We start from the raw sequence: 218,186 nt of genomic DNA on the forward strand, positions 1-218,186 counted from the left end.
CCAAGTTCGTTTCCGGCGACGACACCGCAACGACACTGCCGATCGACCTGGTCGTCAGGACAAAGTTCAATCCGAACCTGAATTCCGTCTGGTTTTCATCCGTGATGCAGATCATCAACAACATCACCATCCTGTCCGTGCTTTTGACCGGCGCCGCGCTGATCCGCGAGCGCGAACACGGCACGATCGAACATTTGCTGGTGATGCCGGTCACCCCGTCCGAGATCATGGTCGCCAAGATATGGGCCAATGGCCTTGCGATCGTTGTCGCTGCCATCCTGTCGCTCTGGATCGTCGTGCAGACCGTGCTGGAGGTTCCGATCGCGGGGTCGATCCCGCTCTTCGTATCCGGGGCGGTGCTTTATCTTGCCTCGGTCACGGGGCTCGGTATCCTGCTGGCCACCTTCACCACGTCGATGCCGCAATTCGGTCTGTTGTCGCTCCCGGTTCTCGTGATCATGAATCTCCTGTCCGGCAGCACGACGCCGATGGAGAGCATGCCGGTCTGGCTTCAGAACGTCATGCAGTTGTCACCGTCGACACATTTCGTGGCGTTTTCGCAAGCCATTCTCTATCGCGGAGCGGGACTGGACATCGTTTGGCCCGACATGGCGGTCATGGTCGCGCTCGGCGCCGTCTTCTTCTTCATCGCACTCAAGCGTTTCAGGGTGACCATGGCCACAGTTCACTAAATCCACCTGACTGATCCGGAGAACAAGGCCCGGAACTCCAATGGGCGCTCCGAGCGAAGGCGGATTTCGAAAATTTCAAAACGGCAACCAACCAGAGAAAGGTAAAGCCATGAAAACACTAACACAGATCACGCTGGTAGCTTTGGCACTTGCAGTCGCCGGATGCACCGAACCCGGGCACTACTCTGTCAGTGGTGAAGAATGCGGCCCGAATGATCCGGTTCTTGAACTGGATGCGAATGACTGCGGTGTACCGGGCATATAGGCAGATTTTTTGCCCGGCGATGCCGACGCGCGTGGAAACACGGTCGTCCATACTCCCCTCAGCGATGCCTACTTTTGCCGCACCGAAAATGAGGAAGCCGTCATCACCCAGGTGGTTCGCTGGAACCTAGTTCAACTGGGCATGGAAGCGTGAAGAAGCCATGGTTAAAGGTGCTTTTGAAACAACCTTGCGGAACGGCGGACGGGTTCTTATCCGTCCTGTTAAACCTGCAGACAGGCACTTGCTCGAGATCGGTTTCGCGCATTTGTCGCAAGCCTCGCGCTACTTCCGGTTTCTCGCTCCCAAGAGCGGGCTCAGCGACCGCGATCTTGACTTCTTTACGACCAGCCATGGCGACGATCACGTCGCCATGGGCGCCTTGGACATCGACATCGAACCGTCACAGCCGGTGGGAATCGCGCGCTATGTGCGGCTGCCGGATCAGCGACACGCGGCCGAGATCGCGGTCACGGTGGTCGATAGCCATCAGGGTCTTGGTCTCGGCAGTGTCCTGATCGGCGCGCTTGCCTGCCAAGCGGTGGCTCATGGGGTCACGCACTTCGTCGCGCTGATCCACGAGGACAATCGAAAGATGCTACATCTGTTCGATGAGCTGGGCGCGCGGGCGGAGGCCGAACTGGGTGGAGAAGTGGAAATTCGTTTTCCGCTTCACTGTGATCCCGCGGCGTATCCGGACACGAAGACCGGCGACGCCGTCCGCGAGGTATACCGTCTCGCAGCGCCTGGTTTCCGCAAAGGATTTGAATGAGCTTTGGGCGATGAACTGCGAAACCGCGCAGATACGTTGCTCGATGTCGTAGAGCAATACGGCCGATCACGAAAAAGGTCGCGATGTTCCATTGGCCGACACCGGGACTCTTGCAGCAATGGTTAGCTTTTACGCGCATTGATACCGTAGAGGATAAAAGTGGCGAGTGACGAAAATGATATCCGCACGTTGGCATGGCTTAAATGACCGGTTTGGTGAAATTCGCCGCGTCGCCAAATATCCTCGCGGCGCATGTGAAGACATTCTGCGGCAGCACTAGCCGCAACCCCACAAGTCCGGTTTGTCCGCGTCTCGATTGTCTGATCAGGCGGCAGCGAACGTACAGTCTCGGTTGCGGCCAAAACAATACCAGCGAATGACCGGATTGGCGACGCCAGCTGCGTTGCAACAACAAATGTGCCGCACCTGCGAGTGAATGCTGCGTCAGCAAAGACCCGGTAGGGCAACGGCAGCAAAGTCCGCATTGCTGACCTCCATCCTTTGCGCAGCGACCGTCCGCTCTCCGCCCATCGCGTCCTACGACGTGCACAGGTGGCACACAGGCGTTCCTCAGATCGGCACCGCCGATCACTCTTTCGGCGATAGGCCCGGAGGCGCATCCGCGCCGTGCCGGGCCCTCGGAAAGTGAGGCCGAAGCCTCACCCGAAGGGATCGTATTCCGAGACGATCACGACCTCGTCGCCGTCGATTTCATCGGCGGGGACAGCGCCGAAGGTTCCATCCCCTGCCTGGAAGACGACGATCGAGACCATGAGCGTGGCGGCGAGGGAGGCGGCGAAGGCGTGAGCATCTTTTCGGGACATCTGTTTGGCTCCTGTCTTGGAGGCGGGGGACCATCCCCCGCGCGACAGGACCCCGCAGGCCCGAAGACTGGCTGACATCACCGGGTGCGTTCGGCTCGTCCGAATCCGCCCGGCGGCACGGGCTTGTCCGTAGTCCGACCCCTCGCGGGTTGATCTCGAAGACGGGATTCGGGGCAAGGAAGGGAATGGCGAGCGGGGGATGGTCCCCCAACGTCAGGAGCCGATTGTCCCGCTGATGCTTGGAACGCCGCCGGCCTCCCGGGCAGGCTATTGGTTGAAGACCTCCGTCTTCGGGGATGGATCCTCTGGCGCCCCGCGGCATCGCGGGACGAGGGTGCGGTCGGTGAGAGGCCCGCCCTTCGGCAGGCCCCTCACGCATTTTCAGGGCTCAGGCGGCCAGGTCCGCGCCCCCTGCCCTCTCGCCGTCCTCGGTGCCGACGATCTCGAGCCGCGCGTTGCGATATCCCTCGCGCGCGATCCAGAGCTCGGCCGCAGCGATCGACTCTGCCAGATGCAGCAGCTCAGTGTTGCCACCGAAATCCAGAAGCACGCGCACCTGCCCCGGCTTTGGTTCCTCGGCCAGCTCGAAGATCAGACGGCTGTCCGCCGAATGACTGCGCATGATGGTGACGAGGATCACCCCGTCCGAGGAGAAGTTCCCTTCTGCCTCAATCTGTGTGGCGGAGGGGCAGCATTCTTGCCCTCAACAGTTCTGGCCCGGCTCGGCCGTACATGGCGCGTTTGAGGGTCTTCAGACGATTAATCTGACCTTCTGCTTGGCCGTTGCTCCAGGGCATCTCGATAGCGTTTTTTACCGCATCGAAATCCCGGTTCAATGTGCGTGCGAAGCGCACGATGGGCGCCAGGTCGGTTTCGATCGCGTCGTCGATCCATGCAGGGAGCGGGTCTGCCTCGCGGCCACGCAGGATGCTTCCAAGCAGGAACGCGAACAGCAACGGTGCGTTGCGCGCAATAAACAACCGCAGGGCAAAACTCCTTTGCCGCCTTTAAGATTATCATTCTGTCGGCTATCACCGTTATCGGAGCAAGGCGAACTTCGTCAACACGTTATTATTGTCTTGCTATCATTAATGTTGTTTTGTATCGCTCACGGTGTTGCGACCCCGTGGGCCTGATACTGCACCCAGGCAGAACAAGGACCCAAGGGAAGGCCATGATAGAAGAAGCCCCGAATGTGGTTACAGAAGACGGACTGCGCGGCTTGCTCGCCGAGGGCTACCTCATTGAGGTGGTCTGCAAGGAGAGAGCAGAGAAGCGCCATAACAGCTGGTACGGCTCGTGGGTCATCCGCGCCGTCGCCACTGATGGGCGTGACGATAAGATGCTCGTCACCAGCCGAAGCGTCCTCAAGCTCCGCGACTTCAAAACCATCGTTGGCCTTGTCAGTTTCCTGGCCGACATGGGCTGTACGACCGCTAGCATCCCACTTGAAGAAGGTGGCCGCGAGCGCCACGCCGCGCCTCCGGTCAAAGGCAGCTGACCGCGCGACTGCGCTCGTCGCGGCTTTGGGTACAGGCGTTTGTTCCGCGCCCCCGGCCCTGGCCGACGGTTTCATCTTTTCGGTTGGCCCAGACGGCCAATTGATTTCCTCTTCTCAAGAGGCAAACGGGCGCCTTTTTCTCTTCGCAGAACCTCGCGTTCCTGACGCAACGAGCGAGACAGCGATCCCGGCCCGATCTGCCGCCCGCGCCACTCCAGAAATCCTCCATGCGATCGAGACCACCGCTCTGCGCTATGCCGGGCATGGTGCGCTGCGTCGCGCAGGGCTTTCCGTCACTGATTGGGCGCTCCTTTACCGGGCCAATATCGAAGTCGAGAGCGCATACAATCCGGCTGCACGTAGCCCTGTCGGTGCCATAGGCCTTGGCCAGCTTATGCCGGATACCGCCCGCGACCTCGGCGTGGACCCACATGACATTGCGCAGAACCTCGACGGATCAGCCCGCTACTTGCTGATGATGCTCGACCAGTTCGGCGAGGGCTCTCTGGCCCTTGCGGCGTACAACGCTGGCCCTGAGGCGGTCACACGCCACGGCGGCATCCCCCCTTTTCGAGAAACCCAAGGGCATGTGGCCCGTGTGACTGCCGTGTTTGAGCGGCTCAGCCATGACGTCGGCGTGAATGCAATCCACAGTCTGGGCAAATGCCGTTGGGTGCCAAGACGCCAGATACAATCCACCCGCCGGATTCACTTCGTTCAACGCTTTGAACTGCAACATCGCTGCCCGGCGACCAGTGCTTCTTCGAACTCACAACTATCCCTCCTGAATTTTCCAGTTTCAGGATAGTTGCGCCACACAAAGTGAGGCAGAGCCTCATTAAGGGCAATGCGACAGCAGAGGAGAAAAGTCCGGAGTCGCGGCGCGGACGGCCTCCGTTACTTCGTATGATGCTTGGCCAGTGAATTCTGCCGGACCAAATACCTCACCGTTCATCTGGGCGCGATAGCTATCCCACCTGTCGTTAAGAATCTTCCAATTATGCTCATCGTAGGAGCCAGGGAGTTCAACGGGCAGGATCCGAATCTTCGGTGGGTCCGTGTTGCCCTGGTGCTGTGCGACCATATCTTCCCAAAGCGATCCGATCCGGTCGACCCGCCCGATCTGCTGCTCGACAACGCCCGGGTTCCATTCCGGCTGGAACAGCACCACGGTGCGGCAGGACCTGTGAAGGTTCAGGCCCTCACGCCCAACGCTGGATTGTGCGACGAGGACCATCGGCCAACTTGAGCGCCGGTTGAACGCCGTTTGCAGGTGCTGCTTTGCTGCGGACTTCATACCTCCGGCCAGGCGGCGGGCAAAATATCCTTTGCGACCATCAAAATCATTCAGAGCCAGCCTGATATGCGAAGGTAGATCTTGGACCGAGTTTAGCATTCCATCTTCGTCTTCCTCCTCGTAGCGGGGTAGGTTTTCCTTTCGGAACTCGTCCCAAGCGCCGGCACAGCTCGAGCTCCCGTGACGGCTTTGCTGATCATCCATGATTTCAATCAGCGCCTGTGTCAGGCTTAGGATAAGTTCTTCCTCCTGCCCGCCCAGACCAAGCTGCGGCCAAAGCGTGTTAGTTATATAGGTTCTGACCTCATCGAGGGCTCTTGCGCGCTGCGAACGGTATTTGTCGTATTGCCGCTCCATTAGGCTCGACAGCGTGGCAATATCGGCATTGCCCATAAGGGTTCGCATATCGGCCATCTGTAAGGCTGCATCAAGCGCCTCGTGGAACCGTACATCCTTGGAGATGGCTTTCCCGGGCCAGTGCCAAGTCTTGAACGGGGCCTCCGGGTTGTGCGAAAAGATCATAAGGCGGCGGATCATCTCCCGCGCATTCAGCAGATCGGTTAGGCGCCGCATCGCTTGCGTGAATATGCCGAAAACCAGAACTTTTTCCGGTGACGCCGAGTGTGTAGCGATCTGTTCGATCGCCTTGACAGTTGCGAGAAGAGTTGGGTGCGCATAGGGATCGGCAGCTGCCTGTTGCAGTCTGCCAAGCCAAAATCCGGCCCGTTCGCGTCGCCGCTGCTCTTGCTGGTTTCGGATCAGACCCTGATCGGTATCAGAGAATGTCTGTTCTTCGGCTTCTTGCCAATCGCCTTTCTCCGGCTTCTCTGTCGCATCAAGCGCCGTCGCCAGCGAGAAGCCGCGCGCGAGCGCGAGCCTCAGGCGCTTTTGAGCCCCAAGTCCGGTAGCGGGCATGAGTGATAGCGCTTCGACAGCCATCAAGGCGACTGACCAGTCCTTGCCAGTGACCTGAGCGATGATTTTTTGACTGCGGTCTCGGTAGTTCGGTCCATGGTCGCGGATATAACGCTCGAGCACGCTGTCATTGCCGGCAACGGCCTTGCGACGGCGCATCATCCAGGGCGAAAGCTGTCTATAGAATTCATCCGCTGCGCTTTTGAACGCCGTCGCATTTTCCCGACTGGGCAGAAGGCGGACAGATTTTGCCGCTGCTAGGAATTGTTCCGATGCCTGCGCACAGGCATCGGCCTTATCCTCAGGTGCCCCCGCGCGCTGAAGGATCAGCCGCCAGTTGTCCGCGTGCAACTCGAACGGGGTCGCGGTCAGACAAAGGCGGCGGGGCGGCGCCTTGTGCGTGCCGTTTTGTCGGACCAGACGCATGAGCAACTGTGCAAGGGTGCTGCGCTGACCTTTCTTTTGCGCGGTGGCGGCATCATTTTTGCTTTTGTGCGCTTCATCGATGATCACCAGATCAAAGGCGCCAAGTAGCGAAAGCGTGAAGCTGATGAATGCCTCGCGCCCGGTGCCCCGAGATTGCAGCTCTTCGGGTCGCAGCGCGTCACCTTTTGCCAATCTGCCCACATGATGACGGATGATCTCCCGTTCGTCTTTGGGGATCAGGTGCGAGAACGCCACGCGCCCGGCGATGCGGTCCTGGTATTGTGTTAGTAGCCGCTGGCTGCCCCAGCCATTTTTCATCTGAAAGTTCAACAGGCCGTGCGGGAGCAGCAACACAGGGGCTGTCTTCGGGGATGGGCTAAGATCATGTGAGTACAGATCCCGCAGAGAGCGTATTTCCGGAATCTCGGGTGGCTCTTCGCGGGCAGCCTGGAACGTCTGACGAAACTCATCTCGCCACTGGTGGAGCAGCCCCGGGGGCACGGCCACGACAACGCGCCCGCCAGCTCGGGTAACCGCACATGCCAGTGCGACGGCAATCCTTGTTTTGCCCATGCCGACTTCATCGGCAATGATTGCCCCAGGAAGGCCCCTCTCGCAAAGACGGCATTGCAGGGCGGAAAGTGTGGCGCGTTGCCCGGCATCCAGCCAAGTTCGAACGTCGCTGTTCTCTGACCGCGACGGTATCGGGCGTTCGAACCTTTTTAATAGTGTGGTAATCTGCCGAGATGCGCCCGACCTTCCATCACTGGTCCAGATCGTCATGACTTCACTCCGTCGAAACCCGCAAAACCCTCGACAAACCAGAGCCGCGCCGCCTCGGTATGGGCGGCACGCAGAATGCAGGTTTCTTCGTCGCTCAAACCAAGTGGCATAAATTCGGCGCGACCCAAGTGCCGGAACGGATTGAGCCGCATCTCCTGCAAGGCGAGCAGGACAACGCCCTCGGTGCGCGCAAGGGTTCTCGCATGTTCAATCAGACGGTTTGCCCAGAGCCTTGTCTGAGCTGAAGTCATTTCGGCCTGAATCTCGCCTAATGCGGTAATCAAGGCCATGAGACGCCGCGTTGAATAAGGGGCGTCTCCTGTGGCTGCGCTTCGTCCGCTGCTGCTGTGGCGCTCACCATCGTTGCTCTCGTGGTCATCGGTGGTCTCAGGTTCAGGCTCGCGGCCGGTGGCGGCCATTTGCATTAAGGAATCCAATACATCCTCAAGCCGGCGGTGCTGAGTTTCTGGTACCACGTGCAAGCCACGTTCATTCAAAACCGGAACCGCGACGTGTGCTGTATTTTTAGCGTCTGACGACCAGCGTAGCCGAACCAAAGATGGCGGCAGCTGTTCTGGATCAAGCAAGATCCGCGCGGTCAGGGGCTGCCAGTTGCCCCCCGAATGGCTGAGGCTGATACCACAGAAGTCTGAAGGCACAGGGCGTGGTTCCAGCCAAAACCCGGCGCTGTCTTCACTGAGGGTGAAGTGAGTCAGGGGGCAATGGCCGCTGAATTCAATGGCCATTTCGAAAGGCTCGCCCTTCTCGAGCTTTTCGTCGGCTATGTCGATCTCTTTGGCGCTGAAGGGAAGAAGTGCTTCAGGCCTGTCCTGTACATCCACGGGGATTACCGTGCCAGCTTCAAAGTTCCAAACCCCGGTGCTGGAGGGGGCACCTATGCCCGCGGGGGTGAGATTGCCCGAACCGATATAGAGCAGACCTTTGAAGCTGTCCCTCTTACCTCGGTATATGAACTTGGCGTGGAGTTTGCCCTGCGAACCGTCATTGCCTTCCGGGAATCTTGGGGCAAAGAAACGCCACTGGCTGGCTTTCAACGCAGGGGCAGCGGCGGCAAGGCCCTGACAGGCATGCTGGTTGAAGACGATGCTGACGGGTTGGACTGCGTCCTTCCCGGTTAGGTCACTGACGAACCTGCGGAGAAAGGCTTCGGTACCCTGCGGCTGCGATACCCCAGCCGGAGCAGGATCGCCGCCGGCAAAAAATCCTGAGCCAAGAACGGTGAGTTGATCGCGCTGTGACCCGTCAAACCGTTCGAGAAGCGGCTTGCGCAACGGCTGATCCAGAGAATGAAAGAAGCGCGGCTTCATGCCTGCTGGAGCCTTGAGCTCGTTGAACAAGCGCAATGTGTCGGCATAGGGAGCCTGAATGGCATCGCTGTCAGTTGCTGCAGCCCAAGGGTTCGGTGACAGATGGGGATGCAGGCTGGTGAACATGTCACAAGCGATCAGGATATCCGCAAGGTTTTGGCTTTCGGCTGCGGGATCGGCCGCCGGATCTGAATGTGGAAACTCCACAGACCAGAAGAGATCAATGTTTCGCTCCAAGGTTTCTCTGGTCCAGTTGCCGGTCGAGACGACCAGACGAAAGATGTCGCGCCGTGTAGTATGGTTCTTCGATGTCGTGTCGGAGAAATGCAGCAGAGCCACCTTGGCGTGGAAGATACCGCGCCCGCTGAAGCGCTTGCGCCAACTTGGTGCCAGTGTCATGTGATGCACGCCCGGCGCCCGGTCCGTGGTGATCTGCGGCGATGCGGGATCGGTGGTTAGAAAAAGTGCGGGCCGCTGAAAGGTTGCGGCAAAACTGCCGGCGCCTATGGTGAACCGATCGGCGATCTCGCGCATGACAGTGCCATCCGCGGTGAATCCACAGATCCAGCCGAAATGTCCTGTATAGCCAGGCGGTGGGGAGAAAAGATCAAGCAGACTCGTCATGCGTCACGCATTACTTCGCGCGCAAGCCGGCACAGGTTGTGCAGGCGGTAGAGACGCATTGGCTCTTCAATTGGTTCGTCGTCAGGCGCGGTATCCTCCGTGGGGCTGCTGACGGCCTTGTGGTCCGGGTGCAGGCTGATTGTGCTCTCCTCCAGCCGCAGGACGATATCGTCGCGCCTCACCATATCACGCAGCAAAGTGGCATCATCAGCATTCGAGACGGTCTCAGTGAGAAAGGGCGCAAGTTCCCGCGGTGGAGACTGAGGTCCGCGGCGGGTCTTGAGCTGGCTCGCCACTGATCGAAGCTCATTCAGCCTCTTCTGAAGGTTTTGGTTCTCCAATAGCGTGGCAACCCTTGCTCTGCCGCCGTTAGTATCCGAGAGTTGCGCCTGCACCTGATCGAGGACAGCAAAAGCGGCGGCATAGGCCCTGAAAAAGTCCTGCGCCCAGTTGAGCCGCATTGCCTTTGCAGGGTCGCGCGTGGCCATATGGTCGCTGACCCTTGCCACTAACGCATCGGCATCGAGCGCGGGATTACTGGCCAGCAAATCGTGGCAGGCTCGCCAAAGCGCGCCGCGCATTGCGCGGTCTTCTTCCACGCCAACCGTTTCCATCACGCCAGAGAAGTATTCGCGCAGGGGTTGGGGCAGGGGGCGCATCGGGGAAATGAGGCTCAACTCCTTGCTATCTTTCCTTGCGGTCCAGGCCGTTCCACCCAGCCAAGACCAAAGCATCGGAATTGCTTTTCTTGTGTCATCGCGACCTATCGTCAGACGCAGGAACTCTTTCCCCCGGTCATTCAGTTCATAGCTGTTGAAGCGGCTGTTTGCGGCCGTAACCAGACCCAGTCGGGGCAGGCAGGCGCCCATGCCCATACGAATTGGCTGGCTGACATAGCCTTGCCCACGAGCGAGATCTCGCAGTCTTAACCCTTCGACGCTTGTGATCCGCTGCAGCTTGCGCGCGCCACGAATGCGATAGGCCATGTCTTCGCCTACGCCGTCCCTGATGCAGTGCCAGCAGGCCATGGCCTCGAGCCCTTCGGCAATTGCAGAAGGATTGACTTGCTTTCCTGCTAAGCGTTGTGCGGCTGCGAACTCGATACCGATCAGGGACCAGACAATGCTGCGCAGGAATGACAGCCCGGCCAGACCCGGCACCGAGTAATCATTGGCAAAACGCACAACCGCCGCCAGTCCGAGGTCGCGGCGGCTACGCGGGCGGCCCAGGCTCTCATGTCCTATGATCCCCCAACTTTCAGACAGGCTCATTTTGCGCCACCGTGGGTTCTGGCACGGCTAGCTCCACCAATCCGTGATCGATCCAGAAAAGCGCCACCCCTTGGAGCGGATGCTGCGGGTAGAGGTTGCCGACGAGCGTCGCATAGGCGGAGAGTTGCGGCCAATAGGGGCCAAACCCTTCACCTCCGCCGCCGGATTTGTGGTCGATCAAAAGACAGCCTGCCGGGCCAACGGCGAGAAGGTCGATGGTGCCAGAGATCTCTGCACCATCGGCGGTGTTGCCCAGCACTGGGATCTCGGCGCGCAGTTCAGTGTAGCCACCAGCCGCAAGCCAAGCTTTCAGAGCCGCAGCCCGCTCTGCGACCAGCGCCAGGGTTGCGTCGTCCAATCCGGTTGCCTTGGGCAGGGCTTCAGTTAGATCAGATCGCGTAAGGCAAGTCCGCAGGGCAAGATGGATGGCTGTCCCACGCGCCGCGTCGCTGACCGAGTGGGGCCATGGTGCGCCCAAGCCGATGCCCTGGCTTTTGGGGGCGGGCAGCGCGGTTGTCGATTGCGATGGTTTCAACCGCCAGGGTGTCAATGTCACAGCCGCTAAGGGCGTCGCGCCGCCGAGCCGTGGGAGATCGTTGATCTCAGTCGCCGAATACTCGGTGAAGCCTGCGTGTTCGGGCAACTGCCCGATGATGGCCGGGCAATCAATCCCGCCGATGCGCAATTTATCACCACCGATTTCCGGCGCGCAGGCATCCGTGAAAACATGGAAGAGGCACTTGGCTTCCGGGGCTTCCTCGTCCCGCTCCTTGAGGAAACCCGGCCACTCCAGCACCAGCCGGTCGCGCGCCCGAGTCAGGGCGACATACAGCAGGTTCTTCGCATTGGCCTCGAAATCTGTGCGCCGATCCTCAATGAACCGCCGCTCGGTTTCGGGCGCAGCAAATCCTGGGGTATGGATCAGCGCGGCCGAGGCCAGAACGGCTTCCATATCGTCAATCTTGTCCAGAGCAGTGAACTGGGTCGCAGTGCTACCCGGCCATTCTTCAATTCCGTGGTCGAATTCAGCGACGACGGTGATCGGCCACTCACGACCCTTGCAAGCGTGCCAAGTAACGATCTCTACCGCTTCAGCACTGTTAGCGGCAGGGTCGGGGCGGCGGTCGAAATCGCGCTCACCCGCACGGGCATCGAGCCAGCCCAGGAAAACCTTGACGCTTTCGCCATGGAACCCAGCAGCGGCCTTTAAGTCGCGATGCGCGGATTCGAAGTCGATAGCTTCGGCTTCAAACCGCAAAAGGTCTGCTCGGGCCTGAGCCGCATCTGGCTGACGGTCAGCCCAAAGTCGCAGTCCAGAGGAATTGATCACAAGGTCCACTGCATTGGAAATCGGCACGCGTGCAAGGCAGTCCGACAGGGTCGCCAGCCGCATCAGCACTGGATCATCCGCCAAACGCCCCTGGATCTGCGCGCTCATGGCGGCTTGCAGGCTAATTGGATCTGGGCCGAGAGTACGCAGGACCAATGCGGAATTCGTATCGGCAGGGTTAGCTGCATAACTGAGCGCCGCTCGCGCCGCTTGAACAACTGGACTCGTCGCCCAGCCATCTTCGGCGATGCGGACAGGAACGCCGCGCGCGCGCAATTCCTCGGCATAGCGGGCGGCTGTAGCGTGTCGGCAAACCAAGAGCGCTATATCAGAGGGGTGGACGGCCCTTGTGGCTTTGGTGTGCCGGTCGGTGATTGTTTCGCCCGTAGTGAGGATGCGGGCGATGCGCTCGGCGATGTGCTCCTGAGGCTTCGAGGAATTCTTCACCCCGCGCCCTTTGACGATGTTCAGCACTTCCAGCGCCGGACCAGGCACCGGGTCGCGGGTCGGGGCCAGCAGATTGTAGGCCGCGCCAAACAATCCGGTGCCCATGGCATTGACGAAGTCCATCACCGCCGGTGTTGACCGCCAGTTGCGATCTAGGGGTTGCGTCGCAGTGGGGTTGGCCGCCGCAAGTGCTTGCGACAGGCGCGGGTCAGCCCCTTGAAACCCCATAATCGACTGCTTCACATCGCCTACTAGAAGCGTCCGAGGCGCGCGCGCACCCAACTGCCATAGTAGCGCGAACTGTACTGGATTGGTGTCCTGAAATTCGTCGATGATGACGCAGTCGATCTCATTCAGCACAGCTTGGAGCACTGTTGGATCGGTGCGCAGTAGCCGTTCTGCACCTGCAATCATGTCGGCATAGTCAATCAGCCCAAGTGCTTTTTTGCGCGTCTCATAAGCCTCCATCACTTCCTGCGCACAGGCGATCAGGCAGCGAAAGTGCAGCTTGGCATCGGCCAATGGACCGGGATGTGAAGGCAGCACCTCCGCAGCCTGCATGATCGCAAGGGCAAGGTCATCGTACCCCTCGGGTGTCTTCGTGCGGCTGTTCGAGGTGAAGAGGCTACGCAGGGACTGCCAAAGGCTCCAGTCCCGGTCCAGCAGGGTTGGATCGCGGTCAACGCGACGAAAAAGGGCAAGGTTCTTTTCCAGCGTCTCGCGGGGGCCCTTTGCGGTGACGCCCGCCATACCGCCCTCGGGAAAGGCGGCAAGCATGGTGGAGACTGCCTTTGCCAAGGCATCCCGGGCGGCGGCGGGGTCCGCAAGGAACTCGCCATAGATCGTATCGAGCCGCGTCAACGCGGGGGCGATCAGGCCTGGATCACGCCCCTTGTCCCCCAGCCCCCGCAACAGGTCAATCATCGACAGAACGCGGCCGCGCAGGGAATCTTCGACCGTTTCGCCCTTTTGCCAGTTCGGTTGATACCCGAACCGCTCAGGTTCGGCCTTGATCGGGTCAAGCGCCTTGGCATGCGCCAGCGCTTGCCGGATCAGCAGGTCCCGCTCAGCATCGCCAAGATGGCGCGGTTGCAGCGAGGCACCCGCCGCCAGCGCATGTTCCGTCAACAGCCGCAGTCCCAAACCATGGATGGTGGAGACATAGGCGCGCTCAACGGCCATGGCCTCGGCCACCAGCCCGTCCGCCAGAAGACCCGCCCGGATACGTTCGCGCAATTCGCCCGCGGCGGCTTCGGTAAAGGTCACGGCAAGAATCCGTTCGGGCCTTACGATCTTGCGCTTCACCCAGTCGGAAAGCTGGGTCTTGATTCGATGGGTTTTCCCTGCGCCCGCGCCAGCGGGCACGATGACCAGTCCTCGGTCCAAGTCTGCTGCGTTCATGGTCATGCCTCCTCGATCTGGCGAATGAACGCGGTAACCAGGGTCGAGCCATCCGTCAGCGCATAAGGTGTGAACCCCGCCTCCTTCTTGAAGAACCCCTCGTCGGCCGAGGTGTTCAGCACCACCCGTCCGGCGCCAAGCTGGGCCAGCCGTTCAGCAAGCATGGCAACAGCCGCATCATTGACGGCATCGCCCATGTCGCGGGCGGGCGATCCGTCTGCAGGCACAAGGCCGGACGTCAAGAGCCCGCCGTCATTCATCAGGTGATAGGCAATCCCCACCTTGCGGCCGATCAGAGGGTCCATCCCATCGCCCTCGCGCCGAATGGGACGGGCGAGCATGTCACGATAAAGCCCTGCCTGCAGATCCCACCCAGCCTCCATGCGCCTGCGGCGGCCCGATGTGCCACTTTTCTTGTGATCGACGACAAGCAGCGCACCGTCCGGCAATTCAAGGATCGCATCGGCCTTGCCGTGAAGATTGATGCCATGTGCCTCACCGGCCAGCCAGATCTCGTTGCCGATGATCTTTGCGCCAAGCGCCAGCAGATGTTCGCGCCAACGCAGCGCTGCCTGAAGAATCTCGCGTTCGAGGCCGCTGCGCTCCATTTCCCATGATGCGCTGCGCAGAAACCCCGCGTGGCGGGTGAGAGCGCGATCATAGGCTTCGGCAACCGCCGTAGTCAGTGCCGCAGCTTCTGGCACAGGCTGGTCCTTGAGGAACACATGTTCAAACACGTCATGGGCAATGTTGCCCTTGGCCATGACATCAAGTTCCTCTGCGGACCAGGACATGTCGCCTGCGCCAACCTCCTCCAGAAGCCAGGCCAGCGGGCTGACGAGGAGCGTTTCCAGCCGAGAGGGCGACTGAGGTTTGGTGGTTCCATCATCCTTGCGCCGCAGGGCAAGCAGGTCGATGCCGGGGAAAGACAGGGCCTCGGGCAGATCGTCTGGTTTCGGTAGGGGCGGAAGGCGGTGGTGCGCCACAGGCCAATCGCCGGGCGGCAATCGCGACAGGTCCAGGATCAGATCCTGCGCATCCCCGACACCCGATATCGCCCGCGCGACCAGGGAAAGCCCGGCCGAGGGTTGCTGCCGTGCCCCAGCCAGATCGCGCCACGGGATCAGAAAGGTCACGGTGTCGGTAACCGCCTGAAGCTGTTGATCGAAAAGAGACAGGCCTTGCGCCAGACCCTCGGCCCGGCCGCGAAGGTGCAGGCCCGTCCTGGCGCGGATCGTGATGATTTCGCTGTCCAGAAACAAGGGATTGGCGCGCGGACGCGTCGGATACAACCCATCGGTGAAATCCGTCACGATCAGGTGCCGGCAGGGCCGCCACGGGCTTTCCTGTGCAGACCAAAGGCTGACACCTTCCAGGTTGCGCTCTGGATCGGCAACCAACGGGGGAGCAATCTGGATACCGCGCAGGATCGCTTCCCAGTCCGGGCTACCCTCGCCGGGCGGGATCGACAGACGGGCGCGGACCTCGTTCCCGTTCGCAATGCGCTCGCAGATACGGTCGATCAGGAAATGCAGTTGGGCCAGACTGCCAGCCGAGGCGCGAATGTCCGTCCAGAGGTCCTTGTGCGCAGGGGTGGGCGACAGGACATCGCCGCGAAAGTCACCGCCGATCAGGTTTTCCGCGAGGTCGCGCCCGGTCTGTGCGGACCAGGGCATCAACGGGGACAAGGCGAGGCTGGCCAGGACCATTGCAGGTGTGGGTGTTCGCTTGGCCAGTGCCAGCTGAAGGGCTGTCTCACCAATGATGTCGCGCTCGGGCAGGCTGGCGGGAAGCCCGGAAATCGGCACGCCCTGCTCGGCGAAGGCGCGGGCGATCTGGCGTGGGTCACCCGAGGCCAGCACAGCAATCTCGCGCGCCGAAATACCGCTTTCGATCAGGGCCCGCGCACGGGCGGCGGCAAAACCAGCGCAGGCCGCCAAATCGCGCAGACCATAGAAGGCGAGGCTGTCATCCTTTGGCCCGGCCTCGATTGCTGCCTCGGCCACCCCGCCCTGCAAGGCGTGCAGCCTCGACCCTTCACGCGCCGCGCGCCCCTTGGCGGGGGCCTCTACAGTCCCGAATTCCTGCTGAAGCCGCGCGTAAAGGGCCTTCATTGCGGCTGGCGCATGTGGATCGAGCGATCCCTCAACCACGGGCAGCGGGTCAAGAAACCGCCCATGCGGCAGCTCCAGCACATGGCGCACTGGGGCCAGCCCTTCGGGCAAGCTGTCACCCAACTTGCACCAGAGGTTGATAAGCGCATCCAGATGTCGCCGTGCGCGACTGTCCTCCATCGTCCCCGCCGCTGGGGCGCGCAGATCGACAGTGGCCAACACCAGACCCTCCAGCGCCGCACTGACGGCCGAGATCGTCTCGACTGGCGCATTGACGAGGCTATCCCGCCAGACCGGATCGGGGTTCTCCAGGATCGCCCGCCCCGGCACCCATTCTGGCGCTTTGGGTGAAAGGGAAAGCTCAGCGAGGCCGGTATCGGTCAACCGGTACTGCAGGCCGGAGCGAGGATCGACGACGAGAAAAGGGTAGAACATGAGTTTCGATCTCGCTGCGTAAATTGTATAGTTTAACGGGATGCCATTCTGACTCAATGGTTTATACGACTATTCCCGTTCTCTTCTGCGCGCTTAACAAGCCCGCTTTCGGATGTTTGGCCCTAAGATTACCCACCCGGATAGACTTCGAAGAGTTCCTCTGCCGCATCTATATCAGACGAAAGCTCCCTGTAATCCCGTACCAGCTGCCAGATGATGTCCGCACCTTCGACGATCTCCGCCCACCGGTGTCGAAGGACAGCCGCAGGATCAATTAGGCCCGGCATATTGCCAGCAATCGCCGCCGTTGAATTGCTGTCCCCACCATGGGTGGCTGCAATCAGGAGGGCCTCTTCGAAGGACTCTCCGGCAAGGCAGGCATAAAGCGCGATCGACAAGGCCTCTTGGGCGGTCCAGCCACCACCCAAGGATTCGACTGTTTCCCCAGTACCGTCCCGAGGCGCACGAAGCGCAGCTTGAATTGCCTGTGCGGTCTCGTCGCCCCCAGGCAGTCGCGCATAGGTCTCTGCCGTTTGGGCTGCAGTCTTCTCCAGATCAGCACCCCCTGCGACATCGGCAAGCATTTCCGCCCAAGCGGCCGCCGCAAGCTGGCCGGTGCGGTGGCCATGTGTCAGGGCGGATGTCTCGATGGCCATGGCGTGCACCTGGTCGCGCGGGAACATCAAGCCGATGGGGGCCACCCGCATGATGGTCCCGCAACCTTTACTGTTGTTGCGTGCCACGTCCCCATAATGCGTGCTCGCCGCCAGGGAAGACAGGCAGGTATTGCCAGGCGCGCGGCGGATCCGAAGGCGGGGGTCGTTGATCATCCCCACATCGTCGGTCTGAACCTTCGGATTGCCGCCTTGAGTTCTGAACCAGCGCAACAGCGCGTGATGGATGACGGACGGCGGGTGGCAGATACCCTTCAGAGCGCCGCGAACCCGCGCGCGCAGGATCCCCTCGACCGTGAACAGCGTCATCTGGGTGTCGTCTGTGATGGCGCCGTGTAGCCCCATGTGCCGGGGCAGCTCCGAAATGCCGTCCGGGAAACGACGGCGGATTTCAGCGAGCGACAGGAACTCGATCTCGGCTCCCAGACTGTCCCCGATGGCCCCACCCAGAAGACTCGCATGGAGTCGGATCAGCGGCAGCCCGTCATGTCGGGCGTAATCGGTCACAAGGCGTTCCTGAACTTGCGTCTCGATGGCCCCGGGCCGTGCGGCGCGGACGAGGGTCATGGCCTTGCCCGCTGGATGTCCGCGCTCAACCAGTAGAAGGGCGGCAATCGTTCCCGCACGCCCCAGTCCACCCCGGCAATGGACCAGCACCCGGCCGCCATTTTCCAGGATGCGATGAAGTTGGGGAGACAACGCGCGCCAGCGCGCCATGGCCTTCGGCGCTGGCACACCCAGATCGGGGATCGGGACGTGATGCCAGTCCATCCCGCGTGCCCTTGCCGCATCGCCAAGACCCGTGACAGAAAGCAGATCGAACTCAGCGTCCTCGATCAAGGTCAGGACCGCTTTCGCCCCCCAGGCCTTGATCACATCCAGATCAACATCCAGATCTCGGTCCCATCCCGCGCCAAAGACACTGTCGCCTTTCTTGCCTGGGCAAAGGGTCAGGCCGAGATGACCGTTGCCAATAGGCAGGCTGTCGATTCGAAGGGGGTGGGATATGCTGTCACGAAGCAAGCGCTGTACTTTCTTTGTTGATTCGAGCTGAAGTTACTCTTGGGGTGCGTCACTTTCGGTCGTATCGGAAACTGGGTCACCAGAAGCTGCCAAGAACTGCGCCTCAACTTGATCGCCCCACCTCACCAAATACCATTCCATTTCCTGACGGCCTCCAGCGCGGAAACGGACCATCAGCGATCCGTCTTCCAGACGCTCGGTCTTCTGTTTCGGATGGAACACATATCCAGCAGCTTCATCGGCGACCTCAGGCAGAAAGCGCCAGACCACGTCCTGCGGTTCTTCGCGCCAGACGCCGAAGCTTTCTGACAACCACTCCTGCAGATCGAACTCTTTGGGGCGCTCATAGACATCAGGCTCCAAAGAAATCCGTTCGAAACCAGCCAGTGCAAACAGACGCAGATCGTCTTGGTATTCACTCCAGGCCAATAGATATTGGCGCCCCTGACCAAACAACACCGCAATCGGGCCGAGCCGGGTATTTCGTGAGAGTTTTGCGCTGCCACGAGCGCGGTGGTCGGCCGAGATCATGACCCCTGCAAGAATTGCCTCCCGAAGTGCAGAGAGAAGCTCAGGGGGGATTCTTTCACGCGGTCCAGGTCGAAAGGCAACTCCATCGGCCATCAGTTGCGCTTCAAGGTCAGCGGCGATCTTCCGGCGGCGATCCTCGCGGAACATGGCCTGTACCTTTGTCAGCAGGCGCTCCAGCGTGTCTGCCGTCACCTCATCCCCCTCGCGCCGTGCGATTGCGGCTGCGCGGTGCCCCGCGGTCAACTCATCGAGCGTCGGCTCGACCATGCGGCCCAATGAGCCGGGCGGAAAACGCCAGTATTTTCGTCCGCTCTCTCCTGATATCTCCTCTATCTGGGGGTATGCGTTGCGCACGGCATCACGCATACGTTCTGCCGTGCGGCGCGATACGCTGAATTCCCGTTCGATATCGCTGAGCGAAACCCCTTCAGCTGAACCTTGCATTGTCAGTGCCAGTTTTTGCAGATCTTCTTGGCGGGCGTAGCGCATTCGTCCTCCTAGCAAGGCAGAGCCACCTTTGCGGTGCGAGACTATGGCGTCAACGGCCAAAGCCGATCGGCCGCGCCGCCCCCATCTTTGCCGCATCTTCACGGATCAGCTCGCACAGGATGGCCTGTGGGTCCGCATGGCCCAGTGCCTGCATCCTACGGGCGACGTTTGCGAAATCCCCGGGGGCGAGTCGATCGAGCGCCTCCAACCCTGCTGGTGGCGAACACGGAAAATGTGCGGCCCAAGCCAGTGGAAGTTGGCGGGCGGAAAGGTAGTCGAACCGGATGCGGAAGGTGAACCGGCGATGTGTCGCGGGGTCCAGCTTTTCGACGAAGTTGGTTGTGCAGACGAAGGGCAGCGGGTGGCTTTCCATCCAGGTCAGCATTTCGTTGACCTGGCTCACTTCCCAGCTGCGCTCAGCGCCGCGGCGGTCGGCCAGCAAGCTGTCCGCCTCGTCGAAGATGAGCATGGCACCCTCGGCGCGCGCCTCGGAAAAGGCCCGCGCAATGTTCTGCTCGCTCTCGCCAAGCCACTTCGAGATCAGGTCCGACGTGCGCTTTTCGATCACGGGCATCCCTATCACGCGGGCCAGATGCCGCGCCCACGCGCTTTTGCCTGTCCCTGCCGGACCTTCCAGACAGAAACTGATCCGCCGAGGCGCGCGCGGGGCCGCCAGCCGCGCCTCGATCCGGCCCAGATCCGCATCGGCGCGCGCCAGGTCCGGTTGCCAGGGCACCTCGGCATGGTGACGCGGCGCACTGTCCGCCCCGCCCTTTGCCAAACGAGCGGCCGCATCCAGCACCTGCGAGACTACCGCATCCCCTCCATTGCAAAGCCGGGCCACCCGCATCGCGTCAGACACCAGGGCCGGCGCCTGATCATGTCGTTCCGCCATCTGCGGAAGGGCGGTATCGGGGATGCCGACGCCATGCCGGTCCTCGAGTCGCTGCCAGATCCGCGTCCGGACCCGGCCCGAGGGTGGGCGCATCAGCGCCGAATAGCTAATCCGCCGCAGGAAAGCGGGATCACAGGCAGTGACTGAATTCGTGGTCCAGATCACCGGGATCGGGTTCGTCTCAAGGACTCGGTTGAAATGAACCTTCGACGGCGCCTCGCGGATGAAGGGGAAGCCCCCCGCCCCAAATAGGTCTTCCATCTCGTCGAACAGAAGCACGGTGTCCGATCGTTGACTCAGCATGCGGGACGCCATCGACAGTTCAGCCAGCCGTTCCCGACGTGACGGTTCCCCGCCGTCATCATCGGTTTCCCCCACCGCGCGCAGGTCCGCGCCAACCTCGCGCGCCAGCACCTTGGCGAATTCGGTCTTGCCTGTGCCGGGAGGGCCGTAGAGCAGAATGTGCACGCCCGGTTTGCGCTCGGCGAGTGCGCGGGAGAGCAGGTCACGCATCAGGTCCGCATCCCGTCCCAGTCCCTCGAAATCCTGCCATTCCGCCTGAGGCGCTGCCGCAGGCGGAAACATCAGCGCGATCAGGTCAGAGATGCTGTGCACGTCGGCAAGCAGCGCGAGGATCAAGCGGTCCGACAAATCGAACGGCATCCGGTTGTGGCGCCCGCCGCAGCTGCGCTGTACCAGCCCCGATCCCGTCAGTCGGCCCGAGGCGCGCATCGCGGCCCGGATTTCAGACTCAGGAGCCGCGCAGAACCACGACAAAAGCAGCGGGACGGTGACTTCCCTGGTTTCCAACGCCCCATCGACGACATGTTCGAAGCCGTCGAACAGCTTGTAGAGGGCAACGAAGGTCAGCATGGATGTCTCGACCGGGGACAACCCGAAGTGATCGCCAAAGAGGGAGGCGTTGCGCTGCACGATCTCGCCCTCGCCGCCCCCTGCGCTCGGCACGAGGTCGCGAGCGATGGTGCGTACCTTGTTCCACCACTGGATGCCTGGCCGGGTGCGGGGCCGCTCGGGGCAGCTCACTTCGGTCAGGTATTCCAGCCAGCTGGGCAATTCCTTGGCGATGCGGCTTGCCGGGCCGAAACGGTCGGCCAGCCGGGCGATCAGGTCAAGGGCGAGGTGTTGTTCGTGGGTCATTGTCCATCTCCATCGTCTAGACAAAGATGCCTCAGCTATACGTCAGAAATGGACAGAGGTCCGCAGCTCTGAACCAAAGTCCTCCACACGCCGACTGCAATGATCCCTCGGAACTGGCAATACCAAGTAGCGGATCAGATTTAACCTGTGGGCAGGCTGGAAAGAGCCGCACACCATGTAGGGGCGTTAGCGACATGGAGGTCTCTGCAAGAGCCGACCGCTAAACGGTAAGTTACCTCGATGGATTGCCGATAGGCGAAGCTGGAGAATTAAAGCTTTAGCCTGGCATAGATTTTGACCGAGCGTTTGGAAATATCGACGTCGAATCGTGTAATTTCATAGGGATGCTCGTCAAAGGTCATCTCATACTGCTGACTGCTCATGAGCTTGAGAAAGCTTGGCAGGCAAATGTCCCGCTTACATATCTTGGCGCCGCCTTGCAGCGTCACGGACACCCTGAAACTGCTGGTCGGATCCGTGGCCTCTGGCAGTTCGAGATATTCTGGTTGCATTATGTCAGTCTCACGCAAGCCATTGTGCCGGCTGGTGATCGGCGATCTGTCCGAATCTGACACATGTCTCTGAGACGATAGGTCCAGCAAACTGGAGCGCAGGAATGTACGGTCAGTCAAGGGCTATGGGCAATAGTGAAGGCGTGAGCATTTTCTATTGCCACGGTTGGGGTTCGCACTTCGACCCCAGCAAAGCCAAGATCCGTGCCCTTTCCAGGATGGGCCCGGTTGAGGGCGTTACCGTCGACTACACCCTCCATCCACAGCTGGTCATCGAGACGTTTGCAGCACGGTTGAAGCGTCATCCTGAAGCGCTTGTCGTCGGAACAAGCCTTGGCGGCTTCTTTGCCGCTTGGCTGGGCGCTGAGTTTGACCGTCCGTTCATTGCGATCAACCCCGCAATCGCACCGAGCACCACTCTGCAAGCTTACGTTGGTCGTGGGGTCAACCACATCGGAGTCCCGTATGAACTGAGGGAAGATTGCGTCATGGCTTATGACGCGCTCAGCTTTCGCTTGGACGGCCGGGGCACCATAGTTCTCGATATGGGTGATGAAATTCTGGACGCGCAGGCAACGCTTGATTTTATCAAGGGACGTCTGCCCATCGTCGCCTTCGAGGGTGGATCCCACCGCTTCGACCATATGGCAGAACTTATCGAAAGCCGACCAGACCTGTTCAATACCTACTGAATGCAGGAGAAGTGTGAGCGGTCGCAACGCTACCCTCGCCAGCAATATGTAACGCAACATTGAGGGAGAGCCAAATGGCCGAAGCACTTGAAACCATCGACGGGATTGCTCGGCGCCTCGGTCGGGACGTGTATTATCTTGCGCTCGTCGACGAGGCCGGTGGCTTCAGGGACATCTACACGGATGTTTCTGAAATCACGGACTGGCTGGATGCGAGGCAGATCGGCTGGAGCCTTTGTGCGGGCTTTGACGAGAATGCCGTCTGGATTGAAGGCGGGCCAGGCTGCATCTTTCTCGATATTCACCCAGAACTTGGACCTGAGGCAATGGAAATGGTAGAAGCACATTTCATGAATGCTGAGGGCGAGCCAACGGTTCCAGGCTATGCGCCGGCTATGCTCAGGCTCATGAAGGCGCTCAGCTTTGCTGACAGGGACGATCCCGGCTATTGGGAGTGACCTGCCCCGGGATTTTTCCTCCAGATGCGATTAGAGTCCGGCCCAACTTGAGGACGGACAATGAAGCGAACGAGATTCACGGACGAACAGATCATCGGCATCCTGGCAGAGCATGAGGCAGGCGCGAAGTGCGCTGACCTGTGCCGGAAGCACGGCATGTCGGAAGGCACCTTCTACAACTGGAAGGCCAAGTTCGGTGGCATGACGGTGTCGGAGGCGAAGCGGCTGAAGGGGCTCGAGGATGAGAACGCCAAGCTGAAGAAGCTGCTGGCCGAGCAGATGCTGGATCTGGCGGCGATGAAGGACCTGGTTGCAAAAAAGTGGTAGGGCCCGCCGTGAAGCGTGAAGCCGTTGCGTATCTTCGGGCCGAGCATGGCCTTTCGGAACGGCGGGCCTGTCACATCGTCGGCGCGGATCGAACGATGATCCGCTATCGATCCCGACGCGCGCCGGATACGGCGTTACGCGGTCGGTTGCGGGACTTGGCCAACGAGCGCCGGCGGTTCGGTTACCGGCGCTTGTTCGTATTGCTGCGCCGCGAGGGCGAGCCCTCGGGGATCAATCGGATCTATCGGCTCTACCGCGAGGATGGAGGAGGATCGGAAAACGGTCCGGGGGACCGTTTTCCCGACGACACTGACGGTGCGCAAGCGGAAGGCGCGGCGCAAGGCGGTCGGAACACGGGCCCCTATCCTGGTCGAGGCGCGGCCCAATGCACGCTGGTCGCTGGATTTCGTCCATGACCAGTTCGATTGCGGGCGAAGATTCCGGGTGCTGAACATCGTCGATGACGTGACCCGGGAATGTTTGGCGGCGATCCCGGACACCTCAATCTCGGGGCGGCGCGTGGCGCGAGAACTGGCCGCCCTGATCGAACGCCGCGGAAAGCCCGGGATGATCGTCTCTGACAACGGCACCGAACTGACCAGTAACGCGATCTTAACCTTTGCCGCCGATCGCGACATTGAGTGGCATTACATCGCCCCGGGCAAGCCGATGCAGAACGGATTTGTGGAAAGTTTCAACGGGCGGATGCGGGACGAGCTGCTCAACGAGACCATGTTCCGCAACCTGGCCCATGCCCGTATCGTGATCGCCGCCTGGGCTGCCGACTACAACACCGAACGCCCGCACTCGGCCTTGGACTACCAGACCCCGGCTGACTACGCGCGGACCCTGACCGCCGCAATCGCCCGCCCCGCTGCGCGAGATGAAAGCTCCGCGCGTCGGGCGATTGCTCAACCTGCGCCAATTGGCGTAAACACTAACCGGGCTCCGGTCGCGGCTGGATGAAAGTTCAGGGGCAGGTCAGGGTGGCAAGCTTATGCGCTGCAACAGAGAGAGATGTCTGCGTAATCCGTCGCAGGATCAGGCCGGTCGTAGGTTCCATGGTCGAGGTCTCCTTGGAGATCCGACGCCATGTCGTGAGATAACAACATTCTTGCCAGCAAAACAACTTTGCTGGTTGCAGGTGTTTTAGCGGTGCGCTAGGAAACTCTTGTTCACGGAGTTTTCTAGCACGGCGTCAGGCTTCACGGTCTGGCGTCGTCTCCTTTTCAGGGGTTTTGCACAGCCTCCCGTGCGGGGTTGAGATGACGCGCGCGGCAAAACCGCGCGCAGATTTTGTCAGTAGCGAACTTCTTCAGAACCATAGTTCCCGGCGTGATCACGCCAGTCGACGAAGACGGAACGGTAAAAGTAGCTGCCACATCCATTCGGGATGCTCAGGCCGGATGCGGCTGGCACCTGGCCCACGGTGGATCTTGTCCATCGGTAGTCGCCCTGCACGCCGTAGGACCCCAATCGCGTCGAGTCGCTGCGATTGCAGTCGCCATCTCGGTTTTCGTGCTGGCGGTACTGGATGTGATACACGCGAATGCTTCGAACGAAGTCAAAGGCGTCGCCCGAGATGTCGATGTCTGCTTGTTCATCCGCCTGGACGCGGACAAGGGGGATTGGAGTCGATTCCTGCGGTTCGTGCGGATCGCGGAACGTGATGTCATAAAGGCGTTCCATAGGCGACATCGGACTGGGATCGTTGAGCGACACACCCATCGGACAACGCCAGATTTGTAAGGGCGGCTCGATCGGCCATGGCGTGATCCGCCGAATGAAGACCGCTCTGGCATGCGCGCAGGGCGCGGAGGCAGGCCAGCCGCCCGCAAGGCAGAGGAGGATCGCACAGTCGACCTGATAGGCCTGAGCCGGACCTGACGAGGCCATTAGTCCGGATATGCTTAATGCCGTGGCTGTTGCCACGCTGTGGATCACCTGCTTCATGATGCCGACTCCATCTACAATGGTGCAGCGATACGAAACAACATTAATGATAGCAAGGAGATTTGATTGATGGTTGCGTGCGATTGTTCGCTTGTCTAGCTTGATGGCTTCCAAGAACTGACGTCGGTTCTGGCTGCTTCGGCGTCTTGAAAGTGGCCAAAATTGCGGACCTCTTTCATGTTAACTTTCACTCAAATATCTGTAAACAAATACAAATATGGCATTTCAATGCGGCCACGAAAGCGGTCATGGAAGAACAGCCCGCATGAGCCCGTCACACGGCGAGTCGCAGCGCTCATGGTCTCGGGAATGGCAGAACGGAAAACTGTCTCGCCTGGTTCCCCGGCGGGAATCCGGGCGCAGAAGGACGGGGTGGAGCAACGAGCCTATGTTGGGACCGAACATGACCTTGAAGATTTATGTCAGTATCTGATAGGATTGAGCATGGATAGGAGAGTTCTGATGCCAAACGTCCACCTGACCGAACCGATGCAGAAATATGTGCAGGCGCAGATCGAGTCCGGCGCCTACGCCAATTTGAGCGAAGTCGTGCGCGCCGGCGTAAGGATGCTGATGGAGAAGGATGGCGCCCGGCAGTTCTATTCCCTCAAGGCCGACCTAGAGGAAGCAGCCTCCCTGGCCGAAAATGGAGACTTCGCCGAGTTCGATGCCCAAGCCTTCGAACCGGATGCGTTTGATCGCTGACCCGCATGACTATTCGGCTTTCCAGTCGGGCCACGTCCGACCTTGAAGAGATCCGTGCCTACACAGTCGAGACCTGGGGGAGGGACCAATGGCTCGTCTATTACCGCCAGTTGGTCACCGCCTTCGAGCGGATCACCGGGGATCCCGACCGGGGTCGGGACAGGAGTCTCTTCGTCCCCGGGATGCGGTCCGTCAACTGCCAGCGTCACGTGATCTTCTACAAGCGTCTCGATGTGGCGGAAGGCGCGGCAGTCATCCTGCGCATCGTGCACCAGCGCCGCAACATGCCCGCGCTCGTCTACTACGAGGATCTCGACGGCGGATAAGCCCATGCGTTTCCTCATTCCAATAGCTCGACTAGTCTTCCATAGTCTTCACTGACCTCGCGCGCCTCCTGAAACGCGCGGGCGCGCTCGGCATCAAGACAGCGGAAGTAGTCCTGGATGTCGGCGATGTAGCCCTCAAAATCAGAACGCAACAGATCGGCGTAGGCACGCATGTCTTCTTGCGACTGAGGCAAGAACGGTCGTTCAGGAGGTACGCAATCTGCTGCCGCGGCGATCGGCATACCGTTGAACCGCATGACGAGGCAGCGCATCGTTGCGAAGGCGGGAGAGCCAGCCTTGCGCGAGATGAAAGCTCCGCGCGTCGGGCGATTGCTCAACCTGCGCCAATTGGCGTAAACACCAATCGGGCTCCGGTCGCGGTTGGATGAAAGTTCAGTGGCAGGTCAATCTGTCTTCAGGCAACGAGGTCAGGGGCTTTTCATCCCCCACGGCCCGGGAAAATCCCCGCGCTTCGGCATTGGAAGGCGACCTCGCTGACATCACCCTAAGCATCGGCGCGCTTGCACACAACTTGGTCTTGCGCAGGACCACGGGTGGCGGTGGCGCAGGTCACGACCTAGGTCGCGTTGCCCGTCGCAGGACGCGGGGCGCGTGCTGGCTGTGTGACCCAATCACTCGTCGATAAACTGCTCTGCGGATCGCTTTTGAGCCCGCCAGCGGGCCCACCTTTTGCGTTGTGCCTCAGCGATCAGCGCCTTGCCCCCTGCAGTCTTGGGGCCGGTGGATTTACCGCCGTGAAAGCGGCAGCGGGTTTTGCCCGGGATCGCCTTGTGCAAACAGCTGCCGCCAGATCGGGTTTTTGCCCCGCAGAGGGTGCCACAATCTTCCAGACCTGTCGCGTGGAAATGAAGCAACTCTCTTCTCAGGTTTTCCAGATATTCCCTGCGCTCCTCCAGCGCGCGGCGTGTGATTTCCGCTTCTTCTTTGGTTGGTCTTGCCATTCTCGTGTGCTCCAGAAACCTTAACATCTTTAAACATCCTCTAAGACCCCATGGCGCTGATCCTTGTCGCATCACACCAATAAACAGCGGGGACCCGGAGGTTCTGAACCACTCTCCACAGCGCTGAAGCTGTGAGGCCGCGCATGCCGTGACAAGGCAAGGCACGTCTGGCTTTGGCCGAGGCAGGTCATTTCGGCCTCGCTCTCTTCGGCGTCTTCAAGGCATTTGCGATGAAGAAGCGGTCGTCGCGCGTGGCGGTGCCCTCGACCCCTCCTTGCGCCATGTCATAGATGCCGTCATCGAAGCTTCCGCCAAAGCTCTTGCCCCGAAAGGGCTTGGCGTCATTGTCGATCCATTTTCCGCGGAACAGCCGCTGTGACGGCTCTCCCTTGCCAAGATATGCCGCAAGATAAGCGCCACGACATTCGGGGCGGGTGTCACGGGCTAGGTGCCAGGAGCTAAGCTCTCCGCGCGCAAACTCTCCCTCGGTTGCATTGGCGGATCTGCGGCGGGCTTTAGGCTCTCCGGTCAGGCGCGCTATATAGGCGGCGAGCGCCGTGCGGTGCCCGGACACGAGGTGAAAGGCGATGTGCCAATGTTCGCCTGCGCTGTCTGCGTTTTCACGGACCCAGATGTAGATCGGGGCCGAGCCAGCACGGCAGAGCCATTTTCGCAAAAGCTCGACGATGTGGCGGATGCGTTCGGCGGTCGGCAGCGTGCGCAGCGCGTTCAGGTCATTGTCGCTGAACAGACTGCGCCATCTCAGCGTGAGCAGGGTGTTGAGGGGGCGCTTTCGACCCGCCGCGACCTCTGCTGCGGCAATGAACCTTGCCTGTGTACCAATGGGCAGCCCCGATGTCTTGCGCCGGGGGCTTGATTTGCGGACATACGGCGATTGACTCGCGGGCGGTTCTTGGAATCGCGATTTCCGTAAATCGGCAGTTTCGAGCGGCAGAGGAAGTTGCATGATAGCCTCTGATGTTGGTTTCCACAGGCAAGCCGTGCCCGACCGCCGAACTGTGGTTCGAACGGGCCTGCTTAATTGGGACTGAAATGAGAGGAGCCGGCCTTGCGGGGGCTGTGTCGGCCCCCGCGAAGGTACGGTTCGTTTATCGGCCGTCGGCGGAGCGCCTGCGCTCTTCCCAGGCCTCGACATCCGCGAGCCTCCAGCGCGTGCATCCCGGGCTGAGGTTCACGGGTTTGGGGAAGGAAGGATTAGTCTGCGCCCAACGCCAAGGTGTCGTGCGGTGCACGCCGAAGCGCGCTGCCAGCTGTGTGTCGGTGAGGTAGGTGTCTGACATGTGATGTGCTCCAGTTGCTGGCACGGGTGTGCCTTTGGAGACGATTTAAGACGACGAAACTGGGACAGTGGCGGGGGTGTCCCAACTATTTCTTAGGTGCTCTGTGACGGTAGTAGGTCTTTCGATTGGCTTCAGGCGAGTGGCCAAGGCCGGACCGATGCAAAATAGCCGCTGCCGCGCTGATGGTGTGGCCACTTGCCTCGAGCCTGTTCATTTCAGCCAATACCTCTTCACGCTTTTGTTTGTTTTGACCGGAAATGATTGCTCCGCCTCTTGCAGAGCCGTCCGAAGCCTTTTTGCCGCTGACCGCATAGCGCTCCATTTCTTTGCCGATTGCCGCTCTTGCGTGAGAACCCGCGTGAAAACCGGCCAGCGCCGCTTGCGCGATGACGGCACGCAGCCATTCCCGATCATCCGGAGCGGCGCCATCGGGATCGAGTTCATTGCACATCAAGGTCGCGTCAAGTTCGACGCGTTCGAGATAGTCCAACGCGTTCTCGGCATGAGCCTTGCGCGACAAAGCCGGACTGCCCTTGGTCGGTTCCGCTTGATCTGTAAGGCTTCTCATCAAACTTGCGATCTGCTGCGATGTTTCGCGCCACTCATCCAGTTCCGGTGTCGGGTCGCCTTCAATCGCGGCTTTCAACTCGCCTAAGAAGAGTATCTCCGCCGCGCCTTTCCATTCTTCGGGGGCGTCCTTCGGATGCATGAACTCTTGTCGCTCTTCCATGCCATTGCTGATCGCCACACGTGGCACATCGCGCTCAAGCCATTCAAGCAACTCCTGCAACAGCGAGGCATCGTCGCAATTCCGCCACCAGTTTTCGACGACGTCCCAGCGACGTGCAGCGTAATCAGCTTTCCAGTCTGTCATGTCCGTTCACCCGAATTTTGATTGGCCACTAAGCCCGCCAGAAACTTCGCCCAATCCTCCATCATCGCGCGCCGTTTCTCGACCATATCACCCCGCCGATAGGCGGCCTCGACCGCATTGCCAATCTTGTGCGCCAACGCGACCTCGGCCATCTCGCCCGGGTAATCCGTTCGCTCGGCGACCCAGTCGCGGAAGGTCGAGCGCAATCCGTGCGGCACGGCAGGGCGCTTGGAGACCCGGTCGACGAAACCCGGTTCGCCAGCCTCGATGGCCGCGAAATGCTGACGCTTCATCAGCTGCGACAAAGCCATGTCTGACAAAGCGCCTCCACGCGCCGACGGAAAGACATGTCCGACATCCTTCTGACGCTGGAGGTTCCGAAGAAGGTACATGGCTCGCCCCGACAGCGGCACCCGATGCTCGCGCTCCATCTTCATCCGGGTGCCGGGTATGACCCACAGGCCCGCCTCCAGATCGATCTCCTCCCACTGCGCGCCCCTGATCTCGCCCGACCGTGCCGCCGTGAGAGCGAGGAACTCCAGCGCCCGTGCGGCCACACCCTCTCGCCGCCGCAAATTGGCAAACCAGTGGGGCGCATCGCTCAATTGGAGGGCCGGTTGATTGCTTTCGCGCGCGACCTTGCTGGCGGCAGGCAAGAGTTCCTTCAGATTTCCAGCCCATCTTGCGGGGTTGTCACCGCTTCTGTGCCCGGAAACCGTGGCCCAACTGAGCACCGCCTCGATCCGCCCGCGCAGACGCGAGGCGGTTTCGGTCTTGGTCGACCAGATTGGCTGCAATACGCGAAGAACCGCTGCGGTGTCGATGTCGCTGACCATCAGATCCCCCAGCTCAGGCATCGCATAGGTGTCCAAGGTGCTGCGCCACTGGTTGCGGTGCTTGTCGTTCCGGAAAGCATCGAGCTTGGCCGCAAGTGCTTTATCGACCGCCTCCCGAAAGGGCAGCCCCTTGCGTTGTGCCTCGATCAGGCGGGCCCTCGCGGCCTTGCGTTCCAAAATCGGGTCAACGCCTGCGTCAACCAGTGCCCGTGCATCGCGGGCTTTCTCACGCGCTTGTGCCAATGTGACCGACGGATAGCCCCCAAGCCCGATATCCCGGCGCTTCTGGCCGACGTTCATCCGCAAGATCCAAGTCTTGCCGCCTGATGGGGTGAGCTGCAAATAAAGCCCGGCCACACCACCGACAGCGACCATCTGATTGCCCGTGGAGCCACGATGCGCCAAACGCTTGATATCAAGAGGACCAAGTTCCTTCGCTTGTCTTGGCACCGAAAATACCCATCATAAAACCCATCATTGAATTTACGACAGCTGGCGACTTGTGGCAATGGCTGTCTGCAGGGTGTTTAGGAAAACTCCATATATAAAAGGGTTTTACAATTCGCATCGCAACTGAACGCAGCTTCTCGCAACATAAATCTGGCGGTCTCCGGGTCCGCCATTTCCCATTCTTTGGATTTTCACGCGATCCGGTATTGCGGAAAGCTTCTGGCCTGGGGCCGTTCGGTCAAGGTGCCGATACGCCTTTCGGATGCGCAGGTCTGCACCATATGAACAGGCCGGGACTGTGATTGGCCCCGGGTTCATCATCCGATCTCTCGATGAAGAAAAGTCGGTTTCGGGAAGGCAGACCCCGCCCTCCATCGAATGAACTGTGCCCGGAACGGAGTCCGGGCATGCTCTGTCAGTTGGGGGCTTTGACCGCTGCCAGGCCCCTTTCCCGACATTGCCCGGTCAGATCCAGTGCCGGATCGCGCGCCGCGGTGGATACGTCCATCAAGCCCAGGACGGTATGGAACAGATTGTCCTGGCTGACCGGCGCCGTGCTTTGGGCGTCAAGGCATGCGCGATCAAGGTTGAAGGCGTTGCTATAGGCCTCTGAAAGCCACATGACGAACGGCACGCGGGTCTGCACATCGGGGGCCATGAAGCGGGGGGCCGCATGCAGGTAAAGGCCGTTTTCGCCCAGTGACTCGCCATGATCGGACATGAAGATCATGGCCGGGATGACGCGGTCCTGATCGCGCATCATGTCGATCGACTGCGCCAGGATATGGTCGCTGTAGCGGATTGTGTTGTCATAGGCGTTCACGATCTCTTCGTTGGAGCATTTTGTGAAATCCGTGCTTTCGCAGGCCGGCGAAAAGGCGCGCGCTTCTTCGGGATAGCGCAGATAATAGGCCGGACCGTGGCTGCCGATCATGTGCAATACCAGAACGGTATCCCCAGTCATCGTCTCAAGCGTTTGCCGGAGCACCGGCAACAGGGCGGCATCGGTGCATTCGCCACTTTCGCAGGCCTCGGGCGCGATGGTGGCGTCGATGCGCGTCGCGCCGGTGCGGTCCGTGATACCCTGGGGGCCGGTATTGTTGTCCCACCACTGCGCCGCGATGCCGGCATGCGTCAGGACATCCATGAGGTTTTCCGAACTGCGGAACTTTTCCTCGCTATACCCGGCCTGCGGAAAGGGTGAGAACATGCAGGGAAGCGAAACCGCGGTCGCCGTGCCGCACGATGTCGCGTCGGTGAAGGCGATGACATCGCGCTGCGCGAGCTCGGGCGTCGTATCCCGGCCATAACCGTTCAGGCCGAAGTTCTGGGCCCGGGCGGTCTCGCCTGCGAAGACGACCAGAAGGACGGGCTTGCCCGCATTCAGGATGTCCGAGCCCTTATGTGCGTCTTGCCCCAAAGGCTTCAGCGCGATCGCGCGGCTTTTGCGCAGCATCTTTACATAGCGCGCAACCGCGCCGATCGAGGCGCCCGGCTGGTATGAGCCGAGGATCTCGCGGTGCTCGCGCACTGTCGAGGAAATCGTGCGGAAATCGGCGAAAGTCAGCGCCAGCGTCAGGCCAAGCGTCACCGCCATTCCGACCGGCCACCGCCAGATCAGGTGGCGCAGCGGCGGATAGGTGATTTTCGGCCAGAATACGAGGGCCGCGGGCAGGATGCCGGTCAGGCCAAGATGACGCAGGTAATCGAGCGTGATCAGTTGCCGCGATTCCGCGACCGAGGTGCGCATGATGTTCTGGATCATGTCCCGGTCGATCAGGATCCCGAAGCGGGACTGGTAGTAGCTCGCCGCCGATGCCACCAGCAGAAGGACGGCCAGAGCCGGCCGGTGAAGACGCGGCAGGCTGACAAGGCTTAGCGTGAAAAGCGTCAGCATGAATACCGCAAGCCCGAAGATCACGATATCGAATGGCGCAGCTTTCAGCGCGGCGTTCATGCTGCGCCAGAAACCCTGGTTGCAGAGCGCCAGCATATAGACTGCGGCAATGATGTTCAGACCGAAAGGAGACAGGCGCGGGCGGCGTAAGACGGCAGATGACATGGGAGATTCCGATTATTGATCCGCGGGGCGATCCTGCCCGGGTTTGAGACCGTCGATCATCGAAATGACCAGATTTTCGCGGTGGTGAAGGCTGGCGTGAATCACGCCGAAAACGTGCAGGCCGACCAGGACCAGGATGGCGGTCGCCGCTGCCTCGTGCAGGTCTTCCAGCAGACCGACGCCCCAGAAGCGGTCAAGCGTCTGCATATGGCCAAGCGCGATCGTTGCGGCGATCGTCAGCATGAGCAGGACGATCATTGCGCCGCCGGCCGGGTTGTGGCCCAGATGGCGCGCCGCGCGTCCGGCGCGGATATCGGCGATGTAGGCAAGGGTCTTGCGCGGTCCGTGCAGGAAGTCCGAGAATCGTGCCGGTCTTGTGCCGACAAACCCCCAGACCAGCCGCAGCCCAAGAAGTGCCGCGATCAGGTATCCCGCGGCCTGATGCACCGTCTTCAGGCTGTCGGGTGTCAGCCATGCCACGCAGACCAGCAAGACAAGCGACCAGTGAAACACCCGAACCAGCGGATCCCAGATCCGGATCAGAACGGGTGCGGGGGACTGCAAGCCCCCCGCCTCCATGCTTCGTTCAGTCGTCATAGCCGACGATCTCGAAGGTTTTCGGATCGAAGAACGCCTCGACCTTCTTGCCGTTCTCATCCATCGCATAGACTTCGTAGCAGCCGTGTTCGGTCTTGACGTTGCGAACGTCCCAGCCTTTCGCGGTCAGCTCGGTCTTCAGCGCGTCGATACCGCGGGCCTCGGCCTCGGGGACGGTGCAGCTTACATCCTCGGCCAGCACCGGGATGGCCGTCAGGCTCAGCGCGGCGGCAAGAAGAAATTTCGTCATGGGATACTCCTGAATGGTTCCATGCCGGTGGATTTCCCACCCCAACCTTGCGCGTGGCTTACAGCGCGGGCGGCCGGTCGAATCTTCTCGCCAGCGGGCGTTTCGGGCGCTATCCGAAAGACATGAGAGTGCTTCTTGTCGAGGATACGGCCGATCTGGCGCGGACAGTCTGCGACTATCTGCGCGGGCATGGACACGCGGTCGATCTTGCTGCGACGGTGGAAGAGGCGCGGGATGCCTGGGCGGTGGCCGACTATGCCTGCGTGATCCTGGACCTGGGACTGCCCGACGGATCGGGGCTGGAGCTTCTGCGCGCGCGCAGGCGTGCCGGGGACCGGACGCCGGTGATCATCGCCACCGCCTTCGATCAGATCACCGACCGGATCGCGGGGCTTGATGCGGGGGCGGACGACTATGTCACGAAGCCCTTCGATCTGGGAGAGCTGGTCGCGCGACTGCGGGCCCATGCGCGGCGGGCCGGTGGGCTGCCCAGTTCCACGGTCGAGATCGGGCCGCTTCGGATCAACCGCGCAAGCGCGACCGTGCGGCGTGACGATACCGAAATTCGCCTTACCTCGCGCGAATGGTCGGTGCTTGATGCGCTGCTGGCCGCGCGGGGGCGCGTCTTGTCGAAACCCGCGCTGGAAGAAGCTCTTTACGCTTTCGACGATACGGTTGAGGGTAATGCGGTCGAGGTCTATGTTTCGCGTTTGCGAGCAAAGTTGGGGGCGGGCGTAATCGAGACACGGCGCGGGCTGGGGTACTTCATTCCATGACGCAGGCTTCGACATGGGTCCTGCGTCGCAGGCTGTTGCGTAACGTATTGCTGGCCGTTGCGGGCGGCTGGGTTGCGACCGTAGGCGTGGGAATCTTCGCGCTCTATCATGAAATGGCCGAGACCCTCGACAGCACCATGGAGACGGATGCGGGCCTTGTCCTGCGGCTTCTGGAAAATAACGACAGCGCCACGGTGGCCCAGTGGATTGACACGCAGCCCGACAATGAAGATCAGCTGTTGCGGATCTATCAGGCGGATATGCCGGTGCCGCCGGCCCCCTGGCCGCTGCTTGCCGAAGACGGGCTGCACAGGGCCGAAGGCTGGCTTGTGCTGCGCCGCAGTTCCGGTTCGGGCGTGGTCGAGATCGGCCAGAGCCTTGGCTGGCGGCTGGAAGAGATCATCGAGGCCGCGCAGGCGTTCCTGCTGCTGATCGTGCCGCTTCTGTTGCTGGTGACATGGGCCATCGTGATGACCCTGCGGGCCGGGTTGAGCCCGGTATTCGGGTTCACTGAAGGCGTACGACGGCGCAGTCCCGAGGATCTGTCCGCGCTGCCCATCGCGGGGCTGCCGCAGGAATTGCGGATCATGGCAGAGGCGTTGAACGGCTATTTGAAGCGCATCGGGGATCTGCGGCAGGCCGAACGTGCGTTCATCGCCAATGCCGCGCATGAGCTGCGCACCCCCCTTGCGGTGATCCGGTCCCGCCTGCAACTTTTGGCTGAGGACGCCGCCGAGGCGCCAACTGTGCCCGAAATCATGTCATCGGTCGATACCTTGTCGCGCCGGGTTGAGCGTCTGTTGCAGCTTGAGCGCGCGGAATCCGGTATCGGTCTTGCCCGCCAAAGGGTCGATCTCGTGGCGCTGGTCCGCCTTGTTTGCCGTGAGATGGGTGTGCGGGCCAGGACCATCGTCTTCGACGACGGCGATCAGGAACGATACCCGATCGACAGTGATCCTGACGCCCTGGCGATCATCTTGCGCAACCTTCTGGACAATGCGCTTGAACACGGCGCGGACGGAGTGTCGATCAGGCTGGTGCAGGATGGCCGGCTTGTCATCCGCAATCCGGTATCCGCATGCCCCGACTTCAGGACCGAACGGTTCTCGAAGGCGCAAGGCTCGGGTGGGGCGGGATTGGGGCTCGATATCGTACAGCGGCTTTGCGCGGACCTGAGGATCCCGGTGCAGTTTTCAGCGACGGATACCATTGCGCAAGTTGAGTTGAGGCTTGGGCAAGCGCTTGACTTCGAAGAGAATACCGGCACCACGCCGACCGCTGCCCGGACCTAGCTTTCGTGGTGTCGGGCTACGACATTAGCAGGATGAAGACCAGCACCCCGGGAAGAATCACGGTTTCCAGAACCGGCAGGGCGGACATGATGCCGTCCCCCATTCGAAACACGCCGCGCCCGCCCGGTGATAGCAACCCGCCGTGGCTTGGTGCCGCCCAGCTAAGGGCGCGCCTGCGCAGCCCTTCGGTAATCTTCCAGAGTGTCTCAATCGTGTTCATCTAAAAAACCGGGTTCGGAAAGATCCTGTATTTACCCTAGGGAAGCCGTGCGAGTCGGGGAACGTGTCGTTTGAGACAGGCCGGACCGCTCAGCCCCGTTGGGCGCGCTTATACGTCCGGTAAACACTGTGCTCCGCAGCCCGGGCAACCCGGAAATTCCCGTGCGAAGGCTGATCGGCGAAGCCCCGCCGATGGTGCCGGGCGATTCCGGATCGAAGACAAAGCGATCTTGTTCCCGGTTTTATCGCCGTGGTTGAAACCGCCGAGCGAAAATGTCGTCATAACTCCTTTTAGCCGCCCGTGCGAGGTCACGGTTTCGCCCGAATTGCCCGCGAAAGTTGTATTCAGCAGGGCAAGGCCCGACCGACCGGAATGGAGGACAACATGGTATTCGCGCTTACGATTCTCAGCCGCTTTGGTATTGTCGGCCCGTCGCGGGATGATGTGATCGAGGCGCGTTTTGCAGCGATCGCGGGCGGGAAGGCCCCGCGCTTCCCGCTGCGCCGCCGCCCGTCGCCCTTCAAGTTCACGTCCCGCTCGGCCTGATACGGGCCGGAACATGTGCTGCGGGCGGGGGCGATCCTCGCCCGGAACAGGACACGGCGCCTGTCGGGGCGCATCCCCCCCAAAAAAACCAGCGAACAGATCGCGGCACGGGCAGACCTGAAAGCGGGTCTGCCCGTATCATTCCGCCAGGCGCCGGCCCCTTCGGATCAGAAGTTGACCTCGATTCCGGGCAGGTTCAGCTCGTTGATCAGGTCGCGCAATTCCTGCCGTGCCGCAACGTTCGAGATGTTCAGGTTCTCGACCCCGACATCGCGCAGGTCCAGCAGCGTCAGCCCGCGGGGGAACAGCTCGCGGAAGATCACGCGCTCGGAAAAACCGGGGGCGACGCGAAAGCCGATGCGCTTGGAAAGCTGGGTCAGCGCCTCACCGACCTTTTTCTTGTTGTGCATCTGCTGGGCGCCAAGGCGGTTGCGCAGCACGATCCAGTCGATAGGTTTCAGCCCCGCCCGCGCGCGCAGTTGCCGCGCCGCCCAGACCATCTCGGAATAGATCGAGGGGCCGGTCACGCGGCTGGTCTCCGGGTCGATCCGGGCCAGAAGGTCAAAGTCGATAAAGCTGTCATTGAGCGGCGTGATCAGCGTATCGGCCAGCGAATGGGCGACCTGGCTCAGCCGGGTATGCGAGCCGGGGCAGTCGATGACGATGAAATCGCATTCCAGTTCAAGCTGGGCCACCGCGCTTGAAAGACGATGGTCATAGGGGTTCTCGCCCGGTGCAAGCTGGGCGGCATCGGCCTCGGGCAATTCGCGGTAATCCGGGGTCGGCAGGTCCAGCCCCTCGCGCGCCATGAAGGCCAGGCGGTTCTCGACATAGCGCCCGAAGCTGCGCTGACGCAGATCGAGGTCCAGCGCGCCCACCTTCTTGCCCATCCGGGCAAGCGCGGTCGCCACATGCATGCAGGTCGTGGATTTGCCCGAACCGCCCTTTTCATTACCCACAACGATAATATGCGCCACTTGACCGTCCCTGTATCCGACTTGTTGCCTTGCGCCTTCCCAAACGCGCGCGGACTATAGGGCGCGGTGGCTACCGAAGGAAGCTGTGCCGCGCAATGCGGCGCGGGTTTTTCCGTCAGGGTTGCCGATCCGCCCGGCCCGTCCATCGCGCAACGAAAAAGGGCGCGCCCTGCGGCACGCCCTTGTCCGGTTCGTCCGGGGGTGGGCTCAGAAGCCCAGACCGGCGTATTTGTTCTTGAACTTGGACACGCGGCCGCCGGTGTCCAGCAGGCGGGTATTGCCGCCCGTCCAGGCCGGATGCGCCAGCGGGTCGATGTCGAGCGCCATGGTGTCGCCCTCTTTGCCCCAGGTCGAGCGGACCTGATAGGTCGTCCCGTCGGTCATCTTGACGGTGATGAAATGGTAGTCGGGATGGATATCTGCACGCATGATACCGCTCCTTACGCTTCGGCGAGGGGTTTGTAGTTGGTGACTTCGGCGATACGCGCCGATTTACCGCGACGATTGCGCAGGTAATACAGCTTGGCGCGACGCACGCGGCCACGGCGCACGACCTCGATCGAGTCGATATTGGTCGAGTAGAGCGGGAACACACGTTCCACGCCTTCGCCGAACGAGATCTTGCGGACGGTGAACGAGGCCGAGATCGTGCTGCCGCCCTTGCGGCTGATCACGACGCCTTCGTAGTTCTGCACGCGGGTGCGGGTGCCTTCGGTCACCTTGTAGCCCACGCGGACGGTGTCACCGGCCTTGAAGTCCGGAATGCTCTTGCCGAGGCTGGAAATCTGTTCCGCCTCGAGTTGCGCGATCAGGTTCATCGCGGTTCCTTTCTGTTGCTCACGGTTTTGTCCGTGAAGGTGTGCGCGTCCTCAGAGCTCCTGGTCTTCATCCGGGTCCCTGTTGTGCGCCGCACACCAAGCCCGCCAGAGGTCAGGTCGTCGTTCCTTTGTCAGCCTTTCGGCCTGTTCCCGCCGCCAGTCGGCAATTTTCGCGTGATGCCCGGACTGAAGCATTTCCGGTATCGCGCGGCCTTCCCAGATTGCGGGTCTGGTATACTGGGGATGTTCCAGAAGCCCGTCCGAAAAGGATTCCTCCTCGGTGGACGCCTGATTCCCGAGCACGCGGGGTATAAGTCGAACGGTCGCGTCAATCAAGACCTGAGCGGCGATCTCGCCCCCGGTCAGGACGAAATCCCCGATACTGACCTCTTCGACCCCGAAATGTTGCAAGGCGCGCTCGTCCACGCCCTCGAAACGGCCGCACAGGATGGTCATGCCGTCGGCCTGTGCAAAGCGGCGCGCCATGGCCTGGGTGAAGGCGCGGCCGCGCGGGGACATGTAGATCACCGGCCAGCGGGCGCGGTCTTCGGGCGTGCCAAGCGCGGCCTCGCCCAGGGCGCTGCCCACCACGTCGGGGCGCAGCACCATGCCCGCCCCGCCGCCGGCGGGCGTGTCGTCGACATTTCGGTGGCGGCCGATGCCATGCGGGCGCAGGTCATAGGTTTGAAGCGCCCAGAGCCCCTCTTGCAGGGCCTTGCCGGTCAGCGAAAGCCCCAGCGTTCCGGGGAAGGCCTCGGGGAAGAGCGTCACGATCCTTGCGGTCCATGCGCCCTTGACGCGCGGCGTCGGGGTCATCAGTTCGCGCGGCTTGACGGTGGCGGAAATGCTGATCCGGCCGTGGGATTTCGCAGGCTTGTCACTCATGTCGGGCGGCTTTCCGATCTGTCACCGGCAACGATCGCGCGGCGGTCTATTCAAGATCTTCGGGCGGGTCAGCGACGATGCGCCCCGCCGCCAGATCCACCGTCGGCACGGCGGCCCTGGTGAAGGGCAGAAGCAGCGCCTGCCTGCGGCCGGGGGCGAAGATCTCCAGAATGTCGCCCGCGCCATGGTTGTGGACCGCGCGCACCGTGCCAAGCGGCGCGCCGCCGGTATCGACCACGCTCAGCCCGATCAGGTCGGCGTGGTAGAATTCGTCATCGGGCAGCGAGGGCAGCCTGTCCCGGTCTGCCCAGAGCGTCACGCCCTTCAGCGCGTCGGCCTCTTCCTTGCTCGAGATGCCCGACAGGCGCGCGCCAAGGCCGCCTGTCACCGGCCGGGTCAGCCGCACGGTAAAGCTGCGCGCCCCGTCCTCGGTGTAAAGCGGGGCGTAAAGGGCGATATCCTCGGGCGAGGAGCAGAAGCTTTTCAGCCGCACCTCTCCGCGGACGCCAAAGGCGCCGGCGATGGCCCCAACGCAGATCCGATCTGTCTCGCTCATCTCGCCGCTCCGGATGCAGACAGGCCGGGCATGACTGCCCGGCCCGGATTGATCCCCGATTGCCGGGTCTTATTCCGCCGATTCCTCGGTGGCCGGAGCGGCGGCCTTGGCGGCCTTTTCCTCGGCGCGCTGCGTCGCTTTCGCGCCGGGCACGGCTTTCTTGAGGTTCTTGCGCTCGGCCTTCGGGCGGGCGCCGGCGGCTTCGAGGAAACGCGCCACGCGGTCGGTGGGCTGTGCGCCCTGGCTCAGCCAGTATTGCACGCGCTCCATGTTCATCTTCACGCGGTCTTCGCTGTCCTTGGCCAGCAGCGGGTTGTAGGTGCCCAGCTTCTCGATGAAGCGGCCATCGCGCGGCATGCGCGAATCCGACGCGACGATCGAGTAATGCGGGCGCTTCTTGGAACCCCCACGGGCGAGGCGGATCTTCATAGCCATGTCAGTATCTCCTTTGGATGGCTGGTTGCCGGGCGTCTGGCCCGTCAGTTCTGGAATTGCTCGTGATGCCGGATGACTTCCGAAATCACGAAGTTCAGGAATTTGCGTGCGAAGGCGGGGTCGAGCCCGCTTTCCTCGGCCATGCGTTCCAGCCGCGCGATCTGCCTGGCTTCGCGCGCGGGGTCCGAGGGCGGCAGCATGTGCTCGGCCTTCAGGCGGCCCACCGCCTGGGTATGGGAAAACCGTTCGGCCAGGGTGTAGATCAGCACCGCATCCAGCCGGTCGATGCTTTCGCGGTGCTCCTTGAGCACTTCGGCGGCGCGGGTCACGGGATCGGTCATGCGAAGCTCCGGGCGGATGGACGGGGGGTGGCGGGGCAGGGCGTCATGCGGCGGCCTCGTCGGGACGGGGGTGGCGATAGGCGGCGCAGCCGGTGTCGTTGCGCGGCGTGGCCGCGCTGTCGTCGCGCCGCGCGCCCAGCCGTTCGGCCAGGGCGATCGAGCGGGTGTTCTCATGTGCGATATAGCTGACGGCGGTATGCCAGCCGAGCCGGCGGAAGGCGTGGTCTATGGCGCAGCGCGCGGCCTCGGCCACATAGCCGCGGCCCTCGTCGCCGGGGGCCCAGACGGACCAGCCGATTTCGAATTCGGGCCAGCCGGCGGGGGCCCAGGGGCCGGTCATGCCAAGCGCGCGGTCGCTGTCATGCGTGGTGAAGACGAAGCTGCCCCAGCCGCGCATGACCCAATGGCCGATCACGCCCGCCCAGGCACGCCAGGCGGTTTCCTCGTTGATGCGGGGATCGGCGCGCATCCACACCCCGCGCTCGGACTGGATGAAGTCACGCCACGCCGGCCAGTCCCGCGCCGCCGGGGCGCGCAGGACAAGGCGTTCCGTTTCCAGAACCGGAGTGGGCGACAGCGCGATCATTTCTTCTTGCCAAGCCCCAGGCCGGACAGCCCCGCGGGAAGCTTCATGCCGCCCCCCATGCCGGGCAACTGGCCCATGTTGCCCATCTTGCCCAGTTGCTGTTGCAGCTCGGCCGGGTCGACATTGTTCAGGTCGGGCATGCCGCCCTTGCCCATCATGCCCTTCATCGCCTGCTTGAGCATGCCGCCCTTGCCCATCTTGCCCAGCTTCTTCATTGTGTCCGCCATCTGGCGGTGCATCTTCAGAAGGCGGTTCAGCTCGCTCACCTCAAGGCCGGCGCCCGCCGCGATGCGCTTCTTGCGGCTGGCCTGAAGCATGTCGGGATTGGCGCGTTCCTTCTTGGTCATCGAATTGATAAGCGCGATCTGGCGGCGGATCGTGCGGTCGTCAAAGCCCGCATCCTCGGCGGCTTTGGCCATCTTGCCCATGCCCGGCATCATGCCCATGACGCCCTGCATGCCGCCCATCTTCAGCATCTGGTCCAACTGCCCCTTGAGGTCGTTCATGTTGAACAGGCCCTTCTGGAAGCGCTTCATCATGCGCTCGGCCTGCTCGGCCTCAAGGGTTTCCTGCGCCTTCTCGACAAGGGCCACGATATCGCCCATGCCAAGGATGCGCCCGGCGATGCGGCCGGCCTCGAAGGTTTCCAGCGCGTCCATCTTTTCGCCAAGGCCGACGAAGCGGATCGGCTTGCCGGTGACCGCGCGCATCGACAGCGCCGCACCGCCGCGCCCGTCGCCATCCATCCGCGTCAGCACCACGCCCGAGATCCCGACCTTGCTGTCGAACTCGGTCGCCACGTTCACCGCGTCCTGCCCGGTCAGCCCATCGACGACCAGAAGCGTTTCGCGCGGGGCGGCCACGTCGCGGACGGCCTGCACCTCGTCCATCAGGACTTCGTCGATATGCAGCCGCCCGGCGGTATCAAGCATGTAGACGTCATAGCCGCCAAGCGTCGCCTGCTGCTTCGCCCGCCGGGCGATCTGCACGGCGGTTTCGCCCTTCACGATGGGCAGCGTGTCCACGCCGATCTGGGTGCCGAGGATCGCAAGCTGCTCCATCGCCGCGGGGCGGTTGGTATCAAGCGAGGCCATCAGGACGCGCTTCTTGTCGCGCTCTTTCAGGCGGCGGGCGAGTTTCGCGGTGGTGGTGGTCTTGCCCGAGCCCTGAAGCCCGACCATCAGGATCGGCGCGGGCGGGTTGTCGATCTTCAGCGCGCCGGCATCGTCCTCGCCCGAGAGCACCTTGACCAGTTCGTCATGGACGATCTTGACGACCTGCTGGCCGGGGGTCACCGATTTCGTGACCGCAGCGCCGGTGGCCTTCGCCTCGACCGCCTTGATGAAATCGCGCGCCACGGGCAGGGAAACGTCGGCCTCCAGCAGCGCCACGCGCACTTCGCGCAGCGCGGTGCGCACGTCGTCCTCGGACAGGGCGCCCTGTTTCGTCAGCCGGTCGAACACGCCGCCAAGGCGTTCTGACAGGTTCTCGAACATATCGCGACCCTCCTTCGGGCGGGTGCCGGCAGGACCGGCGGAAAACGACAAGCGCACCAGTGGGCGCAACGCGCTGACTGGTGGCGATCCCCGCTTCTTGCGGGGACCGAAGGCATCGGGCCTTCGGGGAATCCCGGCTCATCTATGGAAAAAGGGCCCCGGAGTCAACCGGAGCCCCTGGATTGCATTGCAAGAAACCGCCCGCGATCAGGCGGCGATCGCGTCCACCGCGGCCTCGGCGCGCGACAGCGTGTCCTCGGGGGCAAAGACCATGCGGTCGGCGGCCACGAATTCCACGTCGGTGATGCCGAAGAAGCCCAGGATATGGCGCAGATAGCCCGAGGCGAAGTCGATCTCCGAGCCGAACCCGGTCCCGTCCGAGGACAGCGCGACGATCGCGCGCTTGCCGGTCAGCAGGCCCACGGGGCCGGTCTCGGTATAGGTGAAGGTTTCGCCCTTGCGCGCAAGCTGGTCGATCCAGGCCTTCATGTGCGACGGCACGCCGAAATTGTAGATCGGCAGGCCGATGACGATGATGTCGGCGGCGCGCATCTCGTTCAGGTATTCGTCGGCCTGGGCGGCGATGGCGGCCTGTTCGGGGCTGCGCTGTTCGGCGGGGGTGTAGATCGCGCCAAGCCAGGTGGCGTCGATCGGGGCGACGCCTTCGGCAAGGTCGCGCGTGGTCACGGTGGCGCCGGGATTGGCGGCCTCGAGGCGGTTCACGATACGGTCGGTCAGGCGGCGCGAGACCGAACCGTCGGTCTTGATCGTCGCGTCGACGCGGAGGATATGGGTCATTGCTCTGGGCTCCTGAATGGGTATGAGGGGGAAAATCGTCTCTTGCCCGCGCGAACGCAATGGCCAAGAATGCACCATGTCTGTTCTTTGGTGCACATATGGGACTTGAAAACTGGGATGAGATCCGCACCGCCTATCAGGTCGCGCGGATCGGCACTGTTTCGGGCGCGGCCGAGGTGCTGGGCGTGCATCATGCCACCGTGATCCGCCATATCGACGCGCTGGAGGGGCGGCTTGGGGCCAGGCTGTTCCAGCGCCATTCGCGCGGCTACACCCCGACCGAGGCGGGCCTGCAGCTTCTGTCCGTCGGGCAGGCGACCGAGGATCAGTTCTCGCAGCTGGCCGCGCGGATCGCGGGCGCGGGCGAAGAGGTGACCGGAGAGCTGATCGTGACCTCGCTGCCGACCCTTGCGACGCTGGTCCTGCCCGCGCTGGGCCGGTTGATGGTGGACCATCCCGGCCTGCGGCTGCGCTATCTGACGGATCAGCGGATCTTCCGCCTGGAATATGGCGAGGCCCATGTGGCGATCCGCGCCGGAACCCGCCCGGCGGAACCCGATAACGTCGTGCAGGTGCTTGCCAGCCAGCAGCACGCGCTTTACGCCGCCCCCGCCTATGCCGAGGCGCATGGCCTGCCCGAAACCGCCGAGGATCTGGCCCGGCACCGGTTCATCGGTCCCGATGCGCAGGATAGCCGCGCGCCCTTCTTCCGCTGGCTTTCAGAGCGTATCCCGCCCGAGAGGTTCGTGTTCCGCTCGAACGAGGCAGAGGCCCAGACCAGGGCGATCCGCCTTGGCATCGGCCTTGGCTTCCTGCCCGTGCACGAGGCCCGCGCCGGGAACGGCCTTCTCGAGGTGATGGGACCGAAGCCGGAATGGGATGCGCCGCTGTGGCTGGTGACGCATGTCGATTTGCACCGCACGCCGAAGGTGCAGGCGGCACTGGCCGCGCTGAAAGAGGCGGCCGCGGCCTGCGGCCCGGCGGCCTAGCGCGCCGGGGTCGCAACCCATTTCGGGCCCGGCTGGGCCGGCGGTTCCGTGGGTGTCGCTGAAAGGGCTGCGGCCGCGCGCTGTGCCGCTTTGGGCGACAGCCTTTCGCGGGCCGCTGCAAAGGCCCATTGCAGCGCAAGCCCGCCCAGGATCAGCGCGGTATCCTGCCAGATCCCGGCCGGGTGCACCGCCTTGACCGCTTGGGCGAAGATCGCCAGCACCGTGCCAAGCGCGAAGACGGGCAGCCCCTGGCGGCCCAGAAGCCGGATCGGCGCCACCACGCGCGAGGCCGCGATGCGCGGCACAAGCCCCGGCATGCTGAGCACATAGGCAAGCGCCATGATGTGCAAGAGGCGCGGCCCCGACACGAAGGTCTTGTCGAAATCCACCAGCCAGAACGGCGCCCCCCATTGGCGGAACTGCCAGATCACATGGCCCAGCCCCTTCAGCATGGCGTCCGACTTGACCCAGACAAGGCAGAAGACCAGCCAGCCGGCCGCGGCCCAGAACAGCCATTGCCGCTGCGGAACGAAGCGCCGCCCCTCGCGCAGGGCAAGCCCGGTCAGAATGCCAAGGGTGAACAGCAGCTGCCACGCCAGCGGGTTGAAGAACCATCCGCCCTCGAACGGATAGTTCGGGAAATTGAGCCGGAACGTGCCCACCAGCGCCCAGAACCCGACCGAGCCGATCAGCAGCCAGCCCGGCCGCACCTGCCCCAGCCGGATCAGGAAGGGGGCGGCCAGAAGAAGCGCCGCATACATCGGCAGGATGTTCACATAGCCAAGCTGGTGGCCAAGCGTGACGATGCCGATCAGGAAGGCCAGCGGCTCTTCGGTCAGGGGGCGGAAGGCGTTCTTCGTCAGCAGCACATCGGCCCCGAACCACAGCGCGGCGGCGGAGATGATGCCGATCGCCCAGGCCGCGGTCATGATATGGACCAGGTAAAGCAGCCAGGACCGCCCCCAGATCCGCGAGACGGTGGGCCATCGCGGGGACCGGGCAAGCCCCGGCCCATAGGCAAGCGCGGCTGCCACGCCCGACATGAAGACAAACCCCTCGGCCGCGTCGGAGAACCCGAAATTGCGTGAGGTGAAATGCTCGTAGACCGTGCCGGGGACATGGTTGATGAAGATCATCACCAAGGACAGGCCGCGGAAGAAATCCAGCCGCGGATCGCGTGTGCCGGGGGGAATCGGGCTGTTACGCATGGGCGACCTCGGGGACGGGGGCGGGCGCCGGGGCACCGGCGGCGGCAGGGGGGGCGAACTGCGCCGACCAGCGCTCGAAGATGCGCTCTTGCGCCAGCATGACGGGGGCGGGGGCGTATTCCGTGGGCACGGCCATCAGCATGCTGTTGCTGTCGCGCGAGGACCAGCCGAGGATCAGCGGCGCCAGGATCATCGGCACGCCCACCGGCAACAGCCACAGCAGCAGGCCCGGCGCGAAGGCCCAGGTCGCGGCCAGCCCCAGAAGGCCGATGGTGACGATCCAGTGCGATGCGGCGAAGGACTCGGCCAGTGTCAGCCGCCCGTCGCCCCGGTTGTTGGTGGGCCAGCCGCCATCGCGCCCCAGCAGGACCTGAATGACCGAGCGGGTGGCGAAAAGCAGCAGGATCGGCGCGGTCAGGGACGAGAAGACAAGCTCGGCCAGCGTCGAGGCGAAGGCGATGAACGGCCCGCCGAAGCCGCGCGTCTGCCCGCTCAGGCTTGCCCGCGCGGCGATCAGGATCTTGGGCAGGAACAACAGTCCGAAAATGCCGATGGCCAGCCCGATGGCCTTCGAGGCGCCCGAAGGCGGGAAATAGGGGAAGGGCCAGTAAGGCTCGGGGAAATAGTCCGGCGGCGGCGCGACCAGCGGCGCCGCGATCGAGGCCAGGATGAAGCCCAGCCAGAAAAGCGGGGCGATATAGGCCATGATCCCCTGCGCGAAGACAAAGCGCGACCAGGCCCTCAGCCCCGGCGCGCCGATCACGCGCGCATGTTGCAGGTTGCCCTGGCACCAGCGGCGGTCGCGCTTGGCGTGGTCGACGATGTTCTCGGGGCCTTCCTCGTAGCTGCCGCCCAGATCGTCATCCAGCCGCACGATCCAGCCCGCGCGCGCCAGAAGGGCCGCCTCGACGTAATCATGGCTCATGATATGGCCACCGAAGGGGGGCCGGCCCGACAGTTCGGGCAGCCCGCAGCTTTCGGCGAAGGCGCGCACCCGGACCATGGCGTTGTGGCCCCAGAAGGGGCCGGCTTCGCCCTGCATCATCGCAAGGCCGCGCGCGAAGACGGGCGAGAAGAAGCTGGCCGAGAACTGCATCGCCCGGCCAAAGCGCGAGCGCGCATTGATGACGCGCGGCAGGGTCTGCAACAGGCCAAGGCGTGGCTCGGCCTGCATGCGGCGCACCATCTCGACGATGGTTTCGCCCTCCATCAGGCTGTCGGCGTCAAGGATCAGGGCATAGTCGTAGGCGGCGCCCGAGCGGCTGATGAAATCCTCGATATTGCCGGCCTTCTTGCCGGTATTAAGCGTGCGCCGGCGGTAGAAGAACCGCCCCAGCCCGGCGCGCTCGGTTACCAGATGGGCGAAAAGCGCCTCTTCGCGCCGGGCGATCGCCTCGTTGCGGGTGTCCGACAGGATGGCGAAGTGGAAGGCCTCTGCCTCTGCGGTTGCGGCAAGCGAGGCATCCATCGCCGCCACGCGCGCGAAAGTGGCAAGCGGATCTTCGTTATAGACCGGCATGAGGATGACGCAGCGCCCCGTGATCGGGCGGTCACGGTCGATCGCGGGCGGTCTGGGGCGGGTCGTCAGTCCGATCAGCGCCTGAACCGCGCCCCAGGCCAGCCAGAGCGTCGAGATCAGGATCAGCAGCGCGCGCACCACATCAAGCGCGTCCAGCCCGTCGGCATCGCCGAATTGCAGGAACAGGACGAAGGCGCCGAACCCCGCCAGCACGCTTGCCAGAAGCGCCGAAGCGCGCAGCCCCGTCAAGGCCACGCGCTTTATGTGCAAGCCGGACATGGCGTCAGCCTTTTGCGCCCGTCGGCGCGGGCGGGCGGGGCAGGAATGCCGACAGGATCCGGCGCAGCAGGCCGGTTCTTGCCTCAAGGACCTGCCGCGGCATGGCAAGCGGCGCATCGGGAAGTGCGCAGGGCCCCGCGATCAGATCCTCGGGCGTGAGCGTGCCGGTGATTGTCGGGTATTGAGCGGTCATGCCTTGATCCATTGATAAAGCCAGGTTTCCGAGAGCTTGCGATCGAAACCCGCGACATGGGCGGAAAGTTCCACGGTGGCCGCATCGGCGGCCTTCACATCCAGCACAAGGCGCCAGACGCCTTCGGAGGGGATGGCGGAAAGCGTCTTCGTCACGATCTCGCCACCCGAGGCGGTGACGACGGCTTCCAGCTGGTCGGCCTGGTCGGCGGGAAGGCTGCCCAGCAGGCCGCCCACGAAGTCGATGACGAACTTGCGCGTGCCCTCGGTATTCTCGACACCGGACACGCCGCCGACGCCCGCGCGGGTCTCGAGCACATGGGCGCGGTCGTCCCGCGGGTCGGGCGGCAGGTCGCCCCACAGCAGCCGATACGAGAATTCGCGCGCATCGCCGGCCCGTGCCGGGGCCTCGGGCACCCAGAAGGCGACGATGTTGTCGTTGACCTCAAGGTCCGAGGGGATCTCGACCAGCCGCACGGCGCCGCGGCCCCAGTCGCCCATCGGCTGCACCATCAGCGAGGGGCGGCGTTCGTAATGCGCCGCGGCGTCCTGATAATTGGCAAAGTCGCGGTCGCGCTGGAAAAGGCCAAAGCTCTGCGGCGCCACCTCGGTTAGGTAGCTCGACGCAAGGTGCGGCGGGTTGGCCAGCGGGCGCCAGAGCCGGTCGCCGTTGGCCCGCACGATGCCCAGCCCGTCGCTGTCATGCACGTTGGGGCGGAAATCGTCGAAGGCATGGCGGTTGCGTTCGGCGAACAGGAACATCGAGGTCAGCGGCGCCACGCCAAGCTGCTCGACATCGGTGCGGAAGAACAGCCGCGCGGTGACCTCCATCGCTGTATTCGCGCCGGGCGTGATGACGAAGCGGTAGGCCCCGGTCAGGGATGTGCTTTCCATCGCGGCGTAAAGCACGATGCTGCCCGCCTCGCTGGCCGGGCGCTCGATGTAGAAGCGGGTGAAGCGGGGGAACTCTTCGGCCACCGAAAGCCCGGTATTGACCGCAAGCCCGCGCGCCGAAATGCCATAGGCCGATCCGCGCCCGAGCGCGCGGAAATAGGACGCCCCCTGGAAGGCCACAAGCTCGTCGAACACGTCGGGGCGGTTCAGGGGATAATGCAGGCGGAAGCCCGCCACGCCGGGCAGGGGCGCATGTTCGGGAACGCGGTCGCGTGCCTCGCGCTCGTAGATGAAATCGTCGGTGTCGAAGGCCATCAGTTGCGACTGGTCGCCCATCACCTCGTAGATCAGCACCGGGTCCTTGAACAGCCAGCCCATATGGAAGGCATGCATGCGGAAGCGGCTTGCCTCGGTATCGGCCCAGCGGGCGCGCTCGGGGTTAAAACGGATCAGGCGGTAATCGTCATAGGTTAGGTCGTCCAGAAAGCTTTTGGGCTGTTCGGCGTGCTGCGGTTCGCGTGCGGCAAGTGCGCGCATCTCCTCGGCCAGAATGTCGAACGAGAATTGCTGCGTTGCGGCAATGGAGGCTGCGGGTGCGGCAGGTGCCGGCGCGGCCGCTTCCTGGGCGCGGGCCACACGCGGCAGCGCAGTGGCGCCCAGCAGCATGGCCCCCGCGGACAGGCCCGCAAGCAGGCTGCGGCGGGTCATTTCAGGAGCGGTGGTAGAACAAGCTGCGCGCATCTATTTTCCAAGTTATCCCAGACAGTTCCGGCCAATATGTCAGACCGGTGGACGGCGATCCATAGCCACAGCTTAGGCATTCTTGCAAGTCCGCTATGAGGCCGGGGCGCTCAAACGCGCGTTACAGGCGCGCGATCTGCGCTTTGTTGCCGAGAGCGGCGCCCGAAAGGCGCGGGAATGTGCCGCTTTGCGCTTGGCGCGGAATTATGTTGCCAGATTGTTTTGCATCCGCAGCATCGAGGATGGTGGCCGCAAGACCCGAATTGCCACGGTGGGCCGTTTTCGCGGGGCCGGTGTCGCGAATCGGTCCCGTTTGTCTTGACACCCCAAAGGCGTTGAACCAGTTAGGTAATACCCGCGCCGAAGGCCTCGCTTCCTGATCGCACGCGCCCGAAGGCCCGCATTCGAACGGACCAGAGAAAACGCATGTCGCCAGCCCTTATCGCCGCCCTTCCGTTTTTGGGATCCCTGCTTCCCGCATTGCTGATCCGCACCGGACGCAGTCATGCCGCCATTTCCGCGGGCGTGATCAGCGGGCTTGCGCTGTTGGGGCTTTTGCTGAACGCCCCGGCCATCCTGCGCGGAGAGGTGATCACGGCGCGGTTCGACTGGCTGCCATGGCTGGGGCTGAACGCGAATTTCATGATCGACGGGCTGGGGCTTCTGTTCGCCTCGCTGATCCTGGGGATCGGGCTGCTGATCATTCTTTACGCCCGGTTCTACCTGTCCAAGGACGATCCGGTCGGCCAGTTCTACACCTACCTGCTGTTGTTCCAGGGCGCGATGGTCGGCATCGTGCTTTCCGACAACATCCTGCTTTTGCTGATTTTCTGGGAGCTGACCTCACTGTCTTCCTTCTTGCTGATCGGCTACTGGAAGCACCTCCCCGAAGGGCGGCAGGGCGCGCGCATGGCGCTGACGGTGACGGGCCTTGGCGGGCTTTCGATGATTGCGGGGATGCTGATCCTGGGCAATATCGCGGGCAGCTACGACATCAGCGCGATCCTGCAATCGAAAGAGGCGATCCAGGCCTCGCCCTATTACCTGCCCGCGCTGATCCTGATCCTTGGCGGCGCCTTCACCAAATCGGCGCAGTTCCCGTTCCATTTCTGGCTGCCCCACGCGATGGCGGCGCCCACGCCGGTTTCGGCCTATCTGCATTCGGCCACCATGGTGAAGGCGGGGCTTTTCCTCATGGCGCGCCTGTGGCCGGTGCTGTCGGGCACGCCCGAATGGTTCTACATCGTCGCCACGACGGGCCTTGTGACCATGCTGGTGGGCGCCAAGATCGCGATCTTCAAGGACGATCTGAAGGCGCTTCTGGCCTTTTCGACGGTCTCGCATCTGGGGCTGATCACCTTCCTTCTGGGGCTGGGAACCGAGGCGGGCGCGGTCGCGGCGGTGTTTCACATCATCAATCATGCCACCTTCAAGGCCGCCCTGTTCATGAGCGCGGGGATCGTGGACCATGAAACCCATACCCGCGACATCAAGCGCCTTGGCGGGCTGCGCCACCTGATGCCGGTGACCTTCACCATCGCCACCGTCGCGGCGCTGTCGATGGCGGGGATTCCGCTGCTGAACGGGTTTTTGTCGAAAGAGATGATGCTGGAAGAGGCGTCGCATACGCTCTGGGCGGGCAACGGCTGGATCGTGCCGGCGCTTGCGGCCATTGCCGCGCTGTTCTCGGCCACCTATTCGTTCCGCTATATCGCGCATGCCTTCCTTGGTCCGGTGCGCGACGACTATCCGCACAAGCCCCACGATCCGGGCTTCGGCATGTGGGCCGCGCCGGCCTTCCTTGTCGTGCTGGTGGTGGCGATCGGCATCATGCCGATGACCTTCGCGGGCCCGATCCTGGAGGCGGCGGCCAATGCGGTCGTGGGGGGCGGGCTGCACATGCATCCGGTCAAGCTGTGGCACGGGTTCACGCCCGCGCTGTGGATGTCGGTCTTTGCGGTGGTGGGCGGCCTTGTGGTGCTTGGCCAGCACCGGCGGCTGGAGGCGCTGTGGCTTGCCACCCCGCGCCCCGAGGCGAAGGCTGTCTTCGACGCGCTGGTCGGGGCCTGCGTGCGCGGTGCCACGCGCTTCACCTCGGCGCTGCATAACGGGTCGATGGCGCGCTATCTGCTGATCTTCGTGCTGGCCGCGCTGGCCGCGGGGATCTGGGCCTGGACGACCGGGGAGCAGGGGCCGCCGACCCGTGCGATGCTGCCGATCACGCCGGTCGCGGCCGCGGCCTGGGTGACGCTGCTGGTGGCGACGGGCTGCGTGGTGGCCTATCACCGCAACCGCCTACTGGCGCTTGTGCTGATCTCGATCGTCGGGCTGATCGTGTCGCTGAGCTTCGTGTATCTCTCGGCCCCCGACCTTGCGCTGACGCAGATCTCGGTCGAGGTGGTCACCGCGGTCCTGATGCTGCTGGCGCTGAATTTCCTGCCCAAGATCACCCAGCCCGAAACCCGGCTGATCAAGCGCCGCTTCGATGCGCTGGTGGCCGTGGCGGGCGGGCTTGGAACCGGCCTGCTGATCTATGCGCTGATGGTGCGCGACTTCGCCTTCCCGACGATGTCGGAATACCACCTGGCCAACAGCTACAAGCTGGGCGGCGGCACCAATGTGGTCAACGTGATCCTGGTGGACTTCCGCGGCTACGATACGTTCGGCGAGGTCATCGTGCTCGGCATCGCCGCGCTTGTCATCTTCGCGCTGACCGAGGCGCTGCTGACCGGCGCCTCGTCGCGCAAGCTGATCGCCTGGCGCCCCGATGTCGCGCGCGCGGGCGACAAGCACCCGCTGATGCTTCTGGTGGCGACGCGGGTGATGATGCCCATCGCGCTGATGATGGCGGTCTTCATCTTCCTGCGTGGCCACAACCTGCCCGGCGGCGGCTTCATCGCGGGGCTGGTGGCGGCGATCGCGCTGGTGATGCAATACATGGCCTCGGGCTTTGCCTGGACCCAGGCGCGCCAGAAGGTCTATTACCATGTGCTGATCGCGCTGGGCGTGCTGGCGGCGGGCATTACCGGCATCGGCGCGCTGTTCAACGGCCTGCCGTTCCTGACCTCGGATTTCGGCTATTTCCGCATCCCGCCCTTCGAGAAGTTCGAACTGGCCACCGCGATGGGTTTTGACCTTGGCGTGTTCCTCGGTGTCGTCGGCTCGGTGATGCTGGCGCTTGGCGGGCTGTCGCGGCTGGCACGGCGCGCGGCCGTCGGGGACGAGGGGTTCCACGTCGTGGCCGAGAAACCCGAAGCGCGCGAGATGGCGGGGCATGTCCCGCGCGAGGTGGGCCTTGCGGGGGCCATGCTGCGACGGCAACGCAAAGACGGTTCCGAGGAGGGCATCTGATGGAAGCGCTGGTAGCAAGCGCCATCGGCGTGATGACGGCGGCGGGGATCTATCTGATCCTGCGCCTGCGGACCTTCCCGGTGGTTCTGGGCATGGCGATGCTGTCCTATGCCGTGAACGTGTTTCTGTTCGCCACCGGGCGGCTGGCGGTGAACATGCCGCCGATCCTTGATCACCTGGGCGAGGCGACGCCGGGCTATACCGATCCGATCCCGCAGGCGCTCGTGCTGACCGCCATCGTGATTTCGTTCGGGATGACGGCGGTGGTCGTGATGCTGTCGCTTGGCGCTTTCATCGAGGCAGGCAATGACCGCATCGACCTCGGGGACGAGGAGAGCGAATCGTGAATCACTGGATCATTGCGCCGGTCGTCCTGCCGGCATTCCTTGCCCCGCTGATCGTGTTGTGGATGCGCTATGACCTGCGCACGCAGCGCATCTTCTCGGTCGCGGGGATGGTCGCGCTGCTGGCGGTCACGATCAAGCTGATGGTGGATGCATCGTCCGGCGCGCCCGAGGTTTATCGTCTGGGCAACTGGGAGGCGCCGTTCGGCATCGTCCTGGTGCTTGACCGCCTGTCGGCGCTGATGCTGGTGCTGAATGCCGCGCTTGGCCTTGCGGTGGTGCTCTATGCCCTCGGCTCCGGCTGGGACCGCCGCGGCTGGCATTTCCATTCCCTGATGCAGTTCCAGATGATGGGCATCAACGGCGCGTTCCTGACGGGCGATGCGTTCAACCTGTTCGTGTTCTTCGAGGTCCTGCTGATCGCCTCTTACGGGCTGATGATCCATTCGGGCGGCGAGGCGCGGCTGAAGGCGGGCGTGCAATATGTCGTCTACAACCTTGCGGGATCGACCCTGTTCCTGTTCGCGCTTGGCACGATCTATTCGGTGACGGGATCGCTGAGCATGGCGGATCTGGCGCAGAAGGTCGCCGTGATGCCGGCGGCGGAAACCGGGCTGATCCGGGTGGGCGCGATCCTTCTGATGCTGGTCTTCGCGGTGAAGGCCGCGCTGGTGCCGCTGCAATTCTGGCTGCCGGCCACCTATGTGAACGCGCCGGGGCCGGTCGCCGCGCTGTTCGCCATCATGACCAAGGTCGGGGTCTATGCGATCGTTCGGGTCTATACGCTGGTCTTCCCCGAGGGCGGCACGATCGGTGGGCTGGCCTCCGAGGTGCTGATGCCCGCGGCGCTGCTGTCGCTGGTCATCGGCATGGTGGGGGTTCTGGGCGCGCGCGATCTGGGGCGGCTCGTGGCCTATTCGGTGATCGGCTCGGTCGGCACGATGATGCTGGCCTTCGCGCAGTTCGATCAGGCGGCAACCGGCGCGGGGCTTTACTACATGGTGCATTCGACCTTCGCCGCGGCCGCGCTGTTCCTTGTGGCCGATCTGGCGAAGGAACGCCGCGGCGCGCCCGGCCTTGCGCTGATCCCCGCGCCGCCGATCGCGGCGAACGGGCTGATCGCGTCGATGTTCTTTGCCGGGGCCATCGCCATGGCGGGGATGCCGCCGCTGTCGGGCTTTCTGGGCAAGCTGATGATTCTGGACGCGACGCGCGGGCAATGGCTGATCTGGGTTACGATCCTCGTGACCTCGCTGATCGCCATCGTCGGGTTCGGCCGCGCCGGCTCGATCGTCTTCTGGAAGGCCTATGCCACCGAGGGCGACCGGGCGCCGGTGCCCGAGGCCCCCTCGCAGGGGCTGGCCTTCACGGCGGCCGGGGGGCTTCTGGCGGTGCTCGCCGCGCTGACGGTCTTTGCGGGCCCCGCCTCGCACTGGCTGCAAGGCACAGCTGCGCAGATCCACCATCCGCAGGCCTATATCGACGCGGTGATGGAGGGCGCGGCCGAGCGCGCCGCAAACGCGACCTCGGGGCATGACGATCACGACGCGGACGAAGCCGCGCATGAGGGGGGTGACGCGCCCCCCGCCGCGCAAAGCGAAACCGGGCACTAGGGCGGAGGGCACATGCTGAAACGGATCTTCCCGCACCCCTATCTTACCACGCTGCTGACGGCGGTCTGGCTGATGCTGGCCAATGCCTATACGCCGACATCGCTGGCCTTCGGGCTGCTGCTGGGCATCGTGATTCCGATGCTGACGGCACCTTACTGGGTCGACCGGCCCAGCATCCGCAACCCCGCGATGATCGTCGAATATATCGCGGTGGTCCTTTACGACATCGTCGTGGCCAATATCACGGTGGCGCGGATCGTGCTGTTCATGCGCAACGAGAACATGCGCCCGGCCTGGATCACCGTGCCGCTGGAACTCAGCTCGCCCGAGGCGATCACCGTCCTTGCGGGAACCATCACCATGACCCCCGGCACGCTGAGCGCCGAACTCGCCGCCGACGGGCACAGCCTTCTGGTCCATTGCCTGCACGCGCCCGAACCCGACAGCGTGCGCGACGAGATCAAGCACCGCTACGAGCGCCGCCTGAAGGAGATTTTCGAATGATCACCTATGCGCTGATGTTCGCGATCGCCTGCTTTACCCTGGCGCTCCTGTTCAATCTCTACCGCGTGGTGCATGCCCCCGGCGTGACTGACCGCCTGCTTGCGCTCGATACGATGGTGATCAACACTATCGCGCTTCTGGTGCTGTTCGGGATCGCCGAGAATACGGCGATATTCTTCGAGGCGTCGGTGCTGTTTGCCATGGTCGGCTTCGTCTCGACCGTCGCCTATGCCAAGTTCATCCTGCGCGGCGATATCATCGAGTGAGGGAATGATGGAACTTTTCTGGGAAATCGTCATCTCGGCGCTCATGGTCATCGGGGGGGTGTTCGGCCTTGTCGGATCTTATGGCCTGGTGAAACTGCCCGACCCGATGACGCGGCTGCACGCACCAACCAAGGCCACGACCGTGGGGGTCGGCAGCGTGCTGATCGCCTCGATGCTCTATTTCGCGGTGTTCCGCGATGATCTCAGCCTGCACGAGCTGATGATCACGCTGTTCCTGTTCCTGACCGCCCCGATCACCGCGCATTTCATCGCCAAGGCGAACATGCATCGTGACTGGAAGGCGGAAGACCTTCCGCGCCCCCAGGGCGACGGGCAATGGGCGATCTATGAAATCGACTCGGACACTTCGGCGGAAGAACTCGACGAGGCCGAAGAGGCGGAAAGCTGAGCGCGAACCGTCCGAAGCCGGGGGCTTCGCGCCCCCGGACCTCCGCGGGATATTTGTGCGAAGATGAAGCGCAGGGCTTTCACCTTTGAAAAAATATCCCCGCCGGAGGCAAGCTGCGGCGGGGCTTGACGGTTCGGTTGGCCAGGGCGCTTCAGATCAGCCCGGCATGCTTCATGGCCGCGTCGATCTGGGTTTTGGTGCTGTCGAGAAGCTCGGTCAGCGGCAAGCGCACCTCGGCAGTACATTTGCCAAGTTGCGACAAGGCGTATTTCGCGCCGGCAACGCCGGGTTCCACGAAGATCGCGGTATGAAGCGGCATCAGGCGGTCCTGATACTCCAGTGCCTTGGCATAATTGCCCTGCAGCGTCGCTTCCTGAAATTCGGCGCAGAGGCGGGGGGCCACATTCGCGGTGACCGAGATGCAGCCCACGCCGCCATGGGCGTTGAAGCCGAGCGCGGTTGCGTCTTCGCCGGAAAGCTGGACGAAATCCTTGCCGCAGGCCTCGCGCTGCTGGCTCACCCGCTCGATCTTGCCGGTGGCGTCCTTGACGCCGATGATGCGTGCAAGCTGCGCAAGCGCGCCCATGGTTTCGGGCGTCATGTCGATGACGGACCGGCCGGGGATGTTGTAGATGATGATCGGCAGGTTGCAGGCATCGTGCATCGCGGTGAAATGCGCCAGCATCCCGCGTTGCGTCGGCTTGTTGTAATAGGGGGTCACCACAAGCGCCGCGTCCGCCCCGGCAGCCTCGGCGTGGCGGATCAGCCTGATCCCCTCGGTGGTCGAGTTCGACCCCGCCCCGGCGATGACCGGAATGCGGCCCGCCGCGGCCTTCACCACCTCGGAGACGACCTGCATATGTTCGTCATGGCTCAGCGTGGGGCTTTCGCCGGTCGTGCCCACCGGCACGAGGCCGTGGCTGCCTTCGGCGACATGCCACTCCACAAGCTTCTTGAGCGCGTCCAGATCCAGCTTGCCGTCCTTGAACGGCGTGATCAGCGCGGGAAAGGACCCTTTGAACATGACACGCTCCTTGCGTCGGGGCGGATTCGCCCGGTGGAAATCGCGCGGACCATAGGCGAGGCGCAGGCGCTTGCCAAGTTTGTGAATTGCATGACATGCCGGGGGCAGGCAGGAAGAGGGAAACCGGTGCAGGCGGGGCAATGATACGCAGGCTTCTAAAATCGGCGGCGTTGGCCGCGATCGTCGTTACATGGACGGCGCCAGGGGCCTTGGCCGAAGATGCCGCGGGCCTTGCGCTGGCCTTGCAGGCGGTGGCGCAGAAGGACTGGGCCGGGGCGGAAAGCGCGGCCCGCACGGCCGGGCCCCTGGCCTTCGACATCGTGGAATGGCACCGCCTGCGGGCTGGGGAGGGGGCCTTTCCTGCCTATGCCGATTTTGCTGCCCGCCGTGCCGACTGGCCGGGAATGGAGCTGTTGCACCGCCGGGGCGAGGCAAAGCTGGACGGGGCCGCGCCCGATCGGGTGATCGCGTATTTCAAGGGTATGGCGCCCCAGACCGGAACCGGCGCGCTGGCGCTGGTGGCCGCCCATGAGGCGCGCGGCGAAGGCGCGCAGGCCGCCGCCGCGGCCGAGGCCGCCTGGCGCAATCTTGACCTGAACGAGGCCGATCAGGAGGCGTTTCTGACGCGCTATGGCCGGCATGTCGCGCCCCATCACGGCGGGCGGATGGCGGCGATGCTCGATCTCGGGCGGCGCGAACAGGCGCGTCGGATGCTTGATCATGTCACGCCGGGAACCAAGGCCGTGGCCGAGGCGCGGCTGGCGCTTCAGGCCAACGGGTCGGGGGTGGATGCCCGTATCGCCGCCGTGCCGGAGCGGATGATGGGATCGGCCGGGCTGGCGCTTGACCGGGCGAAATGGCGTTGGCGCAACGGCGCCGAGGAGGGGGCGGCCGAGCTGATCCTTGAGCGCTCGGACAACGCCGAAAGCCTGGGCCGGCCCGAGCTGTGGGCCGATCTGCGCGCGGCCCTTGCGCGATGGGATCTGCGCCGGGGCGATGCGCGCCGCGCCTACAAGATTGCCGCCCGCCATCGGCTGGGGCCGGAATTCGCCGGCGATTATGCCGATCTGGAATGGCTTGCGGGCTATGCCGCGCTGAAGCTTGGCGATGCGCCGACCGCGCTGACGCATTTCGATGCACTGATGGCGGCGGTGCAAAGCCCGATCAGCCTGTCGCGGGCCGGTTACTGGAAGGGCCGCGCGCTTGAGGTGATGGGCAAGGCCGATGCGGCGCAGGCCGCCTATCGCGCCGCCGCCGCCTATCAGACCGCGTTCTACGGGCTTCTGGCGGCCGAGCGTGCGGGGCAGGAAATCGATCCGGGGTTTGCCGTTCCGGCCCCCTTGCCGGACTGGCGCGGCGCGGGCTTCGTGCAATCGCCGGTGTTTCAGGCCGCGGTGCTGCTGCACGAGGCCGGTCAGCGCGACCTGGCGGATCGTTTCCTGCTGCACCTGTCCGAAACGCTTTCGGTCGACGATACGGCCCGTCTGGCGGGGCTGGCGCTGGAATGGGACGAGCCCTATCTGGCCCTGCGCCTTGGCAAGCGCGCGGCGGAATCGGGGGCGATGCTGGTTTCCGCCTATTACCCGCTGTCGGGGATCGGGGGCGCCGATCTTGGTGTTCCGGGCGAGCTTGCCCTGGCCATCGCGCGCCGGGAAAGCGAGTTCGACCCCTCGGTCGTGTCGCCTGCCGGTGCGCGCGGGCTGATGCAGCTTATGCCCGGCACGGCAAAGCTGATGGCCGAGCGGCTGTCGCTGGCCTATGAGCCCGGCAAGCTGACCACCGATCCAGTCTATAACGCGCGGCTTGGCACGGCCTATCTGTCGGTCCTGCGCGAAGAGTTCGGCCCCTCTCCGGTGCTGGTGGCGGCGGGCTACAATGCCGGTCCGGGGCGGCCCCGCCGCTGGATCGAGGAGATGGGCGATCCGCGCCAGCCAAGTGTCGATGTGGTGGACTGGATCGAGATGATCCCGTTCAGCGAAACCCGCAACTATGTCATGCGGGTGTCCGAAAGCCTGCCGGTCTATCGCGCGCGTCTGGGGCGGGCGGACAAGGGGGCGCTGCGCTTCAGCGCCGAGTTGCGCGGCCTCGATCCCGCGCGCTGAGTGCGCTTAGCCCGTTGCGGGCAGGGTGCCCCGGCTCATGTGTCGCTTGCGGCCATGCCCCGGCGCGCGACTGACGGCGAAGCCTGCATCGGCAAGCGCGCGGCGCACGAAGCCCGCCGCGGTATAGGTGGCAAAGCTGCCCCCCGGCGCGGTGTGGCGCGCGACCTCGGCCATCAGTTCCGGCCCCCACAGCTCGGGGTTGCGGGCGGGTGAAAAGCCGTCGAGATACCAGGCATCGGCCTGCCCGGACCAGCCGGGAAGGGTTTCGCGCGCATCGCCGATGATGACCTCTGCCTCGATGGGGCCAAGCGAAAAGCGCCGCGCGCCCGCTTCCCATGCCGCAAGGAAGGGGGCGGCGATGGCGGCGGCCTCGGGGAAGGCCTGCAAGGCGCGCGCGATATCGGGCGCGGCAAGGGGGAAGGCCTCGAAACTGGTATAGCGGAGCGGGATGTCGCCCGCCGCAATGCGCGTGGCCAGAAGGTTCAGCCCGGTGCCGAAGCCCAGCTCGGCGATGTGAAAGCCGGGGCGCAGCCGCGCGGGCAGGTCATTGCCCGCGATAAACACATGGCGCGTCTCGGCCAGCCCGTCGGCAAGGCTGAAATAGGGATCCTCGAACCGGGTCGAGACGGGGATGGTCCCGTCGCGCCAGGAAAGGTCCGGCTTGCTCTGGTCTGTGTCGTGCATTGGCGGTAGGTAGCCCCTGGATCCGCGCGGACCATGACGAAGGAGGCCGGCGATGGCAACGGGCAATCGGATCGAGGTGACGGTGCGGGGCGGCGGCGTCTTCGGCCTGGCCTGCGCGTTCATGCTGGCGCGGCGTGGCGCCCGGTTGCGCCTGATCGAGGAGGATCGGATCGGCGCGGGGGCCTCGGGCGGACATGTGGGGGCGCTTTCGCCGCATGTTCCCGAACAGTGGAATCTGAAAAAGCAGTTCCAGCTGGAAAGCCTGCTGATGGCCGAGGGGTTCTGGGCCGATGTCGCGGCGGTCGGGGGCGGGGATGCGGGATATGCCCGGATCGGCCGGCTTCAGCCGCTTGCGGGCGATGCGGAGGTGGCGCGGGCCGGGGCGCGCGCGCTTGGCGCCGCAGAGCATTGGGGCGATCACGCGGTCTGGCGCGTGGCCGATCGCAGCGCCTTCGGCGCGTTCGCGCCGCACTCGGCCTCGGGCCGGGTGATCCATGACACGCTGAGCGCGCGGGCCAGCCCGCGCCGGGCGGGGGCGGCGCTTCTGGCGGCGCTGCGCGCCCTTGGCGCCGAGATCGTGCTGAGCGACGGACCCGAGGAAGGGGCCGTGCTGCACGCGACCGGTGTGGCGGGGCTGGCCGCGCTGTCGGATGCCTTCGCCCGTCCGATGGGCAACGGGGTGAAGGGCCAGTCGGCCCTGATGCGCCATGATGCGGGGGCGGGGGCGCCGCAGATCTATGCCGAGGGGCTGCATATCGTGCCCCATGCGGATGGAACCGTTGCCATCGGCTCGACCTCCGAGCGGGATTACGACGCCCCTGACACCACCGATGCGCAGCTTGAGGCGCTGATCGCGCGCGCCCGCGCGGTCTGTGCCCCGCTGCGCGATGCCGAGGTGATCGACCGTTGGGCGGGGTTGCGCCCGCGCGCGCCAAGCCGCGCCCCGATGCTGGGCGCATGGCCCGGTCGGCCCGGCCATTTCATCGCCAATGGCGGCTTCAAGATCGGGTTTGGGATGGCGCCGAAGGTGGCCGAGGTCATGGCCGACCTGATCCTTGAGGGGCAGGACGACATCCCCGCGGGCTTTCGCGTCGAGGATAACCTGTAGCCCTACCAGCGCTTCAGCGCGGCTTCGTCGGCATCCTTCGCGGCGACCCAGCTTTCGCCTTCGGGGCCGATCTCCTTCTTCCAGAAGGGCGCGCGGGATTTGAGGTAATCCATCAGGAACTCGGCCGCGGCGAAGGCATCGGCGCGGTGGCGCGCGGCGGTGGCGACCATCATGATCGTCTCGCCCACGGTCAGGCGGCCGTAACGGTGGATCACCAGCGCATCGGCCAGCGTCCAGCGCGCCATCGCCTCTTGCGTGATGGCGGCGATGGCGCGTTCGGTCATCGCCGGGTAATGCTCGATCTCAAGGGCCTGCATCCGGCCGCTGTCATCGCGCACGAGGCCCGCGAAGGTGACGACGGCCCCGACATCGCTGCGCCCCGCGCCGAAACCGGCGGCTTCCGCCCCAGGATCGAACGGGGCCTCTTGCACCGAGATGCGCATCTTTAGCCCCCGGTCATCGGCGGAAAGAAGGCGACCTCGCGCACGCCGGAAAGGGGCGCGTCGAAATCCGCAAGCTCCTGGTCCAGCGCCACGCGCAGCGCGGAAATGTCGGCGAAGGCCGCGGCATAGCGATCCTCGCGCGCGCGCAGCTCATCGACCAGCGCGGCAACGGTCGCGGCCTGGCTGTCCACCCGTTCGCGCGCCAGCCCGATCCGTTCGCGCACCCATGCAAAGTAAACAACGTCAATCATGAGGGTTGTCCTTCAGGAAAGGCAGTGCCTTGCGGAAATAGTCCCACCCGGTCAGCGCCGTCAGCACCGCGGCCACCCAGATCAGCGCAAGCCCGACATGGTTGGCCATGTCGGCCGGCGTCATCCCCGTGGGCAGGTCCCCTTCGCCCGCACGCGGCGCGCGGCCCTTTTCCAGAAAATCGAGCCCGGTTCCAAGGAACAGCGTGGCGATCGCCACCATCTGTGCGGTCGTCTTCCATTTCGCCAGGTAGGTGACCTTCAGCTTGCCCGCATCGGCCCCGATGAATTCGCGCAGCCCCGAGACGAAGACCTCGCGGAAAAGGATCACGGTCGCGGGCAGGATCAGCCAGGGGTTCATGCCCGAATAGCCCGTCAGCACCACCAGCGCGATCACCACCATCGCCTTGTCCGCGATCGGGTCCAGCATCGCGCCGAACTTCGATTCCTGCTTCCACGCCCGCGCCAGATAGCCGTCGAACCAGTCGGTGATCGCGGCGATGACGAACAGCGCCAGGGCGAACCAGTCCGCCCAAGGGCGCTGGAAATACAGAAACATCACGGCCACGCCGGGCGCCGCAATCAGCCGTAAAACGGTAAGTATGTTGGGCAGATTCCAGATCATGTGCGCACCGTAGCCGGGCTTTCACACAGAGGGAAGGGGGCAGAGCGGCCGCGTGCCGGACGCGCGCGCGGGCTAGCCCCTGGGGTTGAAGAAATCGTGGATCGTCTGCGCCATGGCCTCGGAAATCCCCGGAACGGCGCGCAGATCGGACAGCCCGGCACGCCCGACGGCCTTGGCGCTGCCGAAATGCGTCAGAAGCGCGCGCTTGCGCGCCGCGCCGATGCCCGCGATCTCGTCCAGCGGGGTTGCGCCGATCGCCTTGGAGCGCCTGGCGCGATGCGCGCCGATCGCCCATCTGTGCGCCTCGTCCCGAAGCCGCTGGACGAAATAGAGGACCGGATCGTTCATCCGCAGCGCGAAGGGCCTTTGGCCGGGGCGGTGGAACTCTTCCTTGCCGTGGTCGCGGTCCACCCCCTTGGCGACGCCCACCATCGCGATGTCCTCGACCCCCATCTCTTCCATGATCGCCTGCACTGCCGAGACCTGCCCCGCGCCGCCGTCGATCAGCAGAAGGTCGGGCCAGGCATCGGTTTCGCGGTTCGGATCTTCTTTCAGAAGGCGCGTGAAGCGGCGGCTCAGCACCTCTTTCATCATGCCGAAATCGTCCCCCGGCGTCAGATCCTTCCCGCGGATGTTGAACTTGCGGTATTGCGACTTGATGAACCCGTCGGGGCCGGCCACGATCATGCCGCCCACCGCATTCGTTCCCTGGATGTGCGAGTTGTCATAGACCTCGATCCGCCGGGGCGGGGCGTCAAGCGCGAACGCCTCGGCCAGCCCGTCCAGAAGCCGGGCCTGGGCGGCGCTTTCACTCATCTTGCGGGCAAGGCTTTCGCGGGCGTTGCGGGCGGCATTCTCGACCAGCTCGGCCTTTTCGCCGCGCTTGGGGACGGCCAGCTCGACCTTGCGGCCCGCACGTTCGGACAGAAGGTTGACCATCAGATCCTCGTCCCCGATCGGGTGCGACAGCAGGATCAGCCGCGGCGGGGTCTTGTCGGCATAGAACTGCGCCAGGAAAGCCTCGAGCACCTCGGGCTCTTCGGCGCCCGAGCCGGTGCGCGGATAGTAATCGCGGTTGCCCCAGCTTTGATGGGCGCGGATGAAGAAGACCTGAACGCAGGCCTGCCCGCCCTCCATGTGCAGCGCGATCACGTCGGCCTCGGCCACGCCGCGCGGGTTGATGCCCTGCGCGCTTTGCACGTTGGTCAGCGCGCGGATGCGGTCGCGCAGGGCGGCAGCACGCTCGAACTCCATCGCGTCGGATGCAGCGGCCATTTCGGCGGCCAGATGTCTCTGGATCTCGGTCGACTTGCCGCGAAGGAAGCGTTCGGCATCGGCCACGAGATTGGCGTAATCCTCCTTGTCGATGCGGCCGACGCAGGGCCCCGCGCAGCGCTTGATCTGGTAAAGCAGGCAGGGCCGCGTGCGGCTTTCGAACATCGCGTCCGAGCAGTTGCGCAACAGGAACACGCGTTGCAGATGGTTCAGCGTGCGGTTCACCGCGCCGGCGCTTGCAAAGGGGCCGTAATAGTCACCCTTTTCCGACTTCGCGCCGCGATGCTTCTTGATCTGGGGAAAGTCGTGCGATTTTGCCACAAGGATGTTGGGAAAGCTCTTGTCGTCACGCAGCAGCACGTTGTAGCGCGGCTTGAGCTGCTTGATGAGGTTCTGTTCCAAGAGCAGCGCTTCGGTCTCTGTCCGGGTGGTCAGGAACATCATCGAGGCGGTTTCGCGGATCATCCGCGCGATGCGCGCCGAATGCCCCGTGGGCCGGGCATAGTTCGACACGCGGGCGCGCAGGTTGCGCGCCTTGCCGACATAAAGCACCTCGTTCTGGGCGTTCAGCATGCGGTAGACGCCGGGCGATCCGTCCAGCGTTTTCAGGTATCCCTGCACCACATCGTGGCCGCTTGGCGTGGCGTTTGGTGGCTTGTCGGGGGATTGCGATGCGTCGGGTGTCATTGGTCTTACGATTCTCTGCTGTGCTGCAATCTTACGCGACGCGGATCAAGAGGAAACCTGTCCACCGTTTTTGTGGATAACTCTGTTGGAAAGATTTACCGATCACGGAATCTTCCTTGTTTTCGGCCCGCTTCCCCAAGCTGCCTATTTTTTAGGCGTATTGGTAAGTGTCTGAAATTAAATTGAAAATATTTGGACTTCTGGCAAGTCGCTGAAAACAATGAGAGTTTTGTAACGGCCGCGTGACCGGATCGCCTCTGGTGGACAAGTTGACGCAGGGGAGGGCGGCGCGGGTTATTCCGGGCCAAGGACATCGGGGGTTTTCCAGCCAAGATGCTGGCCGCCATCAATGCACAAAAGCTGCCCGGTGACGGCGGGCGCATCCAGAAAATACCCCAATGCGGCACAGATATCGGCGGTATCGGCGCCGCGCTCCAGGATCGTTGCGGCGCGTTGGCGGGTGAAATGGCCGGCGGTCTGGCGCGCGCCCTGCAAGGTGGGGCCCGGCCCGATCGCATTCACGCGGATATCGGGGGCAAGACCCTGCGCCGCGGTGCGTGTCAGCGCCCACAGCCCCATCTTCGCCAGGGTGTAGGTGGTGAATTCGGGGGTAAGCTTCAGAACCCTTTGATCGAGCATGTTCACGATCATCGCGCGGGCCATCGGCTCGGGGCCGGAGCGGTCGGCGCGGGGGGCCTGCGCGGCAAAGCCCTGGGTCAGGACAAAGGGCGCGCGCAGGTTGGATTCGAAATGCCGGTCCCAGCTTTCGCGCGATGCGGTGCGGAAGTTGTCGTATTCGAAGATCGAGGCGTTGTTGATCAAAAGCGTGAGCGGCCCGCCAAGCGCCGCGGATGCGCGGCCGATCAGCCCGGCGGTTTCCTCTTCCTGCAAGAGGTCGGCCCGCAGGGGCACGCAGCTTCGGCCAAGGGCGCGGATCTCTTGCGCGGCGGCCTCGGCCTCTGTCTCGGATGTGGCGTAATGTAGCGCGATGTCGAAGCCGCGCGCGGCAAGGTAAAGCGCCATCGCACGGCCAAGGCGCCGCGCGCCCCCGGTCACCAGTGCCCGCTGCACCGTCATGCCGTCCCCCCCAGAACCAATACGATGACATAGATCGCATAAAGCGCCACGAAGACCGCGCCGACAACCCTGCGAAACGGCCAGCGATAAAAGACGAAGGGCGCGATCAGCAGCGCAGAGCCCAGCATCACCCACAAATCAAGCCGCAGCATCTGTTCGGGCACGGGCAGCGGGCCGACCAGCCCGGCCACGCCGATGATGGCAAGAAGGTTGAAGATGTTGGAGCCGATCACGTTGCCAAGCGCCACGTCCGCCCGCCCCTTGATCGCGGCGGTCACCGATGTCGCAAGCTCGGGCAAGGAGGTGCCGATCGCCACGAGGGTCAGGCCGATCACCGCCTCGGAAATGCCGAAGAAGCGGGCGATATTCGTTGCGCCATCCACCAGAAGATCCGCGCCAAGCGGCAGCCCCACAAGGCCCGCCGCGACATAGATCCCGATCCGTGCCCAGGGCATGTGCGGGTTGACGCCTTCCAGATCCGCCGCGCCGTTGCCATTCCTTGCGGAGCGGTGCGAAAGCGCCTCGCGGATCTGGTCGGTCAGGATCAGCGCAAGGCCAAGCAGCAGGATCAGCGCATGCGGCCAGCGGATCGGCCCGGCAAAGCTGAGCATGATGAAGAGCAGCGTGGCGGCAAGCATCATCACATAGCTTTTGCGGATATCGTGCCCGTCGGTATGGATCACCGAGATCAGCGCCGGGATGCCCAGCACCAGAAGCACGTTCGCGGTGTTCGAGCCGATCACGTTGCCAAGCGCGATCGCCGGTGCATCGGCCAGGACCGCGGCGACCGATACCATCATCTCGGGGGCCGAGGTGCCGAAGGCGACGACCGTCAGCCCCACGATCAGCGCCGGAATCCCAAGCCTGAGCGACAGGTTGACCGCGCCCCGCACAAGAAGATCCCCCGCCACAACCAGCAAGGCCAGGCCTGCGGCCACGAAAACCAGATCGACGATCAAAACCTAAACTCCGCTCTGCCTGTCCGCCTGACAGGGGCACGGCCCCTTGCCGATGATCGGGCGATTGCATGCCTTGCAGCGGCGCGTGGCCGACAGGCGCGGCGGCCGGCCGCGCATTCCCGGCAGGCGCAGCTTGCCGAACATGGCCAGCACCGCCATCCCGATCAGAAAGAACGTCATCGCCTTCAGGATCATGGCGTCACAACCCGTAGCGCGCCCAAAGCGCGCGTTCCTCTGCGGCATCCAGAACCGCACCGGCCGCCTCAAGGCCGAAGCGGCGGAACAGCGGGCGCTTCAGCCCGTAGTTCAGGAACAGCGCATCCTTGCCGTAACGTTCGCGCAGCTTGGGCACCATATGCGCCACGCCGTCGATCAGGCCCAGGTCGGTGGCCTGCTCTCCGGTCCAGACATCGCCGGTGAAAAGATCGCGGTCGGTCGCCAGCTTCGCACCGCGGCGCGCCAAGACATGGGCGCGGAAGGTCGCGTGCATCGGCTCCAGCAGGTTGCGCAGCCGCTCCACGTCCTCGGGCTTTTCGGGGCGGAACGGGTCCAGAAAACTTTTCGCGCCGCCCGCGGTATGCACGCGCCGCTCGATCCCGTAGCGGTCGATCAGCCCGGCGAAACCGAAGCCCGCCGAAATCACCCCGATCGAGCCGATGGCAGAGGTGCTGTCGGCCCAGATCTCGTCGGCCGCGCAGGCAAGCCAGTATCCGCCAGAGGCCGCGACATCCTCGATAAAGGCGTGTACCGGGGTTTCGGTTTCCTCCGAAAGACGCCGGATCCGCGCCGCGATCAGCGAGGATTGCACCGGAGAGCCCCCCGGAGAGTTGACCGCAAGCGCCACGGCGGCGGGTCTGCCCCTGCGAAAGGCGCGCTCCAGCAGCGGTGCAAGCGAGGCGTCCGACAGGCCCGAGGCGCCGGGACGTGCCGCCCCGATCTGGCCGTGCAGTCGGATCACCGCGATCCGCGCGGGTTTGCTGACGAAGGGCAGAAGATGTTTGATGCGCATGCGTCGGGATGTAGTCGCCCCCGGGCCGGGGAACAAGCGCGCGCCCCCGGATTTCTTTGCCATTCGGCACCGGGTGCAGACTTTCGCCGCGAATCCCGCCGAAAAGGTCGGAAACCGGTCTGGCCAGACCGCCGCCGTGCGCCTAGCCTGCACCGCATGATCGACAAGCTGGAAATGTTCATAGCGCTTGCCCGCGAAGGGCATTTCGGCCGCGCCGCCGAGGTTTACGGCGTGACCCAGCCGACCCTGTCCTCGGCGCTGCGCTCGCTTGAGGATCAGCTGGGCGTGCAGCTTGTGTGGCGCGGCTCGCGCTATCGCGGGCTGACGCCCGAGGGGCAGAGGGTGCTCGAGATCGCGCTGCGGATCGTGGCCGAGGCGCGCGTGCTGCGCGAAGAGATGCGCGCGGCGCGTCATGGCGTGGCGGGCCATCTGCGGCTGGGCGTCATCCCCACAGCGCTGCCGCGCGTGACCTGGCTGACCGGCCCGTTCCTGGCGCGCAACCCCGCGGCGCGGATCACCATCCTGTCCTGCACCTCGACCGAGATCCTCGAAGGGATCGAGACGCAAGAGCTTGACGCCGGGATCAGCTATCTCGAGAACGAGCCCATCGGCCGGATGGACCGCGTGCCACTTTGGCGCGAAAGCTATCGCCTTGTGGAAATGAGCGAGGATGAGGCGCCCGTGACCTGGGCCGATGCGGCCACCCGGCCGCTTTGCCTTCTGACCCCAGATATGCAGAACCGCCGGCTGGTCAATGCCCATCTGGCGGAGGCGGGCGTTTCGGTGATGCCGCGCGTTCAGTCGAACTCGACCATCGCGATCCTGTCACATGTCGCGGCGGGGGGCTGGGCCGCGATCCTGGCCGAGGCGCTGACCGAGGGGTTCGCCCTGCCGCCCGGTTGCGTCGCCCGGCCCCTGACAAGCCCCGATGCAGGCCACACCGTGGGGCTGATCCTCGAGGCGCGCGATCCGCACACCCCCACGCTTCAGGCGCTTCTGGCGGATGCGCGGCGGATCGAGATGCGCTGACCCGCGCGGTTCAGCGGGTGGCGTTCATCCGGTCAATATAGGCGCGCAACTCCTCGGTTTCGTGGCGGGCATCGCGCAGCCCTTCCATGGCGGCGCGCAGCTCGGCCTCGGATTGCGTGATCTGGTTCGACAGCTCTGCCTCGCGGGTCTCGATGTAGCGCAGGGCCTCGTCCCGCGTTTCCTCGGCCTCGTGCAGGGCCTGGGCCATCTGCTCCAGTTCGCCCATATCGGCGCGGGTGACACGGGTCAGCCGGTGGATCAGCCACGAGGCGAACCAGCCAAGGCAGAAGGCGATGAAAAGGATCGTGGCCGTGGCGAATACGAATTCGGTTCTGTTCATTCTGGTTCCTGCGCCTTCAGTTCGAGGAGCCGTTACCCAGACCTTCGGGCCGGGCAGCGGGGCGGAGCGTGTCTTCGGTTGCGGGCTGGGCCTCGATGGTCGGTTCGGGCTGTTGCGTTTCGGGGGCTTCCGCATCGGTGCCGCCTTCGGCCTCCGGGTCGGCGGGCGCACTTGCCCCGTCATCGCTCGGGGCGCTGCCGGTATAGTCGGCATCGGCATCCGTGGAGGGGGCCGTGCCTTCGGCATCTGGCGCGGTCTCTGCCGGGCTGTCCGCGGGGGCCGCGTCCGGGCTTCCCTCGGGGGCGGCGTCTTCCGCGCCTTCCGGAGCCGGGGGGGCGGTATCGGTGCCGCTTTCGCCCTCGATCGGAGTTCCGTCCAGCAGCACGAACTCGATCCGGCGATTGGCTTCGCGCCCTTCCTCGGTGCCGTTATCGGCGATCGGCTGTGCCTCGCCATAGCCTCGCGTGGTGATGTTGCCGACCAGGACCCGGCGGTCCATCAGCGCGGCGACAACCGAATCCGCCCGCTCTTGCGAAAGCTGCTGGTTGAACTCTTCCGAACCCTGGCTGTCGGTATGCCCCGCCAGTTCCATCCTGAACTCCGAGCAGTTCTTCATCGCCTCGGCCAGCCGGTCCAGAATGCCCGCGGCTTCGGGGGCGATCACGGCCGATCCTGGCTCGAAGCTGATCTTGGTGGTGGTCAGCACGGTGTTCAGGTTGCGCACGCATTCCGCGCCGGTGGGCAGGTTCAGCACCGGGTCGAGGCGCTTTTCGTATTGCACCGACAGGTCGATGCGCGCGCCTTCGCCAAGCCGGGTGGTCAGGATCCGCGCCACCGCATCCGAGGCCTGCGGATTGCCCGTCACGCCCGCCACCTGCACCAGATCGGGCGTCACCGTGACCGAGCCGTGCTCCAGCTCGTCCAACGCCTCCAGCGCAGCCATCACGCGGGTCGGCCAGCCGGCGGGCAGGCCCTCGTCGATCCGGGTCGCGCCATAGACGCTGTCATGGCCGAACCGGGCGCGGGCGACGCTTTCGGTCGCTTCGCGCTGCCGTTCGTCAGGCAGCCTGCCGCGCAGCTGGACCTGCCCGTTCTCGGCCAGGATCGCCGTGAATTCCGCGGTCTCGGGGCGGTTGGCATCGGGTTTCTGCGTCAGTTCGGCCTTCAGGGAAAAGACCTCCGGCAGGTTCGATTCCAGTTCTCCCACGGCCTTGTCGAAGGCGGTCTGCGTGACATTCGCACCCGCGACCAGGACGATATCGGCATCCGAGAAGGTCACGGTGCCTTCGCCCAGCTCTTTCATCGCGGCCAGCGTCATGCCGACCGCTTCGCTCCAGTCGGGTGAGGGGACGCCCATGCCGATAGTGCAGCCCAGATCGCCCGTGGCCCCCGCCGCGCGGGCGGCCGCAAGGATGCGCGTGCGCGCGCGCTCGGTATCGGCCGAGCAGGCATCGAACCGCGCGCCCTCGGCGTCGATCAGGAAGCGCAGCGTGAAGGGCGCGATGACCGGGCGCGGGGCCGAGATGTCATAGCTCAGCTTCAGCCCCTCGGTCTTGCGCCGAACAAGGCCGGTTTCGACCCGCGCCTTCTCGGCCGGGGAATCCGTGATGGCGGTCACCGAAACCGCGCCCGCCTCGATCGAGATCTTCGAGCGCGGCAACGAGCGCAGCGTGGTCACGCCGTAATCGAAAGCGGTTTGCCAATCCGCCGGAACCGGGTAGTCGGCGGTTTCCAGCATGTCCGTCACCTTGCCGTCCGCAGCGAGCCTTTCCAGATCGGCCAGAAGCGATTCGCGATCGGTATCGGCCGGCACGAGGCCGATCAGCGAGATGCCGTCGTCATTGCGCAGGATCTCGAGCGAGAAGGCCGGCGGCGCGAGGGCTTCGGTCTGGGCCACATCGGTCGCGTCGATCACGCGCGTCGCCTCGACCACGGTGGCGGCAAGCGACATGGCGCGGAAACGTTCTGCTTCGGAGGGGGCGGTGCCAAGGATGATGACCTGAAGCCCGTCCGCCTCGACATTGGCCCAGCTGTAGCCCGCGGTCTCAAGCGCCACGCGCATCTCCGAGCGGCTGCGCTTTTCGATCACGGTGGCCGAGCCGCCTGCGATGAACGCCGACACCACCAGTGCCAGCACGAAGGCGGCGGTGGTCATCATGGTTGAGCCTGGGCGCATGGGAACGAGCTTCCGGTCAGTTTCACAGGCCACTTCAATAGCGGCCGGACCTTTGCTGTTCAATCACACGACTGCGCTAGCGGCAAGAAACAGCGTGGCCAGAAGCCCCGCATCGCGATTCGAGCGGAACAGCCGCAGGCAGGCGTCGGTATCGTCGATGTCCAGCCTGCGCAGTTGCCACAGCATATGCCAGCCAAAGGCCCAGGGCGCACAAAGCGCAAGCGCCAGCTTCAGCGGATCGGCCTGCGGCAAAAGCGCCGCCAGAACCGCCAGCGTCATGAGCATCACCGATCCGATCAGGAAACCGCCCAGCCATTTCGGCGTGGCCGTGCCGAACAGCCGTGCGGTGGACCTGATCCCGATGAGGGCGTCGTCCTCCTTGTCCTGATGGGCATAGATCGTGTCGTAGAACAGCGTCCAGACAAGGCCCGACAGGTAAAGCGCCACCGCCGCGCCCGACAGGTGGCCGGCATGGGCGGTCCAGCCCAGAAGCGCGCCCCAGTTGAAGGCGATGCCCAGGAAGACCTGCGGCCACCAGGTGAAGCGCTTGGCGAAGGGATAGATCGCCACCGGCACCAGCGCGACGATGCCCAGCACGATCGCGGCGGGCGCATAGCTGAACAGGATCAGCGCCGAGACGGCGACCTGCGCGATCATCCAGATCACCGCCCCGCGCACCGTGATCTGCCCCGAGGGGATCGGGCGCGAGCGCGTGCGTGCCACCTGCGCGTCGAAATGCCGGTCGGTGATGTCGTTCCAGGTGCAGCCCGCGCCGCGCATCAGCGCCGCGCCAAGCGTGCAGCTGAGCGCGAGCCAGAGATCCCACATCCGGGGGGCGTCCGCCGCGGCGGCAAGGGCGATGCCCCACCAGCAGGGCAGCAGCAAAAGCCAGGTTCCGATCGGCCGGTCCGCACGGCTCAGCCGCAGATAGGGCCGGGCGGGGGCGGGCGCCCACCGGTCCACCCAGTTGCCGCGGGGCGCATCGGCGACCACGCCCCGAGGCTCTGGCATTTCGGCTTTCCCGGTCATAGATTTCGCCTCATGGAACGAGCAAGGATCCGGCTACATGTAGAGCACCCCCTGGGGGAGGGGCAAGCGGTGCCCCTGACCGAGGCGCAGGCGCATTACCTTTTCGGGGTGATGCGGCTGGGGCCGGGCGCGCGCGTCGCGCTGTTTGACGGCCGGCACGGGGAATGGACGGCCGAGGTGGCCGAGGCCGGCAAGAAGCGCGGCACGCTGCGCTGTCTTGCGCAGGCCGCGCCGCAGCAGAACCCGCCCGACCTGTGGCTTCTTTTCGCGCCCATCAAGAAGGCGCGCACCGATTTCATCGTGGAAAAGGCGGCCGAGCTTGGCGCCGCGCGGATCGTGCCGGTGCAGACCGAGTTCACCAATTCCGAGCGTATCCGGCAGGACCGCCTTCAGGCCCACGCGGTGGAGGCGGCCGAGCAATGCGGCGGCACCTTCGTGCCCGAGGTGGCCGATCTGGTGGCGCTGCCGCGGCTGCTGTCGGGCTGGGATTCGGGGCGGCGCATCCTGTGGGCTGATGAAAGCCTTGCCGGCCCGGCTGAAACGCTGGCGGGGCTGGCGCCCGGCCCGTGGGCCATCCTGATCGGCCCCGAGGGCGGCTTTTCGGAACCCGAGCGCGCGCGGCTGCGCGGCCTGCCCTGCGTGACACCGATCAGCCTTGGCCCGCGCATCCTGCGTGCCGACACGGCGGCCTGCGCGGCCATCACGCTGTGGCAGGCGGCGCTTGGGGATTGGCGATGATCCGCCCCGAGGCGCGCGCGGCCCTGTGGCGCTGGCGCGAGGTGGCGGCCGCCGCCGCGGCCCTGGCGGCGGGGCTGTGGCTTTTCTTGCTTGGCGGCTACATCCTTCAGGGCATGGGGATCATGCTTGCCGTTTCCGGGGCGGGCTGGCTGGTCATTGCCTGGCGCCGGCTGCGTTTCGCGCGCGCCGTCGCGGCCCCCGGCCTTGTCGAGGTGGACGAGGGCCAGATCGGCTATTTCGGTGCCGGGCAGGGGCTTGGCGGATATGTCGCACTGCGCGACCTGACCGAGATCCGCCTGCTGCGCCTGCGCGGCGTGCAGTACTGGCGGCTGAAGCAGACGGACGGGCAGGCGGTGCTGATTCCCGTCGCCGCGGCGGGGGCGGGTGCGCTTTATGATGCCTTCGCCACGCTGCCTGGCATCGACATGGGCCGCCTGACCGCCGCGCTGGATGACGGCGCTGCCGCACAGAGCCTGTGGAAGCGATCCGCCCGTCTGCCCTTGACTTGACCGGCGCCCCGCGTCACCAGTTCCTTCCCGGCAATGACGCGCACGAGGCGGATCCATGTCTATTCCACAGGAGGGCGGCGGCCCGATCGAGCGGTTCGAGCAACTGGCCGAATATATCGCCTCGGGCGAGAAGCCGAAGGACGACTGGCGCATCGGCACCGAGCACGAGAAATTCGGCTATTGCCAGGACAAGCTGAAACCCCTGCCCTATGACGGGCCGCGCTCGATCCATGCGATGCTGGAGGGTCTGCGCGCGCGGTTCGGCTGGGAGCCGGTTTCCGAGCAGGACAACATCATCGGCCTGACGCTGAACGGCGCCAATATCAGCCTTGAGCCGGGCGGGCAGCTGGAACTGTCGGGCGCGCCGCTGGAGACGATCCACCAGACCTGCGACGAGGTGAACGAACACCTGCGCGAGGTTCAGGCCGTGGCCGACGGGATCGGCGCGCGCTTCATCGGGCTGGGGGCGGCCCCGATCTGGTCGCAGGACCAGATGCCGATGATGCCGAAGGGCCGTTACCGGCTGATGACCGATTACATGGACAAGGTCGGCACGCTTGGCAAACAGATGATGTATCGCACCTGCACGGTGCAGGTGAATCTCGACTTCGCGTCCGAGGCCGACATGGTGCAGAAGATGCGCGTGGCGCTTGCCTTGCAGCCGGTGGCGACCGCGCTTTTCGCCAATTCGCCCTTCCTCGACGGCAAGCCCAACGGCATGAAAAGCTGGCGCGCGCATATCTGGCAGAACCTTGACGATGCGCGCACCGGCATGCTGCCGTTCTTCTTCGAGGACGGCATGAGCTATGAGCGTTATGTCGATTACGTCCTCGATGTGCCGATGTATTTCGTCTATCGCAACGGCAAGTATATCAATGCCCTCGGCCAGAGTTTCCGCGATTTCCTGAAGGGCGAACTGCCCGCCCTGCCGGGGGAAAAGCCCACCCTTTCGGACTGGGCCGATCACATGACCACGGTGTTCCCCGAGGCCCGCGTCAAGAAATACATCGAGATGCGCGGCGCGGATGGCGGCCCGTGGCGCAGGCTTTGCGCGCTGCCCGCGCTTTGGGTGGGCCTGCTCTACGATCAGGGCGCGCTGGATGCGGCCTGGGATCTGGTCAAGGGATGGGATGCCGACACCCGCGAGGGGCTGCGCGTGGCCGCCGCACGTGATGCGCTGCAAGGCGCGGCGAACGGCGTGAAGCTGCACGATCTTGCACGCGAGGTCGTCTCGATCGCGCAGGGGGGGCTGAGGGCGCGCGCGCGCAAGGGGGCGGACGGCCTGATCCCGGACGAGACGCACTTCCTCAACGCGCTGGAGGAAAGCGTGGCCACCGGGCGCGTCCCCGCCGATGAGCTTCTGGCGAAGTATCACGGCGAATGGGGCGGGGATCTGTCGCGGATCTACGCCGAATACAGCTACTGATCCGGGCGGGCTAGCTGCGCGGAACCTTCGGGACGCTGCTCGTGTGCCAGGGCTCGGCCGGGCCGGACCCCGTTCCGCCGCCCGGCGGGCGGGCGCCGCCCGCGCCGGGCCGGAGGCCGAAGCGGTTCGCCTCTGGCTGCGAGGGCTGCACGAAGAAATAAAGCAGCACCAGAAAGCCCACCAGCGGCAGCAGGATCAGCAAAAGCCACCAGCCCGACTTGTCGATGTCATGCAGCCGCCGCGCGCCGACCGCCAGCGAGGGCAAAAGGACCGCCAGCGAAAACAGCGCGGCCAGCGGGCCGCCATCGCTTTCAAACGCCATCCGTCCGGGGCCGGTCGTCATCGAGCCGGTGCCGAACAGCAGGCTGTCGAGGATTCCCAGCCCGATCTGGCACAGGATGTTGAACAGCACGAAATACCAGTATTCCGACCGGGCCGCGCGGCCGGAAAATGTGGCGTATTTCGCAAAACAGGTGCGGATTGCCGTGGAAAAGTTCATGCCGACCTCCGGGGCTTCAGCGTTTGTCCCATGAAGCCTCAGGACGGTGCATTTTTCAACCGTGGCGCTCAGGCCCTGGCGCCGATCCGCGGCTCGGTCCCGGCGGCGAGGCGCGCGATATTCGCCCGGTGGCGCCAGAAGACAAGGACCGCAAGCCCCGCGCAAAGCAGCATGATGTCGGCATGGCCAAGCGCCCAGGCCAGCGGCACCGAGGCCGCCGCCGCAACCAGCGCCGAAAGCGAGGAGATGCGGCTGACAAGCGCCGTCAGCAGCCAGGCCACGCAGGCCGCGATGCCCACGGGCCATGCAAGCGCCAGAACCGTGCCAAGGAAAGTCGCCACGCCCTTACCGCCCCGGAAGCGCAGCCAGACCGGATAAAGATGGCCCAGAAATGCCGCGCCCCCCGCGATCTGCGCGGCCTCTTCGCCCAGCAGGGCCCGCGCGATCAGCACCGCCGCCGCGCCCTTGCCGCTGTCCAGCAGAAGCGTTGCCGCAGCGGCGGCCTTGTTGCCGGTGCGCAGCACGTTCGTGGCCCCGATATTTCCCGACCCTATGCTGCGCAGATCGCCAAGCCCGAGCGCCCTGGTGATGACCAGCCCAAAGGGGATCGACCCGATCAGATATCCGCACAGCGCCACCAGCCCAAGGACCAGCGCCCCGCTTTCGATTCCCGGCATCTTTCTGCCCCCGTGTTCTTGTTATTGGCCTGCGCGATAAACCTGCACCCCCGCGACGAATGTGGCAAGCACTTTGCCTTCCATCCGCTGCCCGTCGAACGGGGTATTCTTCGATTTCGAATGCAGTTTGAAACGGTCGAGCAGGAAGGGCGCGTCGGGATCGAACAGCACCAGGTCCGCCGGGGCGCCCTCGGCCAGCCGGCCTTGCGGCAGGCCCAGCCGTTTCGCCGGATTGAGCGACATCGCCCGGAACAGTTGCGGCAGGCTGAGCGCGCCCGCGTGGTAAAGGCGCATCGCGGCGGGCAGGAAGGTCTCCAGCGCGACGGCGCCGCTTGCGGCCTCTTCGAAGGGCAGGCGCTTGGATTCCTCGTCCGCCGGCGTGTGCATCGAGCAGATCACGTCGATCAGCCCCGAGGCCACCGCCTCGACCATCGCCATGCGGTCGGTTTCGGGGCGCAGGGGCGGGGTCAGCTTGAAGAAGGTGCGATAATCGCCCACGTCGAATTCGTTCAGCGTGAGGTGGTGGATCGAGATCCCCGCCGTCACGTCAAGCCCGTTCGTTTTGGCGCGTTCCAGCGCGGGCAGGGTGCGCGCGCAGGTGACCTGATCCGCGTGGTAGCGCGCGCCCGTCATCTCGACCAGGCCCATATCGCGGTCAAGGCCCATCCGCTCGGCCATGGGAGAGACGCCCGGAAGGCCGCGCAGGCTGGCAAATTTGCCGCTGGTGACGGCGGCGCCCTTCGACAGGCCCGGATCTTGCGGGTGGCAGATCACCAGCGCATCAAGGCTGCGCGCATAGCTGAACGCGCGGCTGAGCACCTTGGTATCCGCGGTGACATGTTCGCAATCGGAAAAGGCGACGGCGCCGGCATCCTGAAGAAAGCCGATCTCGGTCATCTCGCGGCCGGCGCGCGCCTTGGTCAGCGCGGCCATGTGGCGGATGCGGACGGGCGCGGATTCCTGCGCGCGGCGGGTCACGAATTCCAGGATCTCGGGGGTGTCGATGGCCGGGTTGGTGTCAGGCCGCGCGATGATCGTGGTCACACCGCCCGCCGCCGCCGCCAGCCCCGCCGAGCGAAAGCTCTCGCGGTGCCGTTCGCCCGGCTCTCCGATCTTGACGCCCCAGTCGACGATGCCGGGGGCAAGGCACTTGCCGTGGCATTCGATGATCTCGGCATCGCCCGGCGCGGCCATCTCGCCGATCGCGGCAATCCGGTCGCCATCGACGATGACATTGCCAAGCTTCTGCGTCAGGGTTTCGGGGTCGATCAGGCGGGCGTTCTCGAAGAAAAGCGTCATGCCATCTGGTCCTTCATCTTCATCGTGCCACCTGTGCGCGCGCGGCTTTTGCGGCCGTGATCCGGGCGACGACCGCCTCGCCGTCGGCCAGGTGCTTGATCAGGTGCTTGGCGCCGCCGCGGGTGATGATCTGCACATCGCCGAACAGCCGCCGCACGGTCTCGATTTCAAGCAGCATGACCTGCCGCCCCTGCGGCCCGATGAGCCGCCGGTCGGTCAGTTGCCAGCGGCGCGCGAAAACCTCCGAGCGGAAATAGAGCCCGCGCAGCCCCAGCCCGATCACCACCGCCGCTGCCGCCACGGGGATCTGGTCGGCCTTTCCGGTCCAGGGCAAGATGGCCACCACTGCCGCAACGCCCACCGCCGCCATGGCGGCATGATCGGCCCAATAGCGGCGCCGGTCGGCGGTGAAGACGGCTTCCACCGTTTCGCCGTCGTCCAGCGGCAGTTCCGATTGCGGGCCGGGGCGGTAGCGCAGCACGTCGTCCGGCTTGATCTCAGACATAGGTGCCCTCGGTCGCGGCGCGGCCGCGCTCGGCGCGCAGGTTCTGCGCCAGAAGGTCCATGCAGGCCATGCGCACCGCGACGCCCATCTCCACCTGGTCCTGGATGACCGAGCGGTTGATGTCATCGGCCAGCGTGCCGTCGATCTCGACCCCGCGGTTCATCGGGCCGGGATGCATCACGATGGCGTCCTCCTTGGCGTAGGACAGCTTTTCCGCGTCCAGCCCGTAGCGGTGGAAATATTCGCGCTCGGACGGGATGAAGCCACCGTCCATCCGCTCTTTCTGAAGGCGCAGCATCATCACCACGTCGGCGCCCTCAAGGCCTGCGCGCATGTCGTCGAACACCTCGCAGCCGAATTCGGCAACGCCTGCTGGCATCAGCGTGGGGGGCGCGATCAGGCGCACGCGGTTTTCCATCTTGCCCAGCAGGATCAGGTTCGAGCGCGCCACCCGGCTATGCGCGATATCGCCGCAGATCGCCACCGTCAGGCGCTGCAAGCGCCCCTTGGCGCGGCGGATCGTCAGCGCATCCAGAAGCGCCTGCGTGGGGTGTTCGTGCTTGCCGTCGCCAGCATTCAGGACCGCGCAGTTCACCTTTTCGGCCAACAGGTTGACCGCGCCGGAATTGCCGTGCCGCACGACCAGAAGATCGGGATGCATCGCGTTCAGCGTCATCGCCGTGTCGATCAGCGTCTCGCCTTTCTTCACGCTGGACTGCGCGACGGCCATGTTCATCACATCCGCCCCAAGCCGCTTGCCGGCCAGCTCGAAGCTGGCCTGGGTGCGGGTCGAGTTCTCGAAGAACATGTTGATCTGGGTCATGCCGGCAAGCGCATCGGTGCGTTTGACCGTGCGCCGGTTCAGCTCCACATAGCGTTCGGCAAGATCAAGGACGGTGCGAATATCCTCGGGCGCGAGATGCTCGATCCCCAGAAGGTGCCGTGCGCGAAATGCCATTGCCGCCTCACTCTTCGTGCTTTGGCGCGCTTATCGCAAATGGGGGGCGGGGCGTCCAGCACGAAGGCGGTGGTGGCTTTACCTTCGCCGGTGCCGGGCTTAGCCTTGGCGCATGCAGACTCAGGCCGCATCCGATCTTGATTATCACGCCGCGCTGGCCGCCCTTGAATGGCAGCTTGAGGCCGGCGTGGACGAGGCGATCACCGACGCGCCGCTGAACCGCTACGAGCTGCCCGAGGCCCAGGCCAAGGTGCGCGCCCCCGCGCCCGAGGTTGCCCAGACCGTGCCTGCGCCGCCCGAGCCGGTGGCCGAGGTCGATCCCGTGGTCATCGCGCAACGCGCGGCGGGGGCGGCGCCCGACCTGCCCGCGCTGGCCGAGGCCGTCGCGGCCTTCGATCTGTGCGAGCTGAAGAAGGGCGCGCGCTCGACCGTCTTTGCCGATGGCAATCCCGCCGCGCGGGTGATGATCATCGGCGAGGCGCCGGGCCGCGACGAGGATATCGAGGGCCGTCCCTTCGTCGGCCGCGCGGGCCAGTTGCTTGACCGCATGCTGGCCGCCATCGGCCTGTCGCGCGGGGCGCCTGATGCCGCTGCGGCGGTCTACATCACCAACACCCTGCCATGGCGCCCGCCCGGCAACCGCACCCCCGAGGCGGCCGAAATCGCCATGATGCGCCCGTTTCTGGCCCGTCACGTGGAGCTTGCCGATCCCGACCTGGTGGTGCTGATGGGCAATGCTGCCTGTCAGGCGGCGTTGGGGCGCACCGGCATTCTCAAGCTGCGGGGCAACTGGGCCGAGGCTTTCGGCCGCCCGGCGCTGCCGATGACACATCCGGCCTATCTGTTGCGCACGCCACAGGCCAAGCGCGAGGCCTGGGCCGATCTTCTGGCGATCCGGGCCCGGCTGAACGGTGTTTGACACCGCTCCGGCAGTCATGAAATTTGCGTGATCCGCGACGGAAGCGGCAATGCGCCGCGTAGAAGGATTGCTAGGCTGTGGTTGCGCCGCGCGCGGTGTTGCAGCGATTATGCCTGCACGCGCGATGCATGACGGGGAAGTTGGAAGATGCGGTTCATGGCACGAAGCCTTCTGGGGTTGTTCCTGCTTGCCCTGACCATCGGGTTGCTGGGGCTGGCGGCTTTTGCGGCAAAGAACGTGATCGACCAGCGGCGGGCCGAAAAGGCGCGCCCACGCCCCGCGCAGGAACGGGTGATGGCTGCCAATGTCGTCGCACTGGAATTCGAACGTATCGTTCCGGTCCTGACTGCTTATGGAGAGGTGCAGTCGACACGACGGCTGGAATTGCGCGCGGCGACCGGCGGGACGATCATCGAGCTTGCTCCGGATTTCGAGGATGGTGCGGCGGTCTCGAAGGGCGCGCTTTTGCTGCGGCTCGATCCCGCAGAGGCGACCGCCGCGCATGAGAGCGCAAAGGCCAATCTCTCGGACGCGCGCGCGACGCTGGCCGAGGCGACCCGCGCGCTCGGGATCGCGCGCGACGATCTGGCGGCGGCCGAACGGCAGGCCGAACTGCGCCAGCAGGCCCTTGCGCGCCAGAAAGAGATCGACACCCGCGGCCTTGGGCGCGCCGCCGATACCGAAACCGCGCAACTGGCGGCAAGTGCGGCCGAGCAGGCGGTGCTGACCCGCCGCTCTGCGCTGTCGCAGGCCGAAGCGCGGCTGGATCAGGCGCAGACCGCCGTGGTGCGTTCCCAGATCGCGCTGTCCGAAGCCGCGCGCAAGCTGGCCGATACCGAGATCCGGGCCGAGTTCGACGGGTTGCTGTCGGGTGTCAGTGCGGTGCCGGGCGGCCTTCTTGCCACCAACGAGCAACTGGGGGAGCTGATCGACCCGACCGCGCTCGAGGTGGCGTTCCGGGTGTCGACCGCGCAATTCGCGCGTTTCGTGGGGGATGACGGGCAACTGGCCCCGGCGCAGGCCGAGGTGGTTCTGGATGTGATGGGGGCCGAACTTGCCGCGACCGCGCGGCTGACCCGTGTCGGCGCGGCGGTCGAGGCCGGGCAGACCGGGCGACTGCTTTACGCCCGGATCGAGACCGGGGCGGCCGGCTTTCGCGCGGGGGATTTCGTGACCGTCCGGCTGGCCGAACCGCCGCTGGACAATGTGGCTATGGTGCCCGCCTCGGCGGTCGACGCGAAAGGCACCGTCCTTGTCGTCGGGACGGATGAGCGTCTTGGCGAAGCCCCGGTCGAGGTGCTGCGCCGTCAGGGCGATGCCGTGATCATCCGCGCCACGGCGCTGAAGCCCGGGCAAGAGATCGTGTCCGAGCGCACCCCGCTTCTTGGCACCGGGCTGAAGGTCCGCCCGATGCGGCCCGATGCCGGGGCCGCCGCGCCGACCGCGCCGGCGACCATCGCGCTTGACCCCGAGCGCCGCGCCCGCCTCATCGCCTATGTCGAAGGCAACAGTGCCATGCCCGCCGAGGCCAAGGCCCGCATCATGGGGCAGCTGCAGCAGGACGAGGTTCCCATGCAGGTCGTCGAGCGGCTGGAACAGCGGATGGGGGGCTAGGCATGGCCGCCGACGCTCTGCCCCCGCCGCGTGGCCTGATCGCGCATTTCACCCGCCACAAGACGCTGGCGAATATCGTGCTGGTGATGCTGATCTGCGCGGGTCTGGCCGCGATGCCGCGGCTCCGCGCGCAGTTTTTTCCCGATTCCATCGTCGAGGAGGTCACCGTCTCGGTCGTGTGGGATGGCGCAGGCGCCGAGGATGTAGACCGAGCCATCGTGCAGGTCCTCGAACCCTCGCTTCTGGTCGTCGAGGGTGTCGAGGCCACGGAAAGCCGCGCGACCGAAGGGGTGGCCCGCATTACGCTGGAATTCGAGCCCGGCTGGGACATGGGCCGCGCCGTCGATGACGTCGAGGCCGCGCTGACCCTTGCGGGCGATCTGCCCGAGGATGCTGAAACCCCCGAGGTCACGCGCGGGGTCTGGCGCGATACGGTGACGGATGTGGTGATCACCGGGCCGCTTTCGGTCGAGCAGCTGGGCCGGCTGGCCGATGAACTGGTGGTCCGGCTTTATGCCGTGGGGGTCACGCGAACGACGGTGCAGGGCCTTGCCGCGCCCGAAACGCTGGTCGAGGTGCCCGCCGTCAACATGATCGCGCATGACGTGACCATGGCCGAGATCGCCGCCGTGATCGGTGCCGAGGCCAGCACCCTGCCGGCGGGCGACGTGGCCGGCGGGGCCGCGCGCGTGCGCACCGGGCAGGAAAAGCGCGACGCGGCGCAGATCGCGGCGCTGGTGCTGCGTTCGCAAACCGACGGCACGAAGCTGACCGTGGGCGATGTCGCGCGCATCCGGGTCGAGGGGGTGGACCGTGCGCGGGCCTATTATGTGGGCGGCGATCCGGCGATGACGATCAACGTGGCGCGCTCGGACAAGGGCGACGCCATTGCGCTTCAGCACGAGGTCGAGGCCGCCGTCGCCGAGATGGAACTGACGCTGCCCCATGGCGTGACCATCGACCTGATCCGCACTCGCTCGGACCAGATCACGCAGCGGCTTCAACTGCTTTTGAAGAACGGGGCGATGGGGCTTGGGCTGGTGCTGGTGCTGTTGTTCCTGTTCTTAAACGCGCGCACGGCCTTCTGGGTGGCGATGGGCATTCCCACCTCGATGATGGCAGCGATCGCGGCGATGTATGTCGCGGGGATGACGATCAACATGATCTCGCTTTTCGCGCTGATCATCACGCTGGGGATCGTGGTCGACGATGCGATCGTGGTGGGCGAGCACGCGGATTTCCGGCGCCGCACCCTTGGTGAGCGCGCCGTGCTTGCGGCCGAGAACGGCGCGCGGCGCATGGCGGCGCCGGTCTTCGCCTCGACCATGACCACGGTGATCGCCTTTGCCGGGCTGATGGTGATCGGGGGGCAAATGGGCAATGTCGTCTTCGACATTCCCTTCACGGTGATCGCGGTTCTTGCCGCCTCGCTGATCGAATGTTTCCTGATCCTGCCGAACCACATGGCCCATGCCCTCAGCCGCAGCCATGACGGCGCCTGGTATGACTGGCCCTCGCGGCAGGTGAACCGCGGGCTGGACTGGGTGCGGCGCGTCATCATGCGGCCGCTGACGCGCGCGGTCATCGTGGCGCGCTACCCGGTGCTGGCGGGGGCGGTGGCGCTTCTGACCTGGCAGGTCGGCTTCGTGATGACCGGCAAGGTGCAGTGGCGCTTCTTCAACGCCCCCGAACAGGGTTCGGTCTCGGGCGCGTTCGCCATGCTGGCCGGGGCCGGGCGCGAGGACACGCTGGAGATGATGCAAGCCCTTCAGGGCGCTGTGGACGAGATTGCCGCGAAGTATGAGGCCGAATACGGGACCAATCCGGTGGAATATGCCATCGCGCAGGTCGGCGGCGCCTCGGGGCGGGCGCTTGCCTCGGCCGACAGCAAGGATGCCGATCTTCTGGGCTCGATCGCGATCGAGCTGATCGATTCCGACTTCCGTCCCTATTCCTCGTTCGAGTTCATTGCGGCCTTGCAGGATGCTGTCCCGCGCCACCCCCTTCTGGAAGAGCTGAGCTTCCGCGGGTTTCGTATGGGGCCTGCGGGGGATGGGCTGGAGGTGCAGTTCACCGGGGCCGAAAGCCGGGTGCTCAAGGACGCGGCCGAAGACCTGAAGACGGCGCTTGCGAATTATCCCGAGGTTTCGGCGGTCGAGGACAACCTGGCCTATGACAAGGAGGAACTGATCCTTGGCCTCACGCCGCAGGGGGCGGCGCTTGGCTTCAGCATCGAAGGGCTGGGGCGCGAGCTGCGCACCCGTCTGAACGGGATCGAGGCCGCCAGCTTCCCTGATGGCGTCCGCTCTGCCAAGATCCGCGTCGAGGCCCCCGAGGACGAACTGGCCGCCGATTTCATGGAGCGGATGCAGTTGCGTACGCCGGGCGGAAACTGGGTTCCCCTGGCCGATATCGCGCATGTCACATCGGAAACGGGGTTCTCCACGATCCGGCGCGAAAACGGGCTGCGCCTTGTATCGGTCACGGCGGACATCTCGGAGGACGACCCCGAGCGCGCCACCCAGATCACGCGCGAGCTGGAGCAGACCATCTTGCCTCGGATCGCCGAGATGCATGGCGTGACATGGCTGATGTCCGGGTTGGCCGAGCAGGAGCGTGAATTCATGTCGGATGCGCTCATGGGGCTCGTGCTGTGCCTTGTCGGGATCTATATCGTGCTGGCCTGGATCTTTTCCAGCTGGACCCGGCCCATCGTGGTGATGTCGGTCATTCCCTTCGGGCTTATCGGTGCGATCTGGGGGCATTACCTCTGGTCGCTGCCGCTTTCGATGTTCGCGGTGGTGGGGGGGATCGGCATGGCCGGGATCATCATCAACGATGCCATCGTGCTGATCTCGACCGTCGATGAATATGCCCGCAGCCGCGGTCTTGTGCCCGCCATCGTGGACGCGGTGGCCGACCGGCTGCGGCCGGTCCTGCTGACCACGATGACGACGGTGCTGGGCCTTGCGCCGATGCTCTATGAGACCTCGAGCGCAGCGCTGTTCCTGAAATCGACGGTGATCACGCTGGTCTACGGGCTGGGCTTCGGCATGGTGATCGTGCTGGTCGTGGTTCCGGCCGTTCTGGCGGTTCAGCAGGATGTCGGCCGCCAGGTCCGGGCGTTGCGGCGCGGCGTGCGCGTGCCGGGGGTGCGGGCTGTGCTGGGGGGCGTGGCGGCGGTGCTGGCCGCAGGCTTCGCGCTGACCATGGGGCGGGCGATGCTGGCGGGCGGCGGGGTCGGGGCGGCCTATGCCGGTTTCGCGGCGGTTGCGCTTGCGGTGGTGGCCCTGGGCGGCATCGTGGCGCCCCGGCTTCTGCGTGGCCGGATTACTCGGCGCAGCCCCTGATCTCCACGGCGGTGTCGCCACTGAGCACCGTGATCAGCAGATCCTGGCGGTCCAGCGCGAAAGGCTGGGCGTTCTCGGGGACGAATTCGGCCATCGCGGTCAGGGTGTTGCCATCCCGATGCGCCACCGAATCCGACACCCAGACCGGGGTCGAGGCAAGCTCGAACAGCGCGACCTCTTCCTGCCCGGTCGGGGGCAGGTCCATCATCGCGGTCACGCGCACCCCGTCCGAGATCGGCTCGATCATGCAGCGGGCATGGTCGGGGCGCGGTTCGGGCCGGTCCAGCAGGGCCGTGCGGATCGCCTCGTCCGGGGCGCCGGGGCCATCGAGATCGGCCGACAGCGCAACCGAGACCGGCACGCAGATTTCCTGGCAGATGCCGAAATCGAGATCGGCCGACAGGCTGATCGGCTTGGCCGGGTCCGCAGGCCGGATCTCGATCGGCAGGATCAGCTCGTCGTCATACCCGACCGAGCGCATGCCGTTCTGGTCGAACACCTCGGGCGTGGGCCAGAAGAAGGTCACGTCGGCAAGGTTCTCTGACCGAGCGAAGTTGAACTGCGGCGGGATGCCCGCATCGCCCGGTGCGCGCCAGTAGGTCTTCCAGCCGGCGTCCAGCGCGATGCGCAGCGCCACCATGCGGCTACCCGACGGGGTCTGCCAGCCGCCAAGCACCTCGGCGCGCTGCATGCCGGGCGGCAGGTCGTCCATCTGCTGGGCAATGGCAGGCGGTGCTGCGCCAAGCGCAACGCAAAGGACGGGAAGGGCAAGAAGCGGTTTCATGCCCCTCCGATAACGCCGCGGGCCCCTCAAGGCAAAGTCACAAAAGCGCCATCAGGGGTGTGTTGTGCGGCTTTGCCACAGGCCGCCCCTTGCACTGCGGGGCCGCGCGCGCGATCTTTAGGACATGGGGGTAGCAGGGCCTATGGATCTGACGGGTAAGCTTCTGATCGCGATGCCGGGGATGGGCGATCCCCGTTTCGAGCATGGCGTTGTCCTGATCGGCGCGCATGGTGCGGATGGCGCCATGGGGCTGATCGTGAACAAACCCCTGCATCGCCCCAGTTTTTCCGAGCTTCTGGCCCAGATCGGCGTGGCTGAGGCCCCCGCGATCGCAAGCGACCGGCCGGGCCCCGCGTTTCCGCCCGTTCTGTTCGGCGGGCCCGTGGAAACCTCGCGCGGGTTTGTTCTGCATTCGTCGGAATGGCAGGGCAGGGGCGAAAGCATGGCGATCTCGGACGATCTTCACATGACCGCGACGCGCGACGTGCTTGAGGCGATCGGCCTTGGCACCGGCCCGCGGCGGGCGGTTCTGGCGCTTGGCTATGCGGGCTGGGGGGCGGGGCAGCTCGAATCAGAGATCCTGGCCAATGGCTGGCTGACGGTCGAGCGTGATGACAACCTTATCTTCGACCGCGATCACGAAACGAAATGGGCGCGCGCGCTGCGTGCCCTCGGGGTGGACCCGATGACGCTGTCGGCTGCTGCGGGGCGGGCCTAGGGGCCGGCCTTAAGGACGGGGGGCCGCCGCGCGGCGCAGCCGGTCGTTGATGGCGCGTCCGAGGCCGGTTTCGGGAACCGGCGCCACCGCGATCCGGGCCGTGCCGCGCGCGGCGGCAAGCGCGTCGGCCGCGCGCAGGGTGGCAAACAGGTTCGCCGCCGCCTCGACCAGATCGCCATGCGCCGACAGTGTCAGTTCCGCCCCGGCGCAATCGCGGCCAAAGCCGATCCAGACCTCGCCCGGTTCGGGCGCCCGGGCCAGAAGGCGCAGCTGCGCGCCCGGCGCGTAATGCGAGGAAAGCTGACCCGGCGCAGTGGGCTTCGCGGCATCCCCGCCGGTTGCCAGCGGGCCGCCAAGACAGGCCTCCAGCGCCTCGGCCGGAATGCCGCCGGGGCGCAGGAGGGTCGGCGGATCGGGCAGCAGGATCGTGGATTCGAGCCCCACCGCACAGGCCCCGCCATCCAGCACCGCCGCGATGCGCCCGCCCAGCCCCTCGGTCACATGTTCGGGCCGCGTCGGGCTGATCTTTCCCGACATGTTGGCCGAGGGCGCGGCCAGCGGCCCGCCGAAGGCGCGCAGCAGCGCCTGCGCCACCGGATGGGCGGGAATGCGGATCGCCACCGTATCGAGCCCCGCGGTCACCAGATCCGAGATCCCCGATCCCGCGCGCAGCGGAAGCACGAGGCTGAGCGGTCCGGGCCAGAAGGCCGCGGCCAGGCGTTCGGCCTCGGGGCCGATCCGGGCGATGGCGCGCGCGGCCTCCAGATCGGGCAGATGCACGATCAGCGGGTTGAAGCGCGGCCGGCCCTTCGCCTCGAAGATCCGCGCGACCGCCATGTCCGAGCGCGCGTCGCCGCCAAGGCCATAGACCGTCTCGGTCGGAAAGGCGACAAGCTCGCCCTTGCGCAGCAGCGCGGCGGCGGCGGCAAGGCCGTCGGGATCGGGGCCAAAGGTTCGGGTTTCCACAGGCATGGGCATTTCGTGACGCAGCGTTGATGTTGAAGGGAACTGACCTTGCGGTAACCTGTCCCGGACAGATCAGCAGACATACGCGTCACCCGGCCCCTTGCCAAGACCGACGCGAAAGGGAGCATATAATGCCATATCGTTCGCCCGTCGCGGATTTCCGCTTCATTCTGGACCATGTCGTTCCGCTGGCCCCGGTGGCCGGGACCAGCCGCTTCGCCGAGGCCACGCCCGAGACCGTCGAGGCGATCCTGACCGAGGCCGCGCGGATGTGCGACGAGGTTCTGGCGCCGCTCAACCGGGCGGGGGATCTGACGCCCGCGCGCCTTGAGAACGGCGTGGTGCGCAGCTCTCCGGGGTTTGCCGAAGGGTTCGGCGCGATCGCCGAGGGCGGCTGGGTCGCGCTGGCGGCCGATCCGGAATATGGCGGCATGGGGCTGCCGCAGACGCTCAATATCGTGCTGAACGACATGATGTCGGCCGCGTGCATGGCGCTGCAACTCAACCCGCTGCTGACCCAGGGCCAGATCGAGGCGCTGGAGCATCACGGAAGCGACGAGATCAAGGCGACCTACCTGCCCAAGCTGATTTCCGGGGAATGGTCGGGCACCATGAACCTGACCGAGCCGCAGGCCGGTTCGGATGTGGGCGCGCTGCGCAGCAAGGCCGAGCCGAAGGGCGATGGCAGCTATGCCATCACCGGGCAGAAGATCTTCATCACCTGGGGCGATTGCGACTTTGTCGGCAATGTCTGCCACCTGGTTCTGGCGCGGCTGCCCGACGGCGGCCCCGGCACGCGGGGGATCAGCCTGTTCATGGTGCCCAAGTTCATTCCCGATGCCGATGGCAATCCCGGTGTCGCCAACAGCCTCAAGGTCGTCAGCATCGAGCACAAGATGGGGCTGCACGGCTCTCCGACCTGCGTCATGAGCTTCGAGGGCGCGACGGGCTGGCTTGTGGGCGAGCCGCACAAGGGCATGGCCGCCATGTTCACCATGATGAACAACGCGCGTCTTGCGGTGGGCGTGCAGGGCGTGGGCGTGGCCGAGGCGGCCTATCAGATGGCCGCCGAATATGCCCGCGACCGCGCGCAGATGGGGGCGATCATCGACCATGCCGATGTGCGCCGCATGCTGGCCACGATGAAGGCCGAGGTCTTTGCCGCGCGCTCCATCGCGCTGGCCTGCGCGGTCTCGCTCGATATGGGGCGCGCGACGGGGGATGCGGACTGGCAGGCCCGCGCGGCGCTTCTGACGCCGATCGCCAAGGCCTATGGTTCGGATACCGGGATGGCGGTCTCCGAGACCTGTGTGCAGGTGCATGGCGGCATGGGCTTCGTCGAGGAAACGGGTGCCGCGCAGTTCTACCGCGATGTGCGCGTGGCCGCGATCTATGAGGGCACGAACGGCATTCAGGCGATGGACCTTGTGGGCCGCAAGATGATGGATGCGGGCGCCGCCGCCTTCCGTCTTCTGCAAGAGGTCGAGGACGAGGCGAAGGCCGCGCGCGATGTCCTGCCCGATCTTGCAGGCGATGTCTGGGCCGCGGCCGAGACCCTGCGCGAGGCGACCGAATGGCTGGTGGCGCAGGAAAATCAGGATCGCTTCGCAGGCGCGGTGCCCTATCTGCGGGCCTTCGCGCGGGTGCTGGGGGCCTATTACCACCTCAAGGCCGCCATCGCCGAGGGGGCGAAGGGCCCGCGCACCGCGCTTGCGCGCGTCTATGTGCGCCGCCTTCTGCCGCAGCACGCCGCCGCCATTGCCGAGGCCAAGGAGGGCGCGGCGGGGCTTTATGCGCTTTCCGTGGACGATCTGGTCGCATGACGGCCCCGCGCCCCGCGGGGATCCATGCGCCATGGGCCACGCCGCCCGATCCGGGCAGCGTGACCGAGATCGCGCCCGGCGCCTTCTGGGTGCGGCTGCCGCTGCCGATGGCGCTTGACCATGTGAACTGTTTCGCCTTCGACGAGGGCGGCAGCTGGACCCTGGTCGATCCGGGCATGGACACGCCCAAGTGCCGCGCGGTGTGGGAGGCGGTCCTGTCCGGGCCGCTTGCGGGCAAGCCCGTCGGCCGGATCATCGTCACGCATCATCACCCCGATCATATCGGCCTTGCCGGGTGGTTCATGGCGCGGGGGGCCGAGCTTTGGACCACGCGCACCAGCTGGCTTTTCGCGCGCATGCTGGTGCTGGACGAACAGCCCGCGGCCACCGCCGAAACGGTCGGGTTCTGGCGCCGCGCGGGAATGGCCCCCGACCTGATGGCGCGCCGCGCGGCCGAGCGGCCCTTCAACTTCGCCGATATGGTGCACCCGCTGCCGCTTGGCTACCGGCGGATCGCCGAGGGCGAGGTTCTGGCGATCGGCGGGCGGGAATGGCGCGTGCATACGGGCGATGGCCATGCCCCCGAACATGCCACCTTCTGGAGCCTTTCGGATGACCTGGTGATCGGCGGGGACCAGCTTCTGCCCTCGATCTCCGCCAATCTGGGGGTCTATGCGACCGAGCCGCTGGCCGATCCGGTCGCGGAATGGCTGACCTCTTGCGCGCGCTTTGCCGGGATCGCCGAGGATCGCCATCTGGTGCTGCCGGGCCACAAGCTGCCCTTCACCGGCCTTCCGCTGCGCCTGGGGCAGATGATCGACAACCACCTCGGCGCGCTCGGGCGTCTGCGCAAGCTGTTGCGGGATCAGCCCCGCAGCGCGGTCGAGTGCTTCCCTGCGCTGTTCAAGCGTCCCATAGGCGAGGCGGAATATGGCCTTGCCCTGGTCGAGGCGGTGGCGCATCTGAACCATCTGTTGCACAAGAAAGAGGTCAGCCGGACCTTGCGATCCGAGGACGGCCCCTGGATCTGGAGCGTGCCATGAAGGAAATCCGAACCACCGCCGAAGCGCATGAGGACAGCGCGATCCCCTGCGCGCATGTCGTGCACACCGCCGAGGACGCGCCCGCCACGGTGGAAAACCTGCCCTTCCCGCCCGAGCTTTCGCGGGAGCCGCTGGGGGACAAGAGCCCCGCGCAATGGGCCTATGAGCGGATCGTTCTGTATATCCAGAACTTCGAACAGCAGCTGGATTCGGACCACGAGGTCGCACTTGGCCTGACCGGGGCGGCGGCGGGCGTGCTGCGTATCGAAGGGATCGGCTATTTCGCCCCCGACATCCTGACCTTCTACGGCCGGGACGAGGAAGGCGCGCGCACGCAGCTGATCCAGCATGTCAGCCAACTGAACGTGATGCTGATCGCCGCGACCAAGGCGCCCGAGCTTGAGGCGCCCCGCCGCATCGGCTTTCGTCTGGCCAAGGGGCTCGAGTCCTCCAAGGGGACGTGACAGGCCCTGCCGGATGCGCTATCCGAAACCCTGGGAGAACATTTGAGGGAGCAAGCCCATGGCGCAACACGAAACGGGAAGCATGGACATCCGTGCCCAGGAAAAGACATTTGCAGGTTTTGTGAAATTCGTGACCTGGTCGGTGGTTGTCATTCTGGGCGTTCTGGTGTTTCTCGCTCTGGCAAACGGCTGATCTCGGCCGGATAAGGGAATGGTGAAGGGGGTCAGGCAGATGCGCCTGTTTTTCATCTGTCTGGCTTTGCCGCTGTTTCTGGCGGCCTGTGGCGGCGGCGAACATGTCTGGGCCAGCGACGAAGAAGTCCAGCGGGCCGCCTATTCCACCGGGCTGCCCCCCTCGGTCACCCTCTATACCGTCATCGGAACCACCACCGGCGCGGGCGGGCATTCCGCGCTGATGATCGACGGGCGCGAACGCATCATGTTCGACCCGGCGGGAAGCTGGTATCACCCCTGGATTCCGGAACGCAACGACGTGCATTACGGCGTGACCGAGCGGATGCGAAAATTCTATATCGACTATCACGCGCGGGAGACGTGGTTCGTGCGCGAACAGAACGTCCCCGTCACGCCCGAGGTCGCGGCCCTTCTGCGCGCCCGCGCCGAGGCGCATGGCCCCACCGGCAAGATGATGTGTTCGAACGCGGTCGTGACGATCCTGCGCGGCGCACCGGGCTTCGAATCGATCCCGGCGACCTTCTCGCCGCTCAAGCTTTCGGCGGCCTTCGCCAAGCTTCCCGGCGCGACCAGCAAGGATCATTACGACGGCGATCCGGCAAACAATTCCGGCGTTCTGATGGTTCAGCAGAAACAGGACGTGCGCTGAGGCCCGCGCCTCAGCCCAGAAGGTAAAGCCCGAGGTAAAGCGCCATGAGGCCGCCCACGATGGCGGCCAGCGTGTTGCGCGTGACCAGCCCGATCAGCACCGTCACGCAGGCCGCGATCAGGCGCGGGGCATCGAACGCCCCGCCCGTCGCCTGCGGCCACAGCACCAGCGGCGCGACAAGGCCGGGCAGCACGGCCACGGGCGTATAGCGCAGGTAGCGCAGCGCCCAGTCCGGCAGCGGCCGCCGGCCGAGCATGCCAAGGAACGAATAGCGCAGGAAGAACGTGCCGATCCCCAGAAGCACGATGATCAGCCATATCTCGAAGGAAGAGTAGTTCATGATCATGCCCTGCGCCCGTTCATCCAGATCTCGACCTGCGCGCCCGTCATCATGGCCAGGACGGCGGCGATCAGAAGCCCGGTTCCCGCCGGCAGGAAGGCCAGCAGCAGCGCCACCAGTATCGACACGAACGCCGCCGCGATATGCGCCAGCGTGCGCATGATCGGCGCCAGCATGGCAAGGAAGGTGATCGGCACCGCGAAGTCGAGGGCGAATTCCGGCGGAATCGCACGCCCCAGCACCGCGCCGAGCCATGTGGAGAAATACCATTGCGGGCAGATCGGGGTGCAGGCCCCGGCATAATAGGCGATCTTCTCGGCAAGGCTCTGATCGGGGCGTTTTTCGTATTCCTGTGCGGCCAGGGTATAGCTTTGGTCGACCATGAAATAGGCGATCAGGGCGCGCACGCCGGTCGGGGCGGCGCCAAGATGCGGCGCGAGCGAGGCGGAATACATCGCCATCCGCAGATTGACGGCAAGCGAGGTGGCCAGGACCGCGATGACGGGGGCATTGTCGGTCATCAGCTGGACGGCGGTGAATTGCGACGCCCCGGCAATCACCAGGATCGAGAAGCCCATGACCTCGGCAAGGTTGAGCCCGGCCTCGGTGCCCGCCACGCCGAACATCAGCCCGAACGGCACGATGACCAGAAGGAACGGCAAACCGCCACGGAAACCGCGCCAATATGCGCGGCGGATCGAAGATGTTTCAGACATTTGTCTTGCCCGGTCAGGATTGATAGGCCATGCCTGCACGGCCTTGCCGACAGTCTTAGCGGCTGTCAGGACGGATGCAAGGTGTGGTGCGGCGGAAAGGGGCGGCATGCGGGTCGTTGGGCTTATCCTTGCGGGCGGACAGGGGCGCCGGATGGGCGGGCGCGACAAGGCGTTCCTGATGCTGGGCGGCCGGCCGCTTGTGGGCCATGTGCTGGCGCGGTTCGCGCCGCAGGTGGAGGGGGTTGCGATCTCTGCGAATGGCGATGCGTCCCGCTTCGCGCCCTTCGCGGTGCCGGTCCTGCCCGATGCCTGCGGGCAGATGGGCGAAGGCCCCCTGGCCGGTGTGCTGGCCGGTCTTGACTGGGCGCGCGCGCAAGGGGCCGACATGCTGGCAACGATTCCGGTGGACTTGCCGTTCCTGCCCCGCGACCTTGTGGCCCGGCTTTGCGCCGCGGCGGCGGTGCAGGTGCCGCCGGGCGCGGCGGTTGCGCTTTGCGGCGGGCGGCGTCATCCGACCTCGGCGCTTTGGCCGGTGGCGATGCGCGATGGGCTGGCCAGTCTTTTCGCCGCCGGAGAGCGGCGCATGCAGGCCGCGCTTTCCACCGCGGCAGAGATTCGCTTTGATGTCGCGGACGGCGGCGCCGACCCGTTCGAGAACCTCAATACGCCCGAGGATCTGGTCCGTGCCGAAGCCCGGCTTGCCGGGGAAGGGGCCGGAAAGGGCGCGCTGTCATGAGCTACCGGATCACGCGCGGGTTGACCCATGGGCAACGCGGCGCCGCGGCGCGGCTTTACTGGCAGGCATTCGGCAGCAAGCTTGGCCGCGTGATGGGCCCCGAGCCCCGCGCCATCGGCTTCATCGAGAAGGTGCTTTGCCCCGAACATGTGCTTGCCGCCGTGGATGCCGAGGGGCAGGTGCTTGGGGTCGTCGGGTTTCGCACTTGGGCGGGGTCGTTCGTCGGCGGGTCGCACACCGATCTGGTGGCGCATTACGGCCGCTTCGGGGCGATTTGGCGTGGCGCCTGCCTGTCGGTGATCGCGCGCGATCTTCTTGCCGGAGAGCTTGTGGTCGACGGGCTTGTGGTGCGCAGCGACCGGCGCGGGGAACGGATCGGCGCCGCATTGATGCGCGCCCTTCTGGATGAGGCGCGCGCGCGCGGCTATACCGAAGTGCGGCTTGACGTGATCGGCGAGAATATCTGGGCGCGCGCACTTTACGACCGGCTTGGCTTCGTCGTGACGCAGCGCCAGGAAAGCAGGCTGACCCGGTTGATCTTCAACTACCGCTCGGCGCTGGTCATGGTGCGCCAGCTATAGGCGCGGCGGGGGCGGTCAGTCGAAGGTGCCGGTGACGCGGCCCAGAAGCATGAAGGCGCGGGCGGTGCGGGTTTCGGCCAGTTCGGCGACCTCCTGATCGGTGGCATTCTGCTCGAACTCGGCGAAGGTCTTGTCGAACTGGCGCAGGAAATGGTGCGCCGCGTCGCGGAAGATCGTGTCGTTGCGCATCCGCCCCGCGGTCAGCGCCATTGAGGAACGGTCGCGCACGCCGCCAAGGGCCGCGACCTCGCGCCCGCGCTCGCCTTGTGCGAAGCGGCGCCAGATTTCGGGGCGCGCGCGGTCGGGTTTCAGGTCGTCCATGTAGATGCCGTCCTGCGCCATCAGGTTCAGCACATCCTGCGCCGCGCGGATCAGCTTGGCGACGGTGCGGTCATCCAGTGCCCGGCGCAAGGCGCGAAATCCCTCGCGGTCTTCGGCGCTGTCGGGGAAGTTCAGGGCACGGATGAAATCGGCCACCGAGACGGGCGCGCGCAATTCATCGGCCGGGGTGCCAAGTGCCAGCGCGGGCTGGTCGTCGGCCGGGCCGCTGGGGCGTGGGGGCACAAGGGCCGCCTTGCGGTCGGCCGAGGGCTGCGTGGCCTGCGCATCCCGGCGCGAGGTGAAGGTGGCAAGCGCGGTTTCGGTCTGGCGCGCGGTCGCGGCGATCTCTTCTAGCTTCTTTTCGACGTTCTGCGCGCCGCGCGCGGACTGCTGCTGGATCCAGGCGGTGCGCATCGCCTCGACCGATTGCTTGAGTGCCTGCGCCTCGGCGCGCATCTCACGCGCGGTGCGGGCGGTGACGGCGGCCACCCAGATCATGGCGACGGGCAGAAAGATCCCCACAAGCGACATCGCAACGGTAAAGACGCTGTAGCTGCCCTCGCCCTCGGGCATCAACATGAAGAAGATCACCACAAGTGCGAACCAGATCAGCGACAGCACAAGCGCAATGCGCTCGGCGTTGCTGAGGTTCAGCGGCGCGCCAGAACGCGGCCGCGGCGTCACCGTCGAGGGAAAGCCCTTCCTTTGGGGTTTCGCATCCGCCATTGCGGTAGGCCGCCTTTCTCAGACAAACCGGACTGAAACGATTTCGTAGCTCTTGTCACCGCCTGGCGTGCGCACCTCGACGCTGTCGCCTTCGTCCTTGCCGATCAGTGCGCGTGCCAGCGGAGAGCGGATATTGAGAAGCCCGCGCTCCAGATCCGCCTCGGCCTCGCCGACGATCTGGTAAGTGCGCTCTTCGTCGCTGTCCTCGTCCACCAGCGTCACCGTGGCCCCGAACTTGACCGAGCCGGAAAGCCGCGCGGTGTCGATCACCTCGGCACGGCCGAGGATCGACTCGAGCTCCTTGATGCGGCCCTCGACGAAGCTCTGCTTTTCGCGCGCAGCATGATACTCGGCGTTTTCCGACAGGTCGCCATGTTCGCGTGCTTCTGCAATGGCCTTGATGACAGCGGGACGTTCCACCGACTTCAGGGCCTTGAGTTCATCGTCAAGCACGCCGTATCCCGCGCGCGTCATCGGTATCTTTTCCATGCGGGGGCCTCTGATCGTGATTACCGGCAAAATAACAATGGATGGCATGTAAATCCGCCTTGCGCCCGCCGTGTCAAGGGCAGGGCCGCAATTTCGCCCCAATAGTTTTCTATCGCAGGACAGTGTGTTGAAGCGGATCGTGGAATGAGCATCATTTTTCGTGGAGTTCTGGTTTATTTTCTTCTGTCGCTGGCGACGATGGCGCTGCTCTATGGCAATCTCGAGCGCGCGGTCTATGAAGCCGTGGTGACGGGCGCGGTCAATGTGACCATATTGACCGAGATCGGCTTCTGGATTGCACCCCTGCTGGTTTTTTCGCTTGTGATCGTGGGCTGGCGGATTCTGCGCAGCAGGCTGGCGGCGATGATCGTCGTTGTCGTGTCGACGGTCTTTCTTCACATGGGGTTTGCATTTTTCAAGAACGCCATCCCCGAGCTTATCCCTTACTATGCCGATCCTGTCCTTGCTGCCGCCGATCGCTGGCTCCATGCGGGCGTGGATCCGTGGCAGATCTTTCATGATTGGCTGCCGCCTGAATGGGGGCGGCGTCTGGTGGTCGTCTATCTCATGATCTGGATGATTCCCGCCCTGACATTTCCTGTCCTGCTGATGGTATTCGACCGGAACCATGACAGGGTATCACGGTATGTCTGGCTGTATTTCTGTTCATGGATTGTGCTTGGTAATGTCTGGGCGCTGGCAGGCTCTTCAGTGGGGCCGGTCTATTACGACAGGCTTCTTGGAGGGGATCGTTTTCAGGATCTGATGGCGGCCTTGCAGGCATCGGGGATCACGCAATCCCCGATCGGGCTTATTCAGGAAGCGTTGTGGCGGCGTTTTGAGGGAGGCATGATCGAACTCGGGCTGGGCATTTCTGCCTTCCCCTCCATGCATGTGGCCATTGCGGCTCTCACCGCGCTCTATCTGACCGAGCGCTCGCTTTGGCTGGCGCCGGTGGGCGTCGTGTTTCTGGGCGTCATCTTCTTCATGTCCGTCTATACCGACTATCACTATGCGCTGGACGGCTATTTCTCCATCGCGGCCGTGCTTCTGGGGAACCGGCTTCTGGTGCGTCACCAGAACCGCGTCTCTCAGGCCCGGACAATGCAAAGCATCGCCGCGTAAGAATTGCGTCATTCCTTCAGGTAAGCTAGCAACAGTCCCGAGAGCACGGGAACTGCAAGCCAGAGGAGCCGATGATGGCTGAGATCGAGCGGGAGTCGATGGAATATGATGTCGTGATTGTCGGCGGGGGGCCCTCTGGTCTTTCTGCGGCGATCCGTTTGAAGCAGATCGACGCGGATCTGAATGTCGTTGTTCTCGAGAAGGGCTCTGAGATCGGGGCGCATATCCTGTCGGGTGCGGTTCTGGACACGTCGGGTCTGGATGCGCTGCTGCCGGACTGGAAGGCGCTGGGGGCGCCGGTGACGACCGAGGTGACGCAGGACAATTTCTACGTCCTGGGCCCGGCGGGTCAGGTGCGGATCCCGAACTGGCCGATGCCGCCTTTGATGAGCAATCACGGCAAGTACATCGTCTCCATGGGCAATGTCTGCCGCTGGCTGGCCGAGCAGGCCGAGGCGCTGGGGGTGGAGGTGTTTCCCGGCATGGCGGCAAGCGCGCTGGTCTGGGCTGAGGACGGGAACGGCGCCGAGCGGGTGGCGGGCGTCGTTGCGGGCGAGATGGGGCTTGAGGCCGACGGCACGCCCGGCCCGAACTACGAGCCGGGAATGGAGCTGCTTGGCAAATATGTGATGCTGGGCGAGGGGGTGCGGGGCAGCCTGTCCAAGCAGGTGATGGCGAAGTTCGACCTGTCGCAGGGGCATTGCCCGCAGAAGTTCGGGCTTGGCATGAAGGAGATCTGGGAGATCGACCCGGCCAAGCACCGGATCGGCACGGTGACGCATACGATGGGCTGGCCGCTGGGGCGGAACGCGGGCGGCGGCTCGTTCATCTATCACCTTGAGAACAATCAGGTCTATGTGGGTTTCGTGGTGCATCTGAACTACGAGAACCCCTGGCTTTACCCCTATATGGAGTTCCAGCGTTTCAAGCATCACCCGATGGTGGCGGATCTGCTGGAGGGCGGCAAACGGGTGGCTTACGGCGCGCGGGCGATCAGCGAGGGCGGCTGGCAGTCGATCCCGAAGCTGACCTTCCCGGGGGGCGTCCTGCTGGGCTGTTCGGCGGGGCTGGTGAACGTGCCGCGGATCAAGGGCAACCACAATGCGATGCTGTCGGGGATTGCGGCGGCCGAAGCGGCGGCTGCGGCGATCGCGGCGGAGCGCGCGGGCGACGAGCTTGCGGATTACGAGGCGGACCTGCGCTCGGGCCCGGTTGCGGCGGACCTGAAGAAGGTGCGCAACGTCAAGCCGATGTGGTCGCGCTGGGGGATGCTGCCCTCGCTGGTGCTGGGCGGTCTGGACATGTGGACGAACAACCTGTTCGGGATTTCGCTGTTCGGGACGCTGAAGCATGGCAAGTCGGATGCGGCGGCCACGGGCGCGGCGGCGAAGTTCGCGCCGATCGACTATCCCAGGCCCGACGGCAAGCTAAGCTTCGACCGGCTGACGAATGTGGCGTTTTCCTTCACCAACCACGAGGAAAGCCAGCCCTGCCATCTGCAACTCAAGGACGCGACGGTGCCGATCGCGGTGAACCTGCCCAAATACGCCGAACCCGCGCAACGCTATTGCCCCGCCGGGGTCTACGAGGTGCTCGAGGGCGACGAGGGCCCGCGGTTCCAGATCAACTTCCAGAACTGCGTGCACTGCAAGACCTGCGACATCAAGGACCCCAGCCAGAACATCAACTGGACCACGCCACAGGGCGGAGACGGGCCGAACTATCCAAATATGTGAAAGGGGGCGTAACATCGCCGTGTGCAGCGGGCCGAAGGGGCGCCATCGGGCGCCCTTCGCATTGCCTTGGCCCGTCCGGGCGGCTACCTTCTGCGCAAGCGATTGAAGGAAGCCCGTCCTTGACCTCTTTGCCCCTGCCGCTTCGTGCGCTTTGCCTGGTGCTGGCGCTTGTTCCCGCCGCGCCGTCGGTTGCCCATGCCGATCTGGCGGGCCCCTATCTTGCCGCCCGCGTGGCAAGCGCCGAAAGCGATTATGCGGCGGCGTCGGAATATTACGCGCGCGCACTTCTGTCCGATCCGTCGGATGCCTTGTTGCAGGAATCCGCGCTGATCTCGTATCTCGCGCTTGGCGATATGGATCGCGCGCAGTCGGTTGCGCAGGCGATGGATCAGGGGGCGGAAGGCTCGCAGACCGCGGCGCTGACGCAGCTGGCGGTCGATGTGGTGGCCGGTGATTACACTGCCCTGCTGTCCCGGCTGGACGGGGGGGGCAATACGGGGCCCCTGATCGGGGGGCTTGCGCGGGCCTGGGCCCTGGCCGGGCAGGGGCAGATGTCCGATGCGACGGAGGCGTTCGACAAACTTGCGGCCGAACGCGGCATCGCGGTGTTCGGGCTGTATCACAAGGCGCTGGCCCTCGCGATGGTGGGGGACTACGAGGGCGCGGATGCGATCTTCGCCGCCCCTGAGGCCGAAGGGCTGCACCGAACCCGGCGCGGGGTGCAGGCCCACGCTCAGGTGCTGAGCCAACTGGAGCGTAACGCCGATGCCATCGCGCTGATGGAGCAGGCCTTCGGCAGCGATCTCGATCCCGAAATGGCTGCGATGCGCGATGCGCTTCAGGCTGGCGAGGCGGTGCCCTTCTCGGTCGTGACCTCGGCGCGTGAGGGGTTCTCCGAGACCTTCTTCACGGTGGCAAGCGCGCTGAGCGGCGAAACGCCGGATACGTTCACCCTTATCCATGCGCGGCTGGCACAATATCTGCGCCCGGATCATGTCGATGCCGTGATGCTTGTCGCCGCCATGCTGGAGCAGCAGCGCCAATATGCCCTGGCCACGGAGGCCTATGCCACCATCCCGCGCGACCACCCGTCCTTCCATGCGGCCGAACTGGGCCGGGCCGAGGCGCTGATGGCGTCGGGGCGTTCGGATGCGGCGATCGAGGTGCTGGAACAGCTGTCCCGCTCGCATCCCGATCTTGCGGGCATCTGGATTTCGCTTGGCGACACCTATCGGCGCGAAGAGCGTTATGACGATGCGGCCGCGGCCTATGACAAGGCAGTCGCGCGTTTTGGCGATCCCCAGCCCGAGCACTGGTTCGTATGGTATGCACGTGCCATCGCGCAGGAACGCTCGGGCGATTGGGACAAGGCCGAGGCCGGTTTCCGCAAGGCGCTGGAACTGAGCCCCGAGCAGCCGCAGGTGCTGAACTACCTTGGCTATTCCTATGTCGAGAAGCAGGAAAACCTTGAAGAAGCCCTGTCGATGATCGAGCGTGCGGTCGCCGCGCGCCCAGAGGATGGCTATATCATCGACAGTCTCGGCTGGGTTCTCTACCGGCTTGGCCGTTATGACGAGGCGGTGGTGCAGATGGAGCGCGCGGTCGAGCTGATGGCGATCGACCCGCTGGTGAACGACCATCTGGGCGATGTCTACTGGGCGGTCGGGCGCAAGCGCGAGGCCGAGTTCCAGTGGAAGCGCGCGCTTTCCTTCGGGCCGGGCGAAGACCTGGACATGGACCGGGTGCGCCGCAAGCTCGAGGTCGGCCTCGATGCGGTGCTGGCCGAAGAGGGGGCGCCGCCGCTGAAGGCAACGGTGAATGCCGGGAATTGAGGTCGCAGCCCCGGCCAAGGTCAATCTGACGCTGCATGTCATCGGGCAGCGCGCCGATGGCTATCACCTGCTGGATTCCCTGGTGGCCTTTGCGCCCGTGGCCGATCTTCTGCATCTTGCGCCCGCGCCCGAGATGGGGCTGCGCGTGACCGGCCCCGAGGCGGCCGGCGTCCCCGAGGACGGGCGCAACCTTGTGATGAAGGCCGCGTCGCTGCTGATCGAGCGGCTGGGGCCGGTGCCGGGCGCGGCGCTGTGGCTGGACAAGCACTTGCCGGCGGCCTCGGGGATCGGCGGCGGGTCTGCCGATGCGGCGGCGGCGGTGCGCGGCCTGCTGCGGCTTTGGCGGGTCGACCGGCCCGAGTGGCTTGAGGGCGCGATGCTGAGCCTTGGGGCCGATGTGCCGATGTGCCTTGAATGCCGCCCGGCCCGCGTGTGTGGTATCGGCGAACGGATCGCGCCCGTGGCGCTTCCGGCCCTGCCCGCGGTGCTGGTCAACCCGCGGGCCGAGGTTTCGACCCCTGCGGTCTTTCGCGCGCTTGCCCGGCGGGACAATCCGCCGATGCCGGCGGATCTGCCGCAGTTCGGCGCGGCCGGGGCGCTGATCGACTGGCTTGCGATGCAACGCAACGACCTTGAGGCCCCGGCGCTGTCGGTCGCGCCGGTGATCGGGGAGGTGCTGAGTGCAATGCGCGGCGAAGCGGCATGCCGCCTGGCGCGCATGTCGGGTTCTGGCGCCACCTGTTTCGGGCTGTTCGCCACCCGCGCCGAGGCCGAGGCCGCCGCCAGGCGGCTGCGCGCGGCGCATGGGGATTGGTGGGTTGCCGCGGGCGATCTGGGCGATCAGGGCGCGTTGGCGCGCCCGCGCGCGGGGTAGGCCTTAGCGGATGCGGGCGACGACGTAATCGGCCAGATCGTCGAGCATCGCGCGCAGCGGATGATCGGGCAGGCGGGCAAGGGCTGCGCGGGCCTTTGCGGCCCAGGCCACGGCCTCGGCACGGGTGGCGTCAAGCGTGCCATGGGTCTGCATCAGGGCAAGGGCCTGCTCCAGATCCCCGTCCTGCTGATCGCCCTTCTCGATGGTGCGGCTCCAGAAGGCGCGCTCTTCGGCATTGGCCATGGCCACGGCCTTGATTACGGGCAGCGTGAGCTTGCGTTCGCGGAAATCGTCACCGACATTCTTGCCGATCACGCCGGCCGTGCCGGTGTAATCCAGCAGGTCGTCCACCATCTGGAACGCGATGCCAAGCGCGTCGCCATATTCGAACAATGCGCGCACCTGATCCTCGGGCGCGGCGGCGATCACCCCGCCCACCTCGGTCGCGGCCGAGAAAAGCGCCGCCGTCTTGCCGCGAATGACCTTGAGGTAGACGCCCTCGTCGGTGGCCAGATCCTGCGCGGCGGTCAGTTGCAGAACCTCGCCCTCGGCGATCACGGCCGAGGCATTGGACAGGATGCCCAGAACCCGCATGTTGCCGGTTTCGGTCATCAGCTGGAAGCTGCGCGCGAAAAGATAGTCGCCCACAAGCACGCTGGACTTGTTGTCCCACAAGAGGTTCGCCGTCGGGCGGCCGCGGCGCTGCTGGCTTTCGTCGACCACGTCGTCATGCAGCAGCGTGGCCGTGTGAATGAATTCGACCGTCGCGGCAAGATGAACGTGATAGGGCCCGCCATAGCCGCAAAGCCGGGCTGCGGCCAGGGTCAGCATCGGGCGCAGGCGCTTGCCGCCGGCCTCGACCAGATGGGCGGTGACCTCGGGGATGCGCGGGGCATGTTCGCTGGCCATCCGGTCGCGGATCAGTGTATTGACGGCCTCCATATCCACGGCAAGGGCCGCGGCAAGCCGGTCATGCGGTTTACTGGCCTTGTCATCGAGGCTCATCATGCTTCCCTTCCCCTCGGATCCCTGGCTCGACAGGGCCTGACATAGCCCGTAAGTCTGGGACCATGAAAGAACTTTTGCGCAGCACGGACCCGGTAACGCTTGCCCTGGCAACAGCCCTTCTTGAGGGCGAGGGTATAACGGCCTTTCAGATGGACGTCCACATGAGCGTGCTTGAAGGAAGCATTGGCATATTGCCGCGCCGGATCATGGTGCGCGACCAGGATCTGTTCCTGGCGCAGGCGGTGCTGCGCGACAACGATATCCGGGCCGGGTGATGTTTGCCGACGCGGATCTGAGCGAGGACGGCTTTCTGGGCGGGCGGTTGCGGATCTGGCAACCGCGCGCGGGCTATCGCGCGGCGATGGACCCGGTCCTGCTTGCGGCGGCCTGTCCGGCGGTGGCGGGGCAGGGGGTTCTTGAACTTGGCTGCGGGGCCGGGGTCGCCAGCCTGTGTCTGGGCCACCGGGTGCCCGGTATCGCCCTGACCGGGCTGGAGTTGCAACCCGCCTATGCCGGCCTTGCGCGGCGCAATGCGGAACGGAATGGCATCGCCCTGACGGTGATCGAGGGGGATCTGGCGGCCGTTCCCGCGGGGCTGCGCGCGCAAAGCTTCGATCATGTGATTGCGAACCCGCCCTATTTCTCCGCGCAAAGCGGAACCGCCGCGCGCGATCCGGGGCGCGAGACCGCGCAGCGCGAAGAGACCCCGCTTGCGGGCTGGCTGGATGCGGGGCTTCGGCGGTTGCGGCCCGGCGGGCTTCTGACCCTGATCCAGACGGCCGAACGCCTCCCCGACGTGCTTGCGCCACTGGCAGGGCGGGCGGGTGACATCACGGTTTTGCCGATCGCGCCGCGCCATGCGCGCGCGGCGGGCCGGGTTGTCGTGCAGGCCCGCAAGGGCGCGCGCGGCGCGTTCCGGCTGCTCGCGCCCTTCGTTCTTCATGCCGCCCCGTCGCACGGTTTCGATGGCGAGGATCTGGCCCCCGAGGCACGGGCGATCCTGCGCGATGGCGGTGCCCTGCCGATCAGGCGTTAACGGTTTCGCGGGAATTCGCGGCCGAATGCGAAATCCTGCCGCATCTTGACGACAACTGCGTGACACGACTCGGAACTTGTGGTGGGATCGGGATGTGGAAACATCAGAGGAGACTGCCATGTCGCTTAGTTCGCACCTTACCGAACTTCGCAAGAAGCATGAGGCTCTGTCAGAGGCGGTTGAGCGCGCTCAGCGCAGCCCCAGCTTCGATGACCTTCAGATCGCGGATATGAAGAAGCAGAAACTCAAGATCAAGGAAGAGATCGCGCGCCTGTCCCAATAGGGCCGCGCAAGCAGAACAGGATTCCCCTGAATTCAACGCGACCGGCTGGCCCATGCGGCCAGCAAGGCGCCTGTGGTTATCAACGCCGCTGCCAGCACCAGCTTGAGGCTGGCGGCGGCAACCCCGGTGGCCACAAGGACAAGCGTGGACAGAAGCGGGGCCGCATAAGAGGCGGTGCCCAGAAGCTGGATGTCCCCGCGCTTTACCCCGACATCCCAGGTGTAGAAAGCAAGGCCCACCGGCCCGAGCCCGAGCGCCAGCACCGAAAGCCATCCCCGTGCGGTGCCCGGCCAGACGGTTTCCTCCAGCATCAGATGCGCAAGGGCCGAAAGCACCGCGCTTGCGATGCAGAACACCGCGACCGCCGCGGTCGGAACGGCCCCCAGCCTGCGCGAGATCAGCGAATAGCCCGACCATGTCAGCGCGCACAGAAGCGCCAGCCCGTATCCGGGCAATGCCGCCGCCGAAAGCCCCAGGCCGTTCCCCGCGACGATCAGCGCTGCGCCGGCAAAGGCCACCAGCGCGCCAAGGACATGGGTGCGTGTCAGCCGTTCCCCCGGCAGGAACCCCGAAAAGATCACGATCAGCAGCGGCCAGAGATAGGCGATCAGGCTGGCCTCGGCGGCGGGCGCAAGCCGCAGCGCCGAGAAGTAGAGCAGGTGATAGCCGAACAGCGCCGCCGTGCCAAAGCCGTAGACGGCCAGCGGCACATGGCGCAGCGCGGCGAAACCGCCGCTTGCCCCGATCCAGATCAGGCCGATAGTGCCGCCGATGGCGAAACAGGCCGCGTTCAGCAATAGTGGCGGAACCTCGGACGCGCCGACCGTGAAGAGCGCCAGAAGCGCCCACATCAGGATGGCGGCAAAGCCGGTCAGGGTGGCGCGGTTCTTGCTCATGGGGACACCAAAAGGGAAAGGCCCGCAGATAGCGGGCCTTTCCGGGGAAATGCAAGGGCATTCAGACGAAGAACTGCCCGCCATTCGCAGAGATCGTGGAGCCGGTGATGAAACCGGCATCGTCGCCGGCAAGGAACACCACGCAGCGGGCGATCTCTTCGGGTTCGCCAAGGCGGCCGACCGGGATCTGCGGGATGATCCGCTCGTTCAGCACCTTCTCGTCGATGGCGCGCACCATCTCAGTGCCGATATAGCCGGGGCAGATCGCGTTCACGGTGATGCCCGCGCGCGCGCCTTCCTGCGCAAGCGCCTTGGTGAAGCCAAGATCCCCCGCCTTGGCCGCGGAATAGTTCGCCTGACCGGCCTGACCCTTCTGTCCGTTGATCGACGAGATGTTGATGACGCGCCCGAACTTGCGGTCACGCATGCCCGACCAGACCGGATGGGTCATGTTGAACAGGCCCGTCAGGTTGGTGTCGATGACTTCCTTCCACTGCTGGGCGGTCATCTTGTGGAACATCGAATCGCGCGTGATGCCGGCGTTGTTCACCAGAACGGCAACCGGGCCGAGGTCGGCCTCGACCTTCCTGATCCCTTCCGCGCAGGCATCGTAATCGGCGACCGACCATTTATAGGTCGCAATACCCGTCTCGTCGGTGAATTTCTTCGCCGCTTCGTCATTGCCGGCATAATTCGCGGCGACGGTGTAGCCGGCGTTCTTCAGGGCCACGGAAATTGCGGCGCCGATCCCGCGCGAACCGCCGGTGACGAGTGCTACTTTGGACATGATTCCCCCATTTGAATTGCTCTCCTTGAAATCCTGTTACCGAAATAAAGAGGGGCGCGCAACAATGTTGCGCGCCCGATTGTGCAGTTGCAGCGTTTTTTGCGATCAGGCGCGCTCGAGGCACATGGCAACGCCCATGCCGCCGCCGATGCACAGCGTGGCAAGGCCCTTGTTCGCGCCCGAGCGCTGCATCTCGAACAGCAGGGTGTTCAGGATGCGCGCGCCCGAGGCGCCGATCGGGTGGCCGATGGCGATGGCGCCGCCGTTGACGTTCACCTTCGAGGTATCCCAGCCCATGTCCTTGTTCACGGCGCAGGCCTGCGCGGCAAAAGCCTCGTTCGCCTCGATCAGATCGAGGTCGGCGGCCTTCCAGCCGGCCTTCTCAAGCGCCTTGCGGCTGGCCGGGATCGGGCCGCAGCCCATGATCGACGGATCAAGCCCCGCCGTCGCGTAAGAGGCGATCCGGGCCATCGGCTTGAGGCCGCGGCGCGCCGCTTCCTCTTCGCTCATCAGAAGGACGCCCGCCGCGCCGTCGTTGATCCCCGAGGCGTTGGCCGCGGTCACGGTGCCGTCCTTGGTGAAGGCGGGGCGCAGCTTCTGCATCGATTCCAGCGTGGCACCGTGGCGGATATATTCATCGGCATCCACCACGATGTCGCCCTTGCGGGTCTTGACGGTGAAGGGGGTGATTTCGTCCTTGAACTTGCCGGCCTTCTGCGCGGCCTCGGCCTTGTTCTGGGAGGCGAGGGCGAATTCGTCCTGCATCTCGCGCGAGATCTGCCATTGCGCGGCGACATTCTCGGCGGTCTGGCCCATGTGATAGCCGTTGAAGGCATCCCAGAGGCCGTCCTTGATCATCGAGTCGATGAATTTCATGTCGCCCATTTTCTGACCGGCACGCAGATGCGCGACATGGGTCGACAGCGACATGCTTTCCTGGCCGCCCGCGATCACCACCGATGCATCGCCAAGCTGGATGTGCTGGGCGCCAAGCGCCACGGCACGCAGCCCCGAACCGCAGACCTGGTTGATGCCCCAGGCGGCGCTTTCGACCGGCAGGCCGGCGTTGATATGCGCCTGGCGCGCGGGGTTCTGCCCCTGACCGGCGCTCAGCACCTGCCCCAGGATGGTTTCGGACACGTCGGCCTTGTCGATCCCCGCCCGTGCCACGAGCGCCTCGATTACCGTGGCGCCCAGTTCATGTGCCGGCGTATTGGCGAACGAGCCGTTGAAACTGCCGACAGCCGTCCGGGCCGCCGAGACGATGACAACATTGGTCATGGGTCCTCTCCCTATGATGCAGGAATTGCAGGGCTGGACGCCCCGCGTGCCGCTGCGCAGCATGCCGCAAGGACAGGCAGGGTCAAGCCCTATTGCGTGGGCAGGGCCAAATCGCGGGCGGCGGGCGGGCGCGCCGGGCGCGGCATTCCGTCGCCCGTGCCGTCATGCGCGCAGGGCGGCGGCAGGAAGTTTCCACGGCGGGCGGACCGTGGGCGCCCCGAAGTAATAGCGCTGCATGCAGTCGATGCCGGCCTGCGTCAGGAAGGCGGCGTCCTGCGCGGATTCAACCGCCTCAGCCACGGTCAGCATGTCGAAATGTGCGGCGATCGAGATGAGCGCCGCGGTCAGCACCTGATTGTCGGGATCGTCGGCGATGCCGCGGATGAACTGGCCGTCGATCTTGATCATGTCGAAGTAAAACTGGCGCAAGTAGCGGAACGAGGTGTATCCGGCGCCGAAATCGTCCAGCGCGAAGCTGACGCCATCGGACTGAAGATCCTGCATGAAGACGCCGACGACATCCGGCATCACCATGGCCGAGCTTTCCGTGATTTCCAGGATCAGCCGCTCGGCCACCGTGTCGTCGCGCGCAAGGCCGCGGCGCAGCACGCGTATCCAGTCCGGATAGCCGATGGAGCGGGCCGACATGTTGACCGAGAGCCGCAGCGCGGGTTCTTCGGCCAGCGTCTGCAACCCGACCTCGAGCGCAAGGCAATCGAGCTGGCGCCCCAGTTCGGTGGTTTCCACCGCCTCGATGAAATCCCGCGCGGGAATGATGCGGCCGTTTTCATCCAGAACGCGAATCAGCCCTTCGTAGAAGGCGGGGCGATCGGGCCGTGCGGCCTGCATGACGGGCTGGAAGGCCAGCATCACGTCGCGCCGGGCGATCGCGTTGCGCACCATGGACAGGCTGTCCTTGTCGCGCTGGGCCAATGCGAAATCCAGCGGGCTGGAAAGGCCCCGTTCGATCGGGCTGCCCTGCGGGGCGTCGCGTTTATCCATTCTGAACTCCTTCACCTCGCGCCAGCTTGGGCCGAAGCCGCTAAGAAGGAGTAAAGTTCTTGTTTTGCTTCAAATTGACCGGAACTTGTTTCCGGCGCGTGCGCTCAGTCTTCGGTCAGGGCGCGGATCAGATCCTTCGCCTCGGGCGCGTCCCACTCGGCCTCTCCGATAAGGCGGGCGACCTCCTGCCCCTCGGCGTCGAAGATAACGGTGACGGGCAGGCCGACCACCCCGAGGGAGCGGGCAAGCTGCTGGCGCTCGTCCTTGTGGCGGGGCAGAAGCGTGACACCGGCCTCGGTGAAGAACTTGTCGATCGCGGTGGGCGTGTTGCGCCCGGTGGCGATGGTCAGCACCTCGAACGCATCGCCGCCCAGTTCGGCCTGAAGCCGGTCGAGCGCGGGCATCTCGGCCCGGCAGGGCGCGCACCAGGTGGCCCAGAAGTTCACCAGAACGACCTTGCCCTGCCAGTCCGACAGCCGCCTTTCGGCCCCCGACTCGTCCAGAAAGACCACATCGGGCGCGGGCACGGGCGGTTCCGTCAGCACGAGCTTTTTCATGTCGCCCAGTTTCAGCGCGGCAAGGTCCGCCGCCGACGCGGCGTTTGCACCAAGCGCGAGGGCCGTATAAAGGACGAGAAACCGCAGCATATTGCCTCCGACAAAGGGCCATTCGATGACCGACACCGCCAAGCATAGCAAAGCCTCCAACGCGATGTGGGGCGGGCGTTTCGCCGCAGGGCCGGACGCGATCATGGAAGCGATCAATGCCTCGATCTCGTTCGACAAGCGGCTTTACGCGCAGGATATTCGCGGCAGCCGGGCCCATGCGGCGATGTTGTCCGCACAGGGCATCATCAGCAATAAAGACGCCGAGGCGATCGGGGAAGGGCTTCTCACGGTCTTGTCAGAGATCGAGGCCGGAAACTTTCCGTTTCGGACCGCGCTGGAAGACATCCACATGAATGTCGAGGCGCGGTTGAAGGATCTCATCGGCGAACCGGCGGGCCGGCTGCACACGGCGCGGTCGCGTAATGACCAGGTGGCGACCGACTTTCGCCTTTGGGTGCGCGATCAGTGCGACGCGGCGATCACCGCGCTGTCGGCCCTGATCCGTGCCTGCCTTGCCCAGGCCGAGGCGGGGGCCGACTGGGTGATGCCGGGCTTCACCCACCTTCAGACCGCGCAGCCGGTGACCTGGGGCCACCACATGATGGCCTATGTCGAGATGTTCGCCCGCGACCGCGCGCGGTTCGAGGATGCGCGCCGGCGGATGAACGAATGCCCGCTGGGCGCGGCCGCGCTGGCGGGCACCGGCTTTGCCATCGACCGTTTCGCCACCGCCGCCGCGCTTGGTTTCGACCGCCCGATGGCCAACAGCCTCGATGCGGTGTCGGACCGCGATTTCGCGCTGGAATTCCTGTCGGCCGCCTCGATCTGCGCCATGCACATGAGCCGCCTTGCCGAAGAGCTGGTGATCTGGTCGTCGGCGCAGTTCCGTTTCGTGGCGATGTCGGACAAGTGGTCCACGGGATCGTCGATCATGCCGCAAAAGCGCAACCCCGACGCGGCCGAACTGATCCGGGCGAAGATCGGGCGCATCCTTGGGGCCAATGTTGCGCTGTTCACCGTGATGAAGGGGCTGCCGCTGGCCTATTCCAAGGACATGCAGGAAGACAAGGAACAGGTCTTCGATGCGGCCGATACGCTTATGCTGGCGCTTGCGGCGATGAGCGGGATGATCTCGGATCTGAGCGTCAACCGCGACAGGCTGGAGGCCGCGGCGGCCTCGGGCTTTTCGACCGCGACGGATCTGGCCGACTGGCTGGTGCGCGAGGCCGGGCTGCCGTTCCGCGATGCCCATCACGTCACCGGCACGCTGGTCGCGCTGGCCGAGAAGAAGGGCTGCGACCTGCCTGACCTTGCGCTGGAAGAGATGCAGGCGGTGAACCCCGCGATCACCGCGGCGATCTTCGATGTGCTGGGGGTGCGCAACTCGGTCGCCTCGCGCCAGTCCTATGGCGGCACCGCCCCCGATCAGGTCCGCGCCCAGGTCGCGCGCTGGAAAGAGGCGCTGCGGTGAGGCCGGGCCTGCATGTCCGGTGGGCCATGGCCGCGCTGTTGCTGGGCATCCTGGCCGGGTGCGGGGTCAATGGCGATCCGCGGCCGCCCTATGGCGCGGCGCCGGCTGTGCAGCCGCTGGCCGATGAGATATTCGACAAGCGGCTGGACGGCTGAGGCCGTTTCGGAGTCGCGCGATCGCAAGGTGCAATGATGGATCATTTTCTGTTTCGTGACGGCGTTCTGCATGCCGAGGACGTGCCCGTGCCCGAGATCGCGGCACAGGTCGGAACGCCGTTCTACGTCTACTCGACCGCCACGCTGACGCGGCATTTCCGCCTGTTCCAGGAGGCGCTTGACGGGCTGGATCATCTGGTCTGTTTCGCGGTCAAGTCGAACGGCAACCTTGCGGTGCTGCGCACGCTTGGCAATCTGGGTGCGGGAATGGATGTCGTTTCGGGCGGGGAATACCTGCGCGCGAAGGCGGCGGGCGTTCCGGGTGAGCGGATCGTCTTTTCCGGGGTCGGAAAGACCGCGGCCGAGATCCGGCTGGCGCTGGAAGGCGGTATCCGCCAGTTCAACGTGGAAAGCGAACCCGAGCTGCGGGTGATTTCCGCCATCGCCTCGGAACTGGGCCTCGAGGCGCCGGTTGCGCTGCGGGTGAACCCCGATGTCGATGCCAGGACGCATGAGAAGATCGCCACCGGGAAATCCGAGAACAAGTTCGGCATTCCGATCGCCAGGGCCCGTGCCGTCTATGCCGAGGCGGCGGCCCTTCCGGGCATCCGCGTGGTGGGGGTCGATGTGCACATCGGCAGCCAGCTGACCGATCTTGCCCCTTTCGAGGCGGCCTTCCTGAAGGTGCGCGAACTGACGCAGGCGCTGCGGGAAGACGGCCACACCATCACCCGGCTGGATCTGGGCGGCGGGCTTGGCATTCCCTATGCGCGCTCGAACGAGGCGCCGCCGCTGCCGATCGAGTATGGCCAGGTGATCCGGCGCACGCTGGGCGACATGGGCTGCGAGATCGAGATCGAGCCGGGGCGGCTGATCTCGGGCAATGCCGGGATTCTTGTCAGCTCGGTGATCTATCTCAAAGAGGGCGAGGGGCGCGACTTCCTGATCCTCGATGCGGCGATGAACGATCTTGTGCGTCCCTCGATGTATGGCGCGCATCACGACATCGTGCCGGTGATCGAACCCGCGCCGGGCGTCGATCAGCGGCCCTATGACATCGTGGGGCCGGTCTGCGAAACCGGCGATACCTTTGCCAGGGCGCGCGACCTGCCGCCGCTTGCGGCGGGCGATCTGGTGGCGTTCCGCTCGGCCGGGGCTTATGGCGCGGTGATGGCCTCGGAATACAACACCCGGCCGTTGATCCCCGAGGTTCTGGTGAATGGGGATCAATTCGCCGTCATCCGGGCAAGGCCGAGCTTTGACGAAATCCTCGGGCGCGATACCATTCCCGAATGGCTGTAACGGGGAATCCGCCCCGATCGCCAGAAAGGACCGATGCAGGATCAGACCCAACCGCAAGATGTGCTGAAGGCACTGGCGCGTCCGCTTGCGTTGACGCGGGCGGGCATGCTGGCCGAACGCGCGCTGCGCGCCTTCTGGCCCGCGGCCTCGCTTCTGGCGCTGGGGCTGGCGGCGCTTGCCTTCGGTGCGCAGGATCTGATCGCCCCGTCCAGCCTGCTTTGGGTGGCGCTGGCCGCGGGCCTTGTCCTGGCGGTGGCGCTGGCGCATGGGGTCAGGCGGTTTCGCCTGCCGACCCGCGCCGAGGCGCTTGCACGGCTGGATGCCACGCTGGCCGGGCGCCCGATTGCCGCCCTTGGCGATGCGATGGCGCTTGGCGGGAACGATCCGGCCGCGCAGGCGCTGTGGCAGGCGCATCTGGCGCATATGGCGCAGCGCGCGCGCCTGGCCCGCGCCGTTCCGCCCAACCCCGATCTTGCCCCGCGTGACCCGTTCGCCCTGCGCCTGTCGGCGCTGACCGCGCTTGTCGTGGCGCTGGTCTTCGGGGCACCCGGCCGGGTGGCGGAGCTTGCGGATGCCCCGCGCGCTGCGGGCACGGCCGAAGCCGCGATGGGGCCAAGCTGGGAAGGCTGGGCCGAGCCGCCGCGCTATACCGGCAAGCCGGGGCTCTATCTCAACGCGCTGGATACCGACACGCTGGCGCTGCCCGAAGGCACGCGCCTGTCGTTCCGGTTCTACGGCACGCCCGGCGCGCCTGAGTTCAGCGAAACCGTCTCGAACCCGGCCGCGATCCCGCAAGAGGATGACGCCGCGCGCCGCGATTTCGAGGCGGCCCGTTCCGGTGTCGTCAGTGTCGGCGGCCCCTCGGGGCGCGCGTTCCAGATCACCGTGCTGTCCGACGAAGGCCCCGAGGTCGAGGTCACGGCGCTGGCCACCCGGCGCGCCGATGGCCGCCTGTCACAACCCTTCCGCGCCTTTGACGATTACGGTGTCGTGGGCGGGCAGGCGCGCATCGCGCTGGATCTGGCCGCGGTGCCGCGCCGCTACGGGCTGGCCCTTCCGCCCGAGCCGCGCGACGATTTGATTTTCGATCTGCCCTTGCCGATCACCGGAAACCGCGCCGATTTCACCGAGGTTCTGATCGAGGATGCGGCCAAGCACCCTTGGGCGAACCTTCCGGTCAAGCTGATGCTTGAGGTCGAGGACGGGCGCGCCCAGACCGGGCGCAGCCCTGAACAGGCGATGGAGCTTCCGGGCCGGCGCTTTTTCGACCCGATGGCCGCCGCGCTGATCGAGGCGCGCCGCGATCTTCTGTGGGCGCGCGGGAATGCGCCGCGGGTCTCGCAATGGTTGCGCGCGGTGTCGCACCGCCCCGATGACATCCTCAGGCGCGAGGATGCGGCGCTCATGCTGCGCGCCACGATCGACCGCCTTGATGCGGCGCTGGAACAGGGCGAGCTGGCGCCCGAGCTGCGCGACGAACTGGCCGAGACCCTGTGGTCGCTGGCCGAGCTGCTGGAAGACGGCGGCCTTGCCGATGCCCTGGAAGCGATGCGCCAGGCGCAGGAGCGCCTGTCCGAGGCAATCCGCAACGGCGCCTCGCCCGACGAGATCGCCAAGCTGATGGATGAGCTTAAGGAAGCGACCGACAATTACCTGCGCATGCTGGCCGAACGCGCGCCAGAGGAAGAGGGCCCTCAGTTCGGACGCCAGCAGGAAAGCCAGACGATCACCGGCGACCAGATCCAGCAGATGATGGACGAGATCCAGCGCCTGATGGAAGAGGGCCGCATGGCCGAGGCGCAGGAGCTGCTCGATCAGCTGTCGCGGATGCTTGAGAACCTGCGCATGACCCAATCGCAGAACGGCGAGGGGGATATGCCCGGTGGCCGCGCGATGCGCGAGCTAGGCGAGACGCTGCGCGACCAGCAGGAGCTTTCGGACGAGGCGTTCCGCGACATGCAGGAAGGGTTCGAACGCGGCAATCAGGGGCAGGGACGTCCGCAACCGCGCGCCGACGGGATGCCGGGCAACGGCCAGGGCATGATGCCGCAGGACCCCGGTCAGGGCGGAGGCGGGCAAGACCCCGGCACGCCGCCCGAGAACCGGCAGGGACAGGGCGGAGCGGACGAGGGCGATCCGCAGGAGGGCCAGAGCCTGGCCGACCGGCAGCGCGCGCTCCGTGAAGAGCTGGGCCGCCAGCAGGGGCTGTTGCCGCGTCTGGGCAACGAGGCCGCCGAAGAGGCCCGCCGCCGCCTGAACGAGGCGGGCCGCGCGATGGACCGCGCCGAAGAGGCTCTGCGCCAGGGCGATAACGGGGCCGCCATCGACCGCCAGGCCGATGCGATCGAGGCGCTGCGCGAGGGATTGCGGGCCTTGGGCGAGGCATTTGCGCAGGAGCAGGGCCGCCAGCAGGGCGAAAGCGCCGAGCAGCGTCTGGGCGAGGCCGGCAACCGGGGCGGGGCGGAACTGCCGCGCGATCCGCTGGGGCGTGCCATCGGCGAAGGCTCTCGCATCGACACGGATCAGGATCTGCTGGCCGGAGAGGATGTCTACCGCCGCGCCCGCGACCTGCTGGACGAGATCCGCCGCCGCTCGGCCGAGCGGTTGCGTCCCGATGACGAACTGGATTACCTGCGCCGCCTGCTGGACCGCTTCTAGGCGGGGTGGGCCGGTTTCCCGGCCCTTGGATCAGACCTGTGAATCGTCCTGCAATGCGTCGATCACGTCGCGCATCTGCTGATCGAGCCAGACCCGGCCCTCGTCGACCTTCTGCACATAGGCGTCGATCGTGGGGGCAAGGGCGGGCACCGCCTCGCTGATGCGCGGGGCCATCGAATAGACCAGAAGGCCGATCACCCCGAGCAGCACGATCAGCATGAAGCCCATGCGGAACCCCGACCGGCGCCGGGCGAGCGTTTGCGGCGCGTCCCATGCGGCCGCTTCGCCGCCCCGGTCCGACGTGGCGCTGAGCGTCGAGTTGATTTCCTCGATGTCCGGCAGGGCGCGGCGGTGCAGTGTCTGTTCTGGGATTTCGTCGTCGAATTCGTCATCCTCGAACTCATCGGCCGAGAGGTTCTCGACAACGCGGTTCTGCGCGGGTTTCGCCGCCTGCGCGGCGGCTGCGCCGGCCAGACCCGCCGCGGGCCCCCCGAGGCCAAGATCTGGCTGGGTTTCCAGTGCACTGCCTTCGGCCCTGCGGGCCTGCGTTTCGCGCGCGGCCTCTTCGCGCAGGATTGACAAGAGGTTGTCATCCTGAGTGCGGCGCGGCGCGGCGGCAGGCGGAGCCTCGGCGTCCTGTCCAGCTTCGGCCGTCGTCTCTTCGCGGCTGGCCGAGACCATGGCCGAAAGCATTCCCTCGATATCTTCGCCCTTCTCTTCGGATGCGGCTGGCGGAGGTGGGGGTGCGGCGGCGGGCGATTCAGCGTCCGGTTGTGGCTCGGGGGGGGGGGCCGCGTCGGGTGCTGCTGCGTCATGTGGGGCGACGTGCCCGGCGGGCTCGCCTTCCCATTCAGCCGGTTCGGGCAGCACATCCTCGGCCGGTTTCTCTGCGGCAAGCGCCGCCTTGCCCGCCTGAAACCAGGAATGCCCGCAATTCGAGCATTGCACGTCACGACCGCCATCCGGGATGACACTGTCATCCACCTCATATTGCGCCTTGCAGTTCGGGCAGGTCAGCCGCATTCCGTCACCATATAGAACTCTCACCGTTGCCGTTCTGGCAATCCTTCTACACTTGTTGTAGCAAGCGCCGGACCGTTCTCCAAGCATTTGCGTGCCTTGGGCCTCCATTGTGCCCGGAACGGCATGTCAGGAACAGGAACTGCGCCTTGATCGAGCTTCAGAATGTAGCGATGAGCTATGGCGGTGACGATCTTCTTGCGGACATGTCGCTGAAGATCGCGCCGGGATCGTTTCATTTCCTGACCGGGCCTTCGGGGGCCGGGAAAACCACGTTCCTGAAGCTGTGCTATGCCGAGCTGATGCCCTCATCGGGGCGGCTGACGCTGTTTGGCCAGAACGTCACCGCGATGGGGCGCGACGATATCGCGCGGCTTCGGGGCAGGGTCGGCGTAGTGCATCAGGATTGCCAGTTCCTCGATCACCTCTCGGTTGCCGAAAATGTGGCCCTGCCGCTGACGGTCTCGGGCCGGCCGATCGACGCGGGCGAGTTGGTCGAGCTGCTGGCATGGGTCGGGCTGAAGGCGCAGGCAGATGCCTTGCCGCCGCAGCTGTCGGGGGGCGAACGGCAGCGCGCGGCGCTTGCGCGTGCGGTGATCCAGTCGCCCGACATCCTTCTGGCGGATGAGCCGACGGGCAACCTCGATTGGGAAATGTCGCTGCGGCTGCTGAAGCTGCTGGTCGAGTTCAACCGGATGGGAAAGACGGTGATGATCGCCACGCATGACCTGAACCTGATCCGCACAGCCAAGCAACAGGTGCAGACGCGGGTGCTGCGCATTGCCAACCGCAGGCTGCAACTGGCGGGGGCGGATCTGTGAAACGGTTGTTCGTCACGATGATCGCGGGCGATCCGCGCAGCCCCGACCGGGTGGTGCCGCCGACGGGGTTCACCGCGCGGCTGACCGTCCTGACCGCTGCCGCGATGGCCTTTCTGGCGGTGTTTGCGCTGGCCCTGTCGCTTGCGACGGGGCGGCTGGCCGATCGCTGGTCCGATGCGCTGGCGCGCTCGGCCACGATCCGCATCTCGGCGCCGCCCGACCAGATGGCCGCGCAGACCCGTTCCGTTCTGGAGGTTCTGGAAACCACGCCCGGCGTTGCAAGCTTTCGCGCGCTGGAGCAGGACGAGATGCGCGCGCTTCTGGACCCGTGGTTCGGCCCCGACCTGCCGGTCGAAAGCCTGCCCCTGCCGCAGCTGATCGAGATGACCGAGACGGGCGACGGCATCGATGCCGAGGGCCTGCGCCTGCGCCTCTCGGCCGAGGCCCCCGGCGCGGTGCTGGACGACCATACCCGCTGGCGCCGCCCGCTGGTGGCCGCGGCCGAACGGCTGCGCACGCTCGGGCTGATTTCCTTGGTGCTGATCTGCGTGGCCACGGCGGGCATGATCACGCTTGCCGCGCAGGCCGCGCTTGCCGCCAATGGCCAGGTGATCCGGGTTCTGCGGCTTGTGGGCGCGCGCGATACCTTCATTGCCAGGGCCTTCGTGCGCCGCTTCACGTTGCGCGGCTTTGCGGGGGCGGGGGCGGGAACCGTGCTTGGGCTTCTGGCCGTGGCCGCGCTGCCGGATGCGGACCCCGCAGGCGGGTTCCTGACCGGCCTCGGATTTCAGGGCTGGCACTGGCTTTGGCCGCTGGTCATTCCGCCGCTGGCCGCTATCGTTGCCTTCGTGGCGACCCGCGCGGCGGCGCTGCGCATGCTGCGGGGGATCAGATGAGCTACGCGATCCAATATGTCCGTTCGGTCGTTTTCATCGTGCAGATGTATATGGCGCTGGCGGTGATTGCCGTGGGGCTGTTGCCGGTTGCGGTTCTGGGCGGACGCCGGGCAGCACTTTGGGTCTGCCGGCTTTACTGCCACTGGGTCGTGTTCACGGCACGCTGGCTGATCGGGTTGCGCAGCGAGGTGCGCGGGACGCCCCCAACCGATGACGTGCTGATCGGCGCCAAGCATCAAAGCTTTCTCGACATCATCCTGATCTTCCGTGCCGTCCCGCGGGGCCGCTTCATCATGAAGAAGGAACTGGTCTGGACGCCGTTCGTCGGCTGGTATGCCTATCTGATCGGCTGCATTCCCGTCGATCGCGGCAAGAAAAGCCGGGCGATCAAGACAATGCTGAGCGCGGCCGCTTCGGAGCGGATGCGCGGCGGCCAGCTTATCATCTTTTCGCAGGGCACGCGCGTCGCGCCCGGCGTGAAGGCGCCCTACAAGATCGGTTCCGGGGCGCTTTACCGCGAACTGGGGCAGGATTGCGTGCCGGTTGCCACCAATGTGGGCGTGTTCTGGCCGCGCCGCTCGATGTTTCGCAAGCCGGGCCTTGCGGTGGTGGAGTTTCTGCCCCGTATCCCCGCCGGACTTGAGGTTCCGGCATTCATGGCGCGGCTGGAGGCCGATGTCGAAACTGCGTCGGACCGACTGATGGCCGAGGCGGGCTTCGGGGTGGGTGCCAGGCAGTAACCGGCCGCGCGGATCAGGCCGCCAGCCCCTTGTTCCCCAGATCGAGATAGCGGCGGCGGCGTTCCTTGACCAGATCCGAGGATTTGCGCCCCGACATCTCGGCCAGCATCAGCGCGATTTCCGAACCGACCGCGGCAATCGCCGCATCGCGGCCGCGTTGGGCCCCGCCTGTCGGTTCCTTGATGATGCGGTCGATCACGCCCAGCTTCCTGAGGTCCTGCGCGGTCAGGCGCAGCGCCTCGGCGGCCTCGCGCATCTTTTCCGCGTCCTTCCACAGGATCGAGGCGCAGCCTTCAGGCGAGATCACCGAATAGACGGAATGTTCCAGCATCGCCACGCGGTCCGCGGTGGCAAAGGCCACCGCCCCACCCGAGCCGCCCTCGCCCACGATGACCGAGATCAGTGGCACGCCGATGGTCAGGCATTTCTGGGTCGAGCGCGCGATCGCCTCGGATTGGCCGCGCTCTTCCGCGCCCTTGCCGGGATAGGCGCCGGGGGTGTCGATCAGCGTCACGACCGGCAGGCCGAAACGGTCCGCCATGTCCATCAGGCGGATCGCCTTGCGATAGCCTTCGGGGCGCGCCATGCCGAAATTGTGCCGGATGCGGCTGTTGGTGTCATGGCCCTTCTCATGGCCGATCACCACCACCGGCTCATCGTTCAGCCGCGCGATGCCGCCCATAACCGCATGGTCGTCGGCAAAGTTGCGATCCCCCGCCAGCGGCGTGAATTCTGTGAAAAGCGCGTCGATGTAATCCTTGCAATGGGGCCGGTCCGGGTGGCGGGCCACCTGGCATTTGCGCCAGGGAGAGAGGTCCTTGTAAAGGTCGCACAGCAGGTCGGCGGCCTTCTTGTCGAGCGCGGCGGCCTCTTTCTCGACATCCATCTCTTCGTTCTTGCGGGCCAGGGCACGCAGTTCTTCTGCCTTGCCTTCGATTTCGGCCAGCGGCTTTTCGAACTCGAGATAGGTCGTCATCGGATCCCTCCGTTACGGAACAGCGCCTATATGAAGCCGGAGGGGCGGAAATGCAACCAGAGGCGCATGTGCGGGCCGATGCCTGCCAGGGGCGTGGACGGCGGCGCGCAAGACGGCGGATCGTGCTATATTGGGCTTGTGATCGGGGGTTTGCCCCGCAACGCATGCAAAAGGGGGCTGCCATGGCCGAAGCTGTCCAGATCAGGAACCTGCACGCCGTGCGGATGGCCGCGCTGCCGCATCGGGGCGCTTACCACAAGGTCGGGGCCGCGTTTCAGGAACTGTCCGGGCTGATCGAGGCGCGTGCGCTTTGGCCCGAGGTCGAGGGATGCGCGATGGTCAGTTATGACAATCCCCGTGTCACCCCCGAGGCGGATCTGCGATCGCATGCCGCCTTCCTGGTCAGCGAGGCGTTCCCGATCGCCGCCCCGATCGAGGAGTTGCGCTATCCTGCCGGGCGCTATGCCGTTTTGCTGCATCGCGGCCCCTATGACGGCCTGCCCGAAGCCTATCGGGTGCTGGGCGAGGAATGGTATCCCTCCTCGGGCGAAAGCCATATCCGCCGCCCGCCCTACGAGCTTTACCTCAATGATCCGAACGAGGTTGCGGCGGCGGATCTGCTGACCGAGATCCGCCTGCCGCTGGCCGCGCCGGATGCGGAATAGGAAACGCCCCGGCTTTCACCGGGGCGTCGCTGTTCCCTCATGCTGGCAATGCCTCCCCGCATCGCCGCTCCGGGAATCGAATCGATCACGGATTCGTCACAGATTAATCATTTCGGACTGCCTGACAATCACCTCGGCCTGCTTGATCGAGGCAATGTCGACCAGACGGCCCTTGTAGACGGTTGCCCCTTCGCCGCGGGCCTTGGCATCCTCCATCGCGGCAAGGATCTCGCGCGCTTCGGTGACGGCGGCTTCCGAGGGGGTGAAGACCTCGTTCGACAGCGCGACCTGCCTGGGGTGGATCGCCCATTTGCCCACCATGCCAAGCGTGGCCGAGCGCAGCGCCTGGGCGCGGAACCCCTCGTCATCCGAGAAATCGCCGAACGGGCCGTCCACCGGCAGGATGCCGTGGGTGCGGCAGGCCGCCACGATGGCGGTCTGCGCCCAGTGCCACGGGTCCGACCAGTATTTCGCGCCCTCGCGCAGCATGTAGTAGTTTTCCTGCGTGCCGCCGATGCCGGTGGTCGCCATGCCCATCGAGGCCGCGAAATCGGCCGCGCCCAGGCTCATGGCCTGAAGGCGGGGGCTGGAGGCCGCGATTTCCTCGACATGGGCGATGCCGGCGGCGGATTCGATGATGACCTCAAGCGAGATGCGCTTCTTGCGGCCCTTGGCGGCCTCGATCGCGGTCACGAGCGCGTCCACGGCATAGACATCGGCCGCGCAGCCGACCTTTGGGATCATGATCTGGTCGATCCGCTCGGACCCCTGTTCGAGCAGGTCCACGACATCGCGATACCAATAGGGCGTGTCGAGGCCGTTGATGCGGACCGACAGGTATTTCCGGCCCCAGTCGATCTCGTGGCTGGCCTGGATGATGTTGGCGCGGGCCTGCGCCTTGTCGTCGGGCGCGACCGAATCCTCGAGGTCGAGGTTGATCACGTCGGCCGCCGATCCGGCCATCTTCTCGAAGATCGCGGGGCGCGAGCCGGGGCCGAAAAGCTGGCAGCGGTTGGGACGGGCCGGGGCGGCGGGTTGGACGCGGAAGCTCATTGGCGGGGCCTTTCGCAACGATGTTTCGGTAGGATCGCCCGTGGGGATAGATTATTGCGCGGTTGCTTTCAAGCGCCCTTTCGCAGGTGCAGAATCGCGGAACGGAGTCCGACAGATCTTCCGGCTTGTGCAAAATACTTCGTCAAATCCGATGAAAAACCGGACGATCGTGCGCGGGGGCTTGTTTCGTGGGGTGAAAAGCCCATGAACTTCCGCAGTTGCGCGCTATCCTGACCCTGTCAGCCAACGGAGCGCGCCATGTCGATGATCGAGACCCCCTACCTTCTGTTCCTGGGCGATGCGCCCGACCGGCTTGCCGCGAAGGTGGCGCAGGGGATCAGGGACTGGCGCCCGGAATTCGCGCGTGCGCAGTTCCGCATGGAGGGGTGTCAGGCCGATATGGGCTTGCCCGACATGAGCCTTGCAGAGGCGAAGGCCGCGGGGTGCCGGACATTGGTCATCGGGGTGGCGAACCGGGGTGGCGTGATCTCTCAGGCGTGGAAGAAGGTTCTGGTGCAGGCGCTGGAAGAGGGGTTCGATCTGGCCTCGGGCCTGCACAACCTGCTGCGTGACGAACCCGATCTGGCGGCCGTTGCGAAAGCCGTGGGGCGCAGCCTGCACGATGTGCGTGTGCCCGCAGTGGATTACCCGATCGCCAACGGGATCAAGCGCAGCGGCAAACGCTGTCTGGCGGTAGGCACGGATTGCTCGGTCGGAAAGATGTATACTGCGCTTTGCATGGAACGCGAGATGCGCGCGCGCGGTATGAAGGCCAGCTTTCGTGCGACCGGGCAGACCGGGATCCTGATTACCGGGGACGGGGTGCCGCTCGATGCGGTCGTGGCGGATTTCATGGCGGGCTCGATCGAATATCTGACGCCGAACAACGATGCCGATCACTGGGACCTGATCGAGGGGCAGGGCAGCCTGTTCCATGTCTCCTATTCGGGGGTGACGATGGCGCTGATCCATGGCGGCCAGCCCGATGCGCTGATCCTGTCGCATGAACCGACACGCAGCCATATGCGGGGTCTGCCCGGCTATACCCTGCCCGCGCTTGAAACATTGCGCGATACCGCCCTCGGCCTTGCGCGGGTGGCCAACCCGGCCTGCGCGGTGGTGGGGATTTCCGTCAATACCCAGCATATGGACGCGGCGGCCGCGCGCGAATACCTGGGCGGGCTGGAGCGGCGCATGGGCCTTCCCGCGACCGATCCGTTCCGGTTCGGGGCGGGGGTGCTGGTGGACGCGCTGGCCGCGATCTGACAGGCTTGGGCCCGTGGCCGGGGCGGAAGCCTCCGGCGGGGATATTTTTATCGAGGTGAAAGGCGGGCGGATGATTTCGGTTTCGCAGGATGTGTTCCGGTTGGCGGAGGTATTCACGATCTCGCGCGGGTCGCGCAGCGAGGCGCGGGTGCTGACGGTGCGGGTGTCGCGCGATGGCGTCGAGGGCCGGGGCGAATGCGTGCCCTATGCGCGCTATGGCGAAACGCTGGACAGCGTGGCCGCGCAGATCGGGGCGCTGCCCGACGAGATCACCCGCGGCGCCTTGCAGGAGGCGCTGCCGGCCGGGGCCGCGCGCAATGCCGTGGATTGTGCCTTGTGGGATCTGGAGGCCAAGCGCGCGGGCCGGCGTATCTGGGAGATGGCGGGGCTGGCAGTGCCGGGGCCGGTGGTGACGGCCTTCACCCTGTCGCTTGATACGCCGGAGCGGATGCGTGCCGCCGCCGCGCGGCATGCGCATCGGCCGATCCTCAAGATCAAGCTGGGCACGCCCGATGACATGGCCCGGCTGGAAGCGGTGCGTGCCGGGGCCCCCGCGGCGCGGATCATCGTGGATGCGAACGAGGGCTGGACCGCCGGGATCTATGAGGATCTTGCCCCGCATCTGGTGCGCCTTGGCGTGGCCATGGTGGAGCAGCCGCTTCCGGCGGGCGCCGACGAGATGCTGGCCGAGATCGCACGCCCCCTGCCGGTTTGCGCCGACGAAAGCTGTCATGACCGTGCGAGCCTTGCCGCGCTTGCGGGCAAGTATGACATGGTGAACGTGAAGCTCGACAAGGCCGGCGGCCTGACCGAGGCGCTTGCGCTGCGCGATCTGGCCCGGACCGAAGGGTATGGCGTGATGGTGGGCTGCATGGTCGGATCTTCGCTGGCGATGGCGCCCGCGGTCCTGGTGGCGCAGGGGGCCGAGATCGTCGATCTGGACGGGCCGCTTCTTCTGGCCGAGGACCGGGACCACCCGTTGCATTACGATGCCGAGGGTGTTCATCCGCCCGAAGCCGCGCTTTGGGGCTGAGCGGCATCGGGGCTTGACGCCTTCGGCCCCGCGCCGCAAAAGCGGTGGCAAGATTTTCAGCGCGCAAGGAGCCGCAGATGAACCGGATTGTCTATGTGAATGGCGCCTTCCTGCCCGAGGCCGAGGCGCGCGTGTCGGTTTTCGACCGCGGCTTTCTCATGGCGGATGGCGTCTATGAGGTGACCTCGGTTCTGGGCGGCAAGCTGATCGACTTTGCCGGCCATACGAAGCGGCTTGCCCGCTCGTTGTCCGAGCTTGAGATCGAGAACCCGATGTCCGAGGACGAATGGCTGGCCGTTCACCGCGAGATCGTGGCGCGCAACGGGGTCGAGGACGGGCTGGTCTATTTGCAGGTCACGCGCGGCAATCCGGGTGACCGCGACTTTGCCTTTCCCGATCCGGCTGTCACCAAGCCGACGGTGGTTCTGTTCACGCAGTCCAAGCCCGGCCTGGCCGACAGCCCGCAGGCGAAGACCGGAATGCGGATCGTCAGCATCGAGGATATCCGCTGGGGCCGGCGCGACATCAAGACGGTGCAGCTGCTTTATCCCTCGATGGGCAAGATGATGGCCAAGAAGGCCGGGGTGGACGATGCCTGGATGGTCGAGGACGGGGCGGTCACCGAGGGCACCTCGAACAACGCCTATATCGTGACGGGCGGCAAGATCGTCACGCGCCAGCTGGGCAATGACATCCTGCACGGCATCACCCGTGCCGCGGTGCTGCGCTTCGCCGCCGAGGCGCAGATGGCGGTCGAGGAACGCCCCTTCACCATCGAAGAGGCGCAGGCCGCCGACGAGGCCTTCATCACTTCGGCTTCGGCTTTCGTAATGCCGGTGGTCGAGATCGACGGCAAGGCCGTGGGCGGGGGCAAGCCCGGCCCGGTCAGCCTGCGCCTGCGCGAGATCTATCTGGAGGAAAGCCGCAAGGCGGGCGTCTGAGCCTGCCTGCGCGCCGGGCCTAAAGCCCGCTTCGTGCAAGCACCTGTTGCAGGATCGGCGCCAGCCGGTCCGCCCAGGCGATCTGGCCGTCGGGCTGCGCGATCAGGTCGTTGCGCACCTCTACCAGCACATTGGGGCGGCCGGGGCCAAGCGCGTGGCGGTCGATCGAGTCGCCGTCGAGATGGCCCGAATAGGGTTCGTTGTCGCCGACCTGAAGCCCGGTGGCCATGAGCGCCGCGATCAGCGGCAGGGCCAGCCGTTCGTCGCGGTGCGAATAAAGCACGCCGACCTGCCAGGGCCGGGGCGCCCGTCCGCGCAGGCAGGGGGTAAAGCTGTGGATCGCGCAGATCACCGTATCGGGGCGGCGGCCGGCCAGATCGGCATAGGCGGCGTGATAGGGGCGGTAAAGCCGGGCCAGGCGCTGCTCGACCTCGGGGGGGCCGGCGGTGCGGTTGGCCGGGATGATGGTGCCGTCGTAAAGCCGCATCACAAGGGTCGGATCGTCCTCGCCGCGGTTCGGGTCGATCACGAGGCGCGAAAAGCGCGACAGGATCGCGGGGCTGTCCAGGCGTTCGGCCAGGCGGCGCGAAAGCCCCGCGGCGCCCACGTCATAGGCGATATGGCGGGCCATGTCCTCGGGCGCGATGCCCAGATCGCCGGCATTCACCCAGTCGGGCACGCGGTTTGTGGCGTGATCGCATGTCACCAGCCAGCGGGAGGGCCGCGTGGCGCCGACGGTTTCAAAGGCTGGCTCGATCATCGGGGCGTCGTCCGCTTGTTGCACGGGCTGTTTACGACAGGCGCCGGGCTTGTGCCAGTTGCCCTGCGCGACAATTTGCGCCATAGCTGCGGGCGGCCCACGAAAAACGAAACCTGAAAGAGAACGAGGCAGGTATGAGACGCCTTCGCAACGTAAAGATCGTGGCCACGCTGGGCCCTGCTTCCAGCGATTACGAGACCATCCGCGCATTGTTCGAGGCCGGTGCCGACGTGTTCCGCCTGAACATGAGCCACGGCACGCATGACGAACAGCGCGCCCGCTTCGACATCATCCGCCGGATCGAGGCCGATACCGGCCGGCCGATCGCGGTGCTGGCCGACCTTCAGGGGCCGAAACTGCGCGTGGGCGTGTTCGCCTCGGGCGCGGTCGAGCTTGAGGAGGGCGCACCCTTCCGGTTCGATCTGGATCCGGCCGAGGGCGACGGGCACCGTGTCTGCCTGCCCCATCCCGAGATTTTCGCCGCGCTCGAACCGGGGGCGCAGCTTCTGGTCAATGACGGCAAGATCCGCATGAAGGTGCGCGCATGCGGCAAGGATTTCGCCGAATGCACCGTAACCGCGGGCGGCACCATCTCGAACCGCAAGGGGGTGAACGTGCCCGACGTGGTTCTGCCGCTGGCGGCGCTGTCGGACAAGGACCGCACGGATCTGGAATTCGCCTGCGAGCTGGGCGTGGACTGGCTGGCGCTGTCCTTCGTGCAGCGCCCCGAGGACGTGATCGAGGCGCGGACCCTTGCGCGCGGGCGGGCCTCGATCCTGTCCAAGATCGAAAAACCCGCCGCGGTCAAATCCTTCTCCGAGATCCTCAAGGTCTCGGACGGGATCATGGTGGCGCGCGGCGATTTGGGGGTGGAACTGCCGGTCCATGCCGTGCCGCCGATCCAGAAGCAGCTTGTGCGCGCCGCGCGGGCCGCGGCCAAGCCCGTCATCGTGGCAACCCAGATGCTGGAATCCATGATCGAGAGCCCGATGCCCACGCGGGCCGAGGTGTCGGACGTGGCGACCGCGATCTATGAGGGCGCCGATGCGGTGATGCTGTCGGCCGAAAGTGCCGCCGGCCGCTATCCGATCGAGGCGGTCCGCACGATGGATGCCACCGCCCAGTCGGTCGAAAGCGATCCCACCTACCGCGAGATCATCGAGGCAAGCCGCACCGCGCAGCGCCAGACCGTGGCCGACGGCATCGTTGCCGCCGCGCGCGAGATCGCCGAGACGACCGATATTTCGGCGATCTGCTGCTATACCCAGTCGGGCCGCACCGTCGGGCTTGTCGCGCGCGAACGCCCGCGCGTGCCGATCATCGCGCTGTCGCCGGTTCCCTCCACGCTGCGCAGGCTGTGCCTGACCTGGGGCGTGCATACCGTGCGCTGCGACGAGGTGGAGCGGTTCAAGATGGCGGTCGTCAACGCGGCACGGGCGGCGCGCGATTTCGGCTTCGCGGACGAGACCCACCAGATCGTCGTGACCGCGGGCGTGCCGTTCAACGTGCAGGGCACCACCAACATCCTGCGCGTGGCGCCCTGTGACGAACGGTTGATCTTCCGCACCGACCCGGAGTAGCTCCCCTTCGGAGACCTTCGGAGACCTTCGGAGACCTTCGGAGACCTTCGGAGACCTTCGGAGACCTTCGGAGACCTTCGGAGACCTTCGGAGACCTTCGGAGACCTTCGGAGACCTTCGGATCGGAGGGATGGAGAGTGACGTTTTACTTGTTGCCGGCCTGATCGTGGCGGCGCTTGCGCTGCCCTCGGCACTGGCCGCCTTTTCCGAAAGCCGCCCGCCCCGCGTGGCGGCGGTGGCGGTTCTGGCCCGGAGGCGGGTGATCCTTGCGGCCTTCATGACGAACCCCGCGGGCTATACCGCTGGGCAGATCCCCGGCGTCTTAAGCCGCGTGATCGGTGGCCTTTTGCACTAGGCGGGCGTTCCGGTCCCCTTTCTCTCTTGCCAAGGCACGCGCGCCCGGCTATCAGGCGCGCTCTAGCAAGCCTGCGCGGCCGGCCGAAGAGGCATGCCGAGTCGCGCGAATACCCACTCGAAAGAGGAGATGGAAATGCCCAAGATGAAGACGAAATCCGCTGCCAAGAAGCGGTTCACCTTCACCGCCAACGGCAAGGTGAAGGCCGGCAACGCCGGCAAGCGCCACGGCATGATCAAACGCACGCCGAAGTTCATCCGCGACACCGCGGGCACGATGATCCTGTCCGATGCGGACACGAAGATCGTCAAGAAATACATGCCCTATAACCGCTGATCGGAAGGAGTGAACAATGGCTCGCGTTAAATCCGGCAAAGTCACCCATGCCGCTCACAAGAAGGTTCTGAAGAAGGCGAAAGGCTACTATGCCGCCCGTTCGCGCAACTTCCGCACCGCCACCCAGGCCGTCGACAAGGCCAACCAGTATGCCACCCGCGACCGCAAGGCCCGCAAGCGCAATTTCCGCGCGCTGTGGATCCAGCGGATCAACGCGGCCGTGCGCGCCTTCGACGCCGACATGACCTATTCGCGCTTCATCAATGGTCTTGGCCTTGCCGGGATCGAGGTGGACCGCAAGGTGCTGGCCGATCTGGCCATCCACGAACCCGAAGCTTTTGGCGCCATCGTTGAAAAGGCGAAGGCTGCCGCGGCTGCGTAATTCCCCCAAGGGGATTGCAATTCAGAACCCCGCGCTGGCGCTTCGCCATGCGCGGGGTTTTTCTTTGTGCCCCAACGGGGTGTGCTTGAAATCGGGTCGGGCTGTGGCTAGCACGGGGCCGGACCAGACAGGAGAACAGCGATGAACGCGCTCGATGTGCTCAGGGGCAAATATCTCGACGGGATCGCGGCGGCCGGGGATGAGGCCGCGCTTGAGGAGATCCGCCTTGCCGCGCTTGGCAAGAAGGGCGAGATCAGCCTGAAGATGCGGGAACTGGGCCAGATGACGCCGGAAGAGCGGCAGACCACCGGCGCCGCCCTGAACCGCCTCAAGGACGAGCTCGACGCCGCCCTGCGCGCCCGCAAGGCCGCCCTTGCCGATGCCGCGCTCGAGGCGCGCCTGGCCACCGAATGGCTGGACGTGACGCTGCCCGCGCGCCCGCGCCCGCGCGGCACGATCCACCCGGTCAGCCAGGTGATGGACGAGGTGACCGCGATCTTCGCCGATATGGGCTTTGCCGTGGCCGAGGGGCCGCAGGTCGAATCCGACTGGTATAATTTCGACGCGCTGAACATCGCGCCCGAGCATCCCGCCCGGCAGGAACACGACACCTTCTTCATGGTGCGCGATCCGGCCGATCCGCGCCCGCCGCATGTGCTGCGCACCCATACCAGCCCCGTGCAGATCCGCGCGATGCAGGAACAGGGCGCGCCGATCCGCGTGATCGCGCCGGGCCGCGTCTATCGCATGGACATGGACCAGACCCACGCGCCGATGTTCCACCAGGTCGAGGGCATGGCGATCGGCAAGGACATCTCGATGGCCAACCTGAAATGGGTGCTGGAAGAGTTCTGCAAGGCCTTCTTCGAGGTGCCGAACGTGGAGCTGCGCTTCCGCGCAAGCCACTTCCCCTTCACCGAACCCTCGGCCGAGGTTGACATCCGCTGTTCCTGGGAAGGCGGTCAGCTGAAGATAGGCGAGGGCAATTCCTGGATGGAGATCCTGGGCTCGGGGATGATGCATCCGAAGGTCCTGGAGGCGGGAGGGATCGACCCGAACGAATGGCAGGGCTTTGCCTTCGGCATGGGGATCGACCGGCTGGCGATGCTGAAATACGGCATCCCCGACCTGCGGGCCTTCTTCGAGAGCGACCTGCGCTGGCTGCGGCATTACGGCTTTGCGGCCGGCGACGTTCCGACGGTGTTCGGGGGGTTGAGCAGGTGAAACTGCGCCCCCTTCGTTCTCGGATGCTTCTCCTCCTCGCTGACCAGGGCGCGCCCTATCAGGGCAGGTTTCCGGCGTGTGACCAGTTAATGGGTCGTGATCCGCTGAATCTTTCGTCCAAGGTGTCGCCTGACCATGAAGCCGTTGAGTACGAACTGTCTCTTTTGGAGCAGGAAGGGCTTGTGAGTACTGCGTCCGATGATCTCTTCGGCACTTCGGCCCAATTGACTGCTGCGGGTCTACGGGAGGCTGAGGCTCTTGCGATGTCGTGGTACAAGCGTGCCTATCGTAACATCACTGCGAACGGCTGGAGCATCGCGGCCGCTGTTTTTACTTCGCTAGTCCTGCCGCTGTTCGCGCAATGGCTGGCTAAGCTCTGGGAGCTAGACCAATGAAATTTACCCTCTCCTGGCTGAAAGACCATCTCGAGACCGAGGCGAGCCTCGATGAGATCACCTATGCCCTCACCGATCTTGGCCTTGAGGTCGAAGAGGTCGTGAACCCGGCGGGGCGGCTGGCGGCCTTTACCCTTGCCAAGGTGCTGCATGCCGAGCAGCACCCCGATGCCGACCGGCTGCGCGTCTGCCGCGTGATGACGGATGAGGGCGAAAAGCAGATCGTCTGCGGCGCGCCGAACGCGCGGGCGGGCATCACCGTCGTGCTGTGCAAGCCCGGCGATTATGTGCCCGGCATCGACACCACCCTTGGCGTGGGCAAGATCCGCGGCGTGGAAAGCCATGGCATGATGGCCTCGGAGCGCGAGCTGGAGCTTTCGGACGAGCATAACGGCATCATCGAGCTGCCCTCGGGCGAGGTCGGACAGAAATTCACCGACTGGCTGGCCGAGAATCGCCCCGAAACGGTGGACCCGATGATCCATATCAAGATCACGCCGAACCGCCCCGACGCGCTTGGCGTGCGCGGCATCGCGCGCGATCTGGCGGCGCGCGGCCTTGGCCGGCTGAAGCCGCTTGAGGTGGCGCCGGTGCCCGGCGGGTTCGACAGCCCGATCAAGGTGCATATCGACCCCGCGCTGAAGCAAAAGGGCTGCCCGCTTTTCGCCGGGCGGCTGATCCGCGGCGTGGTGAACGGCCCCAGCCCCGACTGGCTGCAACAGCGGCTGCGCGCCATCGGCCTGCGTCCGATCTCGGCGCTGGTCGACATCACCAATTTCTTCACTTTCGATCTGAACCGCCCGCTGCACGTTTTCGATGCGGCCAGGGTGAAGGGCGATCTGCGCATCCATCCCGCGAAGGGCGGCGAAGCGCTGCTGGCGCTGGACGACAAGACCTATACGCTGCGTGAAGGCATGATGCTGATCTCGGACGACGCGCAACCCGAAAGCCTTGCCGGGATCATGGGGGGCGCGGCGTCGGGCTGCACCGGGGACACCGTCGATGTCTTCCTGGAAAGCGCCTATTGGGACCCGATCACCATCGCGGCCACGGGGCGCGCGCTGAAGATCAACTCGGACGCGCGCTACCGGTTCGAGCGCGGCGTGGACCCGGAATTCACCCTGCCGGGGCTGGAACTGGCCACGCAGATGGTGCTGGACCTGTGCGGCGGTGAGGCCTCTGCGGTGGTGATGGATGGCGCCGTGCCGCAGGTGGACCGCGCCTACCGGCTGGACCCTGCGCGCGTGATCAGCCTTGTCGGCATGGACATTCCCGCGGCCGAGCAGCGCGCGACGCTGGAGGCCTTGGGCTTCACGCTGAAGGGCGATATGGTCACGCCCCCCGGCTGGCGCCCCGACATTCTGGGCGAGGCCGACCTGATCGAGGAGGTGGCGCGCATCGCCTCGCTGACGCGGCTGGCCGGGCGGCCGATGGCGCGCGAAAGCGTGGGCGTGCCGGGGCCGGTCCTGACGCCGATGCAGGTGCGCGAAAAGACCGTGCGGCGCATGATGGCGGCGCTTGGCTACAACGAATGCGTCACCTACAGCTTCATCGACGCGAAAAGCGCCACGCTTTTCGGCGGTGGCGCGGATGCGACGCGGATCGAGAACCCGATCAGCTCGGAGATGACGCATATGCGGCCCGATCTGCTGGCGGGGCTGTTGCAGGCGGCGGCCCGCAACCAGGCGCGCGGCTTTGCCGATCTGGCGCTGTTCGAGGTGGGACCGGCCTTCACCGGCGGCGAGCCGGGCGATCAGCAGGTGCAGGCCGCGGGCCTTCTGGTGGGCCATGCCGCGCCGCGCGATCCCTATGGCTCGCGCCGGCCGGTCGACCTGTTCGATGCCAAGGCCGATGCCGAGACCGTGCTGGCCGCGATCGGCGCCCCGGCGAAGATGCAGATCAACCGCAAGGTCGCGCCTTGGTGGCATCCGGGCCGCGCGGGCGTGATGGCGCTTGGCCCCAAGGCGCTCTGCGTCTATGGCGAGGTGCATCCGAAGATCCTGCGCGAGATGGATGTGAAGGGCCCCGCCGTCGCCTTCACGATATGGCCCGAGAACGTGCCCTTCCCGAAGGTGAAAACCCCCACCCGCCCGGCGCTCGACCTGTCGGACCTGCAAGCGGTGGAGCGGGACTTCGCCTTCGTGGTGGACGAGGGCGTCGAGGCGTTGACTGCCGTGAACGCGGCCGCGGGCGCCGATAAGGCGCTGATCGAAAGCGTGCGCATCTTCGACCAGTTCACGGGCGAGAAGGCCGAGGCGCAGATGGGCGCAGGCAAGAAATCCATCGCGCTGACCGTGCGGCTGCAACCCCGCGACAAGACCCTGACCGATGCCGAGATCGAGGCCGTGGCCGCGAAGATCGTCGAGAAGGTCACCAAGGCGACCGGCGGCAGCCTGCGCGGCTGAGGCGCCGGAAACGATCCGGCGCGGCACCCCGCAAGGTGCCGCGCCGCCCCACATCAATCGCGTTTGGGGATGTTCAGCCCGCGCTGCACGGCGGGGCGCGCAAGGAAGCGCTCCAGATAGGCGGGCACATGGGCAAGCTTTTCCCAGCCGGTGATCTCGCTTGCCTTGTAGAAATTGCGCAGCGTGCGCAGCCAGGGGCAAAGCGCGATATCGGCGATGGAATAGTCGCCCGCGATCCATTCCTTCCCCGCAAGGGCGCCGTCCAGCACCTTCAGCAGGCGTTCGGCCTCGGCGCGGTAGCGTTCCTTCGGGCGCGGGTCCTCAACCTCCTTTCCGGCGAAGGTATGGAAGAACCCGAGCTGGCCGAACATCGGCCCGACCCCGCCCATCTGGAACATGAGCCATTGCAGAACCTCGTAGCGGTTTTCCTGCGGCAGCAGGAGGCCGGTCTTTTCCGCCAGGTAGATCAGGATCGCGCCGCTTTCGAACAGTGGCAGCGGCTTGCCGCCGGGGCCGTCCGGGTCGATGATGGCGGGGATCTTGTTGTTGGGATTCAGCGAAAGGAACTCGGGGCTCATCTGGTCATTGGTGTCGAAGCTGACCAGATGGGGGTCGTAGGGCAGGCCGAGTTCCTCAAGCGCGATCGAAACCTTCACGCCGTTCGGCGTGGGCAAAGAGTAGAGCTGGATCGCCCCCGGCGTTTGCGGCGGCCATCTTCTGGTGATCGGAAATTGGGCAAGCGTGTTCATTGCGGACTCCTGTCTGTCATATGGGCAGAAAGCCAGAATTTTCCCCGCTGCGAAAGGCTGCACAAACGCACAGAATGTGTTAACGCTAGCGTGTTCGCGCCCAAGGGCGTTTTTCGTGGGGACAGATAATGATCAACGAGTTCAAGAACTTCATTGCCAAGGGCAATGTCATGGATATGGCGGTCGGTATCATCATCGGCGCGGCCTTCACGGCGATCGTGTCGTCGCTGGTGGCCGATCTGATCAACCCGATCATCGGACTGATCACCGGGGGCCTCGATTTCTCGAACCTCTTCGTGAATCTCGGCGAGGGTGAGTTCACCTCGCTTGCCGCCGCTCGCGAGGCCGGGGCGCCGGTGTTTGCCTATGGCGCATTCCTGACCGCCGTCATCAATTTCCTGATCATCGCCTTCGTGGTCTTCCTGCTGGTCAAGGGTGTGAACCGGATCAAGGAAGCCGCCGAGAAGAAGGAAGAAGCCAAGCCCGAAGAACCCGCGGGCCCGAGCGAGCTGGACGTTCTTCTTGAGATCCGCGACGCGCTGAAGCGCTGAGCCGGGTGAATATTGCCGAAGGCCCGCCTGTCATGGCGGGCCTTCTTCTTTTGGGCAAGCGCGGGCCGAGATGCGCCCGCTACAGGGCCAGGGCCTCTTCCGCGCGGATATGGGGCAGATTCAGCGCCTCGCCCACGGCGGCATAGGTCAGCTGCCCCGCATGGACGTTCAGCCCGGCCAGCAGATGCGCATCATCCTTGCAGGCCTGTTTCCAGCCCTTGTCCGCAAGCGCCAGCATGAAGGGCAGCGTGGCGTTGCCAAGGGCCTGGGTCGAGGTGCGCGCCACCGCGCCGGGCATGTTGGCCACGCAGTAATGCATGATCCCGTCCACCTCGTAGATCGGGTCCTGATGGGTGGTCGGGCGCGAGGTCTCGAAACAGCCGCCCTGGTCGATGGCGACATCGACGATGGCCGCGCCGGGGCGCATATGGGCCAGGTCCGCGCGCCGGACCAGCTTGGGGGCCGAGGCGCCGGGCACCAGGACGGCCCCGACCACCATGTCGGCGCGCCGCACCAGTTCGGTCGTGACGGCCTGATTGGCGTATTGGGTGGTCAGCTTGCCGTGGAACAGATCGTCCAGAAAGCTGAGCCGCGCGATCGAACGGTCCAGCACCGTGACGCGGGCGCCCATGCCCACCGCGACCCGTGCCGCGGCGGTTCCCACCACCCCGCCGCCGATGATGACCACATCCGCGGGCGGCACACCCGGCACGCCGCCCAGAAGCACGCCTCGCCCGCCATTGGCCTTTTGCAGCGTCCAGGCCCCCATCTGCGGGGCAAGCCTGCCGGCAACCTCGGACATCGGCGCCAGAAGCGGCAACCCGCCCGCACGGTCGGTGACGGTTTCATAGGCGATGCAGGTCGCGCCCGAGGCCAGCAGGTCGCGTGTCTGCTCGGGGTCGGGGGCAAGGTGGAGATAGGCGAACAGGATCTGCCCCTTGCGCAGGCGCGCGCGCTCGATGGCCTGCGGCTCCTTGACCTTCACGATCATCTCGGCCTCGGCAAAGACGGCATCGGCATCGGGCAGGATGCGCGCGCCGGCCGCCACATAATCGGCATCGCCATAGCCCGAGCCTTCGCCCGCGCCGGTCTCGATCATCACGTCATGGCCGCGTGCCACCGCGTCGCGCGCGGCATGCGGCGTCAGCCCGACGCGGAATTCCTGTGGCTTGATCTCTTTCGGGCATCCGATCTTCATGGCTGGTCCTCCCTGACTCCATTCGGATTGTTATTGCTCCAGCGTGCAGCAGGTTGCGCGGCAATGCATTGAAAACTTGGCCTCGCCGCCGCGTGCTCATGTGTGTATTCTTCGACAAAACTCCGCTTGAACAAAGAAAAGTTGCACATCCATGACGCTTGACGCGACAGACCGCCGAATCCTGACCGTGCTGCAAAAGCGCGGGCGCATCTCCAACGCGGAACTGTCCGAACGTGTGAACCTGTCGCCTTCGGCCTGCCACCGCCGCGTGCAGCGGCTGGAGGAAGACGGCTACATTCGGGATTACGTCGCGCTTCTGGACGCGCGCAAGCTTGGGCGGCAGACGACCGTTTTCGTGGAGATCACCCTGTCGGGGCAGGCCGACGAAGTGCTCGAGGCGTTCGAGCGCGAGGTGAAGAAGATCCCCGACGTGCTGGAGTGCCATCTGATGGCGGGCAGTGCGGATTATCTTCTCAAGGTCGTGGTGGCCGATACCGAGGATTACGCGCGAATCCATCGTGCCGCCCTGGCGCGCCTTCCGGGGGTTGCGCAGATGCAAAGCTCGTTCGCGCTGCGCACGGTATTCAAGACCACGGCCCTGCCGGTCTGATCTAGCTGCGCCAGAAACGCGGCAGGAAGACGACAAGGATGGCCAGAAGGCCAAGCCGCCCGAGAAGCATGGCAAGCGTCAGAAGCCAGATCGCGGTATCGTTGAAATCGACCATCGTTCCGGTGCGCGCAACCATCGGCCCGAACCCGAAGCCGATGTTCCCGACCGCCGCCCAGACGGCGAACAGGGCCGATTGCATGTCGATGCCGGTCATCGACACGCCGACAGAAAGCACTCCGAGCGTCAGGATGTAGCCGGTGAAATAGAACATCAGCGGGTCAAGGGTATCGCTATCGAGGATCTTGCCCGCATAGCGCGGTAGAACCACCCTGTGCGGCGCATGCAGCCTGCGCACCGCCGTAACGATCGCGGCGGCAAGTGCCTGCCAGCGAAACACCGACAGCGCCCCGGAACTGGACCCGGTGCAGCCGCCGATCATGCCTGCACAGAACGCGGCGGCCAGCGGAAAAGTGCCCCAGCTTTCGACATTGGCCGAGAAAAAGCCCGTCCCGGTCATGATCGAGGCATAGTTGAACAAGGTTTCCCTCAGGATTTGTTCGGCTGGCGCGGTGTCGTGAAGCAAACGCCAGGCCGACACGCTGGCGAAGACCCAGCCGAACCAGCGCAGGAAGGCCGCAACCTGTGGGTCGCGCAGGATTGCCCGCGGCGTGCCGCGCAGCAGCTGCACATATCGTATGAAGGGCAGGGCGCTTGCCAGCATGAAGATCGCCCCGGCATATTGCGCGCCGTTCGACCAGCCCGAGAAGCTTGCGTCCGTTGTGCCGAAGCCGCCCGTGGCGATGGTTGCCATGGCGTGAACCAGCGCATCAAGCGCGGGCATGCCCAGCATCATGTAGATCACGGCACAAAGCGCGGTCAGAAGCATGTAGACGCGCAGCAATTCGCGTGCGATGTCCCGGGCGCGGGGTAGAACCTTGCCCAGGGTGTCGAAGCCCTCGGTCTGGAAAAATCGCATCCCGCCGACCCGCATGACCGGCAGGAAGATCATCGCCACGAAAGCAATGCCCAGCCCGCCCATCCAGTTCAGCATGCCCCGCCATAGCACGACGCTACGCGGTAGATTATCAAGCCCCGTGAAGACAGTGTAGCCGGTCGTGGTGATGCCCGAGACCGCCTCGAAATAGGCATCGGTCAGGCTGGCGTCCGGTCGGCCGTAAAGAAAGGGCAGCGCCGCAAAGAAGGGAACAACCACCCATATCCCCGCGGTCAGCAGGTAGGCCTGACGCAGATCGAAGGGGCGTTGTTTCTCGACGCGACTGGCAAGCGCCAGAAGCGCCCCGGCAAGGGATGTCTCGATCGCCGCCTCAAGCACCTGGGGCCAGTTCGGATCGCCAAGCGCGAGATCGAGGCCGGCCGGAACGGTCATGGCAACCCCCAGTGCCAGCAGGATCAATCCGAGGATGTGAAAGACGGGGCCGAGGGCTGGCATGGTGGTGAAGGGGTGCGCCCGGCGCCCGCCATAGTCAAGTCACAGCAGCGGGAGGCACCAAAAAACCCCCGATGGCGCGGCCACGGGGGTTGATCGGTGCGGGCGAACCCGCCAGCGGTTCCAGTCGCCTGAAACGCGCGATGAAGGGCCTTAAAGGGCGCCTTCGCGCTGAGCCTTCTTGCGCGCCAGTTTACGGGCACGGCGGATGGCCTCGGCCTTTTCGCGCGCTTTCTTGACGGAGGGTTTCTCGAAATGCTGCTTGAGCTTCATTTCACGAAACACACCCTCGCGCTGAAGTTTCTTCTTCAGAGCACGAAGCGCCTGTTCGACGTTGTTGTCGCGAACGCTGACCTGCATGTGGTGTCACCACCTTCCTAAGTTAAAGTTGCATGCGGTTGCAGGAAGCGGCCATATAGCAAAGGCCGGTGGGTTTGTCTACATGTTGCACGGGAAGGAAACGCGATGAAGAACGAGCATCTTGAACCGGATCGGGTGCGCGCGGAATTGCTGGATGCGATCGTGCCGCATGTGCCGTTCGACGGCTGGTCCGAACCCGCCTTTCGCGCGGCGGTGGAGGATACGGGCCTTGACCCGGCGCTTGCCGCGGTGATCTGCCCGCGCGGGGCGGTGGATCTTGCGGTTGCCTATCATCGCGCGGGCGACAGGGCGATGCTGGATGCGCTTGGCGCGGCGGATCTTGGCGGGATGAAGTTCCGCGACAAGGTTGCCACCGCCGTGCGGCTGCGGCTGGAGCCGGCCGACCGAGAACTGGTGCGCCGCGGCATGGCGCTTTTCGCGCTCCCGCAGCATGCGGGTGTGGGGGCCGGGCTGGTCTGGGGCACGGTCGATGCCATCTGGACGGCGCTTGGCGACGAAAGCCGGGATTATAACTGGTATTCCAAGCGGCTGACGCTGTCGGGTGTCTATTCCGCGACGGTCCTTTTCTGGATCGGGGATGACAGCGCGGGGCATGCCGACACCTGGGACTTCCTCGACCGTCGCATCGCGGACGTGATGCAGTTCGAAAGGATCAAGGGGCAGGTTCTGCGCCTGCCCGGCCTGGGGGCGATTCTGGGGAAGGTGCGCGCCCCCTCGCCGCAAGGGGATCTGCCCGGCGCCCTGTCCGGCAAGGAGCACGCGCAATGAGCCTTCCCCATCAGATGCGCGTGGTCGAGATTTCTGCCCCCGGCGGCCCCGAGGTGCTGCGCCCCGCCGTGCGGCAGGTGCCGGTGCCCGCGCAGGGCGAGATCCTGATCAAGGTTCACTATGCGGGCGTGAACCGCCCCGATGCGCTGCAACGCGCGGGCGCCTACAAGGCGCCGCCGGGCGCGTCGGACCTGCCGGGGCTGGAATGCGCGGGCAGGATCGCGGCGCTTGGGCCGGGTGTCTCGGGCTGGGCGGTGGGCGATGCGGTCTGCGCGCTTCTGCCCGGCGGGGGCTATGCCGAATATGTCACCTGCCCGGCCGCCAATGCGCTGCCGGTGCCCGCGGGGCTGGACATGCGTTCGGCGGCCTGCCTGCCGGAAACCTGCTTCACCGTCTGGTCGAACGTGGTGCAGCGCGGCGGCCTGAAGGCGGGTGAGCGGTTTTTGGTGCATGGCGGGTCTTCGGGGATCGGCACCACCGCCATCCAGATCGCGCATGCGCTTGGCGCAAGGGTCTTTGCCACGGCCGGATCGGCCGAAAAATGCGCGGCCTGCGTCGGGCTGGGGGCCACGGCGATCAATTACCGCGATCAGGATTTCGTCGAGATCCTGCGCGCCGAGGGTGGCGCGAACCTTGTTCTCGACATGGTGGGCGGCAGCTATATTTCGCGCAATATCAAGGCAATGGCGGATGACGGGCGGATGGTCTTCATCGCCTTCCTCGAAAGCCCCAAGGCCGAGATCAATTTCGCGCAGGTGATGCTGCGGCGGCTGACGATCACCGGCTCGACGCTACGGCCGCAATCGGATGCGGCCAAGGCGCAGATCGCCCGAGAGCTGCACGAAAAGGTCTGGCCCATGGTCACATCGGGCAAGCTGCGCGTCATCCATGACAGCGAATACCCGCTGGAAGAGGCCGCCGCCGCCCATGCCCGCATGGAAAGCAGCGCCCATATCGGAAAGATCGCCCTGCGGGTCAGCTGACCTTCGGGGCCGCGCCCGCCGTCTTCGTGCTTCAGCGCACGGCCTCCATCAGCGCGTCCGTCATGCGGCAATCGCGGGCCGTGTCGGTGCCGCAGGGGCGGGGGCGCAGGTCTTTCGTCAGGCAGATGCGCGCCTCCTGGATGCGGCCCTGGTCGCAGGTGATGGTGATCATGTTGCGATCAAGCGCCGGGTTGGCCTCGATGAAGGCCTCCTCGACGACCGGGGCGGGCAGCTTCACGTCGCGGTTCAGGCGGCGGAAGACCTCGGGGATGGTGATGCTGTCATAGGCGGTGCGTGCGGTTTCAAAATATTGCGCGGCCGACAGGCCGGTGCAGCGGCCATGCTTTTTCCACTGATGCCAGGCCAGCCCGGCCGCGCCCATGATATCGGCCATCTCCGCCGTCTGGCGGCGCGAGGGATCGCGCGCGCCCGTGCGGCAGTAAGAGGGCCATCCGCTTTCATATTGCGGCCACAGGCCATGCAGCGTGAAGCTGTAATCATGGCGCGGGTCGCACTGATCCTCGTTGCGCGCATCGCCCGTGGTGGCACACCACCCCGGCGACCAGGACAGCGACAGCAGGTAATAGTCGAACGCGCCGGCCCTCTCGCCCTCGGCGAGGGCGGGGCTTGACAAGAGCAGGCTCAGCAGGGCTGCGCGGATCATTTTTGCTTTCCTCCGTCTGCGTTCGGCACTATATAACGCGGTAATTCCCCTTCCGAAATGGACCGCGACCGAAGGAGAACCCCGGTCGCAGCCGATTTCACGGCGCGGGAGAGATTTGTAAAGGATGGCTCCGATGACGAACAAGCCCCTGATGGCCAAGGCGACCGCGGTCTGGCTGGTGGACAATACGACGCTTTCGTTCAAGCAGATCGCGGATTTCTGCGGCCTGCACGAGCTGGAAGTGCAGGGCATCGCGGATGGCGATGTGGCGGCCGGCGTGAAGGGATTCGATCCGATCGCCTCGAACCAGCTTGATCAGGCCGAGATCACCAAGGGCGAGGCCGATCCGCTTTACAAGCTGCGGCTGAAGTTCAACGCCGCCTCGGTCGGCGAGGACAAGCGCCGCGGGCCGCGCTATACGCCGCTGTCCAAGCGTCAGGACCGCCCGAACGCCATCCTGTGGCTGGTGAAGTTCCACCCCGAACTGGCCGATGCGCAGATCGCGCGCCTGGTCGGCACGACCAAGCCCACGATCGCCTCGATCCGCGAGCGGACGCATTGGAACATCGCCAACATGACCCCGATCGACCCGGTGGCGCTTGGCCTGTGCCGTCAGTCCGAACTGGACGGCGAAGTGCAGAAGGCCGCGAAGAAGAAGGCCGCCGAAGGCGGGCTGATGACCGATGACGAGCGTCGCAAGCTGGTGTCGACCGAGCAGAGCCTTGGCATGAGCGACGAGCCGCGCCTGCCCTCGGCGATCCAGGGGCTGGAGAATTTCACCCTTGGCGGCAAGGACGAGGAAGAGGAAAACCCGCGCGATTTCTCGAACGCGGACAGCTTCTTCAACCTGCCCGAAGGCGATGACGACGACGAGGATGAAGACGACAAGCGCTGAGCGCCCGGATCGTCGGAAGAAAAAGGCCGCGCGGTTGCGCGGCCTTTCGCATTTCGGCGCCGGGTCAGACCGACAGGCAGATATATTTCATCTCCAGGTAATCCTCCATCCCGTGATGCGAGCCTTCGCGGCCAAGGCCGGATTGCTTGACACCGCCGAAGGGGGCCACCTCGGTCGAGATGATGCCGGTGTTCACGCCGACGATGCCGTATTCCAGCCCTTCCTGAACGCGGGTGATGCGCCCCACGTCGCGGGCGTAGAAATACGAGGCCAGCCCGAAGATCGTGGCATTGGCCTTGGCGACCACCTCTTCCTCGGTCTCGAAGCGGAACAGCGGCGCGAGGGGGCCGAAGGTTTCCTCGTTCGTCACCAGCATGTCGTCCTTGACGCCCGCGACGACGGTCGGCTGGAAGAACGAGCCGCCCAGTTCGTGACGCTTGCCGCCGGTCACCACGCGCGCGCCCTTGCTGAGCGCGTCCTCGATATGCTCTTCAACCTTCTCGACGGCGGCCATGTTCACCAGCGGGCCGGTGGTCACGCCCTCTTCCAACCCGTCCCCGACATTCAGCTTGGCCACCGCGGCCGACAGCTTTTCGGCGAAGGCGTCATAGACGCCGGCCTGCACATAGATGCGGTTGGCGCAGACACAGGTCTGCCCGTTGTTGCGGAATTTCGAGGCCATCGCGCCCTCGACCGCGGCATCCAGATCGGCATCGTCGAAGACGATGAAGGGCGCGTTGCCGCCCAGCTCCATCGAGCATTTCATGACCTGATCGGCCGCCTGGCGCAGCAGGATCCGCCCCACCTCGGTCGAGCCGGTGAAGGTCAGCTTGCGCACGGCCGGGTTCTCGCAAAGCTCCTTGCCGATATCGGACGAGCGTTTCGAGGTGATGACCGAGAAGATCCCCTTCGGCAGGCCCGCCCGTTCGCCCAGAACCGCAAGCGCAAGCGCCGAAAGCGGGGTTTCCGCCGCAGGCCGCGCGACAAAGCCGCAGCCCGCCGCAAGGGCCGGGCCGCATTTGCGGGTGATCATCGCATTGGGGAAGTTCCACGGCGTGATCGAGCCGACAACCCCGATGGGCTGCTTGATTACGGTGATGCGCTTGTCGCGCATATGGCCGGGGATGGTTTCGCCATAGACGCGCTTGGCCTCTTCGCCGAACCATTCGATGAAGCTGGCGCCATAGGCGATCTCGCCTTTCGCCTCGGCCAGCGGCTTGCCCATTTCGGCGGTCAGGATGCGGCCTAGATCCTCCTGGTTCTCCATCATCAGGTCGAACCACTTGCGCAGGATCTGTGCGCGTTCCTTGCCGGTGCGTGCGGCCCATTCCTTCATCGCCGTCTCGGCGGCGGCGATGGCGCGGGCGGTTTCGGCCCGGCCAAGGTTTGGCACCTCGCAGATCACGTCGCCGCGCGCGGGGTTGGTCACCGGGAAGGTGGTGCCGTCATCGGCCTCGATCCATTCGCCCGCAACATAGGCGCGCGTGGCCAGAAGGCTGGGGTCGTTGAGAAGTGATTTCAGGTCCGTGGTTGTGTCGAGCATGCTGGCCTCCCTCTTTGGGCATGTTAGGAAAGAACCACGGAGCCGGTGCGGAGTCCATCCCGACGACTGGCCAGAAGCGGAGGATGAAGATGGCCGAATTGGACGATGCCTATGCCAATATGGCGCATATCCCTGACGGAAATCGTTTTCCCGACCTCTGGGCCACGCGTTCGCTGCATTTTCTGCAAGAGCATCGCGCCCAGGTTGTCCACACCGGGCCGTCGGACCGGGCGCGGTTCCTGTTCTGGCGCGGCGGCCCCGACCTTCTGGTGATCGTGCATGGCGGCTACTGGCTTAAATTCGCACCCGAAGAGTTCGCGCATCTGGCGGGTGGTGCGTTGCGGGCGGGCTGGTCGGTGGCGATGCCAGCCTATCCGCTGGCCCCCGCCGCGCGCCTGCCGCAAATCGTGCAGGCGCTTGCCGGGGCGCTGGAGGTGATGGGCAATCTTGCTCCGGGGCGGGTCCATCTGACGGGGCATTCGGCGGGGGGGCATCTTGTGGCGCGCCTTCTTGCGCCCGGCATGCTGCCCGCCCGGATCGTCGCGCGGATCGCGCGGGTGGTGCCGATCTCTCCGCTGTCGGATCTGCGCCCGCTCTTGCGCACCTCGATGAATGCCGATCTGAAGCTGGATGCGCAGACCGCGCAGGACGAAAGCCCGGTCTTTCAGCCGCGCCCCGCGGTGCCGGTCCATGTCTGGGTGGGCGGGGCCGAGCGTCCGGTCTTTCTCGATCAGGCGCGGTGGCTGGCCGAGGCCTGGACCTGCCCGGTCACGGTCGATACGGGGCGGCACCATTTCGACGTGATCGAGGGGCTGGAGCATCCCTCGGCGCTGCTTTCGGCTGTCATCGGCTGAAAAGGCGCTGCCAGGCGGGTTGCAGATCCCCCGGCGCGGGTTGCGCGCAATGGACCGCGCGGGCGATGGCGCGGGCAAGGCAACTGGCGGCGGCATGGCCCAGGACGAAGGTGTCGGTCGCCGGATCGGCCAGCGGCCTTGCGCCGGTGGCCGCGGCAAAGACCAGATCGCCGTCGAAAGGCGTGTGGCTGGGCACGATGGCGCGCGCCATGCCGTCATGCGCGGCCACCGCCATGCGTTGCGCCTGCGCCTGGGTCAGGGCCGCGTCGGTTGCGACGATGGCGATGGTCGTGGCCTCGCCCAGCCGTTTCATGGGCGCGGGTTCGGCCCCCGGATCATGCCCCGCTGCGGCCGGGCCAAGCCCGCCGAACTCGTCCCCCATCTCCCACGGCGCGGCCCAGAAATGCGGGCCTTCGCCCACCGTGACCGACCCAAGCGCGTTGACCGCGACCAGCGCGCCCACGGTGATGCCGTTTTCCAGCACCGCCGAGGCCGATCCAAGCCCACCCTTCAGCCGCCCCGTCATCGCGCCGAAGCCCGCGCCCGCGCTGCCAAGCGCGAAATCGGTGCCGCGCGCCTCAAGCGCCTGCCGGCCAAGCGCGCCATAGGGGTTTTGCGTCCAGTCCTTGTTGCCGCCATTGAGCAGATCGAACAGGATCGCGCCGGGCACGATCGGCACCCGGATCACGCCAAGCGGAAAACCCCGCCCCATCGCGCGCAGCCCCTCGGCCACGCCCGAAGCCGCGTCGAGCCCGAAGGCTGAGCCGCCCGACAGCACGAGCGCGTCGACCTCCTGCACCATCTTGTCGGGCGCCAGCAGGTCGGTCTCGCGCGTTCCCGGCGCGCCGCCCATGACATGCACGGCGGCGGTGAAGGGGCGCTCGGCCAAAAGGACGGTGGCGCCGCTGCGCAGCCCCGCGTCCTGGGCACTGCCGACCATCAGCCCGTCGATATCGGTGATAAGGTTTCGCCGCCCCGGCTTCATCGCGCCCGTCCTTTTCCTGCGGTGTCAGATACAGCGCCCGCCATCGACGTTCAGCGCGACGCCCGTCACCATCGACGCCTCGTCCGAGCACAGGTAGAGCGCGGCGGCGGCCATGTCCTCAGGCGTCGAAAAGCGGCCGATCGGAATGGTCGAAAGGAACTTCGCGCGCATCTCGGGCGTGTCCTCGCCCATGAAGGATTTCAGCAGGGGCGTTTCCCCGGCCACCGGGTTGATCGCATTGACGCGGATGCCGGTTGGGGCCAGCTCGACCGCCATGGCCCGTGTCGCGGTGATCATCCAGCCCTTCGAGGCGTTATACCAGTTCAGCCGCGGCCGTGGGCTGACCCCGGCCGTCGAGGCGACGTTGAGGATGGCGCCGCGCCCGGCGGCCTTCATCAGCGGCACGATATGGCGCGCGGTCAGGAAGACCGATTTCGCGTTCACCGCAAGGACGCGGTCGAACTCGGCCTCCGAGACCTCTTCCATCGGTTGCGGCAGATGGGTGATGCCCGCGTTGTTCACAAGGATGTCGATGCGGCCCCAGGCCTTCATCGCCGCCGCTGTCATGCCCGCGACCGAGGCGTCGTCGCTGACATCCACCTCATGCGCGCGGGCGCCGGTTTCCTGCGCGAGCGTTTGCGCGGCGGCCCCGTTGAGATCGGCCACCATCACCTGCGCGCCTTCGCGCACGAAGCGCCGCGCGATCCCGGCCCCGAAGCCCGAGGCGCCCCCCGTCACGATTGCCGTCTTGCCGTCCAGCCGCATCCTTGCCCCCCTCATGATCCATGGGGAGGCAGAGTGGCAGAATACGCGCGCTTGGCAAGCGCGGGATCAGAAGTCGAACAGTTCCGACAGGAAGGATTCACGCTTCTTGTAGCGGCGAATATCCTTGCGGTCCCGATCGTGATCGCGGTCGTGATAGCGATCCCTGTCACGATGGCGGTCATCGTCGCGCGGCTGCCGGGGCGACGGCTCGGCACTGCGCGGCGGTTCGCTCAGCGGCATTGGGGGTGTGGCGCGGTCGATGATCTTGTCCAGCTCTCCGCGATCAAGCCAGACCCCGCGGCATTTCGGGCAGTAGTCGATTTCCACGCCATTGCGATCGGTCATCACGAGTGTTTCGCCATCTACCGGGCATTGCATCATGCGTGCTCCTCTCAAACCTGTCTCGGGTTTGAGATGGGGGTGGCGGGCGGGTGGCGCAACCCTTGCCCCCTTCGCGCCCGATCAGCCGTGCCAGGCCGCCACGGTCTTGAGCGCGGAAAAGCTGTAAAGCGCCTCGAACCCCTTTTCGCGGCCATGGCCCGAGCGCCCGGTGCCGCCGAAGGGCAGTTCTACCCCACCGCCCGCGCCGTAATTGTTCAGGAAGACCTGTCCGGCCCGCAACCGCCGGGCAAGCCGCATCTGGCGTGCGCCGCTTTCCGACCAGACGGCGGCCACCAGCCCGAAATCGGTGCCGTTGGCGATGGCGACGGCCTCTTCCTCGTCCTCGAAGGGGATCACGACCTGCGCGGGGCCGAAGATTTCCTCCTGGGCAAGGCGGTGGCCGGGGCGGACATCGGCAAAAAGATGCGGGGCGACGTAATGCCCGCCGGCGGGCGCATCGTTCCGGACGCGGCCCGTCGCGGCAAGGGCCAGGTCGCCGGCAAGGGCCAGATACCCGTCCACGACGGATTTCTGCCGCGCCGAGATCAGCGGCCCCAGATCGTGATCCTCCAGCGCCGGGCCCGCCTGAAGGGCGCGGTAGCGCGCGGCCATCCGCTCGACCAGTTCGTCGTGACGCGCGCGCGTGACAAGGATGCGCGAGGCCGCCGAACAGGTCTGCCCCGCATTCTGGATGCCCGCATTCACCAGAAAGGGCAGGGCGCGGTCCAGATCGGCATCGTCGAAGACAAGCTGGGGCGACTTGCCCCCGAGTTCGAGCGTCACCGGAACCACGTTGCGCGCCGCTGCCGCCTGGATCTGCACCCCCACCCCGACCGAGCCGGTGAAGCTGAGATGATGCACCCCGCGATGCGCGGCAAGGGCGGCCCCGGCCTCTTCGCCCAGGCCCGGCACCACGTTCAGCGCGCCGGGCGGCAGGCCTGCCTCAAGCGCGATATGCGCGAAGGCAAGCGCGGTCAGGCTGGCCTCTTCGGCGGGTTTCAGAACAGCCGCATTGCCCATTGCAAGCGCCGCCCCGACCGAGCGTCCGATGATCTGCATCGGATAGTTCCAGGGCACGATATGCCCCGTTACGCCATGCGGCTCGCGCAGGGTATAGGCGGTATAGCCGTTCAGATAGGGGATGGTTTCGCCCATCACCTTGTCGGCCGCCCCGCCATAGAATTCCAGGTATCGCGCAAGCGCGACCGCATCGGCGCGGGCCTGTTTCAGCGGCTTGCCGACATCCAGCGCCTCAAGCACGGCCAGATCCCCGGCGCGTTCCAGGACAAGCCGGCCCATCCGGGTCAGGATGCGGCCCCGCTCGGTCGCCGAAAGTGCGCCCCAGTCGCCGCCAAGGGCCTGGCCTGCGGCGGTGACGGCGGCGTCGATCTCGTCCGCGCCGCAGCGCGCGATTCGCGCGATGGTGGCGCCGGTAGAGGGGTTCTCGACGGGGATGTGGTCCTGCGCGGGGTGCCAGCGGCCGCCGGCCAGATACGCGGCCGGGTCGAACCACAGGGCGGCGGCAAGCGGGTCATCGGTCATCTTCGGGCTCCATCCAGGCGGGCGGGATCTGCGGCGTGGCCGCGATCAGGCGTTGCGTGTAGGGGTGGGCGGGGGCGGTGAAGACCTGCTCGGTCGGACCGTCCTCGACGATGCGGCCCGCCTGCATCACCAGCACCCGCGAGGTGACGTTGCGCACCACCGACAGGTCGTGCGAGATGAAAAGATAGGCCAGCCCGTGGCTGTCGCGCAGCGCCGCCAGCAGGTCCAGCACCTGCGCGCGCATCCGCACGTCCAGCGCCGAGACTGCCTCGTCCAGCACGATCAGCGCGGGGCGGATGATCAGCGCGCGGGCAATGGCGATGCGCTGCCGCTGGCCGCCGGAAAACTCGTGGATGAAGCGGTGCCGGTCATCGGGCGAAAGGCCCACCTCGCGCAGGCTTTCGGCGACGCGCGCGCGCCAGTCGGCGGGCCGACCGGTCAGGTGGAAGGGTTCGGCCACAAGGCGCTCCACCCGGTGGCGGGGGTTGAAGCTGCCATAGGGGTCCTGGAACACCACCTGAACCATGGCGCGGTCCTGCCGGGGCATCTGGGGCCCGGTTTCGCGCCCCGCCAGCGTGATCCGCCCGCCCTGAAGCGCATCGAGCCCAAGGATCGCGCGGGTCAGGGTGGATTTGCCGCACCCCGATTCCCCCACAAGGCCAAGGCTTTCGCCTTCGTGCAGCGTGAAGCCGACATCGTCGACGGCCCGCAATTCGGGATGCGCGGCCAAAGGCGTGGGGCGGGGCAGGCGATAGATCCGCGTGGCGCCCTGCGCGACCAGAAGCGGCCTTTGCGCGCCCGCCGCGGCCTTGGGCGGCTGATGGGTCGAGGCTTCGAACAGCGCCGCGGTATAGGGATGGCGGCGGTTGCGGAACAGGGGCTCCGTCGGGCCCTGTTCGACGATGCGGCCCGATTTCATCACCGCCACGCGATGCGCCATACCCGACACGACCGCAAGGTCATGCGTGATAAGCAGAAGCGCCATCCCCTCTTCGGCCACCAGATCGCGCAGCAGGTCAAGGATCTGCGCCTGGGTGGTCACGTCAAGCGCGGTGGTCGGCTCGTCCGCGATCAGGATCGCGGGGCGCAGCGCGATGGCAAGCGCGATGGCCACGCGCTGCCGCTGCCCGCCCGAAAGCTCGTGCGGGTAAAGGCTTGCGGGAAAGCGCGGCGCATGCAGGCCGACACGGTCGAGCCGCGCGCGCGCGATCTGCTGCGCCTTCGCGCGGGGCATGTTGCGATGCACCATCAGCGTCTCGGCCACCTGGTCGCCGATCGTCATCAGCGGGTTCAGCGCGGTCATCGGCTCTTGAAAGATCATGCCGATCTCGTCCCCGCGCAGGGCACACATGCGCGCCTCGGACAGGGCCAGAAGGTTCTGGCCGTTCAGCATGACCTCGCCCGAGGCTTTCGCGCCGTCGGGCAGAAGGCCCATCACCGAAAGCGCGGCCATGGATTTCCCCGAGCCGCTTTCGCCCACAAGGCCAAGGGTTTCGCCGGGCGACAGGTCAAGATCCAGATCCGTCAGGATCTGGTGCGGGCCGATCGTCACCGACAGCTTGCGCAGCGACAGAAGCGTCATGCGACGCGCCCCCGCAGCCGCGGATCAAGCGCATCGCGCAGCCCGTCGCCCAGAAGGTTCAGCCCCAGCACGGTGGCCACGATCGCCAGCCCCGGAAACAGCGCCACATGCGGGGCAAGGGTCACCATGGTCTGGGCCTCGGCCAGCATGCGCCCCCAGCTGGGGGTGGGGGGCTGCGCGCCAAGCCCGACATAGGACAACCCCGCCTCGGCCAGGATGCCAAGCGAGAACTGGATCGTGCCCTGCACGATCAGCAGGTTGGCGATATTGGGCAGGATATGCTCGACCGAGATCCGCGCGCGGCCCTTGCCCGCCACCTGCGCCGCGCGGACATAATCCAGCGTCCAAAGGCTGAGCGCGCCCGCGCGGGCCACGCGGGCGAAGACGGGGATGTTGAAGATGCCGATGGCGATGATCGCATTCACCGCCGAGGGGCCGAAAACCGCCGTGATGAGGATTGCGATGACAAGCGAGGGGAAGGCGAAGATCAGGTCGTTGCCGCGCATGATCACCTCGTCCAGCCAGCTGCCGCGCCGGGCCGCCGCAGCCAGCCCGAAGGGCACGCCAAGGCCCATGCCGATCCCCACCGCCACAAGCGCGACCGCAAGCGAGGTGCGCGCGCCCGCCATCAGAAGCGCCGCAATGTCGCGCCCGAAATGATCGGTCCCGGCCCAATGCGCGGCCGAGGGCGGTTGCAGCCGCTGGCCGATGGCCATGGCCGACACGTCATAAGGCAGCCAGATCAGCGACAGCAGCGCCGCCGCCACGGCAAGGCCGCTCAGCACCGCGCCTGCGACAAGCCCCGGCCTCATGCGCGCCGCCTCAGCCGCGGGTCCACGGCCGCATAGGCAAGATCGGTGAGAAACGTCACCATGATCACCGCGAAGACAAGGATCATCACCACCGATTCCACCACGATCAGGTCGCGCTGCGTGATCGCTTGAAAGATCAGCCGCCCGAGGCCGGGAATGTAGAACACGTTCTCGATGATGATCGCGCCCGCCAGAAGAAACGAGAACTGCATCCCGAGGATCGTCAGGACCGGGATCATCGCGTTGCGCAGCGCGTGGCGCAACAGCGCGCGCGCCCGGCTCAGCCCCTTGGCGCGGGCGGTGCGGATATAGTCCTGGCCCATCGTCTCGATCAGCGCAGAGCGCAGGACGCGGGCCAGGATAGCGGCCTGTGGAAGCGCAAGCGCCACGGCGGGAAGCACCAGCGCGCGCAGCGCCGCGACTGGATCGGACCAGCCCGGAAAGCCGCCGGCGGGAAAGATCCTCCAGCGCACGGCCAGAAGCAGCACGAGCAGCATCGCGAACCAGAAATTCGGCACGGCGATCCCCAGCTGGGTGGCGCCGATCACCGCCGCGTCGGCCGCCCGCCCCCGCCGCGCGGCCGCGACAAGGCCCGCCGGCAGGGCAAGCGCCGTCGACAGCACCAGCGCCCCCGCGGCAAGCGGCAGCGACACGGCAAGCCGGTCCCCGACCAGTTCCGCGACCGGCACGCGATAGGTGTAGGAAGTGCCAAGATCCCCCGTCAGCATGCCGCCGACCCAGCCGAGATAGCGCATCGGCAGGGATTGGTTCAGCCCCAGCGTCTCGCGCAGCGCGGCCACGGTATCGGGGCTGGCGTTCAGGCCCAGCATATAGGCCGCCGGATCGCCGGGAATGACTTCGATCACCGCAAAGACGACCAGGCTTGCGACGAACAGGCTTGCCGCAAGCGAAAGGACCCGGTGCAGGACAAATCGCGTCATCAGATCTCCTTCCCTGCGGAGGCTGGCGCGTGCGTGGGCGGCGGTCAAGGCCCGATCGGCGCGCCCGATCGGGAAATCCCGTTGAGTTTCGCGCGCGCTTGCGGCACCGTGGCCCCGAGTCGCGGCGATGGCGTCGCCGCAGGGATATCCCGATGCTCGCGGGCGGTGACCCGCTTTCGTCCTGTACGCCGGGATCTTGCGGGGTCCCTGCCTGTGGCCCCATTCGGAGGTCTGAAATGACGAAACGTCCCGAATTCTACACCTGTGAGAACGGCGCCAAGGCTGTGCTTCCCTTCGCACCCGAGGAATACGAGGCCCGGCTTGCCGGTTTGCGCGACCTGATGGAGATGCACGGGCTTGATGCCTGCCTGTTCAGCTCGATGCACAATATCGCCTATTACTCGGGGTTCCTCTATTGCAGCTTCGGGCGGCCCTACGGGCTTGTCGTGACGCGTGAGCGCTCGGTCGTGATCTCGGCGGGGATCGACGCGGGGCAGCCGTGGCGGCGCTGCCATGGCGAGGCGCTGACCTATACCGACTGGGCGCGCGACAATTACTGGCGCGCGGTGGCGCATGTGATCGGCACGGGCAAGGCGGTCGGGGTCGAGGCCGACCACCTGACGATGGTCAATGCCGAGAAGTTCAGCCACTTCCTCAAACCCGCACGGGGGCTGGACATCGCGCCGGGCACGATGGCGCAAAGGATGGTGAAATCCGAGGCCGAGATCGCGCTGATCCGGCATGGCGCGGCGGTGGCCGATCTGGGCGGCCATGCGATCAGGGACGCCATCCGCGAAGGCGTGCGCGAGATCGACGTGGCGATGGCCGGACGCGATGCCATGGAGGCCGAGATCGCCCGGCGTTTCCCCGATGCCGAATACCGCGACACCTGGGTCTGGTTCCAGTCGGGGCTGAATACCGACGGGGCGCATAACCCCGTCACGGGGCGCAGGCTGAAGCGCGGCGATATCCTTTCGCTGAACTGCTTCCCGATGATCTCGGGCTATTACACGGCGCTGGAACGCACGATGTTCCTGGGCGAGGCCGACGCGGCCAGCCTGAAGATCTGGGAGGCCAATGTCGCCGCGCATGAATACGGCATCAGCCTTCTGCAACCCGGCGCGCGCTGCGACGAGATCACCGGCAAGATCAACGCCTTCTTCGAAGAGCGCGACCTGCTGCAATACCGCACCTTCGGCTATGGCCACAGCTTCGGCGTGCTGTCGCATTACTACGGGCGCGAGGCGGGGCTGGAACTGCGCGAGGACATCGACACCGTGCTTGAACCCGGCATGGTCATCTCGATGGAGCCGATGCTGACCCTGCCCGAGGGCCGCCCCGGCGCGGGCGGTTACCGCGAGCATGATATCCTGGTGATCGGCGAGGACGGGGCCGAGAATATCACCGGCTATCCCTATGGGCCGGGCTTCAACACCATAGGCTAGGCGGCGTCACGGCCGTGGCGGGGGATCGCGCGGGTGCAATGCCGCCCGCGCGCACCCTGACGGGGCCGATTTGTCCTTTTCTGCGGCCTATTTGCCGCGCTTGTGGATAGATTTGGCCTGCGCGGGGTTGACGCAGGGGGTGATGCGCGCGCTGATACGCTGATCTGCCCGAAAGGGAATCGTCTTCTGCCAAGGACATGATCATAGTGAACGCGCCTGTTTCCAGATTGCTGCGGCCCATCGTCGGGCTGTTGATGCTAGCCGCCGTCGCCGCCTGCGGTGCCGCCCCGACGCAAAGCTCGCAAAATGCCAACGTGCCGCCGGAATACCGGGCGTTGCAGGACGGCGAGCGGATCATTCCCGCCGTCAGCCCGACCTACCTGACCGAACGCAACCGCCGCAAATGGGTGTCCTATAACGGCCCCGAGGCGCCTGGCACGATCGTAATCGACCCCTATGCCCGGCTTCTCTATCACGTCACCCAGCCCGGCCTTGCGATGCGGTTCGGCATTGCCGTGGGCAAGCAGGGCCGGGGCTTCTCGGGCACGGCGGCGGTCATGCGCAAGGAAGAATACCCCTATTGGGCGCCCACGAAGAACATGATCCGTCAGGACCCCGAGCTTTACGGGCCGCTGGCCGGTGGCCTTCCCGGCGGGCTGGACAACCCGCTTGGCGCGCGCGCGCTGTATCTTTACCGCAACGGCCGCGACACGATGTATCGCATCCACGGCACGATGGACCCGAGCTCGATCGGCAAGGCGACATCGGCAGGCTGCATCCGCCTGTTCAACCAGGACATCATCGACATGTTCGACGAAACGCCGATCGGCACGCGCGTGAAGGTGCGCACGCGGGCCGAAAGCGTGGCGCTGGAAGGTCCGGTGGTCGAGCTGTCGACCGGCTATCTGGTGCCGGCCGCCTCGGTCGAACTGATCGAGGCCGACCGGGCCGCCGCCGCAATGGGCCCCACCGCCGCCGAGCTTGAGGCCGAAGCCCATGCCCGCGCCGTGCGCGACGCCGAGCTGCGCGGCCAGGGTGGCTGAGCCGTCGCCCGGCCTGACATTGGCGGGCGCCCTTCGGGGCGCCCGTTTCATTTCAGCAAGATGACGTAATCCTTGCGCGTGGTCTCAAGCACCTCCCATGTGCCTTCGAAGCCCGGACGGATCACGAAACTGTCGCCGGGCCCCACCGTCAGGCTTGTGCCATCCGTGCCGGTGATGACCGAGCGGCCTTCGAGGATCCGGCAATATTCCCACTCGTCATAGGCAATGCGCCACTTGCCCGGCGTCGATTGCCAGATGCCGCAGTAAAGCCCCGCATCCTCTTCGGCGTTCCAGGTGGTGTGCACCGGGTCCCCGGCCAGAACCTTTTCGGGGGCGGGGCGCGTGGTTTCCGGCGCTGCCGCGGCGGGCGTCAGGCGATAGATCCGCATCGCGCCCTGGCTCATTCGGTCCAGTGCACGGCGGTCAGGTCGTTGGCCTGGGTCGGGGCATTTTCCCACAACCCCTCGATGCGCGCATCGGCCACGCCGGTCTTGGCAAGCTGGAAGAGATAGACGTTGACGTAATCCCCGGCGATCATGCGCTGTGCGTCCTGCAACAGCGCGCTGCGCGCGGCCGCATCGGTGGTGCGGTCAAGCGTTTCCATGAGGGCCACGAATTCGGGCCGGGCATAGCCGAAATAGTAATCGTCGCGCGCATAGATGTTGATGTCGGCGGGTTCGGTATGGCTGATGATGGTCAGGTCGAAATCGCGCCCCTTGAACACCTGTTCAAGCCATTGCGCCCATTCCAGATTGGTGATCTCGGTCCGGATGCCCACGGCGGCAAGCTGGGCTGCGATGATCTCGCCCCCGCGGCGGGCATAGGTGGGCGGCGGCAGCGCAAGGCGCAGGGTCAGGTCGGTCACGCCCGCCTCGGCCAGAAGCGCCTTCGCACGCTCGGGGTCATAGGCCGACAACTCGGTCAGATCGACATAATCGGGGTTGTGCGGCGCGAAATGCGTGCCGATGGGCGTGCCATAGCCGAACATCGCCCCGTCGATCACGTCCTGGCGGTTGATCGCATGGGCGATGGCCTCGCGCAGTTTTACATTGTCCAGCGGCGCCTTGCGGTTGTTCATCGCAAGGATCGTCTCGCCCTCGGTCGAGCCGACGATCACCTTGAAACGCGGGTCCGCCTCAAGCTGGGGCAGCGTTTCGGGGGCGGGAAAGTTCGGGAAGGCATCCACATCGCCCGCCATCATGGCCGCGAACGCCGCCGTCGGGTCCGAGATGAAGCGGAACGTTGCCTGCCGGAGTGCGGGTTTCGCCCCCCAGTAGTCGGGGAAGGCCGTCAGCGTGACGTGATCGCCCTGCACCCATTCGCCAAAGGCGAAGGGGCCCGTGCCCACGGGTTTCGTCGCAAGCTCCGCGGCGCTTTCTGGGGCCACGATGACCGCATCGCCCCATGCCATCTTGAAGGGAAAGGCACCATCGGGTGCGGCCAGCGTGACCTGCACCGTGGCAGGGTCCAGCACCTCGACCGAGGCGATCCCGCCGAACAGCGCCTTTTGCGCATTGGCGCTGTCCTCGGCCCGCGCCCGGTCGAGCGAGAATTTCACGTCCTCGGCGTCAAAGCCGCTGCCATCGTGAAAGACCACGCCGCCCTGAAGATGGAAGGTGTAGACGGTGCCGTCCTCGGAAATATCCCAGCTTTCGGCAAGGGCGGGCAGGACCGCGCCGTCGGGGCCGAAGCGCGTCAGCCCCTCGTAGATATTGGCATAGACCACCTCGTCGATCGCGGCGGCGGCCCCGGCCGTGGGGTCAAGGTTCGGCGGCTCCAGCACCATGCCAAGCGTGATCGCATCGGGCGCTGCGGCGGCGGAACCCGCTGCCAGCAGACAGGCGGCGGCGGTTGTCATAAGGCGGTGCAACATCTTGGCCTCCCTTCGGCTTTGGCGCCGCGCCTTGCGGCCGGCCTGCGCATGATTGACCCGTTCTTCCTTGCCGATCAAGGGTTTTGCCGCCTCCGATGCGGCACGGGCCGTCCACACCGGCCCCTGCTGCGCTGCGGCAAAAAATCCTTTCTTTGCAGGGGTGGCCCCGTTATTGCTTGTCGCAACGGGAGAGAGTGGGGGGCGAGAGATGAGCGCTACGGGATCTGTGCGTCAGTTGATGCCGGCGGATATTGCCGGGATGAAGGGCGGGGTGCCGATCGTCTGCCTGACGGCCTATACGACCCCTGTTGCCAAGCTGGTGGACGCGCATTGCGACCTGGTCCTTGTCGGGGACTCGGTGGGGATGGTGCTGCACGGCCTGCCCTCGACCCTTGGCGTCACGATGGAGATGATGATCCTGCACGGGCAGGCGGTCGCCCGCGGGCTGAAGCGCGCGCTGATGGTCATCGACATGCCCTTCGCAAGCTATGAGGAAGGCCCCGCGCAGGCGTTCCGCAACGCCGCCCGGCTGATGGCGGAAACCGGGGCCGGGGCGGTCAAGCTGGAAGGCGGCCAGCATATGGCCGAAACGATCGCGTTCCTGGTGGCGCGCGGTATCCCGGTGATGGCGCATCTTGGCCTGACGCCGCAATCGGTGAACACGCTGGGGGGATACAAGGTGCAGGGCCGCGGCAAGGATGCCGAGCGGCTTCTGGCCGATGCCCGCGCCGTCACGCAGGCGGGCGCCTTCGCGGTGGTGCTGGAAAAGGTGCCCACGCTTCTGGCCGACAGGATCACCGCGGAAACGAGAATCCCCACGATAGGCATCGGTGCGGGTGAGGGATGCGACGGGCAGGTGCTTGTCGTGGACGACATGCTTGGCCTTTTCACCGACTTCCGGCCGAAATTCGTCAAGCGCTTCGGGGAACTTGGGGCCGAGGCCGAGGTCGCCGTGGCGGCCTATGCCGCCGAGGTGCGCGCCCGCACCTTCCCCGCACCCGAGCACAGCTTCAACGACGGGGCCTCCAAATGACGCAGGTGATCCGCAGCAGCGCCGAACTGCGCGAGAAGGTGGCGGGCTGGAAACGCTCGGGCATGCTGGTGGGGGTGGTGCCCACGATGGGCGCGCTGCATGACGGCCACCTGAGCCTTGCCCGCGCCGCCCGCGCGCAATCGGACCGCGTGATCGTCACCATCTTCGTCAACCCGATGCAGTTCAACGCGGCCGAGGATCTTCTCAAGTATCCCCGTGACGAGGCGCGCGATCTGGCGCTGCTCGAGGCCGAGGGCGTGGATGTCCTGTTCGCGCCCGATGTCACCGAGGTCTATCCCGAGGGCTTTGAGACGCAGGTCTCGGTCAAGGGCGTCTCGGAACCGCTGGAAGGCGCCTTCCGGCCGGGTCATTTCGACGGTGTCGCCACCGTGGTCACCAAGCTGTTCGGAATGACGCAGGCGGGCCGCGCCTTCTTCGGCGAGAAGGACTGGCAGCAGCTTCAGGTCGTCCAGCGCCTTGTGCTGGACCTCAACATCCCGATCCGGATCATCGGCTGCCCCACGATCCGCGAAGAGGACGGGCTTGCGATGTCGTCGCGCAACGTGCGCCTGAGCCCGCAGGAACGCGCCCTGGCCCCCGCGCTGCACCGGATCATGCAGGACGCCGCTGCCGCACTCCGCGCCGGCAACGCCATGGAACCGGAGCTTGAAAAGGCCCGCACGGCCATCCTCGCCGCGGGGTTCAGGAGCATCGAATATCTGGAACTGCGCTCGGTCGACGGGCTGAAACCGATGGCGTCCTTCGAAGACGGTGCGCGGATGCTGTTCGCGGGCTGGCTGGGCGATGTGCGCCTGATCGACAATATCGCCGTGTGATGGCGCCGGGGGTTTTCCACCCCCGGACCCCCGGAGGATATTGGGACAAAGGTGAAACCCCTTCATCTTCGTATAAATATCCCCGCCGGAGGCTTCCGCAATATCGGGCCGCGCAGCGCTATGTGCTCAGTAATTCGGCCAGAACCAGCGCCATGACGCGCGCGGAATCGGCCATGTCGTCCACGCCGATCCATTCGTCGGGCTGATGGGCAAGGGCAAGTTCGCCCGGGCCATAGGCGATGCAGTTCTTCAGGCGCCCGATCCGGTCGATGTGCTTCTGGTCATAGGTGCCGGGAGAGACGACGTAGCGCGCTTCGCGGCCAAGGACGGTTTCGATCGCGGCGGCGGCCGAGCGGACGATGGGGGCGGTCTTGTCGGTCATCGTGGGCTGGACCTCGAAGATGTCACGGATCTCGTAGCTGAATTTGGGGCGTAGGGCCTTGACCCGTTCCAGAAGCGCGGTGATCTCGTGCTTCACCTCGGCCAGGTCTTCTTCGATCAGGAAGCGGCGATCTATGGTGATGCGGCAGCGGTCGGGCACGCAGGGTGCGGGCAGGCCGGTATAGCCGGGCTCGGGTTCGGGTTCGCCGCCATGGATGGCGTTGATGTTGAGCGTGGACTGGCGCGCGCCTTCGGGAATGACCGGCATGGCGGTGGTCTTGCCCGCCAGCAGGGGAAAGAGGGTTTCCTCCATCTCGGCCAGAACCGCGCCCATGTGCCGGATCGCGCTGTCGCCCAGAAATGGCATCGAGCCGTGGGCGATGCGGCCATGCGTTTCGATCTCGGCCCACCAGACGCCGCGATGGCCCAGGCAGATCTGGTCCTTGTGCAGGGGTTCGGGGATGATGACGTGCTGCACGCGGGCGGGGTCGAAATAGCCCTGGCTTGCCAGATGGGCCACGCCGCCATAGCCGCCGGTCTCTTCGTCCGCGGTTGCGGAAATCTCGATCGCGCCGGTGAAATCGGGGCAGGCGGCGGTGAAGGCCTCGACCGCGATGACCGAGGCGGCAAGGCCGCCTTTCATGTCACAGGCGCCGCGGCCATAGATGCGGTTTCCGTCGATCTCGCCGCCGAAGGGATCGCGGGTCCAGCCGTGGCCGACCTCGACCACGTCGTGATGCGAGTTGAAATGCACGCAATCGCCCGGCCCGCGGCCTTCGATCCGCGCAACGAGGTTCCAGCGCGGGTAGGTGTCGCTGTCCCCCGGGGTGCCTTTCGCGCGGATCATGTCGATGGAGAAGCCCTGCGGTGCAAGGCGGGCGGCAAGGAAATCGCAGATTTCCCGATAGTTGCGCCCCGGAGGGTTGAGCGTCGGGATGCGTATCAGATCCTGCGTGAGGCGGATCAGGTCATCGCGGCGCGCGGCGATCTCTTGTGACAGGCGGATATCGGCTTCCATCGGGGCAGGCTAACGCCGGGTTCCGCGTCGGGCAATCGCAAAGCGTGTGCAAAAGAAGTGGCGGCGGGCGCATGATTTGTTTAGCTTTTCGCGCAGGGGCTCTGGAATGTGGGCGGCGGGCTTCCCAAGTTGTAAATGGGATTAACATTGGAGGTGGAGATGGCCGGATTTGATGCGCAGATCGAGGAAAGCCAGCGGCAGGTGTCGCAGGCGCAGGCGAAGATCTCGGAGGTGACCAGCCGGATCGAGGCCGCGCGCCAGAAGCTTGAGGCCGGTCAGGATATCTCCATGGATATCGAGAACGCGACGCTGGAGGAGGTGCAGGCCCATGCCGATGCGATGAATGCCAATATCGCAGAGCTGATCATGGGGCTGGACGATGTGACGGCCGGGTTCTCCAAGGATTTCGACGAGATGCGCTCGAAAACCGCGTGGGAAAGCTTCGTGGGGATCTTTGCCCGAGGCAAATCCGAGGCGATGCGGCAGGAACGTCTGCGCGCGGCCTCGATCGACGCAAAGTTGCAGGATCTGATCGGCAAGTCCGACACGATCGTGAAGCTTCTCGACGGCCAGCTTGCGGTGCTGGAAGAGCAGAAGGCCAAGGTGGAGGGCAACCTCACCGGCACGCTGGACGAGCGCGAGGCGACGGTTGCCGCGCTGGAAGGCGTGCGGGCCGAAATTCAGGGGATGGACCCGAAGATCATCGAGCTTGAGAACAAGATCGCGGTCGAGCAGGACGCGGCGGCGCGCACCAAGCTGGAAACCGAACTGGCCGCGCTGAACGTGCGCTACAACGCGCTTGTGCAGGACGAGCAGGTCAAGCTTGCGAAATCCCAGACGCTGGAGCGTTATATCGAGAAGGGCAAGACCTGGGTCGACAGCCTTCAGAACCAGGCGGCGACGCAGATGGTCCTGATCAACAAGTTGCAGACCGATACCAAGCAGCGCGTGGTGCTTTACGATGCGCTGACCAAGTCGCTCAAGACCGCGCAGCAGCAGGACGTGGCGCACCGGATCAACGAGATCGGGGTCAAGACCGACCAGGAGGCGCAGACCGCCATGGCCGGGATCGGGGCCGCCACCAACACCCGGATGGCCGAGATGCTGGAGGCGCACGAGGATCACATGGTCTTTGCCCGCAAGGTTCTGGAGCAGAAGGCCAAGGCCGACGAGCGTTTCGCCCGCCGCTTTGCCGCGATCGTCGAGAAGCACGACAAGAACCTGTATGGTGGCTAAGTGCCCGATCTCGATCTGACAAAGGATCACAAGCTCCTTGAGGACGATATCGCCGCGCGGCGGTATTTCGCCAAGTTCGACCGGATCACCCGGATGCTGGCCTCGGTCGCCGTCGAGATGGAGGAGGACCGCCATCTGGGGCGTGCCGATGCCGCGATCCTGTCGGGCTATGTCGGGGCGATCTCGGCCAGCTTCCGGGCGCTTTCGGTGAAATACCTCGTCTCCGGCCGGCTTGCCGGTCCGGCCCGGCGCCACCTGACGATCGACCTGCACGAAAGCGGGTTCCCGATCTACCAGGAACTGGTCACGATGGCCAATGATGCCGCGCAGGCCGCCCGCCATCTGGAGGGCATGGCAAGTGCGGACGATCTGCGCGACCGCATGATCCGGCGCATCGTGGGCGAACGGGTGCTGCCGACCGAGCTGCAATATGCCATGAGCCAGCGGCTTTACTACGAGGCGCTTGCGGCGGGGGGGCTGTTCTGGCCGCAGATGCATCCGGTGGCGCAGTGGATCTCGGACCTGCCCGGCGGGCGGCGGCGCTTCCTGTTGCACTGGGCGGTCTATGACAGCCAGCTCAACGTGCCCGTCGTCTATCTGATGGAGCTTGAGGATAGCGGGCGCCGCGCGCTGCCGCTGGACGAGGGACGTTGGCCGCAGGTGCAAAGCCATCTGCTGGCGCAATCCGTGGGCGGGCTGAAGCCGGTGACGATTGCCAAGGGGCTCGATACCGATTTCTCGGACCTGCATCCCAAGCGGCTTCGGCGCATCCATCTGGGGCCGATGTATTCTTCGGCCTTCACGATGCAGACCGGCCCGATCCGCGAGGTTCTGGACGAGGCCAACGCGCCCGATGGCGAGGATTGGGCGCTTGCCTGGACGCTGGAAGAGCTGGAAAGCGAGCGGGTCGAGGTTGAACGCGGCTGGTTCACGAATACCGAACGCGAGATCTTCCGCCTTGATCCCTTTGCCGGGGGCGGCGGCGGGGCCGAGAGCGGCGCCACGCGCGTGTCACGCTCGTTGATCCTGCCGCAGCGCCCGTTCCAGGTTCTGGCAGAGAAAGACCCGGCCGGATTTCGGGATGTCCGCAAGTTCGTGGTCGGCCGGGAAGGCCGTGTCGTTGTTTATGATTGAGGATTGGGTGAACGCATGAATGCGCCGCGCGATGAAATGGAGCTGAAGGAAGAGGCGATCCGCGCCCATTATGCCGCCGCGGCCGAGCTTTTGCGCGGCTTCGACCATGCCCCGCGCCTGGCAAAGGCGGCCGCGGTGGAGCCGGTGCCCGAGCGCTCTCCGGGCGTTGGCGCCGGGGCGCGGCGCTTCCGGTCGACGACGCCGGGGCTTGTCACGCGCTCGGTCGCGCGGCCCGAGGGCGTGCGGCTGGTCGAGCGCGTGCAGGGCATCGCGGGGGACGATCTGCCGACTGCGGCGCAGGCGCAGGTGCTTCAGGCGCTGCGCCGTGCGCTGGCGATCGCGCTGAGCCTGGGCGAGGTGTTTCAGGAGGTCACCGGACTGGCGGAACTGAAGAAGGCGAACCTCGAGGCGCGCCTGCCGCAAAACCGCGCGGCCGAGTTCGGCGAGTTACTGGCGGCCGAGGCGCTTTCGGTGCTGTCGGTCTTTGCCAATGCCACGGCCTTCCTTCTGGCGCCGCAGGCCGGGCCGGAGGTGGCCGAGATCGGGGATGTCGAGGAGGTCCTGACCGACAACGCCCCGCTTGCGCTGCAAGGCGCGCTGTGGGAGCTGGATCAGGACATCGCGCTTTGGGCCGAGGACGATGCCCGGCTGATCGCGGTGGTTCTGGCCTATGCCGAGCAGCTTATGGAAAAGGTGCGCCTGCGCGCCGAGACGGCACCGCGCCTGGGGGCCTTTACCGGGGCCGCCTGGCGGATCGAGGCCGACGATCTGCCGATCACGGGGTTCCAGCCCGCACGCAAGGTGCGCGGCACCACGCTGAGCATGGCGTTCAAGAAACCGCATGAGGTGGTGGGCAACCATATCGCCAAGTATCAGGCGATGCGGCTAGCCAAGATGCTCATGGCCTATGATTTCGAACGCAAGCTCAATCCCTTTGCCGAACTGGGCGGGTTCATCTTCACCTTCATGGGCGACGGCAAGCCCGGCACGGGCAAGACCACGCTGATCCAGATGATGGCGGGGCTTCTGAACGACTATTGCAAGGTGGCGGGCTATCCGTTCCGCTATCAGAACCTGTCGATCGACAATGTAGACAGCTATCAGGGCAAGTCGGGGCAGAACGCCAAGGCCTTCATCCAGAACGTGATGGACCCCGCGGTGATCGGCTTTGGCACGGTCGACGATATCGACCAGATCGCGGGCAAGCGGGGCGACCGGCAAAGCTCGGCCGGGCAGCAGGAGATCACCGCCGTGCTGATGGAGGCCTTTGCCGGGGCCAATACCGTGGTGCGCGGCAACTGCACCTTCGGGATGTTCTCGAACTATCCCGAGAACGTGGACGATGCGCTGCGCCAGCGGGCGGGCGCGCGCTTCCTTGTGGACGGGCCGCAAACGCGCGAGGATTACATCGATATTCTTGCCCTGCTTTTGGGCAAGAAGCACGACATCCCGCTTGGCGATCACGATCTTTTCGCCGCGCAAGAGATCCAGCGCGCCGTGGCCGCAAGCTTCGAGGGGCATTCGGTGCCGCATGAGGCGGGGCTGAAAACCGTCTGGGCCGAGGTCGAGGCGCGCATCGGTGCGCTGGATACGCTGGCCAAGCTTGGCGCCTATCTCAAGGCGATCCAGGAGGCCGACGCGCGCTTCACCGGCCGCGCGATCAAGAACATCACCGATGCCGTCAAGGTGCGGGCGATGGATTTCGAACTGCCCGACGCATGGATGGAAGACCCAGAGCTGTTCCTGTTCAGGGATTATGACACCAAGTCGGCCATGATCGCGGAACTGCGCCGGCCGATCACCGTGGACATGGTGGTGCAAGAGATCAACCGCTATGCCGACAGCGAATTCCGTTATGCCGACAAGTCCGACGAGGTGGCGATCGACACCATGGTGCGTGACATGGAACGCGCCGAGGAGGCCAAGCGCCGGTATCTGAAGGGGCGCGGCGCATGATCTCTCCCGTTGCCACCATAGGAACGGTTCTTAGTGGCGTCATGCTCTTCATGCTGCTGCCGTTATTGGCGCGCGCGGGCAGTCGTCCCATGTTTCTGCTGCTCTTTGTCCTGTCGATGCCGTTCTGCTTCGCGGTGGGCAGAGGGCTTGCCAATCTTGCCGGGGCGGTGATCTGGCTTGATTGGGTGCCGGCGGGGCCCGTCTGGGCAGGTGGCTTGCCGGTGCGCGCGGCGGATGGGGTGGTCTTCGCGCTGTTTACCGCGCTGGCCGTTACCATGACATTTGTGGTCCGGAAGGCGCGGCCATGAGGCGTTTGATCGAAAAAGGTCTGATGTTTGGCAACCTGGTGCGGGTGGACAGCCCGGCGCTGGTCGAACGCTATAACCGGGCGCTGGAGCATCTGACAGGCAAACGCACCGCGATGAGCGATTTCCACATCGACATCTCGGGCTATTCGCCCGAGCTTGGCGATGAGCTTGGCGATCACCTCTATCTCAATCCCAACGGTTGCAACCGGCAGTTCATCCTGCTCAGCACCGACCAGAAGGATGCGCCGCTTCTCAATGCCAAGTTCTCGACCTCGCGCACGATCCTGCGGCGCTTCATCGAAGAGAACGAGGCGCAGCTTTTCAGCCTGACCGCCCGCGACGCGGTGGCAGGGGAGCTTGAGAATTCGGTGTTCGAGATCAGCGCGCCTTACCGGCTTCTGGATATCCGGCATATCACCGTCGTGGCCGATACCACCGGGAACCACGTTGCCGAGGCCGGGAGGTTGGGGGGGCTGATCGAACGGTTTCGGACCGAGCCGGATGCCTGGTGGGACGACGTGCTGATCGCCGAGATGATTGAGCTGGCACGGAAAACCGGCGATGTGACGCGCAACCCGGTGCAGCTTCGCTCCACCGCATTCGAGACGCCCGATTTCTGGACCGCGCATTTTGGGGGCATCTACATCTTCCGCTCGGTCGAGCATCCCGCCGCGATCGTGATGGGCGACCGCGAGGCGCTTGGCGCCCTGCCGATCCGGCATGTCTTCTCGGCTGCGCAGCGCAACGAGATCGCGAAATTTCTGGAGCTGAACGGGCTGGCGGAACCGATCGTCAGCGCGCGCGGCGCCGATTCTGCGGGAATCCTGCGCCAGAAGATGGACTTCATCCTTGTCGAGGCGGCCGCACGCCTTGGCCTTGAGGCCGGAAGCGGTTCGCGCCGCGAGCTGCGCGCGGTGGCGCAACGGCTGGGGGGCGCGTTACCCGAAGAGTTCCAGGGCCTCGCGGCGCTCTTGCGGTGGGTCGAGGCCGATGGCCGCTGGCCGCGCATCGACAGCCGCCACCCGTCCTATTTCTACACGCTGCGCGCCACGCAGGGGCCGCTGCGCGATCTGGTCAACATGCTTCTGGCCGAGCTGTCGCCGCTGGATGTGCGGCAGCTGTTCATCTGCCACAAGGAACTTTTCTATCGCCTCTACGCCACCTGGCCCGAGGCGAAACGGGCCTATGTGGCCAATTTCCTTGAAAAAGAGTATCAGATCGACAAGGCCGGTGCGCGTGCGGCCCTGTTCGGGGCCGAACCCGACATGGCGGGCGGGGATGCCACCGGCGGCGCGCGCGACATTGTCGATCTGGTCGGGCCCTGGGGCGCGGTGCTGAGAGGAAAGTCATGATTGCCTTTTTGCGTTTGGCGGTATTCGGCCTTGTCGGGCTGACGGTGCTTTATGTCCTGCTGTCGATCTATTCGCGCTCGTTGCGGCGCGAGGGGCTGGAAAAGGAATGGGACGCCAATCCCCCCGCCGATGCCACGCCCGAAGCGCGCGACGCCTGGATCGAGGAGGGCATGGCCGCCTATCAAAAAAGCCTGCGGCGCAAGCTGATCTGGCTGGTCTATGTCATTCCGGTCGTGGTGATCGGAGTATTGCTTTATCTTGTCAACTACGCATGAGGCGGCGATGAAATATGTGAAATGGACGGTCCTTGCGCTGCTGGCGCTGATCGTGTTCGGCTTTCTTCACTACACGCTGCCGCAGCATGATGTCGTGCGCGTGGTGAACACCTATCAGGAACGGCAGGACCTGAACGACTGGACGCGGATCTTCTGGTCAAGCCCGGACGATCAGTCCGGCACGCTGAGCAACCGCGATGTGCAGTTCATCCAGACGATCACCACCGACAGCAAGCCGATGGTCTATCGCAACGAGGATACGGGCTGGTCCTGGCCGCCCTATTTCAAGTTCGATACCGCCGGGCTTCAGACCGAGGCGGACGATCTGCGCTCGACCCGCGAGGCGCCGAAATGGGCGGTGGTCACGCATTACGGCTGGCGCAACGAGCTGATCTCGATCTTTCCCAACGCGGTTGCGATCCGCCCGGTCGAGGGGCCGGACGTGCGGATCATCCCCTGGGTCAACATCGTCATCCTGACCTTCCTTCTGGCCATCCTCCTGACGATCCGGGCCATGTGGCGGCAGTTCCGCGAACGCTCGATTGACCCGGTGCTCGAGGATGTGGGCGAGGCCTGGGACGGTGTCGAGGAACGCGCGGACGCGGCCGGCGATCGTGCGCGCGGCCTGTGGGGGCGCTTTACCGCCTGGCTGGGCACCTGGCGGGGCATGCCGCGCAAATAGCGCGCGGCCGCCGGGCTATTCGCCGTAGGGAATCCAGATGTTCTTGACCTGACAGGCGCGCGCCAGAAAATCGCGCCCCTGTCCCTGGGGGCCGCGCCAGTCGCGGTTGCTCAGGGTCCAGACGGCTTTCAGGTTGCCCGCGCTTTCGGTTTCCATCGTGGTGGCGTCGGTGCCGCAATACCACATGGCGTCCACATCGTCGTGCCGGGCCAGAACCTTGCACAGATCGTCGCGGTCGCCGGTCACGATATTGACCACGCCGCCCGGAAGATCGGAGGTGTCGAAGACCTGATAAAGGTCGGTCGCCGCGAGCGGCATGGATTGCGCGGGGACCGCGACCACGCGGTTGCCCATGGCAATGGCGGGCAGCACCAGAGACGCGAAGCCCAGAAGCGGGGCCGCATCGGGGCAGCCGATCCCGATCACGCCCCAGGGCTCGTTCATCGCCAGCGTGACGTTGTTTGACCGGGTGGCATGCACGGCGCCGTCGAACTTGTCGGCCTGGGCGGCATACCAGAAGGCGCGCCTAAGGGTGGCCTCGACCTCGGCCGGGTCATGCCCGGCCGATTTCAGCCGCGCCTCGAACTCGGCGGCGCGGGCCGACAGGTTCTCGGCGATATAGTAAAGCACCTGCGCGCGGTTGTGGCCCGTGGCCTTGCCCCAGCCGCCGGCCTTCTGCGCCGCCTCGACCGCGTTGCGGATATCCTTGCGGTTGCCAAGGGGGGCCAGCCCGATTTCGCGCCCCTTGTGGGTTATGGCGTAGGAATACCCGCCATCCGGCCGTTTCTGCGCGCCGCCGATATAGAGCTTCGCGGTGCGGTCGATCGGAGGGGCCCCCTTTCCGGCAGGGGGCTGGCCCGGCACCGGCGCGGCATCGAGCCGCCCCGGCGCCGCCTCGGCCTTCGGCCTTGGGGAAGGGGTGTGCAGATAGGCCGCCATCCCTTCACGCCCGCCTTCGCGGCCGAAGCCGCTTTCACGCATGCCGCCGAAGCCCGCGCCCGCGTCGAAGACATTGGTGCAGTTGATCCAGACCACGCCCGCGCGGACCTTCGCGGCGATATCGGTGGCCAGCGTGATGTTCTCCGACCAGATCGAGGCGGAAAGGCCGTAGCGGGTGTTGTTGGCCAGCTCGATCGCCTCGTCCGGGGTGCGGAAGGGGGTGAGGGTTGCCACCGGGCCGAAGATCTCTTCGACCATCGCGGGGTTGGCGGGCTGCGCATCGGCCAGAAAGCCCGGCGCATGGAAGGCGCCGCGCGCGGGCAACTGGCATTCGGCCTGCACGAGCCGCGCGCCCGCCGCCTGTCCCCTGGCTACCAGATCGCGGATACGCGCAAGCTGGACCGGGTGGACCACCGCGCCGATATCGGTGGATTTGTCCAGGGGATCGCCCACCCGCAGCCGTGCCATCCGTGCCGTCAGCCGGGCGGTGAAATCCTGCGCCACCGCCTCTGCCACCAGAATGCGCGAGCCCGCGCAGCAGACCTCGCCCTGATTGAACCAGATCGCATCCACCACGCCCTCTGCGGCGGCATCCAGATCCGCATCGGCAAAGACCACGAAGGGCGACTTGCCGCCCAGTTCCAGCGTCAGCGCCTTGCCCGAGCCCGCGGTGGCGCGCCGGATCAGCCGGCCAACCTCGGTCGAGCCGGTGAAGGCGATCTTGTCGACCCCGGCGGCCACGAGGTGGCGCCCGGTTTCGCCATCCCCGGTGACGATGTTCACCACGCCTTTCGGCAGGCCGATCTCGGCGCAGATCTCGGCGAAGGCAAGCGCGCTTAGCGGCGTGTATTCGGCGGGTTTCAGCACGACCGTATTGCCCGCGGCAAGGGCCGGGGCGATCTTCCAGGCCAGCATCAGCAGCGGAAAGTTCCACGGGATGATCTGGCCGCAGACGCCGTGAGCGACCTGGCCGGGAAATTCGTCGGCCAGGATCTCGGCCCATCCGGCATGGTGGTAGAAATGGCGGATCACCAGGGGCAAGTCGATGTCGCGCGCCTCGCGGATCGGCTTGCCGTTGTCCAGCACCTCCAGAACCGCAAGGAAGCGTTCGCGCTTCTGGATATGGCGGGCGATCGCGTAAAGCCACCGGGCGCGTTCATGGCCGGGCAGGGCGGCCCAGCCGGGCTGGGCCTTGCGCGCGGCGGCCACCGCGGCGGCCACGTCTTCGGCCGTGCCCTGGCTGGCATGGCCCAGCACCTCTTCGGTGGCGGGGTTGCGGGTCTCGAAGGTCTGGCCGGGGGCGGTGAAGGCGCCGTTGATGAAATGCCCGAACCGGGCGCGGTCGCGCAGCCATGCGCGCACCTCGTCGCTGGCTTCGGGGGCGGGGCCGTAATCCATCGTGCTGAGTATCTCTTTCACGGTCGGCATCTCATTCCTCAGGCAAGCGCGTGGCGCGACGAGGACGCATAGCGCCCGGTGACATGGTGTTCGAGCTGGCGTTCGATATCGCCCAGCATCGACGAGGCGCCAAGGCGGAACAGGTCGGGGCGCAGCCAGTCGGTGCCCAGTTCTTCCTTCATCAGGATCTGCCAGGCAAGCGCGTCCTTGGCGGTCTTCATGCCGCCTGCGGGCTTGAAGCCCACGCGAAAGCCGGTGCGCGCGCCAAAATCGCGCAGCGCCCGCAGCATCACGAGCGAGACCGGCAGCGTGGCGTTGACGCCTTCCTTCCCGGTCGAGGTCTTGATGAAATCGGCACCCGCCTGCATGGCCACCATGCTGGCCTTGTAGACATTGCGCAGCGTCTTCAGATCGCCCGTCGCAAGGATCGCCTTCATATGCGCCGCGCCGCAGGCCGCGCGCATTGCCGCGATTTCGTCGTAAAGCGCGCTCCAGTCTGCGGCCAGGACATGGGCGCGGGTGATGACGATGTCGATTTCATCGGCGCCCTGATCGACGGCATAGCGGATTTCGGCCAGGCGCAGATCAAGCGGCATGAGCCCGGCGGGAAAGCCCGTGGCGACCGAGGCGACGGGGATGCCGCTGCCTTCAAGCGCGCGTACGGCCGCGGCCACCATCGTGGGATAGACGCAGACCGCGCCGGTGTGCAGCGCCTCCAGCCCGAGCTCTTCAAGGATATGATCGGCCAGCGGCGCGCGCGCCTTGGCGCAAAGCCGGGCCACACGGTTTTCGGTATCGTCCCCGGCCAGCGTGGTCAGGTCCATGCAGCGGATGGCATTCACCAGCCAGGCCGCCTGCCATTCCTTCTTGAGGCTGCGCCGGGTGGTCAGCGTGGCCGCGCGGCGTTCGGCCGCCGGGGTGTTCACCGCGATCCGGTCGAACCAGTCGATCGCAAGCGGAACGCCGGCATTGCGGGGCGCATGCGCGGACGGGTCGGGGCGCGGGGCCGGGGCGTTCTGCATGAAAGCTCTCTGATCTGGGGGCCGCATGGGCGGGCCGTGTCATCCGAGGCTAGCGAATGGCGGCGCGCGCTTCAACGGCCCTGCGCGCCGCGCGGCCGCAAAGGGGCCCCCGCCGGCAAAAAGCCCCGCCACAGGGGCGGGGCTTTGCGATCTCGTCCTGCTGGCCGCGGGCCGGTTCAGGCGTTGGCGGCGCGGATCTGCTCGGCCGCGTCCTTGTTGAAGGCGACCTCCTTGTCCTCGAGAAGCTGGTCAAGCTCTCCCGAGAGGGTCATCTCGGTCACGATATCGCAGCCGCCGACGAATTCGCCCTTGACGTAGAGCTGCGGGATCGTGGGCCAGTCCGAATAGTCCTTGATCGCCTGGCGGATGTCCTGATCCGCCAGCACGTTCACGTCCTTGTAGGTGACGCCCATGAAGTTCAGCACCCCCGCCACGCGCGAGGAGAACCCGCATTGCGGCATTTCCTTCGTGCCCTTCATGAAAAGCACGACATCATTGGAGGTGATGGTTTCCTTGATCTGGTCGATGGCAGTCATCTGATATGTCCTTGTTCGCTGCGGATCGCTGTCCTGTTGCAGTCATCGCGTGATGCGCTCATTGACCAAAGTCAGGCCCGGTTCACTCGGGCGCCTTGGTCGTCAGTGCAAGCGCGTGTAGTGCCCCGTCGGGGCCGTCCATCGCCCCCTTCAGCGCGGCGTAGACGGCGCGTTGCTGCTGCACGCGGTTCATTCCCTTGAACGAGGCATCGACCACTTCGGCTGCCCAGTGGTTCCCGTCGCCCGCAAGATCGGTGATGGTGATCTCTGCGTCCGGAAACCGGGCGCGGATCAGGGCTTCGATGTCATGGGCTTCCATCGGCATATGCGGCTCCTTCTCGTTCCTTGGAAATCTAGGTCGGCTCTGGCCTGCCCGCAAGGGCCGATGGCCCGTGCGGGGGTGTGCCGGACGGGGGCGGCCCGTGCCCCCGGCCCGTGTGCTCAGCCCTCGATCGCGTCGGCAAAGGCGCCGCGATAAAGCGCGCTTAACTCGGCAAGGGGGGCGGATGCGTCCCCGAACGTGACCGTGTTGCCGCCAAAGTGCCCCACGCGCGCCACCGGCACGTCCGCCGCCCCGGCGGCAGCTTCCAGCGCCGCAGCCCCGGCCGCATCGCAGGCGACCAGATAGCGGGCCTGATCTTCGCCGAACAGCGTGGCGATGTCGCCTGTGTCCAGCTTCAGGCCAAGGCCCGCGGCCTCGGCCATCTCGAAGGCGGCAAGGGCAAGGCCGCCATCGGAGAGGTCGTTCGCGGCGCGCAGCAGGGCGCGGTTGGCGCGCAGGAATTCGCCGTGCCGCCGCTCGGTGTCCAGATCGACATGGGGGGCGTCGCCTGCCTCGATGGCGAAGGCCTCGCAGGCCAGGGCCGACTGGCCCAGATGCCCCTCGGTTCTGCCGATCACAAGGGCGATGTCGCCCTCGGCCGGCTGGCCCGCGATCATCTCGTCCAGCGTGGCCAGAAGGCCGACCGCGCCGATCGTCGGCGTGGGCAGGATGCCGGTGCCGTCGGTTTCGTTGTAAAGCGAGACGTTGCCCGAAACGATGGGGAAATCGAGCGCGCGGCAGGCCTCCCCGATGCCTTTGATGGCGCCGACGAACTGGCCCATGATCTCGGGCTTTTCGGGATTGCCGAAGTTCAGGTTGTCGGTGGTGGCCAGCGGCAGGGCGCCGACGGCGCATAGGTTCCGATAGGCCTCGGCCACGGCCTGCTTGCCGCCCTCATAGGGGTTGGCCTTGACGTAGCGCGGGGTCACATCCGAGGTGAAGGCAAGCGCCTTTTGGGTGCCGTGCACGCGCACTACACCCGCGCCCAGACCGGGGCGGCGCACGGTGTCGGCCATGACCTGCGTGTCGTATTGCTGCCAGACCCAGGCCTTGTGCGCATGGTTGGGTGAACCGATCAGCGCCTTCAGCGCCTCGATCGGGCCGATGGCGGGCAGGGCGGGCATCGCGGCGGGGGCAGGGGTCTCTACCCAGGGCCGGTCATATTCCGGTGCGCTGGAGCTGAGCTTGGACAGCGGCAGATCGGCCTTCACCTCGTTGCCGTGCAGGATCAGGAAACGGTCCTCGGCGATGGTTTCGCCGACGATGGCGAAATCGAGATCCCATTTCTCGAAGATCGCCCGCGCCTCGGCCTCTTTCTCGGGCTTGAGCACCATGAGCATGCGCTCCTGGCTTTCGGACAGCATCATCTCATAGGCGGTCATGTTGGCTTCGCGCTGCGGCACGGCGTCCAGCACCAGTTGGATGCCCAGATGCCCCTTGTCGCCCATTTCCACCGCCGAGCAGGTCAGCCCTGCCGCGCCCATGTCCTGGATCGAGATCACCGAATCCGAGGCCATCAGCTCAAGGCAGGCCTCGAGCAGGCATTTCTCGGTGAAGGGGTCGCCGACCTGAACGGTAGGGCGCTTTTCCTCGATCGTGTCGTCGAATTCGGCCGAGGCCATTGTGGCGCCGCCCACGCCGTCGCGGCCGGTCTTGGCGCCCAGATAGACGACGGGCATGCCCACGCCCGAGGCGGCGGAATAGAAGATCCTGTCGCTGTCGGCCAGACCGGCAGCGAAGGCGTTCACAAGGCAGTTGCCGTTATAGGCGGCGTGGAAACGCACCTCGCCGCCCACATTCGGCACGCCGAAGGCGTTGCCATAGGCGCCGATCCCCTCGACCACGCCCTTGACCAGATGCGCGGTCTTGGGATGCGAGGGCAGGCCGAAGCTGAGCGCGTCCATCGCCGCGATCGGGCGCGCGCCCATGGTGAAGACATCGCGCAGGATGCCGCCCACGCCGGTCGCGGCGCCCTGATGCGGCTCGATATAGCTGGGGTGGTTGTGGCTTTCCATCTTGAAGACCACCGCCTGCCCGTCGCCGATATCCACCACGCCCGCGTTTTCGCCGGGGCCGCAGATCACCTGCGGGCCGGTGGTGTGCAGCGTGCGCAGCCATTTCTTCGACGACTTGTAGGAGCAATGCTCGTTCCACATGGCCGAAAAGATGCCAAGCTCGGTGAAGGTCGGTTCGCGCCCGATGATTTCGAGGATGCGCTCATATTCGTCGGGCTTCAGGCCGTGGGCGGCAATCAGCTCGGGCGTGATCTTCGGCTCTTCCATCGGGCGACTCCTGGCATGATCTGCCCGGGTATTAGTGCAGGGTGCCGCGTGGTGGAAGGCCGATTTGCCGAACAGGACCCCGAATTCTGATGTGAAGGCGCCGGATTCTGCCGCAAACGAAAAAAAAGGCCGAGACAAAGCTCGGCCATAGTCCAACAGGGAGGTAGAAAGTGATGAGACCGAAGTCGATCACCACCTTCGCTGACCGATTTATGGGCAGTTTGCGAACCATTCAAGAAGAATCATGCTGCGGATGCAACATGTCCGCTATGCGTTGCGGGAATGCCTCAACTCAATCACTGGTTGTTTCGTCGGACTGCTGCCGGCGATAGGCCATGATTTCCTCTTGCACGAAGTCGCGGAAGGCCGCGACACGGCGCGAGGGGCGCAACTCTTCGGGATAGGCCAGGAACACCGGAACCTCGACCGATTCAATCTCGGGCAGGACGCGTTCCAGCGTGGGGAAATCCTGCGTCAGGTAGTCGGGCAGAACGCCGACGCCCAGATGATTCACCACCCCCTGCAAGACGCCGAAGTAATTGTTGACCTTCAGCGTTGAGCGCACGTCATAGCTCAGCAGATGCTGGATGAGGGCGGCCCCCGGTTCGACCTGCGGGGTCGAGGGATTTTGGCAGATCAGCCGGTGCTTGCGCAGATCCTCCAGCGTGTCGAGCCGCCCGGTCCGCGCGATGTATTCGGGGCTTGCGTAAAGCCGCATGCGGATGTTGAGCAGCCGCTTGCGGATCAGGTCCGCCTGGCTTGGCTCTTTCATGCGGATGGCGACATCGGCCTCGCGCATCGGCAGGTCCAGGACGCGCTCTTCCAGCATCAGGTCGATATTGAGATCGGGATACCGCTCGTAAAGCTTGCCCAGCCGGGGCGCGAGCCAGAGCGTGCCGAACCCCGTGGTCGTGGTGACCTTGAGTTCGCCGAATACCTCTTCCTCGCTGTCGCGGATGCGCGCGGCCGCGGCATCGAGCTTCTTGGCCATGGTCGAGGTGGCATCGAACAGAAGTTCCCCCTGTTCGGTCAGAATCAGTCCGCGGGCATGGCGGTGGAAAAGGGTGGTGCCCAGTGATTCCTCAAGCGCGCGAATCTGCCGGCTGACGGCGGATTGCGACAGATGCAGGGAATCGCCTGCATGGGTCAGCGAACCTGCATCCGCGACCGCGTGAAATATTCTGAGCTTGTCCCAGTCCATCTTGAACACTTTCTAAAATCACCAACCTCACACGCGCACGATTTCTACAGAAGTTCTGTAAACTAAACAAACACGAACGCCCCAAAATTTCCCTTTCTAGGTCAGTATTTTTGACCTACCATGGTGTTATGCCTTTTGAGCAAGGGGGGTGCACAATGGGTAAGCAGGAAATATCTCTCTCGGACCGGTTCGATCTGTCCAGAAGCCCGGTGCTGCTGAATGGAACGCAGGCGCTTGTGCGGCTGATGCTGGCGCAGGCGGCGCGCGATGCGGCGGCGGGGCTGAACACCGCGGGCTATGTGACGGGGTATCGCGGCTCTCCTCTGGGGGGTGTCGATATCCAGATGATGCGGGCCCAAAAGGTGCTTGAGGCCGCGAATGTGCTGTTCCAGCCGGGCCTGAACGAGGATCTGGCCGCGACCGCGATCTGGGGCAGCCAGCAGGCCGAGCTGCGCGGCGAGGGCAAGCATGACGGCGTCTTCGCGCTCTGGTATGGCAAGGGGCCGGGGGTCGACCGCTCGGGCGATGTGATGCGCCACGCCAACATGGCCGGATCGTCCGCGCATGGCGGTGTCCTCATGGCGATGGGCGACGATCACACCGGCGAAAGCTCCACCGTGCTGCATCAGTCGGACTGGGCGATGGTGGATGCCTATATCCCCGTTCTCTCCCCCGCGGGCGTTCAGGAGATTCTGGATTTCGGGCTTTACGGCTATGCGCTGAGCCGGTTTGCCGGTGTCTGGGTCGGGCTGAAGACGATGAAGGATACCGTCGAGGCGACGGCCGTCGTGGATGGCGATCCGTTCCGCATGACATTCGTGACGCCCGAGTTCAGGATGCCCGAGGGCGGGCTGAACATCCGGCTGGGCGACACCCCCGTCGCGCAGGAAGCGCGGATGATCGACTACAAGCGCTTCGCCGCCGAGGCCTTTGCGCGCGCCAACAAGGTCGACAAGCGTGTTCACGGGCGCCCCGGCGCCAAGATCGGTTTCGTGGCCGCGGGCAAGAACTGGCTGGATCTGGTTCATGCGCTCAGCCTGCTGGGGATCGACGGCCTCGAGGCCGAACGCCTGGGCATCACCACCTGGAAGGTGGCGCAGACCTTCCCGATGGACATGAAGTCGTTCAACGAATGGGCCGAGGGGCTGGAACTGATCGTCGTGGTCGAGGAAAAGCGCAAGCTGATCGAGGTGCAGGTCAAGGAGGCGATCTTCGACAACCGCCGGGGCCGCCGCGTGCTGGGCTGGAAGCACGACCGCACCGGGGAAGAGCTGTTCCCCACCCGCTTCGCGCTTGATCCGATGGCCATCGCGGAAAAGCTGGGCCAGATCCTGAACGAGGAAGGCCGCGCGACCGACAGCGTGCAGGCAGGCCTTGCCCGCATCGCCGAGGCGCGGCGGGCCGACAACGCCCCCGAGATCGCAACGCGCACGCCCTGGTTCTGCTCGGGCTGCCCGCACAACACCTCGACCCGGGTGCCCGACGGCAGCCGCGCCTATGCCGGTATCGGCTGCCACTACATGGTGCAGTGGATGGGGCGCGAAACCACCGGCTTCACACAGATGGGCGGCGAGGGCGCCAACTGGGTCGGCGAGGCGCCGTTCTCGAAGCGCGCGCATGTGTTCCAAAACCTCGGGGACGGCACCTATAACCACTCGGGTTCGCTGGCGATCCGGGCGGCCTTGGCGGCCGGGACCAACATCACCTACAAGATCCTGTTCAACGACGCCGTCGCCATGACCGGCGGACAGGCGAACGAAGGCGGGCTGACCGCGCCGCAGATCGTGCGCGAGATCCAGGCCATGGGCGTGGCGCCGATCGTCGTGGTCTATGACGAAAAGGAAGAGATCGACCTGTCCGCCTTCCCCGCCGGGGTCGAGAAGGTCGAGCGCGCGGCGCTGATGCCGGTGCAGGACCGGCTGGCAAAGACGCCCGGCGTTTCGGCCATCGTCTATGTGCAGACCTGCGCGGCCGAAAAGCGCCGCCGCCGCAAGCGCGGCGCCTTTCCCGATCCGGACCGCCGCGTGTTCATCAACACCGATGTCTGCGAAGGCTGCGGCGATTGCGGGGTGCAGTCGAACTGCGTCTCGATCGTGCCGGTGGAAACCGAATTCGGCACCAGGCGCGCCATCGACCAGTCAAGCTGCAACAAGGATTTCAGCTGCCTCAAGGGGTTTTGCCCGTCCTTCGTGACGCTTTCGGGGGCGAAGGTGAAAAAGGCCGCGACGGCGGAATTCACCATGCCCGACCTGCCCGATCCCGCGCTGCCCGCGATCGGCGGAACGCATAACATCGTCATCACCGGCGTGGGCGGCACGGGGGTCGTGACCGTCGGGGCGGTGCTGGCGATGGCCGCGCATCTTGATGGCAAGGGCGCGGGCATGATGGAGATGGCCGGCCTTGCCCAGAAGGGCGGCGCGGTGCATATCCACCTGCGCCTTGCCGAACGCCCCGAAGATATCAGCGCCATCCGCGTGGCCGTGGGCGAGGCCGATTGCGTCATCGGGGGCGATCTGGTGGTGACGGCCGGGGCGAAGACGCTTGGGCTGATGTCGAAGGGCCGCACCGCGGCCGTGGTGAACCGGCACGAGATCGTTACCGGCGAATTCACCCGCAACCGCGATTTCCACCTGCCTGCCGACCAACTGCGACTCTCGCTCGAGGCGCGGCTGGGGGATCGGGTGTCCTTCTTCGACGCGACAGAGCTGTGCCGCCGGATCCTTGGGGATTCGATCTATTCGAACATGGCGGTTCTTGGCGCAGCCTGGCAGCAGGGCCGGATCCCGCTGCACCGCGCCGCCATCCTGCGCGCGATCGAGCTGAACGGGGCGGGGGTCGAGGCCAATATCCGGGCCTTCGATCTGGGCCGTTGGGCTGCCGCCATGCCGGACGCCGCCGCCGGGGTTCTGGCCCCCGCGGCCCCGCCCGCGCCAGAGGCTGATCCCGCTCTTGCGCGGGCCGCGCATCTGGAGGTCTACCAGAATGCGGCGCTTGCGCGGCGCTACCGCGATCTGGTGGCCCGCGCGCCCGAAGGGCTGCGCGACGCGGTTGCGAAGGGTTATCACAAGCTGCTGGCCTACAAGGACGAATACGAGGTTGCGCGGATGCATCTCGACAGCGCGGAAAAGGCGCGGGCCGAGTTCGACGGCGATTTCCGCATGTCCTTCCACCTTGCCCCGCCGATCCTTGGCGGCACAACGCCCGACGGGCGGCCGAAAAAGCGTGAATTCGGCCCCTGGATCCTGCCGGTCTTTCGCCTTCTGGCACGCCTGAAGGGGCTGCGCGGCACGCCCTTCGACCCCTTCGCCCGCAGCGCCGAACGGCGCACCGAGCGCGCGCTGATCGCGGAATACGAGTCCGACATGGCCCGGATCCTGCCCGCTGTGACCTCGGCCACGCTCGATATCGCGCGCGAACTGGCCGAGCTGCCCCTGACGATCCGGGGCTTCGGCCCGGTCAAGGAGGCCGCCGTCAAGGCCGCCGCCCTGCGGCGCGAGGAATTGCTGGCCGCGTTCCGCTCGGGCGGGGCACCCGAACGCATGGCGGCCGAGTGATATTCGGAGATTTATTTCCGCCGCAATGCAGCTTATGACAGGGCACCCCCCGCGCGGATCCGCGCGGGGGCTTTCATCCTGAGGGCAGGGGACAGTCATGGCGATTGGGGTTTTCGACTCGGGCCTGGGCGGGCTTACGGTATATGATGCGCTGGTCAGGCGGCTGCCCGACACGGCCTTCGTCTATTACGGCGACAACGCGCACGCCCCCTATGGCGTGCGCGATGCCGAGGACATCTTCCAGCTGACCTGCCGGGGGGTTGAACGGCTTTGGCAGGAGGGTTGCGATCTGGTTATCCTTGCCTGCAACACGGCCTCGGCCGCGGCGCTCAAGCGGATGCAGGAAACCTGGGTGCCGCCGGAAAAGCGGGTTCTGGGCGTCTTCGTGCCGCTGATCGAGGCGCTGACCGAACGGCAATGGGGCGACAACTCTCCGCCGCGCGAGGTGGCGGTGAAACATGTGGCGCTGTTTGCGACGCCCGCCACCGTGGCCAGCCGCGCCTTCCAGCGTGAACTGGCCTTCCGCGCGATCGGCGTCGATGTCGAGGCGCAGCCCTGCGGCGGCGTGGTCGACGCGATCGAGATGGGCGACGAGATCCTGGCCGAGGCGCTGGTCAAAAGCCATGTCGAGGCGCTCAAGCGCCGGATGCCGCATCCGCAGGCCGCCGTGCTGGGCTGCACGCATTACCCGCTGATGCAGCAGGTCTTCCAGGAGGCGCTTGGCCCGGATGTCACGGTCTACAGCCAGGCCAACCTGGTGGCCGAAAGCCTTGCCGACTATCTTGGGCGGCGTCCCGAATTCGTCGGCTCGGGTACGGAATCGAAATGCCTCACCTCGGGCAATCCGGCCTCTGTCTCGGCCAAGGCGACGCAGTTCCTGCGCCGTCCGGTCCGTTTCGAAGCCGCCTGACCCCGACCGATACCCGCAAGGAGACCGCCATGACGCAAAACATCGCCATTCTCGGTGCATCGGGCTATACCGGCGCAGAGCTTGTCCGCCTGATCGCCACGCATCCCTCGATGCGCATCGTCGCGCTTTCGGGCGACCGCAAGGCGGGCATGAGCATGGGCGAGGTCTTCCCGCATCTGCGCCATCTTGACCTGCCCGACCTGGTCAAGATCGAGGAGATCGACTTTTCCGGCATCGATCTGGCCTTTTGCGCGCTGCCGCACGCGACCTCGCAGGCGGTGATCGCCGGGCTGCCGCGCAACCTGAAGATCGTGGACCTTTCGGCCGATTTCCGTCTGCACGATCCGGCGGAATACGAAAAATGGTATGGCAAGCCGCATTCTGCGGTCGAGATCCAGAAAGAGGCCGTCTATGGCCTGACCGAATTCTACCGCGCGCAGATTCGCGCCGCCCGGCTGGTGGCTGGCACCGGTTGCAATGCCGCGGCCGGTCAATATGCCATCCGGCCGCTGATCGAGGCCGGGGTGATCGACCTTGACGAGATTGTGATCGACCTGAAGGCCGGTGTCTCGGGCGCGGGGCGCAGCCTCAAGGAAAACCTGCTGCATGCCGAGCTTTCGGGCGGAACCCATCCCTATTCCGCCGGTGGCGCGCACCGTCACCTTGGCGAATTCGATCAGGAATTCAGTGCTTTGGCGGGCCGCCCGGTGCATGTGCAGTTCACCCCCCACCTGCTGCCGTTCAATCGCGGCATCCTGGCGACGGTCTATGTGCGCGGCGATGCGCGGCCCATCCACGACGCATTGGCCGCGCGCTACGCGTCCGAGACCTTCCTCGAGGTGCTACCTTTCGGCGCACTCCCCTCGACACGTTCGATCGCGGGCTCCAATTACGTTCATGTTGGCGTGATCGGCGACCGCCTGCCCGGCCGGGCACTGGTGATCGTCGCGCTCGACAACCTGACCAAGGGCTCTTCGGGGCAGGCGATAGAGAACGCCAACCTGATGCTGGGCCTCGAGGAAACGGCCGGACTGATGCTGGCGCCCGTGTTTCCTTGACTTAGGTCAGTGCGGACCCGGGCGATTTGTCCGAGAAAGCAGCCAGGACACGCAGGAGGACGCGCGATGAAAAGCCTCAAGAAGAAACGCCGTATCCAGGTGCTGCTGGTCACGGCCCTGGCGCTTGTGATCGCAACCGCGATGATCGGCTATGCCATGCGCGACGGGATCAACTTCTTCCGCTCGCCCACGCAGGTTGCCGAAGAGCCCCCGAAACCGGGCGAGACGTTCCGCCTGGGCGGTCTGGTCGAAGAGGGCAGCCTGAAGCGCGGCGAAAGTGAGGTCATCACCTTCAACGTCACCGATGGCGGCGCCGTGGTCCCGGTCCGCTTCGCGGGCGTGCTGCCCGATCTTTTCGGCGAGAACCAGGGCATGATCGGCACCGGCAAGATGGAAGGCGACGTCTTCGTGGCCGAGGAAATCCTTGCCAAGCATGACGAAAGCTACATGCCCAAGGAAGTTGTCGATGCGCTCAAAGAGCAGGGCGTCTATCAGGACCCTAACAGCTGAGCGACCGCCCCCCAAGGGCGGCATTAACCCCCCGTGACGGATTTTCCCCAAACAAGCTTTGGGGAAAATGCCATGAAATCCGTGCAGGACATCGCCCGCGAGATCGTCGCCCGTGAAGGCGGCTATGTGAACGATCCGGACGATCCGGGGGGCGCCACCAAACATGGCGTGACACTTGCAACGATGCGCCGGCTGGGGATCGACCTGAATGGCGACGGGCGCGTTAATGCAACCGATCTGCGCGCGCTGAGCCGCAGCCAGGCCGAACAGATCTTCATCCGCCACTATTTCGAGGCGCCGCGCATCGCCGAACTGCCGCAGGCGATACAGGCCTCGGTCTTCGACATGCTGGTGAATGCGGGCGCCCAGGCGGTGCGCATCCTGCAACGCCTGCTCAACCAGATGGGCCACCGGGTTGCGACCGACGGCATCATCGGCCCGCAAACCATTTCCGCGGCCCATGCCGCACAATCCGCGGCCCCCGGCCATTTCGCCGATGCCTACGGGATCGCCCGGCGCAACTACTACTATGCGCTCGGCGATGCGCGCCCCGCCTCGCGGAAATATGCCCGCACCCGCAAGGGCGGGAAAGGCGGCTGGATCCTCCGCGCCGAGGAATTCATCTCGCCGCGCTTCCATCTCAGCATAGCCGACCACAAGGCGAGGACCGCGGCATGGGGCTGATCGAGAAAGTCGTGGGCAGCGCCGGCGCCACGACCGCGCTCGGCAATGCCGTGGCCGGCGCGGCCGAGGTCTTCATCCCCAATGCCACCAAGAAGATGGAGGCCGCGCATGCCGCCTATGTCGCGGCCCTCGGCGAACACGGGGTCGAGTTCGAGCATGTCCGCGACGGCTGGTTCGACCGCTTCGTGAACGGGCTGAACCGGATGCCCCGGCCGATGCTGGCGCTCGGCACGCTCGGGCTCTTCATCTATGCCATGATAGACCCGGCCAGCTTCGCGCAGCGGATGGTCGGCCTGAACTATGTGCCCGAACCGCTCTGGTGGCTTCTGGGGGCGATCGTCAGCTTCTATTTCGGCGCGCGCGAGGCCCATTACTTTCGCACCCGCCCCGTACTTCCCCCGCCGCCCGCGGCCCCGTCCGAAGACAACCCCGCGCTTGCCGAATGGCAGCAGCAAAACGCAAGCGCATATTCACCAGAGTGAAAATATCCTCGGGGGGAACGTCACCCGGCCCCGTCGAGGGGCCGGATGACGTCGGGGGGCAGACAGCCCCCCGCGCACAGCCCCATCCGCCCGTCTATTCCGCCCGCATCAGCATCCCGTAAAGGTCGCGCGGGTCGTCGGGATCGGCGATCATGTCCAGCTCGTCATAAAGTCCGCTGCCGTGGATCATGCGCAGCACATAGCGCAGCGCCGAGAAATCCTCGACCGCAAAGCCCACGCCGTCGAACAGCGTCACCTGGGCCCCTGATACCCGACCGGGCGCGGCGCCGGTGATGACCTGCCACAGCTCGGTCACCGGATGATCGGCGGGCAGCTGCTGGATCTCGCCCTCGATTCGGGTCTGCGGCGGATATTCCACGAAGATGTCCGAACGATGCAGGATCCCCGGCGCAAGCTCGGTCTTGCCCGGACAATCGCCGCCGATCGCGTTCAGATGGACGCCCGCGCCCACCATGTTGTCGCTCAGGATCGTCGCATATTGCTTGTCCGCGGTGCAGGTGGTGATGATCTGCGCCCCCTCGATCGCCTCTTCGGCGCGTGCGCAGGCCACGACGCGCAGGCCCGTGCCGCGCAGGTTCGCGCGGCATTTCTCGGTCGCGGCCGGATCGACATCCCACAGCCGCACTTCCTTGATGCCGCAGACCGCGCGGAAGGCCAGGGCCTGGAACTCGGATTGTGCGCCGTTGCCGATCATCGCCATGACGCTGGCCCCTTTCGGCGCAAGGTGACGCGCCGCCATGGCCGAGGTGGCCGCGGTGCGCAACGCCGTCAGCACCGTCATTTCCGACAGCAGCAGCGGATAGCCGGTATCGACATCCGCCAGCAGGCCGAAGGCGGTGACGGTCTGCAACCCCTCGCGGGCGTTCTTGGGGTGCCCGTTCACATATTTGAACCCGTAGGTCTCGCCGTCCGAGGTGGGCATCAATTCGATCACCCCGACCTCCGAATGGCTGGCCACGCGCGGGGTCTTGTCGAAATCCGGCCAGCGGCGGAAATCGGCCTCGATCTCGTCGGCAAGCTCGCGCAGCATTCGTTCCAGACCGATCCGGTGGATCAGCCGCATCATGTTGGCCACCGACACGAAGGGCACGAGGGCACGTTGCGAAGGCGCGCTCATCCGAAGCTCCTTGTCGGGCGGTCAAAGACCTTGCGGCCCATCAGGCTGCCGACAAGATCGACCATGAGTTTCGCGGTCCGCCCGCGCTCGTCGAGAAACGGGTTCAGTTCCACAAGGTCGAGCGAGCTGACAAGCCCGCTTTCATGCAGCAGTTCCATCACCAGATGCGCCTCGCGGAAGGTGGTGCCGCCGGGCACCGTGGTGCCGACGGCGGGCGCGATCGCGGGATCGAGGAAATCGACATCGAGCGAGACATGCAGGAACCCGTCTGCCGCCCGTACCCGGTCAAGGAAATCGCGCAAGGGGGCGACCACGCCGCGTTCGTCCAGAACGCGCATGTCGTTGATTGCGATCTCGTGCGACAGAAGGCCGGCATGTTCGGCCGGATCGACCGAGCGGATCCCGAACAGGCAGATGTTCTGCGCCGGAACCGGCGCGGGGAATGGCGGGAAGGGGGCAAACCCGTCGCGCCCGGCGATATAGGCCACGGGCGTGCCATGCAGGTTGCCCGAGGTCGTGGTTTCGAGCGTGTGGAAATCCGAATGCGCATCGAGCCACAGGACGAAAAGCGGCCGCCCGGCTGATTTCGCATGGGCCGCAACGCCCGACACGCTGCCAAGCGACAGCGAATGATCGCCGCCCATGAAGATCGGGAACCCCTCGGCCATGGCGGCTTCGGCGGCGGCACTCAGCGCGCTTGTCCAGCCAAGCGTCTCTTCCAGATGATGCACGGCGACATTGGCGCAGAGCGCCCCCGTGACGGGGTGGGGCGCGACATCGCCCGTGTCGCGCACCTTGTGGCCAAGGGCCTCAAGCGTGTCGGCAAGGCCCGCCACGCGATAGGCGGCCGGTCCCATGAGGCAGCCGGGGCGGCGCTGGCCGCTGTCCACCGGGGCCCCGATCAGAATGCAGGTCTTGGTCATGTGTTCTCCCTTTGGGACAGTTTTTTGCAATCGCGTGCCAAGGGAAAGCCCAATATCGCGCAAAATGCGCGTTCATATGTCCATATTGACATATTTTCCCGCCGATATGGATTGCCCGTGACCTGCCAGGGCGGGCGCGGCATGGCGATAAGGCTTGATTCCGCGATGCCGAAGGCCCATATACCCCTCCGCGACGTTACCTTTATCGACCCGCTGTTCCTTCATCGGCCAGTCTTTCGATTCTGCAATGACTGCGCCGGGCCGCCGCAATCGTGCGGGTGGCATATCAGAAGGAGAATTCACGATGGCTACGGGCTCCGTGAAATGGTTCAACACCACCAAAGGTTATGGCTTCATCGCGCCGGACAACGGCAAGAAAGACATCTTCGTGCACATCTCTGCCGTTGAGCGCGCTGGCATCCAGCAGCTGAACGACGGTCAGAAAGTGACCTTCGACATCGAAGCCGGCCGCGATGGCCGCGAGTCGGCCACCAACCTCGCGCTGGCCTGATTCATTCGATCTGCGAATGCGAAACGGGGCGGGTGTGAACCCGCCCCGTTTTCATTTTCCCCCGTGATCGTGGGGGGCGCCGGGAAGCGGCCTTAGCCGCGCTGCCCGGAAAACTGCTTTTGCCATTCCTCGCGCTCTTCATCGGCGATCTTGCGAAACAGCACGTCCGGCGTGGTGAATGCATGCCCCGCGGGCAGCGATTGCAGCGCGGCGGCCACATCGGCGGGCCAACCGCGATCCTCGGTGCCCAGGGCCTGAAGCATGGCGGCTGCGGCATCGGGGATGAAGGGCTCGGACAAAACCGCGTAGATCCGCACGAGATTGAGCGCGAGCCGCGTCTGCGCGGCGGCCTGCACCGGATCGGTCTTGAACTGTGTCCAGGGGGCTGCGGCCTGAAGATATTCGTTGCCGGCCACCCAGATTGCGCGAAGCTCGGTCGCGGCCTTGCGGACATCCATCGCTTCCATATGCGCCTCATAGGCGCGGATGCGGGTCGTCAGTTCTTGCTGAAGGGCGGTTTCGCGTTCGCGCCATGCGCCGCCCTCGGGCAGCGCCTCACCGAATTTCGAGCGGCAGAACTTGGTGATGCGGCTGACGAAATTGCCCAGCACATCGGCCAGGTCCTTGTTCACGCTGGTCTGGAAATTTTCCCAGGTGAATTCGGAATCCGAGCTTTCGGGCGCATGGCTGAGCAGCCACCAGCGCCAGTAATCCGAGGGCAGGATCGACAGCGCCTGATCCATGAACACGCCGCGCCCCTGGCTGGTCGAGAACTGGCCGCCATCGTAATTGAGATAGTTGAAGGACTTGATGTAATCCACCAGCTTCCATTGCGCGCCGCCCGCGCGGTTCGCGCCGATGATCGTGGCCGGGAAGGACAGCGTGTGGAAGGGAACGTTGTCCTTGCCCATGAACTCGGTATAGACCACGTCTTCGGCGCCCTTGTCGGTGCGCCACCAGCGCTGCCATGCGGCATCGTCCAGCCCGTTGGCATCGGCCCATTCCGCGGTGGCGGCGATATATTCGATGGGCGCGTCGAACCAGACATAGAAGACCTTGCCGTCCATGCCGTTCCAGGGGGCGCCGTCGAACTGCGCGGGCACGCCCCATTCCAGATCGCGGGTGATCCCGCGGTCCTGAAGCCCCTCGCCGTCGCCCAGCCATTTCTTGGCGATCGAGGTGGTCAGCACCGGCCAGTCGGCCTTGCTGTCGATCCAGCTCTCCAGATCGCCCTTCAGGCTGCGCTGCCGCAGGTAAAGATGCTTGGTCTCGCGCACCTCAAGCCGGGTCGAGCCGGAGATGGCCGAGCGCGCGTCGATCAGGTCGGTGGGGTCAAGCTGCTTGGTGCAATTCTCGCACTGGTCGCCCCGCGCCCGCTCGTATCCGCAATTCGGGCAGGTGCCCTCGATATAGCGGTCGGGCAGGAAGCGGTTGTCGTCGATCGAGAAGACCTGGGATTCGACGACCTCGCGGATCAGGCCCTGTTCGCCCAGTGTCCGGGCGAAATACTGCGTCAGCGCATGGTTGCGCGCGCTGGACGAGCGGCCGAAATGATCGAAGGACAGCCGGAACCCGCGGGCAAGCCCCGCCTGCACCTCATGCATTTCGGCGCAATACTCGGCGACGGGTTTTCCCGCCTTGGCGGCGGCCAGTTCGGCCGGGGTGCCGTGTTCGTCGGTGGCGCAGATGAACATCACCTCATGTCCGCGCGCGCGCTGGTAGCGGGCGAACAGATCGGCGGGCAACTGCGAACCGACAAGGTTTCCCAGATGCTTGATGCCGTTGATATAGGGGATCGCCGATGTGATGAGGTGCCGCGCCATCCAAGCCCTGCCTTTCGTCCGGTTCTTGGGCGCGGTTTACAAGGGTTCCGGGGCCAAGGCCAGAGGGTCTTGTGCGGCCGGCCCCGGAACCGCGGGCTTATCTGGCGGTGTAGCCGCCATCGACCAGATGATAGGAGCCGGTGATGAAGCTTGCCCGGTCCGACAACAGGAAGGCAACCAGTGCGGACACCTCGCGCGGCTCGCCCAGACGGTTGAGGGCGTGCTGGCCTTCAAGATATTTCAGCGTGTCGCGGTCAAGCGCGTTCTCGACCAGTGGCGTGCGGATGAAGCCGGGGCCGACGGCGTTGACGCGCACCCCCTGGGCGGCATGCTCAAGGGCCGCGTTCTTGGTCATGCCCACCACGCCATGCTTGGCGGCCACATAGGCCGGTGCCCCCGAAAACCCGACCGAGCCGAGAATTGAGGCGATGTTGACCACCGCACCACCGCCCGCCTTGGCAATTTCGGGGATGCCATAGCGCATGCCGTAGAAGACGCCGTTCAGGTTGATGTCGATCACCTTCTTCCAGCCGTCCAGCGGGTATTCCCCGGTCGGTGCCGACGGCCCGCCGATGCCGGCATTGTTCACCAGAAGATGCAGCGCGCCCGTCTGTTCGACCGCAAAGGCCACCATCGCCGCGACATCTTCGGGCTTTGCCACATCGCCCGCAAAGGCGATCGCGCGGCCGCCGGCGGCCGTGATCGCCTCCACCACGCCTTGCGCGTGGGCCTTGTCCAGATCGGCCACAATGACGGTTGCGCCACCCTCGGCGAGTTCCTCGGCGATAGCCGCCCCTATGCCAGATCCCGCACCGGTAACGATTGCGGTCTTGCCTTCAAATCGGATGTCCATGATCCACTCCTGTCCTTGCTGCCGTGGCGGATGCCACGCGGGAAGTCCTGCAAGAAGATGTGGCCATGAACGGTGCCCGATCAACCCCGGGGGGCTGCGTCACACTTGCCGCTTCGCGGTGCATCGGCTAGCCAAGGCGACGTGCGGGCGTGGCGAAATGGTAGACGCATGGGACTTAAACTCCCTTGGGCGCAAGCCCGTGCCGGTTCGAGTCCGGCCGCCCGCACCAGATGCGCCGGGGCGCGGGGTGCTGCCCGTTGCCGCGGCGGGCTTAGGGACTAGGTGCTTGCCCCTTGGGGCGTCAGCCCCTAAACCACAGCCCGGACCTATGGGGAAGACGCATGGCACGCAGGGCAGAAAACACGGCCGTCGACCGGCCGACCACGAAACGGATCGGCGCGCTCAGGGGGCTTGTTCCGTTCGTCGCGCCCTACCGGGCCTTTGCCTTCGCGGCCCTTGGCGCGCTGGTGCTGACCGCCTCGATCAGCCTGATTTTGCCGCTTGCGGTGCGCCGCGTGGTGGACGGCTTTTCCGAAGGTGCCGCGCTGCTGGACCAGTATTTCACCGCAGCCCTGATGATTGCGGGGCTTTTGGCGCTTGGCACGGGCGCGCGCTACTATCTGGTCACGCGGCTGGGTGAGCGTGTGGTGGCCGATATCCGCAAGGCGGTGTTCGACCGCGTTCTGGGCATGAGCCCGGCCTTCTTCGAGCGTATCCTGACCGGCGAGATCATCAGCCGCATCACCACCGATACCACGCTGATCCTTTCGGTCATCGGCTCGTCGGTGTCGGTGGCGCTGCGCAACCTGCTGATCCTGATCGGCGGCATGGCGATGCTGCTGCTGACCTCGGCCAAGCTGACGGGGCTGGTGCTGCTGGTGGTGCCTGCCGTGGTCGTGCCGATCGTCGTTCTGGGCCGCCGCCTGCGCGTGCTGTCACGCCAGAACCAGGACTGGATCGCCAGCTCCTCCGGCTCGGCCTCCGAGGCGCTTTTGTCGGCGCAGACGGTGCAGGCCTTCACCCACGAGGCCGAGACGCGCCATGCTTTCGCCGATGTGACCGAGAAATCCTTCGACGCCGCGCGCCAGCGGATCACCACCCGCGCGGTGATGACGGTGATCGTGATCTTCCTCGTCTTTGCCGGGGTGGTGGGCGTCTTGTGGGTCGGCGCGCGCGACGTGCGCCTTGGCGCCATGAGCGTGGGCGAGCTGGTGCAATTCGTGATCTACGCCGTGATGGTCGCGGGTTCGGTCGGCGCCCTGTCCGAGATCTGGGGCGAGTTGCAGCGCGCCGCCGGCGCGACAGAGCGGCTGGTGGAACTGCTTGGCGCCGAGGACACGGTGTCCGACCCAGCGCATCCCGTTCCGCTGCCGATCCCGGCCGCCGGACGCATCGAGTTTCAGGACGTATCGTTCCATTATCCCAGCAGGCCCGATGTCTCGGCGCTCGACCATGTGGACCTGAGCATCGCGCCGGGTGAGACGGTGGCGCTTGTCGGTCCCTCGGGGGCGGGCAAGACGACGGTCATCCAGCTTATCCTGCGCTTCTGGGATCCGGAGACCGGCAAGGTGACGGTGGATGGCTACGACCTGCGCGATCTGGCGCGCGCCGATTTCCGCCGCGCCATCGCGCTTGTACCGCAGGACCCGGTGATCTTTGCCGCAAGCGCGCGGGAGAATATCCGTTTCGGCCGCCCCGACGCCTCGGACCGCGAGGTCGAGGACGCCGCCCGCGCCGCCCATGCGCACGAGTTCCTGGCCGCCTTGCCTGAAGGCTATGACACCTATGTGGGGGAACGCGGCGTGATGCTGTCGGGTGGGCAGAAACAGCGCATCGCCATCGCCCGCGCGATCCTGCGTGACGCGCCGATCCTTCTGCTGGACGAGGCGACCTCGGCGCTGGATGCGGCCTCTGAACGCGAGGTGCAGGCCGCAGTCGAGAAGCTTGCCGTCGGGCGAACTACGATCATCGTGGCCCACCGCCTGGCCACCGTGAAGAAGGCCGACCGCATCGTGGTCTTCGACGAGGGCCGCATCGTCGCGCAGGGCACGCATGACGCGCTGGTGGCAGAAGGCGGGCTTTATGCGCGCCTTGCGCGGCTGCAATTCACCGCCGGCTCCGACGGCTAAGCGGCGTCCGGGGTAAAATTTCCCCCTGTCCAATCCGGCCGTGCTGCCGCAAGATCGCACCACAGGCGCCCATGTCGGGGGCCGTCCCTGCCGAAGGAGCGTAAAAATGGGAATGTGGAGTTTTGTGAAAGACGCGGGAAAATCGCTGTTCGGGTCCAAGGCCGAAGCGGCCGAGGCCCCGAAGGAAGACGTGCTGCGCCACGAACTGAAAGAGCTTGGGCTTGATGCCAAGGGCGTCGATCTCAAGGTCGAGGGCGACAAGGTCGTCGTTTCGGGCAAGGCCGTCGATGCCGAGACCAAGGAAAAGATCATCCTTGCGGTGGGCAACGTCTCCGGCGTGGCCTCGGTCGAGACGGATGCCGACGAAGATACCGCCGACGCGGTCTTCCACACCGTCGTCAAGGGCGACACGCTTTCGGCGATTGCCAAGAAGACGCTTGGGAATGCCAACCGCTACCCCGAGATCTTCGAGGCGAACAAGCCCATGCTGTCCCATCCCGACAAGATCTATCCGGGCCAGGTGCTGCGCATCCCCGGCGGCAAGGCCTGATCCCTTCGCCCGATGCGCGCGCCCCGGCCCCGGCCGGGGCGCGATTCCCCTGCGTCAGAACCCGGTGACGTGACGTTTCGGCGTGCCGCGGCACTTGCCGTGCCGCAGGGTTTTGCACATGCTTGTGCGAACGTCCGCCGAGGAACGGATGCCAGGGGAGGAAAACCGATGCCGAAATTCGCATCCATTGCCGATCGTGATTTTGTCGAACAGGAGATGCCGTGGGCGGCGCGGGACCGTGCCGGAACGATCTACGAATTCCTGACGCGCGCAAAGGACCGGTTTGCCAATCGCCCCGCGCTTTCCTTCCAGATCCTGTCGGGTCCCGGCGACAAGGCCGAGACCATCGACTGGGCCACGCTTCATGCCCGCGTGACGCAATCCGCCAACCTCTTTCGCAAGCTTGGCGTGGGGCCGGGCGACACCGTCGCCTATCTGCTGCCCAACTGCCTTGAAACGGCGGTCGTTCTGCTTGGCGGCTCGACGGCGGGGATCGTGAACCCGATCAATCCGCTTCTGGAGCCCGAACAGATCAGCGCCATCCTGCGCGAAACCAACGCCAGGGTTCTGGTCACGCTCAGGGCCTTCCCCAAGACCGACGTGGCCCAGAAGGCGGCCGAGGCAGTGAAGTTCGCCCCAAATGTCAAAACCGTGCTTGAGGTCGACCTGAACCGCTACCTCACCCCGCCCAAAAGCTGGATCGTGCCGCTGGTGCGCCCGAAGAACCCGGTCGAGCACAAGGCCGACGTTTTTGCCTATGGCGCCGAGGCCGCGAAGATGCCCGCCGACCGGTTGACCTTCGAGGATGCGCGCGGCGACCGGGTGGCGGCCTATTTCCACACCGGCGGCACCACGGGGATGCCCAAGGTCGCGCAGCACAAATATTCCGGCATGATCTATAACGGCTGGCTGGGCGCGCAGCTTCTGTTCGACGAAACCGATGTGCTGATCTGCCCGCTGCCGCTGTTTCACGTCTTCGCGGCCTATCCGATCCTGATGTCGGCGATCGCCTCGGGGGCGCATGTGGTCTTCCCCACACCGGCGGGGTATCGCGGCGATGGGGTGTTCGACAATTTCTGGAAATTGGTCGAACGCTGGAAGGTGACGTTCCTGATCTCGGTTCCCACCGCGATCGCGGCGCTGATGCAACGCCCGGTCAATGCCGATATTTCCAGCCTGAAGACCGCGATTTCGGGCTCGGCGCCGCTTCCGATCGAGCTTTACAACCGCTTCAAGGCCGCGACCGGGGTCGAGATCGCCGAAGGCTACGGGCTGACCGAGGCAACCTGCCTTGTGTCGTGCAACCCGGTCGACGGAATGAAGAAGGTCGGATCGGTCGGCATTCCGCTGCCCTATACCCATGTCCGTATCCTGAAGCGCACGAATGGCAGCTTTGCCGAATGCGGCACCGACGAGGTGGGCGAGATCTGCGTGGCCAATCCGGGCGTCTTCGAAGGCTCGACCTATACCGAGGCGGACAAGAACCATGACCTTTTCGCCGAGGACCGCTTCCTGCGCACGGGCGATCTGGGGCGCATCGACGCGGATGGTTATCTGTGGATCACGGGCCGGGCGAAGGATCTGATCATTCGCGGGGGGCACAATATCGACCCCGCCGAGATCGAGGATGCGATGCTCAGCCATCCGGCGGTCGCCTTTGCGGGTGCCATCGGTCAGCCCGACAGCTTCGCGGGCGAACTGCCCTGCTGCTATGTCGAACTGGTCGCGGGGAGTACCGTCACCGAGGCCGAACTGGTCGAACATGCCCGCAAGCATATTCACGAGCGGGCCGCCATTCCCAAGCATATCGAGGTGATGGAGGAATTGCCCAAGACCGCCGTGGGCAAGATTTTCAAGCCCGATCTGCGCAAGCGCGCCATCACCCGCGTTCTGAATGCCACGCTGGCCGAGGCCGGGATCGCCGCGCATGTCGTCGCTGTCGTCGAGGACAAGAAGCGTGGTCTCGTTGCACAGGTTGCGACCACCGGCACCCCCGATGAAGAGGCCCTGGCCCGCAAGCTGGGCGAATTTGCCGTCGCCTGGGACTGGGCGCGCTAAACTTTCTGACATTTTGATTGCCGTGCCGGGGGTGGCTCCCCGGCACGAGGCGATTCGCATTCCGCAATACACGCAACGGTAGAGCGTCTTGCCGGACCGCTGGCAATGCGGGGATGGCGCCTGCATTGTTGCTGATGTTGGAACAATAAACGCCCCGATGGACTGGACTGTTGTTTGCACCGAAGGATGCCTTGTTTCCGCCCTTCAAGTGACACAATTCCGCCCCGCCTGCGCCATCTTTCGGACACTTCTTGATACAATCGTAAGTTGTATGGCGCAAATGTGGCGACCGTGGGACGCCAAACGGATCAACAGAAGGGAACTCTGGAAATGACCAATTTCATTGAAAAAGCGCGTGCCGGGCGGACCAACGCCCTTTCCAGCCTGACCGCCGGAGGTGGTGAAACGCCGCGTAATCGGGCGATGTCGCGCCATGATCCGGTCACATTTGTCTCGCGCCGCGGGCAGGGCCGGATGGCCACAATCATGACATAATTCACCCGATCCATTCGGGATGCAGACCTGAAAGGGGCGCGTGGGGCACGCGCCCCTTCTGCTGTTCAGAGGGTGGTTTCGTTTACCCAGGCCGCATAATCGGCATTCACGCGGATCGTGTCGGCCGCGATCATCGGCACCTCGTAGGGGTGATGGCGGCGGATCGCGGCGAAGGCCCGTTCGACCAGATCCTCGCGGGTCTTGAGCCAGAGCTGCACTTCGGGCTCGTTCTGCTGCGTGCCGTTCCACAGATAATGCGATTCGACCTTGGCGCCGATATTCGCGCAGGCGATCAGCCGCGCCTCCAGCAGGGCCTGCGCGATGGCGCGGGCCGTGGCGAGATCGGGGCAAAGCGTCAGAAGGCGGGCGATCCTGTGCATGTCCTGGCACTCCTTGCAGGGTTAAGACCACTTGTGCGGCTGCGGCTGCAGCGCCTGCTTTGCGAAACTGCCCCGATCCGCTAGCATGGGTCAACCGGATGCGGAGACGCCCATGCGCTGCCTTGCCGTTCTTGGCCTGACGATGCTGCCCGCCTGCGGGTTTGTGGATTACGACGCCGCCCCGGTGGGGCGGTTCGACGGCTCGGTGATCGTCATGTGGGTGGGCGAGACGCAGGACGGGATGGGCGATGGCAGCTTCGTCTATGTTCCCTCGAAGAACCCGCTGACCTTCACGCGCAACAATCCCGACGCGACCGTGCAGCAGATCCGCCCGCAGATCATGTATACCGATGGCGGCTCGGTTCCGCAGCTTGCGCAGGTCTTCAACGGCTTTTCGCCCTGGGGCTATGCCCCGGCCTATATGGTGCATGACTGGCTGTTCACGGCGCGCAAATGCCTCAATGACGGGGCGGCGACGCCTGCGGAAGAGGCCGTGCGCGACATGACCTTCGCCGATAGCGCCGAGGTGGCCGCCGAGGCGATCAAGACGCTGATCGCGGCGGGGGACGTGCAGCCGAACGACCTTGCGCCCCGCGCGATTTCCTCGGCCGTGGCGGGGTCCATTTCGCGCAGCTTGTGGAACAGCACGGGCGCCTGCGCGGCCGAGCGGGTTTCGGACGCGCATCTTGCCCAGATCGAGAATGCGCTGCCCGGCACGCTTGGCACCGCCCGCAAGGCGCTGAGCGTGCGCCGCGCCGATCAGCCGAAGGCGAAGATCATCCAGGTGATCGAGTTCTGAGCCAATGCAAAGGCCGCGCCCCCGCAGGGCGCGGCCTTCCGATATCCCTGCGCCGGGCGACGCCGGGGCTCAGCGCGTGAATTTCTTGTATTTCACGCGCTTGGGTTCCACCGCATCGGGGCCAAGCCGGCGGATCTTGTCTTCCTCATAGGCCTCGAAGTTGCCCTCGAACCATTCCACATGGGCCTCGCCCTCGAAGGCGAGGATATGCGTGCACAGGCGGTCAAGGAAGAAACGGTCGTGCGAGATGATGACCGCGCAACCCGCGAAATCGTCCAGCGCGGCCTCGAGCGCCTGAAGCGTCTCGACATCCAGGTCGTTCGTCGGCTCGTCCAGAAGCAGCACGTTGCCGCCCGATTTCAGCAGCTTGGCCATATGCACGCGGTTGCGTTCCCCGCCCGACAGCAGACCCACCTTCTTCTGCTGATCGCCGCCCTTGAAGTTGAAGGACGAGCAATAGGCCCGGCTGTTCATCTGCGCATCGCCCAGCTCGATCTGCTCGGCCCCGCCCGAGATTTCCTCCCACACGGTCTTGTTCGGGTCGAGCGCATCGCGCGACTGGTCGACATAGGACAGCTTCACCGTGTCGCCATAGCTGATCGCACCGTTGTCGGGCTGTTCCTGCCCGGTCAGCATGCGAAACAGCGTCGATTTCCCCGCGCCGTTGGGGCCGATCACGCCCACGATGCCGCCCGGCGGCAGGCTGAAGGACAGCCCTTCGATCAGTTGCTTGTCGCCGTAATGCTTGGACAGGCCCTCGACCTCGATCACCTTGCTGCCAAGGCGCGGGCCGTTGGGGATGATGATCTGTGCGCGCGAAAGCTTGTCGCGCTCGGACTGGCTGGCCATTTCCTCATAGGCATTGATCCGCGCCTTCTGCTTGGCCTGCCGCGCCTTGGCGCCGGCGCGGATCCATTCCAGTTCGCGTTCCAGAACCTTCTGGCGGGCCTTGTCCTCGCGTGCTTCCTGTTCCAGCCGCTTGGCCTTCTGCTCCAGCCAGGCCGAATAGTTGCCCTCATAGGGGATGCCGCGGCCGCGGTCGAGTTCAAGGATCCAGCCGGTGATGTCGTCCAGGAAATAGCGGTCGTGGGTGACGATCAGGATCGTGCCCTTGTATTCGATCAGGTGCTTTTGCAGCCAGGCGATGGTTTCGGCATCGAGGTGGTTGGTCGGTTCGTCCAGCAGCAGCATGTCGGGCGCTTCGAGAAGCAGCTTGCACAGCGCGACCCGGCGCCGTTCGCCGCCCGAAAGGGTGCTGACATCGGCATCGTCGGGCGGGCAGCGCAGGGCCTCCATCGCCACGTCGACCTGACTGTCGAGATCCCACAGGTTCTCGCTGTCGATCTCGTCCTGAAGGGTGGCCATTTCCTCTGCGGTCTCGTCCGAATAGTTCATGGCCAGTTCGTTGTAGCGTTCCAGCTTGGCCTGTTTCGCCGCGACCCCCAGCATCACGTTGCCGCGCACATCAAGCGACTCGTCAAGCTGCGGCTCTTGCGGCAGGTAGCCGACCTTGGCGCCCTTGGCGGCCCATGCCTCGCCGGTGAAATCCTTGTCGATCCCGGCCATGATGCGCAGAAGCGTGGATTTCCCCGCGCCGTTGACGCCGACCACCCCGATCTTCACGCCGGGAAGGAAGTTCAGGCGGATATTCTCGAAGCATTTTTTGCCGCCCGGATAGGTCTTCGAAACACCATCCATGTGGTAGACATACTGATAGGACGCCATCGCAATACCTCGTGCCGCAAAAGGGTTCGGGGCTATGTAGGGGAAATGCCCCCCGGTTGGAAGGGGCGACGCGCTGCGCGCCGCCGGGGTGCTTATTCGGCCGCCTGTGCGGGCGCGCTGCCCGGAACGTAGTTCAGGACCGGGGCCAGCCAGCGTTCGGCCTCGTCCACGGGCATGCCCTTGCGCGCGGCATAATCGGCCACCTGGTCGCGCTCGACCTTGGCGACGCCGAAATAATAGCTGTCGGGATGGCCGATATAGAGGCCCGAGACCGAGGCGCCGGGCCACATCGCCATGCTTTCGGTCAGTTCCACTCCGGCATTGCGCCCGGCATCCAGAAGCCGGAACAGCGTGGCCTTTTCGGTGTGATCGGGCTGGGCGGGATAGCCCGGCGCGGGCCGGATCCCGTCATAAGGCTCGCCGATCAGGTCCTGCGGGGTGAAGCTCTCATCGGGCGCATAGCCCCAGTGGTCGCGCCGCACCTCTTCGTGCAGCCGCTCGGCCAGGGCCTCGGCGAAGCGGTCGGCAAGGGCCTGCACGAGGATCGCGGAATAGTCGTCATGCGCGGCCCTGAAGCGTTCGGCGATCGCGTATTCCCCGGCGCCCGCGGTGACGACGAAGCCGCCCACATAATCGGGCCCCGCGCCTTCGGGCGCCACGAAATCGGACAGCGCGACATTGGGGCGGCCGTCACGCTTGGCCACCTGCTGGCGCAGGGTGTGCAGATCGGCCAGCGTCTCGCTGCGGCTTTCGTCGGTATAAAGACGGATGTCGTCGCCCACCGCGTTGGCTGGCCAGAACCCCAGAACTGCGCGCGGCCGCAACCAGCCCTCTTCGATGATCCGGCCCAGCATGGCCTGGGCATCGGCAAACAGCGCACGCGCCGCAGCACCCTGCGCTTCATCCTCAAGGATGCGGGGATAGACGCCCTTCATCTCCCATGTCTGGAAGAACGGGGTCCAGTCGATATAGCGCGCAAGCCCGGCCAGATCCCAGTTTTCCAGCACGCGGGTGCCAAGGAAGGCGGGTTTCGTGGCGCGGTAGCCCTGCCAGTCGATGCGCAGCGCGTTGGCGCGCGCGGCCTCCAGCGGCAGGCGGGATTTCTCGCGCTCGTTGCGGGCGTAGCGGGCGGCGACCTCGGTATAGTCCGCGCGCACGGAGGCCACATAGTCGCGGCATTGCTCGGGCGACAGCAGCGCCGAGACGACACCCACCGCGCGGCTGGCATCGGTGACGTAAAGCGCCTGCCCGCGCAGGTAGCGCGGCGCGATCTTGACCGCGGTATGCACCTTGGAGGTGGTGGCCCCGCCGATCAGCAGCGGCAGGTCAAGGCCCTGCCGCTCCATTTCGGTGGCGACATGGACCATCTCGTCCAGCGAGGGCGTGATCAGGCCCGACAGCCCGATGATATCCACCTTCTCGTCGCGCGCGACCTCGAGGATCTTTTGCGCGGGCACCATCACGCCAAGGTCGATGATCTCGTAATTGTTGCAGGCCAGAACGACGCCGACGATGTTCTTGCCGATATCGTGCACGTCGCCCTTCACGGTGGCCATCAGCACCTTCCCCGCCGCCTGCCGGCCACCATTCGCGGCCTTTTCGGCCTCCATATGGGGCAGCAGAACCGCCACCGCCTGCTTCATCACGCGCGCGGATTTGACGACCTGCGGCAGGAACATCTTGCCCGCGCCGAACAGGTCGCCCACCACGTTCATGCCCGCCATCAGCGGCCCCTCGATCACGTCAAGCGGGCGCGCGGCGGCAAGGCGTGCCTCTTCGGTATCGGCCTCGATGAATTCGGTGATGCCGTTGACCAGCGCATGTTCCAGCCGCTTGTCGACCGCAAGCGCCCGCCATTGCAGATCCTTTTCGCGCGCGGGGCCCGCGCCTGCGCCACGGAACCGTTCGGCGATCTCCAGCAGCCGCTCGGTCGCGGTGCCGCCCGCACGGGGCGCGCGGTTGAGCACCGCATCCTCGCAGGCCTCGCGCAGGTCGGGGTCGATCTGGTCATATACCGCAAGCTGGCCCGCATTCACGATCCCCATGTCCATGCCGGCCTGAATGGCGTGATAGAGGAACACCGCGTGCATCGCCTCGCGCACGGGTTCGTTGCCGCGGAAGCTGAAGGACAGGTTCGACACCCCGCCCGAGATGTGGACATGCGGGCAATCGTGCCGGATGCGTGCCGCCGCGCGGATGAAATCCTGCCCGTAATTGTCATGTTCTTCGATGCCGGTGGCGATGGCGAAGACGTTTGGGTCGAAGATGATGTCCTCGGGCGGGAAACCCACCTCCGAGGTCAGCAGCCGGTAGGCGCGGGAGCAGATCTCGACCTTGCGATCCTCGGTATCGGCCTGGCCGCTTTCGTCGAAGGCCATGACGACGACCGCCGCGCCATAGGCACGTGCAAGGCGGGCCTGCCGCAGGAAGCTTTCCTCGCCCTCCTTCAGCGAGATCGAGTTCACCACGGGCTTGCCCTGAACGCATTTCAGGCCCGCCTCGATCACCTCCCATTTTGAGCTGTCGATCATCACCGGCACGCGGGCGATATCGGGTTCGGCCGCGATGAGGTTGAGGAACTCGACCATCGCGCCCTGTGAATCGATCAGCCCCTCGTCCATGTTCACGTCGATGATCTGCGCCCCGTTCTCGACCTGGTCGCGCGCGACCTCCAGTGCGGCGGCATAGTCCCGGGCGGTGATCAGCTTGCGAAACCGGGCCGAGCCGGTGACATTCGTGCGCTCGCCCACGTTCACGAAGGGGATGTCCGGGGTCAGGGTGAAGGGCTCCAGCCCCGACAGGCGCATCCGGCGTGCGGGCCGGGGCAGGGCGCGCGGCGCCTGGCCGCCCACGGCCTCGGCGATGGCGCGGATATGCGCGGGGGTCGAGCCGCAGCACCCGCCCACCACATTCACCAGCCCGTCGCGCGCGAATTCGGCGATCTGCGCGGCCATCGCCTCGGGACTTTCGTCATAGGCGCCCATCTCGTTGGGCAGGCCCGCATTGGGATAGGCGCAGGTGAAGGTGTCGGCCACGCCCGCGATCTCGGCCAGATGGGCGCGCATCTCGGCCGCGCCAAGCGCGCAGTTCAGCCCGATGGTGAACGGATCGGCATGGCGGACCGAGTGCCAGAAGGCCGTCGGCGTCTGGCCCGACAGCGTGCGCCCCGAGCGGTCCGTGATCGTGCCCGAGATCATCACCGGAAGGCGCAGCCCGGTCCGGGCAAAGACCTCTTCGCAGGCGAAGATCGCGGCCTTGGCGTTGAGCGTATCGAAGATCGTCTCGATCAGGAGGATGTCCGCGCCGCCTTCGATCAGGCCCGTGACCTGCCGGGCATAGGCAAGGCGCAGATCGTCGAAGGTAACCGCGCGGAAGCCCGGATCGTTCACGTCCGGGCTGATCGAGGCGGTGCGGTTCGTCGGCCCCAGGGCGCCCGCCACGAAGCGCGGGCGTCCGTCGATCGCGGTGGCGCGGTCCAGCGCGCGCCGCGCCAGCCGCGCGCCGTGCAGGTTCAGGTCGTGCACCGCGCCTTCCATGCCGTAATCGGCCTGCGCGATGGTGGTCGAGGAGAAGGTGTTCGTCTCGACGATATCGGCGCCGGCCATGGCATAGTTGAAATGGATCTCTTCGATGGCCCGCGGCTGGGTCAGGATCAGCAGGTCGTTATTGCCCTTTTGCGGCTGGTCCGCGCCATGATGGCAGGCGCAGCCTGACCCGTGCCCGGCAAAATCCTCTTCGCTCAGGCCAAGATTCTGGATCTGCGTGCCCATCGCCCCGTCAAGGATCAGGATGCGTTCACGCGCGGCCTGTGCAAGCTGGTCGAAAACGGGCGATCGGGGAAGGGGCATGGCGTCGTGTCCTGACATGGCGGGGGCGGGACACATCTAGGCCATGCCGGACCTCAAGGAAAACTCATAATCCTAATGAAAATCATGAGCGTTGTTCATGTTGCGGGCAGCCCGCCCCGCAGGCCGCCCGCAGCAGGATCACAGCCTGGACTGCGCCTTGCTTGCCTCGGACGAGAGGGCGCTGCCCGCGGATTCGATATCGCGGCCGGCCCCTTTCACGGTTTCACAAGCGGTCAGCGCCAGAAGCGCGACCAGGGCGGTCAGGGTTGCTTTCATCGGCATGTCTCCTTGGGCGCGGCCTGTTTGTCCTTGGTGTCCCGTCGCCGCTCAGGCATTGCCGCGCTGAGCTTCGGGATGGGTTGCGATGAATTCCCTCAGTGTCGCCCACAGGTCGCGCGCATGGTCCAGATCGTCACGGTGCAACGCCTCGCGGATATCCTCGCAGATCATCAACTGTACCTGTTGCGCGCCCTTGGGCAAGTGCATCATGTATTCCGCAAGGGCCGTGGCACGCACCCGGCCCAGATGCTCGTGCTCGGCTATGGCCTCGATCTCGTCCCGTGTCAGGCTGGACATGTCGAGTATGTCGTCGATGTTGATCATGGCACTTCCTCCCAAAGCCATCGGCAAAGTCTAGCACCCTGCCGGGGCCGGCGTCATGACCTGGATCATCAGGGCCAGGGGCGGTAACGGATTTTTAACCATGGGCTGCGCAGTCTGGCGCAATGCGATACCTGGCCCTTGTCCTTCTTGTCCTGACGGGATGCGCCTCTCCGGCGCCCAGGTTCTTTGGTGCGGTGCGTCATGACATCAGCCTTGAGGGGTATCGCTTTGCCGTCTTCGTCAAGGACGACAGGGCCGAGGTGATCCGGCTGGGCTATCTTCGGCGCGCGGAACGCGATCCGGTGCCCGCCCTTATGCAGCGTGCGGCCGAAATGGCATCCGGCTGCGCCGTGCAGGGCCCCGCGCGTGGGGGATGGGCCTCGCCCTCACTGCCGGGCGATACGGGGGAGGCGCGGTTTCAGCTGGCATGTGCCGCCGCCGCCGGCGGTGTGCGACACCCCGCCGCACGGCCCGCACACGGTTTCTGACCCAGATCAAGGCCGCGCCGGGAATTTTCTGGTGCACAAGGCCTGAACGATCGAGACCCGAAGGAGTCCAGTATGTTTCGCCTTTTCAGCATCATGTACGCACTTGCCGGCCCGACGCTTGCCGGCATCCTTGTCACCGCGGTCCTGGCGATGAATATGATCAACACCCAGTCCGTTATCGTGGCGGCGGCTGTCGGGTTCCTTCTGGGCCTGCCGGTCGCATGGCTTGTGGCAAAACAAATCAACGATAACGCCTGAGCCTCGACGGAAACGGGCGCATTCCACGTTATGCTTGTGGATATGACGTCTGATTGCCGGAGAATCGATATGACCCAGCCCAAAGGATACTCGATCACACAGATCGGGCTGCATTGGATCGTCGCGCTGCTGATCCTATTGCAGTATGTTCTGAATGACAGCATTTCGCGCGCGTGGCGCGCCTATGTCGAAGGGCGGGAAATCACGTTTGACCCGTTGGTCGCGCAGCATGTGTTTGGCGGGATCCTGATTGCCATCCTCGTCTTTTGGCGTATCGCACTGCGCGTCCGGCATGGCGCTCCGCCTCCGCCCGAAGAGGAAGCCCCCGCGCTCAAGCTCGTGGCGAAGGCGACACATGGGCTGCTTTATGCCCTGATGCTGCTGTTGCCGCTGTCTGGCGGGCTGGCGTGGTTCATGGATGTCCGCCCGGCGGCCGAGGCGCATGAGATCATGAAAGCGCTTCTGATGCTTCTGGTCGGGCTGCACATCGCGGGCGCGCTTTATCATCAGTTCGTGCTCAGAAATAATCTGATCGGCCGGATGAAGCGCCCGGCCGATTAGGCCCGGATGCCTTACGCGGTGATGAAGTCGCGTACCACGGCTTCGAATTCGCGCGGGCGCTCGGCGTGCAGCCAGTGGCCCGCGCCTTCGATCGTGCTGAACCGTGCGGCTGGAAACTGTGCCAGGATCGCCGGGTGGTACTCGGACAGGATATAATCTGACTGCGCCCCGGCGACGAACAGCGCGGGGCCGTCGAACACGCCCGGTGTGTCCGGCCAGCCGGTGATCCCGTCCATCTCGTCCTGAAGGACATCAAGGTTGAGCTTCCAGCGCGGCGGATCGGATTTCAGGTCAAGCGATTGCAGCAGAAACGCGCGGACGCCCGGATCGGCCACCGTCGCAGAGAGGCGCCGGTCCGCCTCGGAGCGCAGGTCGAGCCCGCTCAGGTCAAGTTCCTTCATCGCGCGCACGAGGTGGTTTTGGGAATGGCCATAGGCGACCGGGGCGATATCGGCCACGGTCAGCCGTCGGACGCAGGTGCCATCGGTCAGGGCAAGCTGCATCGCCGCCTTGCCGCCCATCGAATGGCCAAGGACATCGGCCTGCCCGCCATGTTCGGCGATGACATGGGCGAGATCGGCGGCCATGTCGGCATAGCTATGCGCCGGGTCCCAATGGCTGTCGCCATGGTTGCGCTGATCGACCGCGATCACCAGCCGGTCCTGCGACAGGCGGCGGGCGATCACGCCCCAGTTGCGGGCAGACCCGAACAGCCCGTGCACGATCACGAGCGGGGGTTCTGACGTGGCGGTTCCGTGAAGTTGGGTGTTCAGCATGGCGCGAAACTAGCGCAGCACCCGGCCGCGCGCCAGACCCGTTGCAAGCCTCCGATCACGCGGCTAGGCTCGCCCCCGATCGAAGGAGGCGTGGATGGACCCCATCACCCTGGAGCGGATGACCGGCCAGGTTTCCCGGTTGATGGAGCAGCGGCTGGGCGCGCGCGGAAAGGATCTGCGCGCCAAGCTTGCCGCGCGGTCGCGGGCGCTTCCCCGTCCGGTGCGCCGCGCGATTCTGGTTCTGGCCGTGGCCGAGGAACGCGCGCGTGCCCCCAAGGTGCTGCGCCAGATGGACCCCGCCCGCATCACCAGGGCCCATGACGCCGCGATGGCCTATTTGCAGCCGCTTGGTGCGGGCGCACGGCTGCGCGGGCTGCTTTTGTCGATCTCGGCCTCGGTGGTCTTCGCGCTTCTGGTGACGGGGGGCGCGGTTGCGGGATTTGCCCTCTGGCGCGGGTTGATCGCGCCATAAAAAAACCGGGGACGCAGCGCGCCCCCGGCCGTTTACGATGTCTGCCCGCTCAGAGGTTGGGGTAAAGCGGGAAGCGGGCGCACAGGGCCGCGACCTTGGCCTTCACGGCCTCTTCCACGGCGGCGTTGCCGTCTTCGCCATTCGCGGCAAGCCCGTCGACGACCTCGACGATCAGGCGGGCGATCTCACGGAATTCGTCTTCTCCGAAGCCGCGGGTGGTGCCGGCAGGGGTGCCCAGACGCACGCCCGAGGTGACGGTGGGCTTTTCGGGGTCGAACGGGATGCCGTTCTTGTTGCAGGTGATATGGGCGCGGCCAAGCGCCTTCTCGGTGGCGTTGCCCTTCACACCCTTGGGGCGCAGGTCCACCAGCATGACATGGGTATCCGTGCCGCCCGTCACGATATCGAGCCCGCCCTTCATCAGCTCATCCGCAAGGGCCTGCGCGTTGGCGATGACCTGCCTGGCATAGACCTTGAATTCGGGGCGCAGCGCCTCGCCGAAGGCGACGGCCTTGGCGGCGATGACGTGCATCAGCGGACCGCCCTGGATGCCCGGGAAGATGGCCGAGTTCACCTTCTTGGCGATCTCTTCGTTGTTGGTCAGGATCATGCCGCCGCGCGGGCCGCGCAACGTCTTGTGCGTGGTGGTGGTGGCCACATCCGCATAGGGGAAGGGCGAGGGATGCGCGCCGCCCGCAACGAGACCGGCGAAATGCGCCATGTCGACCATCAGCCACGCGCCGACCTCATCCGCGATCTTGCGGAATTCGGCAAAGTCGATCTGGCGCGGAATGGCCGAGCCGCCGGCGATGATCAGCTTGGGGTTATGTTCCTTGGCAAGGGTGCGGAGCTCGTCATAGTCGATGCGCGAGTCCTGCTTGCGCACGCCATACTGGATCGCGTTGAACCACTTGCCCGACTGGTTCGGCGCAGCACCATGGGTCAGGTGCCCGCCCGAGGCAAGGTTCATGCCCAGGATCGTGTCGCCGGGTTTCAGCAGCGCGTTGAACACGCCCTGGTTGGCCTGCGAGCCGGAGTTCGGCTGCACGTTGGCGAAGTCGCAGCCGAAAAGCGCCTTGGCGCGGTCGATCGCCAGGTTTTCGGCCACGTCGACGAACTGGCAGCCGCCATAGTAGCGCTTGCCCGGATAGCCTTCGGCATATTTGTTGGTCATGACCGACCCCTGCGCCTCCATCACGGCGGCGGAGACGATGTTTTCCGAGGCGATCAGCTCGATCTCGTCGCGTTGACGGCCCAGTTCGTCGCGGATCGAACCGAACAGCTCGGGGTCACGGGTGGCAAGGCTTTCGGTGAAGAATCCGGCATCGCGCTGCGAGGTCATTGGCATCTCCTGCAAGGGGTTTCGGGGGTCGTTTATCGCAGAATTCCGGGGGCCGGAAGCGCTCAAAGCGACCAAGGCGCGATTTGGCGCGTCCTGAGGGCGGGCTTTCGCGCTTGTGTTTCCGATCCGCGCTTGCGACACGTTCAAAAGAAACCTGTGCAGGGGGATGGGCGGAATGCAGCATATCCATTTTGCCGCATCGGGCAGCGAAACGGCGCAGATGGCCTTTGCCGGGCTGACCGCGCGCTACGGGCAGGTGCCGCGCTATGCGGCCGATGTCATCGTGGCGCTTGGCGGGGACGGGTTCATGCTGCAAACCCTGCACGAGGGCACCGGCCTGCCGGTCTATGGCATGAACTGCGGCACCATCGGGTTCCTGATGAACGACTATTCCGAAGAGGGCCTGCCCGAACGGCTTGCCACGGCGGAAGAGGCGGTGATCCATCCGCTGGCGATGCGCGCGATGACCGAGGACGGACATATCCACAACGCCCTTGCGATCAACGAGGTGTCGCTGCTGCGTCTGGGGCCGCAGGCGGCCAAGCTGCGCATCTCGGTCAACGGGCGGGTGCGGATGGAGGAGCTGGTCTGCGATGGCGCGATCCTTGCCACCCCGGCGGGATCGACGGCCTACAACTATTCCGCCCACGGCCCGATCCTGCCGATCGGTTCGGACGTGCTGGCGCTGACGGGGATCGCCAGCTTCCGCCCGCGCCGCTGGCAAGGGGCGATCCTGCCCAATACGGCGGTGGTGCGTTTCGACGTGCTGGAACATGGCAAACGCCCGGTGATGGCCGATGCCGACAGCCGCTCGGTCCAGCCGGTGCTGTGGGTCGAGATCCGGTCCGAGCCGCAGGTTCAGCATCGCATCCTGTTCGATCCCGGCCACGGCCTTGAAGAGCGTCTGATGCGCGAGCAGTTCGCCTGATCGCTACTCGGCGCTGCGCCAGCCGGTCATCTTGCGATAGATCGTCGAGGGTGCCAGATCCAGTTCGCGCGCTGCACGGGGAACCGAGCCATCGTGCCGCGCGATCGTATCCTCGAGCACCGCGCGTTCGATCTGTGCCATGGTCTGGCCGGCAAACCCGGACTGCCCGCCCGGCGAGGCCCGCGGCGGGTTGCGAATATCATCGGGAAGGGTTTCGCGCGTAAGAAGGGGGCTGTCCTCCAGCGTGGTCAGCGCACGGAGCAGATTCAGCAATTGCCGTACATTGCCCGGCCATGGATGGGCCTGAAGGCATTCGAGCGCGCAGGCCGTGATCTGGGCCGGTGCGCGCCCGGCCTCGGCTGAGAAACGGCACAGCCCGGCCTCGCACAGCGCAAGAATATCGGCGGTGCGTTCGCGCAGCGGGGGCATGGCGATGGGCAAGACCTGAAGGCGGTGCAGTAGATCCGGCCGCAAGGACGGGGCTGGGTCCGCCTCGGGTGAGGGTGTGTGCAGCATGGAACAGACGATGCGCAGCTCGGGTGCCGCGAAGCTGGCTTCCAGGCGGTTGAGGATGCGCGTCAGCGTCAGTTGCGCAGCCGTCGACAGCGCGCTGACATCTTCCAGGAACAAGGTGCCACCTGCATGCCGATCCAGGTGGCCGTTGATTGCAGCCTCAAGCGCCGCTTCCTCGGTGCCGCGGCAGTCGACAGCCAGGAATGCGCCTCTGCGGGCGGTGGAGCGAAGATGGATCACCTGCGCACACAGCTTCTTGCCGGTGCCGCTTTCCCCCGAAATCAGCACCGGCACACGGGTGCGGGCAGCGGCCCGGATACGGCTGTAGACGCCTTGCATGGGAGGAGAAGTGCCGTCAAAGCCCGCGAGGGGCCCGTCATCGACGGTATCGCGCGCGCCGTGCCGTCCCTGCGATGTCAGGAGGGCATGTTCCAGTGCGTTGTCGGTTACCGGATGGATAAGGCAATGCGCAGCCCCTGCACGAATGGCGGGCGCGATCCTGTGCGATGTCTCGGGGCAGGCAAGGGCGATCACCGGCATGTCGGGATGCTGACGGCGGGCATGGCAGATCACGTCGATCGGGTCCGTCTTGCCCGGAGCAAGCGAGAGCAAGAGTGCCGCGTGCGGCAGCGTGCCCAGCTCTCTTAGTGCCGCCAGCGTATCGGACGGGGTGCTGAGGCTGCGGCCCTTGGCGCGTAGCCGTGCCGCCAGGGCCTGTTGTCGCGGAATATCTGCATCAATGAGAATAAGCGGCAATGACCCGGTCACTGTTAAATCCATCTATCGGTTCGGCGCGGCATCTGGCGGGAAATATCCGGCAGGGTGAGGCGTCGGCAGCTCTGCAATAGTCTTGGGAATTTTAACCTGAATCCCTCATGTCGAAATCAATTCGCCAAAGCTTGGGCGAAAATGAGAGAAATGCAAGGGAAGCGGTGTCGCAGGTGGGGCCGGCGGAAGAAATCCCGCCGGCCCTTCTTGTCATGCCTGCGGATAGCCAAGGCCTTTCAGGGCCTCGGCGATCTCGTCCAGGATGGCGGGATCGTCGATCGTGGCGGGCATCTTGAAGGGTTTGCCATCGGCGATGCTGACCATGGTGCCGCGCAGGATCTTGCCCGAGCGGGTCTTGGGCAGGCGGTCCACCACACAGGCAAGCTTGAACGCCGCAACCGGGCCGATCTGCTCACGCACAAGCTTCACGCATTCCTTGACGATCTGCGCGGGCTCCTTGGTGCAGCCCTTGTTGAGGCACAGGAACCCCAGCGGCATCTGCCCCTTGAGTTCGTCCGCGACCCCGATCACCGCGCATTCCGCCACGTCGGGATGCGAGGCCAGAACCTCTTCCATCGCGCCCGTCGACAGGCGGTGGCCGGCCACGTTGATCACGTCATCGGTGCGCGCCATGATGTAGAGATAGCCGTCCGGGTCGATATAGCCCGCATCCCCCGTCTCGTAATAGCCGGGGAAATGCTCGAGATAGCTTTTGCGGAAGCGCGCCTCGGCATTCCATAGCGTGGGCAGCGTGCCGGGCGGCAGGGGCAGCCTGATCGCAATGGCACCAAGGGTTCCGGGCTCCACCGGGTGGCCGCCTTCGTCCAGCACCTGAACGTCATAGCCCGGCATCGCCACCGAGGGAGAGCCGACCTTGGTGGGAAGCTCTTCGATCCCGATCGGGTTCGCGGCGATGGCCCATCCGGTCTCGGTCTGCCACCAGTGATCGACCACCGGCACGCCAAGGTGTTTTTGCGCCCATTCCACCGTGTCGGGGTCGGCGCGCTCACCGGCCAGGTAAAGCGCCTGCAGGTCGTGCAGCTTGTAGCGCTTGATCCACTCGCCCGTCGGGTCCTCGCGCTTGATGGCGCGCAGGGCCGTGGGCGCGGTGAAGAAGCTCTTGATGCGGTTATTCTGGATGATCCGCCAGAAGACACCCGGATGCGGCGTGCCGATGGGCTTGCCCTCGAAGACGACGGTGGTGGCGCCCGCGATCAAGGGGCCGTAGCAGATGTAGGAATGCCCCACCACCCAGCCCACATCGGAGGCCGCCCAGAACCGGTCGCCCGCCTCGATGTTGTAGATGTTCTTCATCGTCCATTGCAGGGCGACAAGGTGGCCGCCGGTATGGCGCACCACGCCCTTGGGCTGGCCGGTCGTGCCCGAGGTGTAAAGGATATAGGCGGGGTGGTTGCCCTCGACCGGGACGCAATCGGCGGGCTTCACGCCATACTGGAAGCCGTGCCAGCTGAAATCGCGGCCCTCGACCAGCTTGGCGACCTCTTGCTCGCGCTGGAAGATAACGCAAAATTCGGGCTTGTGGCCGGCCTGGTCGATCGCATCGTCCAGAAGCGGCTTGTAATGCACCACCCGTCCGGGTTCGAGCCCGCAGCTTGCGGCGATGATCGCCTTGGGCTGGCAGTCGTCGATCCGCACGGCCAGCTCATGCGCGGCGAACCCGCCGAAGACGACCGAGTGCACGGCGCCAAGGCGCGCACAGGCCAGCATCGCTTCAAGCGCCTCGGGGATCATCGGCATGTAGATGATGACGCGATCACCCTTTTCCACGCCGCGCATGCGCAGCGCGCCGGCAAGGCTGGCGACGCGGGTCTGGAGTTCCTTGTAGGTGATGCCCTTGGTCGAGTGGGTGATCGGGCTTTCATGCATGATGGCGATCTGGTCGCCGCGTCCGGCCTCGACATGGCGGTCGACCGCGTTCCAGCAGGTGTTGACCATGCCGTCAGCAAACCATTCGTAAAGCGGGGCGTTGTCGTCAAACAGTGCCTTCGAGGGTTTTCGGTCCCAGTCGATGGCGCCGGCTTGCTGCATCCAGAAGGTTTCGGGATCTTTCTGCCAGGCTGAGTAAACGTCTTTGTATGCCATTGCATGCCCCTCCTCGAGCTGCAAACTTGTTACAAAGCGCCAAAAGTTTCCGCAAGAATGTTACCGCCCATAGTCGGGACGGATTTGCAGAATTTTGCCAAGTCTCGACGAAAACTTTGCAAAGCCTCACGGATTTTGCTGCCTTTGCGGCAAACGCGCGCGTGCTTTGCAAAGTTGGGCGATTCCCGGTCAGCCGTAATGCGCGACCGGGGTGCCAGCGATGGCCGACATGTTCAGAAGCCCGCGCGCGGTGATCGAGGGCGTGACGATATGGGCGCGGTTGCCCATGCCCATCAGGATCGGCCCCACCTCAAGGCCACCGGCCTTCGCCTTGAGAATATTGCGCACACCCGAGGCGGCATCGGTATTGGCAAAGACCAGCACATTGGCCGCCCCTTCATAGCGCGAGCCGGGATAGATGCGATCGCGCAGCGCCTGATCCAGCGCGGCATCCACATGCATCTCGCCCTCATAGGCGAAGTCCGGCTTGCACGCGTCCAGCATCTCCAGCGCCGCGCGCATCCGCTGGCCCGAGCCGGTATCGAGATTGCCGAATTGCGAATGGCTGCACAGCGCGATCTTGGGCTGAAGCCCGAAGCGGCGCACATGCCGCGCCGCGCCGATGGCCGTCTGGGCGATCTGTTCGGGCGTCGGATCGGGGTGGACATGGGTGTCGGCGATGAAAAGCGGCCCGTCTTCCAGGATCATCAGCGACAGCGCCCCGACCGGGCGCAGCCCGTCGCGCCCCAGAACCTGGTTCACATAGTTCAGGTGCCACAGATATTGCCCGAAGGTGCCGCAGATCATGCTGTCGGCCTCGTTGCGGTGCACCATGACGGCGGCGATGGCGGTGGTGTTGGTGCGCATGATCGCGCGGGCAAGATCGGGCGTGACGCCGCGCCGCGCCATCAGCCGGTGATAGGTTTCCCAGTAGTCGCGGTAACGCGGGTCGTTCTCGGGGTTCACGATCTCGAAATCGGTGCCCGGACGGATCGGCAGGCCCGCGCGCTCGCAGCGCCGTTCGATCACCTCGGGGCGCCCGATCAGGATGGGATTGTCGGTGGTTTCCTCGATCATCGCATTGGCCGCGCGCAGCACGCGCTCGTCCTCGCCCTCGGCAAAGACGATGCGGCGGGTGGCGGTGGCGGCGGCCTCGAAGACGGGGCGCATCAGCAGGGCCGACTTGAAGACCGAGCCGTCAAGGCGGCGCTTGTAGGCATCCAGGTCGGCAATCGGGCGCAGCGCGACGCCAGTTTCCATCGCGGCCTTCGCCACGGCGCGCGCGACCGTGCCGATCAGCCGCGGATCGAAGGGTTTCGGGATCAGGTAGTCGGGGCCGAAGGTCAGCTTCTCGCCGCGATAGGCGGCGGCGGCCTCGGCGCTGGTGGTGGCGCGGGCAAGTGCGGCGATCCCCTCGATGCAGGCCAGCTGCATCTCGTCGTTGATCGTGGTGGCGCCCACGTCCAGCGCGCCGCGGAAGATGAACGGGAAGCACAGCACGTTGTTGACCTGGTTCGGGAAATCCGAACGGCCCGTGGCGATGATCGCCTCGGGCGCGACCGAGCGGACCGCGTCGGGCAGGATCTCGGGCGTCGGGTTGGCAAGGGCAAAGACGATGGGGCGCGCGGCCATCTGCGCCACCATTTCCGGGGTCAGCACGCCGGGGCCCGACAGGCCAAGGAACAGATCCGCCCCTCCGATCACCTGATCGAGGCTGCGCAGGTCCGATTTTTGCGCATAGGCGGCCTTTTGCGGGTTCATGTCCTCGGTGCGGCCTTCGTAGACGAGACCGTGGATGTCGCACAGCCAGACGTTTTCGCGCCGCACGCCCAGCTTGAGCAGCATGTTGAGGCAGGCGATCCCCGCCGCTCCGCCGCCGGTCGAGACGACCTTGATCTCGTCGAACTTCTTGCCGGCGACATGCAGCGCGTTGGTGGCCGCGGCGCCGACCACGATGGCGGTGCCGTGCTGGTCGTCGTGGAAGACCGGGATGTTCATCCGCTCGCGGCAGATCTTCTCGACGATGAAACAGTCGGGGGCCTTGATGTCCTCGAGGTTGATGGCGCCGAACGAGGGCTCCATCGCGCAGACGATATCGGCCAGCTTTTCGGGATCGGGCTGATTCAGTTCAATGTCGAAACAATCTATGTTGGCGAATTTCTTGAAGAGAACCGCCTTACCCTCCATCACCGGCTTCGAGGCGAGCGCGCCGATATTGCCAAGGCCAAGGACGGCGGTGCCGTTGGTGACCACGGCCACAAGGTTTCCGCGGGCGGTATAGCGCGCCGCGGTGGCGGGATCGGCCTTGATCTCAAGGCAGGCCTCGGCCACGCCGGGCGAATAGGCGCGGCTCAGGTCGCGCCCGTTGGCCAGGGGCTTGGTGGCGCGGATCTCCAGCTTTCCGGGCTTGGGGTGTTCGTGATAATCCAGTGCCGCCTGGCGTGCGCTGTCCTGCCGTATCTCTTCCATGTCCGCCCCTCCGAAACTGGTTTAGTCTTAAACTAAATCTTCCAAAGGGTGAATAGCCCTTCTGCGGCGGCAGGTTTACGCTGCGGCTTTGCTTGCATCGGGGGCAATCGCGGCGCAGGATCGTTGCAAACGGATCGGAGGTCGTCATGTCGCTTTTGCAAGCTGCGCGCGAAGTGCGCGAGAACGCCTATGCGCCCTATTCGCATTTCAAGGTCGGGGCTGCCGTGCGGGGCAGGTCCGGGGCGATCTATCGCGGCGTCAATGTCGAGAACGTGGCCTATCCCGAAGGCACCTGCGCCGAGGCCGGTGCGATCGCCGCGATGATCGCAGCCGGCGAGACCGAGCTGATCGAGGTCGCGGTAATCGCCGACAGCCCGACCCCGGTGCCGCCCTGCGGCGGCTGCCGCCAGAAGCTGGCTGAGTTCGCGCGCCACGATACCCCCGTCACCCTGGCCACGACCGAGGGCGACCGGCTGGAAACCACGGTGGGCGATCTTCTGCCCGGCCGGTTCGATATTTCGCACATGGACCGTGGCTGATGGATGCGCGCAGCATCATCGCCGCGGTGCGCGACGGAAAGGGGCTGGCCGCCGATCAGGCTGCATGGTTCGCGCGGGGGCTTGCCTCGGGGGATGTGTCGGATGCGCAGGCGGGTGCCTTTGCGATGGCGGTGCTGCTGCGCGGGATCGGAACCGACGGGCGCGTGGCGCTGACCGAGGCGATGCGCGACAGCGGGCAGGTGCTGCGCTGGGATCTGCCGGGCCCGGTGCTGGACAAGCATTCCACGGGCGGCATCGGGGACAGCGTGTCGCTGCTTCTGGCCCCCGCGCTTGCGGCCTGCGGGGCCTATGTGCCGATGATCTCGGGGCGGGGGCTGGGCCATACCGGTGGCACGCTGGACAAGATGGAGGCGATCCCCGGCTACCGCGCGCTGCCCGGAAGCGATGCGTTGCACAAGGTGGTGGCCGAGGTGGGCTGCGCCATCGTGGGTGCCACCGACGAGATCGCCCCCGCCGACCGCCGCCTTTACGGGGTCCGCGACATCTCGGGTACGGTGGAAAGCATCGACCTTATCACCGCCTCGATCCTGTCGAAGAAACTGGCGGCGGGGCTGGGGGCGCTGGTGCTGGACGTGAAGGTGGGCTCAGGCGCCTTCATGAAAAGCATCGGGGATGCGCGCGCGCTTGCGCGGTCACTGGTCGATACGGCCAATGGCGCGGGCTGCCGGACCTCGGCGCTGATCACGGACATGAGCCAGAGCCTTGGCCATTCGGCGGGCAATGCGCTTGAAGTGCTGGAGGTGATGGAAACGCTGACCGGCACCAGTATCAGCGAGGCGCTTTGGGATGTGACCGCGGCCCTGGGCGGCGAGGCGCTTGCCTTGGCCGGGCTGGCCGAGGATCTGGACGACGGCGCGGCCCGGATCGATGAGGCGCTGGAATCGGGACGCGCGGCCGAGGTTTTCGGTCGGATGGTCGCGGTCCTCGGGGGGCCTGCGGATTTTGTCGAACGCTATCCCGACCGGCTGCCCTCGGCGCCCGTCATGCGCCCGGTTCCCTGCCCGCGCGCGGGCTTTGTCGGCGCGGTCGATGCCGAGGCGCTTGGCCATGCCGTCGTGCGTCTGGGCGGCGGGCGGCTGGTGGGGGGCGACCGGATCAACCCCTCGGTCGGCCTGTCGGGCCTTGCCACCATCGGCGAGGACATGACCGTGGGCGAGCCGCTGGCGATCGTGCACGCCGCGAGCGATGCGGCCGCCGATGCGGCGGTGGCGGCGGTGATCGCGGCCTACAGCCTTGCCGACACCACCCCCGAGGAACCGCCGCTGATCCATGAAAGGGTGGCCTGAGATGGCGCGCGCATTCCTGATCGTGCTGGACAGCGCAGGCGCGGGCGGCGCGCCCGACGCGGCGCAGTTCTTCAACGATGGTCTTCCCGATACCGGGGCCAATACTCTTGGCCATATCGCGCAGGTCTGTGCGGCGGGGCGCGCCGAAGAGGGGCGCAGCGGCCCGCTGCGGATGCCGCATCTTGACGCGCTCGGGCTTGGCGCGGCGATCCGGCTGGCCTCGGGCGATGATGCGGTGCCGGGCCTCGGGGCGGTGCCCGCGGGCCTCTGGGGTGTCGCGACCGAGGTGTCGCGCGGCAAGGACACCCCGTCGGGGCATTGGGAGCTGGCCGGCGTTCCGGTGCCGTGGGAATGGCATTATTTCCCCGACACGACGCCCGCGTTTCCGGCCGATCTGACGGCCGAAATCGCGCAACTGGCCGGAACGGACGGCATCCTTGGGAACTGTCACGCCTCCGGCACGGCGATCGTGGACCGGCTGGGGGCCGAGCATCTGCGCAGCGGCTGGCCGATCTGCTACACATCGGTCGACAGCGTGGTGCAGATCGCCGCGCATGAAGAGGCCTTCGGGCTTCAGCGCCTGCTGGATCTTTGCGCGGCCCTTGCGCCGCGGGTGCATGCTATGAAGGTGGGCCGCGTGATCGCGCGCCCCTTCGTGGGGACCGAAGGCAACTTCACCCGCACGCCCAACCGGCGCGATTTCGCCATTGCCCCGCCCGCCCCCACCTTGCTGGACTGGGCGCAGGGGGCGGGGCGTGCAACCCACGCGATCGGCAAGATCGGCGACATCTTCTCGGGCCGCGGCATCGGCCACAGCCACAAGGGCAAGTCCGACGCCGACCTGATGGCGCATCTTCTGCGGCTGGCGGACGAGGCCGAACCTGGATCGCTGACCTTCGCCAATTTCGTGGAGTTCGACACGAATTTCGGCCACCGGCGCGACGTGTCGGGCTATGCCCGCGCGCTGGAATGGTTCGATGCGCGGATCGGCGGGTTTCTGGACAGGCTCGGCCCCGGCGACCTGGCGATCTTTACCGCCGATCACGGCAATGATCCCACATGGCACGGCACCGACCATACCCGCGAACGGGTGCCCGTGCTGGGCTGGGGCGTAGGCACGCGCGCCATCGGGCAGGTGGGGTTTGCCGATGTGGGCGCCTCGATCGCGCGCCATCTGGATATTCCGGCTTCGGGGCCGGGGCGGAGTTTTCTCTAGATGCTGCCCAAGATCGAACTTCACCTGCATCTGGAGGGGGCCGCCCCTCCGTCCTTCATTCGCGGCATCGCGCGCGAAAAGCATATCGACATCGGCGGGATCTTCGATGCGGCGGGCAATTACGCCTATACCGATTTCTGGGATTTCCTGCGCGTCTACGAGGCGGCAACCTCGGTGCTGACCACGCCGGAAGATTATGCCCGGCTGACCCGCGCCGTGCTGGAGGAAAGCGCCGCTGCGGGGGTGATCTACTCTGAAACCTTCCTGTCGCCCGATTTCTGCGGCGGGCGCGATCTGGCCGCCTGGCGCGACTATCTGCACGCCATTCAGGAGGCCGCCGCCGGGGCCGAGCGTGATCTGGGCATCACCCTGCGCGGTATCGTGACGCCGATCCGCCATTTCGGCCCCGAAAAGGCGCGCGAAACCGCGCTTTGCGCCGCCGAAACCGCCGGTGCGTTCATCACCGGCTTCGGGCTTGCGGGTGACGAAAAGATCGGCCGCCCGCGTGATTTTCTGTGGTCGTTCGATTGCGCCCGCGAGGCGGGCCTGCGGCTGACCTGCCATGCGGGCGAATGGGGCGGGCCGCAATCCGTGCGCGAGGCGTGGCGCGACCTTGGGGTCGAGCGGATCGGCCACGGCGTGCGTGCCGCCGAGGACCCCGCCCTGGTGCGGGAACTGGCCGAGGCGGGTATCGTGCTTGAGGTCTGCCCCGGCTCGAACATCGCGCTCGGGCTTTATGCGGACTGGAGCGCACATCCCGTCGGGCGGTTTTTCGATCAGGGCGTGAAGGTCACGGTTTCAACCGACGATCCGCCGTTTTTCCACACCACGATGGAACATGAATATGCCCGCCTGGCCGAAAGCTTCGGCTGGGACGAGGCGGTTTTTCGCACCATTGCGCAGACCAGCCTCGATGCCGCATTCTGCGATCCTGCCACCAAGGCCAAGCTGAAGAAAAAACTGGAGAGTGCCGATGACTAAGCATCTGACCGTGGTCGATCATCCGCTGGTGCAGCACAAGCTGACCCTGATGCGCGAGAAGAACACCTCCACCTCCAGTTTCCGCCGCCTCCTGCGCGAGATCAGCCTGCTTCTGGCCTATGAGATCACGCGCGAGCTTGAGATGACCACGCGCGTGGTCGAAACCCCGCTTTGCGAAATGCGCGCCCCGGTCCTGGATGGCAAGAAGCTGGCCCTGGTGTCGATCCTGCGGGCGGGCAACGGGCTTCTGGACGGGATTCTGGAACTGATCCCGGCGGCGCGGGTCGGCTTCATCGGGCTTTACCGCGACCCCGAGACGCTGCGGCCGGTGCAATATTACTGCAAGGTGCCCTCCGAGCTTGAGGACCGGATGGTGATCGTGGTCGATCCGATGCTGGCGACGGGGAATTCCTCGGTGGCGGCGATCGACCTGCTGAAGGAAAAGGGCGCGCGCAACATCCGCTTTTTGTGCCTGCTTGCCGCACCCGAAGGGGTGGCGCGGATGAAAGAGGCGCATCCGGACGTGCCGATCGTGACCGCTGCTCTGGACGAGAAGCTGAACGATCATGGCTATATCGTGCCGGGTCTGGGCGATGCGGGCGACCGGATGTTCGGCACCAAATAGCACTGCGCGGCTTTACTGACCCGCAGACTCGGTGCATGTTCCCAAAAGGTTAACATCGGGGGATGTGATGCGTTTGGGGATTTGGGCCGCGGCATTCGCGGTCTTGTCGATGGCGGGTGCGGTAGATGCGCAAGCCCAGGAGTTGCGCGGTCCGGCCGAGATCCCGCCGTCCTCCTACACGGGCCGGCAATATGTGGACAGCGCGGGCTGCGTCTTCATGCGCGCGGGCTATGGCTCGGTGGTAAGCTGGGTGCCGCGTGTGGGGCGCGACCGCAAGCAGATCTGCGGCTACACGCCGACCCTTGCCGAGACCGCCGTGCCGCCTGCGGACCCTGCGCCCGCGCCACCCTCGCAGCCGCTAGCGGGGAATTTCCGGTCCCACGCTGCGGGCGGTCCGATGCCGACCATCGCGCTGAACAACGATCCGCCGCGTATCGGGCGCGCCGCGCGCAAGGCGAAAGCCGCGCCGTCCAAGGCCGCCCCGGGGCCGCGCAAGCCAGTCGCCGTTGCCCGGCCGGTGGCACCGGTCACCATCGTTTCCATCCGGAACGAGGACGGACGGCGCACGAATTGCCCCAATGCGCCCCGCATCGCGCAGCGCTTCGTCTTTTCCGATGGCCGCCAGTTCCTGCGTTGCGGCCCCCCGGTTGCCAATCCGGTGACCGCGCTGAATCGCGCGGGCGTGCCGGGGCTGCGTGTGGTGGGGCCGGTGCCTGCCGCGACCGGGCAGGCCGTGCTGCGCACCGCCCAAGCCACACCCCGCGGGTATGAGCGCGCGTTCCGCGATGACCGGCTGAACCCGAGTCGCGGGCCGCGCACGGCGGCGGGCGATGCCCAGATGCGCCGTGTCTGGACTGATGACGTGCCCCAGCGGATGCGCAAGGATCCGATCGTCGCGGCGAAGCCTGCCCATGCCGGCCGTGCGGTCACGGGGCAGGGGCTGGTGCAGGTCGGGGCCTTCGCGGTGCCCTCCAATGCCGACAAGACCCGGCAGATCCTGCGGGCGCTGAACCTTCCGGTGGCGGTGTCGCGCGTTGCGGGGCGTGGCGGTCCGATTCAGGTGATCTATGCCGGTCCCTTCGCCAGTGGGGCCGAACAGGCCGCCGCATTGGGCGCGGTGCGCCGCGCAGGCTATCGTGACGCGTTCATGCGCTGAGGTTCCGGGAAGGGGCTCAGCCCCCGTCGCAGATGGATTGCAGCGCGATCCACTGCGAATCCTCCAGAAGCGGGTCGGGCGATTTGCCCGGCACGGGATCGGCCTCAATCAGGCCCAGAACCGTTTCCCCCGACGGGTCGAGCGCATAGGCATAGGGGGCTGAACTGACCCCGGCGCGCGCGAAGGCGGCCAGAAGGGTTTCGTCATCGGGCCGCTGGCGCGATTGGTCCAGCAGATGTTTGCCATAGCCGCGCAGGGCCTTGTCGGACAGGCTTCCGGTGGTCAGAAGGCGAAAGCTCGGCCCCAGCCCGGCCCATTCCAGCACCGCCAGAAGCGGATCGTTTTCGGGGCCGCGCGGCTCTGCGGCCAGGATATGGCCCGCCGCGACATCGGGGCTGTCGAAGCCCTCGACCAGCGGGCGTCCGATCGCGGTGATCCCGCCGGGCAGGTGCAGCGCGCCGTTCAGCGCATTGGGCAGCACGACGATTTCGCCGGACCCGGACAGCCGTTTGGTCAGATCCGCAAGGGCGCGCTCGCCCGCCGGGCTTTGACAGGGCGCGCCGGTCAGGGTCGTCAGCTCGGCCAGGACCTGCCGTCCGATCTCAAGGCGTTTCGGGGCGGGGGCCACCGCGGCGGCATGGGTCACGATCGCGCCGGGCAGCCAGAAGATCGCCACCGCCGCCAGCAGCACCGAAACCCCGCCCAGAAGCGCGCCGCGCAACCGGCCGGGATGGGGGCGGCGCGCCTCGATGATGGCGTGGACCTTCTCGATGGCCGCGATCATCGTGTCGTCATTCAGCTCCAGCTCTTCGCCGGGTTCGTCCGAGGGGGCATAGATCGCCGGGCGCTTGCCGGGATTGCGCCGCGCCACCGCAGGCAGCGACCAATGCGCAAGCGCGCGGTTCGACTTGTCGTCAAGGATGACCAGGGTCGCATCGCCGAACTGCACGATGACTTCGCGCCGCTGCGCCTGTGGCGTTTCGCGCCACAGGCCGGGGCTTTCGAGCCTTTGGAATTCGGAAAGCGCGGTCATGCGCGGGCCTGTATCTTTGTCATTTCGCGCAGGATAGCCGATGGCGGGGCAGGGTCAATCGCCGGGCGGGCCGCGGCGGCGGGCGGGCGCCGCCGCACCCCGATCACAGCAGCTTGGCCACCGCGCGCAGCTCGAATTTCTGGATCTTGCCGGTCGAGGTTTTCGGAAGATCCGCGAAGATCACGCGCTTGGGCGTCTTGAACCCGGCCAGCCGTTCGCGCGCGAAGGCGATGATCTCGGCTTCGTCGGCGGTGGCACCCTCTTTCAGTTCGACGAAGGCGCAGGGCACCTCGCCCCATTTCTCGTCCGGTTTCGCCACCACCGAACAGAGCGACACCGCCGGATGCGCCGCGATCACGCCCTCGACCTCGACGGACGAGACATTCTCGCCTCCCGAGATGATGATGTCCTTGGCGCGGTCGGTGATCTTGATATAGCCGTCGGGATGCATGAAGGCGATGTCGCCGGAACGGAAGAAGCCGCCCTCGAAGGCCTCGCGCGTGGCTTGCGGGTTCTTGTAATAGCCCTTCATCGTGGCATTGCCGCGCATGGCGATCTCGCCCAGATGGGCGGCGTCGCGGGCGACCTCCTTGCCTTGATCGTGCACGGTGATCTGTTCCATCATCGGCATCAGGACGCCGGTGCGCGCCTTCAGCTCGGCCCGCTCATTGCCGTGGGTATCGTCCCAGGCTGCTTTCCAGGTGCATTCGGTGGCCGGGCCGTAAACCTCGGTCAGGCCATAGACCTGCGTGACGTTGAAGCCGAGTGGCTCGATCGCGGCCAGCGTGGCGGCCGGGGGCGGGGCGCCGGCGGTGAAGACCTCGACGATATGGTCGAAGTCGCGCCGGTCGGCTTCCTTTGCATTGACGATGGTGTTCAGAACGATGGGCGCGCCGCCGAAATGTGTGACCCTGTGATCGGCGATGGCGTCATAGACCGCCTTGGCGGTCACGTCGCGGCAGCACACCACCGTGCCGCCCAGAAGCGGCACCATCCAGCCATGCGTCCAGCCATTGCAGTGAAACAGCGGTACGATGGTCAGATAGACCGGGTAAAGCTGCATCCGCCACGAGATCAGGTTGCCCATCGTGGCCAGGTAGGCGCCGCGGTGGTGATAGACCACGCCCTTCGGCCGCCCCGTCGTGCCCGAGGTGTAATTGAGCGCGATGCTTTCCCATTCGTCCTCGGGCATGATCCATGCGAACATCGGATCGCCCTCGGCCAGCAGTTCCTCATACTCCAGGTAATGCCCGGTGGCGGCGATGCCGGCCTCGGGGTCGGCCACCTCGATGATCTGCGGGGCGGGGCCGTGCATGGCCTTGATCGCCTCTTCCGCCAGCTTCAGGAAGGCCGTGTCGCACAGCACCACCTTGGCGCCGCCATGTTCGAAGATATAGGCCACCGTGTCGCTATCGAGCCGCACATTGATCGTATTCAGCACGGCCCCGCAGGCCGGCACCCCGAAATGCGCCTCAAGCTGGGGGGCGGTGTTGGGCAGCAGCGTCGCCACCACATCGCCCGGCGCCACGCCCCGCGCGGCAAGCGCCGAGGCCATGCGGCTGACCCGCGCGTGATAGTCGAGATAGCTGCGCCGGGTCTTGCCGTAGATCAGCGCGGTCCGTTCGGGAAACACCTCGAGGGCGCGGTTCAAATGCGACAACGGTGTCAGCGGCACGAAATTCGCGGCGCATTTTTCAAGCCCGGTCTCATCCGAAAGCCAACCCATGCTTCTCTCCCTCATGTCGGAAAAAATGTCGTTTACAGGCGCGATTATTGGACCCTGGCGATGTCTTTGGAAAGGGGTATCGGGAGAGGATGGAAGATGGCGCATGTCGAGGCGGCACCGCTTCAGGTGAACAGGACGATCGCTGCAGCGGGGGCCATTCTGCTTTATGCCACCGCGATCGGGTTCACCGACAATTATGTGCGCGTGATCGCGGCCGAGATCAGCCTGTGGCAGTTCCATGCCATGCGCACCCTTTTCGTGCTGGTGCTTGCCGCGGTGCTGATACCATTCCTGCAAACCGATCTTCGGCCGCAGAACCTGCATGCGGTTGCGGCGCGCAGTCTGGTGCATGGCATGGCGCTGATGTTCTATTTCGCGGCGCTCGGCTTTCTGTCGGTGGCGCAGGCGGCGGCGGGGTTGTTCACTGCGCCGATCTTCGTCCTGCTGATCTCGCGCTTTGCCTACGGGCAACGGATCGGCCCCTTCCGGATTGCTGCCGTGGCGCTCGGGTTTCTCGGGATCTTGCTGGTTCTGGGGCCGGGCAAGCAAGAGCCCATCACATGGATCTCGGCGGTGCCCCTGATCAGCGGCTTTTTCTACGCGCTTGGCAACGTCGCCACGCGGCGCTGGTGCGCGGGCGAGAGCGCGCTTGTGCTGACGCTGGGGTTCTTCGTGGCGATGGGGGCGCTTGGCCTTCTGGGCATGCTGGTGCTGGCGGTCTTTCCGCAGGCGGCGGGGGCGGGCAGCGCGGGGTTCCTGTTGCGCGGCGTCACGATGCCGTCTGCGGAGGTGGTGTTCTGGGTCTTCGTGCAGGCGGCGGGCTCGCTTTTCGGGGTGGCGGCGATGGTGCGGGCCTATCAGTTGGCCGATGCCAGCCGGGTCGCGGTGTTCGAATATGTGGTGCTGCCGGTCGCGGCCCTGTGGGGGTTCGTGTTGTGGGGCGATATGCCGGGCGCGGTGGCGGTCCTGGGCATGGTGCTGATCTTCGCGTCGGGGCTACTCATTGCGCTGCGGGGCAAGTAACCTGCGGGCATGATCATCTCGCGCGGGCGCCGCTACATCTTTGTCCATATTCCGAAAACCGGCGGCACGGCGATGTCGCTGGCGCTTGAGGAGCGGGCGAAGGCCGATGACATCCTGATCGGGGATACGCCCAAGGCCCGGCGCCGGCGCGGGCGGCTGAAGGGCGTGCAAGGCGCGGGGCGGTTGTGGAAGCATTCCGCCCTGTCGGACGCGATCGGGCTGATTTCCCTGCCCGAGGCAGAGACGTTCTTCACCTTCACCATGGTGCGCAACCCCTGGGACCGGATGGTCAGCTATTACCACTGGCTGCGCGAACAGGATTTCGATCACCCGGCGGTGCATCTGGCGCGGCGCAGCGGCTTCAGCGCCTTTCTGAATGCGCCCGAAACCTGCACAAGCATTTCCGCCGCGCCCTATGACAGCTATCTGCGTCTGCCCGACGGGCGCCTGCGCTGCGATGCCTGGCTGCGGCTGGAGCATCTGGAGGAAGATGCCCGCCCCTTGACGGCGCATCTGGGCTTTGCCGTCACCCCGCTGCCGCGGGCCAATGAAAGCCCGCGCCCGCGTGACTGGCGCCCGTTCTACAGCGAGGCCGATGCCGCGCTTGTGGCGCGGATCTGCGCGCCCGACATCGCGCGCTTCGGCTACGGCTTCGATCCGCAGGTGTGAGAACGCCGGGCCCGCCGGGCCCGGCGCGGGATCGTTCCCTGTTGCGGCTCAGGCGGCGCGCGCGGCCTCACCCCCGCCGAAGCGGGCATAGAACCCGTCGCCCTTCGCGGCGATGTCGCGCAACAGATCGGGCGCCTTGAAGCGGGCGCCATGCGCAGCCTCGAGCGCGTCGCAGATTTCCACGGCCCGCGCGGCGCCGAGGATATCGAGCCAGCTGAACGGCCCGCCCGACCAGGGCGCGAAACCCCAGCCCAGAATGGCGCCGACATCGCCTTCGCGGATATCGGTCAGCACGCCCTCCTCGAAGGCCCGCACGGCTTCAAGCACCTGCGCCATCAGCAGGCGGTGCTGGATCTCGTGCAGCTCGGGCTGGCTTTCGGCCTCGGGGTATTGCGCGGCCAGCCCGTCCCACAGGCCGGCGCGCTTGCCGTTCTCATAGCTGTAGAACCCCGCATCGGCCTTCTTGCCCAGGCGGCCCTGATCGGCCATCCAGAAGATCACCTCGTCCACCGCGCCATCGGGATAGGCATCGCCCATCGCCGCGCGGGTGGCCTTGGCGATCTTCACGCCAAGGTCGATCGAGGTTTCGTCCACCAGCTGCAGCGGCCCCAGCGGCATGCCCACCAGCTTGGCGGCATTCTCGATCAGCACCGGGCTGACGCCCTCGGCCACCATGCGGATGCCTTCGTTGATATAGGGGATGATGCAGCGGTTGGCGTAGAAGAAGCGCGCATCGTTCACCACGATCGGCGTCTTGCGGATCTGGCGCACGAAATCGAGCGCCTTGGCCACCGCGCGGTCGCCGGTTTCGCGGCCCTTGATGATCTCGACCAGAAGCATCTTGTCGACCGGGCTGAAGAAATGGATGCCGATGAACTGCGCGGGCCGTGCGCTTGCCTTGGCCAGCGAGGTGATCGGCAGGGTCGAGGTGTTGGTGGCGAAGATCGCATCCGTCGGGATCACGGCCTCGGCGCGCTGCGTGACCTCGGCCTTGACGGTGGGGTCTTCGAACACCGCCTCGACGATCAGGTCGCAGCCTTGCAGCGCGTCGTAATCGGTGGTGGCGGTGATCCGGCCCAGCACCTCGGCCTTCTTCTCTTCGGTCACCTTCTTGCGGCTGATCCCCTTGTCGAGGATGCCGGCGGAATAGGCCTTGCCGCGCTCGGCCGCGTCCTGGCTTGCGTCGATCAGCACGACCTCGATCCCGGCATTGGCGCTGACATAGGCGATGCCCGCACCCATCATGCCCGCCCCGAGGATGCCGACTTTCTTCACCGTCTCATCGCCCACCTTGGGCCGGTTCGCGCCCTTCTCCAGCGCCTCCTTGTTGATGAAAAGCGAGCGGATCATCGCGCTGGACGAGGGGTTCATCAGCACGTTGGTGAACCAGCGCGCCTCGATGGACAGGGCCTGGTCGAAGGGCACGAGCGCGCCTTCGTAAACCGCGCTCAGAAGCGCCTTGGCCGCCGGATAGACACCCATCGTCTTGCCATGCACCATGGCCGAAGCACCGACGAAGGTCATGAAGCCCGCGGGGTGATAGGGCGCGCCGCCGGGCATCTTGTAGCCCTTGGCGTCCCAGGGTTTGACAAGATCGGCATCCCTGGCGCTCAGCACCCATGCGCGCGCGGCGGCAAGCGGATCTTCCACCACCTCGTCGATGATCCCGGCGGCCTTGGCCTTTTTCGGGTCTGACAGCTTGCCCTCCAGCAGGAAGGGCGCCGCGACCATCGCGCCCATCTTGCGCACAAGCCGCGTGGTGCCGCCCGCGCCGGGGAAGATACCGACCATGATTTCCGGCAGGCCGATCTTGGCCTTGGGGTTGTCGGCGGCAAAGATCCGGTGGGTCGAAAGCGGCAGTTCCAGCCCGATGCCAAGCGCCGTGCCGGGCAGGGCGGCCGCGATCGGTTTGCCGCCCTTGAGGGTTTTGCGGTCCATGCCCGCGCGCTCGATCTTGCGCAGGACGGCGTGCATCCGCATCACGCCCTCATACAGCCCCTTGGCGGGTGCGTCGCCCGCATCCTCTTTCATCTTGGCGATGACGTTAAGGTCCATCCCGCCCGCGAAATCCTTCTTTCCGCTGGTGATGACGACGCCCTTCACCTCCGTGTCGGCAAGCGCCTTGTCGATGAAGCCGTCAAGCAGGGCAAAGCCCTCAAGGCTCATGACGTTCATCGACTTGCCCGGAACGTCCCAGGTGATGACGGCCACGCCGTCGCTGCCGAGCTCATAGGTAAAATCAGCCATTCTTCTCTCCCTTCGGCGCGAGGTCGCGCGGACCGGTCCAGTCGCTGCCGTCATGATAGGTGAAGCGGGCCTTGCCGCCCGCTATATGGATCTGCATGTCCACGTCGGAATAGGTTGCCACCTCGGTGGTGGCTTTGGTGCCCACGATCAGGAAGCGCGCGGGCGCGGCCGAGCGGTTGACGAAACGGTGGCCGTTCGCCACCCCCGCCTGCCACGCGGCGCAGTCGCCCGGATGCATGGCGGTTTCGCCCGCATCCTCGATCAGGATCAGTTCGCCTTCGAGCACCATGGCGAATTCGTCCTCGTTCAGGTGCCAGTGCCGGAGCGAGGCGGCCGCGCCGGGCTGAAGCGTCACGATATTCACGCCGAACTGGGTCAGCCCCGCCAGGTCGCCAAGGCGGACCGAGGACCGCCCTGCCATCTGGCCGGCATAGGGTTCGGGGTAGATAGACCCCGTCCTGACCGGCGCCTGATCGAGGTCGAGCCGGGGCATCACACGCGCTCGATGATCGTGGCAGCGCCCATGCCCGATGCGATGCACAGCGTCGCAAGGCCGGTGGACAGGTCGCGCCGTTCCAGTTCGTCCAGAAGCGTGCCGATGATGATCGCCCCGGTGGCGCCAAGCGGGTGCCCCATGGCGATGGCGCCGCCGTTCACGTTGACCCTGGCGGGATCGACCTCGAAGGCCTGCATGAAGCGCAGCACGACCGAGGCGAAGGCCTCGTTCACCTCGAAA

Annotated in this window: 211 protein-coding genes, 1 tRNA gene and 4 pseudogenes (2 of these 216 running past the window's edge); 105 read left to right on the top strand and 111 right to left on the bottom strand. The window is 65.5% G+C overall.

Annotated elements, in window-relative coordinates; translation table 11 throughout:
- The 3 genes from AC4PTO_RS01825 to AC4PTO_RS01835 form a co-directional block, all read left to right on the top strand.
- Positions 1 to 692, top strand: the 3' portion of a protein-coding gene (locus AC4PTO_RS01825) for an ABC transporter permease (RefSeq protein ID WP_105234943.1). Its footprint begins 436 nt before the window's first position; the window shows 692 of its 1,128 coding nt (coding positions 437-1,128); the start codon falls outside the window, past its left edge; it ends in the stop codon at positions 690 to 692.
- Positions 693 to 732: 40 nt separating this feature from the next.
- Positions 733 to 957: a hypothetical protein gene (locus AC4PTO_RS01830; RefSeq protein WP_105234944.1), complete on the top strand. Its 225-nt coding sequence runs from the start codon at positions 733 to 735 to the stop codon at positions 955 to 957.
- 160 nt (positions 958 to 1,117) lie between these two features.
- Positions 1,118 to 1,726: a GNAT family N-acetyltransferase gene (locus AC4PTO_RS01835; RefSeq protein WP_105234945.1), complete on the top strand. Its 609-nt coding sequence runs from the start codon at positions 1,118 to 1,120 to the stop codon at positions 1,724 to 1,726.
- A 659-nt stretch (positions 1,727 to 2,385) separates the two neighbouring features.
- Here the strand turns inward: AC4PTO_RS01835 and AC4PTO_RS01840 are convergent.
- From AC4PTO_RS01840 to AC4PTO_RS01850, 3 genes and pseudogenes are all read right to left on the bottom strand, one after another.
- A complete protein-coding gene (locus AC4PTO_RS01840) occupies positions 2,386 to 2,550 on the bottom strand; it encodes a hypothetical protein (protein WP_007803240.1) in 165 nt (54 codons plus the stop codon).
- 388 nt (positions 2,551 to 2,938) lie between these two features.
- Positions 2,939 to 3,214, bottom strand: a pseudogene (locus tag AC4PTO_RS01845) (UCP036055 family protein); the annotation flags it as partial.
- A 4-nt stretch (positions 3,215 to 3,218) separates the two neighbouring features.
- Positions 3,219 to 3,479: pseudogene (locus tag AC4PTO_RS01850) on the bottom strand (transposase); the annotation flags it as partial.
- 245 nt (positions 3,480 to 3,724) lie between these two features.
- On the opposite strand from AC4PTO_RS01850, the gene AC4PTO_RS01855 reads away from it, so the two are divergent.
- Positions 3,725 to 4,051: a hypothetical protein gene (locus tag AC4PTO_RS01855; protein ID WP_010138156.1), complete on the top strand. Its 327-nt coding sequence runs from the start codon at positions 3,725 to 3,727 to the stop codon at positions 4,049 to 4,051.
- Positions 4,008 to 4,673 (top strand): annotated as a pseudogene (locus AC4PTO_RS01860) (lytic transglycosylase domain-containing protein); the annotation flags it as partial. The gene AC4PTO_RS01855 and the pseudogene AC4PTO_RS01860, both read left to right, overlap by 44 nt.
- Positions 4,674 to 4,889: 216 nt before the next feature.
- Here the strand turns inward: AC4PTO_RS01860 and AC4PTO_RS01865 are convergent.
- From AC4PTO_RS01865 to AC4PTO_RS01905, 9 genes are all read right to left on the bottom strand, one after another.
- Positions 4,890 to 7,472: a DEAD/DEAH box helicase gene (locus tag AC4PTO_RS01865; RefSeq protein ID WP_492731318.1), complete on the bottom strand. Its 2,583-nt coding sequence runs from the start codon at positions 7,470 to 7,472 to the stop codon at positions 4,890 to 4,892.
- The gene (locus AC4PTO_RS01870; protein ID WP_492731319.1) at positions 7,469 to 9,424 is read right to left on the bottom strand and encodes a hypothetical protein; all 1,956 of its coding nucleotides are present in this window, start codon (positions 9,422 to 9,424) and stop codon (positions 7,469 to 7,471) included. Before AC4PTO_RS01870 ends, AC4PTO_RS01865 begins: the two co-directional genes overlap by 4 nt.
- The gene (locus tag AC4PTO_RS01875; RefSeq protein ID WP_492731320.1) at positions 9,421 to 10,695 is read right to left on the bottom strand and encodes a hypothetical protein; all 1,275 of its coding nucleotides are present in this window, start codon (positions 10,693 to 10,695) and stop codon (positions 9,421 to 9,423) included. The genes AC4PTO_RS01870 and AC4PTO_RS01875 overlap by 4 nt, the downstream gene beginning before the upstream one ends.
- On the bottom strand, positions 10,682 to 13,873 hold the full coding sequence (locus AC4PTO_RS01880) for a UvrD-helicase domain-containing protein (RefSeq protein WP_492731321.1): 3,192 nt from the start codon (positions 13,871 to 13,873) through the stop codon (positions 10,682 to 10,684). Before AC4PTO_RS01880 ends, AC4PTO_RS01875 begins: the two co-directional genes overlap by 14 nt.
- 2 nt (positions 13,874 to 13,875) lie before the next feature.
- Positions 13,876 to 16,422: a PD-(D/E)XK nuclease family protein gene (locus AC4PTO_RS01885; RefSeq protein WP_492731323.1), complete on the bottom strand. Its 2,547-nt coding sequence runs from the start codon at positions 16,420 to 16,422 to the stop codon at positions 13,876 to 13,878.
- A gap of 128 nt (positions 16,423 to 16,550) precedes the next feature.
- Positions 16,551 to 18,119, bottom strand: coding sequence for an ADP-ribosylglycohydrolase family protein (locus AC4PTO_RS01890; RefSeq protein ID WP_492731325.1), 1,569 nt, complete (start codon positions 18,117 to 18,119; stop codon positions 16,551 to 16,553).
- 33 nt (positions 18,120 to 18,152) lie between these two features.
- Entirely contained in the window at positions 18,153 to 19,139 is a 987-nt protein-coding gene (locus tag AC4PTO_RS01895) for a helix-turn-helix transcriptional regulator (RefSeq protein ID WP_492731327.1), read from the bottom strand.
- Between the two features lie 49 nt (positions 19,140 to 19,188).
- The gene (locus AC4PTO_RS01900; protein WP_492731329.1) at positions 19,189 to 21,192 is read right to left on the bottom strand and encodes an AAA family ATPase; all 2,004 of its coding nucleotides are present in this window, start codon (positions 21,190 to 21,192) and stop codon (positions 19,189 to 19,191) included.
- A gap of 269 nt (positions 21,193 to 21,461) precedes the next feature.
- Positions 21,462 to 21,704, bottom strand: a complete 243-nt coding sequence (locus tag AC4PTO_RS01905; protein ID WP_492731331.1) for a hypothetical protein — start codon at positions 21,702 to 21,704, stop codon at positions 21,462 to 21,464.
- Positions 21,705 to 21,847: 143 nt separating this feature from the next.
- On the opposite strand from AC4PTO_RS01905, the gene AC4PTO_RS01910 reads away from it, so the two are divergent.
- The 3 genes and pseudogenes from AC4PTO_RS01910 (at position 21,848) to AC4PTO_RS01920 (ending at position 24,147) form a co-directional block, all read left to right on the top strand.
- Positions 21,848 to 22,396, top strand: a complete 549-nt coding sequence (locus AC4PTO_RS01910; RefSeq protein WP_492731333.1) for a YqiA/YcfP family alpha/beta fold hydrolase — start codon at positions 21,848 to 21,850, stop codon at positions 22,394 to 22,396.
- 74 nt (positions 22,397 to 22,470) lie between these two features.
- On the top strand, positions 22,471 to 22,854 hold the full coding sequence (locus AC4PTO_RS01915) for a hypothetical protein (protein ID WP_492731335.1): 384 nt from the start codon (positions 22,471 to 22,473) through the stop codon (positions 22,852 to 22,854).
- Between the two features lie 60 nt (positions 22,855 to 22,914).
- A pseudogene (locus tag AC4PTO_RS01920) lies at positions 22,915 to 24,147 on the top strand (IS3 family transposase).
- Between the two features lie 333 nt (positions 24,148 to 24,480).
- Here the strand turns inward: AC4PTO_RS01920 and AC4PTO_RS01925 are convergent.
- Positions 24,481 to 25,134 (bottom strand): hypothetical protein, encoded by a 654-nt coding sequence (locus tag AC4PTO_RS01925; RefSeq protein ID WP_492731336.1) that lies wholly within the window; start codon positions 25,132 to 25,134, stop codon positions 24,481 to 24,483.
- 462 nt (positions 25,135 to 25,596) lie between these two features.
- Between AC4PTO_RS01925 and AC4PTO_RS01930 the strand changes: the two genes are divergently transcribed.
- Together AC4PTO_RS01930 and AC4PTO_RS01935 are read left to right on the top strand one after the other, a co-directional pair.
- On the top strand, positions 25,597 to 25,839 hold the full coding sequence (locus AC4PTO_RS01930) for a type II toxin-antitoxin system ParD family antitoxin (RefSeq protein ID WP_492731338.1): 243 nt from the start codon (positions 25,597 to 25,599) through the stop codon (positions 25,837 to 25,839).
- 5 nt (positions 25,840 to 25,844) lie between these two features.
- Complete coding sequence (locus AC4PTO_RS01935; RefSeq protein WP_008336095.1) at positions 25,845 to 26,165, top strand: type II toxin-antitoxin system RelE/ParE family toxin; 321 nt, start codon at positions 25,845 to 25,847, stop codon at positions 26,163 to 26,165.
- Positions 26,166 to 26,179: 14 nt separating this feature from the next.
- Here the strand turns inward: AC4PTO_RS01935 and AC4PTO_RS01940 are convergent, their stop codons facing one another.
- The 8 genes from AC4PTO_RS01940 to AC4PTO_RS01975 form a co-directional block, all read right to left on the bottom strand.
- Positions 26,180 to 26,422 (bottom strand): hypothetical protein, encoded by a 243-nt coding sequence (locus AC4PTO_RS01940; RefSeq protein WP_492731340.1) that lies wholly within the window; start codon positions 26,420 to 26,422, stop codon positions 26,180 to 26,182.
- A gap of 375 nt (positions 26,423 to 26,797) precedes the next feature.
- The gene (locus AC4PTO_RS01945) at positions 26,798 to 27,127 is read right to left on the bottom strand and encodes an HGGxSTG domain-containing protein (protein ID WP_492731342.1); all 330 of its coding nucleotides are present in this window, start codon (positions 27,125 to 27,127) and stop codon (positions 26,798 to 26,800) included.
- A 187-nt stretch (positions 27,128 to 27,314) separates the two neighbouring features.
- Positions 27,315 to 28,094 (bottom strand): hypothetical protein, encoded by a 780-nt coding sequence (locus tag AC4PTO_RS01950; RefSeq protein ID WP_492731344.1) that lies wholly within the window; start codon positions 28,092 to 28,094, stop codon positions 27,315 to 27,317.
- Positions 28,095 to 28,513: 419 nt separating this feature from the next.
- Entirely contained in the window at positions 28,514 to 29,302 is a 789-nt protein-coding gene (locus AC4PTO_RS01955; RefSeq protein ID WP_492731346.1) for a hypothetical protein, read from the bottom strand.
- A complete protein-coding gene (locus AC4PTO_RS01960) occupies positions 29,299 to 30,513 on the bottom strand; it encodes a tyrosine-type recombinase/integrase (RefSeq protein WP_492731349.1) in 1,215 nt (404 codons plus the stop codon). The genes AC4PTO_RS01955 and AC4PTO_RS01960 overlap by 4 nt, the downstream gene beginning before the upstream one ends.
- Before the next feature lie 490 nt (positions 30,514 to 31,003).
- Entirely contained in the window at positions 31,004 to 32,650 is a 1,647-nt protein-coding gene (locus tag AC4PTO_RS01965) for a phosphoethanolamine transferase (protein ID WP_492731351.1), read from the bottom strand.
- A 12-nt stretch (positions 32,651 to 32,662) separates the two neighbouring features.
- A complete protein-coding gene (locus AC4PTO_RS01970; RefSeq protein WP_492731353.1) occupies positions 32,663 to 33,247 on the bottom strand; it encodes a cytochrome b/b6 domain-containing protein in 585 nt (194 codons plus the stop codon).
- A complete protein-coding gene (locus tag AC4PTO_RS01975) occupies positions 33,237 to 33,497 on the bottom strand; it encodes a PepSY domain-containing protein (protein WP_492731355.1) in 261 nt (86 codons plus the stop codon). Before AC4PTO_RS01975 ends, AC4PTO_RS01970 begins: the two co-directional genes overlap by 11 nt.
- A gap of 122 nt (positions 33,498 to 33,619) precedes the next feature.
- On the opposite strand from AC4PTO_RS01975, the gene AC4PTO_RS01980 reads away from it, so the two are divergent.
- The gene (locus tag AC4PTO_RS01980; protein WP_492731358.1) at positions 33,620 to 34,273 is read left to right on the top strand and encodes a response regulator transcription factor; all 654 of its coding nucleotides are present in this window, start codon (positions 33,620 to 33,622) and stop codon (positions 34,271 to 34,273) included.
- Positions 34,270 to 35,565 (top strand): sensor histidine kinase, encoded by a 1,296-nt coding sequence (locus AC4PTO_RS01985; RefSeq protein WP_492731360.1) that lies wholly within the window; start codon positions 34,270 to 34,272, stop codon positions 35,563 to 35,565. The genes AC4PTO_RS01980 and AC4PTO_RS01985 overlap by 4 nt, the downstream gene beginning before the upstream one ends.
- Positions 35,566 to 35,581: 16 nt before the next feature.
- Here the strand turns inward: AC4PTO_RS01985 and AC4PTO_RS01990 are convergent, their stop codons facing one another.
- Positions 35,582 to 35,785 (bottom strand): hypothetical protein, encoded by a 204-nt coding sequence (locus AC4PTO_RS01990; RefSeq protein WP_492731362.1) that lies wholly within the window; start codon positions 35,783 to 35,785, stop codon positions 35,582 to 35,584.
- A gap of 384 nt (positions 35,786 to 36,169) precedes the next feature.
- On the opposite strand from AC4PTO_RS01990, the gene AC4PTO_RS01995 reads away from it, so the two are divergent.
- On the top strand, positions 36,170 to 36,331 hold the full coding sequence (locus tag AC4PTO_RS01995) for a hypothetical protein (RefSeq protein ID WP_492731363.1): 162 nt from the start codon (positions 36,170 to 36,172) through the stop codon (positions 36,329 to 36,331).
- Between the two features lie 167 nt (positions 36,332 to 36,498).
- On the opposite strand, the gene AC4PTO_RS02000 is transcribed toward AC4PTO_RS01995, so the two are convergent.
- The 10 genes from AC4PTO_RS02000 to AC4PTO_RS02045 all read right to left on the bottom strand — a co-directional run bounded on the left by AC4PTO_RS02000 (position 36,499) and on the right by AC4PTO_RS02045 (position 43,223).
- Complete coding sequence (locus tag AC4PTO_RS02000) at positions 36,499 to 37,308, bottom strand: division plane positioning ATPase MipZ (protein ID WP_492731365.1); 810 nt, start codon at positions 37,306 to 37,308, stop codon at positions 36,499 to 36,501.
- 207 nt (positions 37,309 to 37,515) lie between these two features.
- Positions 37,516 to 37,737: a 50S ribosomal protein L31 gene (gene rpmE / locus AC4PTO_RS02005; protein WP_492731367.1), complete on the bottom strand. Its 222-nt coding sequence runs from the start codon at positions 37,735 to 37,737 to the stop codon at positions 37,516 to 37,518.
- 11 nt (positions 37,738 to 37,748) lie between these two features.
- Positions 37,749 to 38,126 carry a 50S ribosomal protein L19 gene (rplS, locus tag AC4PTO_RS02010; RefSeq protein ID WP_492731368.1) on the bottom strand — a complete coding sequence of 126 codons (378 nt, stop codon included), beginning with the start codon at positions 38,124 to 38,126 and terminating at the stop codon, positions 37,749 to 37,751.
- Between the two features lie 51 nt (positions 38,127 to 38,177).
- Positions 38,178 to 39,011 (bottom strand): tRNA (guanosine(37)-N1)-methyltransferase TrmD, encoded by an 834-nt coding sequence (gene trmD / locus AC4PTO_RS02015; RefSeq protein WP_492731370.1) that lies wholly within the window; start codon positions 39,009 to 39,011, stop codon positions 38,178 to 38,180.
- A gap of 46 nt (positions 39,012 to 39,057) precedes the next feature.
- A complete protein-coding gene (gene rimM, locus AC4PTO_RS02020; protein WP_492731371.1) occupies positions 39,058 to 39,567 on the bottom strand; it encodes a ribosome maturation factor RimM in 510 nt (169 codons plus the stop codon).
- 69 nt (positions 39,568 to 39,636) lie between these two features.
- Positions 39,637 to 40,002, bottom strand: a complete 366-nt coding sequence (gene rpsP, locus AC4PTO_RS02025; RefSeq protein WP_492731374.1) for a 30S ribosomal protein S16 — start codon at positions 40,000 to 40,002, stop codon at positions 39,637 to 39,639.
- Between the two features lie 44 nt (positions 40,003 to 40,046).
- Entirely contained in the window at positions 40,047 to 40,343 is a 297-nt protein-coding gene (locus AC4PTO_RS02030; protein WP_492731375.1) for a chorismate mutase, read from the bottom strand.
- A 43-nt stretch (positions 40,344 to 40,386) separates the two neighbouring features.
- Positions 40,387 to 40,929, bottom strand: a complete 543-nt coding sequence (locus tag AC4PTO_RS02035) for a GNAT family N-acetyltransferase (protein WP_492731377.1) — start codon at positions 40,927 to 40,929, stop codon at positions 40,387 to 40,389.
- Entirely contained in the window at positions 40,926 to 42,425 is a 1,500-nt protein-coding gene (gene ffh, locus AC4PTO_RS02040) for a signal recognition particle protein (protein ID WP_492731379.1), read from the bottom strand. The genes AC4PTO_RS02035 and ffh overlap by 4 nt, the downstream gene beginning before the upstream one ends.
- Before the next feature lie 207 nt (positions 42,426 to 42,632).
- Complete coding sequence (locus AC4PTO_RS02045; RefSeq protein ID WP_492731380.1) at positions 42,633 to 43,223, bottom strand: FMN-dependent NADH-azoreductase; 591 nt, start codon at positions 43,221 to 43,223, stop codon at positions 42,633 to 42,635.
- 98 nt (positions 43,224 to 43,321) lie between these two features.
- On the opposite strand from AC4PTO_RS02045, the gene AC4PTO_RS02050 reads away from it, so the two are divergent.
- Positions 43,322 to 44,212 carry a LysR family transcriptional regulator gene (locus AC4PTO_RS02050; protein WP_492731382.1) on the top strand — a complete coding sequence of 297 codons (891 nt, stop codon included), beginning with the start codon at positions 43,322 to 43,324 and terminating at the stop codon, positions 44,210 to 44,212.
- Here the strand turns inward: AC4PTO_RS02050 and AC4PTO_RS02055 are convergent.
- Genes AC4PTO_RS02055 through AC4PTO_RS02070 form a run of 4 tightly spaced genes read right to left on the bottom strand, consistent with a single transcriptional unit; the run spans position 44,209 to position 49,012 of the window.
- Positions 44,209 to 45,420: an OpgC family protein gene (locus tag AC4PTO_RS02055; RefSeq protein ID WP_492731384.1), complete on the bottom strand. Its 1,212-nt coding sequence runs from the start codon at positions 45,418 to 45,420 to the stop codon at positions 44,209 to 44,211. The two genes, AC4PTO_RS02050 and AC4PTO_RS02055, sit on opposite strands and share 4 nt — an antisense overlap.
- Positions 45,413 to 47,218, bottom strand: a complete 1,806-nt coding sequence (gene mdoH, locus AC4PTO_RS02060) for a glucans biosynthesis glucosyltransferase MdoH (RefSeq protein WP_492731386.1) — start codon at positions 47,216 to 47,218, stop codon at positions 45,413 to 45,415. The genes AC4PTO_RS02055 and mdoH overlap by 8 nt, the downstream gene beginning before the upstream one ends.
- 4 nt (positions 47,219 to 47,222) lie before the next feature.
- Positions 47,223 to 47,411, bottom strand: coding sequence for a hypothetical protein (locus AC4PTO_RS02065; RefSeq protein WP_492731388.1), 189 nt, complete (start codon positions 47,409 to 47,411; stop codon positions 47,223 to 47,225).
- Positions 47,408 to 49,012 carry an OpgD/OpgG family glucan biosynthesis protein gene (locus AC4PTO_RS02070; RefSeq protein WP_492731389.1) on the bottom strand — a complete coding sequence of 535 codons (1,605 nt, stop codon included), beginning with the start codon at positions 49,010 to 49,012 and terminating at the stop codon, positions 47,408 to 47,410. Before AC4PTO_RS02070 ends, AC4PTO_RS02065 begins: the two co-directional genes overlap by 4 nt.
- Positions 49,013 to 49,471: 459 nt before the next feature.
- Here AC4PTO_RS02070 and AC4PTO_RS02075 point away from each other — a divergent pair, with 459 nt between their 5' ends.
- From AC4PTO_RS02075 to AC4PTO_RS02100, 6 genes are read left to right on the top strand one after another with little or no spacing between them, the layout of a single operon-like run.
- Complete coding sequence (locus tag AC4PTO_RS02075) at positions 49,472 to 52,396, top strand: monovalent cation/H+ antiporter subunit A (RefSeq protein WP_492731391.1); 2,925 nt, start codon at positions 49,472 to 49,474, stop codon at positions 52,394 to 52,396.
- Positions 52,396 to 52,743, top strand: a complete 348-nt coding sequence (locus tag AC4PTO_RS02080) for a Na+/H+ antiporter subunit C (protein WP_492731392.1) — start codon at positions 52,396 to 52,398, stop codon at positions 52,741 to 52,743. The genes AC4PTO_RS02075 and AC4PTO_RS02080 overlap by 1 nt, the downstream gene beginning before the upstream one ends.
- The gene (locus tag AC4PTO_RS02085; protein WP_492731394.1) at positions 52,740 to 54,353 is read left to right on the top strand and encodes a monovalent cation/H+ antiporter subunit D; all 1,614 of its coding nucleotides are present in this window, start codon (positions 52,740 to 52,742) and stop codon (positions 54,351 to 54,353) included. The genes AC4PTO_RS02080 and AC4PTO_RS02085 overlap by 4 nt, the downstream gene beginning before the upstream one ends.
- A gap of 12 nt (positions 54,354 to 54,365) precedes the next feature.
- The gene (locus tag AC4PTO_RS02090) at positions 54,366 to 54,857 is read left to right on the top strand and encodes a Na+/H+ antiporter subunit E (protein ID WP_492731396.1); all 492 of its coding nucleotides are present in this window, start codon (positions 54,366 to 54,368) and stop codon (positions 54,855 to 54,857) included.
- Positions 54,854 to 55,123, top strand: a complete 270-nt coding sequence (locus tag AC4PTO_RS02095) for a K+/H+ antiporter subunit F (RefSeq protein WP_492731398.1) — start codon at positions 54,854 to 54,856, stop codon at positions 55,121 to 55,123. Before AC4PTO_RS02090 ends, AC4PTO_RS02095 begins: the two co-directional genes overlap by 4 nt.
- A 7-nt stretch (positions 55,124 to 55,130) precedes the next feature.
- A complete protein-coding gene (locus AC4PTO_RS02100; protein ID WP_492733497.1) occupies positions 55,131 to 55,532 on the top strand; it encodes a Na+/H+ antiporter subunit G in 402 nt (133 codons plus the stop codon).
- Positions 55,533 to 55,683: 151 nt separating this feature from the next.
- Here the strand turns inward: AC4PTO_RS02100 and dapA are convergent, their stop codons facing one another.
- The gene (gene dapA / locus AC4PTO_RS02105) at positions 55,684 to 56,556 is read right to left on the bottom strand and encodes a 4-hydroxy-tetrahydrodipicolinate synthase (RefSeq protein WP_492731399.1); all 873 of its coding nucleotides are present in this window, start codon (positions 56,554 to 56,556) and stop codon (positions 55,684 to 55,686) included.
- A 140-nt stretch (positions 56,557 to 56,696) separates the two neighbouring features.
- Here dapA and AC4PTO_RS02110 point away from each other — a divergent pair, with 140 nt between their 5' ends.
- The gene (locus AC4PTO_RS02110) at positions 56,697 to 58,658 is read left to right on the top strand and encodes a lytic transglycosylase domain-containing protein (protein ID WP_492731400.1); all 1,962 of its coding nucleotides are present in this window, start codon (positions 56,697 to 56,699) and stop codon (positions 58,656 to 58,658) included.
- A gap of 6 nt (positions 58,659 to 58,664) precedes the next feature.
- On the opposite strand, the gene mnmC2 is transcribed toward AC4PTO_RS02110, so the two are convergent.
- Positions 58,665 to 59,342: a tRNA (5-methylaminomethyl-2-thiouridine)(34)-methyltransferase MnmC2 gene (gene mnmC2 / locus AC4PTO_RS02115; RefSeq protein WP_492731402.1), complete on the bottom strand. Its 678-nt coding sequence runs from the start codon at positions 59,340 to 59,342 to the stop codon at positions 58,665 to 58,667.
- Between the two features lie 52 nt (positions 59,343 to 59,394).
- Here mnmC2 and AC4PTO_RS02120 point away from each other — a divergent pair, with 52 nt between their 5' ends.
- Entirely contained in the window at positions 59,395 to 60,450 is a 1,056-nt protein-coding gene (locus tag AC4PTO_RS02120) for an NAD(P)/FAD-dependent oxidoreductase (RefSeq protein ID WP_492731403.1), read from the top strand.
- Between the two features lie 2 nt (positions 60,451 to 60,452).
- On the opposite strand, the gene AC4PTO_RS02125 is transcribed toward AC4PTO_RS02120, so the two are convergent.
- From AC4PTO_RS02125 to AC4PTO_RS02160, 8 genes are all read right to left on the bottom strand, one after another.
- Complete coding sequence (locus tag AC4PTO_RS02125) at positions 60,453 to 60,893, bottom strand: molybdenum cofactor biosynthesis protein MoaE (protein ID WP_492731405.1); 441 nt, start codon at positions 60,891 to 60,893, stop codon at positions 60,453 to 60,455.
- A gap of 2 nt (positions 60,894 to 60,895) precedes the next feature.
- Entirely contained in the window at positions 60,896 to 61,144 is a 249-nt protein-coding gene (gene moaD / locus AC4PTO_RS02130) for a molybdopterin converting factor subunit 1 (protein WP_492731407.1), read from the bottom strand.
- Positions 61,137 to 61,766 (bottom strand): CDP-diacylglycerol--glycerol-3-phosphate 3-phosphatidyltransferase, encoded by a 630-nt coding sequence (pgsA, locus tag AC4PTO_RS02135; RefSeq protein WP_492731409.1) that lies wholly within the window; start codon positions 61,764 to 61,766, stop codon positions 61,137 to 61,139. The genes moaD and pgsA overlap by 8 nt, the downstream gene beginning before the upstream one ends.
- A gap of 72 nt (positions 61,767 to 61,838) precedes the next feature.
- The gene (uvrC, locus tag AC4PTO_RS02140) at positions 61,839 to 63,728 is read right to left on the bottom strand and encodes an excinuclease ABC subunit UvrC (RefSeq protein WP_492731411.1); all 1,890 of its coding nucleotides are present in this window, start codon (positions 63,726 to 63,728) and stop codon (positions 61,839 to 61,841) included.
- Positions 63,729 to 64,022: 294 nt separating this feature from the next.
- Positions 64,023 to 64,805: an SDR family oxidoreductase gene (locus AC4PTO_RS02145; RefSeq protein WP_492731412.1), complete on the bottom strand. Its 783-nt coding sequence runs from the start codon at positions 64,803 to 64,805 to the stop codon at positions 64,023 to 64,025.
- Complete coding sequence (locus AC4PTO_RS02150; RefSeq protein ID WP_492733499.1) at positions 64,802 to 65,761, bottom strand: calcium/sodium antiporter; 960 nt, start codon at positions 65,759 to 65,761, stop codon at positions 64,802 to 64,804. The genes AC4PTO_RS02145 and AC4PTO_RS02150 overlap by 4 nt, the downstream gene beginning before the upstream one ends.
- 6 nt (positions 65,762 to 65,767) lie before the next feature.
- On the bottom strand, positions 65,768 to 65,959 hold the full coding sequence (locus tag AC4PTO_RS02155; protein ID WP_492731413.1) for a hypothetical protein: 192 nt from the start codon (positions 65,957 to 65,959) through the stop codon (positions 65,768 to 65,770).
- 4 nt (positions 65,960 to 65,963) lie between these two features.
- A complete protein-coding gene (locus AC4PTO_RS02160) occupies positions 65,964 to 66,773 on the bottom strand; it encodes a S49 family peptidase (protein WP_492731415.1) in 810 nt (269 codons plus the stop codon).
- Between the two features lie 156 nt (positions 66,774 to 66,929).
- Here AC4PTO_RS02160 and AC4PTO_RS02165 point away from each other — a divergent pair, with 156 nt between their 5' ends.
- Positions 66,930 to 67,802, top strand: coding sequence for a LysR family transcriptional regulator (locus AC4PTO_RS02165; protein WP_492731417.1), 873 nt, complete (start codon positions 66,930 to 66,932; stop codon positions 67,800 to 67,802).
- A 10-nt stretch (positions 67,803 to 67,812) separates the two neighbouring features.
- On the opposite strand, the gene AC4PTO_RS02170 is transcribed toward AC4PTO_RS02165, so the two are convergent.
- The 3 genes from AC4PTO_RS02170 to ubiA form a co-directional block, all read right to left on the bottom strand.
- The gene (locus AC4PTO_RS02170) at positions 67,813 to 68,142 is read right to left on the bottom strand and encodes a hypothetical protein (RefSeq protein WP_492731418.1); all 330 of its coding nucleotides are present in this window, start codon (positions 68,140 to 68,142) and stop codon (positions 67,813 to 67,815) included.
- 16 nt (positions 68,143 to 68,158) lie between these two features.
- Positions 68,159 to 70,300, bottom strand: coding sequence for an OmpA family protein (locus tag AC4PTO_RS02175; protein ID WP_492731420.1), 2,142 nt, complete (start codon positions 70,298 to 70,300; stop codon positions 68,159 to 68,161).
- A gap of 81 nt (positions 70,301 to 70,381) precedes the next feature.
- Entirely contained in the window at positions 70,382 to 71,347 is a 966-nt protein-coding gene (gene ubiA, locus AC4PTO_RS02180; protein WP_492731422.1) for a 4-hydroxybenzoate octaprenyltransferase, read from the bottom strand.
- 12 nt (positions 71,348 to 71,359) lie between these two features.
- On the opposite strand from ubiA, the gene AC4PTO_RS02185 reads away from it, so the two are divergent.
- The 3 genes from AC4PTO_RS02185 to AC4PTO_RS02195 are packed head-to-tail and all read left to right on the top strand — an operon-like array spanning position 71,360 to position 74,020.
- Complete coding sequence (locus tag AC4PTO_RS02185; protein ID WP_492731424.1) at positions 71,360 to 72,085, top strand: 16S rRNA (uracil(1498)-N(3))-methyltransferase; 726 nt, start codon at positions 71,360 to 71,362, stop codon at positions 72,083 to 72,085.
- Complete coding sequence (locus AC4PTO_RS02190) at positions 72,082 to 72,594, top strand: hypothetical protein (RefSeq protein ID WP_492731426.1); 513 nt, start codon at positions 72,082 to 72,084, stop codon at positions 72,592 to 72,594. Before AC4PTO_RS02185 ends, AC4PTO_RS02190 begins: the two co-directional genes overlap by 4 nt.
- A 55-nt stretch (positions 72,595 to 72,649) precedes the next feature.
- Positions 72,650 to 74,020: a glutamate--cysteine ligase gene (locus tag AC4PTO_RS02195; RefSeq protein WP_492731428.1), complete on the top strand. Its 1,371-nt coding sequence runs from the start codon at positions 72,650 to 72,652 to the stop codon at positions 74,018 to 74,020.
- Positions 74,021 to 74,030: 10 nt separating this feature from the next.
- On the opposite strand, the gene AC4PTO_RS02200 is transcribed toward AC4PTO_RS02195, so the two are convergent.
- The 5 genes from AC4PTO_RS02200 to AC4PTO_RS02220 form a co-directional block, all read right to left on the bottom strand.
- Positions 74,031 to 74,519: a DUF805 domain-containing protein gene (locus tag AC4PTO_RS02200; RefSeq protein WP_492731430.1), complete on the bottom strand. Its 489-nt coding sequence runs from the start codon at positions 74,517 to 74,519 to the stop codon at positions 74,031 to 74,033.
- Positions 74,520 to 74,587: 68 nt separating this feature from the next.
- Positions 74,588 to 75,196, bottom strand: a complete 609-nt coding sequence (gene plsY, locus AC4PTO_RS02205; protein WP_492731432.1) for a glycerol-3-phosphate 1-O-acyltransferase PlsY — start codon at positions 75,194 to 75,196, stop codon at positions 74,588 to 74,590.
- Between the two features lie 21 nt (positions 75,197 to 75,217).
- Entirely contained in the window at positions 75,218 to 76,495 is a 1,278-nt protein-coding gene (gene pyrC / locus AC4PTO_RS02210) for a dihydroorotase (RefSeq protein ID WP_492731434.1), read from the bottom strand.
- Between the two features lie 19 nt (positions 76,496 to 76,514).
- The gene (locus AC4PTO_RS02215; RefSeq protein WP_492731436.1) at positions 76,515 to 77,000 is read right to left on the bottom strand and encodes a hypothetical protein; all 486 of its coding nucleotides are present in this window, start codon (positions 76,998 to 77,000) and stop codon (positions 76,515 to 76,517) included.
- The gene (locus tag AC4PTO_RS02220) at positions 76,993 to 77,958 is read right to left on the bottom strand and encodes an aspartate carbamoyltransferase catalytic subunit (RefSeq protein WP_492731438.1); all 966 of its coding nucleotides are present in this window, start codon (positions 77,956 to 77,958) and stop codon (positions 76,993 to 76,995) included. The genes AC4PTO_RS02215 and AC4PTO_RS02220 overlap by 8 nt, the downstream gene beginning before the upstream one ends.
- A 112-nt stretch (positions 77,959 to 78,070) precedes the next feature.
- Here AC4PTO_RS02220 and AC4PTO_RS02225 point away from each other — a divergent pair, with 112 nt between their 5' ends.
- The 3 genes from AC4PTO_RS02225 (at position 78,071) to AC4PTO_RS02235 (ending at position 83,841) form a co-directional block, all read left to right on the top strand.
- Positions 78,071 to 78,877: a uracil-DNA glycosylase gene (locus AC4PTO_RS02225; RefSeq protein ID WP_492731440.1), complete on the top strand. Its 807-nt coding sequence runs from the start codon at positions 78,071 to 78,073 to the stop codon at positions 78,875 to 78,877.
- A 156-nt stretch (positions 78,878 to 79,033) separates the two neighbouring features.
- On the top strand, positions 79,034 to 80,491 hold the full coding sequence (locus AC4PTO_RS02230) for an efflux RND transporter periplasmic adaptor subunit (protein ID WP_492731442.1): 1,458 nt from the start codon (positions 79,034 to 79,036) through the stop codon (positions 80,489 to 80,491).
- A gap of 2 nt (positions 80,492 to 80,493) precedes the next feature.
- On the top strand, positions 80,494 to 83,841 hold the full coding sequence (locus AC4PTO_RS02235; RefSeq protein WP_492731444.1) for an efflux RND transporter permease subunit: 3,348 nt from the start codon (positions 80,494 to 80,496) through the stop codon (positions 83,839 to 83,841).
- Here AC4PTO_RS02235 and AC4PTO_RS02240 read toward each other — a convergent pair.
- Positions 83,822 to 84,625 carry a protein-disulfide reductase DsbD domain-containing protein gene (locus AC4PTO_RS02240; RefSeq protein WP_492731446.1) on the bottom strand — a complete coding sequence of 268 codons (804 nt, stop codon included), beginning with the start codon at positions 84,623 to 84,625 and terminating at the stop codon, positions 83,822 to 83,824. The two genes, AC4PTO_RS02235 and AC4PTO_RS02240, sit on opposite strands and share 20 nt — an antisense overlap.
- A 142-nt stretch (positions 84,626 to 84,767) precedes the next feature.
- On the opposite strand from AC4PTO_RS02240, the gene AC4PTO_RS02245 reads away from it, so the two are divergent.
- Positions 84,768 to 85,343, top strand: coding sequence for a YqgE/AlgH family protein (locus tag AC4PTO_RS02245; RefSeq protein ID WP_492731448.1), 576 nt, complete (start codon positions 84,768 to 84,770; stop codon positions 85,341 to 85,343).
- A 9-nt stretch (positions 85,344 to 85,352) separates the two neighbouring features.
- Here the strand turns inward: AC4PTO_RS02245 and AC4PTO_RS02250 are convergent, their stop codons facing one another.
- A complete protein-coding gene (locus tag AC4PTO_RS02250) occupies positions 85,353 to 86,315 on the bottom strand; it encodes an L-threonylcarbamoyladenylate synthase (protein ID WP_492731450.1) in 963 nt (320 codons plus the stop codon).
- Between the two features lie 125 nt (positions 86,316 to 86,440).
- Between AC4PTO_RS02250 and AC4PTO_RS02255 the strand changes: the two genes are divergently transcribed.
- Genes AC4PTO_RS02255 through AC4PTO_RS02275 form a run of 5 tightly spaced genes read left to right on the top strand, consistent with a single transcriptional unit; the run spans position 86,441 to position 90,483 of the window.
- Positions 86,441 to 88,132, top strand: a complete 1,692-nt coding sequence (locus tag AC4PTO_RS02255; RefSeq protein WP_492731452.1) for an acyl-CoA dehydrogenase family protein — start codon at positions 86,441 to 86,443, stop codon at positions 88,130 to 88,132.
- Positions 88,129 to 89,175 carry an MBL fold metallo-hydrolase gene (locus AC4PTO_RS02260; protein WP_492731454.1) on the top strand — a complete coding sequence of 349 codons (1,047 nt, stop codon included), beginning with the start codon at positions 88,129 to 88,131 and terminating at the stop codon, positions 89,173 to 89,175. Before AC4PTO_RS02255 ends, AC4PTO_RS02260 begins: the two co-directional genes overlap by 4 nt.
- Positions 89,172 to 89,639, top strand: a complete 468-nt coding sequence (locus tag AC4PTO_RS02265; protein ID WP_492731456.1) for a DUF6173 family protein — start codon at positions 89,172 to 89,174, stop codon at positions 89,637 to 89,639. Before AC4PTO_RS02260 ends, AC4PTO_RS02265 begins: the two co-directional genes overlap by 4 nt.
- A gap of 58 nt (positions 89,640 to 89,697) precedes the next feature.
- Positions 89,698 to 89,832: an aa3-type cytochrome c oxidase subunit IV gene (locus AC4PTO_RS02270; protein WP_492731458.1), complete on the top strand. Its 135-nt coding sequence runs from the start codon at positions 89,698 to 89,700 to the stop codon at positions 89,830 to 89,832.
- A 39-nt stretch (positions 89,833 to 89,871) separates the two neighbouring features.
- Entirely contained in the window at positions 89,872 to 90,483 is a 612-nt protein-coding gene (locus tag AC4PTO_RS02275) for a hypothetical protein (RefSeq protein WP_492731460.1), read from the top strand.
- Positions 90,484 to 90,493: 10 nt separating this feature from the next.
- Here the strand turns inward: AC4PTO_RS02275 and AC4PTO_RS02280 are convergent, their stop codons facing one another.
- Complete coding sequence (locus AC4PTO_RS02280; RefSeq protein WP_492731462.1) at positions 90,494 to 90,823, bottom strand: AzlD domain-containing protein; 330 nt, start codon at positions 90,821 to 90,823, stop codon at positions 90,494 to 90,496.
- 2 nt (positions 90,824 to 90,825) lie between these two features.
- Positions 90,826 to 91,539, bottom strand: coding sequence for an AzlC family ABC transporter permease (locus tag AC4PTO_RS02285; protein WP_492731464.1), 714 nt, complete (start codon positions 91,537 to 91,539; stop codon positions 90,826 to 90,828).
- Positions 91,540 to 91,645: 106 nt separating this feature from the next.
- On the opposite strand from AC4PTO_RS02285, the gene mobA reads away from it, so the two are divergent.
- Together mobA and AC4PTO_RS02295 are read left to right on the top strand one after the other, a co-directional pair.
- Positions 91,646 to 92,275, top strand: coding sequence for a molybdenum cofactor guanylyltransferase MobA (mobA, locus tag AC4PTO_RS02290; protein WP_492731466.1), 630 nt, complete (start codon positions 91,646 to 91,648; stop codon positions 92,273 to 92,275).
- On the top strand, positions 92,272 to 92,856 hold the full coding sequence (locus tag AC4PTO_RS02295; RefSeq protein ID WP_492731468.1) for a GNAT family N-acetyltransferase: 585 nt from the start codon (positions 92,272 to 92,274) through the stop codon (positions 92,854 to 92,856). Before mobA ends, AC4PTO_RS02295 begins: the two co-directional genes overlap by 4 nt.
- 15 nt (positions 92,857 to 92,871) lie before the next feature.
- Here AC4PTO_RS02295 and AC4PTO_RS02300 read toward each other — a convergent pair whose 3' ends face one another.
- Both AC4PTO_RS02300 and greA read right to left on the bottom strand, forming a co-directional pair.
- Positions 92,872 to 93,903, bottom strand: a complete 1,032-nt coding sequence (locus tag AC4PTO_RS02300) for a hypothetical protein (protein ID WP_492731470.1) — start codon at positions 93,901 to 93,903, stop codon at positions 92,872 to 92,874.
- A gap of 18 nt (positions 93,904 to 93,921) precedes the next feature.
- The gene (gene greA, locus AC4PTO_RS02305) at positions 93,922 to 94,392 is read right to left on the bottom strand and encodes a transcription elongation factor GreA (protein WP_492731473.1); all 471 of its coding nucleotides are present in this window, start codon (positions 94,390 to 94,392) and stop codon (positions 93,922 to 93,924) included.
- A 144-nt stretch (positions 94,393 to 94,536) separates the two neighbouring features.
- Here greA and AC4PTO_RS02310 point away from each other — a divergent pair, with 144 nt between their 5' ends.
- From AC4PTO_RS02310 to AC4PTO_RS02325, 4 genes are all read left to right on the top strand, one after another.
- A complete protein-coding gene (locus tag AC4PTO_RS02310) occupies positions 94,537 to 95,517 on the top strand; it encodes a phosphatase PAP2 family protein (protein ID WP_492731476.1) in 981 nt (326 codons plus the stop codon).
- A gap of 74 nt (positions 95,518 to 95,591) precedes the next feature.
- Positions 95,592 to 97,253 (top strand): electron transfer flavoprotein-ubiquinone oxidoreductase, encoded by a 1,662-nt coding sequence (locus AC4PTO_RS02315; RefSeq protein WP_492733501.1) that lies wholly within the window; start codon positions 95,592 to 95,594, stop codon positions 97,251 to 97,253.
- A gap of 119 nt (positions 97,254 to 97,372) precedes the next feature.
- A complete protein-coding gene (locus tag AC4PTO_RS02320) occupies positions 97,373 to 99,085 on the top strand; it encodes a tetratricopeptide repeat protein (RefSeq protein WP_492731479.1) in 1,713 nt (570 codons plus the stop codon).
- Positions 99,072 to 99,959, top strand: a complete 888-nt coding sequence (locus tag AC4PTO_RS02325) for a 4-(cytidine 5'-diphospho)-2-C-methyl-D-erythritol kinase (protein ID WP_492731480.1) — start codon at positions 99,072 to 99,074, stop codon at positions 99,957 to 99,959. The genes AC4PTO_RS02320 and AC4PTO_RS02325 overlap by 14 nt, the downstream gene beginning before the upstream one ends.
- Positions 99,960 to 99,962: 3 nt before the next feature.
- Here the strand turns inward: AC4PTO_RS02325 and AC4PTO_RS02330 are convergent, their stop codons facing one another.
- Positions 99,963 to 100,964 carry a polyprenyl synthetase family protein gene (locus tag AC4PTO_RS02330; protein ID WP_492733503.1) on the bottom strand — a complete coding sequence of 334 codons (1,002 nt, stop codon included), beginning with the start codon at positions 100,962 to 100,964 and terminating at the stop codon, positions 99,963 to 99,965.
- A gap of 65 nt (positions 100,965 to 101,029) precedes the next feature.
- On the opposite strand from AC4PTO_RS02330, the gene AC4PTO_RS02335 reads away from it, so the two are divergent.
- The 3 genes from AC4PTO_RS02335 (at position 101,030) to AC4PTO_RS02345 (ending at position 102,286) form a co-directional block, all read left to right on the top strand.
- Positions 101,030 to 101,242 carry a putative signal transducing protein gene (locus AC4PTO_RS02335; RefSeq protein ID WP_492731482.1) on the top strand — a complete coding sequence of 71 codons (213 nt, stop codon included), beginning with the start codon at positions 101,030 to 101,032 and terminating at the stop codon, positions 101,240 to 101,242.
- Positions 101,242 to 102,003, top strand: a complete 762-nt coding sequence (locus tag AC4PTO_RS02340) for a tRNA1(Val) (adenine(37)-N6)-methyltransferase (protein WP_492731484.1) — start codon at positions 101,242 to 101,244, stop codon at positions 102,001 to 102,003. The genes AC4PTO_RS02335 and AC4PTO_RS02340 overlap by 1 nt, the downstream gene beginning before the upstream one ends.
- A gap of 118 nt (positions 102,004 to 102,121) precedes the next feature.
- Positions 102,122 to 102,286: a YdcH family protein gene (locus AC4PTO_RS02345; protein WP_492731486.1), complete on the top strand. Its 165-nt coding sequence runs from the start codon at positions 102,122 to 102,124 to the stop codon at positions 102,284 to 102,286.
- 32 nt (positions 102,287 to 102,318) lie between these two features.
- Here the strand turns inward: AC4PTO_RS02345 and yddG are convergent, their stop codons facing one another.
- The 5 genes from yddG to AC4PTO_RS02370 form a co-directional block, all read right to left on the bottom strand.
- Complete coding sequence (gene yddG / locus AC4PTO_RS02350) at positions 102,319 to 103,182, bottom strand: aromatic amino acid exporter YddG (protein ID WP_492731487.1); 864 nt, start codon at positions 103,180 to 103,182, stop codon at positions 102,319 to 102,321.
- Between the two features lie 61 nt (positions 103,183 to 103,243).
- Positions 103,244 to 103,969, bottom strand: coding sequence for a beta-ketoacyl-ACP reductase (locus AC4PTO_RS02355; protein WP_492731488.1), 726 nt, complete (start codon positions 103,967 to 103,969; stop codon positions 103,244 to 103,246).
- 105 nt (positions 103,970 to 104,074) lie between these two features.
- Positions 104,075 to 105,250, bottom strand: coding sequence for an acetyl-CoA C-acetyltransferase (locus AC4PTO_RS02360; protein ID WP_492731490.1), 1,176 nt, complete (start codon positions 105,248 to 105,250; stop codon positions 104,075 to 104,077).
- A 162-nt stretch (positions 105,251 to 105,412) separates the two neighbouring features.
- The gene (locus tag AC4PTO_RS02365; RefSeq protein WP_492731491.1) at positions 105,413 to 106,252 is read right to left on the bottom strand and encodes an EAL domain-containing protein; all 840 of its coding nucleotides are present in this window, start codon (positions 106,250 to 106,252) and stop codon (positions 105,413 to 105,415) included.
- Between the two features lie 104 nt (positions 106,253 to 106,356).
- The gene (locus AC4PTO_RS02370) at positions 106,357 to 106,899 is read right to left on the bottom strand and encodes a TlpA family protein disulfide reductase (RefSeq protein ID WP_492731492.1); all 543 of its coding nucleotides are present in this window, start codon (positions 106,897 to 106,899) and stop codon (positions 106,357 to 106,359) included.
- Between the two features lie 25 nt (positions 106,900 to 106,924).
- Here AC4PTO_RS02370 and argH point away from each other — a divergent pair, with 25 nt between their 5' ends.
- From argH to AC4PTO_RS02390, 4 genes are read left to right on the top strand one after another with little or no spacing between them, the layout of a single operon-like run.
- On the top strand, positions 106,925 to 108,331 hold the full coding sequence (gene argH, locus AC4PTO_RS02375; protein WP_492731494.1) for an argininosuccinate lyase: 1,407 nt from the start codon (positions 106,925 to 106,927) through the stop codon (positions 108,329 to 108,331).
- Complete coding sequence (locus AC4PTO_RS02380; RefSeq protein WP_492731495.1) at positions 108,328 to 108,486, top strand: hypothetical protein; 159 nt, start codon at positions 108,328 to 108,330, stop codon at positions 108,484 to 108,486. Before argH ends, AC4PTO_RS02380 begins: the two co-directional genes overlap by 4 nt.
- Before the next feature lie 36 nt (positions 108,487 to 108,522).
- Entirely contained in the window at positions 108,523 to 109,788 is a 1,266-nt protein-coding gene (lysA, locus tag AC4PTO_RS02385) for a diaminopimelate decarboxylase (RefSeq protein WP_492733505.1), read from the top strand.
- A 33-nt stretch (positions 109,789 to 109,821) separates the two neighbouring features.
- Positions 109,822 to 112,446, top strand: coding sequence for a DUF4175 domain-containing protein (locus AC4PTO_RS02390; protein ID WP_492731497.1), 2,625 nt, complete (start codon positions 109,822 to 109,824; stop codon positions 112,444 to 112,446).
- 30 nt (positions 112,447 to 112,476) lie between these two features.
- Here AC4PTO_RS02390 and AC4PTO_RS02395 read toward each other — a convergent pair whose 3' ends face one another.
- Entirely contained in the window at positions 112,477 to 113,469 is a 993-nt protein-coding gene (locus tag AC4PTO_RS02395) for a zinc-ribbon domain-containing protein (protein ID WP_492731498.1), read from the bottom strand.
- A gap of 146 nt (positions 113,470 to 113,615) precedes the next feature.
- Here AC4PTO_RS02395 and AC4PTO_RS02400 point away from each other — a divergent pair, with 146 nt between their 5' ends.
- The 3 genes from AC4PTO_RS02400 to AC4PTO_RS02410 are packed head-to-tail and all read left to right on the top strand — an operon-like array spanning position 113,616 to position 115,923.
- Positions 113,616 to 114,287: a cell division ATP-binding protein FtsE gene (locus AC4PTO_RS02400; protein WP_492731500.1), complete on the top strand. Its 672-nt coding sequence runs from the start codon at positions 113,616 to 113,618 to the stop codon at positions 114,285 to 114,287.
- A 17-nt stretch (positions 114,288 to 114,304) separates the two neighbouring features.
- Entirely contained in the window at positions 114,305 to 115,183 is an 879-nt protein-coding gene (locus AC4PTO_RS02405; protein WP_492733507.1) for a cell division protein FtsX, read from the top strand.
- Positions 115,180 to 115,923, top strand: coding sequence for a lysophospholipid acyltransferase family protein (locus AC4PTO_RS02410; RefSeq protein WP_492731501.1), 744 nt, complete (start codon positions 115,180 to 115,182; stop codon positions 115,921 to 115,923). The genes AC4PTO_RS02405 and AC4PTO_RS02410 overlap by 4 nt, the downstream gene beginning before the upstream one ends.
- Positions 115,924 to 115,936: 13 nt before the next feature.
- On the opposite strand, the gene AC4PTO_RS02415 is transcribed toward AC4PTO_RS02410, so the two are convergent.
- The gene (locus AC4PTO_RS02415) at positions 115,937 to 116,899 is read right to left on the bottom strand and encodes an acetyl-CoA carboxylase carboxyltransferase subunit alpha (RefSeq protein ID WP_492731503.1); all 963 of its coding nucleotides are present in this window, start codon (positions 116,897 to 116,899) and stop codon (positions 115,937 to 115,939) included.
- Positions 116,900 to 117,081: 182 nt separating this feature from the next.
- On the opposite strand from AC4PTO_RS02415, the gene AC4PTO_RS02420 reads away from it, so the two are divergent.
- Entirely contained in the window at positions 117,082 to 117,564 is a 483-nt protein-coding gene (locus tag AC4PTO_RS02420) for an AraC family transcriptional regulator (protein ID WP_492731505.1), read from the top strand.
- A gap of 96 nt (positions 117,565 to 117,660) precedes the next feature.
- Here AC4PTO_RS02420 and AC4PTO_RS02425 read toward each other — a convergent pair whose 3' ends face one another.
- Entirely contained in the window at positions 117,661 to 118,617 is a 957-nt protein-coding gene (locus AC4PTO_RS02425; protein WP_492731506.1) for an L-malyl-CoA/beta-methylmalyl-CoA lyase, read from the bottom strand.
- Positions 118,618 to 118,881: 264 nt separating this feature from the next.
- On the opposite strand from AC4PTO_RS02425, the gene dgcN reads away from it, so the two are divergent.
- From dgcN to AC4PTO_RS02440, 3 genes are all read left to right on the top strand, one after another.
- A complete protein-coding gene (gene dgcN / locus AC4PTO_RS02430; RefSeq protein WP_492733509.1) occupies positions 118,882 to 119,883 on the top strand; it encodes an N-acetyltransferase DgcN in 1,002 nt (333 codons plus the stop codon).
- Positions 119,884 to 119,953: 70 nt separating this feature from the next.
- Entirely contained in the window at positions 119,954 to 120,916 is a 963-nt protein-coding gene (gene dgcA / locus AC4PTO_RS02435) for an N-acetyl-D-Glu racemase DgcA (RefSeq protein ID WP_492731508.1), read from the top strand.
- A gap of 77 nt (positions 120,917 to 120,993) precedes the next feature.
- On the top strand, positions 120,994 to 121,857 hold the full coding sequence (locus tag AC4PTO_RS02440) for a D-amino-acid transaminase (protein WP_492731510.1): 864 nt from the start codon (positions 120,994 to 120,996) through the stop codon (positions 121,855 to 121,857).
- 19 nt (positions 121,858 to 121,876) lie between these two features.
- Here the strand turns inward: AC4PTO_RS02440 and AC4PTO_RS02445 are convergent, their stop codons facing one another.
- The gene (locus AC4PTO_RS02445) at positions 121,877 to 122,617 is read right to left on the bottom strand and encodes an N-formylglutamate amidohydrolase (RefSeq protein WP_492731512.1); all 741 of its coding nucleotides are present in this window, start codon (positions 122,615 to 122,617) and stop codon (positions 121,877 to 121,879) included.
- 134 nt (positions 122,618 to 122,751) lie between these two features.
- Between AC4PTO_RS02445 and pyk the strand changes: the two genes are divergently transcribed.
- The 7 genes from pyk to pheT all read left to right on the top strand — a co-directional run bounded on the left by pyk (position 122,752) and on the right by pheT (position 129,294).
- The gene (gene pyk, locus AC4PTO_RS02450) at positions 122,752 to 124,197 is read left to right on the top strand and encodes a pyruvate kinase (protein WP_492731513.1); all 1,446 of its coding nucleotides are present in this window, start codon (positions 122,752 to 122,754) and stop codon (positions 124,195 to 124,197) included.
- A 130-nt stretch (positions 124,198 to 124,327) separates the two neighbouring features.
- Entirely contained in the window at positions 124,328 to 124,552 is a 225-nt protein-coding gene (locus tag AC4PTO_RS02455; RefSeq protein WP_492731515.1) for a hypothetical protein, read from the top strand.
- 135 nt (positions 124,553 to 124,687) lie between these two features.
- Positions 124,688 to 124,888: a 50S ribosomal protein L35 gene (gene rpmI, locus AC4PTO_RS02460; protein ID WP_492731517.1), complete on the top strand. Its 201-nt coding sequence runs from the start codon at positions 124,688 to 124,690 to the stop codon at positions 124,886 to 124,888.
- 16 nt (positions 124,889 to 124,904) lie between these two features.
- On the top strand, positions 124,905 to 125,270 hold the full coding sequence (rplT, locus tag AC4PTO_RS02465; protein ID WP_492731519.1) for a 50S ribosomal protein L20: 366 nt from the start codon (positions 124,905 to 124,907) through the stop codon (positions 125,268 to 125,270).
- Positions 125,271 to 125,411: 141 nt separating this feature from the next.
- The gene (pheS, locus tag AC4PTO_RS02470; RefSeq protein WP_492731521.1) at positions 125,412 to 126,494 is read left to right on the top strand and encodes a phenylalanine--tRNA ligase subunit alpha; all 1,083 of its coding nucleotides are present in this window, start codon (positions 125,412 to 125,414) and stop codon (positions 126,492 to 126,494) included.
- Positions 126,491 to 126,889, top strand: a complete 399-nt coding sequence (locus tag AC4PTO_RS02475) for a hypothetical protein (RefSeq protein ID WP_492731523.1) — start codon at positions 126,491 to 126,493, stop codon at positions 126,887 to 126,889. Before pheS ends, AC4PTO_RS02475 begins: the two co-directional genes overlap by 4 nt.
- A complete protein-coding gene (gene pheT, locus AC4PTO_RS02480) occupies positions 126,886 to 129,294 on the top strand; it encodes a phenylalanine--tRNA ligase subunit beta (RefSeq protein ID WP_492731528.1) in 2,409 nt (802 codons plus the stop codon). The genes AC4PTO_RS02475 and pheT overlap by 4 nt, the downstream gene beginning before the upstream one ends.
- A 53-nt stretch (positions 129,295 to 129,347) precedes the next feature.
- Here the strand turns inward: pheT and AC4PTO_RS02485 are convergent, their stop codons facing one another.
- Positions 129,348 to 130,043, bottom strand: a complete 696-nt coding sequence (locus tag AC4PTO_RS02485; protein ID WP_492731530.1) for a glutathione S-transferase family protein — start codon at positions 130,041 to 130,043, stop codon at positions 129,348 to 129,350.
- A 128-nt stretch (positions 130,044 to 130,171) separates the two neighbouring features.
- On the opposite strand from AC4PTO_RS02485, the gene mscL reads away from it, so the two are divergent.
- Positions 130,172 to 130,594, top strand: coding sequence for a large conductance mechanosensitive channel protein MscL (mscL, locus tag AC4PTO_RS02490; RefSeq protein ID WP_492731532.1), 423 nt, complete (start codon positions 130,172 to 130,174; stop codon positions 130,592 to 130,594).
- Between the two features lie 79 nt (positions 130,595 to 130,673).
- Here mscL and ald read toward each other — a convergent pair whose 3' ends face one another.
- Positions 130,674 to 131,792 (bottom strand): alanine dehydrogenase, encoded by a 1,119-nt coding sequence (ald, locus tag AC4PTO_RS02495; RefSeq protein WP_492731534.1) that lies wholly within the window; start codon positions 131,790 to 131,792, stop codon positions 130,674 to 130,676.
- Positions 131,793 to 131,943: 151 nt separating this feature from the next.
- Here ald and AC4PTO_RS02500 point away from each other — a divergent pair, with 151 nt between their 5' ends.
- Complete coding sequence (locus AC4PTO_RS02500) at positions 131,944 to 132,402, top strand: Lrp/AsnC family transcriptional regulator (protein WP_492731536.1); 459 nt, start codon at positions 131,944 to 131,946, stop codon at positions 132,400 to 132,402.
- Position 132,403: 1 nt separating this feature from the next.
- Here the strand turns inward: AC4PTO_RS02500 and AC4PTO_RS02505 are convergent, their stop codons facing one another.
- The gene (locus AC4PTO_RS02505; RefSeq protein ID WP_492731538.1) at positions 132,404 to 133,789 is read right to left on the bottom strand and encodes a TrkH family potassium uptake protein; all 1,386 of its coding nucleotides are present in this window, start codon (positions 133,787 to 133,789) and stop codon (positions 132,404 to 132,406) included.
- Positions 133,790 to 134,002: 213 nt separating this feature from the next.
- On the bottom strand, positions 134,003 to 134,209 hold the full coding sequence (gene rpsU, locus AC4PTO_RS02510) for a 30S ribosomal protein S21 (RefSeq protein WP_010398727.1): 207 nt from the start codon (positions 134,207 to 134,209) through the stop codon (positions 134,003 to 134,005).
- A 105-nt stretch (positions 134,210 to 134,314) separates the two neighbouring features.
- On the opposite strand from rpsU, the gene AC4PTO_RS02515 reads away from it, so the two are divergent.
- Positions 134,315 to 134,998, top strand: a complete 684-nt coding sequence (locus tag AC4PTO_RS02515) for a COQ9 family protein (protein WP_492731541.1) — start codon at positions 134,315 to 134,317, stop codon at positions 134,996 to 134,998.
- Positions 134,995 to 135,981, top strand: a complete 987-nt coding sequence (locus AC4PTO_RS02520) for an NAD(P)H-quinone oxidoreductase (protein WP_492731543.1) — start codon at positions 134,995 to 134,997, stop codon at positions 135,979 to 135,981. The genes AC4PTO_RS02515 and AC4PTO_RS02520 overlap by 4 nt, the downstream gene beginning before the upstream one ends.
- Before the next feature lie 31 nt (positions 135,982 to 136,012).
- On the opposite strand, the gene AC4PTO_RS02525 is transcribed toward AC4PTO_RS02520, so the two are convergent.
- Positions 136,013 to 136,645 (bottom strand): ribonuclease T2 family protein, encoded by a 633-nt coding sequence (locus tag AC4PTO_RS02525; RefSeq protein ID WP_492731544.1) that lies wholly within the window; start codon positions 136,643 to 136,645, stop codon positions 136,013 to 136,015.
- A gap of 133 nt (positions 136,646 to 136,778) precedes the next feature.
- On the opposite strand from AC4PTO_RS02525, the gene AC4PTO_RS02530 reads away from it, so the two are divergent.
- On the top strand, positions 136,779 to 137,540 hold the full coding sequence (locus AC4PTO_RS02530; RefSeq protein ID WP_492731546.1) for a DUF1013 domain-containing protein: 762 nt from the start codon (positions 136,779 to 136,781) through the stop codon (positions 137,538 to 137,540).
- A 64-nt stretch (positions 137,541 to 137,604) separates the two neighbouring features.
- Here the strand turns inward: AC4PTO_RS02530 and AC4PTO_RS02535 are convergent, their stop codons facing one another.
- Entirely contained in the window at positions 137,605 to 139,083 is a 1,479-nt protein-coding gene (locus tag AC4PTO_RS02535) for an NAD-dependent succinate-semialdehyde dehydrogenase (RefSeq protein ID WP_492731548.1), read from the bottom strand.
- 89 nt (positions 139,084 to 139,172) lie between these two features.
- On the opposite strand from AC4PTO_RS02535, the gene AC4PTO_RS02540 reads away from it, so the two are divergent.
- A complete protein-coding gene (locus tag AC4PTO_RS02540; RefSeq protein WP_492731550.1) occupies positions 139,173 to 139,937 on the top strand; it encodes an alpha/beta hydrolase in 765 nt (254 codons plus the stop codon).
- On the opposite strand, the gene AC4PTO_RS02545 is transcribed toward AC4PTO_RS02540, so the two are convergent.
- The 7 genes from AC4PTO_RS02545 to AC4PTO_RS02575 all read right to left on the bottom strand — a co-directional run bounded on the left by AC4PTO_RS02545 (position 139,927) and on the right by AC4PTO_RS02575 (position 146,945).
- The gene (locus AC4PTO_RS02545) at positions 139,927 to 140,922 is read right to left on the bottom strand and encodes a P1 family peptidase (RefSeq protein ID WP_492731552.1); all 996 of its coding nucleotides are present in this window, start codon (positions 140,920 to 140,922) and stop codon (positions 139,927 to 139,929) included. The genes AC4PTO_RS02540 and AC4PTO_RS02545 overlap by 11 nt on opposite strands.
- A gap of 24 nt (positions 140,923 to 140,946) precedes the next feature.
- Positions 140,947 to 141,687 (bottom strand): SDR family oxidoreductase, encoded by a 741-nt coding sequence (locus AC4PTO_RS02550; protein ID WP_492731554.1) that lies wholly within the window; start codon positions 141,685 to 141,687, stop codon positions 140,947 to 140,949.
- Between the two features lie 66 nt (positions 141,688 to 141,753).
- The gene (locus AC4PTO_RS02555; RefSeq protein ID WP_492733511.1) at positions 141,754 to 142,065 is read right to left on the bottom strand and encodes a TFIIB-type zinc ribbon-containing protein; all 312 of its coding nucleotides are present in this window, start codon (positions 142,063 to 142,065) and stop codon (positions 141,754 to 141,756) included.
- 84 nt (positions 142,066 to 142,149) lie between these two features.
- On the bottom strand, positions 142,150 to 143,610 hold the full coding sequence (locus tag AC4PTO_RS02560) for an aldehyde dehydrogenase family protein (RefSeq protein ID WP_492731557.1): 1,461 nt from the start codon (positions 143,608 to 143,610) through the stop codon (positions 142,150 to 142,152).
- Positions 143,600 to 145,192 carry an ABC transporter ATP-binding protein gene (locus tag AC4PTO_RS02565; protein ID WP_492731559.1) on the bottom strand — a complete coding sequence of 531 codons (1,593 nt, stop codon included), beginning with the start codon at positions 145,190 to 145,192 and terminating at the stop codon, positions 143,600 to 143,602. Before AC4PTO_RS02565 ends, AC4PTO_RS02560 begins: the two co-directional genes overlap by 11 nt.
- Positions 145,189 to 146,004: an ABC transporter permease gene (locus tag AC4PTO_RS02570; protein WP_492731562.1), complete on the bottom strand. Its 816-nt coding sequence runs from the start codon at positions 146,002 to 146,004 to the stop codon at positions 145,189 to 145,191. The genes AC4PTO_RS02565 and AC4PTO_RS02570 overlap by 4 nt, the downstream gene beginning before the upstream one ends.
- The gene (locus tag AC4PTO_RS02575; RefSeq protein ID WP_492731564.1) at positions 146,001 to 146,945 is read right to left on the bottom strand and encodes an ABC transporter permease; all 945 of its coding nucleotides are present in this window, start codon (positions 146,943 to 146,945) and stop codon (positions 146,001 to 146,003) included. The genes AC4PTO_RS02570 and AC4PTO_RS02575 overlap by 4 nt, the downstream gene beginning before the upstream one ends.
- Before the next feature lie 236 nt (positions 146,946 to 147,181).
- Here AC4PTO_RS02575 and AC4PTO_RS02580 point away from each other — a divergent pair, with 236 nt between their 5' ends.
- A complete protein-coding gene (locus AC4PTO_RS02580) occupies positions 147,182 to 148,390 on the top strand; it encodes an aminopeptidase P family protein (protein WP_492731566.1) in 1,209 nt (402 codons plus the stop codon).
- 254 nt (positions 148,391 to 148,644) lie between these two features.
- Entirely contained in the window at positions 148,645 to 149,433 is a 789-nt protein-coding gene (locus AC4PTO_RS02585; RefSeq protein WP_492733512.1) for a L,D-transpeptidase, read from the top strand.
- A gap of 47 nt (positions 149,434 to 149,480) precedes the next feature.
- Here AC4PTO_RS02585 and AC4PTO_RS02590 read toward each other — a convergent pair whose 3' ends face one another.
- Together AC4PTO_RS02590 and AC4PTO_RS02595 are read right to left on the bottom strand one after the other, a co-directional pair.
- On the bottom strand, positions 149,481 to 149,822 hold the full coding sequence (locus AC4PTO_RS02590) for a cupin domain-containing protein (RefSeq protein WP_492731568.1): 342 nt from the start codon (positions 149,820 to 149,822) through the stop codon (positions 149,481 to 149,483).
- Positions 149,823 to 149,833: 11 nt separating this feature from the next.
- Positions 149,834 to 151,306 (bottom strand): ABC transporter substrate-binding protein, encoded by a 1,473-nt coding sequence (locus tag AC4PTO_RS02595; RefSeq protein ID WP_492731570.1) that lies wholly within the window; start codon positions 151,304 to 151,306, stop codon positions 149,834 to 149,836.
- Between the two features lie 208 nt (positions 151,307 to 151,514).
- Between AC4PTO_RS02595 and panB the strand changes: the two genes are divergently transcribed.
- Positions 151,515 to 152,339, top strand: coding sequence for a 3-methyl-2-oxobutanoate hydroxymethyltransferase (gene panB / locus AC4PTO_RS02600; RefSeq protein ID WP_492731572.1), 825 nt, complete (start codon positions 151,515 to 151,517; stop codon positions 152,337 to 152,339).
- On the top strand, positions 152,336 to 153,175 hold the full coding sequence (gene panC, locus AC4PTO_RS02605) for a pantoate--beta-alanine ligase (protein ID WP_492731574.1): 840 nt from the start codon (positions 152,336 to 152,338) through the stop codon (positions 153,173 to 153,175). Before panB ends, panC begins: the two co-directional genes overlap by 4 nt.
- Positions 153,176 to 153,293: 118 nt before the next feature.
- Here panC and AC4PTO_RS02610 read toward each other — a convergent pair whose 3' ends face one another.
- Positions 153,294 to 154,574 carry an acetylornithine deacetylase/succinyl-diaminopimelate desuccinylase family protein gene (locus AC4PTO_RS02610; protein ID WP_492731576.1) on the bottom strand — a complete coding sequence of 427 codons (1,281 nt, stop codon included), beginning with the start codon at positions 154,572 to 154,574 and terminating at the stop codon, positions 153,294 to 153,296.
- Between the two features lie 159 nt (positions 154,575 to 154,733).
- Between AC4PTO_RS02610 and AC4PTO_RS02615 the strand changes: the two genes are divergently transcribed.
- The 7 genes from AC4PTO_RS02615 to AC4PTO_RS02645 are packed head-to-tail and all read left to right on the top strand — an operon-like array spanning position 154,734 to position 161,517.
- Positions 154,734 to 155,810, top strand: coding sequence for a hypothetical protein (locus AC4PTO_RS02615; RefSeq protein WP_492731579.1), 1,077 nt, complete (start codon positions 154,734 to 154,736; stop codon positions 155,808 to 155,810).
- On the top strand, positions 155,811 to 156,944 hold the full coding sequence (locus tag AC4PTO_RS02620) for a hypothetical protein (RefSeq protein WP_492731583.1): 1,134 nt from the start codon (positions 155,811 to 155,813) through the stop codon (positions 156,942 to 156,944).
- Positions 156,945 to 156,959: 15 nt separating this feature from the next.
- A complete protein-coding gene (locus tag AC4PTO_RS02625) occupies positions 156,960 to 158,900 on the top strand; it encodes an AAA family ATPase (protein ID WP_492731585.1) in 1,941 nt (646 codons plus the stop codon).
- Positions 158,897 to 159,208 carry a hypothetical protein gene (locus AC4PTO_RS02630; protein ID WP_492731587.1) on the top strand — a complete coding sequence of 104 codons (312 nt, stop codon included), beginning with the start codon at positions 158,897 to 158,899 and terminating at the stop codon, positions 159,206 to 159,208. The genes AC4PTO_RS02625 and AC4PTO_RS02630 overlap by 4 nt, the downstream gene beginning before the upstream one ends.
- Positions 159,205 to 160,560: a DUF6638 family protein gene (locus AC4PTO_RS02635; RefSeq protein WP_492731589.1), complete on the top strand. Its 1,356-nt coding sequence runs from the start codon at positions 159,205 to 159,207 to the stop codon at positions 160,558 to 160,560. The genes AC4PTO_RS02630 and AC4PTO_RS02635 overlap by 4 nt, the downstream gene beginning before the upstream one ends.
- Positions 160,557 to 160,835 (top strand): hypothetical protein, encoded by a 279-nt coding sequence (locus AC4PTO_RS02640; protein ID WP_492731591.1) that lies wholly within the window; start codon positions 160,557 to 160,559, stop codon positions 160,833 to 160,835. Before AC4PTO_RS02635 ends, AC4PTO_RS02640 begins: the two co-directional genes overlap by 4 nt.
- Positions 160,836 to 160,842: 7 nt before the next feature.
- Positions 160,843 to 161,517, top strand: a complete 675-nt coding sequence (locus tag AC4PTO_RS02645; protein WP_492731593.1) for a DUF1523 family protein — start codon at positions 160,843 to 160,845, stop codon at positions 161,515 to 161,517.
- A 15-nt stretch (positions 161,518 to 161,532) separates the two neighbouring features.
- Here AC4PTO_RS02645 and AC4PTO_RS02650 read toward each other — a convergent pair whose 3' ends face one another.
- From AC4PTO_RS02650 to AC4PTO_RS02675, 6 genes are all read right to left on the bottom strand, one after another.
- A complete protein-coding gene (locus tag AC4PTO_RS02650; protein WP_492731594.1) occupies positions 161,533 to 163,884 on the bottom strand; it encodes an aldehyde dehydrogenase family protein in 2,352 nt (783 codons plus the stop codon).
- An 8-nt stretch (positions 163,885 to 163,892) separates the two neighbouring features.
- Positions 163,893 to 164,876 (bottom strand): deoxyribose-phosphate aldolase, encoded by a 984-nt coding sequence (deoC, locus tag AC4PTO_RS02655; protein WP_492731596.1) that lies wholly within the window; start codon positions 164,874 to 164,876, stop codon positions 163,893 to 163,895.
- A gap of 176 nt (positions 164,877 to 165,052) precedes the next feature.
- Entirely contained in the window at positions 165,053 to 165,412 is a 360-nt protein-coding gene (gene grxD / locus AC4PTO_RS02660) for a Grx4 family monothiol glutaredoxin (protein WP_492731598.1), read from the bottom strand.
- Between the two features lie 82 nt (positions 165,413 to 165,494).
- On the bottom strand, positions 165,495 to 165,737 hold the full coding sequence (locus tag AC4PTO_RS02665) for a BolA family protein (protein WP_492731600.1): 243 nt from the start codon (positions 165,735 to 165,737) through the stop codon (positions 165,495 to 165,497).
- A gap of 116 nt (positions 165,738 to 165,853) precedes the next feature.
- Positions 165,854 to 168,016 carry a phosphoribosylformylglycinamidine synthase subunit PurL gene (gene purL, locus AC4PTO_RS02670; protein WP_492731602.1) on the bottom strand — a complete coding sequence of 721 codons (2,163 nt, stop codon included), beginning with the start codon at positions 168,014 to 168,016 and terminating at the stop codon, positions 165,854 to 165,856.
- Positions 168,017 to 168,308: 292 nt separating this feature from the next.
- Complete coding sequence (locus tag AC4PTO_RS02675) at positions 168,309 to 169,217, bottom strand: LysR family transcriptional regulator (protein ID WP_492731604.1); 909 nt, start codon at positions 169,215 to 169,217, stop codon at positions 168,309 to 168,311.
- A gap of 155 nt (positions 169,218 to 169,372) precedes the next feature.
- On the opposite strand from AC4PTO_RS02675, the gene AC4PTO_RS02680 reads away from it, so the two are divergent.
- From AC4PTO_RS02680 to AC4PTO_RS02705, 6 genes are all read left to right on the top strand, one after another.
- Positions 169,373 to 172,771: an indolepyruvate ferredoxin oxidoreductase family protein gene (locus AC4PTO_RS02680; protein ID WP_492731605.1), complete on the top strand. Its 3,399-nt coding sequence runs from the start codon at positions 169,373 to 169,375 to the stop codon at positions 172,769 to 172,771.
- A gap of 97 nt (positions 172,772 to 172,868) precedes the next feature.
- Positions 172,869 to 173,681, top strand: a complete 813-nt coding sequence (murI, locus tag AC4PTO_RS02685; protein WP_492731606.1) for a glutamate racemase — start codon at positions 172,869 to 172,871, stop codon at positions 173,679 to 173,681.
- A gap of 29 nt (positions 173,682 to 173,710) precedes the next feature.
- Positions 173,711 to 174,739, top strand: coding sequence for an N-acetyl-gamma-glutamyl-phosphate reductase (gene argC / locus AC4PTO_RS02690; protein WP_492731608.1), 1,029 nt, complete (start codon positions 173,711 to 173,713; stop codon positions 174,737 to 174,739).
- A gap of 66 nt (positions 174,740 to 174,805) precedes the next feature.
- Positions 174,806 to 175,249, top strand: coding sequence for a cytochrome c maturation protein CcmE (ccmE, locus tag AC4PTO_RS02695; protein WP_492731610.1), 444 nt, complete (start codon positions 174,806 to 174,808; stop codon positions 175,247 to 175,249).
- 72 nt (positions 175,250 to 175,321) lie between these two features.
- Entirely contained in the window at positions 175,322 to 175,933 is a 612-nt protein-coding gene (locus AC4PTO_RS02700) for a holin-associated N-acetylmuramidase (RefSeq protein WP_492731612.1), read from the top strand.
- Positions 175,924 to 176,415 carry a holin family protein gene (locus AC4PTO_RS02705; protein WP_492731614.1) on the top strand — a complete coding sequence of 164 codons (492 nt, stop codon included), beginning with the start codon at positions 175,924 to 175,926 and terminating at the stop codon, positions 176,413 to 176,415. The genes AC4PTO_RS02700 and AC4PTO_RS02705 overlap by 10 nt, the downstream gene beginning before the upstream one ends.
- Before the next feature lie 94 nt (positions 176,416 to 176,509).
- Here the strand turns inward: AC4PTO_RS02705 and ocd are convergent, their stop codons facing one another.
- Positions 176,510 to 177,553 carry an ornithine cyclodeaminase gene (ocd, locus tag AC4PTO_RS02710; protein ID WP_492731616.1) on the bottom strand — a complete coding sequence of 348 codons (1,044 nt, stop codon included), beginning with the start codon at positions 177,551 to 177,553 and terminating at the stop codon, positions 176,510 to 176,512.
- Complete coding sequence (rocF, locus tag AC4PTO_RS02715; RefSeq protein ID WP_492731619.1) at positions 177,550 to 178,476, bottom strand: arginase; 927 nt, start codon at positions 178,474 to 178,476, stop codon at positions 177,550 to 177,552. The genes ocd and rocF overlap by 4 nt, the downstream gene beginning before the upstream one ends.
- A 304-nt stretch (positions 178,477 to 178,780) precedes the next feature.
- Here rocF and AC4PTO_RS02720 point away from each other — a divergent pair, with 304 nt between their 5' ends.
- Positions 178,781 to 178,987, top strand: a complete 207-nt coding sequence (locus AC4PTO_RS02720) for a cold-shock protein (RefSeq protein WP_492731621.1) — start codon at positions 178,781 to 178,783, stop codon at positions 178,985 to 178,987.
- Between the two features lie 92 nt (positions 178,988 to 179,079).
- On the opposite strand, the gene metG is transcribed toward AC4PTO_RS02720, so the two are convergent.
- Both metG and AC4PTO_RS02730 read right to left on the bottom strand, forming a co-directional pair.
- The gene (gene metG, locus AC4PTO_RS02725) at positions 179,080 to 180,810 is read right to left on the bottom strand and encodes a methionine--tRNA ligase (RefSeq protein ID WP_492731623.1); all 1,731 of its coding nucleotides are present in this window, start codon (positions 180,808 to 180,810) and stop codon (positions 179,080 to 179,082) included.
- Positions 180,811 to 180,907: 97 nt separating this feature from the next.
- Positions 180,908 to 181,663 carry an SDR family NAD(P)-dependent oxidoreductase gene (locus AC4PTO_RS02730; RefSeq protein ID WP_492731625.1) on the bottom strand — a complete coding sequence of 252 codons (756 nt, stop codon included), beginning with the start codon at positions 181,661 to 181,663 and terminating at the stop codon, positions 180,908 to 180,910.
- A 143-nt stretch (positions 181,664 to 181,806) separates the two neighbouring features.
- Here AC4PTO_RS02730 and AC4PTO_RS02735 point away from each other — a divergent pair.
- The 5 genes from AC4PTO_RS02735 (at position 181,807) to AC4PTO_RS02755 (ending at position 186,895) form a co-directional block, all read left to right on the top strand.
- Positions 181,807 to 181,892, top strand: a tRNA-Leu gene (locus AC4PTO_RS02735).
- A gap of 112 nt (positions 181,893 to 182,004) precedes the next feature.
- The gene (locus AC4PTO_RS02740) at positions 182,005 to 183,792 is read left to right on the top strand and encodes an ABC transporter transmembrane domain-containing protein (protein WP_492731627.1); all 1,788 of its coding nucleotides are present in this window, start codon (positions 182,005 to 182,007) and stop codon (positions 183,790 to 183,792) included.
- Positions 183,793 to 183,898: 106 nt separating this feature from the next.
- The gene (gene lysM, locus AC4PTO_RS02745) at positions 183,899 to 184,342 is read left to right on the top strand and encodes a peptidoglycan-binding protein LysM (protein WP_492731629.1); all 444 of its coding nucleotides are present in this window, start codon (positions 183,899 to 183,901) and stop codon (positions 184,340 to 184,342) included.
- Positions 184,343 to 184,510: 168 nt separating this feature from the next.
- Positions 184,511 to 186,400 (top strand): acyl-CoA synthetase, encoded by a 1,890-nt coding sequence (locus tag AC4PTO_RS02750; RefSeq protein WP_492731631.1) that lies wholly within the window; start codon positions 184,511 to 184,513, stop codon positions 186,398 to 186,400.
- Positions 186,401 to 186,730: 330 nt separating this feature from the next.
- Positions 186,731 to 186,895, top strand: a complete 165-nt coding sequence (locus AC4PTO_RS02755) for a hypothetical protein (RefSeq protein ID WP_492731633.1) — start codon at positions 186,731 to 186,733, stop codon at positions 186,893 to 186,895.
- Between the two features lie 65 nt (positions 186,896 to 186,960).
- Here the strand turns inward: AC4PTO_RS02755 and cutA are convergent, their stop codons facing one another.
- The gene (gene cutA / locus AC4PTO_RS02760) at positions 186,961 to 187,275 is read right to left on the bottom strand and encodes a divalent-cation tolerance protein CutA (RefSeq protein ID WP_492731634.1); all 315 of its coding nucleotides are present in this window, start codon (positions 187,273 to 187,275) and stop codon (positions 186,961 to 186,963) included.
- 112 nt (positions 187,276 to 187,387) lie between these two features.
- Between cutA and AC4PTO_RS02765 the strand changes: the two genes are divergently transcribed.
- On the top strand, positions 187,388 to 188,074 hold the full coding sequence (locus AC4PTO_RS02765) for a hypothetical protein (RefSeq protein WP_492731635.1): 687 nt from the start codon (positions 187,388 to 187,390) through the stop codon (positions 188,072 to 188,074).
- Between the two features lie 69 nt (positions 188,075 to 188,143).
- Here AC4PTO_RS02765 and ettA read toward each other — a convergent pair whose 3' ends face one another.
- From ettA to AC4PTO_RS02785, 4 genes are all read right to left on the bottom strand, one after another.
- The gene (ettA, locus tag AC4PTO_RS02770; protein ID WP_492731636.1) at positions 188,144 to 189,799 is read right to left on the bottom strand and encodes an energy-dependent translational throttle protein EttA; all 1,656 of its coding nucleotides are present in this window, start codon (positions 189,797 to 189,799) and stop codon (positions 188,144 to 188,146) included.
- Between the two features lie 92 nt (positions 189,800 to 189,891).
- Positions 189,892 to 193,647, bottom strand: coding sequence for a methionine synthase (gene metH / locus AC4PTO_RS02775; RefSeq protein ID WP_492731637.1), 3,756 nt, complete (start codon positions 193,645 to 193,647; stop codon positions 189,892 to 189,894).
- Between the two features lie 138 nt (positions 193,648 to 193,785).
- On the bottom strand, positions 193,786 to 193,923 hold the full coding sequence (locus AC4PTO_RS02780) for an entericidin A/B family lipoprotein (protein WP_492731639.1): 138 nt from the start codon (positions 193,921 to 193,923) through the stop codon (positions 193,786 to 193,788).
- 51 nt (positions 193,924 to 193,974) lie between these two features.
- Positions 193,975 to 194,250, bottom strand: coding sequence for a hypothetical protein (locus tag AC4PTO_RS02785; protein WP_492731641.1), 276 nt, complete (start codon positions 194,248 to 194,250; stop codon positions 193,975 to 193,977).
- Positions 194,251 to 194,372: 122 nt separating this feature from the next.
- Here AC4PTO_RS02785 and AC4PTO_RS02790 point away from each other — a divergent pair, with 122 nt between their 5' ends.
- The 3 genes from AC4PTO_RS02790 (at position 194,373) to AC4PTO_RS02800 (ending at position 195,557) form a co-directional block, all read left to right on the top strand.
- Positions 194,373 to 194,738 (top strand): hypothetical protein, encoded by a 366-nt coding sequence (locus AC4PTO_RS02790; protein WP_492731643.1) that lies wholly within the window; start codon positions 194,373 to 194,375, stop codon positions 194,736 to 194,738.
- Between the two features lie 72 nt (positions 194,739 to 194,810).
- Entirely contained in the window at positions 194,811 to 194,996 is a 186-nt protein-coding gene (locus AC4PTO_RS02795; protein WP_492731645.1) for a hypothetical protein, read from the top strand.
- A gap of 69 nt (positions 194,997 to 195,065) precedes the next feature.
- Complete coding sequence (locus tag AC4PTO_RS02800) at positions 195,066 to 195,557, top strand: cytochrome b (protein WP_492731647.1); 492 nt, start codon at positions 195,066 to 195,068, stop codon at positions 195,555 to 195,557.
- A gap of 11 nt (positions 195,558 to 195,568) precedes the next feature.
- Here the strand turns inward: AC4PTO_RS02800 and AC4PTO_RS02805 are convergent, their stop codons facing one another.
- Complete coding sequence (locus tag AC4PTO_RS02805) at positions 195,569 to 196,333, bottom strand: alpha/beta fold hydrolase (RefSeq protein ID WP_492731649.1); 765 nt, start codon at positions 196,331 to 196,333, stop codon at positions 195,569 to 195,571.
- A gap of 94 nt (positions 196,334 to 196,427) precedes the next feature.
- Between AC4PTO_RS02805 and AC4PTO_RS02810 the strand changes: the two genes are divergently transcribed.
- Positions 196,428 to 196,805 carry a hypothetical protein gene (locus tag AC4PTO_RS02810; RefSeq protein WP_492731651.1) on the top strand — a complete coding sequence of 126 codons (378 nt, stop codon included), beginning with the start codon at positions 196,428 to 196,430 and terminating at the stop codon, positions 196,803 to 196,805.
- Between the two features lie 49 nt (positions 196,806 to 196,854).
- On the opposite strand, the gene glyA is transcribed toward AC4PTO_RS02810, so the two are convergent.
- Positions 196,855 to 198,147, bottom strand: coding sequence for a serine hydroxymethyltransferase (gene glyA / locus AC4PTO_RS02815; RefSeq protein ID WP_492731652.1), 1,293 nt, complete (start codon positions 198,145 to 198,147; stop codon positions 196,855 to 196,857).
- A 175-nt stretch (positions 198,148 to 198,322) separates the two neighbouring features.
- Between glyA and AC4PTO_RS02820 the strand changes: the two genes are divergently transcribed.
- Positions 198,323 to 199,075: an NAD kinase gene (locus AC4PTO_RS02820; protein ID WP_492731654.1), complete on the top strand. Its 753-nt coding sequence runs from the start codon at positions 198,323 to 198,325 to the stop codon at positions 199,073 to 199,075.
- Between the two features lie 3 nt (positions 199,076 to 199,078).
- Here AC4PTO_RS02820 and AC4PTO_RS02825 read toward each other — a convergent pair whose 3' ends face one another.
- The 3 genes from AC4PTO_RS02825 to AC4PTO_RS02835 all read right to left on the bottom strand — a co-directional run bounded on the left by AC4PTO_RS02825 (position 199,079) and on the right by AC4PTO_RS02835 (position 204,928).
- Positions 199,079 to 200,368: a sigma-54-dependent transcriptional regulator gene (locus tag AC4PTO_RS02825; RefSeq protein ID WP_492731656.1), complete on the bottom strand. Its 1,290-nt coding sequence runs from the start codon at positions 200,366 to 200,368 to the stop codon at positions 199,079 to 199,081.
- Positions 200,369 to 200,566: 198 nt separating this feature from the next.
- The gene (gene prpE / locus AC4PTO_RS02830) at positions 200,567 to 202,459 is read right to left on the bottom strand and encodes a propionate-CoA ligase PrpE (protein ID WP_492731658.1); all 1,893 of its coding nucleotides are present in this window, start codon (positions 202,457 to 202,459) and stop codon (positions 200,567 to 200,569) included.
- A gap of 189 nt (positions 202,460 to 202,648) precedes the next feature.
- Positions 202,649 to 204,928, bottom strand: coding sequence for an NADP-dependent malic enzyme (locus AC4PTO_RS02835; RefSeq protein ID WP_492731660.1), 2,280 nt, complete (start codon positions 204,926 to 204,928; stop codon positions 202,649 to 202,651).
- A gap of 146 nt (positions 204,929 to 205,074) precedes the next feature.
- Here AC4PTO_RS02835 and AC4PTO_RS02840 point away from each other — a divergent pair, with 146 nt between their 5' ends.
- The 6 genes from AC4PTO_RS02840 (at position 205,075) to AC4PTO_RS02865 (ending at position 210,752) form a co-directional block, all read left to right on the top strand.
- Positions 205,075 to 205,467, top strand: a complete 393-nt coding sequence (locus tag AC4PTO_RS02840; RefSeq protein ID WP_492731662.1) for a cytidine deaminase — start codon at positions 205,075 to 205,077, stop codon at positions 205,465 to 205,467.
- On the top strand, positions 205,467 to 206,774 hold the full coding sequence (locus AC4PTO_RS02845) for a thymidine phosphorylase (protein WP_492731664.1): 1,308 nt from the start codon (positions 205,467 to 205,469) through the stop codon (positions 206,772 to 206,774). The genes AC4PTO_RS02840 and AC4PTO_RS02845 overlap by 1 nt, the downstream gene beginning before the upstream one ends.
- 1 nt (position 206,775) lies before the next feature.
- A complete protein-coding gene (locus AC4PTO_RS02850) occupies positions 206,776 to 207,990 on the top strand; it encodes a phosphopentomutase (protein WP_492731666.1) in 1,215 nt (404 codons plus the stop codon).
- Complete coding sequence (locus tag AC4PTO_RS02855; RefSeq protein WP_492731668.1) at positions 207,991 to 208,971, top strand: adenosine deaminase; 981 nt, start codon at positions 207,991 to 207,993, stop codon at positions 208,969 to 208,971.
- Positions 208,964 to 209,596 (top strand): uracil phosphoribosyltransferase, encoded by a 633-nt coding sequence (gene upp, locus AC4PTO_RS02860; RefSeq protein WP_492731671.1) that lies wholly within the window; start codon positions 208,964 to 208,966, stop codon positions 209,594 to 209,596. Before AC4PTO_RS02855 ends, upp begins: the two co-directional genes overlap by 8 nt.
- A gap of 67 nt (positions 209,597 to 209,663) precedes the next feature.
- Entirely contained in the window at positions 209,664 to 210,752 is a 1,089-nt protein-coding gene (locus AC4PTO_RS02865) for an SPOR domain-containing protein (RefSeq protein WP_492731673.1), read from the top strand.
- A 16-nt stretch (positions 210,753 to 210,768) separates the two neighbouring features.
- Here the strand turns inward: AC4PTO_RS02865 and AC4PTO_RS02870 are convergent, their stop codons facing one another.
- Both AC4PTO_RS02870 and AC4PTO_RS02875 read right to left on the bottom strand, forming a co-directional pair.
- Positions 210,769 to 211,785 carry a hypothetical protein gene (locus tag AC4PTO_RS02870; protein ID WP_492731675.1) on the bottom strand — a complete coding sequence of 339 codons (1,017 nt, stop codon included), beginning with the start codon at positions 211,783 to 211,785 and terminating at the stop codon, positions 210,769 to 210,771.
- Positions 211,786 to 211,888: 103 nt separating this feature from the next.
- Positions 211,889 to 213,511 (bottom strand): AMP-binding protein, encoded by a 1,623-nt coding sequence (locus AC4PTO_RS02875; protein ID WP_492731677.1) that lies wholly within the window; start codon positions 213,509 to 213,511, stop codon positions 211,889 to 211,891.
- 96 nt (positions 213,512 to 213,607) lie between these two features.
- On the opposite strand from AC4PTO_RS02875, the gene AC4PTO_RS02880 reads away from it, so the two are divergent.
- Both AC4PTO_RS02880 and AC4PTO_RS02885 read left to right on the top strand, forming a co-directional pair.
- A complete protein-coding gene (locus tag AC4PTO_RS02880) occupies positions 213,608 to 214,534 on the top strand; it encodes a DMT family transporter (RefSeq protein WP_492731679.1) in 927 nt (308 codons plus the stop codon).
- Positions 214,535 to 214,543: 9 nt separating this feature from the next.
- Entirely contained in the window at positions 214,544 to 215,203 is a 660-nt protein-coding gene (locus AC4PTO_RS02885) for a sulfotransferase family 2 domain-containing protein (RefSeq protein ID WP_492731681.1), read from the top strand.
- 48 nt (positions 215,204 to 215,251) lie between these two features.
- Here the strand turns inward: AC4PTO_RS02885 and AC4PTO_RS02890 are convergent, their stop codons facing one another.
- The 3 genes in view from AC4PTO_RS02890 to AC4PTO_RS02900 are tightly spaced (each overlapping or abutting the next) and all read right to left on the bottom strand, a layout consistent with a single transcriptional unit that may run on beyond the window.
- Positions 215,252 to 217,450: a 3-hydroxyacyl-CoA dehydrogenase NAD-binding domain-containing protein gene (locus tag AC4PTO_RS02890; RefSeq protein WP_492731683.1), complete on the bottom strand. Its 2,199-nt coding sequence runs from the start codon at positions 217,448 to 217,450 to the stop codon at positions 215,252 to 215,254.
- Positions 217,443 to 217,943 (bottom strand): cupin domain-containing protein, encoded by a 501-nt coding sequence (locus AC4PTO_RS02895; protein ID WP_492731686.1) that lies wholly within the window; start codon positions 217,941 to 217,943, stop codon positions 217,443 to 217,445. The genes AC4PTO_RS02890 and AC4PTO_RS02895 overlap by 8 nt, the downstream gene beginning before the upstream one ends.
- On the bottom strand, positions 217,943 to 218,186 hold the end of the coding sequence (locus tag AC4PTO_RS02900) for an acetyl-CoA C-acetyltransferase (protein WP_492731688.1). Its footprint extends 968 nt past the window's final position; only the last 244 of its 1,212 coding nucleotides appear in the window; its start codon lies off the right edge, out of view — the gene reads right to left on this strand; the stop codon is at positions 217,943 to 217,945. Before AC4PTO_RS02900 ends, AC4PTO_RS02895 begins: the two co-directional genes overlap by 1 nt.

Source organism: Rhodobacter maritimus (assembly GCF_058747975.1).

What these genes read in the sequence shown, in the direction of transcription:
- AC4PTO_RS02110 (WP_492731400.1), top strand. Translation starts at nt 56,697, where the DNA reads ATGATACGCAGGCTTCTAAAATCGGCGGCGTTGGCCGCGATCGTCGTT.
- ffh (WP_492731379.1), bottom strand. Translation starts at nt 42,425, where the DNA reads ATGTTCGAGAACCTGTCAGAACGCCTTGGCGGCGTGTTCGACCGGCTG.
- AC4PTO_RS02545 (WP_492731552.1), bottom strand. Translation starts at nt 140,922, where the DNA reads ATGAAGCCGGGGCGGCGAAACCTTATCACCGATATCGACGGGCTGATG.
- AC4PTO_RS01835 (WP_105234945.1), top strand. Translation starts at nt 1,118, where the DNA reads ATGGTTAAAGGTGCTTTTGAAACAACCTTGCGGAACGGCGGACGGGTT.
- greA (WP_492731473.1), bottom strand. Translation starts at nt 94,392, where the DNA reads ATGGAAAAGATACCGATGACGCGCGCGGGATACGGCGTGCTTGACGAT.
- AC4PTO_RS02780 (WP_492731639.1), bottom strand. Translation starts at nt 193,923, where the DNA reads ATGAAAGCAACCCTGACCGCCCTGGTCGCGCTTCTGGCGCTGACCGCT.
- AC4PTO_RS02280 (WP_492731462.1), bottom strand. Translation starts at nt 90,823, where the DNA reads ATGAACTACTCTTCCTTCGAGATATGGCTGATCATCGTGCTTCTGGGG.
- AC4PTO_RS01955 (WP_492731346.1), bottom strand. Translation starts at nt 29,302, where the DNA reads ATGACAGACTGGAAAGCTGATTACGCTGCACGTCGCTGGGACGTCGTC.
- AC4PTO_RS02220 (WP_492731438.1), bottom strand. Translation starts at nt 77,958, where the DNA reads ATGGCATTTCGCGCACGGCACCTTCTGGGGATCGAGCATCTCGCGCCC.
- AC4PTO_RS01895 (WP_492731327.1), bottom strand. Translation starts at nt 19,139, where the DNA reads ATGCGCTACGCCCGCCAAGAAGATCTGCAAAAACTGGCACTGACAATG.
- AC4PTO_RS02800 (WP_492731647.1), top strand. Translation starts at nt 195,066, where the DNA reads ATGACCCAGCCCAAAGGATACTCGATCACACAGATCGGGCTGCATTGG.
- AC4PTO_RS02030 (WP_492731375.1), bottom strand. Translation starts at nt 40,343, where the DNA reads ATGACCGATCCCGTGACCCGCGCCGCCGAAGTGCTCAAGGAGCACCGC.
- ubiA (WP_492731422.1), bottom strand. Translation starts at nt 71,347, where the DNA reads ATGACCGGGAAAGCCGAAATGCCAGAGCCTCGGGGCGTGGTCGCCGAT.
- argH (WP_492731494.1), top strand. Translation starts at nt 106,925, where the DNA reads ATGACCGACACCGCCAAGCATAGCAAAGCCTCCAACGCGATGTGGGGC.
- AC4PTO_RS02750 (WP_492731631.1), top strand. Translation starts at nt 184,511, where the DNA reads ATGCCGAAATTCGCATCCATTGCCGATCGTGATTTTGTCGAACAGGAG.
- rimM (WP_492731371.1), bottom strand. Translation starts at nt 39,567, where the DNA reads ATGAGCGAGACAGATCGGATCTGCGTTGGGGCCATCGCCGGCGCCTTT.
- yddG (WP_492731487.1), bottom strand. Translation starts at nt 103,182, where the DNA reads ATGAGCAAGAACCGCGCCACCCTGACCGGCTTTGCCGCCATCCTGATG.
- AC4PTO_RS01900 (WP_492731329.1), bottom strand. Translation starts at nt 21,192, where the DNA reads ATGACCCACGAACAACACCTCGCCCTTGACCTGATCGCCCGGCTGGCC.
- AC4PTO_RS02295 (WP_492731468.1), top strand. Translation starts at nt 92,272, where the DNA reads ATGAGCTACCGGATCACGCGCGGGTTGACCCATGGGCAACGCGGCGCC.
- AC4PTO_RS02590 (WP_492731568.1), bottom strand. Translation starts at nt 149,822, where the DNA reads ATGCGGATCTATCGCCTGACGCCCGCCGCGGCAGCGCCGGAAACCACG.
- glyA (WP_492731652.1), bottom strand. Translation starts at nt 198,147, where the DNA reads ATGACCTCGCAGCGCGATGCCGGATTCTTCACCGAAAGCCTTGCCACC.
- moaD (WP_492731407.1), bottom strand. Translation starts at nt 61,144, where the DNA reads ATGATTGACGTTGTTTACTTTGCATGGGTGCGCGAACGGATCGGGCTG.
- dgcA (WP_492731508.1), top strand. Translation starts at nt 119,954, where the DNA reads ATGATTTCGGTTTCGCAGGATGTGTTCCGGTTGGCGGAGGTATTCACG.
- AC4PTO_RS02790 (WP_492731643.1), top strand. Translation starts at nt 194,373, where the DNA reads ATGCGATACCTGGCCCTTGTCCTTCTTGTCCTGACGGGATGCGCCTCT.
- AC4PTO_RS02560 (WP_492731557.1), bottom strand. Translation starts at nt 143,610, where the DNA reads ATGACCGATGACCCGCTTGCCGCCGCCCTGTGGTTCGACCCGGCCGCG.
- AC4PTO_RS02875 (WP_492731677.1), bottom strand. Translation starts at nt 213,511, where the DNA reads ATGGGTTGGCTTTCGGATGAGACCGGGCTTGAAAAATGCGCCGCGAAT.
- AC4PTO_RS01960 (WP_492731349.1), bottom strand. Translation starts at nt 30,513, where the DNA reads ATGGTCGCTGTCGGTGGTGTGGCCGGGCTTTATTTGCAGCTCACCCCA.
- AC4PTO_RS01880 (WP_492731321.1), bottom strand. Translation starts at nt 13,873, where the DNA reads ATGAACGCAGCAGACTTGGACCGAGGACTGGTCATCGTGCCCGCTGGC.
- AC4PTO_RS02730 (WP_492731625.1), bottom strand. Translation starts at nt 181,663, where the DNA reads ATGGACATCCGATTTGAAGGCAAGACCGCAATCGTTACCGGTGCGGGA.
- metG (WP_492731623.1), bottom strand. Translation starts at nt 180,810, where the DNA reads ATGGCGCGGCACCTCATCACATCGGCGATCCCCTATATCAACGGCATC.
- rplS (WP_492731368.1), bottom strand. Translation starts at nt 38,126, where the DNA reads ATGAACCTGATCGCGCAACTCGAGGCGGAACAGATTTCCAGCCTCGGC.
- AC4PTO_RS02870 (WP_492731675.1), bottom strand. Translation starts at nt 211,785, where the DNA reads ATGACCGCGCTTTCCGAATTCCAAAGGCTCGAAAGCCCCGGCCTGTGG.
- uvrC (WP_492731411.1), bottom strand. Translation starts at nt 63,728, where the DNA reads ATGACACCCGACGCATCGCAATCCCCCGACAAGCCACCAAACGCCACG.
- AC4PTO_RS01970 (WP_492731353.1), bottom strand. Translation starts at nt 33,247, where the DNA reads ATGACGACTGAACGAAGCATGGAGGCGGGGGGCTTGCAGTCCCCCGCA.
- AC4PTO_RS01950 (WP_492731344.1), bottom strand. Translation starts at nt 28,094, where the DNA reads ATGCAACTTCCTCTGCCGCTCGAAACTGCCGATTTACGGAAATCGCGA.
- AC4PTO_RS02125 (WP_492731405.1), bottom strand. Translation starts at nt 60,893, where the DNA reads ATGCGCATCTCGGTGCAAGAGGCCCCGTTCGATCCTGGGGCGGAAGCC.
- AC4PTO_RS02575 (WP_492731564.1), bottom strand. Translation starts at nt 146,945, where the DNA reads ATGACGCGATTTGTCCTGCACCGGGTCCTTTCGCTTGCGGCAAGCCTG.
- AC4PTO_RS02165 (WP_492731417.1), top strand. Translation starts at nt 66,930, where the DNA reads ATGATCGACAAGCTGGAAATGTTCATAGCGCTTGCCCGCGAAGGGCAT.
- AC4PTO_RS01930 (WP_492731338.1), top strand. Translation starts at nt 25,597, where the DNA reads ATGCCAAACGTCCACCTGACCGAACCGATGCAGAAATATGTGCAGGCG.
- dgcN (WP_492733509.1), top strand. Translation starts at nt 118,882, where the DNA reads ATGATCGAGACCCCCTACCTTCTGTTCCTGGGCGATGCGCCCGACCGG.
- AC4PTO_RS02195 (WP_492731428.1), top strand. Translation starts at nt 72,650, where the DNA reads ATGTCTATTCCACAGGAGGGCGGCGGCCCGATCGAGCGGTTCGAGCAA.
- AC4PTO_RS01855 (WP_010138156.1), top strand. Translation starts at nt 3,725, where the DNA reads ATGATAGAAGAAGCCCCGAATGTGGTTACAGAAGACGGACTGCGCGGC.
- AC4PTO_RS01905 (WP_492731331.1), bottom strand. Translation starts at nt 21,704, where the DNA reads ATGCAACCAGAATATCTCGAACTGCCAGAGGCCACGGATCCGACCAGC.
- grxD (WP_492731598.1), bottom strand. Translation starts at nt 165,412, where the DNA reads ATGACTGCCATCGACCAGATCAAGGAAACCATCACCTCCAATGATGTC.
- AC4PTO_RS02395 (WP_492731498.1), bottom strand. Translation starts at nt 113,469, where the DNA reads ATGCGGCTGACCTGCCCGAACTGCAAGGCGCAATATGAGGTGGATGAC.
- dapA (WP_492731399.1), bottom strand. Translation starts at nt 56,556, where the DNA reads ATGTTCAAAGGGTCCTTTCCCGCGCTGATCACGCCGTTCAAGGACGGC.
- argC (WP_492731608.1), top strand. Translation starts at nt 173,711, where the DNA reads ATGACGCAAAACATCGCCATTCTCGGTGCATCGGGCTATACCGGCGCA.
- AC4PTO_RS02185 (WP_492731424.1), top strand. Translation starts at nt 71,360, where the DNA reads ATGGAACGAGCAAGGATCCGGCTACATGTAGAGCACCCCCTGGGGGAG.
- AC4PTO_RS02720 (WP_492731621.1), top strand. Translation starts at nt 178,781, where the DNA reads ATGGCTACGGGCTCCGTGAAATGGTTCAACACCACCAAAGGTTATGGC.
- AC4PTO_RS01975 (WP_492731355.1), bottom strand. Translation starts at nt 33,497, where the DNA reads ATGACGAAATTTCTTCTTGCCGCCGCGCTGAGCCTGACGGCCATCCCG.
- AC4PTO_RS02335 (WP_492731482.1), top strand. Translation starts at nt 101,030, where the DNA reads ATGAAAGAACTTTTGCGCAGCACGGACCCGGTAACGCTTGCCCTGGCA.
- AC4PTO_RS02250 (WP_492731450.1), bottom strand. Translation starts at nt 86,315, where the DNA reads ATGCCTGTGGAAACCCGAACCTTTGGCCCCGATCCCGACGGCCTTGCC.
- AC4PTO_RS02785 (WP_492731641.1), bottom strand. Translation starts at nt 194,250, where the DNA reads ATGATCAACATCGACGACATACTCGACATGTCCAGCCTGACACGGGAC.
- AC4PTO_RS02370 (WP_492731492.1), bottom strand. Translation starts at nt 106,899, where the DNA reads ATGCTGCGGTTTCTCGTCCTTTATACGGCCCTCGCGCTTGGTGCAAAC.
- AC4PTO_RS02090 (WP_492731396.1), top strand. Translation starts at nt 54,366, where the DNA reads ATGCTGAAACGGATCTTCCCGCACCCCTATCTTACCACGCTGCTGACG.
- AC4PTO_RS02275 (WP_492731460.1), top strand. Translation starts at nt 89,872, where the DNA reads ATGCGCCTGTTTTTCATCTGTCTGGCTTTGCCGCTGTTTCTGGCGGCC.
- AC4PTO_RS02595 (WP_492731570.1), bottom strand. Translation starts at nt 151,306, where the DNA reads ATGTTGCACCGCCTTATGACAACCGCCGCCGCCTGTCTGCTGGCAGCG.
- AC4PTO_RS01980 (WP_492731358.1), top strand. Translation starts at nt 33,620, where the DNA reads ATGAGAGTGCTTCTTGTCGAGGATACGGCCGATCTGGCGCGGACAGTC.
- rpmE (WP_492731367.1), bottom strand. Translation starts at nt 37,737, where the DNA reads ATGCGTGCAGATATCCATCCCGACTACCATTTCATCACCGTCAAGATG.
- AC4PTO_RS02325 (WP_492731480.1), top strand. Translation starts at nt 99,072, where the DNA reads ATGCCGGGAATTGAGGTCGCAGCCCCGGCCAAGGTCAATCTGACGCTG.
- AC4PTO_RS02035 (WP_492731377.1), bottom strand. Translation starts at nt 40,929, where the DNA reads ATGATCGCGCTGTCGCCCACTCCGGTTCTGGAAACGGAACGCCTTGTC.
- AC4PTO_RS02540 (WP_492731550.1), top strand. Translation starts at nt 139,173, where the DNA reads ATGGCCGAATTGGACGATGCCTATGCCAATATGGCGCATATCCCTGAC.
- rpmI (WP_492731517.1), top strand. Translation starts at nt 124,688, where the DNA reads ATGCCCAAGATGAAGACGAAATCCGCTGCCAAGAAGCGGTTCACCTTC.
- AC4PTO_RS02515 (WP_492731541.1), top strand. Translation starts at nt 134,315, where the DNA reads ATGAAGAACGAGCATCTTGAACCGGATCGGGTGCGCGCGGAATTGCTG.
- AC4PTO_RS02755 (WP_492731633.1), top strand. Translation starts at nt 186,731, where the DNA reads ATGACCAATTTCATTGAAAAAGCGCGTGCCGGGCGGACCAACGCCCTT.
- AC4PTO_RS02570 (WP_492731562.1), bottom strand. Translation starts at nt 146,004, where the DNA reads ATGAGGCCGGGGCTTGTCGCAGGCGCGGTGCTGAGCGGCCTTGCCGTG.
- AC4PTO_RS02285 (WP_492731464.1), bottom strand. Translation starts at nt 91,539, where the DNA reads ATGTCTGAAACATCTTCGATCCGCCGCGCATATTGGCGCGGTTTCCGT.
- AC4PTO_RS02820 (WP_492731654.1), top strand. Translation starts at nt 198,323, where the DNA reads ATGCAGCATATCCATTTTGCCGCATCGGGCAGCGAAACGGCGCAGATG.
- AC4PTO_RS02855 (WP_492731668.1), top strand. Translation starts at nt 207,991, where the DNA reads ATGCTGCCCAAGATCGAACTTCACCTGCATCTGGAGGGGGCCGCCCCT.
- AC4PTO_RS02550 (WP_492731554.1), bottom strand. Translation starts at nt 141,687, where the DNA reads ATGCGGCTGGACGGCAAGACGGCAATCGTGACGGGGGGCGCCTCGGGC.
- cutA (WP_492731634.1), bottom strand. Translation starts at nt 187,275, where the DNA reads ATGCACAGGATCGCCCGCCTTCTGACGCTTTGCCCCGATCTCGCCACG.
- AC4PTO_RS02890 (WP_492731683.1), bottom strand. Translation starts at nt 217,450, where the DNA reads ATGGCTGATTTTACCTATGAGCTCGGCAGCGACGGCGTGGCCGTCATC.
- AC4PTO_RS02665 (WP_492731600.1), bottom strand. Translation starts at nt 165,737, where the DNA reads ATGCCGATGGAAGCCCATGACATCGAAGCCCTGATCCGCGCCCGGTTT.
- AC4PTO_RS02825 (WP_492731656.1), bottom strand. Translation starts at nt 200,368, where the DNA reads ATGGATTTAACAGTGACCGGGTCATTGCCGCTTATTCTCATTGATGCA.
- ald (WP_492731534.1), bottom strand. Translation starts at nt 131,792, where the DNA reads ATGAAGATCGGATGCCCGAAAGAGATCAAGCCACAGGAATTCCGCGTC.
- AC4PTO_RS01925 (WP_492731336.1), bottom strand. Translation starts at nt 25,134, where the DNA reads ATGAAGCAGGTGATCCACAGCGTGGCAACAGCCACGGCATTAAGCATA.
- AC4PTO_RS02230 (WP_492731442.1), top strand. Translation starts at nt 79,034, where the DNA reads ATGGCACGAAGCCTTCTGGGGTTGTTCCTGCTTGCCCTGACCATCGGG.
- AC4PTO_RS02315 (WP_492733501.1), top strand. Translation starts at nt 95,592, where the DNA reads ATGGCTGAGATCGAGCGGGAGTCGATGGAATATGATGTCGTGATTGTC.
- AC4PTO_RS02330 (WP_492733503.1), bottom strand. Translation starts at nt 100,964, where the DNA reads ATGAGCCTCGATGACAAGGCCAGTAAACCGCATGACCGGCTTGCCGCG.
- AC4PTO_RS02310 (WP_492731476.1), top strand. Translation starts at nt 94,537, where the DNA reads ATGAGCATCATTTTTCGTGGAGTTCTGGTTTATTTTCTTCTGTCGCTG.
- panB (WP_492731572.1), top strand. Translation starts at nt 151,515, where the DNA reads ATGAGCGCTACGGGATCTGTGCGTCAGTTGATGCCGGCGGATATTGCC.
- AC4PTO_RS02145 (WP_492731412.1), bottom strand. Translation starts at nt 64,805, where the DNA reads ATGACGGTGCAGCGGGCACTGGTGACCGGGGGCGCGCGGCGCCTTGGC.
- AC4PTO_RS02200 (WP_492731430.1), bottom strand. Translation starts at nt 74,519, where the DNA reads ATGAACTTTTCCACGGCAATCCGCACCTGTTTTGCGAAATACGCCACA.
- AC4PTO_RS02175 (WP_492731420.1), bottom strand. Translation starts at nt 70,300, where the DNA reads ATGATGACCACCGCCGCCTTCGTGCTGGCACTGGTGGTGTCGGCGTTC.
- AC4PTO_RS02805 (WP_492731649.1), bottom strand. Translation starts at nt 196,333, where the DNA reads ATGCTGAACACCCAACTTCACGGAACCGCCACGTCAGAACCCCCGCTC.
- AC4PTO_RS01875 (WP_492731320.1), bottom strand. Translation starts at nt 10,695, where the DNA reads ATGAGCCTGTCTGAAAGTTGGGGGATCATAGGACATGAGAGCCTGGGC.
- AC4PTO_RS02410 (WP_492731501.1), top strand. Translation starts at nt 115,180, where the DNA reads ATGAGCTACGCGATCCAATATGTCCGTTCGGTCGTTTTCATCGTGCAG.
- trmD (WP_492731370.1), bottom strand. Translation starts at nt 39,011, where the DNA reads ATGAGTGACAAGCCTGCGAAATCCCACGGCCGGATCAGCATTTCCGCC.
- AC4PTO_RS01840 (WP_007803240.1), bottom strand. Translation starts at nt 2,550, where the DNA reads ATGTCCCGAAAAGATGCTCACGCCTTCGCCGCCTCCCTCGCCGCCACG.
- plsY (WP_492731432.1), bottom strand. Translation starts at nt 75,196, where the DNA reads ATGCCGGGAATCGAAAGCGGGGCGCTGGTCCTTGGGCTGGTGGCGCTG.
- AC4PTO_RS02155 (WP_492731413.1), bottom strand. Translation starts at nt 65,959, where the DNA reads ATGATCCTGAAGGCGATGACGTTCTTTCTGATCGGGATGGCGGTGCTG.
- AC4PTO_RS02895 (WP_492731686.1), bottom strand. Translation starts at nt 217,943, where the DNA reads ATGCCCCGGCTCGACCTCGATCAGGCGCCGGTCAGGACGGGGTCTATC.
- pheS (WP_492731521.1), top strand. Translation starts at nt 125,412, where the DNA reads ATGAACGCGCTCGATGTGCTCAGGGGCAAATATCTCGACGGGATCGCG.
- ccmE (WP_492731610.1), top strand. Translation starts at nt 174,806, where the DNA reads ATGAAAAGCCTCAAGAAGAAACGCCGTATCCAGGTGCTGCTGGTCACG.
- AC4PTO_RS02880 (WP_492731679.1), top strand. Translation starts at nt 213,608, where the DNA reads ATGGCGCATGTCGAGGCGGCACCGCTTCAGGTGAACAGGACGATCGCT.
- AC4PTO_RS02810 (WP_492731651.1), top strand. Translation starts at nt 196,428, where the DNA reads ATGGACCCCATCACCCTGGAGCGGATGACCGGCCAGGTTTCCCGGTTG.
- AC4PTO_RS02630 (WP_492731587.1), top strand. Translation starts at nt 158,897, where the DNA reads ATGATCTCTCCCGTTGCCACCATAGGAACGGTTCTTAGTGGCGTCATG.
- AC4PTO_RS02080 (WP_492731392.1), top strand. Translation starts at nt 52,396, where the DNA reads ATGGAAGCGCTGGTAGCAAGCGCCATCGGCGTGATGACGGCGGCGGGG.
- AC4PTO_RS02640 (WP_492731591.1), top strand. Translation starts at nt 160,557, where the DNA reads ATGATTGCCTTTTTGCGTTTGGCGGTATTCGGCCTTGTCGGGCTGACG.
- AC4PTO_RS02500 (WP_492731536.1), top strand. Translation starts at nt 131,944, where the DNA reads ATGACGCTTGACGCGACAGACCGCCGAATCCTGACCGTGCTGCAAAAG.
- AC4PTO_RS02585 (WP_492733512.1), top strand. Translation starts at nt 148,645, where the DNA reads ATGCTAGCCGCCGTCGCCGCCTGCGGTGCCGCCCCGACGCAAAGCTCG.
- pheT (WP_492731528.1), top strand. Translation starts at nt 126,886, where the DNA reads ATGAAATTTACCCTCTCCTGGCTGAAAGACCATCTCGAGACCGAGGCG.
- rpsU (WP_010398727.1), bottom strand. Translation starts at nt 134,209, where the DNA reads ATGCAGGTCAGCGTTCGCGACAACAACGTCGAACAGGCGCTTCGTGCT.
- mnmC2 (WP_492731402.1), bottom strand. Translation starts at nt 59,342, where the DNA reads ATGCACGACACAGACCAGAGCAAGCCGGACCTTTCCTGGCGCGACGGG.
- AC4PTO_RS02530 (WP_492731546.1), top strand. Translation starts at nt 136,779, where the DNA reads ATGACGAACAAGCCCCTGATGGCCAAGGCGACCGCGGTCTGGCTGGTG.
- AC4PTO_RS02635 (WP_492731589.1), top strand. Translation starts at nt 159,205, where the DNA reads ATGAGGCGTTTGATCGAAAAAGGTCTGATGTTTGGCAACCTGGTGCGG.
- AC4PTO_RS02365 (WP_492731491.1), bottom strand. Translation starts at nt 106,252, where the DNA reads ATGGATAAACGCGACGCCCCGCAGGGCAGCCCGATCGAACGGGGCCTT.
- AC4PTO_RS01915 (WP_492731335.1), top strand. Translation starts at nt 22,471, where the DNA reads ATGGCCGAAGCACTTGAAACCATCGACGGGATTGCTCGGCGCCTCGGT.
- pgsA (WP_492731409.1), bottom strand. Translation starts at nt 61,766, where the DNA reads ATGATCTGGAATCTGCCCAACATACTTACCGTTTTACGGCTGATTGCG.
- AC4PTO_RS02390 (WP_492731497.1), top strand. Translation starts at nt 109,822, where the DNA reads ATGCAGGATCAGACCCAACCGCAAGATGTGCTGAAGGCACTGGCGCGT.
- AC4PTO_RS01945 (WP_492731342.1), bottom strand. Translation starts at nt 27,127, where the DNA reads ATGGCAAGACCAACCAAAGAAGAAGCGGAAATCACACGCCGCGCGCTG.
- AC4PTO_RS02485 (WP_492731530.1), bottom strand. Translation starts at nt 130,043, where the DNA reads ATGAACACGCTTGCCCAATTTCCGATCACCAGAAGATGGCCGCCGCAA.
- prpE (WP_492731658.1), bottom strand. Translation starts at nt 202,459, where the DNA reads ATGGCATACAAAGACGTTTACTCAGCCTGGCAGAAAGATCCCGAAACC.
- AC4PTO_RS02360 (WP_492731490.1), bottom strand. Translation starts at nt 105,250, where the DNA reads ATGACCAATGTTGTCATCGTCTCGGCGGCCCGGACGGCTGTCGGCAGT.
- AC4PTO_RS01995 (WP_492731363.1), top strand. Translation starts at nt 36,170, where the DNA reads ATGGTATTCGCGCTTACGATTCTCAGCCGCTTTGGTATTGTCGGCCCG.
- AC4PTO_RS02070 (WP_492731389.1), bottom strand. Translation starts at nt 49,012, where the DNA reads ATGACCCGCCGCAGCCTGCTTGCGGGCCTGTCCGCGGGGGCCATGCTG.
- rplT (WP_492731519.1), top strand. Translation starts at nt 124,905, where the DNA reads ATGGCTCGCGTTAAATCCGGCAAAGTCACCCATGCCGCTCACAAGAAG.
- AC4PTO_RS02170 (WP_492731418.1), bottom strand. Translation starts at nt 68,142, where the DNA reads ATGAACAGAACCGAATTCGTATTCGCCACGGCCACGATCCTTTTCATC.
- AC4PTO_RS02580 (WP_492731566.1), top strand. Translation starts at nt 147,182, where the DNA reads ATGACGAAACGTCCCGAATTCTACACCTGTGAGAACGGCGCCAAGGCT.
- mdoH (WP_492731386.1), bottom strand. Translation starts at nt 47,218, where the DNA reads ATGTCCGGCTTGCACATAAAGCGCGTGGCCTTGACGGGGCTGCGCGCT.
- AC4PTO_RS02160 (WP_492731415.1), bottom strand. Translation starts at nt 66,773, where the DNA reads ATGCGCATCAAACATCTTCTGCCCTTCGTCAGCAAACCCGCGCGGATC.
- AC4PTO_RS02675 (WP_492731604.1), bottom strand. Translation starts at nt 169,217, where the DNA reads ATGGACTGGGACAAGCTCAGAATATTTCACGCGGTCGCGGATGCAGGT.
- AC4PTO_RS02705 (WP_492731614.1), top strand. Translation starts at nt 175,924, where the DNA reads ATGGGGCTGATCGAGAAAGTCGTGGGCAGCGCCGGCGCCACGACCGCG.
- AC4PTO_RS02645 (WP_492731593.1), top strand. Translation starts at nt 160,843, where the DNA reads ATGAAATATGTGAAATGGACGGTCCTTGCGCTGCTGGCGCTGATCGTG.
- AC4PTO_RS01865 (WP_492731318.1), bottom strand. Translation starts at nt 7,472, where the DNA reads ATGACGATCTGGACCAGTGATGGAAGGTCGGGCGCATCTCGGCAGATT.
- AC4PTO_RS02440 (WP_492731510.1), top strand. Translation starts at nt 120,994, where the DNA reads ATGAACCGGATTGTCTATGTGAATGGCGCCTTCCTGCCCGAGGCCGAG.
- AC4PTO_RS02245 (WP_492731448.1), top strand. Translation starts at nt 84,768, where the DNA reads ATGGATCTGACGGGTAAGCTTCTGATCGCGATGCCGGGGATGGGCGAT.
- AC4PTO_RS02225 (WP_492731440.1), top strand. Translation starts at nt 78,071, where the DNA reads ATGCAGACTCAGGCCGCATCCGATCTTGATTATCACGCCGCGCTGGCC.
- AC4PTO_RS02835 (WP_492731660.1), bottom strand. Translation starts at nt 204,928, where the DNA reads ATGGAAGAGATACGGCAGGACAGCGCACGCCAGGCGGCACTGGATTAT.
- AC4PTO_RS02650 (WP_492731594.1), bottom strand. Translation starts at nt 163,884, where the DNA reads ATGCCGACCGTGAAAGAGATACTCAGCACGATGGATTACGGCCCCGCC.
- AC4PTO_RS01935 (WP_008336095.1), top strand. Translation starts at nt 25,845, where the DNA reads ATGACTATTCGGCTTTCCAGTCGGGCCACGTCCGACCTTGAAGAGATC.
- AC4PTO_RS02075 (WP_492731391.1), top strand. Translation starts at nt 49,472, where the DNA reads ATGTCGCCAGCCCTTATCGCCGCCCTTCCGTTTTTGGGATCCCTGCTT.
- AC4PTO_RS01965 (WP_492731351.1), bottom strand. Translation starts at nt 32,650, where the DNA reads ATGTCATCTGCCGTCTTACGCCGCCCGCGCCTGTCTCCTTTCGGTCTG.
- AC4PTO_RS02535 (WP_492731548.1), bottom strand. Translation starts at nt 139,083, where the DNA reads ATGCTCGACACAACCACGGACCTGAAATCACTTCTCAACGACCCCAGC.
- AC4PTO_RS02520 (WP_492731543.1), top strand. Translation starts at nt 134,995, where the DNA reads ATGAGCCTTCCCCATCAGATGCGCGTGGTCGAGATTTCTGCCCCCGGC.
- metH (WP_492731637.1), bottom strand. Translation starts at nt 193,647, where the DNA reads ATGCCCCTTCCCCGATCGCCCGTTTTCGACCAGCTTGCACAGGCCGCG.
- rpsP (WP_492731374.1), bottom strand. Translation starts at nt 40,002, where the DNA reads ATGGCTATGAAGATCCGCCTCGCCCGTGGGGGTTCCAAGAAGCGCCCG.
- rocF (WP_492731619.1), bottom strand. Translation starts at nt 178,476, where the DNA reads ATGACCAAGACCTGCATTCTGATCGGGGCCCCGGTGGACAGCGGCCAG.
- lysM (WP_492731629.1), top strand. Translation starts at nt 183,899, where the DNA reads ATGGGAATGTGGAGTTTTGTGAAAGACGCGGGAAAATCGCTGTTCGGG.
- AC4PTO_RS02120 (WP_492731403.1), top strand. Translation starts at nt 59,395, where the DNA reads ATGGCAACGGGCAATCGGATCGAGGTGACGGTGCGGGGCGGCGGCGTC.
- pyrC (WP_492731434.1), bottom strand. Translation starts at nt 76,495, where the DNA reads ATGACGCTTTTCTTCGAGAACGCCCGCCTGATCGACCCCGAAACCCTG.
- AC4PTO_RS02050 (WP_492731382.1), top strand. Translation starts at nt 43,322, where the DNA reads ATGGGACTTGAAAACTGGGATGAGATCCGCACCGCCTATCAGGTCGCG.
- AC4PTO_RS02850 (WP_492731666.1), top strand. Translation starts at nt 206,776, where the DNA reads ATGGCGCGCGCATTCCTGATCGTGCTGGACAGCGCAGGCGCGGGCGGC.
- AC4PTO_RS01990 (WP_492731362.1), bottom strand. Translation starts at nt 35,785, where the DNA reads ATGAACACGATTGAGACACTCTGGAAGATTACCGAAGGGCTGCGCAGG.
- AC4PTO_RS02240 (WP_492731446.1), bottom strand. Translation starts at nt 84,625, where the DNA reads ATGAAACCGCTTCTTGCCCTTCCCGTCCTTTGCGTTGCGCTTGGCGCA.
- AC4PTO_RS02610 (WP_492731576.1), bottom strand. Translation starts at nt 154,574, where the DNA reads ATGGAAGCCGATATCCGCCTGTCACAAGAGATCGCCGCGCGCCGCGAT.
- AC4PTO_RS01985 (WP_492731360.1), top strand. Translation starts at nt 34,270, where the DNA reads ATGACGCAGGCTTCGACATGGGTCCTGCGTCGCAGGCTGTTGCGTAAC.
- AC4PTO_RS02190 (WP_492731426.1), top strand. Translation starts at nt 72,082, where the DNA reads ATGATCCGCCCCGAGGCGCGCGCGGCCCTGTGGCGCTGGCGCGAGGTG.
- AC4PTO_RS02885 (WP_492731681.1), top strand. Translation starts at nt 214,544, where the DNA reads ATGATCATCTCGCGCGGGCGCCGCTACATCTTTGTCCATATTCCGAAA.
- AC4PTO_RS02300 (WP_492731470.1), bottom strand. Translation starts at nt 93,903, where the DNA reads ATGGCGGATGCGAAACCCCAAAGGAAGGGCTTTCCCTCGACGGTGACG.
- AC4PTO_RS02265 (WP_492731456.1), top strand. Translation starts at nt 89,172, where the DNA reads ATGAAGGAAATCCGAACCACCGCCGAAGCGCATGAGGACAGCGCGATC.
- AC4PTO_RS02795 (WP_492731645.1), top strand. Translation starts at nt 194,811, where the DNA reads ATGTTTCGCCTTTTCAGCATCATGTACGCACTTGCCGGCCCGACGCTT.
- AC4PTO_RS02420 (WP_492731505.1), top strand. Translation starts at nt 117,082, where the DNA reads ATGGCCGAAGCTGTCCAGATCAGGAACCTGCACGCCGTGCGGATGGCC.
- AC4PTO_RS02415 (WP_492731503.1), bottom strand. Translation starts at nt 116,899, where the DNA reads ATGACGACCTATCTCGAGTTCGAAAAGCCGCTGGCCGAAATCGAAGGC.
- AC4PTO_RS02215 (WP_492731436.1), bottom strand. Translation starts at nt 77,000, where the DNA reads ATGTCTGAGATCAAGCCGGACGACGTGCTGCGCTACCGCCCCGGCCCG.
- AC4PTO_RS02505 (WP_492731538.1), bottom strand. Translation starts at nt 133,789, where the DNA reads ATGACCGTTCCGGCCGGCCTCGATCTCGCGCTTGGCGATCCGAACTGG.
- deoC (WP_492731596.1), bottom strand. Translation starts at nt 164,876, where the DNA reads ATGCAGAACGCCCCGGCCCCGCGCCCCGACCCGTCCGCGCATGCGCCC.
- mscL (WP_492731532.1), top strand. Translation starts at nt 130,172, where the DNA reads ATGATCAACGAGTTCAAGAACTTCATTGCCAAGGGCAATGTCATGGAT.
- AC4PTO_RS02405 (WP_492733507.1), top strand. Translation starts at nt 114,305, where the DNA reads ATGATCGCGGGCGATCCGCGCAGCCCCGACCGGGTGGTGCCGCCGACG.
- AC4PTO_RS02625 (WP_492731585.1), top strand. Translation starts at nt 156,960, where the DNA reads ATGAATGCGCCGCGCGATGAAATGGAGCTGAAGGAAGAGGCGATCCGC.
- AC4PTO_RS02055 (WP_492731384.1), bottom strand. Translation starts at nt 45,420, where the DNA reads ATGCGTAACAGCCCGATTCCCCCCGGCACACGCGATCCGCGGCTGGAT.
- AC4PTO_RS02525 (WP_492731544.1), bottom strand. Translation starts at nt 136,645, where the DNA reads ATGATCCGCGCAGCCCTGCTGAGCCTGCTCTTGTCAAGCCCCGCCCTC.
- AC4PTO_RS02100 (WP_492733497.1), top strand. Translation starts at nt 55,131, where the DNA reads ATGGAACTTTTCTGGGAAATCGTCATCTCGGCGCTCATGGTCATCGGG.
- AC4PTO_RS02235 (WP_492731444.1), top strand. Translation starts at nt 80,494, where the DNA reads ATGGCCGCCGACGCTCTGCCCCCGCCGCGTGGCCTGATCGCGCATTTC.
- AC4PTO_RS02355 (WP_492731488.1), bottom strand. Translation starts at nt 103,969, where the DNA reads ATGTCCAAAGTAGCACTCGTCACCGGCGGTTCGCGCGGGATCGGCGCC.
- AC4PTO_RS02765 (WP_492731635.1), top strand. Translation starts at nt 187,388, where the DNA reads ATGCGCTGCCTTGCCGTTCTTGGCCTGACGATGCTGCCCGCCTGCGGG.
- murI (WP_492731606.1), top strand. Translation starts at nt 172,869, where the DNA reads ATGGCGATTGGGGTTTTCGACTCGGGCCTGGGCGGGCTTACGGTATAT.
- pyk (WP_492731513.1), top strand. Translation starts at nt 122,752, where the DNA reads ATGAGACGCCTTCGCAACGTAAAGATCGTGGCCACGCTGGGCCCTGCT.
- mobA (WP_492731466.1), top strand. Translation starts at nt 91,646, where the DNA reads ATGCGGGTCGTTGGGCTTATCCTTGCGGGCGGACAGGGGCGCCGGATG.
- AC4PTO_RS01885 (WP_492731323.1), bottom strand. Translation starts at nt 16,422, where the DNA reads ATGTTCTACCCTTTTCTCGTCGTCGATCCTCGCTCCGGCCTGCAGTAC.
- lysA (WP_492733505.1), top strand. Translation starts at nt 108,523, where the DNA reads ATGGATCATTTTCTGTTTCGTGACGGCGTTCTGCATGCCGAGGACGTG.
- AC4PTO_RS01870 (WP_492731319.1), bottom strand. Translation starts at nt 9,424, where the DNA reads ATGACGAGTCTGCTTGATCTTTTCTCCCCACCGCCTGGCTATACAGGA.
- ocd (WP_492731616.1), bottom strand. Translation starts at nt 177,553, where the DNA reads ATGAGCGCGCCTTCGCAACGTGCCCTCGTGCCCTTCGTGTCGGTGGCC.
- AC4PTO_RS02095 (WP_492731398.1), top strand. Translation starts at nt 54,854, where the DNA reads ATGATCACCTATGCGCTGATGTTCGCGATCGCCTGCTTTACCCTGGCG.
- AC4PTO_RS02455 (WP_492731515.1), top strand. Translation starts at nt 124,328, where the DNA reads ATGGAGAGTGACGTTTTACTTGTTGCCGGCCTGATCGTGGCGGCGCTT.
- AC4PTO_RS02445 (WP_492731512.1), bottom strand. Translation starts at nt 122,617, where the DNA reads ATGATCGAGCCAGCCTTTGAAACCGTCGGCGCCACGCGGCCCTCCCGC.
- AC4PTO_RS02865 (WP_492731673.1), top strand. Translation starts at nt 209,664, where the DNA reads ATGCGTTTGGGGATTTGGGCCGCGGCATTCGCGGTCTTGTCGATGGCG.
- AC4PTO_RS01940 (WP_492731340.1), bottom strand. Translation starts at nt 26,422, where the DNA reads ATGCGGTTCAACGGTATGCCGATCGCCGCGGCAGCAGATTGCGTACCT.
- ettA (WP_492731636.1), bottom strand. Translation starts at nt 189,799, where the DNA reads ATGGCGTCCTATCAGTATGTCTACCACATGGATGGTGTTTCGAAGACC.
- AC4PTO_RS02700 (WP_492731612.1), top strand. Translation starts at nt 175,322, where the DNA reads ATGAAATCCGTGCAGGACATCGCCCGCGAGATCGTCGCCCGTGAAGGC.
- upp (WP_492731671.1), top strand. Translation starts at nt 208,964, where the DNA reads ATGACTAAGCATCTGACCGTGGTCGATCATCCGCTGGTGCAGCACAAG.
- AC4PTO_RS02260 (WP_492731454.1), top strand. Translation starts at nt 88,129, where the DNA reads ATGACGGCCCCGCGCCCCGCGGGGATCCATGCGCCATGGGCCACGCCG.
- AC4PTO_RS02340 (WP_492731484.1), top strand. Translation starts at nt 101,242, where the DNA reads ATGTTTGCCGACGCGGATCTGAGCGAGGACGGCTTTCTGGGCGGGCGG.
- AC4PTO_RS02555 (WP_492733511.1), bottom strand. Translation starts at nt 142,065, where the DNA reads ATGCAATGCCCGGTAGATGGCGAAACACTCGTGATGACCGATCGCAAT.
- AC4PTO_RS01830 (WP_105234944.1), top strand. Translation starts at nt 733, where the DNA reads ATGGGCGCTCCGAGCGAAGGCGGATTTCGAAAATTTCAAAACGGCAAC.
- AC4PTO_RS02270 (WP_492731458.1), top strand. Translation starts at nt 89,698, where the DNA reads ATGGCGCAACACGAAACGGGAAGCATGGACATCCGTGCCCAGGAAAAG.
- AC4PTO_RS02840 (WP_492731662.1), top strand. Translation starts at nt 205,075, where the DNA reads ATGTCGCTTTTGCAAGCTGCGCGCGAAGTGCGCGAGAACGCCTATGCG.
- AC4PTO_RS02345 (WP_492731486.1), top strand. Translation starts at nt 102,122, where the DNA reads ATGTCGCTTAGTTCGCACCTTACCGAACTTCGCAAGAAGCATGAGGCT.
- purL (WP_492731602.1), bottom strand. Translation starts at nt 168,016, where the DNA reads ATGGAAGAGCCGAAGATCACGCCCGAGCTGATTGCCGCCCACGGCCTG.
- AC4PTO_RS02615 (WP_492731579.1), top strand. Translation starts at nt 154,734, where the DNA reads ATGGCCGGATTTGATGCGCAGATCGAGGAAAGCCAGCGGCAGGTGTCG.
- AC4PTO_RS02045 (WP_492731380.1), bottom strand. Translation starts at nt 43,223, where the DNA reads ATGACCCATATCCTCCGCGTCGACGCGACGATCAAGACCGACGGTTCG.
- AC4PTO_RS02065 (WP_492731388.1), bottom strand. Translation starts at nt 47,411, where the DNA reads ATGACCGCTCAATACCCGACAATCACCGGCACGCTCACGCCCGAGGAT.
- AC4PTO_RS02680 (WP_492731605.1), top strand. Translation starts at nt 169,373, where the DNA reads ATGGGTAAGCAGGAAATATCTCTCTCGGACCGGTTCGATCTGTCCAGA.
- AC4PTO_RS02255 (WP_492731452.1), top strand. Translation starts at nt 86,441, where the DNA reads ATGCCATATCGTTCGCCCGTCGCGGATTTCCGCTTCATTCTGGACCAT.
- AC4PTO_RS02740 (WP_492731627.1), top strand. Translation starts at nt 182,005, where the DNA reads ATGGCACGCAGGGCAGAAAACACGGCCGTCGACCGGCCGACCACGAAA.
- AC4PTO_RS02425 (WP_492731506.1), bottom strand. Translation starts at nt 118,617, where the DNA reads ATGAGCTTCCGCGTCCAACCCGCCGCCCCGGCCCGTCCCAACCGCTGC.
- AC4PTO_RS02845 (WP_492731664.1), top strand. Translation starts at nt 205,467, where the DNA reads ATGGATGCGCGCAGCATCATCGCCGCGGTGCGCGACGGAAAGGGGCTG.
- panC (WP_492731574.1), top strand. Translation starts at nt 152,336, where the DNA reads ATGACGCAGGTGATCCGCAGCAGCGCCGAACTGCGCGAGAAGGTGGCG.
- AC4PTO_RS02565 (WP_492731559.1), bottom strand. Translation starts at nt 145,192, where the DNA reads ATGACGCTTCTGTCGCTGCGCAAGCTGTCGGTGACGATCGGCCCGCAC.